At 58.3% G+C, this 218,943-nt stretch carries 190 protein-coding genes, 2 tRNA genes, 1 other RNA gene and 3 pseudogenes (1 of these 196 only partly in view); 91 read left to right on the top strand and 105 right to left on the bottom strand.

Going from position 1 to position 218,943, the window contains the following annotated elements:
• Positions 1-128: 128 nt before the first annotated feature.
• The gene (locus HDF09_RS11265) at positions 129-893 is read right to left on the bottom strand and encodes a heme-binding domain-containing protein (RefSeq protein WP_183766037.1); all 765 of its coding nucleotides are present in this window, start codon (positions 891-893) and stop codon (positions 129-131) included.
• Positions 893-1,891 (bottom strand): metallophosphoesterase family protein, encoded by a 999-nt coding sequence (locus HDF09_RS11260; RefSeq protein WP_260181165.1) that lies wholly within the window; start codon positions 1,889-1,891, stop codon positions 893-895. The genes HDF09_RS11265 and HDF09_RS11260 overlap by 1 nt, the downstream gene beginning before the upstream one ends.
• A 325-nt stretch (positions 1,892-2,216) precedes the next feature.
• On the opposite strand from HDF09_RS11260, the gene HDF09_RS11255 reads away from it, so the two are divergent.
• On the top strand, positions 2,217-2,750 hold the full coding sequence (locus HDF09_RS11255) for a sigma-70 family RNA polymerase sigma factor (protein ID WP_183766035.1): 534 nt from the start codon (positions 2,217-2,219) through the stop codon (positions 2,748-2,750).
• Positions 2,747-3,574, top strand: a complete 828-nt coding sequence (locus HDF09_RS11250) for an anti-sigma factor family protein (RefSeq protein ID WP_183766033.1) — start codon at positions 2,747-2,749, stop codon at positions 3,572-3,574. The genes HDF09_RS11255 and HDF09_RS11250 overlap by 4 nt, the downstream gene beginning before the upstream one ends.
• Positions 3,575-3,738: 164 nt before the next feature.
• Here the strand turns inward: HDF09_RS11250 and HDF09_RS20785 are convergent, their stop codons facing one another.
• The gene (locus tag HDF09_RS20785; protein WP_260181163.1) at positions 3,739-3,861 is read right to left on the bottom strand and encodes a hypothetical protein; all 123 of its coding nucleotides are present in this window, start codon (positions 3,859-3,861) and stop codon (positions 3,739-3,741) included.
• A 208-nt stretch (positions 3,862-4,069) separates the two neighbouring features.
• Positions 4,070-4,996: a transposase gene (locus HDF09_RS21350; RefSeq protein ID WP_406704544.1), complete on the bottom strand. Its 927-nt coding sequence runs from the start codon at positions 4,994-4,996 to the stop codon at positions 4,070-4,072.
• Between the two features lie 391 nt (positions 4,997-5,387).
• Here HDF09_RS21350 and HDF09_RS21345 point away from each other — a divergent pair, with 391 nt between their 5' ends.
• The gene (locus HDF09_RS21345; protein ID WP_406704523.1) at positions 5,388-5,555 is read left to right on the top strand and encodes an ATP-binding protein; all 168 of its coding nucleotides are present in this window, start codon (positions 5,388-5,390) and stop codon (positions 5,553-5,555) included.
• A 162-nt stretch (positions 5,556-5,717) separates the two neighbouring features.
• Here the strand turns inward: HDF09_RS21345 and HDF09_RS20780 are convergent, their stop codons facing one another.
• From HDF09_RS20780 to HDF09_RS11225, 5 genes and pseudogenes are all read right to left on the bottom strand, one after another.
• Positions 5,718-5,987, bottom strand: coding sequence for a DUF2971 domain-containing protein (locus HDF09_RS20780; protein WP_260181162.1), 270 nt, complete (start codon positions 5,985-5,987; stop codon positions 5,718-5,720).
• 139 nt (positions 5,988-6,126) lie between these two features.
• Positions 6,127-6,348, bottom strand: a pseudogene (locus HDF09_RS21340) (DUF3050 domain-containing protein); the annotation flags it as partial.
• A gap of 256 nt (positions 6,349-6,604) precedes the next feature.
• Positions 6,605-8,623 carry a formylglycine-generating enzyme family protein gene (locus HDF09_RS21130; RefSeq protein ID WP_311719283.1) on the bottom strand — a complete coding sequence of 673 codons (2,019 nt, stop codon included), beginning with the start codon at positions 8,621-8,623 and terminating at the stop codon, positions 6,605-6,607.
• 211 nt (positions 8,624-8,834) lie between these two features.
• On the bottom strand, positions 8,835-9,779 hold the full coding sequence (gene rbsK / locus HDF09_RS11230; protein WP_183766018.1) for a ribokinase: 945 nt from the start codon (positions 9,777-9,779) through the stop codon (positions 8,835-8,837).
• Between the two features lie 25 nt (positions 9,780-9,804).
• Positions 9,805-10,944 carry a GRP family sugar transporter gene (locus tag HDF09_RS11225; RefSeq protein WP_260181161.1) on the bottom strand — a complete coding sequence of 380 codons (1,140 nt, stop codon included), beginning with the start codon at positions 10,942-10,944 and terminating at the stop codon, positions 9,805-9,807.
• Between the two features lie 151 nt (positions 10,945-11,095).
• Here HDF09_RS11225 and HDF09_RS11220 point away from each other — a divergent pair, with 151 nt between their 5' ends.
• From HDF09_RS11220 to HDF09_RS11210, 3 genes are all read left to right on the top strand, one after another.
• A complete protein-coding gene (locus tag HDF09_RS11220; protein WP_260181158.1) occupies positions 11,096-12,154 on the top strand; it encodes a LacI family DNA-binding transcriptional regulator in 1,059 nt (352 codons plus the stop codon).
• 186 nt (positions 12,155-12,340) lie between these two features.
• Positions 12,341-15,625, top strand: coding sequence for a carboxypeptidase-like regulatory domain-containing protein (locus HDF09_RS11215; RefSeq protein ID WP_183766016.1), 3,285 nt, complete (start codon positions 12,341-12,343; stop codon positions 15,623-15,625).
• Between the two features lie 75 nt (positions 15,626-15,700).
• Positions 15,701-17,170: a tetratricopeptide repeat protein gene (locus tag HDF09_RS11210; protein WP_183766014.1), complete on the top strand. Its 1,470-nt coding sequence runs from the start codon at positions 15,701-15,703 to the stop codon at positions 17,168-17,170.
• Here the strand turns inward: HDF09_RS11210 and HDF09_RS20770 are convergent, their stop codons facing one another.
• The 3 genes and pseudogenes from HDF09_RS20770 to HDF09_RS11200 form a co-directional block, all read right to left on the bottom strand.
• Positions 17,171-17,332 carry a hypothetical protein gene (locus HDF09_RS20770; protein ID WP_260181150.1) on the bottom strand — a complete coding sequence of 54 codons (162 nt, stop codon included), beginning with the start codon at positions 17,330-17,332 and terminating at the stop codon, positions 17,171-17,173.
• Between the two features lie 405 nt (positions 17,333-17,737).
• Positions 17,738-18,082 (bottom strand): annotated as a pseudogene (locus HDF09_RS21335) (hypothetical protein); the annotation flags it as partial.
• A 623-nt stretch (positions 18,083-18,705) separates the two neighbouring features.
• Positions 18,706-21,189: an endonuclease MutS2 gene (locus HDF09_RS11200; RefSeq protein ID WP_311719279.1), complete on the bottom strand. Its 2,484-nt coding sequence runs from the start codon at positions 21,187-21,189 to the stop codon at positions 18,706-18,708.
• Between the two features lie 93 nt (positions 21,190-21,282).
• Between HDF09_RS11200 and HDF09_RS21485 the strand changes: the two are divergent.
• The 3 genes and pseudogenes from HDF09_RS21485 to hemB form a co-directional block, all read left to right on the top strand.
• Positions 21,283-21,348 (top strand): annotated as a pseudogene (locus HDF09_RS21485) (zinc-ribbon domain-containing protein); the annotation flags it as partial.
• A 54-nt stretch (positions 21,349-21,402) separates the two neighbouring features.
• Positions 21,403-21,819: a hypothetical protein gene (locus tag HDF09_RS11195; protein WP_260181147.1), complete on the top strand. Its 417-nt coding sequence runs from the start codon at positions 21,403-21,405 to the stop codon at positions 21,817-21,819.
• A gap of 22 nt (positions 21,820-21,841) precedes the next feature.
• Positions 21,842-22,831, top strand: coding sequence for a porphobilinogen synthase (hemB, locus tag HDF09_RS11190; RefSeq protein WP_183766008.1), 990 nt, complete (start codon positions 21,842-21,844; stop codon positions 22,829-22,831).
• Positions 22,832-22,861: 30 nt separating this feature from the next.
• Here the strand turns inward: hemB and HDF09_RS11185 are convergent, their stop codons facing one another.
• Complete coding sequence (locus HDF09_RS11185) at positions 22,862-23,782, bottom strand: hypothetical protein (protein WP_183766006.1); 921 nt, start codon at positions 23,780-23,782, stop codon at positions 22,862-22,864.
• A 3-nt stretch (positions 23,783-23,785) separates the two neighbouring features.
• Positions 23,786-23,983 (bottom strand): hypothetical protein, encoded by a 198-nt coding sequence (locus HDF09_RS11180; protein WP_183766004.1) that lies wholly within the window; start codon positions 23,981-23,983, stop codon positions 23,786-23,788.
• Positions 23,984-24,221: 238 nt separating this feature from the next.
• Here HDF09_RS11180 and lpdA point away from each other — a divergent pair, with 238 nt between their 5' ends.
• From lpdA to HDF09_RS11165, 3 genes are all read left to right on the top strand, one after another.
• Entirely contained in the window at positions 24,222-25,640 is a 1,419-nt protein-coding gene (gene lpdA, locus HDF09_RS11175; RefSeq protein WP_183766002.1) for a dihydrolipoyl dehydrogenase, read from the top strand.
• 75 nt (positions 25,641-25,715) lie between these two features.
• Entirely contained in the window at positions 25,716-26,441 is a 726-nt protein-coding gene (gene lipB, locus HDF09_RS11170; protein ID WP_183766000.1) for a lipoyl(octanoyl) transferase LipB, read from the top strand.
• Positions 26,442-26,617: 176 nt separating this feature from the next.
• Complete coding sequence (locus HDF09_RS11165) at positions 26,618-28,225, top strand: 2-oxo acid dehydrogenase subunit E2 (RefSeq protein WP_183765998.1); 1,608 nt, start codon at positions 26,618-26,620, stop codon at positions 28,223-28,225.
• 72 nt (positions 28,226-28,297) lie between these two features.
• On the opposite strand, the gene purK is transcribed toward HDF09_RS11165, so the two are convergent.
• From purK to HDF09_RS11060, 21 genes are all read right to left on the bottom strand, one after another.
• Positions 28,298-29,476 carry a 5-(carboxyamino)imidazole ribonucleotide synthase gene (gene purK, locus HDF09_RS11160; RefSeq protein ID WP_183765996.1) on the bottom strand — a complete coding sequence of 393 codons (1,179 nt, stop codon included), beginning with the start codon at positions 29,474-29,476 and terminating at the stop codon, positions 28,298-28,300.
• Complete coding sequence (gene purE, locus HDF09_RS11155) at positions 29,473-29,949, bottom strand: 5-(carboxyamino)imidazole ribonucleotide mutase (protein ID WP_311719273.1); 477 nt, start codon at positions 29,947-29,949, stop codon at positions 29,473-29,475. The genes purK and purE overlap by 4 nt, the downstream gene beginning before the upstream one ends.
• Positions 29,950-30,036: 87 nt before the next feature.
• On the bottom strand, positions 30,037-30,297 hold the full coding sequence (locus HDF09_RS11150; RefSeq protein WP_183765992.1) for a hypothetical protein: 261 nt from the start codon (positions 30,295-30,297) through the stop codon (positions 30,037-30,039).
• A gap of 8 nt (positions 30,298-30,305) precedes the next feature.
• The gene (locus HDF09_RS11145) at positions 30,306-30,521 is read right to left on the bottom strand and encodes a hypothetical protein (RefSeq protein WP_179640267.1); all 216 of its coding nucleotides are present in this window, start codon (positions 30,519-30,521) and stop codon (positions 30,306-30,308) included.
• Positions 30,522-30,540: 19 nt separating this feature from the next.
• Complete coding sequence (locus HDF09_RS11140) at positions 30,541-32,871, bottom strand: hypothetical protein (RefSeq protein WP_183765991.1); 2,331 nt, start codon at positions 32,869-32,871, stop codon at positions 30,541-30,543.
• Positions 32,868-34,130, bottom strand: coding sequence for a phage portal protein (locus HDF09_RS11135; RefSeq protein WP_260181140.1), 1,263 nt, complete (start codon positions 34,128-34,130; stop codon positions 32,868-32,870). Before HDF09_RS11135 ends, HDF09_RS11140 begins: the two co-directional genes overlap by 4 nt.
• Before the next feature lie 89 nt (positions 34,131-34,219).
• Positions 34,220-35,077, bottom strand: coding sequence for a DUF3037 domain-containing protein (locus HDF09_RS11130; protein ID WP_183765987.1), 858 nt, complete (start codon positions 35,075-35,077; stop codon positions 34,220-34,222).
• Between the two features lie 45 nt (positions 35,078-35,122).
• The gene (locus HDF09_RS11125; protein WP_260181137.1) at positions 35,123-35,956 is read right to left on the bottom strand and encodes a HipA family kinase; all 834 of its coding nucleotides are present in this window, start codon (positions 35,954-35,956) and stop codon (positions 35,123-35,125) included.
• 243 nt (positions 35,957-36,199) lie between these two features.
• Positions 36,200-37,711, bottom strand: coding sequence for a terminase large subunit (locus HDF09_RS11120; protein WP_183765985.1), 1,512 nt, complete (start codon positions 37,709-37,711; stop codon positions 36,200-36,202).
• 74 nt (positions 37,712-37,785) lie between these two features.
• The gene (locus HDF09_RS11115; protein ID WP_183765983.1) at positions 37,786-42,387 is read right to left on the bottom strand and encodes an SGNH/GDSL hydrolase family protein; all 4,602 of its coding nucleotides are present in this window, start codon (positions 42,385-42,387) and stop codon (positions 37,786-37,788) included.
• Positions 42,388-42,508: 121 nt separating this feature from the next.
• Positions 42,509-43,501 carry a hypothetical protein gene (locus tag HDF09_RS11110; RefSeq protein WP_311719270.1) on the bottom strand — a complete coding sequence of 331 codons (993 nt, stop codon included), beginning with the start codon at positions 43,499-43,501 and terminating at the stop codon, positions 42,509-42,511.
• Positions 43,498-44,010 carry a hypothetical protein gene (locus HDF09_RS11105; RefSeq protein WP_183765981.1) on the bottom strand — a complete coding sequence of 171 codons (513 nt, stop codon included), beginning with the start codon at positions 44,008-44,010 and terminating at the stop codon, positions 43,498-43,500. The genes HDF09_RS11110 and HDF09_RS11105 overlap by 4 nt, the downstream gene beginning before the upstream one ends.
• A gap of 36 nt (positions 44,011-44,046) precedes the next feature.
• Positions 44,047-44,496, bottom strand: a complete 450-nt coding sequence (locus HDF09_RS11100; RefSeq protein ID WP_183765979.1) for a hypothetical protein — start codon at positions 44,494-44,496, stop codon at positions 44,047-44,049.
• Positions 44,474-45,097 carry a hypothetical protein gene (locus tag HDF09_RS11095; protein ID WP_183765977.1) on the bottom strand — a complete coding sequence of 208 codons (624 nt, stop codon included), beginning with the start codon at positions 45,095-45,097 and terminating at the stop codon, positions 44,474-44,476. The genes HDF09_RS11100 and HDF09_RS11095 overlap by 23 nt, the downstream gene beginning before the upstream one ends.
• 91 nt (positions 45,098-45,188) lie before the next feature.
• Positions 45,189-46,160: a hypothetical protein gene (locus tag HDF09_RS11090; RefSeq protein WP_183765975.1), complete on the bottom strand. Its 972-nt coding sequence runs from the start codon at positions 46,158-46,160 to the stop codon at positions 45,189-45,191.
• 132 nt (positions 46,161-46,292) lie between these two features.
• Positions 46,293-46,718: a hypothetical protein gene (locus HDF09_RS11085; protein WP_183766246.1), complete on the bottom strand. Its 426-nt coding sequence runs from the start codon at positions 46,716-46,718 to the stop codon at positions 46,293-46,295.
• 56 nt (positions 46,719-46,774) lie between these two features.
• Complete coding sequence (locus HDF09_RS11080; protein ID WP_183765973.1) at positions 46,775-47,158, bottom strand: hypothetical protein; 384 nt, start codon at positions 47,156-47,158, stop codon at positions 46,775-46,777.
• Positions 47,159-47,247: 89 nt separating this feature from the next.
• The gene (locus tag HDF09_RS11075) at positions 47,248-47,886 is read right to left on the bottom strand and encodes a hypothetical protein (protein WP_260181129.1); all 639 of its coding nucleotides are present in this window, start codon (positions 47,884-47,886) and stop codon (positions 47,248-47,250) included.
• A gap of 235 nt (positions 47,887-48,121) precedes the next feature.
• Positions 48,122-48,466 (bottom strand): hypothetical protein, encoded by a 345-nt coding sequence (locus HDF09_RS11070; protein WP_183765971.1) that lies wholly within the window; start codon positions 48,464-48,466, stop codon positions 48,122-48,124.
• A 540-nt stretch (positions 48,467-49,006) separates the two neighbouring features.
• Entirely contained in the window at positions 49,007-49,501 is a 495-nt protein-coding gene (locus tag HDF09_RS11065) for a sigma factor-like helix-turn-helix DNA-binding protein (RefSeq protein ID WP_183765969.1), read from the bottom strand.
• A 49-nt stretch (positions 49,502-49,550) separates the two neighbouring features.
• Positions 49,551-49,694, bottom strand: coding sequence for a hypothetical protein (locus tag HDF09_RS11060; protein ID WP_183765967.1), 144 nt, complete (start codon positions 49,692-49,694; stop codon positions 49,551-49,553).
• A 501-nt stretch (positions 49,695-50,195) separates the two neighbouring features.
• Between HDF09_RS11060 and HDF09_RS11055 the strand changes: the two genes are divergently transcribed.
• Both HDF09_RS11055 and HDF09_RS11050 read left to right on the top strand, forming a co-directional pair.
• Positions 50,196-50,912, top strand: coding sequence for a hypothetical protein (locus tag HDF09_RS11055; protein WP_183765965.1), 717 nt, complete (start codon positions 50,196-50,198; stop codon positions 50,910-50,912).
• Between the two features lie 107 nt (positions 50,913-51,019).
• Complete coding sequence (locus tag HDF09_RS11050; protein WP_183765963.1) at positions 51,020-51,310, top strand: hypothetical protein; 291 nt, start codon at positions 51,020-51,022, stop codon at positions 51,308-51,310.
• A 217-nt stretch (positions 51,311-51,527) separates the two neighbouring features.
• Here the strand turns inward: HDF09_RS11050 and HDF09_RS11045 are convergent, their stop codons facing one another.
• Positions 51,528-51,818 carry a hypothetical protein gene (locus tag HDF09_RS11045; RefSeq protein ID WP_183765961.1) on the bottom strand — a complete coding sequence of 97 codons (291 nt, stop codon included), beginning with the start codon at positions 51,816-51,818 and terminating at the stop codon, positions 51,528-51,530.
• Between the two features lie 505 nt (positions 51,819-52,323).
• Positions 52,324-52,899, bottom strand: a complete 576-nt coding sequence (locus tag HDF09_RS11040; protein ID WP_183765959.1) for a TetR/AcrR family transcriptional regulator — start codon at positions 52,897-52,899, stop codon at positions 52,324-52,326.
• A 134-nt stretch (positions 52,900-53,033) separates the two neighbouring features.
• Here HDF09_RS11040 and HDF09_RS11035 point away from each other — a divergent pair, with 134 nt between their 5' ends.
• Complete coding sequence (locus tag HDF09_RS11035) at positions 53,034-53,558, top strand: hypothetical protein (protein ID WP_183765957.1); 525 nt, start codon at positions 53,034-53,036, stop codon at positions 53,556-53,558.
• A gap of 189 nt (positions 53,559-53,747) precedes the next feature.
• A complete protein-coding gene (locus HDF09_RS11030; RefSeq protein ID WP_183765955.1) occupies positions 53,748-54,986 on the top strand; it encodes an alpha/beta hydrolase family protein in 1,239 nt (412 codons plus the stop codon).
• A 773-nt stretch (positions 54,987-55,759) separates the two neighbouring features.
• Here the strand turns inward: HDF09_RS11030 and HDF09_RS11025 are convergent.
• The 4 genes from HDF09_RS11025 to HDF09_RS11010 all read right to left on the bottom strand — a co-directional run bounded on the left by HDF09_RS11025 (position 55,760) and on the right by HDF09_RS11010 (position 59,656).
• Positions 55,760-56,176, bottom strand: coding sequence for a hypothetical protein (locus HDF09_RS11025; RefSeq protein WP_183765953.1), 417 nt, complete (start codon positions 56,174-56,176; stop codon positions 55,760-55,762).
• Between the two features lie 591 nt (positions 56,177-56,767).
• Positions 56,768-57,316 carry a DUF4199 domain-containing protein gene (locus tag HDF09_RS11020; RefSeq protein ID WP_183765951.1) on the bottom strand — a complete coding sequence of 183 codons (549 nt, stop codon included), beginning with the start codon at positions 57,314-57,316 and terminating at the stop codon, positions 56,768-56,770.
• Positions 57,317-57,713: 397 nt separating this feature from the next.
• Entirely contained in the window at positions 57,714-58,949 is a 1,236-nt protein-coding gene (locus HDF09_RS11015) for a carboxypeptidase-like regulatory domain-containing protein (protein WP_183765949.1), read from the bottom strand.
• Between the two features lie 233 nt (positions 58,950-59,182).
• Positions 59,183-59,656 carry a helix-turn-helix transcriptional regulator gene (locus HDF09_RS11010; protein WP_183765947.1) on the bottom strand — a complete coding sequence of 158 codons (474 nt, stop codon included), beginning with the start codon at positions 59,654-59,656 and terminating at the stop codon, positions 59,183-59,185.
• A gap of 561 nt (positions 59,657-60,217) precedes the next feature.
• Here HDF09_RS11010 and HDF09_RS11005 point away from each other — a divergent pair.
• From HDF09_RS11005 to HDF09_RS10990, 4 genes are all read left to right on the top strand, one after another.
• A complete protein-coding gene (locus HDF09_RS11005) occupies positions 60,218-60,625 on the top strand; it encodes a nuclear transport factor 2 family protein (RefSeq protein ID WP_183765945.1) in 408 nt (135 codons plus the stop codon).
• A gap of 258 nt (positions 60,626-60,883) precedes the next feature.
• Positions 60,884-62,149, top strand: coding sequence for a serine hydroxymethyltransferase (locus tag HDF09_RS11000; RefSeq protein WP_183765943.1), 1,266 nt, complete (start codon positions 60,884-60,886; stop codon positions 62,147-62,149).
• Positions 62,150-62,339: 190 nt separating this feature from the next.
• Positions 62,340-62,828 carry a DUF4126 family protein gene (locus tag HDF09_RS10995; protein ID WP_183765941.1) on the top strand — a complete coding sequence of 163 codons (489 nt, stop codon included), beginning with the start codon at positions 62,340-62,342 and terminating at the stop codon, positions 62,826-62,828.
• Positions 62,829-63,074: 246 nt separating this feature from the next.
• Positions 63,075-63,284 (top strand): hypothetical protein, encoded by a 210-nt coding sequence (locus HDF09_RS10990; RefSeq protein WP_183765939.1) that lies wholly within the window; start codon positions 63,075-63,077, stop codon positions 63,282-63,284.
• Between the two features lie 23 nt (positions 63,285-63,307).
• Here HDF09_RS10990 and HDF09_RS10985 read toward each other — a convergent pair whose 3' ends face one another.
• The 3 genes from HDF09_RS10985 to HDF09_RS10975 form a co-directional block, all read right to left on the bottom strand.
• A complete protein-coding gene (locus HDF09_RS10985; RefSeq protein ID WP_183765937.1) occupies positions 63,308-63,853 on the bottom strand; it encodes an AAA family ATPase in 546 nt (181 codons plus the stop codon).
• Between the two features lie 55 nt (positions 63,854-63,908).
• Positions 63,909-64,355, bottom strand: a complete 447-nt coding sequence (locus HDF09_RS10980) for a thioredoxin family protein (protein ID WP_183765935.1) — start codon at positions 64,353-64,355, stop codon at positions 63,909-63,911.
• 160 nt (positions 64,356-64,515) lie between these two features.
• Positions 64,516-65,286, bottom strand: a complete 771-nt coding sequence (locus tag HDF09_RS10975; RefSeq protein ID WP_183765933.1) for a hypothetical protein — start codon at positions 65,284-65,286, stop codon at positions 64,516-64,518.
• A 19-nt stretch (positions 65,287-65,305) separates the two neighbouring features.
• On the opposite strand from HDF09_RS10975, the gene HDF09_RS10970 reads away from it, so the two are divergent.
• The 3 genes from HDF09_RS10970 (at position 65,306) to HDF09_RS10960 (ending at position 68,025) form a co-directional block, all read left to right on the top strand.
• The gene (locus HDF09_RS10970; protein WP_183765930.1) at positions 65,306-65,623 is read left to right on the top strand and encodes a hypothetical protein; all 318 of its coding nucleotides are present in this window, start codon (positions 65,306-65,308) and stop codon (positions 65,621-65,623) included.
• Positions 65,624-65,746: 123 nt separating this feature from the next.
• Positions 65,747-67,534, top strand: coding sequence for a M20/M25/M40 family metallo-hydrolase (locus HDF09_RS10965; protein ID WP_183765928.1), 1,788 nt, complete (start codon positions 65,747-65,749; stop codon positions 67,532-67,534).
• Positions 67,535-67,623: 89 nt separating this feature from the next.
• A complete protein-coding gene (locus tag HDF09_RS10960; protein ID WP_183765926.1) occupies positions 67,624-68,025 on the top strand; it encodes a DUF302 domain-containing protein in 402 nt (133 codons plus the stop codon).
• A gap of 17 nt (positions 68,026-68,042) precedes the next feature.
• Here the strand turns inward: HDF09_RS10960 and HDF09_RS10955 are convergent, their stop codons facing one another.
• From HDF09_RS10955 to HDF09_RS10925, 7 genes are all read right to left on the bottom strand, one after another.
• Positions 68,043-68,609, bottom strand: a complete 567-nt coding sequence (locus tag HDF09_RS10955) for a DNA-3-methyladenine glycosylase I (RefSeq protein ID WP_183765924.1) — start codon at positions 68,607-68,609, stop codon at positions 68,043-68,045.
• Between the two features lie 58 nt (positions 68,610-68,667).
• Positions 68,668-69,525 (bottom strand): class I SAM-dependent methyltransferase, encoded by an 858-nt coding sequence (locus tag HDF09_RS10950; protein ID WP_183765922.1) that lies wholly within the window; start codon positions 69,523-69,525, stop codon positions 68,668-68,670.
• 18 nt (positions 69,526-69,543) lie between these two features.
• Positions 69,544-70,383 carry an acetyl-CoA carboxylase, carboxyltransferase subunit beta gene (gene accD / locus HDF09_RS10945; protein WP_183765920.1) on the bottom strand — a complete coding sequence of 280 codons (840 nt, stop codon included), beginning with the start codon at positions 70,381-70,383 and terminating at the stop codon, positions 69,544-69,546.
• Positions 70,384-70,465: 82 nt separating this feature from the next.
• Positions 70,466-70,852 (bottom strand): hypothetical protein, encoded by a 387-nt coding sequence (locus HDF09_RS10940; protein WP_183765918.1) that lies wholly within the window; start codon positions 70,850-70,852, stop codon positions 70,466-70,468.
• Between the two features lie 149 nt (positions 70,853-71,001).
• Positions 71,002-71,778, bottom strand: coding sequence for a hypothetical protein (locus HDF09_RS10935; RefSeq protein ID WP_183765916.1), 777 nt, complete (start codon positions 71,776-71,778; stop codon positions 71,002-71,004).
• 30 nt (positions 71,779-71,808) lie between these two features.
• Complete coding sequence (locus HDF09_RS10930) at positions 71,809-71,970, bottom strand: hypothetical protein (protein WP_183765914.1); 162 nt, start codon at positions 71,968-71,970, stop codon at positions 71,809-71,811.
• A gap of 776 nt (positions 71,971-72,746) precedes the next feature.
• Positions 72,747-73,202 (bottom strand): 23S rRNA (pseudouridine(1915)-N(3))-methyltransferase RlmH, encoded by a 456-nt coding sequence (locus HDF09_RS10925; protein ID WP_183765912.1) that lies wholly within the window; start codon positions 73,200-73,202, stop codon positions 72,747-72,749.
• A 218-nt stretch (positions 73,203-73,420) separates the two neighbouring features.
• Here HDF09_RS10925 and HDF09_RS10920 point away from each other — a divergent pair, with 218 nt between their 5' ends.
• Positions 73,421-76,777, top strand: a complete 3,357-nt coding sequence (locus HDF09_RS10920) for a TonB-dependent receptor (RefSeq protein WP_183765910.1) — start codon at positions 73,421-73,423, stop codon at positions 76,775-76,777.
• 338 nt (positions 76,778-77,115) lie between these two features.
• Here HDF09_RS10920 and rsfS read toward each other — a convergent pair whose 3' ends face one another.
• From rsfS to HDF09_RS10885, 7 genes are all read right to left on the bottom strand, one after another.
• On the bottom strand, positions 77,116-77,721 hold the full coding sequence (gene rsfS, locus HDF09_RS10915; protein WP_183765908.1) for a ribosome silencing factor: 606 nt from the start codon (positions 77,719-77,721) through the stop codon (positions 77,116-77,118).
• Positions 77,722-77,899: 178 nt separating this feature from the next.
• Positions 77,900-79,291, bottom strand: a complete 1,392-nt coding sequence (locus tag HDF09_RS10910) for a class I SAM-dependent methyltransferase (RefSeq protein WP_183765900.1) — start codon at positions 79,289-79,291, stop codon at positions 77,900-77,902.
• Between the two features lie 164 nt (positions 79,292-79,455).
• Positions 79,456-80,055 (bottom strand): nicotinate-nucleotide adenylyltransferase, encoded by a 600-nt coding sequence (nadD, locus tag HDF09_RS10905; protein ID WP_183765898.1) that lies wholly within the window; start codon positions 80,053-80,055, stop codon positions 79,456-79,458.
• Between the two features lie 27 nt (positions 80,056-80,082).
• Positions 80,083-80,733, bottom strand: a complete 651-nt coding sequence (locus tag HDF09_RS10900) for a hypothetical protein (RefSeq protein WP_183765896.1) — start codon at positions 80,731-80,733, stop codon at positions 80,083-80,085.
• A gap of 110 nt (positions 80,734-80,843) precedes the next feature.
• On the bottom strand, positions 80,844-82,115 hold the full coding sequence (coaBC, locus tag HDF09_RS10895; RefSeq protein WP_183765894.1) for a bifunctional phosphopantothenoylcysteine decarboxylase/phosphopantothenate--cysteine ligase CoaBC: 1,272 nt from the start codon (positions 82,113-82,115) through the stop codon (positions 80,844-80,846).
• Between the two features lie 151 nt (positions 82,116-82,266).
• On the bottom strand, positions 82,267-82,749 hold the full coding sequence (locus tag HDF09_RS21330) for a peroxiredoxin family protein (protein WP_183765892.1): 483 nt from the start codon (positions 82,747-82,749) through the stop codon (positions 82,267-82,269).
• 81 nt (positions 82,750-82,830) lie between these two features.
• The gene (locus tag HDF09_RS10885) at positions 82,831-83,388 is read right to left on the bottom strand and encodes a hypothetical protein (RefSeq protein WP_183765890.1); all 558 of its coding nucleotides are present in this window, start codon (positions 83,386-83,388) and stop codon (positions 82,831-82,833) included.
• A gap of 729 nt (positions 83,389-84,117) precedes the next feature.
• On the opposite strand from HDF09_RS10885, the gene ruvA reads away from it, so the two are divergent.
• Positions 84,118-84,717 (top strand): Holliday junction branch migration protein RuvA, encoded by a 600-nt coding sequence (gene ruvA, locus HDF09_RS10880; RefSeq protein ID WP_183765888.1) that lies wholly within the window; start codon positions 84,118-84,120, stop codon positions 84,715-84,717.
• A gap of 448 nt (positions 84,718-85,165) precedes the next feature.
• Here ruvA and rnpB read toward each other — a convergent pair.
• An RNA gene (gene rnpB / locus HDF09_RS10875) (RNase P RNA component class A) lies at positions 85,166-85,624 on the bottom strand.
• Between the two features lie 39 nt (positions 85,625-85,663).
• Here rnpB and HDF09_RS10870 point away from each other — a divergent pair.
• The 6 genes from HDF09_RS10870 to hpnI all read left to right on the top strand — a co-directional run bounded on the left by HDF09_RS10870 (position 85,664) and on the right by hpnI (position 91,640).
• A complete protein-coding gene (locus HDF09_RS10870; protein ID WP_183765885.1) occupies positions 85,664-86,104 on the top strand; it encodes a type II toxin-antitoxin system RelE/ParE family toxin in 441 nt (146 codons plus the stop codon).
• Positions 86,079-86,426 carry a helix-turn-helix domain-containing protein gene (locus tag HDF09_RS10865; protein WP_183765882.1) on the top strand — a complete coding sequence of 116 codons (348 nt, stop codon included), beginning with the start codon at positions 86,079-86,081 and terminating at the stop codon, positions 86,424-86,426. The genes HDF09_RS10870 and HDF09_RS10865 overlap by 26 nt, the downstream gene beginning before the upstream one ends.
• A gap of 198 nt (positions 86,427-86,624) precedes the next feature.
• Positions 86,625-87,692: a hypothetical protein gene (locus HDF09_RS10860; RefSeq protein ID WP_183765879.1), complete on the top strand. Its 1,068-nt coding sequence runs from the start codon at positions 86,625-86,627 to the stop codon at positions 87,690-87,692.
• A 143-nt stretch (positions 87,693-87,835) separates the two neighbouring features.
• Positions 87,836-89,059, top strand: coding sequence for an ABC transporter permease (locus HDF09_RS10855; protein ID WP_183765876.1), 1,224 nt, complete (start codon positions 87,836-87,838; stop codon positions 89,057-89,059).
• Positions 89,060-89,099: 40 nt separating this feature from the next.
• A complete protein-coding gene (locus HDF09_RS10850; RefSeq protein WP_183765873.1) occupies positions 89,100-90,347 on the top strand; it encodes an ABC transporter permease in 1,248 nt (415 codons plus the stop codon).
• Between the two features lie 120 nt (positions 90,348-90,467).
• Complete coding sequence (gene hpnI / locus HDF09_RS10845; protein WP_183765870.1) at positions 90,468-91,640, top strand: bacteriohopanetetrol glucosamine biosynthesis glycosyltransferase HpnI; 1,173 nt, start codon at positions 90,468-90,470, stop codon at positions 91,638-91,640.
• Positions 91,641-91,897: 257 nt separating this feature from the next.
• Here the strand turns inward: hpnI and HDF09_RS10840 are convergent, their stop codons facing one another.
• Together HDF09_RS10840 and HDF09_RS10835 are read right to left on the bottom strand one after the other, a co-directional pair.
• Positions 91,898-92,419 carry a hypothetical protein gene (locus HDF09_RS10840; protein ID WP_183765855.1) on the bottom strand — a complete coding sequence of 174 codons (522 nt, stop codon included), beginning with the start codon at positions 92,417-92,419 and terminating at the stop codon, positions 91,898-91,900.
• Positions 92,420-92,625: 206 nt separating this feature from the next.
• Positions 92,626-93,600, bottom strand: coding sequence for an IS1595 family transposase (locus HDF09_RS10835; protein WP_183765852.1), 975 nt, complete (start codon positions 93,598-93,600; stop codon positions 92,626-92,628).
• Between the two features lie 158 nt (positions 93,601-93,758).
• Here HDF09_RS10835 and HDF09_RS10830 point away from each other — a divergent pair, with 158 nt between their 5' ends.
• Positions 93,759-94,724: an IS1595 family transposase gene (locus HDF09_RS10830; RefSeq protein ID WP_260181104.1), complete on the top strand. Its 966-nt coding sequence runs from the start codon at positions 93,759-93,761 to the stop codon at positions 94,722-94,724.
• A 463-nt stretch (positions 94,725-95,187) separates the two neighbouring features.
• Here HDF09_RS10830 and HDF09_RS10825 read toward each other — a convergent pair whose 3' ends face one another.
• Entirely contained in the window at positions 95,188-95,613 is a 426-nt protein-coding gene (locus HDF09_RS10825) for a hypothetical protein (RefSeq protein WP_183765846.1), read from the bottom strand.
• A 919-nt stretch (positions 95,614-96,532) separates the two neighbouring features.
• Between HDF09_RS10825 and HDF09_RS10820 the strand changes: the two genes are divergently transcribed.
• Positions 96,533-96,670 carry a hypothetical protein gene (locus HDF09_RS10820; protein ID WP_183765843.1) on the top strand — a complete coding sequence of 46 codons (138 nt, stop codon included), beginning with the start codon at positions 96,533-96,535 and terminating at the stop codon, positions 96,668-96,670.
• Positions 96,671-97,039: 369 nt separating this feature from the next.
• Here HDF09_RS10820 and HDF09_RS10815 read toward each other — a convergent pair whose 3' ends face one another.
• Both HDF09_RS10815 and HDF09_RS10810 read right to left on the bottom strand, forming a co-directional pair.
• On the bottom strand, positions 97,040-98,401 hold the full coding sequence (locus HDF09_RS10815; protein WP_183765840.1) for an SGNH/GDSL hydrolase family protein: 1,362 nt from the start codon (positions 98,399-98,401) through the stop codon (positions 97,040-97,042).
• A 271-nt stretch (positions 98,402-98,672) separates the two neighbouring features.
• The gene (locus HDF09_RS10810) at positions 98,673-99,305 is read right to left on the bottom strand and encodes a glyoxalase superfamily protein (protein ID WP_183765837.1); all 633 of its coding nucleotides are present in this window, start codon (positions 99,303-99,305) and stop codon (positions 98,673-98,675) included.
• A 235-nt stretch (positions 99,306-99,540) separates the two neighbouring features.
• Here HDF09_RS10810 and alr point away from each other — a divergent pair, with 235 nt between their 5' ends.
• On the top strand, positions 99,541-100,737 hold the full coding sequence (alr, locus tag HDF09_RS10805) for an alanine racemase (protein ID WP_183765834.1): 1,197 nt from the start codon (positions 99,541-99,543) through the stop codon (positions 100,735-100,737).
• A gap of 197 nt (positions 100,738-100,934) precedes the next feature.
• On the opposite strand, the gene HDF09_RS10800 is transcribed toward alr, so the two are convergent.
• Entirely contained in the window at positions 100,935-101,834 is a 900-nt protein-coding gene (locus tag HDF09_RS10800) for an alpha/beta fold hydrolase (protein ID WP_183765831.1), read from the bottom strand.
• A 123-nt stretch (positions 101,835-101,957) separates the two neighbouring features.
• Between HDF09_RS10800 and HDF09_RS10795 the strand changes: the two genes are divergently transcribed.
• The 3 genes from HDF09_RS10795 to HDF09_RS10785 all read left to right on the top strand — a co-directional run bounded on the left by HDF09_RS10795 (position 101,958) and on the right by HDF09_RS10785 (position 104,069).
• Complete coding sequence (locus HDF09_RS10795) at positions 101,958-102,170, top strand: hypothetical protein (protein ID WP_183765828.1); 213 nt, start codon at positions 101,958-101,960, stop codon at positions 102,168-102,170.
• A 47-nt stretch (positions 102,171-102,217) separates the two neighbouring features.
• Entirely contained in the window at positions 102,218-103,246 is a 1,029-nt protein-coding gene (locus HDF09_RS10790) for a Gfo/Idh/MocA family oxidoreductase (RefSeq protein ID WP_183766242.1), read from the top strand.
• Between the two features lie 337 nt (positions 103,247-103,583).
• Positions 103,584-104,069: a DoxX family protein gene (locus HDF09_RS10785; RefSeq protein ID WP_183765825.1), complete on the top strand. Its 486-nt coding sequence runs from the start codon at positions 103,584-103,586 to the stop codon at positions 104,067-104,069.
• Positions 104,070-104,292: 223 nt separating this feature from the next.
• Here HDF09_RS10785 and HDF09_RS10780 read toward each other — a convergent pair whose 3' ends face one another.
• Both HDF09_RS10780 and mltG read right to left on the bottom strand, forming a co-directional pair.
• The gene (locus tag HDF09_RS10780; RefSeq protein WP_221270093.1) at positions 104,293-105,177 is read right to left on the bottom strand and encodes a LolA family protein; all 885 of its coding nucleotides are present in this window, start codon (positions 105,175-105,177) and stop codon (positions 104,293-104,295) included.
• Between the two features lie 142 nt (positions 105,178-105,319).
• Entirely contained in the window at positions 105,320-106,336 is a 1,017-nt protein-coding gene (gene mltG / locus HDF09_RS10775; protein ID WP_183765822.1) for an endolytic transglycosylase MltG, read from the bottom strand.
• Between the two features lie 296 nt (positions 106,337-106,632).
• Here mltG and HDF09_RS10770 point away from each other — a divergent pair, with 296 nt between their 5' ends.
• A complete protein-coding gene (locus HDF09_RS10770) occupies positions 106,633-107,112 on the top strand; it encodes a GreA/GreB family elongation factor (RefSeq protein WP_183765819.1) in 480 nt (159 codons plus the stop codon).
• Between the two features lie 99 nt (positions 107,113-107,211).
• Positions 107,212-107,850, top strand: coding sequence for a CDP-alcohol phosphatidyltransferase family protein (locus HDF09_RS10765; RefSeq protein WP_183765816.1), 639 nt, complete (start codon positions 107,212-107,214; stop codon positions 107,848-107,850).
• A gap of 192 nt (positions 107,851-108,042) precedes the next feature.
• Here HDF09_RS10765 and poxB read toward each other — a convergent pair whose 3' ends face one another.
• Complete coding sequence (gene poxB / locus HDF09_RS10760; RefSeq protein WP_183765814.1) at positions 108,043-109,779, bottom strand: ubiquinone-dependent pyruvate dehydrogenase; 1,737 nt, start codon at positions 109,777-109,779, stop codon at positions 108,043-108,045.
• A 102-nt stretch (positions 109,780-109,881) separates the two neighbouring features.
• Between poxB and HDF09_RS10755 the strand changes: the two genes are divergently transcribed.
• From HDF09_RS10755 to HDF09_RS10740, 4 genes are all read left to right on the top strand, one after another.
• Complete coding sequence (locus tag HDF09_RS10755; protein ID WP_183765810.1) at positions 109,882-110,802, top strand: isoaspartyl peptidase/L-asparaginase; 921 nt, start codon at positions 109,882-109,884, stop codon at positions 110,800-110,802.
• Positions 110,803-110,890: 88 nt separating this feature from the next.
• Positions 110,891-111,595 (top strand): endonuclease III domain-containing protein, encoded by a 705-nt coding sequence (locus HDF09_RS10750; RefSeq protein WP_183766238.1) that lies wholly within the window; start codon positions 110,891-110,893, stop codon positions 111,593-111,595.
• Positions 111,596-111,793: 198 nt separating this feature from the next.
• Positions 111,794-115,486, top strand: coding sequence for a TonB-dependent receptor (locus HDF09_RS10745; RefSeq protein WP_260181100.1), 3,693 nt, complete (start codon positions 111,794-111,796; stop codon positions 115,484-115,486).
• A gap of 174 nt (positions 115,487-115,660) precedes the next feature.
• The gene (locus HDF09_RS10740) at positions 115,661-116,683 is read left to right on the top strand and encodes a hypothetical protein (RefSeq protein ID WP_183765807.1); all 1,023 of its coding nucleotides are present in this window, start codon (positions 115,661-115,663) and stop codon (positions 116,681-116,683) included.
• Between the two features lie 9 nt (positions 116,684-116,692).
• On the opposite strand, the gene HDF09_RS10735 is transcribed toward HDF09_RS10740, so the two are convergent.
• The gene (locus HDF09_RS10735) at positions 116,693-117,280 is read right to left on the bottom strand and encodes a hypothetical protein (RefSeq protein ID WP_183765804.1); all 588 of its coding nucleotides are present in this window, start codon (positions 117,278-117,280) and stop codon (positions 116,693-116,695) included.
• Positions 117,281-117,449: 169 nt separating this feature from the next.
• Here HDF09_RS10735 and HDF09_RS10730 point away from each other — a divergent pair, with 169 nt between their 5' ends.
• The 4 genes from HDF09_RS10730 to HDF09_RS10715 all read left to right on the top strand — a co-directional run bounded on the left by HDF09_RS10730 (position 117,450) and on the right by HDF09_RS10715 (position 121,017).
• Positions 117,450-118,493, top strand: coding sequence for a nucleoside hydrolase (locus HDF09_RS10730; RefSeq protein WP_183765801.1), 1,044 nt, complete (start codon positions 117,450-117,452; stop codon positions 118,491-118,493).
• A gap of 118 nt (positions 118,494-118,611) precedes the next feature.
• Positions 118,612-119,388, top strand: coding sequence for an NIPSNAP family protein (locus HDF09_RS10725; protein ID WP_311719254.1), 777 nt, complete (start codon positions 118,612-118,614; stop codon positions 119,386-119,388).
• A gap of 47 nt (positions 119,389-119,435) precedes the next feature.
• Positions 119,436-120,341, top strand: coding sequence for a D-hexose-6-phosphate mutarotase (locus HDF09_RS10720; RefSeq protein WP_183765796.1), 906 nt, complete (start codon positions 119,436-119,438; stop codon positions 120,339-120,341).
• Positions 120,342-120,417: 76 nt separating this feature from the next.
• Positions 120,418-121,017: a Maf family protein gene (locus tag HDF09_RS10715; RefSeq protein ID WP_183766234.1), complete on the top strand. Its 600-nt coding sequence runs from the start codon at positions 120,418-120,420 to the stop codon at positions 121,015-121,017.
• 21 nt (positions 121,018-121,038) lie between these two features.
• On the opposite strand, the gene HDF09_RS10710 is transcribed toward HDF09_RS10715, so the two are convergent.
• The gene (locus HDF09_RS10710; RefSeq protein WP_183765793.1) at positions 121,039-122,175 is read right to left on the bottom strand and encodes a M20 family metallopeptidase; all 1,137 of its coding nucleotides are present in this window, start codon (positions 122,173-122,175) and stop codon (positions 121,039-121,041) included.
• 153 nt (positions 122,176-122,328) lie between these two features.
• Between HDF09_RS10710 and lpxC the strand changes: the two genes are divergently transcribed.
• Together lpxC and folK are read left to right on the top strand one after the other, a co-directional pair.
• Positions 122,329-123,246, top strand: a complete 918-nt coding sequence (gene lpxC / locus HDF09_RS10705) for a UDP-3-O-acyl-N-acetylglucosamine deacetylase (protein ID WP_183765790.1) — start codon at positions 122,329-122,331, stop codon at positions 123,244-123,246.
• Positions 123,247-123,351: 105 nt separating this feature from the next.
• Positions 123,352-123,834, top strand: a complete 483-nt coding sequence (folK, locus tag HDF09_RS10700; RefSeq protein ID WP_183766232.1) for a 2-amino-4-hydroxy-6-hydroxymethyldihydropteridine diphosphokinase — start codon at positions 123,352-123,354, stop codon at positions 123,832-123,834.
• Positions 123,835-124,205: 371 nt separating this feature from the next.
• Here folK and HDF09_RS10695 read toward each other — a convergent pair whose 3' ends face one another.
• Together HDF09_RS10695 and HDF09_RS10690 are read right to left on the bottom strand one after the other, a co-directional pair.
• Positions 124,206-125,768, bottom strand: a complete 1,563-nt coding sequence (locus HDF09_RS10695) for a vanadium-dependent haloperoxidase (RefSeq protein ID WP_183765787.1) — start codon at positions 125,766-125,768, stop codon at positions 124,206-124,208.
• Positions 125,769-125,800: 32 nt separating this feature from the next.
• Entirely contained in the window at positions 125,801-126,862 is a 1,062-nt protein-coding gene (locus tag HDF09_RS10690; protein ID WP_183765784.1) for a transporter family protein, read from the bottom strand.
• A gap of 277 nt (positions 126,863-127,139) precedes the next feature.
• Between HDF09_RS10690 and HDF09_RS10685 the strand changes: the two genes are divergently transcribed.
• Positions 127,140-127,847, top strand: a complete 708-nt coding sequence (locus HDF09_RS10685; RefSeq protein ID WP_183765781.1) for a CADD family putative folate metabolism protein — start codon at positions 127,140-127,142, stop codon at positions 127,845-127,847.
• A 67-nt stretch (positions 127,848-127,914) separates the two neighbouring features.
• Here the strand turns inward: HDF09_RS10685 and HDF09_RS10680 are convergent, their stop codons facing one another.
• Positions 127,915-129,747, bottom strand: a complete 1,833-nt coding sequence (locus tag HDF09_RS10680) for an AI-2E family transporter (protein ID WP_183765778.1) — start codon at positions 129,745-129,747, stop codon at positions 127,915-127,917.
• Between the two features lie 137 nt (positions 129,748-129,884).
• On the opposite strand from HDF09_RS10680, the gene HDF09_RS10675 reads away from it, so the two are divergent.
• Positions 129,885-131,321 (top strand): DUF2252 domain-containing protein, encoded by a 1,437-nt coding sequence (locus HDF09_RS10675; RefSeq protein WP_183765775.1) that lies wholly within the window; start codon positions 129,885-129,887, stop codon positions 131,319-131,321.
• Positions 131,322-131,440: 119 nt separating this feature from the next.
• Here the strand turns inward: HDF09_RS10675 and HDF09_RS10670 are convergent, their stop codons facing one another.
• Positions 131,441-133,675: a malectin domain-containing carbohydrate-binding protein gene (locus HDF09_RS10670; RefSeq protein WP_183765771.1), complete on the bottom strand. Its 2,235-nt coding sequence runs from the start codon at positions 133,673-133,675 to the stop codon at positions 131,441-131,443.
• Positions 133,676-133,965: 290 nt separating this feature from the next.
• Entirely contained in the window at positions 133,966-135,294 is a 1,329-nt protein-coding gene (locus tag HDF09_RS10665; RefSeq protein WP_183765768.1) for a TCR/Tet family MFS transporter, read from the bottom strand.
• Between the two features lie 180 nt (positions 135,295-135,474).
• On the opposite strand from HDF09_RS10665, the gene HDF09_RS10660 reads away from it, so the two are divergent.
• On the top strand, positions 135,475-136,284 hold the full coding sequence (locus tag HDF09_RS10660; protein WP_183765765.1) for a hypothetical protein: 810 nt from the start codon (positions 135,475-135,477) through the stop codon (positions 136,282-136,284).
• Between the two features lie 187 nt (positions 136,285-136,471).
• On the opposite strand, the gene HDF09_RS10655 is transcribed toward HDF09_RS10660, so the two are convergent.
• From HDF09_RS10655 to HDF09_RS10645, 3 genes are all read right to left on the bottom strand, one after another.
• A complete protein-coding gene (locus HDF09_RS10655) occupies positions 136,472-137,347 on the bottom strand; it encodes an aldo/keto reductase (RefSeq protein WP_183765762.1) in 876 nt (291 codons plus the stop codon).
• Between the two features lie 251 nt (positions 137,348-137,598).
• Positions 137,599-139,203 carry a multicopper oxidase family protein gene (locus HDF09_RS10650; protein ID WP_260181097.1) on the bottom strand — a complete coding sequence of 535 codons (1,605 nt, stop codon included), beginning with the start codon at positions 139,201-139,203 and terminating at the stop codon, positions 137,599-137,601.
• Positions 139,204-139,314: 111 nt separating this feature from the next.
• Positions 139,315-141,036, bottom strand: coding sequence for a phospholipase C (locus tag HDF09_RS10645; RefSeq protein WP_183765759.1), 1,722 nt, complete (start codon positions 141,034-141,036; stop codon positions 139,315-139,317).
• 177 nt (positions 141,037-141,213) lie between these two features.
• Here HDF09_RS10645 and tgt point away from each other — a divergent pair, with 177 nt between their 5' ends.
• Positions 141,214-142,341 carry a tRNA guanosine(34) transglycosylase Tgt gene (tgt, locus tag HDF09_RS10640; RefSeq protein WP_183765756.1) on the top strand — a complete coding sequence of 376 codons (1,128 nt, stop codon included), beginning with the start codon at positions 141,214-141,216 and terminating at the stop codon, positions 142,339-142,341.
• Here tgt and HDF09_RS10635 read toward each other — a convergent pair.
• Together HDF09_RS10635 and HDF09_RS10630 are read right to left on the bottom strand one after the other, a co-directional pair.
• Entirely contained in the window at positions 142,334-143,932 is a 1,599-nt protein-coding gene (locus HDF09_RS10635) for a hypothetical protein (protein ID WP_183765753.1), read from the bottom strand. The genes tgt and HDF09_RS10635 overlap by 8 nt on opposite strands.
• An 89-nt stretch (positions 143,933-144,021) precedes the next feature.
• Positions 144,022-144,522, bottom strand: coding sequence for a heme-degrading domain-containing protein (locus tag HDF09_RS10630; protein ID WP_183765750.1), 501 nt, complete (start codon positions 144,520-144,522; stop codon positions 144,022-144,024).
• Positions 144,523-145,195: 673 nt separating this feature from the next.
• Here HDF09_RS10630 and yajC point away from each other — a divergent pair.
• The 12 genes from yajC (at position 145,196) to HDF09_RS10570 (ending at position 156,167) form a co-directional block, all read left to right on the top strand.
• Positions 145,196-145,504 carry a preprotein translocase subunit YajC gene (gene yajC, locus HDF09_RS10625; protein WP_183765747.1) on the top strand — a complete coding sequence of 103 codons (309 nt, stop codon included), beginning with the start codon at positions 145,196-145,198 and terminating at the stop codon, positions 145,502-145,504.
• A 138-nt stretch (positions 145,505-145,642) separates the two neighbouring features.
• Entirely contained in the window at positions 145,643-147,250 is a 1,608-nt protein-coding gene (secD, locus tag HDF09_RS10620) for a protein translocase subunit SecD (RefSeq protein ID WP_183765744.1), read from the top strand.
• A 46-nt stretch (positions 147,251-147,296) separates the two neighbouring features.
• A complete protein-coding gene (gene secF / locus HDF09_RS10615; protein WP_183765741.1) occupies positions 147,297-148,259 on the top strand; it encodes a protein translocase subunit SecF in 963 nt (320 codons plus the stop codon).
• A 117-nt stretch (positions 148,260-148,376) separates the two neighbouring features.
• Positions 148,377-149,111: an energy transducer TonB gene (locus tag HDF09_RS10610; RefSeq protein WP_179580544.1), complete on the top strand. Its 735-nt coding sequence runs from the start codon at positions 148,377-148,379 to the stop codon at positions 149,109-149,111.
• Positions 149,112-149,227: 116 nt separating this feature from the next.
• On the top strand, positions 149,228-149,971 hold the full coding sequence (locus HDF09_RS10605) for a MotA/TolQ/ExbB proton channel family protein (RefSeq protein WP_179580542.1): 744 nt from the start codon (positions 149,228-149,230) through the stop codon (positions 149,969-149,971).
• Between the two features lie 150 nt (positions 149,972-150,121).
• Complete coding sequence (locus HDF09_RS10600) at positions 150,122-150,568, top strand: ExbD/TolR family protein (RefSeq protein WP_179580540.1); 447 nt, start codon at positions 150,122-150,124, stop codon at positions 150,566-150,568.
• Positions 150,569-150,627: 59 nt separating this feature from the next.
• On the top strand, positions 150,628-151,062 hold the full coding sequence (locus HDF09_RS10595; protein WP_179580538.1) for an ExbD/TolR family protein: 435 nt from the start codon (positions 150,628-150,630) through the stop codon (positions 151,060-151,062).
• A 152-nt stretch (positions 151,063-151,214) separates the two neighbouring features.
• The gene (locus HDF09_RS10590; RefSeq protein ID WP_183765737.1) at positions 151,215-152,309 is read left to right on the top strand and encodes an ABC transporter permease; all 1,095 of its coding nucleotides are present in this window, start codon (positions 151,215-151,217) and stop codon (positions 152,307-152,309) included.
• The gene (locus tag HDF09_RS10585; protein WP_183765734.1) at positions 152,302-152,976 is read left to right on the top strand and encodes an ABC transporter ATP-binding protein; all 675 of its coding nucleotides are present in this window, start codon (positions 152,302-152,304) and stop codon (positions 152,974-152,976) included. The genes HDF09_RS10590 and HDF09_RS10585 overlap by 8 nt, the downstream gene beginning before the upstream one ends.
• A 262-nt stretch (positions 152,977-153,238) precedes the next feature.
• Positions 153,239-154,060 carry a tetratricopeptide repeat protein gene (locus HDF09_RS10580; protein ID WP_183765731.1) on the top strand — a complete coding sequence of 274 codons (822 nt, stop codon included), beginning with the start codon at positions 153,239-153,241 and terminating at the stop codon, positions 154,058-154,060.
• Between the two features lie 116 nt (positions 154,061-154,176).
• Positions 154,177-155,682 carry an acetyl-CoA carboxylase biotin carboxylase subunit gene (locus HDF09_RS10575; RefSeq protein ID WP_183765728.1) on the top strand — a complete coding sequence of 502 codons (1,506 nt, stop codon included), beginning with the start codon at positions 154,177-154,179 and terminating at the stop codon, positions 155,680-155,682.
• Complete coding sequence (locus HDF09_RS10570; protein ID WP_183765725.1) at positions 155,643-156,167, top strand: acyl-CoA carboxylase biotin carboxyl carrier protein subunit; 525 nt, start codon at positions 155,643-155,645, stop codon at positions 156,165-156,167. Before HDF09_RS10575 ends, HDF09_RS10570 begins: the two co-directional genes overlap by 40 nt.
• 352 nt (positions 156,168-156,519) lie before the next feature.
• Here the strand turns inward: HDF09_RS10570 and HDF09_RS10565 are convergent, their stop codons facing one another.
• From HDF09_RS10565 to HDF09_RS20765, 3 genes are read right to left on the bottom strand one after another with little or no spacing between them, the layout of a single operon-like run.
• Positions 156,520-157,233: a hypothetical protein gene (locus HDF09_RS10565; protein ID WP_183765722.1), complete on the bottom strand. Its 714-nt coding sequence runs from the start codon at positions 157,231-157,233 to the stop codon at positions 156,520-156,522.
• The gene (locus tag HDF09_RS10560; protein ID WP_183765719.1) at positions 157,214-157,570 is read right to left on the bottom strand and encodes a PadR family transcriptional regulator; all 357 of its coding nucleotides are present in this window, start codon (positions 157,568-157,570) and stop codon (positions 157,214-157,216) included. The genes HDF09_RS10565 and HDF09_RS10560 overlap by 20 nt, the downstream gene beginning before the upstream one ends.
• Positions 157,571-157,615: 45 nt before the next feature.
• Positions 157,616-158,008: a hypothetical protein gene (locus tag HDF09_RS20765; RefSeq protein ID WP_260181089.1), complete on the bottom strand. Its 393-nt coding sequence runs from the start codon at positions 158,006-158,008 to the stop codon at positions 157,616-157,618.
• Between the two features lie 33 nt (positions 158,009-158,041).
• Between HDF09_RS20765 and HDF09_RS20760 the strand changes: the two genes are divergently transcribed.
• Together HDF09_RS20760 and HDF09_RS10550 are read left to right on the top strand one after the other, a co-directional pair.
• A complete protein-coding gene (locus HDF09_RS20760; RefSeq protein ID WP_260181086.1) occupies positions 158,042-158,191 on the top strand; it encodes a hypothetical protein in 150 nt (49 codons plus the stop codon).
• 382 nt (positions 158,192-158,573) lie between these two features.
• Entirely contained in the window at positions 158,574-159,587 is a 1,014-nt protein-coding gene (locus tag HDF09_RS10550; RefSeq protein ID WP_183765716.1) for an acyltransferase family protein, read from the top strand.
• Between the two features lie 83 nt (positions 159,588-159,670).
• On the opposite strand, the gene HDF09_RS10545 is transcribed toward HDF09_RS10550, so the two are convergent.
• The 6 genes from HDF09_RS10545 to HDF09_RS10520 form a co-directional block, all read right to left on the bottom strand.
• On the bottom strand, positions 159,671-162,628 hold the full coding sequence (locus tag HDF09_RS10545) for an FAD-binding and (Fe-S)-binding domain-containing protein (protein ID WP_183765713.1): 2,958 nt from the start codon (positions 162,626-162,628) through the stop codon (positions 159,671-159,673).
• 208 nt (positions 162,629-162,836) lie between these two features.
• On the bottom strand, positions 162,837-163,868 hold the full coding sequence (locus HDF09_RS10540) for a DUF1338 domain-containing protein (protein ID WP_183765709.1): 1,032 nt from the start codon (positions 163,866-163,868) through the stop codon (positions 162,837-162,839).
• A 155-nt stretch (positions 163,869-164,023) separates the two neighbouring features.
• Positions 164,024-165,325 carry an amidase gene (locus HDF09_RS10535; protein ID WP_183765706.1) on the bottom strand — a complete coding sequence of 434 codons (1,302 nt, stop codon included), beginning with the start codon at positions 165,323-165,325 and terminating at the stop codon, positions 164,024-164,026.
• A gap of 24 nt (positions 165,326-165,349) precedes the next feature.
• Positions 165,350-166,237 carry a hypothetical protein gene (locus HDF09_RS10530; RefSeq protein ID WP_183765703.1) on the bottom strand — a complete coding sequence of 296 codons (888 nt, stop codon included), beginning with the start codon at positions 166,235-166,237 and terminating at the stop codon, positions 165,350-165,352.
• Positions 166,238-166,317: 80 nt separating this feature from the next.
• Positions 166,318-169,632, bottom strand: a complete 3,315-nt coding sequence (treS, locus tag HDF09_RS10525; protein ID WP_183765700.1) for a maltose alpha-D-glucosyltransferase — start codon at positions 169,630-169,632, stop codon at positions 166,318-166,320.
• 42 nt (positions 169,633-169,674) lie between these two features.
• Complete coding sequence (locus tag HDF09_RS10520; protein WP_183765696.1) at positions 169,675-171,693, bottom strand: alpha-1,4-glucan--maltose-1-phosphate maltosyltransferase; 2,019 nt, start codon at positions 171,691-171,693, stop codon at positions 169,675-169,677.
• A gap of 456 nt (positions 171,694-172,149) precedes the next feature.
• Between HDF09_RS10520 and HDF09_RS10515 the strand changes: the two genes are divergently transcribed.
• From HDF09_RS10515 to HDF09_RS10505, 3 genes are all read left to right on the top strand, one after another.
• Positions 172,150-175,428: a TonB-dependent receptor gene (locus HDF09_RS10515; protein WP_183765693.1), complete on the top strand. Its 3,279-nt coding sequence runs from the start codon at positions 172,150-172,152 to the stop codon at positions 175,426-175,428.
• 115 nt (positions 175,429-175,543) lie between these two features.
• Positions 175,544-178,009, top strand: a complete 2,466-nt coding sequence (locus tag HDF09_RS10510) for a beta-L-arabinofuranosidase domain-containing protein (RefSeq protein ID WP_183765690.1) — start codon at positions 175,544-175,546, stop codon at positions 178,007-178,009.
• Between the two features lie 118 nt (positions 178,010-178,127).
• Entirely contained in the window at positions 178,128-181,364 is a 3,237-nt protein-coding gene (locus tag HDF09_RS10505; protein WP_183765688.1) for an alpha-L-rhamnosidase, read from the top strand.
• Between the two features lie 49 nt (positions 181,365-181,413).
• Here HDF09_RS10505 and ggt read toward each other — a convergent pair whose 3' ends face one another.
• The gene (gene ggt, locus HDF09_RS10500) at positions 181,414-183,192 is read right to left on the bottom strand and encodes a gamma-glutamyltransferase (protein ID WP_183765686.1); all 1,779 of its coding nucleotides are present in this window, start codon (positions 183,190-183,192) and stop codon (positions 181,414-181,416) included.
• A 119-nt stretch (positions 183,193-183,311) separates the two neighbouring features.
• On the opposite strand from ggt, the gene HDF09_RS10495 reads away from it, so the two are divergent.
• From HDF09_RS10495 to rplI, 8 genes are all read left to right on the top strand, one after another.
• Positions 183,312-184,490, top strand: a complete 1,179-nt coding sequence (locus tag HDF09_RS10495; protein WP_183765684.1) for a 4-(cytidine 5'-diphospho)-2-C-methyl-D-erythritol kinase — start codon at positions 183,312-183,314, stop codon at positions 184,488-184,490.
• A gap of 42 nt (positions 184,491-184,532) precedes the next feature.
• A tRNA-Gln gene (locus HDF09_RS10490) sits at positions 184,533-184,606 on the top strand.
• A gap of 267 nt (positions 184,607-184,873) precedes the next feature.
• Positions 184,874-186,001, top strand: a complete 1,128-nt coding sequence (locus HDF09_RS10485) for a ribose-phosphate diphosphokinase (RefSeq protein WP_433977756.1) — start codon at positions 184,874-184,876, stop codon at positions 185,999-186,001.
• A gap of 202 nt (positions 186,002-186,203) precedes the next feature.
• A complete protein-coding gene (locus HDF09_RS10480; protein ID WP_183765681.1) occupies positions 186,204-186,902 on the top strand; it encodes a 50S ribosomal protein L25 in 699 nt (232 codons plus the stop codon).
• Positions 186,903-186,971: 69 nt separating this feature from the next.
• Positions 186,972-187,601, top strand: coding sequence for an aminoacyl-tRNA hydrolase (pth, locus tag HDF09_RS10475; RefSeq protein ID WP_183765679.1), 630 nt, complete (start codon positions 186,972-186,974; stop codon positions 187,599-187,601).
• Positions 187,602-187,716: 115 nt separating this feature from the next.
• Positions 187,717-188,199 carry a 30S ribosomal protein S6 gene (rpsF, locus tag HDF09_RS10470; protein ID WP_183765677.1) on the top strand — a complete coding sequence of 161 codons (483 nt, stop codon included), beginning with the start codon at positions 187,717-187,719 and terminating at the stop codon, positions 188,197-188,199.
• A gap of 164 nt (positions 188,200-188,363) precedes the next feature.
• Positions 188,364-188,714, top strand: a complete 351-nt coding sequence (rpsR, locus tag HDF09_RS10465) for a 30S ribosomal protein S18 (protein ID WP_183765674.1) — start codon at positions 188,364-188,366, stop codon at positions 188,712-188,714.
• A gap of 78 nt (positions 188,715-188,792) precedes the next feature.
• Positions 188,793-189,266: a 50S ribosomal protein L9 gene (gene rplI, locus HDF09_RS10460; RefSeq protein ID WP_183765671.1), complete on the top strand. Its 474-nt coding sequence runs from the start codon at positions 188,793-188,795 to the stop codon at positions 189,264-189,266.
• Between the two features lie 118 nt (positions 189,267-189,384).
• On the opposite strand, the gene HDF09_RS10455 is transcribed toward rplI, so the two are convergent.
• Positions 189,385-190,659: an ABC transporter permease gene (locus HDF09_RS10455; protein ID WP_183765669.1), complete on the bottom strand. Its 1,275-nt coding sequence runs from the start codon at positions 190,657-190,659 to the stop codon at positions 189,385-189,387.
• 268 nt (positions 190,660-190,927) lie between these two features.
• Between HDF09_RS10455 and HDF09_RS10450 the strand changes: the two genes are divergently transcribed.
• A complete protein-coding gene (locus HDF09_RS10450; protein WP_183765668.1) occupies positions 190,928-193,015 on the top strand; it encodes a beta-N-acetylhexosaminidase in 2,088 nt (695 codons plus the stop codon).
• Between the two features lie 89 nt (positions 193,016-193,104).
• Here the strand turns inward: HDF09_RS10450 and HDF09_RS10445 are convergent, their stop codons facing one another.
• Entirely contained in the window at positions 193,105-193,854 is a 750-nt protein-coding gene (locus tag HDF09_RS10445) for an SGNH/GDSL hydrolase family protein (protein ID WP_183765666.1), read from the bottom strand.
• 85 nt (positions 193,855-193,939) lie between these two features.
• Here HDF09_RS10445 and HDF09_RS10440 point away from each other — a divergent pair, with 85 nt between their 5' ends.
• Genes HDF09_RS10440 through asnS form a run of 3 tightly spaced genes read left to right on the top strand, consistent with a single transcriptional unit; the run spans position 193,940 to position 196,765 of the window.
• A complete protein-coding gene (locus HDF09_RS10440) occupies positions 193,940-194,830 on the top strand; it encodes a sugar phosphate isomerase/epimerase family protein (protein WP_311719228.1) in 891 nt (296 codons plus the stop codon).
• Between the two features lie 3 nt (positions 194,831-194,833).
• Positions 194,834-195,280 (top strand): hypothetical protein, encoded by a 447-nt coding sequence (locus HDF09_RS10435; RefSeq protein WP_183765664.1) that lies wholly within the window; start codon positions 194,834-194,836, stop codon positions 195,278-195,280.
• Between the two features lie 15 nt (positions 195,281-195,295).
• On the top strand, positions 195,296-196,765 hold the full coding sequence (asnS, locus tag HDF09_RS10430; RefSeq protein ID WP_183765662.1) for an asparagine--tRNA ligase: 1,470 nt from the start codon (positions 195,296-195,298) through the stop codon (positions 196,763-196,765).
• A gap of 71 nt (positions 196,766-196,836) precedes the next feature.
• Here the strand turns inward: asnS and HDF09_RS10425 are convergent, their stop codons facing one another.
• From HDF09_RS10425 to HDF09_RS10410, 4 genes are all read right to left on the bottom strand, one after another.
• Positions 196,837-198,369 (bottom strand): DUF1254 domain-containing protein, encoded by a 1,533-nt coding sequence (locus HDF09_RS10425; protein ID WP_183765660.1) that lies wholly within the window; start codon positions 198,367-198,369, stop codon positions 196,837-196,839.
• A 379-nt stretch (positions 198,370-198,748) separates the two neighbouring features.
• Complete coding sequence (locus HDF09_RS10420) at positions 198,749-199,237, bottom strand: TIGR02391 family protein (protein WP_183765655.1); 489 nt, start codon at positions 199,235-199,237, stop codon at positions 198,749-198,751.
• Complete coding sequence (locus HDF09_RS10415; protein ID WP_183765652.1) at positions 199,230-199,898, bottom strand: DUF5343 domain-containing protein; 669 nt, start codon at positions 199,896-199,898, stop codon at positions 199,230-199,232. Before HDF09_RS10415 ends, HDF09_RS10420 begins: the two co-directional genes overlap by 8 nt.
• A gap of 199 nt (positions 199,899-200,097) precedes the next feature.
• Positions 200,098-200,811, bottom strand: a complete 714-nt coding sequence (locus HDF09_RS10410) for a hypothetical protein (protein WP_183765649.1) — start codon at positions 200,809-200,811, stop codon at positions 200,098-200,100.
• Positions 200,812-201,009: 198 nt separating this feature from the next.
• Between HDF09_RS10410 and HDF09_RS10405 the strand changes: the two genes are divergently transcribed.
• On the top strand, positions 201,010-201,375 hold the full coding sequence (locus tag HDF09_RS10405; RefSeq protein WP_183765646.1) for a VOC family protein: 366 nt from the start codon (positions 201,010-201,012) through the stop codon (positions 201,373-201,375).
• Positions 201,376-201,384: 9 nt separating this feature from the next.
• Here HDF09_RS10405 and HDF09_RS10400 read toward each other — a convergent pair whose 3' ends face one another.
• The 3 genes from HDF09_RS10400 to HDF09_RS10390 all read right to left on the bottom strand — a co-directional run bounded on the left by HDF09_RS10400 (position 201,385) and on the right by HDF09_RS10390 (position 203,937).
• Positions 201,385-201,924: a DinB family protein gene (locus HDF09_RS10400; protein WP_183765643.1), complete on the bottom strand. Its 540-nt coding sequence runs from the start codon at positions 201,922-201,924 to the stop codon at positions 201,385-201,387.
• 393 nt (positions 201,925-202,317) lie between these two features.
• A complete protein-coding gene (locus tag HDF09_RS10395; protein WP_183765640.1) occupies positions 202,318-202,860 on the bottom strand; it encodes a DinB family protein in 543 nt (180 codons plus the stop codon).
• Positions 202,861-202,914: 54 nt separating this feature from the next.
• Positions 202,915-203,937 carry a VWA domain-containing protein gene (locus HDF09_RS10390; protein WP_183765637.1) on the bottom strand — a complete coding sequence of 341 codons (1,023 nt, stop codon included), beginning with the start codon at positions 203,935-203,937 and terminating at the stop codon, positions 202,915-202,917.
• 125 nt (positions 203,938-204,062) lie between these two features.
• Here HDF09_RS10390 and ychF point away from each other — a divergent pair, with 125 nt between their 5' ends.
• The 4 genes from ychF to HDF09_RS10370 all read left to right on the top strand — a co-directional run bounded on the left by ychF (position 204,063) and on the right by HDF09_RS10370 (position 210,340).
• Entirely contained in the window at positions 204,063-205,160 is a 1,098-nt protein-coding gene (gene ychF / locus HDF09_RS10385) for a redox-regulated ATPase YchF (protein WP_183765635.1), read from the top strand.
• A 222-nt stretch (positions 205,161-205,382) separates the two neighbouring features.
• A complete protein-coding gene (gene tyrS, locus HDF09_RS10380) occupies positions 205,383-206,690 on the top strand; it encodes a tyrosine--tRNA ligase (RefSeq protein ID WP_183765632.1) in 1,308 nt (435 codons plus the stop codon).
• A 106-nt stretch (positions 206,691-206,796) separates the two neighbouring features.
• The gene (locus tag HDF09_RS10375; RefSeq protein WP_183765628.1) at positions 206,797-207,615 is read left to right on the top strand and encodes a hypothetical protein; all 819 of its coding nucleotides are present in this window, start codon (positions 206,797-206,799) and stop codon (positions 207,613-207,615) included.
• A gap of 40 nt (positions 207,616-207,655) precedes the next feature.
• Positions 207,656-210,340: a ribonuclease R family protein gene (locus HDF09_RS10370; RefSeq protein WP_183765624.1), complete on the top strand. Its 2,685-nt coding sequence runs from the start codon at positions 207,656-207,658 to the stop codon at positions 210,338-210,340.
• A gap of 96 nt (positions 210,341-210,436) precedes the next feature.
• On the opposite strand, the gene HDF09_RS10365 is transcribed toward HDF09_RS10370, so the two are convergent.
• Positions 210,437-210,850, bottom strand: a complete 414-nt coding sequence (locus HDF09_RS10365) for an anthrone oxygenase family protein (RefSeq protein WP_183765621.1) — start codon at positions 210,848-210,850, stop codon at positions 210,437-210,439.
• A 69-nt stretch (positions 210,851-210,919) separates the two neighbouring features.
• On the opposite strand from HDF09_RS10365, the gene HDF09_RS10360 reads away from it, so the two are divergent.
• Together HDF09_RS10360 and HDF09_RS10355 are read left to right on the top strand one after the other, a co-directional pair.
• A complete protein-coding gene (locus HDF09_RS10360; RefSeq protein WP_179640124.1) occupies positions 210,920-211,192 on the top strand; it encodes an oxidative damage protection protein in 273 nt (90 codons plus the stop codon).
• Positions 211,193-211,297: 105 nt separating this feature from the next.
• A tRNA-Pro gene (locus HDF09_RS10355) sits at positions 211,298-211,374 on the top strand.
• An 87-nt stretch (positions 211,375-211,461) separates the two neighbouring features.
• Here the strand turns inward: HDF09_RS10355 and HDF09_RS10350 are convergent.
• The 5 genes from HDF09_RS10350 to HDF09_RS10330 form a co-directional block, all read right to left on the bottom strand.
• A complete protein-coding gene (locus tag HDF09_RS10350) occupies positions 211,462-212,637 on the bottom strand; it encodes a tyrosine-type recombinase/integrase (protein WP_183765617.1) in 1,176 nt (391 codons plus the stop codon).
• On the bottom strand, positions 212,638-212,865 hold the full coding sequence (locus HDF09_RS21325; protein WP_406704541.1) for a helix-turn-helix domain-containing protein: 228 nt from the start codon (positions 212,863-212,865) through the stop codon (positions 212,638-212,640). It abuts the gene before it with no gap.
• 152 nt (positions 212,866-213,017) lie between these two features.
• Positions 213,018-213,938, bottom strand: coding sequence for a tyrosine-type recombinase/integrase (locus HDF09_RS10340; protein WP_183765611.1), 921 nt, complete (start codon positions 213,936-213,938; stop codon positions 213,018-213,020).
• 89 nt (positions 213,939-214,027) lie between these two features.
• Positions 214,028-215,440, bottom strand: a complete 1,413-nt coding sequence (locus HDF09_RS10335) for a tyrosine-type recombinase/integrase (protein WP_183765608.1) — start codon at positions 215,438-215,440, stop codon at positions 214,028-214,030.
• Positions 215,441-215,899: 459 nt separating this feature from the next.
• The gene (locus tag HDF09_RS10330; RefSeq protein ID WP_183765605.1) at positions 215,900-216,322 is read right to left on the bottom strand and encodes a hypothetical protein; all 423 of its coding nucleotides are present in this window, start codon (positions 216,320-216,322) and stop codon (positions 215,900-215,902) included.
• A 1,056-nt stretch (positions 216,323-217,378) separates the two neighbouring features.
• On the opposite strand from HDF09_RS10330, the gene HDF09_RS10320 reads away from it, so the two are divergent.
• Together HDF09_RS10320 and HDF09_RS10315 are read left to right on the top strand one after the other, a co-directional pair.
• Positions 217,379-218,440 (top strand): DNA cytosine methyltransferase, encoded by a 1,062-nt coding sequence (locus HDF09_RS10320; RefSeq protein ID WP_183765599.1) that lies wholly within the window; start codon positions 217,379-217,381, stop codon positions 218,438-218,440.
• Between the two features lie 155 nt (positions 218,441-218,595).
• Positions 218,596-218,943, top strand: the beginning of a protein-coding gene (locus HDF09_RS10315) for a hypothetical protein (protein WP_183765596.1). Its footprint extends 1,023 nt past the window's final position; only the first 348 of its 1,371 coding nucleotides appear in the window; it begins with the start codon at positions 218,596-218,598; the stop codon falls past the right edge of the window.

Raw genomic sequence — 218,943 nt, 5'->3', positions numbered from 1 at the left:
AGAGAGTTTGCGCGGCTACAGTTACGTGTGGGATTCCCGATGGACGTACAGGGATTTTGCACTTTGCTCCTAACCAGAATTTAGACTGATTATTCTGACATTTTGTCTCCTCACATTCTTGAGTCAAGCTATTGCTGCTTCAGGTAAGCAACCAAGTTCCGGCGCTCTTCAGCCTTTGGGACGCTGAAGCTCATATTGTTGTCCGACACCATCAAATCCGGATCGCTCAGCCACTTCTCCAGCGTTGCATCGTTCCATGTCACATTCGAGTGTTTTAATCCTGTTGAGTACGTAAACCCCGACACGCTCCCGGCCTTTCTGCCAAACACCCCGGCCAACCTCGGCCCCTCGCGGTCAACATTCATCGCATGGCAGCCTGTGCAGCGCTTCTCAAACACGGCCTTGCCTTGCGCAGCATCACCCTCCCCGGCCAATGTCGCCTCGCTTCCACTCGCACTCTTGCCCAGCATCGATAGTGCCTGAACATTGGCCTTGGAAAGCCTCGCGTCCCAGTGCAGCAACCGATACTGCAGCGGAGGCATGTCCCCGCTCTTTGCCTCTTCGAAGATCTTCGCAGTCAAAACCTGCTGTTTGTCCGCCGGCATCTGCTCCCATTGTGAGAGGTCCATCTTCTTGCGCGCCTCAATGATGTCGCGCTCGATCAGCCACGACCCAGGGGCGATACGCGCATACAATGGCCACCGGGTTTCACTCGAGTGGCAATCCGCACACTTCGTCACCAGCACCGTCCTAGCATCCGCCGGAATACTCGTACCTTGCAGCAGCGTGCCGAGTCCCTTTGCGGGCTCGGCACGCGGATCTCCAAACGGATGTACGTATCCCATCCCCACTACGGCAGCCACAGTCAATGCTGCTACGGTCCACGGACGCATCAAGCAATTTCCGCCAGGGTCGAGTCAACAACAGCCAGATGATTATGTCCGCGAACGACCTTAACCTTGGTCACTCCAAGCACATTCTCCAACTTGCCCGCCGGAACCATCATCGGCCCTGGGTTCGGCGCCGCTCCCGGTGCAGGCTGTGGAAACGCCGTCGCCATTGCTGTGTGGAAGGCCACATTGCCTTCGACCTTCTGCACAACCTGATGAATGTGACCGTTCAGAACCGTGACCGAACCAAAGGGCTTCAGCATGGCGAGCGCCTGCTCTCCGTCCTTTGTGCCCCATCCCCACTTCTCATAGACCATCCACAACGGAATATGGGCGAAAACCACGATTGGCGTCGAACGGCTCAACCCGGCCAGATCAGACTTCAGCCACTTCAACTGGTCGTCGCCCATATTCCCCATCGCATCTACTTGTACACAGTTGTTCAGGCCCACAAAGTGAACGCCCTTGTGGTTGTAGCTGTACCAGCCATTACCCAGGGCGCCCTTGCCAAAACGCTGCTTGTACTGCGTACCATCGTCGATAAAATCGTGCTCCCCGGGCACGTAGAACACCTCATTCTTGAAGCCTTTAATAACCTGCGAGGCCGTATCGAACTCCACTGCTTTCGAATTCTGCGTGATGTCGCCGGTGTGAAGCATGAAATCCGGTGCCTTCATGCCCACAGGCACAATGTTGGCCCTTTCGATGGCCTTCTTCAACGTCCCGGTCACGTCTGGGTTTGCGCCCTTGTTAAATCCAATGTGGCAGTCGCTGATCTGCACGAACGAAAAATCGTCTACCTTCCCGGCCCCGGTGCCGCCACCCTTCATCGTCTGCGCCAACAGCTTCGAAGTAGGCACGCCGCCAACCATCGACCACAGCAGCCCTGTACCAGCCCACGCCATGCATCCCAGAAAATTGCGCCGGTCGATGCCATCGCCCACGCCCTCGTTCTCCTGCACTACTTCGTCTTCCTTGAACCGACTCATATCAAGCTCCATCTGATTTTTGATTGCCTACGCTGTCTAAAACCGACGAGGCGCGCATTTATTCTCGTCCGCTAAAAAAAATCGTGGAGAATAATCCGGCAGCGATTTAGTTACCAATCGATACGGCTCAAACTTCGTTTCAGCCGAGAGGTTCGATCATGCGTGTCGCTGACATCTTTTGCCTTTCCCTCGCCATTGCCGGCTGCTCGACCTCCCCCGGACCCACTGCTATGATCCTGAAAGCTGCTGAGCATGGTCGTGGTTGGGATCACCCTGGTCTGGTTCCGCTCAGTGGACCGCAGTCCGCAGCCCCACCCACGTCGAGGCATACCGCACCATGCTCTCTGAAACCAATAGCGGCGACACCTTTGAGCAACTTGCGCTCCCGCTCATTCCGTCGCTCTACAACCACGCCTTCTGGCTCACCCGCGATCAAGCCGAGGCCGAAGATCTCGTGCAGGAGACCTTCTCAAAAGCGCTCCGTGCCTTCGGCTCATTCCAGTCCGGCACCAACTTCAAGGCTTGGACCTTCCGCATACTCCACAACACCTTTCTCACCACGCGTACCGGCATCGCCGCCTCCCGCACTGTGTTCCTCGAAGACCATCCAGAAACGCTCGACACCTCCTCTGGCCCCACTCCGGAAGACAATCTCATCCGCCTCAACAACCAGGCAGCTCTCCATATCGCACTCGAGCAGCTTTTGCCACAACTCCGCGAAGTTCTGCTCCTCTGCGACGTTGAAGAGATTAAGTACAAAGACATCGCCCTCATTCTCGACGTCCCCATCGGCACAGTTATGTCGCGCATCTCGCGCGCCCGCCGCACCCTCCGTCAACTCTTGCAGCCGCAGCTCGGGGAATCTCTATGAGTCAAACGCCTCAAGTCATCGAACATCTCAACCCGGACAGGCTCAACGCCTTCATCGACGGCGAACTGCCACCCACCGAATGCTACGGAATCGAGCAGCATCTCACCACCTGCCACGACTGTACTCTGCGTGTCCTCTCCGCCACGCAACTCAAAGCCGCCACCGCGCGTGCTGGTCACCGCTTCGCTCCACCGCCTGAAGCGCTCGCTCGCCTCACGGCACAACTCCGTTCCCAATCGCAGTTGCAGACAAAGCCTCAGACTCAAACAAACCCGCAGCCGCAAACGAAAATACCTACGCGTATCTACTCCATCCGTCCCGCAGCCTGGGCAGCCCTCGCCGCAGCGATCCTGCTGACGATCTCACTCCCCAGTTGGCGTCAGCTTAATCGAACCAATACCCTTGCGGCCGAACTCCTCGACCAGCATCTCGCCACCCTCTCCAGCGCAGCCACCCCACAGGTCATCTCCACCGACCGTCACACCGTCAAACCCTGGTTCCAGGGCCGTCTCCCCTTCAGCTTCAATCTTCCCGATGTCGCAGCTCTTCCACCCGACACCACCCTCAAAGGCGCAGACCTTACCTACCTCAACGGTCAGCCCGCGGCGCTGCTCCTATTTACCATCCACAAACACGAGGTCTCCATCTTCCTCACGCAACGATCCACCACCCCAAATCTGTCCACTCTGCCGGGCTCCCGCGCAGGCTTCACCATCCACACCGCCACCACACCAGATCTCCGCATCGTCGCAGTCAGTGACGTTAACCCAGCCGACCTCGACAACCTCTTAGCGGCTCTGGTGCAAACACAAAATCCCGCGTAATCTGCCGCACCACCAGATGCGGTACCGCAACGCGCGGCGGCGATCACGGATCTCAGTGAACATCATGTGGCACTCTGGGAGGATGCGTTGCGTCTAAATGCATCGAATTCCGGTGCTAACATGCACTTAAACATGCACCGGCTTCAGCAGTCTACTGGGTCTGCTTAACCGTCGTTGCCGATGGCCGAGGCCGTTGTCGCGGAGCTGAACGCCGCACTCGATCGGCTGGAAGAGAACCACACACTTTTCGTGGTGGGATCGAGGCCGTCGCTTTCGAGCAATCTCATCCCTCTTCGCGAGCATAGGGTCTGGTGCCGCTGATCTGGTTCTGGACGGTTGGTCGGCAATCCGGAAGTAATCCTGCGGTTAATCGCTTGCGCAGTGCAATGGCCATTGAGGTCATCCTTTCTATGCTTAGTCGAAATCGGCCGGATTGTCGGGACTGATGACTTTCCCTTTTAGGCCTCGCGCCGGTATTTCATTCCATGGAGCAAATCAAGAGAGATCATTGTCAACTGTCGACAGCACGCTATAGGGTTCATTCAGCATGCGGTTCCACGATTGCTTCGAGAAATGGCCTCGTACCGAGGAATGAACTCTGTTGAGGAAGCCTGACCTACGGAAACATGGCATGGAGCAGCTTTCGCGCAACAGCGATGATCGCCTGTAGACGGGCTTTCTTTCGAGCCAGCAGGCTTTCGAAAAAGGCTTTTGCGTGGGATCGCAACGAGATGCGACTGGCGCCGGCATGTAAAGCGCTCTTCTCAGGTGACGATTCCCCGCACGGCTGATGCGAGACGCCTTCCTCACTGAGCTTCCTGATATTTCATGCGCAGGATTCAGGCCGCTATGTGCGACCCATTCTCGCACCGTACGGTCTGACGGCTGGGTAGACAGTTCCGCGAGCAATTGCATCGCGCTCACCTGTGCGATGCCCGGAATGCTTACCAGCAGCTCGAATCGCTTGCGAAGCAAATCGTCCTGTCTGACGAGTGTCATTGCTTCGCGCCGACGTTTGTGGATACGAAGCTTCAGGGATGCCACGGAATGCTTCAAATCTTGAATAGTGCAGCCAGGTGTGGAAGTGGAGCCGTGTGCCGCGTGAAGACGGTTCTGATTCTGAGCGCTCTGCACAGACAGACTCTCCACCTGGCGGACAATTGAGCGCAGTCGCATTGAACCCGGACTAGGGGCGACCCAAGCGGTGAACGGCATCCGACGAGCGTATTCAGCTAACACCTCGGCGCCTGCCGCATCAGTTTTCGACCGTCTAATGGTTTGAGCAAATCGATTGGCGACCTTGGGATTCAAGACTGCGACTTCGATTCCTTCCGCTGCATGAAGTGCAAACGCGAGATCCAGAGAGTAAATTCCCGTGGCTTCCAACGACACTCGAACCGGTGATTTGCCTTCTGTAGCCAGACAATGAGAGCTCTGTGCCCAATTGAAGTGTTAGGGAAACTCCTTTGCTCGAATGGCTGATACACGCGCTGAATCGCCACGATGAGACTTTTGGCACTGACATCAATGCCACTGTACATTGTTTCCTGGCCCTGTATGGATCGCTTGCTCATGAACGGTCTCCGGCGTTAAGATTCAGCCTCGGCTCCCGTCCCTGTCCGCAGTCACGGACTCGCTCTTGTCGCCGACCTTGAACATGCAGGCTTTGTGCCTCCGATTCTCCACGGCGTAATAAGAAAGGGACGGTAGCCGTTCTCTGCGACAGGCTCAGGATCGCTCCCGGCCTCAGGTGGGTACGGCCCTTCCGCCGAAGCGCAACTTCATCGTTACGCCCTGATGCGCAACATACAAGGTGGGTGGGCAAATTTGGCTTGGCGCAATTTCGAACGCCGAGACGACGCAGATTGTTGTTAGGGACAATAGAAATGGGATGACCAAGGAGACTCTCAGAAATCTCTTCCAGCCTTCCTACAGTACGAAGGGAGATCTCGGGAATGGTCTGGGTCTCTATATTTTGTGAGAAATCGTCGACGCAACTCCCTGCAACGCTCGAGCCTATCTGACTGTCGCATGCCAATGCGGCGGATGTACTTGCTTCACCAACAGAAAAGCATCTGGGCGCATGCCTGCCCACAAGCACGTCACGGCGTCGCCATAGGGTTCCACTGCTTCTTCTATCTTCTTACTCACTGTGGGATGTCACTGCGCGCCGATGATAACTTCCTTGAGCACGAGGAGCGGGTCCAAACTCGATCCATTTGAGCCCCTTCGCATCCGGCGGATCGTTAAGGTCCACGAACATCCGCACCTCTTGTTCGTAGCTCCAACTCTCGTGCTTGGTGCGCAATAGGCGATTTGCGAGGTCGAAGTTCAAATCCTCCGGGCGCTGGATTTGCAGGAGATTCTGCTGATAGAGGACGTCGGTGTCGTAGTTGGCTACCTTCCGAGTCATTCACAGGGGCTCGTCGGCTGCCCAGGCCGCGGCCTTCGCGTTTGGCCGCGAGGATGCGGTCCCACACCGCGAAGACATGCGACTCCATGAAAAAGCGGACGTGACCGAGCGCACGAATCCGTGGATAGGTCTCGACGAACTCTTTCGCCGCTGCCGGAACTCCTTCGAAACTCAGCCCGTCAACGCCCAGCGGAGCGCAGCTTACCACGTGGCGAATCGCACGTGTATCTGCCTTCACCTGCTCCATCGCTTCGAGATAAATCTCGAAATGACTGATCGGGCGCCCCTGATATTCGTCGCTCTCCCATCCGGAAACTGACCCTTGGATAGTTGCAAGGCTAAGAGTGATCGCGGCAGCCATTTCAGCTGAAAAGCCATTAACACGGCTAGCGCCGGAGGGCATCCTCCCAGCCATTTTTGAACGACCCGGAACACTCATTCTGCAAGAGGCTTGACAGGAGTCCAAGCGAATGCACAGGTTCGCATGCCGGCGCAACACTAGTGCAAAGGCAGGCGATGGGGCGGACTACAAGTTGGAAAGATCGCGCATACGCGGGAGAATAAAACCGAGGGCTATTCAATCCGTAAAACCCCTCTGCGATCATGTGAGACGCCTTTCATTCTGCGTCCTTCACGCAACGGAAGCCGAGCGCGCCGGATCTGTCATAGCTTGGAGCCATCATCAACAGCTTTCCATGGTTATCGTTTCGATAGGCTTGGGGAAAATACCAGATAGATCCCTGCGGCTTGTAGTAGCTTCCTCCGCGCAAAATTCCTCCGCGCGTGTGCTCATCCACATATTCATCGGTCCACTGCCAAACATTTCCGACCATATCCATTACGCCGAATGGACTTGCACCCGACGGGTGCGCATCGACGTTGTCAGGCCCTCGCATAGCGCGCCCGAGGTCCGGCTGAGGTACTGCCTTGTCATCCCAGCGATCGCCCCACGGATAGGTTCTGCCATCTGTTCCCTGAGCTGCAAACTGCCACTCCCATTCGTGAGGCAGGCGCTTACCCGCCCACGTCGCGTACGCTCGAGCGTCCTCAATCGACACCCAGGTCACAGGTTTGTTATCCCATCCTTCGGGATAAGTTCCATTGCTCCAGTCCTTCAAAAAATTGAGATCGTTGCCCGGATGATAGTGCGTTGCGTCAAGAAACTTCTTGAACTCAGCGTTGGTCACGGGATATTTGTCCATGTCAAACGCCTTCAACTTCATCGGATGCTCGTGAAATCTTCGCGGAGTATCTTCCCATGGATATTGAACGTCGACACCAACATCGTCAGAGCCCTCAACCTCTATGCCTTCCACGCGAAATAAATAGTTGCCACCCGGAATCTTGATCATGGCTTCAGGTGTTGCCGACGCCGGCTTAGTAGAAGCGATCTCTACAATGCTCTGCGGCAGGGTCTTCCATTCGTGTGAAAAACTCGGGAGCTTCGACTCTGTCATTGATTTCATCGTCCCCATCAACTCGTGCATCGCAGCACTCGGTTCACCCACCGTTGCCAGGATCATTCCATATCCATGCGATTCAATCGGAAAGGACAGAATCGCGTCACTACCCTCTTTCTCCGGCGTCAGTTCAACCCCGTGATATAGATCGAAGTAACGGGTGCCCTGTTCGAATTGAATCGTCATCTGGCGTCCCTGAACGTCATACTCATTGCGATTGACGATCGTCCACACAGTCTGTCCGTTCAACGGCCATCGGCTGGAAAAGATCCCATAGCGATGCATCGGATAAAGAGGCTCCCACCCTGGGCTGACAAGGAAGGGTGCGACTCCGCGTTCCATCGTCGCCATTCTTCGCGTCGCCTCAGCGTCTCTCGGAGTCACCTGATTCCAGATCCCCCAGACGTTCTCCCAACTCTCCCACCCCTCGCCGTTGAAAAAGGCGTATTGCAGGTCATCCGTTTTATCCCGATTCCATCTGCCCTGGATATTCACTTGGTGACGCGTCTCAAGCCACCGGTACTTATCAACCATCGGCGCAAACTGAAACTTGTACTGACCCCACGTTAGGACGTTCCACGCCAAAGCCTCATCAGAAGGCCCATTCTCCGGTTCGAATGCGAGAGGGTGCCCCACCTTTTCGGCAGCAAGCGAGAATGCAAGAGGCACACCATCCTGCGTGTCACCGTTGATGCCGTCCGCACCGATCTCCTCCATAAACTCAGCGGTCGCCTGTGGCCATGGCTTTCCCGGATCGCGCGTGCCCTGATCCCACATCATGATTGGAAAAAGCACCTTCACTCCGCGTCGATGAAAATCCTCAGCCATATTGCGAAGCCCTTCGACCCCGCCCGGCATCGAGCGCACCATGTCCTGCTGATTGCGATTGTCGATGCCCATGTTGGGGTAGGTCGCCCAGATCAGCACCGCATCAATCCCGCCGTATCGCTTCTTCAAATCGTCAAGATATCGATCGACGGTGTATTTACCTACTACTGGATCATAAAAGTAGCGATCGTGCACCATCATCTGCGGCTGTATGAAACTGGATTGAGCCCACTGCAGCGCGGGAAGGTCATACCTTGATCCGTCATAGCCGACGCGAATTCGCCGTTCGGTGCGCCAATCCGTTACAGCCTTTAGCCACTCATCGTGCGTCTTTGCCGTACAGGGCACATTTCCACCCTCCCATGGCATATGCAGCGTCAGACAAGCTGGAGGCGGGATCTGTTGTTCTTTTGGCTCATAGCGCCAGTCCTGCGCCTTCCCTGGTGATGTGAGCCCAGCGGCGAAAAGGCAAAGGCATATTGAAAGTGCAGATTGTTTCCGTCTCGTTAGAATATTCACTCTTCCGCCTCCATCTTGCGTCCTGCCGTCCGTCTTCGTTCTATAACTCGTTCGCTCCGACGCCCGCCAACATCTGTTCCACCTCGGCCATTCGCGGCATAGAGGTTTGGGCCCCTGTCCGCGTTACTGAAAGCGCTGCTGCTGCTGCAGCGAAGCGTGCGCTCTCGACCGGATCTTTCTTCATCATCAAAGCCGTCGCAAACGCTCCGTTGAAAGCGTCTCCCGCAGCTGTTGAATCGACTGCCTGAACCGCAAACGGCTCCAGTCGAGCACCCAATCCATCAGCCGATGCAAGATAGGCGCCACGGGATCCAAGCTTGAGGACCACCCCTCGAACCCCTTTGCGCATAAGGGTCTGCGCCATCATCACAGGCTCGTCGACTTTAGCCGCTCCATCCCCGATGAAGAATGCCGCCTCCGTCTCGTTTGGAGTGAACCAATCGACCTTGTCGAGAAGGTCCTTCGGCAACTGCTTCGCTGGCGCAGGATCGAGAATCAGCGGCACACCCTCACGCGCGCAGATCGTCGCCAGATGTTGAACCGTCTCCGTCGGAATCTCCAGTTGCGTTAGCACCATCCCCGCGCCTCGAAGAATCTCGATGTTTGCATCCAGATCTTCAGGCGTTAGCTGTGCATTCGCGCCTGGCGTGATCACAATGCAATTTTCCCCAGCTTCAGACACGACGATCACGGCAACACCTGAGCTGCATTGCGAAGTTGAGACACCGTCGACATTCACACCCGCATCTTTCAGGTGCTCTTTAAGCTGCGTACCGAAGGCATCATCTCCGATGCGTCCAATCATCGCGACCGGAAACCCCAGACGCGCTACTGCAACCGCCTGATTCGCGCCTTTTCCCCCAGGATGAGTCTGGAAGGCTGTCCCGACTACGGTCTCTCCCTCGGTGGGAATCCGCGCCGTGTACGCGACGAGATCCATATTGATGCTCCCCACCACGACGACTCCCTTCTTTTCAACGGACATAGGCCTCCTAAGCTCGCAAACAGGATCAATAAATAGGAGCGAGCGCAATCGCGCTCAATCCGCAGAGGAACAAAACAAACATCCAAAACAGGTAAGTTTTGGCTCGAGCCGGCGCGGTTGCAAATTCCTTCCAGATAAAGACTCCCCACGCGGCAGAGATCATAGTCGCGCCCTGACCAATCGAATAAGAAACTGCCGGCCCTACAATATGCGCGCGAGATGCCACAAAATTTAAGGTCGCGCCCGTACACCAGATCACTCCGCCAAGGATGCCCCAAAGATGCCACGATCCGCGTGCCGAAGAGTACCCACTCATCGACACGGGCTCGCTCTTATCCAACGGCTTGCGCATCAACAGGTAGTTGAATGGAGCGGCGCATAGAGCGACGCCAATCGAGAAGAACATTGCCACGGCATACGGCCCAGGAGCGCCCTCGCCCAACATGGACCGTGAGACAAAGGGATAGAAGCTACCCATCAACAGGCCCGCTGCCAAGCAGATGACGAACCCGCGCATGCTCAGCGATCGGCGTTCAGTCTCGCGCAGCCGGTACGCCATCGCATCAAGAACGATCGCTCCCACGACGAGTGCGATTCCGCCAAACAGCATCAACGCATTGCCGCTTGGTGAAATAATGTAGCTGCTGATTGCCCCGACAATAAGCGCTAGCCCGATTCCAACCGGAAATGCAACGGCCAAACCAGCAATCTCGATGGCGGCAACGAGCAGCAGGTTGGCGACATTGAAGAGGATGCCTCCTGTCACCGCGAGTCCGATGTGGGATGAATCCGCCGCCAGCAAGTCGGCTAGAAAGGGCCGGCCGACGCCTCCCATGCTTCCCAGCGTAAAGCCCCAAATCAGAGCCGCCAGGATCAACCCGATTACATAATCCCAGTAGAAGAGCTGGAATCGATAGCCAGGACACAACTTCATCGTGTTGGCCCACGAACCCCAACAGACCATTGTGATGAGCATCAACGAAAGAGCAACCGCATAGGTTTGAGGCTGAAACAATGGTCGGGCTCCTTCTAGGTTTCTGCAACCATTTGAAGATCTCCAGTTGGGCTTCAGGTGAAAGCTTTCAAATAGGAGCCTCCGAAGCATAAAAAGACAGCCATAGTTTGTCAAGGAAGTTTTCTGCACTCCTTTCAATCGATCGGCCAAACGCAATCGTTATAAGGTATGCGAGACTCAAGTATGCTCCGGAGCCGCTTCAATCCTGAGCATCACAGCACCAGTTCAGGCATTCGCCTTCAAGCACACGCTCAAAAAAGCACAAGAGCCGGAGGAATTCAAATCCGCAGGAGTTTAGCGAATGGCAAACATGAAGCAGATTGCAAAGATAGCTGGAGTCTCACTCGGCACCGTATCCCATGTTCTCAACAAATCTGCTCCCGTTCGCGAAAACCTTCGCAAGCGGGTCATGGACGCCGTCGATGCGGTCGGCTACCAGCCCAGTCAACTGGCGCGCGGGCTTCGTCTGGACAAGACCAACATGATCGGCATGATCATTCCAGACGTAACGAACCCCTTCTTCCCGGCAGTAGTTCGCGGCGCAGAGGACGTCGCCTTCGCAAACGGCTATCGCTTAATCCTCTGCAACACTGACAACGACCATTCCAAAGAGATCGTTCACCTCAATGAACTTCGAACGTTCCTTCCGTCTGGTCTGATCGTGATTCCATCTAACTTCAGTGACCTCACAGCACAGGCCGAGTCGTATCGAAAGTCTGGAACAGCAGTAGTCTGCGTCGACCGTCTTCCCAAAGGGTGGGACGGCGACACGGTTACTGCTGACAACGAGAAGGGAGCCTATGAGGCGACCAGCTACGTGCTCCGGCAAGGACATCGGCAGCTTGCGATGGTCATGGGCCCACGTCACCTGACGAATGCGCAAGACCGCCTGGCTGGCTTTAAACGCGCATTACACGAAAAAAAGATCCCAATCGGTCCCGAATATATACAAGAGGCAAGCTTCGACCAACACGGCGGTTACGCGAAGACTATGCTTCTTCTTCGCATGATCCCGAGGCCGACGGTGATCTTCGCAGCGAACGACATGATCGCGTTCGGCGCCCTGCTGGCCTTTCGCGAAGCCGGCCTCCACTGCCCCGAAGACATATCCCTGATTGGTTTCGACAATCTTCAATTTGCCGAGATGACCAGCCCGCCGCTCTCATCCGTATCCCAGCCAGGCTTTCAAATGGGAACCTCGGCCGCTCAAATCCTGATTGATCGTGTCCGCGGCGATGATGGCCCAGCAAAGCATCTCGTCCTTGAAACAGCGCTGAAGATTAGAGATTCGGTGGCTCCTCCTAGCCTGATCTCGGCCCAGAAATCCCCCTCCTCTCGGCGGAACAGACTTAGCAAATAGTCGACCTTGTCCTTGCGATGAGTTGTCTTCGGCGGTTCGCAGATTTTGCCGTTGACAAGATCGCAATGCGTGTTCTAGTCTTCTCGGCGATCTAAATGAAAGCTTTCAAACGGGCCCCGACTTCTGAGCGATCAGCCCAAAAAGTGTCGAAAAGCATTTCATAAACCTTCATTTTGGAGAGCCGACATGCGCGAGAAAAAAGGAACACAGCATCTCTGGAGTCGATCCCTCAGCGTATTGGTCCTGTTCTTAGCAGCGGCCACACTCCCAGCGATAGCCCAGTACAGCAGCGGAATTGAAGGAACCGTCACAGACCAGAGTGGCGCAGTGATTCCCTCCGCTCAGGTCACCGTCACTAATCAAGACACGCAAGTAAAACAGACCGCAATCTCAAACGCTCAAGGCTTCGTGCAGGTTCTTCATCTAGCACCAGGGCGTTATCATGCGACCGTTGTGGCCACTGGATTCACCACTTGGGAGCAGAAGGATATCGACATTGAAGGAACCGACGTTCGCTCCATCTACCCCAAACTGCTGGTCGGTTCCACGCAAGCCACGGTTGAAGTCACAGCCAACTCCTCCTCGGTGGAAACGACAAGCGGAACGATCAGCCGAGTGCTTGAGAGACAGACCGTCGAGAATGCTCCGCTCGTCGGAGAAAATCTGTACGCCAGCGTAGCTACTCTCGCTCCCGGCGTCACTGGTCTCGGTGGATCCTTCGGTGGCGCCAGCGGTTCAGGATCGCAGGGAACAAACAGCTTCAACGCCGAACCAGGCTTTCAAATCATTGGTGCCGGTCAACGTCAGGAGGCCAACGAATACCAGGTCGACGGAACCAGCGTGAACGGCAACTCTCGTGATGGAATTACGAACTTAACCCCAGAGCCTGATACCGTTGCGCAACTTAAAATCAGCACAGACGTCTTCTCAGCCGATAAGGGAAGACAGAGCGGAGCGTTGATCGAAGTCTTCACCAGGCCCGGAACAAACCGCTTCCATGGCGATCTTTCGGAGTTCTACACAGGATCGGCGCTGACCGCCCGCACGGAATTTCAGACCAAGGTTCCTCGCTATCTTCGCAACGACTTCGGAGGGTCAGTCGGTGGCCCTATCTTCAAGAACAAGACCTTCTTCTTCGGTTCTCTCTTCTGGAGCAAGAGCAGCCAGGGCGTCACGCTCACTCAACCGATGGAAACGCCCGAGTTCGTCAACTATGTGGAGACGAACTATCCCAACAGTCTCGCCGCGGCCTTCTTCAAAGACGCGCCAGCCGGTGGAATTCCAACCAGCGGCTTTCAAACAGTCAGCCAGATTGAGCAATCGCTCGTTAGTCCTTATCTCCCTCCAAATATTCCAGGAGATCTTGTTGCTCTGGGAAACGTATCGATCAATCAATCGCCCGTCAACAACGGGTTTCAAGGCCACATACGCCTCGATCATAACTTCCACGACGGCAACGACAAGCTCTTTTACAGCCTATTCCGCAATACTACCGAAGGCGGCGTGGCCAATCCCCGGCCCAACCTGGCCTATGTGAGCCCTAACGCGACTTGGTATCACAAAGTCGACTACATCCATACTTTTTCTGCCAGGCTGCTCAACGAGGTCAGTGCTTCTTACGTGCGCGCCGTCGGAGACCAGCCAGCCGCACCTAACGATCTCCCCAATCTCCCGAATGCTTATCCCGGAGGCCTCGGCGGAGGATTTTCTTCTTGGGGTCCTTCCGGATGGGTGCACAACAACTGGAACTGGCACGATGTCCTCACCTACGTGCAAGGATCGCACAACATCCGTATCGGTATAGACGTCGACCGTCAGCAGGATCTCGACAACTTCACTGCCGGTTTGGATCGACCTACGTTTTACTTCACAAATATCGTCGACTTCGCCGTCGACCATCCAAACTACCAGAGCGGTCCAATCGTCAACGTTCAGGCTGGTGGCACAGCACAGAGCCTCTACTCACGTGTTCTCATGTTGCAAACAGCTCCGTTCCTCCAGGACGACTGGAAGGCCTCCAAGAAACTCACGCTGAACCTTGGCCTCCGCTGGGACTACTTCGGTCATCTCGGCACCGTGAGCTACGGAAAGAATCCTCTGGCGCTATTTACTCCTGGCTCTGGCGGAACAGCTGAAGATCAGATCGCGAACGGCTCGATGCTCGTCCGTGGTTCAAACGGTCAGGTAGTTGACAATGCCATGTGGCGCTTCGCTCCTCGTTTCGGATTCGCCTATGACGTCTTTGGCGACGGTACAACGTCCGTCCACGGCGGATGGGGACTCTTCAACAACAAAATCGGAGATCTGTCATACGTAGACGGAATTCGAACGAATCCCCCTCAGTTTGCAGATCCCAGTATCAGCATCTATAACGCTGGCACCACCCTGGCGAATTTCTCTTACGGCGCCAGTACCAGCGGCCCGACTGGATTTGCGCCTCCACCGGGTATCTCGTACGAGGTCGATCCCCACGGCGGTCTCGTCGGAACTCGCATTGGGGTCGGTGGCCTTCAACCCAATCTCGTTCCACCTGAAGTGCAGGATTGGTCAATTAGTATTCAGCGTAGCATCGGCAGCAGTGTCGTTATCGAAGCTGATTACTTCGGCACATCTAGCACCCATCTCTACTTTCAGACCGACTCCAACCGCTACGCTGGCGATCTAATTCAACATGACGGTTCACTTTCTAGACTCAACTCCAGCTTCGGTGCTGTCGTCTATGGCCAAAGCATCGGTAAAGCGAATGCTGAAGTCGGATCATTAGCCATCTCCAAGCGCTTCTCTCGAGGCTGGTCTACCCATGCCATTTATAACTACGGCAAAGCCTTGGACTACACCAGCAGCAATGACAATGGAGTTGGCGGAGCAGAGAATGTAATCGACGTCAATAATCCACGCCGCAACTACGGTCGCGCCGACTACGACTCGCGGCATCGCATCTCAATCGACGCTGTCTGGAATATTCCAGGCATTGGAAAAGGCATTGAGCACCTGATTACAGGTGGCTGGACCCTGTCTCCTGTCATCGTCCTTCAATCAGGGCAGCCCTTTACGGTTTACACCACGGCGCCTTACCCATCAGGTGACTTCAACGCTGACGGTTATAACTACGATGTTCCCAACGCTCCGGCTTTTGGTAGCACCAAGTCGACAAGCCGATCCGACTTCCTCAAAGGTGTCTTCGCGACCTCTGACTTCCCCCTCCCAGCAATGGGAACCGAGGGTAATCTAGGCAGAAACACCTACAATGGGCCTGGACTGGCAAACACTAACCTTGCCGCAGAACGGCTCTTCCGGTTACCTTTCCTTGGTGATGCCGGGAGCTTCCAGGTGCGGGGCGAGATACTCAATCTCTTCAACAGAGTTAATCTAACCAATCCCGTAAGCGACCTCTCCAATGGTGAATTCGGCAAATCTACAGACCAGAATCTTCCCCGTACTATTCAGGTACTTGGCCGGATTCGATTCTGATCACGACTCCGCTACGTATCAGTTATGTCTCTATACTGATACGCAGCGGATCTCATCTCCTGGGTTTTTCTGAAAATGTCCAGCAAGCGGTTTATCTCTCTCATCGGCGTCTCTCTCGTCGCCGCCTGCTTCGCTCAAGGCCAAGACTCCACGGCCGCTCGTAAGGCCGCAGCATCCGCACTCTCATCTCGTCAGTACAACCAGGCTCTTCGCGACCTTGAACCGCTACTAAAACAGCACCCTCGCGATCCAATGCTACTCACGATGCGTGGTGTTGCATTGGATGGTCTCGACCGCACCACAGAAAGCCTCTCGAGTTTCGACCGAGCGCTTGCGATCGATCCCGCCTTCGTCCCCGCACTCAAGGGAGCAGCGCAAATCTCGTATCTCCGCGCCAATCCTCGTGCACTGGAATACGTCAAGAAGCTACTAGCGGTCATGCCCGCCAACGATGTAGGCAACGCTATGGCTGGAGCGCTCTCCTACCAGGCACATGACTGCGCAGCCGTGATCACGTACTTCACCCTCAGTAACGATCAGGTATATCGCGATCCGAAAGCACTCGACGAGTTCGCTGATTGTCTTCTTAAACAAGGTCAAAACGATGAGGCCCTGCGTGTCCTTCTGCGCGGAACCCAGCTGCATCCAGAGAGAGCTGACCTAACCTACAATCTTGCCGTGGCACAACTGCGCACTCACCAGCCAGCCGAAGCGATCAAGACCCTCACGCCTCTCTCGAACTCCAACGACTCCGATCTGCTCAATCTCTTGGCCTCAGCTTACGTCCAAACGAATCAGCCCGACGATGCCTTTCGTGTCCTCGAGAAGGCAATCGAGCTGAAACCAACGGATCAGACAAACTATCTCGACCTCGCCATACTCTGTCTCGAGCACAACCAGGAAAACAGATCTGTTAAAGCAGCAACCGCAGGAATCGCACGAATCCCAAAGGCCGCATCTCTTTATCTCATTCGAGGTGTCGCCTATGCGCAGCTAGCCCAATACGACCAGGCTGAAAAAGACTTCGTGGATGCCGCGCAGCTCGAACCAGATCAGCCGCATAGCGTAGTTGCCATGAGCATGCTGTACTCCGATCGCAATCAACCCGATAAAGAGAAGGCGCTCCTCACCAAGCAGCTCGCCATTACTCCTAAAGACTCCGTCACGAACTATTTGCTTGCCGATCTCATCATCCGTTCGGGAGTTCAACCTGGCCAGCCGGCCTTTCAGGAAGCAAAAGGCTATCTCGCCACCTCTCTTGCCACGAAGCCAGACTCCGCCGAAGCCCAGATCCTTATGGGTCACCTGCTTGAACAGGAAAACGATATCTCTGACGCGGTGGCTCACTACAGCAAAGCGATCGAGTTAGAACCGGACAACCGTTCTGCACTCGACCGTCAGTTCATTCTTCTGCGCAAGCTGCACCGCAACGACGAGGCGGCTCAAACCCTCCAACATCTCAAATCGGTGCTGAATAATGAGATCGACCAGGAAAGGAAATCTTTCCCTGCCCGGACCAGTGCCGCTCCTCAGGAGCAGCCGTAGTCATTGTTGTTCAGCCGGCGCATACACCTTGATCCAGTGGGTGCGCATCCTCGTCCGAATCACCTGGTTGCCGGTCTCAGAGACGATTGCATTTGTCTGCTCTATCGGCATGTGGCAGTCGATGCAGTTGCCTTTGATCGAAGGACCCATCGTCTTTTCCATCCCACAGCTTTCCACACGATGGCAGGTCAAGCATCTCTCGGAGTACGACGCCGCCGGCCGCTCAGCCGCATGCACATCGTGGCACGTAGAGCAACTCATCTCCGGAGACGATAAGTAACACCGGCTACGCTTCAAAAGGCCCACCTGGTTCGCGTGCACATCAGGATGCATGTCTGCGGTCGCAGTATCCTCGCTCAGATATCGCGCAAGCGGTTCCCCGGGTGTGAAGGAAAATGCAGGCGCGTTCTCCTTCTGTGCGGCACCGTTATGGCAAAGTGCGCATAGGTCCACCTGACTATCTCGCGCGAAATGCTTCGGGTTCAATATCAGCGTCTCCTGCAAGTGCCTCTTAGTTTGACCCGTTGCAAAGAGCGCCGCATGCCGCGATCCCGGCCCATGGCACACCTCGCAGGAGATCCCGGGGACCAGGCTCTCTCTGTCGTATCGGTTGCCCATCGGGTCGTCCGATAGTGCTTTAATATAGCTGACGTGGCACTCCAGACATCGCGGAGACGCAGGCCGATCGAAGTTTGGCGGACCATTCCTATAGCCCGGACTATTAATCCATCGGCCGCCATCCGACCAGTAGCTTACCGGCAACTCGAACAACTGATCTCCTCGCCAATACAGATAGCTCTGTCCACGCACTCCTGAGCCAACCACCACACCAACCTCTTCGCTTCTCCTCTGGAGATCTCCGGCAAAACCAGTAACGGCCGCAATATAGTACTCCGCGCCTCTCTTCTCCATCTCATAAGAGATACCTGGGTCGCCGATAGCTGGCGCAGGGTCAGCTATCTTAAGAGTGTTTGATCCCTTAGCGAAAGAACCGAGAATGGCCTCAGCTGTCGGATTCTGTGAAGTGAGGTGATGCGCCGTATGCACATAAGACAAGCTCTGGTCGACGTGACACGACTTGCATGTTGCATCGCCCACATAGCCTTCGCGCACATGGGATCCCTGCACTGCGTCGTGCGATATCTGTAATCCGTGACTGGTCCTCGCGTGTGCAATCAAAATCAACCCCATTGCGCACGCGGCAATTGTTGGGCCTGATGAGTTCACCCTTGGCGCACCCCGTTCCTGAGCTCATCCAGACGATACAACAGAATTTTGAAGCCCTGTCATATATAGATTTGATCCCGTCTGCTGGCCGGTTGCTCGTGCGGTGAATTCCTTTACTCTCTGAAAGCGCAACATTATCGTTTAAATCCCCTGTTTTCCATAGCATCCCGCACACACAATGCGTGTCATTTAGGCCCGCAATATATGCTTAATCGCGCAAGATTATCGTCTAAAAAAGAACCCACAAATTGGCTTAATAGCTAGATTGTGGGTTCTTTGCATGGATCGATAAAAGACTTATTCATCAATCACTGGCGCAGTTCGACTTCGGTTGCGCCTTGTCCGCCCTGATTTTGCGGCGGCTCGGTGACGGTGGTGACGTGAGGATGATTGCGGAGATATTCGCGCAAGGTTCGACGCAGGACGCCCATGCCGGTTCCGTGCACGATGCGAATGCGCGGCAGACCGGCGAGAAAGGCGCGGTCGAGAAAGCGCTCTACTTCCGTTTGCGCTTCGTCGGCGGTACGGCCGATCACGTTGATCTCGGAGGTCATGTAGTCGGTGTCGCTGTTGGCTGTGGCGACGGTGATGCCTCCGCGTTTGCGTGCGGCTTCGAGCGGCGTGACGACCTTAACGGACTCAACCTCTGCAATGTCGTCGATGGCGGCGCGCATCTTCATCGGCCCCATAGAGACTTCGAAGTTTTTTGCGTCGATGATGCGGTCCACCCGCGCCTGACGTCCCAGGGATTTGAGTTTGACGAGGTCGCCGACCTTGATGCTTTTGGGAATGTGGGGTTGAGCGGCGGGGTCGTTCTTGTCGGCTCGTGTTGTGTGCGCGACGACGGTGGAGTTGAACTGCTCAGAAAACTCTCGACGAAGGGTTGCCATGCGGCGATCGGAGTCGCGAGCTATCTTTTGAGCGAGGGTCTTGTCGTCAATGGCTTTTACGGTCTCGCGCAGCTGATAGGCGAAGTCTTCGAGGAGAGAGTTGAGCGTGGTTTCGAGCTCTTTGGTGCGGGCTTTTTGTTCGACGCGGCCTTCGACTTCGACGCGGGCTTTTTCGCGGGATAGCTCGCGTTCACGCTGCTGCATCGTTTCGCGTTCTGCGGCCGCTGCGGTGAGCTGGTCGTGGAGCTGGTCGAGGAAGGCTCCGATGTCTGCTGTCTGCGTGGTCATCTGGGCGCGTGCAGCCGCTATGATGTCAGGTGCGAGCCCGAGTCGCGCTGCGATGTTGAGACCGGCAGACGCTCCGGGTACGCCGAGACGCAGTTCGTAGGTGGGGGTAAGGGTCTGCTGATCGAAGCCGACGGCGGCGTTGAAAACGCCGTGGTGATTGGCGGCGTAGACCTTCAGTGAGGTGAGGTGAGTCGTGATGCAACACCACGCATTCAGAGTGAGGAAGTGGGCTGCGATGGCGACCGCGAGAGCCGCACCTTCTTCGGGATCTGTGGCGGAGCCTAGTTCGTCGAGCAGGACGAGCGAATCGGTTGTGGCTTCGCGGGAGATGCGATCGAGATTGACGACGTGTGCGGAGAAGCTGGAGAGATTGCGCTCGATGGATTGGGCGTCGCCGATGTCGGCGTAGATGCTTTGGAAGAGGGGGAGCTTCGCCTCTTCGGCAGGGACCGGTATTCCAGCCTGGGCCATCAGCGAGAGCAGACCGAGGGTCTTGAGAGAGACAGTCTTTCCTCCGGTGTTGGGGCCGCTGATGATGAGCTGTTTTGCTTCGGGAGGGAGGATGATGGTGAGTGGAACTGGCGTCCTGGGTTCTACGCCTTCGGCTAAGGCGTCCGCACGCATGCGAAGCTCCAGCAGAGGATGGCGAGCGGCGGTGAGCGATAGCTCTTGCGTGAAGGTTGGGCGGGAGCAGTTGAGGGTCTCGGCGACGCGGGCGCGGGCGTGGTGCGATTCAACCTCCGCGAGGATGCATGCGCCGAGGTGGATGGCGGCAGAGTTTTGACCGAGAGCGTGCGTCATCGCGACGAGGATGCGGTGTATCTCTGACTGTTCTTCGTCGAGAAGCCGCACGAGCTCGTTGTTCTGCTCAATGGTGTCTAATGGTTCGACGAAGACGGTCTGGCCGGACGAGGACGAGCCGTGAATGACGCCGGGGACCTTGCGCTTGAACTCGGACTTTACGGGGATGACGAAGCGATCGCCGCGAATGGTGATGAGATCTTCCTGCGTGCTGCCACCTTCGCTGAGGCTTTGGAGAGATCTGCGGAGGGTTGCTTCAATGGCGCGGTGCTGGCGCTCCATGGCGCGGCGGAGGCGATTGAGTTCTGAGGAAGCGTCGTCGTTGAGGCTGCCGTCAGGCTCGATCTTGCCGCGCAGGAGGCGAAGAAGTGGCGCGAGGTCGTAGTCGAGCAAAGGCGCGGAGAATGCGGCGATCCCCGGCCACTCGTAGCGGGTCCCATTTTGGGGAGGGTCGATGAGGTTGCGCCAAGCAGCGACGCGTTCCACGACGGCGAGGACATCACGAATCTCGGTGGACTCAAGAGCAGCGCCTTCGATGCGGGCTTTGTCGAGAAGAGTGGTGGGATCGAAGAGTCCGCGGAACTCGAAGCTTCCGCCTCGCATGAGCATAGCGCGCAGCTCGGCGGTGCGTTGTTGCTGCTGGTCAATCCAGGCTAGGTCGGCGCAGGGTTCGAGCGCAAGGATCCAGGCGCGGCCGAGAGGGGAGAAGGTGCGGCCGGCGATGTACTCACGGAGTCGCGGCCACTCCAGGGCGGCGGCGCTCATTTCGCGCAGCGGAGAGGCGATGATCGGCAATAGCTCTGGTGAATTCACTTCTTTTATCGTACCCTCCAGGGAACTGCCGACCGAAACCTTGCGTAGCAAGGAGAACGCTGGGCTGGCGCCTTGAGTAGTTGGAGGTGTGAGATGGTCTGTCAGGCATGTGGGTCTTCCCTTGTTGATGGTGTTCATTTTTGTGCAAAGTGCGGGGCGCAGGTTGCTGCTGCGCAACCAATGTATGCTGCTTATCCGCAGCCGCCGGTGCCCATGGCGGTTCCCCGGGTACAGCGGAATCTGCAGACGCTTGGAGTGCTTTGGGTTGTCTTTGGAGCGTACCGGATTATCGGCGGGTTGATGGGTATGTTCTTTCTGCGGGCATTTGCGTTCCGCAACTTCGGCGGGTTCGACTGGCCGTTCAACAACCATGCTGGCCTCGAGCACTCGTGGATGGGCGCGTTGTTTCCCCTAATCGCTGCTTATACTGTAGTTATGGCTGCGCTGGCGGTGCTGGTAGGGTATAGCCTTTTGACGAGGCGGCCTTGGGGAAGGACGTTCGCCATCGTCGTCGGAATCTTGACTCTGCTGAAGCCACTCTTCGGCACAGCACTGGGGATCTATACGCTTTGGGTATTGGCTCCAGGGGCGTCGGGGCTCGAGTACGACGCGATCGCAGACCGAAGCTGAAGGGTGGACGTAAACTGGAGATATGAACTTTCCAGCTACGCGTCTGCGCCGTCTGCGCCGTACCGAGGCCATGCGATCTTTGGTTCGCGAGACTCATCTGCACCCCGGTGCGCTGATCTACCCACTTTTTATCTGCCCTGGTGAAGGAATACGCAAAGAGATCAGCTCCATGCCCGGGGTCTTCAATCTGTCGATCGATGAAGCCTTGAAGGAAGCCGAGGCCTGTGCCTCGCTTGGGTTGGGAGGGTTGCTGCTGTTCGGTCTGCCGTCCGAGAAAGACGAAGAGGCATCCGGCGCCTGGGCCGAGGACGGCATCGTGCAGCAGGCGTTGCGAATGTTGAAGAAGAACAGAGCGCTTGATTCACTGGTCACAATCGCCGATGTCTGTTTGTGTGAGTACACCTCACATGGCCACTGCGGAGTTGTGGCGCGGGATGGTGATCACTACGAGATTCAGAATGATTCGAGTGTCGCGCTGATTGCGAAGACGGCCGCGTCATTGGCCAAGGCTGGCGCGGATATTGTCGCGCCTTCGGACATGATGGATGGCCGGGTTGAGGCGATTCGAAATGCGCTCGACGCGGGCGGGCACGAACAGACTCCGGTGATGAGCTATGCGTCGAAGTTCGCATCGGCGTTCTACGGACCATTCCGCGAGGCGGCTGACTCGGCTCCGCAGTTTGGCGATCGTCGCAGCTATCAGATGGATGGTGCGAATCTTCGTGAAGCGATGCGCGAGATCGATCAGGACATCGCCGAGGGTGCGGATATGTTGTTGATGAAGCCTGCGATGCCGTATCTGGATGTGATTCGCGCGGCGCGGGAGCGATACGATCTGCCGATAGGCGCATATCAGGTTTCGGGGGAGTACTCGATGCTGCATGCGGCGTTTCAGCGCGGATGGCTGGAGCCCGAGCGGACGATGATGGAGTCTCTGCTGTCGATCCGAAGGGCTGGAGCGGACTTTATCGTGACGTACTTTGCGAAGGATGCGGCGAAAGTACTCGCGTAACAAGCGATTCATCAGGGTGATCCCGTCAAGCTAAGGCGAGTTGATGGGATCGTCGAAGCTGTCAGGAGGAAGCTGGGTGATGATCGCCTCCTCCCCGAAGCGGGCGCGCAGCTGAGCGAGCGTAGTGTCCTGTTGCATGGGTGGGACATAGCGAATGTTGTAGTTCGCAATGGTACTCGCCACGAGATAGAGCTTTGCTCCTGGAATCGTGCGCCAGTAACTCTCGCGGGCCTTTTCGGCGCCTCGCTCTCGATCGCGTTCGAGCTCTGCCTGCTGGTAGCGTGCAGCACGTTCAAGGAAGATGCCCTCCAGCTTCCCGTCCTGATCGAGAAACCAGTCGACAAGTTTGCCGCGATAGAGAATACCCGCAGCGAGGGCGTCGATCTCGACGTCGAAGTCTTGCTGGCTTCGCGGCAGGGAACGAGTGGTGAACAGCAGCTCCCACTCCGAGACATAGGTAAGCAGAAAGTCATCGCAGAAGCGCTTTAGCAGTCGGTGCATGCGCTGGTTGGTACTGTAGTCGCCGTAGCGCGAGACGATCAGGCCCGACGCCCATCCCTCCAGCGCGCAGAAGAGCCACAGCAAGGAGAGAAAACGTCCCTGCTCCAGAAACGCACGCAGGTAAGCGTCCGACAGATGGACTCTGGCGATAAGTGGATTCGACGGAGAAAGTTCAGGGCCCGGCAGAAGCGAACGAAAGACAATGCGGTATGCCTCGGCCTTCGGAGGTCCGATTGTCAGGGTCGGCAACTCGCCCAAAGGTGTATGAACCAGCAGGATCCACGAGAGAACAAAGGGCGCCACCGTCACGAGCAGCGAGAAGACGACCTCTTCGGTGCGGGTGCGTTGGTATCTTCTCGCGGGAATATAGGCAGAGAAGAAAAGGCGGTAAATCACACCAGGCGCAAGCAGGTAGCCGATCAGCAGAAATCCCGCGACCAGCGCACTCATGGTCTAGGCGGACTTGCGGACGATGCGGAAGCGGTGGCCTCGGTCATCGGTGAAGAGGGCTACCCCGCTTGCGGCCAGATCGCGTCGTACCGCGTCGATCTTTTCGGTAAGCGTGGTCTCCGGTGAAGGGGACGAATCGGCCTCCTCTTCGAAGACGCTGTTGCGCAGTGCGCTCGTCAGCCGGGCTACATTACTAACCATCGAAACATTCTCCCTCGTTCGATTATCAAGCCTCTGTCAAGCGTTTTCGCTGAAATTTCGCTTTAGTTCACTCGTTCGTTACCTGTCGGCGATATTTATTCAGGAGGTGTCTTCGTCTGTTCCTGACGATCGACAGTCCTCTGCGCGAGAAGTGTGGTCGCGGGCCTTCTGTCGATAGCCCATCGCTTGAGCGTAAAATTGAAGTGTTTGAGTTCCCTACATCCTATGGAGTGTTCCTTTGGCAGATACAATCTATGATCTTGTAGTGCTCGGCGGTGGACCCGCCGGATATACCTGCGCGATTCGCGCGTCGCAGTATGGTCTAAAGGCGGCGCTGATCGATGCGAATGACCGGCTGGGCGGAACGTGCCTGCTCTGGGGCTGCATTCCCACCAAGTCGATGCTCTTCTCTGCCGAGCTGTGGGATCACCTGAAGCATGCCGACCGTTATGGCATCGAAGTGGCGCCGCCCAAGTTGAACTGGAAGGGCGTGCTGGCGCGCAAGGACGATGTGATCTCGCGTCACGTCAAAGGTCTCGACTTCCTGATGAAGAAGAACAAGATCAACGCCATCAAGGGCTACGGTCGTTTGACTGGTCCGGCGAAGGATGGCGTCCACACCATCGAAGTGAAGACTGCCGATGGCAAGACCGACACGATCAAGGCCAAGAAGGTGGTGCTCGCGACCGGCTCAGACGCGCGCATGCTGCCGGGTTACACCCCGGACACGACCATCCTGACCAACTACGAGATTCTGAAGATCGACGAAGCCCCCAAGTCGCTGGTGGTGGTGGGATCCGGTGCGGTCGGGGTCGAGTTTGCTTCAGTCTTCAAGAGCTTCGGAGCGGAGGTGACAATTCTCGAAGCGTTGCCGCGCATGGTGCCTGCGGAGGATGAGGACGTCAGCAAGGAGCTGCTGCGCCTCTTCAAGAAGCGTGGAATCGACGTGCACCTCGGAGCAAAGGTCGATAAATTTGAAAAGAATAAAGATGGAGTGGTGGTTCACTTTACCAAAGCAGACGGCACCGGCGAGACCAAGCAGGCGGAGAAGGTGCTGGTAGCGGTTGGCCGTGCGCCGCGAACCTACGATCTAGGTCTCGACAAGGTAAAGATCACACCAGATCGTGGCTTTATCGTCACCAATGAATGGATGGAGACGACAGAACCGGGCGTCTATGCAATCGGTGATATCGTTGCAGGTTTGCCTCAGTTGGCGCACGTCGGCAGCATGGCTGGGCTCGTGGTTGCGGCCAGAATAGCAGGCAAATTTGCCAAGCCTGTGAACCGCACGCACATTCCAGGTTGCACCTACTGTGATCCGCAGATTGCGAGCGTCGGTCTTACCGAGGCGCAGGCAAAAGAGAAGGGCTTCCAGGTCAAGGTCGGCAAGTTCCCGTTCGTCGGCAACTCGAAGGCTACGATCCTCGATGCACACGATGGCTTCGTCAAGGTCGTCTCGGATGCGAAGCACGGCGAGATTCTCGGCGTCCACATCATTGGCACCACCGCGACAGAGATCATCGCCGAAGCCGTTACTGCAATTGAGTTAGAGGCGACGATCGAAGAGATGATGTTCACCATCCACGCGCATCCGACGGTCGCCGAGGCGCTCCTCGACGGCTTCTCAAGCGTTGAAGGCATGGCGGTCAACGTCTAGTCCGTATCAAGGTTAAGACTGCAGCCGGGCCACTTGGCTCGGCTGTTTTCTTCAACTGTTGAAGCCACAAACAGCATGCATATCAATCTCCTCAATCTCGGTCGCGTCCCATACAGCGAAGCGCTCGCCATCCAGCAACAGGTCATCGCCGCGCGAAAGCAGAATCTGATCGGCGATACGCTTCTGATGTTGGAGCATCCGCCCGTACTGACGCTTGGCCGTAACGCGCATCGCTCCAACGTTCTCTTGAGCGCCGAACAACTGACCCAACAGGGAGTCGAGCTGCATGAGATCAACCGTGGCGGCGACGTAACCTATCACGGTCCTGGCCAGCTCGTCGGCTACCCCATCATCGATCTACGCGGTGACCTGCCGGGCAAAAAAGGACCGCATCTAGGCCCGGTCGACTATGTGCGTCTGCTCGAGGAGGTCTTAATCCGCACCTGCGGCGACTTCGGCGTCATGACCCAGCGCATCTGCAAGCTCACTGGGGTTTGGACTATGGCAGGCGGAAGCATCCGCGAGAAAAAAATCGCGGCGATTGGCGTCCACGTCTCTCAAGGCGTCACCTCGCACGGCTTCGCGCTCAACGTAACCACGGATCTAAGAGACTTCGACTGGATCATCCCTTGCGGCATCACCGATCGACAGGTCACGAGCCTTGAACTGGAGGCCGACCCAGACCGCCAGCCGACGATGGAGTCCGCTCTCAACTCCGCCTCCAGAAACTTCGGCCGAGTCTTCGAGCGGCAGATGCTCTGGTGCGAATCGGTCGATCAACTCCTTGGCACGCATGTATGAAACGCGAAATCTCGTAAGACAGCCGCTGTTCGCTAACCGCACCGCGCAGCCAGGTTTCACTCAGCAGCCGTATAATCCCATTTGCGCACGCCCGATTGCGGACCGGGCTGATACCAGGCGGTTTTAGCCGCTCGCACCTGAAAGCCGCACCTGAAGTTAGGGGAGAAGAGAGATACATGCCGACTGACGTAGTTATGCCCCAGATGGGCGAATCCATCACCGAAGGCACCATCACAAAATGGCTTAAAAAACCGGGCGACGCCATTCAGCGGGACGAACCCCTCTTTGAGATCTCGACCGACAAAGTAGACGCGGAGATTCCGTCGCCCGCCGCTGGCACTCTGAAGGAGATCAAGATCGCCGAAGGAACTACGGTCCAGATCAACACTGTCGTCTGCAGCATCGACGAAACAGGCTCGTCCTCCGCACCTGCCGCCGCGCCCGCAAAGGCTGAAACCGCGGCTGCTCCCGCAGCGAACACTGTCGCAACGGCCGCAGCTCAGGGAAATCCCCCTGCCGCAACGGGTCCGGGAACCGAAGTCCTGATGCCTCAGATGGGCGAGTCCATCACCGAGGGGACCATTACCAAGTGGCTTAAGAAGGTGGGCGATACCGTCCAGCGCGACGAGCCTATCTTCGAGATTTCGACCGACAAAGTTGACGCCGAGATCCCATCGCCCGTAGCCGGTATCCTCTCCGAGATCAAGGTTCAGGAGGGTGCCACCGTCACGATCAACACGGTCGTCGCGGTTATCGGCGGCGCTGCCGGCAAATCGTCCGCTCCGGCTGTGTCTACTCCCGCTCCAGCCGCGGCTGCTTCGGCGCCTGCGACCTCTGCAGTATCTTCCGCTTCGGCAGGCGAACGGGTTCGCTCTTCACCGCTGGTCCGCAAGATTGCAAAAGACAACAACGTCGATCTCTCGCAGGTTCCTGGTACAGGAGCCGCGGGCCGCATCACCAAGACCGACATCGTCAGCCATCTGGAGCAGGGTCCGAAGCCTGTCTCCGCCGCGTCCGTCGCTCCTGCAGCCTCCTCGCCAGCCCCAACCGCTGCCAAGCCGGCCGCCCCTCAGCCGCAGCCCGGCGAACTCGTTCCGATGACCAAGATGCGCTCCATCATCGCGCAGCGCATGGTCGAGTCCAAACGCACCAGCCCGCACGTCCACACCGTCTTCAAGGTGGACATGACGCGCATCGTCAAGCTCCGCGAGAAGGAGAAGTCAAAGTACGAGCAGCGCAACGGCGTCAAGCTGACCTACATGCCCTTCATCACCCGCGCCGCTATCGTCGCGTTGCGCAAGCACCCCATCGTCAACGGTTCGGTGGAAGGCGACGCCATCCGCTACAACAAGAACATCAACATCGGGATTGCCGTCGCGCTCGACTGGGGCCTCATCGTTCCCGTTCTAAAGCAGACTGAGGAGAAGAACTTCCTCGGCATCGCGCGCGGCATCGTCGACGTAGCCGATCGTGCCCGCAACAAGAAACTTTTACCCGATGAGATCTCGGGTGGCACCTTCACGCTGACCAACTCCGGCATCTTCGGCGAGCAGTTCGGCACACCGATCATCAACCAGCCACAGAGCGCGATTCTCGGAATCGGCGGCCTCAATAAGGAAGCCGAAGTCATCACCGACAAAGACGGCAACGACTCCATCGCGATCCGCTCCATTCAGCGCTTCACGCTTGGCTTCGACCATCGCATCGTAGACGGCGCCGACGCCGGCAAATTCATGTCCGACTTCAAGGCATACTTGGAGAACTGGTCCGAGGACATCGGCTAGCAGCTTCAACTTTAAATACAAAAGCGCGGCAGACTTGAAATAAGTCTGCCGCGCTTTCTTTTCTCATTTCGTTTACAGCAGAGCCTTCGCCCGCAACACCAGCTCAACCGCCTCATCTGCCGTTGCACCAACCGCCGAGAGATGCCCCATCTTCCGCCCTTTTCGGGGCCTATGTTTCTCATATAAATGCAGCCGAACCCCGGGTACAGCAAGTGCCGCATCGAACCTGGGTTCGACAGCCTGTCCATCCTTCAGCCACAAATCTCCGAGCAGATTCGCAATGGCAGCAGGTTGCACAATACCAACATCACCCAGCGGCAGATCACACACGGCCCGCACCAACTGCTCGAACTGTCCCGTCACACACGCCCGCACACTCGCGTGATAGCTGTTGTGCGGCCGCGGAGCTAGTTCATTCACCAGCAGCTTCCCATCGGTCATGCAAAACATCTCAACCGCAAGAACTCCCTCAAGCTGAAACGTATCGGCAATCGCCTCCGCGATCTCTCGAGCCTTCGCCTCCATCTCCGAAGAGAGTGGAGCAGGAATTACGCTCCAGGCCAGAATCTGCTCCTCATGGTGATTCAGCGCTGCCGGATAAACCTTCACCTCGCCATTAGGAGCACGTGCAACCAACACAGAGATCTCTTTCGCCAGATTGACTGCCTTCTCGGCCACGCCAGCCCGCTCCCCCAACGCCTCCCAGGCGCCCCTCACCTCATCTTCGACAGAGGCGCCGACAGTAAATCCAACCTTACCCTGACCCCTTCCGTCATATCCGCCAGTCGCACTCTTACAGAAACATCTGCCGCCAAGTGCAACCACCGCATCCCGCAACTCATCCAGCGATCGAACCGCGCGATACTCCCCAACCGGAAATCCATTTCGCCGCAGCCAATCCTTTTGCTCGATCCTGTCCTGAATCACCGCGAGCATAGCACCGCCCGGCCGCACCGGCGCGTAGCTCGCCGCCGCTTCCATACTCGCCGGCGAGATCTGTTCAATCTCCAGCGTCACTACGTCACAGCCGCGCGCAAGATTCGCCGCCTCCCGCGAATCATCCCATCCCGCCTCGATGCATCCATCCACCACAAACCGCGCAGGACAAGCCGGATCGGGATCAAGCACAAGGATGCGATACCCCATTCCGCGAGCCGCCATCGCCGTCATCCGCCCCAGCTGCCCACCACCAAAGATCCCGATCGTCGCACCCGGCAAAATCGGCTTCGCATTCGAAGAACCAGAGCTCACGCGCCAACCTCACCTTCTCCGACTACCTGCGCAAGAACCCCATCCCGCCGCGCCATGCGCCAGGCCACGAGTCGCTTCTGCAGCGCCGCATCCGTAGTAGCCAATATCGCCACAGCCAACAATCCAGCGTTCGTAGCCCCGGCCGCCCCAATCGCCAGCGTTCCCACTGGAATCCCCTTCGGCATCTGCACAATGCTCAACAGCGAATCCATCCCTTGCAGCGCTGTCGCCGGAATCGGCACGCCAAGCACAGGCACAACAGTCTTCGCCGCAATCATCCCAGGCAGATGTGCCGCGCCGCCTGCACCAGCAATGATCACCCGAAGTCCGCGCGCAACGGCAGAATCTGCATAATCAAACAGAAGATCAGGCGTCCGATGAGCCGACACGACGCGCACCTCGTGCGCAACTCCAAACTCCTTCAGCACCTCGACGGCGCCTCGCATCACCGCATAATCGCTGCGGCTCCCCATCACAACTCCAACTAAAACAGTGCCCAGCGGCTCGGCGTCCATGGCCCGATTATACGGTTTCCAGCGCACACCGCGCCCCTGGCAGCACTACGAGCGATTTGCCCATAGACTCGCGTTCAAGCACATCACCACGCCGTCAATCGTCATACTCAGCCCCTGGGTAAACTTGTCCGCGTCGGCGATTTGCTTCCTCGTCACAGCATCGGTGATGTTGATCGCAGCTCCCACGATCTCCACCGCCGCATCCTTCTTTTGCTCCCCGGTCTTCGCCCCAAACAAAGCCTCAGTTCCTTGAATCACCCCTGGAAGCAGGGCGATCGATCGCAAAAACAGCTTCAGAAAATCCATAACTTCTCCTATCGCCTCAAGTAGTCAATCGCCATATGAAACATCGCCAACACAGCTCCACCTGCGCCCAGCAGCCCCTTGATACGCTGCACGCTGCGTTCATGCTGCTCGACCCTGTCCTCCAGCTGGGTCAGTCTCCCTGGCTGTCCTATCCCCAGCAGATGTTCCATCTGGTTCTTCAGCACACTCAAATCCGCTAATACCTGCCCTTCGAACTCTGTCACCTTCTCCTCCTTCCACCCATCACTCACTTACCGGTAAATTCGTAAACACCGCACTTGAAAATCGCGAGTACAACGGAGGCGTCGACCCATCGAACATCCTGACGTAGTAGTGCTCCACCTGTCCCTCGCGAGGAATCGAAAAGCTCCGCACCGGACTCCTCAGCACCAGATCCTGATCCACTCCCGGCCCAAAATTACCGTCCCGCCGCCTCACCTCGAACCCACCCCCGGTTGGAGGAGCCGTTCCACAGTCCACCTGCAGATCCGTCCCTGTAGCGCTCACGACCTGCAACTGTTGCAAATTTGCCAGCACGCTCCCACCAACCGGCAACGTCGAACTCAACGCCTTCTGTGGCAGCAGCGCATCGACAGCGATTGCCTCGGACAGCGTCAGCCCCAGCCCCTCAGCCCAGTCATTAGCAAACGCCATTCGATAGGTGAGCATCTCGGGACGCCCCATCCCATCGACGATCTCGACCTTTCGCACCACCGCACTCATCGTCTGTCCAGCGCTGGTAATTGCGAGAACATCTCCCGGCCAAACGTCCTGAGGATTTACCGCCACATAAGTCCCAGAGACAGCCGCCGCTCGACTGGCTGAAAAACTCAACACCGCCATCGCAGCACCCTCGCAATCCATCGAACTCCGCGCCGCCGGCTTCACCACCTTCCCCAGCCACTGCGCCGTTCCCGGCATGCCACCGGCAGCCTCCTCGGCAACGCTTGCCGTATCAGCCAACCGTGCCACAGCTCTCAGCCGCCCACGATACGTGACGGTTACAAGTTCCCCCGCCACTGGAACTCTGCCGGCAAAGAATGTAACCTTTCCTGCTGCAGATATCTTGCAATCAACGCCCTCACCCGCAACACCGATCAGCCGCGTCATCTTCACGCCGCTCGGCAGCGTACTCACCACCCAGCCAGAGCCCGTCTGCATGATCCTGCAGTAACCCATCGACCCGATCAGCTGCACGCTGTTCACCGCAACAAAGGTGCAGTTGGCCGGCGAGGTCACCACCGATCCGTCATACAGAACTGTAGCCGGAGTATTCGAAGCTGCCCCGAGATCCTGCAGTTCAAACACCACAGACATCGGCGCTGTCACCAGTCCGCCGCCAAACGACTTCACCACGCCATCCACCATCGCGTAGTAGTTTTGCAATACACGTTGTATCTCCACGCAATGCAACCGAATGCGCAGGGTATAGGTATGCCCCTGCAGCATCGGGAACACCGTCCCCACCTCAGCGCCATTCACAAATGGAACCGCAACCGTGTTTCCTCCACTCTGCCGCACGTTGTAACCCACAAAGCAGTTCGCACTCTGCGTAGCTCCCTGGTACAACCCGCACACCACCCCGGCGCTTGCTCCTCCAAGCTGCAGACTTCCCGCTTCAATCACCAGCGAGCCACCCATCTCCACCTGATCGATCGCGGTCAGTGTGGTCTGCCCATCGAAGCCATTTCCTCCAGTCATCGTCAGCCCGGATGCGCCCAGTCCAAGATGCGACCCCGGATCGGTGACTTGCCAGATCTGCGTATCGAGCACCGCCTCGTTGAAGCTGTCGAGAAGAAACTGCACCGAGTTCGCTGTCTTCTTCGGACGAAACGGGTCCTCCGAAAGCTGAAATACGGTCGTCGTTCCATCCCCCGCAAACGTCTCGGTAACATAGGCTGTCGGTTCAATTTCGCCGCTCACCGTAACGTCGTTCGCAAGCTCCTTCACCGCAGTTGTCTTCAACGCCGCCACCTGGAGCGAGCCATCTCCATCGCTCAAAGCGTGGGTCACCGTCCCCGCCGGCTGCAGTCCAATCGCGCCATCCAGCACCCGATACGCCGCATAGGTTGCACTCGCAACGCCGCCCGCATTCGCAGACCAGCTCTCTGTCTGCGAGGGTTCGTAGACTCCAACCGACAACCCGTTCTTCACGCCGGTTGTCGTAAACAACCCGGCATCAACGCGATCCGTAAGAGTCGTCAGTAGCTGTCCACCGCTCTGCCCCAGCCCCGCCCCACTCAGCGGAACGGACTGCTTATCCAGCAACCACTCATCGCTCACCGCACTGAAAGCGTATCGGTAGACTGAGCCCTTCAACCCAGTCCCCGCATACACAGCCTCCGGGTCCGTAGCGATATACCCCGTAAAAAGAACCGTCCCGTTTGCCGCCGTAACCACAACGCGCCCCCGCCGCACCGGCACCGTCAGGCCAGCATCATTCACATCCAGCATGCCGCTGCATATCGAAGGAGTGTTCAACGTGCGTGCAATCTTCAGCGGCCCGCTAGTACAAAGGGCACCGCTATAGTCCACCGCACCCGCGCCATCCAGATTGTCGATCGTTACCTTCACTGTGTCACCGCCCCCTCGATCGGGCCTAACCCCCGCATCGCGCGAACCTCATCCACGGTCAGTACGCCCGCCTGCAACAGCGTCGTCTGCATCTGCAGCTCCTCCATCTCATCCCTGCTCTCCAGGTCGTTGAAGCAGAACTCGAACTCGCGCCAGCCCAGCTTCTTCGCAAACAGGTCGCGCGTAATGTGCTCCGCCACCAGCTTCGCAACCGGAACCACCGCGCTTTGGAACGCCTCGTCTGCCATCTCCCCAGCGGTCGATTTGTTAACATCGCTCGCCACCCCAAGCAACATCGGCGGCAGATCGAACGCATTGGCGATCATCCGAATCAGCGTCTCCTGCCACTGCAGCCGCAGATCAGCATCCGTGCCGCCGGCAAACTGGATCACCTCCGGCTTCTGCTCGCAGCTCAAAAACGGAACCCGGCCCGTGCCTTCAATCTCGTCTTGCCACCACCGAATCAGCCGGTCGTGCTCCTCCGGAGTAGCGTCGTTCAACCAGATCGCGTACTGCGCCACTGAGTTGCTGGCGAGCTTCCCCGCATACCGGCTCGCGCTCAGAAACTGGTTCACCGTCTCAAACGCAACCTCCAGCCTCCCCAGGCCAAACGGCGTGTAGGTACGTGGATTCAGCCTTAGATACATCAGCTCATCATCGAGCAGAGGCACCAGGGACTCCTGTCCCATCCGCCCCGTAGCCTGCGCATAGCGAGGCTTGTTCGGATCGCCATCCCACTTCGTATCGATTTGGATCGTCGCGCCATCCACCGGCCAAAGATGAAACGGTCTCTCAGGGTCCCCCGTACTCTCCATCTCCACCGCGCCGAATCCGCCCACCAGCAGATCCTCCAGCACCTGCTCCCAGAGCACCCGAAAACTGTCCGAAGCATTCGGCTCTTCCAGACACTGCCGCAGAACCTTCATGCGAGCCTCTGCATCCTGCACCGTCACGCCCAAATAGCCGCGCCGCACCTTCACCTGCCAGTCCATGCTCGCGATCTTGTCCTTCACCACGTTGATCGCCCGGCGCACCACTGGAGTCTCGGCGAACTTCCGCAGATTCGTCGCAGTCGGCTTCGGCAACGCGTTCTGCCCAGGCCGCCCCGCCGGTCTGTAGGGACTTAGCACCGAGGGAAGCATAGCCGTCTTCCTCTCGCCCATCCCCGCATCGCCCGCCGCCGCCTCAACTCCCGCCAGTCTCTGCCAAACATCCTTCACCATCGTCCGAACGCCCATCGCTACCCTCTCTCTTTCCATCTCTACTGCAAAAAGAAAAGGCACAGCCCCTGGGCCATGCCTACGTTTGAAATCCACCATCTTTCCGAAATCTAGCCGGAACTAACCTCTCAAACCCTCAACTCCACCCGAGCCGTCTCGGCCACCCGAGCCAGATCGCTCAACGTCACCACGCGAATCTCCTGCCGCTCCATCGCCTCCACCCCAAACCGATACCGCTCCATCGCCTCGTCTTCAGTGTCCGAGACAGCCCGTAGCGGCTCCACAATCGCAGTCAACTCCAGCTTCGCCCCCTCCACCCTCTGCACGCCCTCCACCAACTGCGGAGCCGAATAAGCCAACCCCTTCGCCGCCTCCACATCGCCCTCCAGCGACACTGCCTGCAACATCCGAATCACCCCACCCACAGTTGCCTCTCTCGATCCAGCCCGATACCCACAATCGATCTTCATCGGATCGCCCGCCCGCGTATACAGCGAAGCCGCAATCCTCTTCCGCATCAGCCCCCACACTCCAGCCCGCTCAAACTCTGTCCGCATCGCCCCAGCGATCGCCGCTCGTCCCGTTTTCTTCCGCTCGGCCTTCACCTTCAACGGCTCCACATACATCTTCATCAACTGCTCAATCTCTGCAGGCAGGCTCTCCGCCAGGCAAGCACGCACCTCGGTCATTTGCACCGAGTTCGCCAGCGTATCCTCAAGGATCTCCATCACCGGCTTGATTCCCGGCGTCTGGCTGGTCCCGCTCCGCAGCCGAGCTCCAATCTCCCCCTCCAGCGCCTCCAGCAAACCAATATCCGCATCCGCATCCATGCACTTCACTCGAGCCCAGTCCCGTGTAAAGCGCACCACCGCGCTATCGTCGCGTCCTGCCTCCCGCAGCAGCACGCCGATATTCGCAAACTCGCCCTTCACCACATCCGGCACATACCGGATCAGGAAGAACTCGCATTGGACCCGCTCAGCCATCAACCTCCAAACCCGCTACCACACGTACCCACCCGACCCCAACAACTACATTACAAATTTTCCCACTCCACTCATCTCTTCAAACTGCCTCGGCACAACAATTTTCTTCCCCGACGCCCACATCGGGAATGGTTCCCTGTTCGAATCCCGAAACTCCCCGATCAACTCCCTCACCCGCGACCGCCGCCTCAGCATCTGCTCCATCAGCCGCTCGATCACCTCTGTATCCCCGCCATACCACTCCGGCGGCACCGCCTCTGCGATCTCCCACAACGTCCCAGCCTCCATCGCCTCCACCCGGCTCAGCCACGGCTCGAAGCTCTCCCACCCTGTCACCCGCGCATACACCTGGTTCCTCTGGTACACCCCGCGCAGTGGCGAATCCGGAAACGTCCACTCTCCCGCGTTGAAGCAAAATCCCTGATCGATAAACGTCGCCCGATACTTCTTCTCCCGAGGCTTCCTCTCAAACACTGCCTGCCGACCGTTACAATTCCCCGCCCACTTATCGATGCACAACATCCCCGCGAACTCCGCCAGGTTCCTCACCTCATCCAGCTGCTGCTCCGGCAGATAGTCCACCACCTGCCCTGGCATCAATCCACCCACAAACTGCGATCCGAACTGCAACCCCGCCGCGTACCTCTGCCGCAGCCCCTTCGGCATCTCGACAAACATATCCAGCGTATTCGCCACCAGCCACTCGGTTACCTCGACCACATCGCTCTTCGGCACCGTCAGCCCCACTGCTGCGGCCAGTCGTGTTGCGATCAGCTCATTCGCCAGCACCCGCACATCCTGCGGATTATTCTGAAACTTCACCACCCAAAGCTTGCCATCCGCCCCCAGCATCAGCTGGCTCTGCGCTCCACCTCGCATTCTTCTGATCGCCTGTACTGCCAATACCGCCAAGCCGAGCACCCCAGCAACAGAATAACCCGTGTGTCCTGCCGGACGGCCTCCTGCGCGGAGGGCGGGCGTTCGCACGCCTTTTTAGAGCTTCGCGCGGTCCTCCCGTTGGTCGGCACAATCTTCCCTCGCGACCAACGGGAGCGCCAACCGCAGGGGTATACAAACCACGAAGTGGCCGCCCCACGCGCAGTGGGCCCGTCCGGCAGGACATCATCTCTTCCCCAGCAACTCAGCCCGAACCGCCTGCCCAATCGCCATCGCCATCAAGCAATCATCATGCGCCCCATTCACAGCCCCAGTTCTCCCCCCAGCCATAGCAACGAAAGTCCGACACTCCCCCAGCAACCGCCGGCTAAAAAACATCCCAGGCGACTCCACCAGCAAAGCTCCCATCCGGCTCACCATCCCAGGCTTCGACCCCGCAGTCGTCAACCAACCCGCAACGCCACTCTGCTCATACACACGCGCATACCGCTCCACGCTATCCAGATAAGCAAGCACACCAGCTCCATGATTATTCCTCTCCACCGCAATCATCGCCCCGCCATACTCCCTCGCCAGATCCGCCGAAACCCTCGCCAACTCCAGCGTCCCCAGCCTCTGCTGCAACTCCGCGCACTGCAACCCGGACTCCCTCTCGATCACCTGCACCGCCGCAAAGTCGCCATCCGTCCCACCTCCGGCAGTATCGACCGCAACCACATACTCCTTCCCGGCAATAGGAGGCAGCCAAATCTGCAACGCCCCACCCCGCCGCATCACCAGAGGCTCACCCACCGAAGCCAGCCGCTCCTCCACAGCCTCCACCTCAAAGCAGCACTCGCCCGTAGCCTTGAAGCAGCTCTCCGCATCCTCTGCAAACTCCTGCGACCGCAGCCCCCGATAACTAGCCTCCAGCCCTCTGCGAAACCCAATCTGCCGCGCCGTCAAACCATGCGCCGTCACCAGCCGAAGCTCATCCTCCCGCAGCGCATCCACAGGACCCACAGGAGCCGCCACATAGGCCTCCTCCATCCACCACGGAAAAAAGTGCCGAACCACACCGCTATCCCGCTGACCAGCTAACTCGCCGACTCGTTGCTCCAGCGCCCGTCCCCACTCCTCATAGAAGCATCCATAAGCCCCATTCGGCGTAGACTCCATCACCATCTCGCCCCCAGGAGCAAGCGCCGCCCGAAGCCCCGCCAGCGTAGCCCCCGCATCTCCCGGCCACCGGCTCACCTCGCTGCAATGCAGATACTGCACCGTCAACCCACGCCCAGCATTCTCATCCCCCGCGCTCACCACGCGAAACTCACTATCCAGCGCCGGAAAACACATCTGCCCCGCATTCGCCTTACTCCGCCGCAGCGCACCCTCGCGCAGCTCCTCCGGCAGACACTCCCAGAATCGCTGCACCATCCGAAAGATTCCCTCTGCCGCCTCTCTCGTCTGCGCCACCTGCACCGTCATTACGCCGCGAGCCGTAATGGTCTTCAAAAAAAACCGTCCCGCCACCCAGGTTGTAATCCCCATCTGCCTGGCCTTCAGCACAATGTTCTGGTTGCCGCGCTCGCGTTCAAACGCCTTCTGCACCGCATTGGCCCGCAGCGGCCGCTCCACGCCCTCACGATCCCGAACCTTCAACCACCCCTCAGCCACCTTCATCAATCTCGTTGGGTTCTCATCCATCCACCTGCCAACCGTCAGCAGATCTTCCACATCCCGCTGAGCTTCACCCATTCCACCAACCTCATCCAGAAAAACTGCAGGCGCAGCCCCGCCAGCACAACGAGGCCGCGCCCAACTGCAACCAACTACATCTCCCAATGACATCCCGAAACCGTCTTAGGGTTGGGAACATCCCGCAGCGTCAACGACTTATTCGGCGGCACCGGCACCACCGTGCCCGCCGCCAGCCCATTGATCAGCTGCGACGAACTTCCAGTCACCACACCAACCGTAAAGGCCGACTGGATATTCGAGACCGTGTAGGTAGCCCCGCTCGGTCCGGTGCAATCAGGCAGCGTCAGTGTCTGATTTGCCACAGGACTCGCCGTTACATAGCCGTCCCCACTCAACATGGTGTAAGTCGCCGCGGTAACAACATGCGGATTCAACTGGCTAAACCCGAAGGAGTAGTTCAGCGTGTTGCTGGCGATCACACCCATGCGGTTTTGCAGAGTCTGACTAGGATGAATGCCGTCGGGGAAGTTGGAGCCGTTTGCCGACGCTCCGTCTGCCCCAATCAACGGCTCTGCCGCAAAGTCGATGACTCCCTCCGCACCCGCTATCTTTGCGCCAGAAAGAATGAGCGCGTCGTAGCTATCCTTTGCTGCATCCATCGTCCCGCCCGCTCCCGCATTGCCCGCCCGAGACAGCATCGTCCCCACGAACACCCTGCAGCCCGCAGCCTTCAGGGTCGCAATCTCAGACGACATAAAACTCATCGTCTGCAGTGGCGTTGGATAGCTGTTCAGGTCGTTGGTTCCTGCAAACACGGTCGCAACCATCGGCCCAGATCCCCCGCATTGCGGAGCGACACGGTTAGCTTCGGAACCAGCCATCTCGGCGAGCTTTGCTCCTGGAATCCCATAGTTGTTGATCACGTAAGGCTGCTGATTAGTCAGGTTCAACAGCGACGGCCAGGGTGTCGTGACACCGATACCGAACGTAATCGAATCGCCTATCGCAAATAGTGACGGCGCCGGCTGTGGAGCCAGCGCTGGAACAAGAGGAACTCCACGGCTCGCCGCATCCGATGTCAACTGTTGGCTGTACAGCTTCATCTGGGCAGCGTTCAGTGTCGGAAAGGCAACGGCGCGGTACATATTTCCATAAAAGCCCGAACCGTTGAAAGAACCCGAAGGGCTGGAGCCAAGAACAAGGTTTCCGCTCGTCTGAAAACCCGCCGAAGTCCCCCCGCCTCTCGTGCACTCGTTGCCATCAATGTAGAAGTGATCGGTGCTCGTTCCCGAAACCCCGAGAATATAGCCGAACACGTGGAACCCAGCAACCAAAGTAGTGCAGGAGCTCTGCGCACTTCCGCCAGAGTAGCTGGACGGAGAGAAGGCCGATCCCTGCAAGCCGAGATCCTGATAAAGCAGGTTCAACCCAGAAGGCCCGAGGGTCGACGCTAAAATCATCGAATACTGGTTTGAAGCCAGAGCAACCTGAGTCAACGGATTGACGTAAACCGAAAAGATCCATCCCTGCGAACCGTTCAAGCTGGCCGGCAGCGAAACCGATTGCGTCAAGGCAGTAAAACTCAATCCATTCGGTATCCATTGGGGTGCAGCCGCACCAGAACCCAGCGTGCCGCTATTCCCATTCCCACTGATATCCGTCAGAACCGATCCGCTGCCTTGAAGGAAGTCATAGTCAGCCGTCGCTCCCGCAATCGGTGCCACCCCACTCGGCAACCCCGATCCAGTCTGTCCACCACCGGTCGAACCTGCAGGAACTGACCACGTCCCATCCTCCCGCAGATAGCGTGCTGTACCCGCCGTCGCGCCAGGATCAGGAACCGCACCAGGAGAGTGAGTCGTACCCGAAGCTCCAAACAACGGAAGCTGCGCCGCACCCACAGTGCCATTCAATGTCGTCGCATTCACCGTCCCCGCATTGATCGTCCCTGCTGTAAACGCCTGTGGGCTGAACTGATAGTTCGTGCCTCGCAGGTTCATATGCAGCGTACTCGTCGTCGGCTGGAAGGAGACCGAATCCGACCCGGCACTGCTGTCCAACTCAAAAAGATCGTAGCCGGAGTTCCAGTTCCCACACCCATGAGAGTTGCAGTGAACTGAGAACACACTCTGCTCTCCCGCCTGCACATCCATCGTCCGTTGCCAGATCCCCTGCACGACGTAGGCATAACCCGGCTCAGTATGGGTTCCACCATTGCCCAGATAGTTGGACGCAGAGACGTTATTCGAAACCGTCCACCCGCTCACACCGGGGCCTACATTGTTCTCATACTCAACTCCCGCCGTCTGCCCCACCGTAGCACGAGGCGTCCACTGTCCAATGAAGGACACATCCGGCGCAACTCGCTGCTGATAATAATGCGGCTCTTCCAGAGAATCGTTCACGGCCCAGGCGACAGTGTTCGGCGCCAGCGTCAGTTGCCCATCCACGCTCTTCGTCGCCGTATCAAATACTCCCAGCACCTCGGCCATGGGATACAAAACATATCCCCCCGTCACCTTGGACACAGTACCGCCCGTGCTCGTACTGTTGGCGCCCGTCTCTGAGAACGTCAACGTGTTCGACCCAGTAGTAGTCACAACGAAGTTACCGTTGTAGCTCTGGTCCGCCACACCCGAGATGGTCATGTTCAATCCATTCACATCCACCGGCAACGAACCCGCCGTCGTAACCGTAACCACACCATTGCTCCTGGCAATCGCGGAAATCGCTAGCGACACATTCAAAAAGCCGCTGGTGTTCTTCTGCACGCCCACAATCGAAGTCAGCGAGCCTGCATAGTACAGACCCGTCGTTGAGTAAGACCCGACGACAGGAAACACCTGCCGGATCGCCCCCACCGTATCCACCGTCTGTTCCAGCCCATATCCGCACAACCCCCCAAACGCAATCGTGGTCCCGGCATAATGCGGCTTATTCAAAGTCATCTGCAGGTGTGTTCCATCCACCACCGAGTAGTTCGCCATCTCGTAGTTCGTGGTTGAAGTCTTGATAGGAGGGTCCATAAGGCAGGCCACCCCACTTGGACTCGGAATCGCGGCCGTACTCGTCGCGAATCCAGCCGTCACCCCGGTCGTCGCAATCGCCACCGTCACTGCTCCCGGAGCGGTGTTGTTTGCCTGAGACGGTATCACCTGTGCCGTCGCCAGAAACACGCTCACCGGAAAGTTCGTCCCACTGAAGGTCGCGATCGGACCCGGACCAAAGTTCACCTGGCCCGTTCCACCCGTCAACACCCCAATCGTAATCGTCTTCGCCGGATTCTTGTCGATCAGATATCGCCCCTCACCCTGCGTCCCCGCCGCCTGAATGGAACCTACCGTCACCACCGTAGATCCCGGAGAACACCCCGCGCTACAGACTCCCTGGAAGACGTTGAAATCCTCCTGAATCTGAATATCGTAGGGGTGCGCGCCCTCATCTGCCTCATCGCGGAATCCCCCCGACGAGGTCAGGATCTGCGATCCCATCAGACAATCGCCAACCCCATAGCAGTTGATTGCCTGCGAATCCAGAACATGCTGACCCAGCGTGTTGTACTCGCCCTCTACGTTCATCGCGTTATAGTTCGTCTTGAAGTAAGGAACACTTCCGATCCCCGCTGCAAACAGATTGGACCCCCCCGTCACGCCGCGATGAACGATCGACAGCGCATAGGAGTTCGGATCCGATGACCCTCCCGCCGCAAACTCGGCCTGGGAGTTCCGGGTCGAAGTCACATCGATGACCTGACCGGCATCAACTCCGGCCTCGACCGAACTCGTCGGGTTGAAGTAGGTATCGCGTCGCTGTCCGTTCCTGTCATCCTCGATATGGGTTCCTCCTGCGCCACTATTCCATGTACTCGCCGCATAGTTCTCGCCCACCGGATAGCTGTGTTCTACCTTCACCTCGCAGCCGCTCGCGCAATCAGGACTCGTCACCGCATTTGCAATTCCGTTGCCGCCCAGACCGGTTACATATTGGCTCGCATACTCATCGCCATTCAGGTTATTCACCTGCAGCTGCGTCCCCAAAGGCTGCACCACAACCTGGGTCGCTGCCGGCACCGTCGAAACCTTCTGTCCCAGCCCCGCCGCAACGCCGGTCACATTCACATCGACATAGTGCTTATCAGCCGCCTGGTTCGAAGTAGTCGGGTCGCCCGGTAGCACCAGCGGTCCAGTCATCGTATCCCCCGCCTTCTCGACAAACGGATTCGTGCTATCCAGCGGATGTCCCGTCACCGCGGCTGCAATCGCCGTGTCCACATAGTTCTTGCTCACCGTCTGCATCGCCACCGAGGTAGGAAGCACCGTGCTCTCGATCGTGCTCACCTGCACCGGAGCCTGGCTTACAGGAACCACCCAGAACTGCCGGCTGACCGTCCCATCATCCAGGTGATACACCGCCGTATAGTAGGTCCCAATCGGCGTCGACCCCGCATTCGGAACCAGGGCCAGACTCAGAGCTCCGTTCGTGATCGTAGCCGAAGTGGTGCCGCTCGGCACAGCCTGCCCGCTCGCGGCGGTAAAGGCCTGCCAGCTCACAATCACGCTCCCATTCGCCAGCGTCCCGTCTCCGCGGTAGATCGTATCTGTAACCTGCGTAGTAGCAATTGTGTTCGGTGTCGTCGCCTGTGCCGCAGCGGCCACCTTCATCACCGTCATCGCGCCCGGAGCTGCCAGCAGCAGCATCCCGATCAGCGTCCATCCCTTAGGCTTCCAATGCATCTCTGTTCTCCTCGTTCCTGTTCACTTTCGTTCGCCGCGAGCACGGTCCCTCGGCGCAGCTCGTTGCCGGAAGTAGTCCCCGGTTGCCCCGCTCCAACCCCCACAGGCTTGTGTTGATCCGCTAAACAGCCCGCATCGCTCCCGGCAGATAACTGCGGAAGCACAAAACCGTCTCGCCGTCGTTAGCGTCCTTCACCGGCAGCGCGCGAAACGCTCCCGCCAGTTTCACCTTCTCTAACGGTCCTGCCAGCGCCTCCGCCATCTCCGCCGAGCCCTGCATCGCCTGCAGCCGCGGATAGTGGTAGATCACCCGGTCTCCCTGCTCTCCATCCATCACAAACAGCCCCGACCACTCCTGAAAAAATCCGCCGCCCTCACGATCGACAAACCCCATCAGCGGACTTACCTGCATCCCCGAAGGCGGTGCTCCCGCCAGCAGCGGCGCTCCCAACTGCAGCACTCCGTTGGCAATCGACACCACCCGCCCCACATTCAACGAAACCCGCCGAATGTAATTGATGTCGTTCGCCACCGAAGCCGGCGAGCTAACATACGCCGCGCTAACCCCGCTCCCAACAAATCCCACCTGCGCCACATAGTCCTCATCGACCGACACCAGCTGCCCAACCTCAAACTGCGCCGCCGCCGCGGCCCCTACATTCAAAGCAGTCGCCGTCGATGCAGCCGCTCCAGTCAGCAAAACAGCCTGTGCCGCCCTGCCCCCACTCCCATTCGCAGCGGCTCCAGTCGCAGTCTGCAGCAGGTTCATCTGCTGCGACCCCGCAGCCAGCGCCAGCTGCAGCTTCCCCCAGCTCTCAAATTCGAGCTGCAACGTCGCCTCCACCTGCGTCACCACCTGGCTCTGCACCACCGCCGGAGCCCCCGTCGTCAGTGCGCCAATCTTCGTCTCGCTCTTCCTGGCGAACTTGGTGCACCATCCCAGATCCACCCATGGCGCCGGCGGCGAGCTCAACGCAAACGTCCCGCTATGCGCCGCATCGAACACCGTAGGCGCTCCCGCCGCCCGATTCACCGGAGCAAAGTAAGCCCTCACCCTCCGCGTCACCGGAGCCACCGCCCCCACCAGACCAACCGCAGTAACCGTCGTGCTCACAGCTCACCCGCTTCCTGGTAGCAAAACACCTCGACCGTAGCCACACGCTCCAGCCGCTCCGTGTTCACCACCGCAGCCCCAAACGCAGCGTCACCCCAGAACACATTCGTCCCCATTGCCACCGGAGCCAGCCCCGACCCGCCCGCCGCGCCAACATAGTTCCTCTTCGTCACACTCTGCGGAGCCGCACTCACCGCCGCCACCAGCTCTGCATCCATCGCCGACAGCAACCGCCCCCGATCCATTCCGCCGTTGCCAGAGTCGCCATCCGTCGCATAGCTGATCTCGCAAGTCATCGTGGCCAGCGGCAGCGCCCCCTGCGCATCCACGCTAAGCCCCGTCCAGTGCAGGCAAAACGCATTCACCGGCACAGTCGCAGAAGCCAGCTCGTTCTCCTCCACCAGCACGCCAGGCCGTATCACCCCGCGCAGTACGATCGTTCGTGCCGGATTCACCGCCGCCAGCCTGTCCCGCAGCGTGACATAAAACGTATCTCTAGCATTCTGCATTTATCTGTAACCTTTCCAGTGGCATTTACGCCGCAACTAAACCATCAACGCCAACGGTGCCCGCAGCACAAGCCGATAGACATAGGTAGCGCCGCCCACCTCCGACTCCGAAGCTGATTCAATCTCCAGCAGCATGTCGTCGATCAGCACTCCGAACGCCGTGGCAAACAAGACATTCGCAGCCGAATATCCCATCGATCCCACCAGCGCGTTCACCGCCGTAGCCGAAACAAACAGCTCGCTCTTAGCCGCTTTACCATTAGCCAAAGTAGCCCGTGCCTTCCGAAACACCACCGGCACCAGCGCCACATCCTGAAACGTCGGCACAGCCAGCCCCAGCTGCTCTGTCGTGTCGCCCGAACTCGCCAGTGCCGGCATCCGCAGAAACACAGACCGCCCCCCGCAGGATCGCAACAACACCTCCGCCGTCCGCAACGCCCTTATCGATGCATCTCCCATCGCCTCACCCGAGCCTCTCTGCGACATAGGGCTTCAGCAGCATCTGCACCTGAGGGTCGATGAGCGAGCTGCTGAAGTACTGCATCCACATCGTGTCCATCTTGGTCTGTTTCACATTCGTCCCCGGCGTCGCCTGTGCATTCTTCACAATCTGCACGCAAGCCACCTTCACCGCATCGGGCACCGTCACCAGCCCTGAAGTGTAGGTCACCTCAACCTCGTTGTAGTCGATCCCCAGAAAGTTCCTGGGAAACGTAAGCTCAGCCGTCGTCTGATTCACATCGACCGTCGTCACATCCAAGGCACTCCAGCTCCCCGGCACGCTGAACGCCCACGCAATCTGCTCATGAAACGGATCGGGCAATTCTCCCCTGCGCGGTCTTGCAAACCGAACCCTCACCCCAACCAGCGCCGAAGCAGCTCCAACCGCAGCCGCCAGCGGACGATAGCTCAGCCGCACCGTCTGCGCGCCGGCAGTCAACCGCATTCGCTCCACATACTGCGTCACTAGCAGACTAGGCCGCCGACAATAAGACTCCATCAGCGCGGAAGCCATCGTCACCCAGTCATCCGTAGTCTCTGCCGTCAGCCCATACTGCACATACTCCGTCGGCAACAAATAGCCCATCGCATCCCTCTCTCAAAAGCAACAGGGACCGGCACAAAATAGCACCGGTCCCCGCAGTTATCAATCAAACCAGTCAAAAACAGAAGAAGCTCTAGCGGTCAACCAGAACCTGGTAGTGTGCATAGTTAGCGCCCTTTACAACAACGCCGCCAAACTTCACAACCACATACTGCGAAGCCAGCGAACCAGGGACGCCGAGTTGGAAGATGCGAGGATTCGGATCGCTCAACCAGTGGTATTCGATCAAGTCCTCGGTCACGATGTAAGCCGGAAGCACAGCCGAACCAGAACCGGGAGTGCCGGTATAGCTCAGCGTCCACTCAGGAATCAGCGGAATATCGCCCGCCTGAGTCGAAAGAGTCTTTACGCTAAAACCGGCAGCGATCTCCTTGCTCTGCAGAACCACGTTGAACTCCGCCTTCATCTCGCGATCGATCAGATCGAGCAGCACAGGATTGGCATAGATCGCAGTAGGACGAACGCCAAACGAGCTGTTCGAAACCATCTGGGCAATGGTCGACTTGAAGCCATCGACGATGCTCTGGTTGGTGCCGATCGAAACCGTGTTGCCGCCCGCAGCAATCTGCGCACCCGCGCCAAAATACTGCGCAGTCGTAGGCGAACTGAGGCTGGTATCGCTGCCGTTCCACAGAGCAACGTCATGCGTACGCAGAACGCCGTCAACAGTATCGGCAAGATCCTTCGCCTGCAGATAAGCAAACTGGCTCTGCTGCTGGCCAAGCTCGATATCGAACAGGTTGTAGTTGATCTGCGCAACCAGGGCCTTCAGTGGAACACTGCGTTCCACGCGAGTCGGGCTCACCAGCGGCGCAACGATATTGCGCGGATCGACGAATCCAGCCGAAGCCGAAGGCGACGGAATCGCAGTCTCTTCAAAGTAGCGTGAAGGATGGCCGGTTGCAGGAACCTGCTTGATTCGGCGGCCAAAGATCCCACGCCGCTGAACCAGGTCCAGAATCTCTGTCTGATACAGCGGAACTTCAATCGCGCCAGGTCCAATGAAATCTGCAGCGCCATTAATATCGGTAAACTTCGCGTTCATCTTTCTCCCTTTCAAAACAAAAAAGGCACAGCCAGAGCCGCGCCCATCTAGAAAACTCATCACTGGCGCCGAAGGCGCGTCAGCCTCTTGTGGCAGATCGCGCCGTGCGCGCAGCACGCATTTGCTGTTGATCTAAGCCAGCAAGCCAGACCGCATCAACTGAGCCTTCACCGCAATCCGCTGCTCCACGCTCAAACTCACCAGCGCAGCATCGACAGCTCCGGCCTCCATCGTATCCACCGTTACTCCCTGCTTCGCCAGCAGGTTCGCCATGGATACAGGAAGGGTCTTCCGTCCATGTGTAACCTCAGCAGGCACAGAAGCAGCAGCGGCCTTCAACTCAGCAATCTGAGCCTCCGCAGCAGCCAGCTTCTCCTCCAGCTCTGCCTCACGCTGTCTCTCGACAGTTGCGACGATCCGGCCAATCGAAGCCTCGGCATCCATGGCAAAGTCGTTCTGCCGCTGTGCCAGCCTCTCGACCGCCTGCTCCAGCAAACCAGCCGCGGCAGCCAAACGCTCCACCGTGCTTCCCAGCTCGTCTTTCATCTCCAGTTCCATCTCCATGCTCTTTCGCCTTTCTCTTCGGTTAATCAGTCCACCCACTGAATCTCGTCTTAGGCCGCAACCGAGCCCTGGCCATTCTGCACATTCAGAATCGCCACTACGGCAGAGACCACATTCGCGATGTAGCTACTGTCAGCAGTAATGCCTGCCTTCGCCAACAGCGCAGTCACCGCCTGCTCAGTCAGCAGCAGAACCTCAGAAAGCTTCTGTGCACCCGTGCCGCTCTGCGCGCCGGAGGCCGCATACTTCTGCTCCACCAGCAGCACCGCCGTCTGAATCAGCGAAGTAGCATCGGCCACCTCATTCGCAATCGGAGCAGCAACCGGAAACAGAAGCCCAACCAGCTTCTCCACCGGAACCGCATACTCCACCGCCCACTTCAGCCCCTTGGCAAAGCCCTTCCCAATCGTCTCCATCACACTTATAAAACTCATCGTCCCCTCATTCGTTTAGGCGCCGAAGGCGGTCTGCCTCCTGTGGCAGATCGCGCCATGTGCGCAGCACGCAGTTGTCTTTCCGCTATTTACCGAGCCACAGCCACCCGTCGCCCAACCGAAGCCGGCCGCTTCACACGAAAGCTCGTACTCCGATAAGCGGCCTTCTCCCGCAGCAGAATCGCAGCCCCGGTAAAGGTCGCACGAGTCAGAGTCCACACCTGCGCCCGCATATCCGCCACATGTGCATCCGCCAGCTCATAGCTCATCCCCATCAAGTTTGACGTAGCTCCGCTCCCCTGGATCTTCGCCTCCATCTCCGGAAAGTCCCGCGCAAACAAGTAACCCGCAACCATCAGCTTCTGTCCGTCCAACTCAGCGGCTGTAATGATGCCGCACTTCTGTCGCGCATCATGTCCATCCCACCCCGCCTTGTAGTCGACAGCCATCCCCAGCAGACTTGGCAGCGCAGCCTCCGCAGCCGCACGCGTCAGCACCACCCGGTGCCCCTTCGCACCACTGGGAGCCTTATCGCTCGCCACATCCACCAGCGTCAACACTCCTTCAAACGGCAATCGGTTCGGATGTCCGTGCACTACCGGAAACTCCACCGCCATCGCCCGCATCTCCAGGCCCGCCGCACCCCGCAAACCATCCCGCCTGCCTGCAAGCTCCGACCATCCAGCAAGCCCAGCACTTCGCCGATGAAGCCCCTCCGAGTGTCCCATTGCACCTCCTGTATTTTTTCCTTCGCCCAACGAACCACACCACTACTACCGTCCCCGCGAACGTGCGCGGCTGCCTTTTTTCTCAACCGGCACGCCCAGCAGGGACATCCCCACCACGCTCTCCCGCGCTCGATCTCATAACGATCAATATCGATTACAAATAAATCTCACACCGATCAAGATCAGTTACAAATCACCGCGGAACAACCCCCGACCACCCAGGAATCCGCCTTACCTACTCCTCCGGCTCGCGAGCCATCTTCTCCAGCAGCTTCCCTACAACGCTCTTTCCTCGCCGCTTTGTCGCCTCCGGCATCTCGCCTTTGTCCAGGCCTCCCAGATTGGCCAGCATCTTTGTGTGCGCAATGCTGCCCTTCTTAGCCTCCTCCACAAACCGCTCCACAATCTCCGGCAGCGCCTCCGCCACCCGAGCCCGCGTAAACGTCCTGCAGAACTTCGGCCGCGGACCCTTCGCAGTAGCACCATCAGCTCCTGCACCTTTGTCTCCTGCCCCCTGAACTCCACCGTCCCCGTCCAGTCCCTGTCGCACAAACCGTCCCGCCACCCGCTTCCGTTCCACCCTGGTCTCCTCCCAAAAGCAAACGGGAGAGCAGCCCTCAGGCTCTCTCCCGTTTCAATTCTTTACTACCTTTCCAGAATAGCAGTTGGACCATAACTAATACGCCAACTTTTCAGCACAAATAATCACCATCGAAACAACGACTTACCCTCTCCGAGTCACTTTCCGCCTATTGACAACTTTTTCCTCACTCCCAAATCGGCACAGATGAACCAGCGACGAAGCGGTCCCCCTGCGAGATTGTGGACACGATGAAACCACTACCGCTTATGACGACGCGTCATCTCGACCGAAGACGCGCGGGTCTCATCGCACGACGCAATGGAGAGATCCCTGTATTTCCTCCTCTCCCCCCTGCGATTGCTCATCGTTCAGCTATCTCAACGCGAAACCGCCCTACTCCCAAAAAGCAAACGGGAGAGCAGCCGCCAGGCGCTCTCCCGTCTCAATTTTATTACCTTACCAGAGTAGCACTCGGCGCATAACTCATACGCCAACTTCAAGACAGAAATAACAGCAATTGAAACAGTTGTTTACGCCTTACAGGATAGTTCCAGCCTCTTGACAAGCCTTCGCAGGCTCCAGAAGTTTCCGTTCCAGGAAGATCTCCGTCAGCTCATCCAGCGCATCCGCATACTGCCGGTGCACCGACCTCAGGCTCAACCCCAGCAGCCCCGCCGTCTCCGCCTGCGTAAACTCCTGCAGCGCAATCCGTCGGATCAAGTGTTGTTGTCCCTCGTTCAGCTTCTTGAGACACGTCTCCACGTCATGCACGAAGATCACCACATCTTCAAAGCTGTGCACTCGGTAGCTCGTCACCTTCCCGCGAAACATCTCGCGGCCCAGCAACGACGGCGCTCTTCCCGCCTCCATCGACAGCCTCACATACCGTCGCAGCATTCCCTCCGTATACTTCCGGTAGAACGCCAGTTCCGGAGCCGTCTTCTTCTGTTCCACCACCTCTGGCAGCGTCTTCTTACGAGAAGGCGCAGCCGTAGCCCACACCACCGGCAGAATCACCAAAGCTGCACTCATCGCGCACCTCCAGCAACCGCCACCGCCGCGGTGCAGCCAACGCTGCGTACTACCCCGCTACGCCCATGCCGACGCTTTCTTCCTCCAGCATGCTTGCCTCGCGGAGCCGGAAACTCTGCCAGTCGCCCAGCACATCCCCGGCAGTACACACCGTCAGAGCACGTACGGAGCCAAAGCGCCCCGCACCCTTCACATACCTTCAAATCCATGCGCAAGTAGTTCACTTCGTTCCCTTTCAAGGCGTACTTCTCCCCCGGACGAGCCTCAAATTTTTTACAATGGTCGAGTGGGCTCGCCTAAGCTGCTATGGAACGCCGTTCGCTTCGCCGCTTCGCTCTCCTGGCTCCATCGGACAAACGACAACATTCATTTATCGTTGCTTCAGTTCGGTGTCGTACCTTGGGAAAAATCGATCACCCTGTCGCCCCGCCCACACGTCTCCGATCGCGGTCCAGCACTTCGGCCCCGAGCTAAGGTCTTCAGTCGCTTTACCACTTCGGTTCCGTATTGAGAAAGTCTCAAGGTTATAGCTTTTGACAAAATTACTGTCAACTGCAATCTTTCCTCAGGCTATGCTGTCTCGTATATCCCTCGTTAGCAGTAGTTTGAAGGCCAAACTTATTGCGTCAAGCGAATATTTCGCTTTATCTTCGCCATGCCCAATGATATGGTTCGCCGAAGGTTACCCTCCATTATGAACTTTCAAGATCTCCACGAACTCCTTCGGCTTGAACTCCTTCGACGCATCGACCGAGGCCTCCTCACCGGCAGCCGCCTCGCCCAGCAGGCCGGCTTCCAGCAAGCCCACATCTCCAACTTCCTCAACCGAAAACGCGCCCTCTCCCTCGAAGGCCTAGACCGCGTCCTCGCCTCGCAGAAGCTCTCAGTCGAGCACATCCTACCACTCGACCTCAACGCAGCCTCCGCCCCAACTCCCACCGAAAACCGCGATCCCATCGAGACCGTCCCCGTCGTCTCTCCCTCCGCCGCCATGGACGACGCGCGCATTCCCCCCGCCTCCATCATCGAGACCATCCAGGTCTCCGCCTCCCGCCTCCAGGACAACCGCGCCCGTCCCTCGAGCAAATACGCCCACTGGCAGCGCTTCCTCGCCATCCGCGCCGACGCCCAGCAATCCGCCGCCATGGACCCGCTCCTCTCCCCCGGAGCCATCGCCGTCCTCGACCGCCACTACAACTCCCTCGCTCCCTACCGCGCCCACCAGCCCACCCTCTACGCCGTACGCTGCGGAGCCGCTCTCCTGCTGCGTTTCGTGGACTTCGACGAGGGCCGTCTCATCCTCCGTCCCTACTCCCGCGACTTCCCCGTCCAGCTCCTGTCTCTGGCCTCGCACGAAACCCCGGCCGACTACCTCGTAGGCCGCGTCTGCCTCATCTTCTCCGAACTCTGAACGCCACAGAGCAAGGCGCCGCAGGCGCGTCAGCCTCTTGTGGCAGATCGCGCAGTGCGCGCAGCACGCCGTTGCTGTTCTCGCCGTCATGTAACCTGTCCCAAGCGATGAACCTCCGCATAGCAGCTATCCGCTCCGGCACCGACCCCGTTCGCAAGCTAACCACCGGCTCCTTCCACCGCTGGCTCGAAACGCCCCTCACCTGCCCCCGATGCGCCGCCACCTATCTCCTCGCCGTCGACTGGGACCAATCCTCCGACCGCTGGTTCCCCGAGACCTCACGCCCCCTCATCACCCTTCTCAAGAAGGCGATCCACATGGGCCACACCACCGACCACCGCGTCACTCACTTCGAAACCGAAGGCGTCATCGTCGAAAGCATCACTCCGCCTTCGTAACCCAGAAGTCACCCGCCGACCAACGGGAGGCCCGAGGCGAAGCCGGTATACACCCCACGAAGTGGGCGCTGCCCGCGTAGGGCGAACTCAAATCTTCAGCACTTATAGTTACCAGGAAAGCCCAACCCCCAAGCGTTCAGCCGTCTCCGTTTAGGACACATACCGACCGCGAAATCCCCGCAGAGCGCCCCTTGCGGCTCCCCGGGGACAAGCCAGCCTAAGCTACCGCCAACTCGTACTCTTCCGCGCTGATCACCGCGCTGATATCGGTCACCGAACCAACGTTAGTTACGCCTACTGCAGGCTTCTTCCAATCGCCCAGCGAGCGGCTCAGCATCGATGCTGCGCAACCCTCACCGCAAAGAATGGTGATATCCCGGCTCCGCGCCAACTCCGCATCCCACGGCATAAACGTAACGCCGTGCGACGTAACCTTGGCCAAAACCCAATGATTGCTGGTCTTCTTCTGCACCCCGCAAACGCATGTATAAATCGTAATTGCAGCCATATAACTCTCCTCTCCGTCCCGTTGTTCCCGCGAACTGTGTGCTACATCTTGCATAGTTGCACTTGGGCTGCCAATGCTGCGAAAACGTCCGTATTTCTTTGTTTTCAACGCGACTGCCGCATCCGTCACCACTCCAGCGACGCCATCGAATGCTCTGGATTGGCAAGAATAGGAAAACATTTTCCACTCTCCCGTCCGAAGGGTAATTTCTTCAGCAATAGAGCGGGGACACACTCATCTGATGCTGGAAGATCGATCAGCGGCCCACAAAAGCAACCATAAGCGAAGAATTAACGAAATCCTACCTTCGTGTCACAGGCAAGGCGTCCACCCACACGTTCTTGCTGTCATCCACTCCATTCCGTCTCGCCTCGACTCGTTCTTGCTGTCACCCTGAGCGCAGCGAAGGATCCCGAAGAGCTTCACTCCCCCAAACCGCCCGAACGTTTCACCCTGTACCTTCAGCCGTTTCCTCGGCAACTTCCTGTATCGACTAAAAACCAACTCAAAAGCTGCGCAACAGAAACTCCCTGGCACTAGCCAGCACCTTCTCTCGCATCGCGGGCTCGGGCAGCATCCGAGCGATCTCAACTGTCCCGATCATCGTGGAAAAGATCGAAAAGAAAGCCCTCTCCTTGTCCGCAGTTCGCCGGCCCGGCATAAAGGGAAGCATTCGATTCTTGTACTTCACCAGCTCCCCAAGCATCGGGGCTTTCATCGCCTTATCGGCCCGCGCCAACTCCGGAGCAAGAGCCGTCAAGGGGTACCCGTCTTCGGCGTGATCACAGTGCTCCACGCTCAGATAGGCCTTCACAATCGCCTTCCACGCCGTACCCGGTTGGGACCTTTCCCCAGCCTCAACCAGGCTGTCGGACATCTCGCGAAAAGCCTCGCACACCGACTCCATCAGCAGTTCGTCCTTGCTTCCGAAGTGCTTGTAAAAGCCTCCGTGGGTCAGGCCGGCATCTCTCATCACGGCTGAAACCGCGGCGCCGGTGATGCCTTCCGTGCGAACGCGGCGCGAGCCGTCTTTCACAATCTTCTGATGGACTTCGCCTTTGTGCTCTGGCCCATATCGCATAACGCATTATAGGATGCTGACGATCATCTCACCGTGCAACCAATCCGCCCGGGACCGAAGGACCGAAGGCCCGTTCGAAGAAATTCTGAGTCCATAGGATGATACAAATAATCCCATGTGGCAGGAGGCCCCAAATGTCGCCAGAAACTATCTTCCGAATCCATCTCGCTTTAGGTTATGTCGCGTGGCTACTTTGTTTCCGCGTGTACATCCTGCCCAGACTCAGGTCGATGGAGCCGTTCGAAGCGCACCGCGCCATCGCGACTCTGCATAGCTTCCGCTTCTTCGGCCTCGTCTTTCTCCTCCCAGGCGTTGTCGGCCCTCATCTCCCCTCCGGCTTTACTACCTACACCGCCTATGGCGACTTTGCGACTGGAGTCCTGGCCCTGCTGGCGCTTCTCACAGCAAGGGCGCGTCCCCTCTTCTGGCTGTTCATCGTTTCCTTCAACCTCGTGGGCGTGGTCGATCTCTTCCTCGCCTACTACCATGCTGTCCGGCTCAACCTTCCTGCGATGGCTGGAGAGTTGGGCTCTCTCTATGCCATCCCGATCCTCTACGTGCCTCTGCTGATGATCACGCACTTCGTCGCTTTGTACTGGTTGGCGCGCCCTCGGCTCAAGGCGGATCGAGCCCTCGCCCCGCATGCAGCCGCAGCGTAGATACGACGCGGCTGAGCAATCAAGCGGCGGACCATCAAATGAGGAGGTTCGCGACCAGCGGGAGCGCCAACCGAAGGGGTATACAAGTCACGAAGGGACCGCGGCGCGCGCAGGGCGCCCGTCCGGCAGGACAGAGCTTCGATCCAGGCAGTACCGGCGCTCCCCCGCTACCCTTGGTAAACTGAATGAATGCTCTCAAGGCTTTATGCAAAGTGGATGTACTCCTGGGAGACAGCCCTCACCACACGCGACACCAACCGCATCGTTCGCCCCCTCGAGTGGGGCTTCGACTGGCTCGAGGACTTCAGCCCCCTGGCTCTAGCAGCCAACCCGCACCTCGGCGACACGCCCGTGGCAGACGACTACGCCCGCATGACCGCCGTCAACCGCGACATCGTCGCGCGAGCCGACGAGTTCTTCGGCTACGAGACCCCCACCGACTTCCGCCTCGAGCGCCGACACCCCCAGCTCTACCCCACCAACGTCCGCCCCGAGACGCTCGAAGAGGATGCCGAACTCAAACGCCAGGCCGAGACCGGCGAGATCGAAGAGGCCGAGTTCCTTCGCTTCACCTCGCCCATCCGCACCCGCTATCCAGAGAACGACCAGGTCAACGCCCGCTGGTATCCCGCCCACCCCGAAGCACAAAAGGGAAGGCCGAAGCAGGCCATGATCGTCATGCCCCAGTGGAACGCCGACGCCTTCTCCCACAACGCCCTCTGCACCCTCTTCAACAGCTTCGGCATCTCCTGCCTCCGCCTCTCCAAGCCCTACCACGACGTCCGCCGCCCAGCCGAACTCGAGCGCTCCGACTACGCCGTCAGCTCCAACGTAGGCCGCACCACCGAGGCCTGCCGTCAGGCCGTAGTCGACATCCGCAGCTGCATCGACTGGCTCGAATCCCAGGGCTACGAGCACTTCGGCGTCCTCGGGACCAGTCTCGGCAGTTGCTACGCCTTCATCGCCGCCGCCTTCGACCAGCGTCTCCAGGTCTGCGCCTTCAACCACGCCTCCACCTGGTTCGGAGACGTCGTATGGGCCGGCCAGAGCACCCGCCACATCCGCGCCGCCTTCGAGCAGTCCGGCCTAACGCAAGATCAGGTCCGCGAGATCTTCTCCATCGTCAGCCCCATGTCCTACATGGACCGCTTCGCTGCAACCCCCAAACGAGTCTTAGTCGTCCACGCCACCTACGACCTAACCTTCCCCCTGAAATACTCGCTCGACGTACTCACCAACTTCGACGCCCTCAAGATCGACTACATCTCCAAGGTCCTCCCCTGCGGCCACTACACCACCGGCGAAACCCCCTACAAGTACATCGACGGCTGGTATCTAGGCTCCTTCATCTACAAGTCCTTCAAGCACCTCGCACAAACGAAGACCATCACATCTCTCGAATCGCACCTAACCGCAAAAGCTCAATAAATTCACTGTTTCTGAGCAATTACCACACGGTGTCATTCCGACCGGAGCGCAGCGGAGTGGAGGAACCTGCTTCTCAATCTGTCACTTCCAACGCGCGCTTGCCAAAGCAGAACACGCTTTACTGACGAGATGCGCGTTTATCGGTACCAATCCGGTGCCCAGCTATCCTCATCAGTCGAAGTTGCCGAAAACCCCGTTTTTGGGGCACCGCGGATTGCCATCGAAATTGCGACGGCGGGGATTTCCAGGATGGGAAAAAACAAGCCGAAGGGATTTCCCGGTGCTCTTCAGCTGCTAGTCCCCAAGGCGGAGCCAGAGGGGACGAAACGGGGCGCAACTATGCCGCGCGGGCGGGGATTTAGGCCAACGGAGCCAAAACCGCCTGGAGGTGGTGTGCTTGAGCCAGAGGGGACGAAGCGGGGCGCAACTATGCCGCGCGGGCGGGGATTTAGGCCAACGGAGCCAAAACCGCCTGGAGGTGGTGTGCTTGAACCAGAGGGGACGAAACGAGGCGCAACTATGCCGCGCGGGCGGGGATTTAGGCCAACGGAGCCAAAACCGCCTGGAGGCGGTGTGGTTGAACCAGAGGGGACGAACCGAGGCTCAGCCATGCCGCGCGGGCTGCCCAAACCGCGAGCCACATGAATGGGTGCACGTTTTGTTGCTCCGCTGCCGTGTGGTGAATTCATCATTCTACTCTGTTGAATGCTAAGGAGTATCCTCTCAACACGTCGATCATTTTTACTGGGATCTCTGTGGTGAGTGGCACATCTTCATACTTGTGACCCGGATGACCAGCCAGACCAACTGTTATCGCTGTTGTAAATCACGAAGTTGCGGTCATCCTGCATCACCGCAAAAGCACCCCAATGGCCTTGCGTGTTTGTCGCCAAAAGAGGCACGCCGTCGTACGTCTGCCACACTAAGTTACCGTCGCCCTGCATGACCACCTTATTGATCAAACGGTATTCATCGTAAAAGTTCGAGACAGCCCAACCTGAAAAATCCCCAGCTGAGCCATAGATGACAAAGTTGCCGTCCGTCTGCATGGCGACATAAAATTGTCGGTCGAACGAAAATAGCCGGTCCCCTCTTACCATCGTCCCATTCGTCGGGTTCGCGAGGCCACCCCCCGGCGGGGGATCATACCAAACCGAAGGATCTAGGATGCCGCCCGAAATATCTGCCATCTTCCACCTCCCGATGTATTCTTGAAAGGCTTCTTGGGACTACCCGGCGCGATTTTCGATGGAAAATTGACCTGCCTGCTGGCCCTCTCCACGGCGTCCAGAACGCATCGCGTTACCTACAGGACGCTCACGCTACGCCTTCTACTTAAGCGTTGTCAAGCCACACCAATCGACAAAATAGTACGTTAACCCACGGAAATTCCGCTAACTCTACAAGGCTTTATTAATTCACGTTCTGCTTGCGTTCCTGTGCTTGTCCCCTACCGCGTAAGTGCCTAAAAGCTCAAGGTCCAAAATTTCACCCCCTTCTATAACATGTACATCGACGGCTGGTATCTCGGCTCCTTCATCTACAAATCCTTCAAGCACCTCGCGCAAACGAAGACCGCCTCAGCACTCGAACCTCAAGCAAGTCTCAAGAAACGGTAAGCCTCGGTAAGCACCGAGTGGCTCTGGTGAACGTTAAGGGCACGGCTGGTAGCCCAAGGCTTTAGCCTTGGGTCTCCGTGCCGCAATTGGCCCATCTTCAAATGCGGCTTTAGCCGCTGGGGTCAGCTCTCAGAAGGCTCGTACCCTTAAACGCGAAGCTCTTTAAGCTGTCGCCGCAAGTGACGTGGCTTGCGATTGTGGCTTCTTGCGGAGGATGGCCGCGGAGATCAGGGTGATGAGAAGCCCCACTGGGAACGGTTCTATGAAGGTGTAGAGCGCGTTGACCAAGGGGTTCTCGTACATCTGCTGCTCGTGGCGGATGGCGGCGACTTTGGCCTGGATCGCTTCGGCGGTGCCGGGTGCAGATTGAGCCTTCTCAATGAGCTTAGCGAAGTAGCTGTCCATGATGCCGTGCATGAAGTTGAAGTAGAGTATCTCCCACGTCACGACGTAGAAGATGCAGGAGATGAGGGTGATGCAAATGCCAATCGTGAAGGCACGGCCGAAGGTGATAGTGCCGCCGGCGAGGTTGTCCCGGTAGGAGCGGATGCCGAAGTAGACAAGGAGGAAGGAAAGCACGATGGTCGTGTAGCCGATGACCAGAGCTTTTTGACCGTGGTTGAGGTCGCTGAGGAAACGGAGCGTGCCGCACATCATGACGGAGGAGAGAACGCCGGAGATAAGGCCGAAGGTAACAATGGTCTTCTTCAATGTGAGGCTCCTGTAGAGGTGGACTTGAAGACACTTTGCAGGACGGAGGCGGTGCTTGTCGTCATGCTTTTGGGTGATTTTGAGGGATGGGTGCCGCAAATCATGCTTTGGGATGAGGGTATAAGAGAATGCCGAAAAGTCTTCTTTCGTTAAGGGCACGGCTTCAGCCGTGCCGTAAAGCGCTTCCACTGCAATACGGCTTTAGCCGCTGGGGTACGTTTTTCGGTCACGCCACGACATTTCAGGACCCCGCTCAGAGCACTTTCACTGTCACCGCGCCCAATCCTACGATATGCGAGCGCCGTTCTTGTTGGGAAAAACGGATAGTGGGTCAGTTTGATGTGAACGACTCAACTTGCCGAAAACCGGACTTTGCAGACACATGTGCACCGTCCACCTAAGGAGCGTTTGGGTAGATCGTGATCGTGAAGTTGTCGACGTCGTGATCGACCGAAAAAGGGGTGGGGCCGTACTGCGGGTTTTTTTCGTGGTATCCCTTGACGGACGCGCTGATAGTGTATTTGCCAAATGCAAGACTAGTGAACTCGAAGTAGCCGGCGACGAGCGGGACGGTCTGAAAGTCCCAGACCGTTTCGGATGAGAGGGTCACGCGCATGCCATCCGCAATTGGCTTGTTATCGCTTGCATGAATGGTTCCGCGGATGTATAAGCCGGGTTTGATGACGAGGTCCGGAACCTGCAGGTACTGGCCGTCTTTGCCGACGTAGACCTCGATTGGGCTGGCTGCGCCGAGGGTGGAGATGGAGTCCATGGTGGCGTAAAGGTACCAGTCGACGGCGGCGGGAACGTTGGGAATAGTGAAGCGGCCGTTTGCGTCGGTCCCGATGCGAACTACTTCATATGGATTCCCGATGAGATTGAGGTTGTCGCCGAAACCGCCACGTTCCTTCGCGATGAGACCGATCTGGGCGTTGGGGACTGACTTACCATTTTGGACGAGACGGCCGACGATGGTAGCCCCATCGGCGAGGGTGACGGAGCGGCGGTCGGGTCCGGTCTCCATGACAACAAACTTTGGGGCCAGCCCGCGGGCTTCGACTTCGAGGAGCATCTTCGGCGTGGGTTTCGAGTAGGCGACTTCGAACTCTCCCTGCTTGTTGGTGACTGAGATGGGCTGAAGTCCCGGGACGGCGCCGTAGGTGCTGCCTTCTCCAATGATGAGGCCGGTTGGATTAATGATCGCGTCCGGGACGGGCGAGCCGTCCGACTCGACGACGCGACCGCGAACGGTGCCACTGAAGTCGGCGGTTGAAGGTCTGGCGGCGAGTTTGAGGGAGACAGTGGGAACTTTCACCGGGTCGATGGTCTTAGTAATCTCGGGGACGTATCCGTCGCGGGCCGCAAGCAGGGTGAACCAGAGGTCGGGGGCGAGGTCCTTGATCTCAAAGGCGCCCTTGGCGTCGGTTTTGGTCCGCTTGCCGCAGTCGACGTAGCAGCTTGGGCAGAAAGTGCTGTAGCCAACCTTGACGCCGGCGTGGTAGACCATGACGGTAACACCGGCAAGTGGGTGGCCGTTCGAATCGAGAACAGTGCCGGCGAGGCTAGGACGTGGGGTGGCGCCTGAGAGCAAGGCTGCAGAGCCGAGGATTGCGGCGAGTAGAAGTGCTCTCATCTGGACCTCTCAGAGATGCGTTGTGCGGTCGAAGAAAAGCTTATATGCTCGCGATCCTACGGGGCCACTTCGGGTCCGATTGATCTCGATGCTGACGAGTGATGTCAGCCAGAATCGAAAGTCCTTGAAAACGGGGTTTTCAGTTGCTTCTTGCGGTCACGGACTCGAAGCTGACCCACTACCGCAAAACGGCCATAGCACCTGAAGCCTCGGGTACACCACAGCGAACTGCTCTAGGGGAGGAGGCCGAGTTGTTTGCCTAGCTGGACGGCCTGGGTGCGACGGCGAGCCCCCAGCTTGTCGAAGGCCCGGCTGCAGTGGGTTTTGACGGTGTTCTCACTGACGAAGAGACGGCCGGCGATCTCGCGGTTGCTGAGGCCCTCAGCGATAAGGCTCAGGATCTCGAGCTCGCGAGGGGTGATGCCGAGTGCGTCGAGCTGGGGCTGGTTCGCAGTGAAGGGGTCAAGCGTAGCTGGCGCGGCCGGGGGGACGAGGACTTCGCGGAGGATGATTTTTTCGCGAGGTTTGGTGAGCTTGAGGCCCAGCCAGATGCCGAAGGCAGAAAAGAGGATGGCGACGATGGCGCCATAGATCTCAAAGGAGTGCTCGATGACGAGGAACTGGTACTCGGACCAGCGGAGGATGGCGATGAGGACGCCGCCGACGAGGCCGAGAAGTAGGACGTGGCTGAGAACGGTGCGCTTCATCTCTGTTGGGTGGATTTTACTGCGGTGGCCGATGCCAGGGCTAATCCTGAACTCTGCCGTTGCAAAGACCCAGGCACGCTCCGCAGCGCTACTCACCGGGGAAGCTGGTAGCCAATAACAAAGCCTCGGACTCTCAACTTCACAACGCGCAGAGAAAAGCCACGAACGTCTCACATTCGTGGCCTTCTAATCTTCTGATTGAACGAAGCTGTTTATCGCTCACTATTGATGGAGGAGTCGAAATCCTCTCGTGGCGTCCCGCTCCACTTCGCGACAAGAAGCGGAAGAATCACCATCATCGAAAACGCAATTCCAATATATAGAGTCTGCATAGGTGATCCTCTCAAATGCTGCTTGCTGTAAGTAAGAACGCCAACAGCTACCGAATGGATGCCCCCGTTAAAACCTTATTCGTTCGAAAACCAAAATTAACCGTCGAAATATCTCGAAATATTACATTTTCAGAGGCAACCAACTTGGCAACTACTCAACACAATAGAAACAACTCCTGGCGGACAGCAGGCGTAAACTGCCCGAACCTACTGCCCAGGAGGACCCTCTATGTCCATAGAAACCAATCCCGCATCCGCAACGGAGACGTTTGAAAAGTTCGTTGTTGCGATCAACAGCCACAACATTGAAGCTCTGATCCGGCTCATGACAACCGATCATCTCTTCGTAGATTCGTTGGGCAACCGCGTACAGGGAGCCGCTTCCATGAAGACCGGCTGGCGCGCATACTTTGCCATGTGCCCGGACTACGCCATCGTAGTCAGAAAAACTCTCGCGAACTCAGACACAGTCATGTCGACTGGCGTAGCCGGCGGCACGATCGACAATGTCGCCTGGCAAACGCCCGCAGCCTGGCTGGCAACGATCAACAACGGGCAGGTAGCCGAGTGGCGCGTCTTCGCGGACAATAAGCCGGTCTATGACATTCTGGCGCTCAGACCGCGCAAGCAGTCCTAGGACAGAACAAAGGAGCAGAACGAAGAAGCAGAACAAAAAATAAACTTGAAATTCGTGGCGCATTTTTAGCTGCCGAAAAGTGCATTGTCTCGTGTCCACATCAGCCACGCATTCCACCACAAACTCACCATCAAAACACCACACCGAAACACCCCCTTTTCCCAAAACACCCCTCAAAAACTACAGCAAAACCACAAAACCCCACTCCGCCACCACCCCAGAAAAAAAACGCAGAAAACCGTGACATAAAATAACGCCATGCCCATCGACCGTAACGCCCCGCTGGCCGCCGCCGACCCCGAAATCGCCGCTCAGATTGAAAACGAAATAAAGCGCCAGCACGAAGGCCTCGAGATGATCGCCTCCGAAAACTTCGTAAGCCGCGCGGTGCTCGAGGCCGCAGGCACCGTTTTCACCAACAAATACGCAGAAGGCTACCCCGGAAAGCGCTACTACGGCGGCTGCGAGTACGCCGACGTCGTCGAAAACATAGCCCGCGACCGCGCCAAACAACTCTTCGGCGCCGACCACGTCAACGTCCAGCCCCACTCCGGCTCCCAGGCCAACGCCGCCGCCTACATGACCATCCTCAACCCCGGCGACTGCCTCCTCGGCCTCGACCTGGCCCACGGCGGCCACCTCACCCACGGCCACAAGCTCAACTTCTCAGGCAAACTCTACAGAATCGTCGGCTACCAGGTCCGCAAAGATACCGAAACCGTTGATTATGATGAACTTGAAGCCACCGCACTCCGCGAAAAACCTAAGGTAATCGTAGGGGGAGGCAGCGCCTACCCGCGCCAGTTCGACTTCCCCCGCATGCGCGCCATCGCCGACAAAGTAGGCGCCTACTTCATGGTCGACATGGCCCACTTCGCCGGCCTGGTAGCTGGAGGAGCCCATCCTTCGCCCGTTCCCCACGCCCACATCGTCACCACCACCACCCACAAAACCCTGCGTGGACCGCGCGCCGGCATGATCCTCTGCAATCAGGAGTTTGCTGCAGGCGTAGACCGCAGTGTCTTTCCTGGCCAACAGGGTGGCCCACTCATTCACATCGTCGCGGCCAAAGCAGTAGCCTTCAAAGAGGCTCTGGCACCGGAGTTCGCGACCTACGCGAGCCAGGTAGTCACCAATGCCAAAGTCCTCGCCGAAGCCATCGCCGCCGAGGGCTATCGCATCATCTCCGGGGGCACCGACACGCATGTCATCCTCATCGACGTCTTCCAGAAAGGAATACTAGGCTCAGAGGCAGAACACGCTCTGGGAGAGGCTGGGATCACGGTCAACAAGAATGCAATCCCCTATGACACGAACCCGCCGATGAAGCCCAGCGGCATCCGAATCGGCACGCCAGCCTTGACGACAAGGGGTATGAAGGAGCCCGAGATGCGCGTCATTGCCGGCTGGATCGCGCAGGCTCTCGAACACCGGACCGACTCTACCAAGTTGCAGCAGATCCGCAACCAAGTGCTCGAAATGGCGGAGAATTTCCCTCTGTACAAATGGCTGCGAGAAACATAACCTTCTCGAAATCAAACTGTTTCAGCCTAAATAGACATCGTAAGTGCGGTATGTGGCGCGGCAACTTCGATTCACCGCTGCAGCCGATAACGAATCTGCGAGTATAGTTTTCGCTTGAAACGCTGACACAGACCGATGGCAGTGAACCAGGAGCGCTGTCTTTTCGAACCTTCGAAGGAAAGGGGACTTTATGGCGATGCAAATGTTGACCTGGTTGATCGCCATCCCCCTGCTAGGTCTCGTCACCGGCCTCCGAACGATGACCGCCATGGCTGTTCTTTGCTGGTTCGCCTACGCGGGTCATCTACCAGTAGACGATAGCTGGGCGGCCTGGAGCGGAAAACTCGTCACCGCAATCGTCTTCACCGTGCTGGCATTAGGCGAGCTCGTTGGGGACAAGCTACCTAAGACGCCCAATCGAACGGCACCGTTCCCATTGATCGCAAGGCTTGTCTTTGCCGGTCTGGTTGGAGCCATCGTGGCTGCAGGACTCAACGGATCCGGAGTCGAGGGCGTCATCCTCTGCGTGCTGGGATCCTTGATCGGTGCCTTCGCCGGCTTCCTGATTCGCCGAGAGATCGTAGTGTGGTTAGGGTGTAAAGACTGGCCGGTGGCACTCGTCGAGGATCTGAGCGCGGTCCTGGGCGCGGTCCTCGCGATGGGGATTGTGACCGGATAACGCGTTTTGCCACAACTACATGCTCAACTTCTCTCCGGCCTTGCAAAGTTGCAAGACGTTGCAGTTGCCCCCGATACACCGAAAAATTTGGCAAAACTCAATCGCGTCAGAGTAGGATGTGCCATACCAACGCGTGTAGATAGCTGAAAGCGAATCCTCGCATGGGCCTGGGACGAGTGCCGAAGCAAAAGAATCTGTTCCTGCTGAAAAGATCAACTGCCGGGGCCTCTACTGGGAGGTAGAGACATGACAAGAAGCATTACGCGGATTGTGCTGACGATTTTGATGTACGCGGGAGTTGTAGTCTTCCTGTTTCCATACTTCACGGGAAGAATTACAACCGGCATTCTCTTCATGATCATCGGTGCTGGCGCAACCGTGCTCTTCGGAATACTCCGCTGCTACCTCACCGAAGGCGACTGCGGCCGTATCCCCCATCACAGCCGCGATTGGTAGATCGCTTCTGAGCCACAACCCGGTCAAGTCAGCGATAGATCCAGTGCCAGCACTTCAGCGATCTTCGCGGCTGCCTGTGGGGGCGTACATAAACTCGTGTCGATCGAGATCCGTGGCTTCGGCAGGAATGATCCCTCGAATCCTCCCGCCGTATGAATCTGATCGAACAGCATCTCTGAAGTCAATTTGCGATATTGAAGTCGCGATGGACTGTTCAGTCGCCGCTTTAACTCGCTTAGCGGACAGACGAGTTCGACAAACTCCACCTCATCGCCTCTCTGAGCAGTGGTATTCAGCGTGTTCGGAAGAAAGCTGGGCCGCACCGTTGGTTCGGGGGCGAAGGTAAAGATGAGGGCTGGCAATTGGCTAAGACTGGCCTGATCGAATACCGAAAGCCAGATCTCTTCCCGCAGTGCGACGAAGCCTGGCGAACCGAAGTCAAAGACCGACAGAAGCAGATCGACCGTGAGATGGTTGTGGAAGAGTTTGTAGCCGGTCATCGCTGCCAACTCCTGCGCGACGCTCAACTTTCCGGTAGCGGGCAGACCATAGAGAAAGATCAGCTTCATCGATTCGTATCCTTCACACGCAATTACTCCGCGCCAAGTATACGAGTCCCATTCCTCAGGCCGTTCGAGACGGCGCAACAGATCGCAGCCATTCCTCCATCACGTCGTGCCCAACGACGCCAGCCTGCTGTTTCACAAGCTTGCCGGCCGAAAAGACGGCGAAGTTGGGGATACCGCGCACCTGGAACCGTGCGGCGAACTGCTGGTGTTTGTCGGTATCGACCTTCAACACAAGAGCGTCTCCCGCCATATCCCTCGCCGTGCGCGCAACCTCTGGAGCGGCAGCACGACAAGGCCCACACCACTCCGCCCAGAAGTCAACGAGAACGGGGACGCGCGAGTTTTGGACAATCTCGTCGAAGAGCGCCGCATCGACCTGCAAAGGCTCGTCGAGCGGCGGCAGCGGAGTCTTACACGCGCCGCAACGGCCTGTGTCGGAAAGGTGATTTGCAGCAATACGATTCTTCTGGCCACACTGTTTGCAGCTTCGAATTGCAGGCATTAACGTCTCCCATTCCACTGAAATTAGATGTTTCTTTGCCGATTTGGTCTCACCTGCTAGTTGTTCGCAAGCAGTGCTCCAGCGTTCTTCTTCGGCTTGGCAACAAGCGGCTAAATCGAGATTGAACGAGATTTCCGCGCGAATATATCACGGCCACAGCTCAGGCGCGCCGACGATATCGGATGGAAAATTCGTAGGTCGGGTTCGGTGGAAAGAGCCGCGCCACCAGGCGAAGACGATCCGCGAGTGCCAGAGGAGCGAGCAGCGGATACTCACGCTCCCGAAGCTCGGAGTAGTCGAAGTCTACCGAGAGCGAGAGCTGATAGATAGCGACTGCGTCCGAGAAAGCAGATTCAAGGAAGGCTATTTTGGCCTTCTCGTCGATCACCGGTTTGCCGTCAATCTTTTCCGCCTTCCCGCCAAGCGCGAGACCGCGGCTCTCCCAGGCATCCTGGCTGGTCTCACCGCGAACATCAGCCAGAGCCTGACCCCAGACGAGCTGGTCAAAGGCCTGTGGAACACCCACAGCATCGACGAAGGCGTGGCCAACATTGATGAAGAACTCAAACGCCAGCGCAAATCGGTCCCCCAGCAGACGAGTAGAGATGAAGACGCCGTCCGTGCCATCGTGCGTCACGTTGCGATGGCAGATCGCCTGGTCGCCGAGCTCAGGTGTGTAGGCCGACGCAACCATCGTAGCTTCGCTGCCCCGAGCCTCGCTCAAAGCAAGCGGCACAAAGTAGTAAGTCTTGCGCGAGATTGCACCGGAGATGGTGATGGGCACAGCCTGGACCATGCGCTCGAGGTCACTTGCCTCAAGGTTGTTATCACCAAACGCCGCATAACGAATGCCGTTTGGCGCCTGCCGCACCACTGCCTTGCGGATCACCTGTGCTGCTTGTACCAACTCGCTCTGAACACCTTCTGCCATAAAGCAGTATTCTACTGGTATGGCGCAAGCATCGCAGAACGGAAGTTCAGCCTCGCCTCGAACCTTTGGCGCGGGCTATCTCTTTGGTGTACCCCTGGGCGACCTGGGCTGGTTTACCAGCCTCCTGATGAGCTTTGCGCTGGGGTTTGCAGCTTTCTTCGCGGCGACCTTCTGCGCAATCCTCGCAGTTCTCTTCTACAACACGGCAACCCACCATGCGGTCGATTTCTCGCTGACCTACACGCGGGTTGGATTGCCGGTGGGCGTCCTGGTGCTGCTGGTGGCGCTGTCTTACCTGGGCACCCTGTGGATACGCAGGCAGCTTCGCAAAAGCTAATAGCCAGTCAGATAGTTTTCGCTCGGTTCTCCAAATAAGTCTGAGAAGGGATTCGCTCGATGCGGTCTATCGGTGATATCTGCTATTCTTCGCTCTCAGAACACTTCCGGAGGACCATCAAGTATGTCATTTGTTCGTGCCTTTGCGCGTTGGGGCTGCTGTACGGCTGCAATCGCAAGCTTCGCCGTTCCTTCCGTCGCCGCAGACAAGAAAGCCAAAGATGCCGCGGTCGAAACCCCTTCCTACTACGGACCGCAGCCCGCGACCGAGAACATCGATCTCACGATGTATGCGCGAATCCGCGAAGAGGGCTTCAAACACTCCCACGTGATGGAGTTCGGCGGGGCATTGGCCGATGGAATCGGACCCCGGCTAACCGGCTCGCCGAACATGGCCAAGGCCAACGCCTGGACGCGTGACACGCTGACGAAGATTGGTCTCGAAAACGCACACCTCGAAGATTGGGGCGAGTTCGGCATGGGCTGGCAACAGATCAACACCTGGGTGCGAATGGTGTCGCCCGATCCAGAACCCCTCTGGGCACAAGCTGCTCCATGGTCCCCAGCAACCAACGGTCCGGTCACCGGCGAAGTCGTTTATATGAACGTGCAGGAGATGAGCGACCTCGAGAAATACAAAGGGACGCTCAAAGGCAAGATCGTTCTCCTGGGCGCAATGCGTCCCACCCCCGACATCACCGACCCGTTATTCCGCCGCTACACCGATGCAGAACTTAAGGAGATGGAAACCTATGAGTCGCGTGGCGGACGCTTCACCCCGGGCTCTCCAGAATTTGCAAAGTTCCTCGCCGAGCGCATGAAGATCAGCGAGATTCGAAAAGCTGCCCTCAAGATGATGGCAGACGAGGGCTCGCTTGCTGTGCTGACACCGAGCCGCGACGGCGGAGACGGAGGTGGAACCGGCATTATCTTCGACGACAACGGTGCGAACCTCGCCCGCGACGCACAGAAAAAAGAAAACGCAGTCACCATCCCCAACGCGGTGATGATGATCGAGCACTACAATCGCCTCGGACGCATGGTAGAAAACCACGTCCCGGTAACGCTCGAGCTCAACATCGAAACGAAGTTTACCGGCGACCACGAGCATGGCTTCGACACGGTCGCAGAAATCCCCGGAACCGATCCCAAGTTGAAGGATCAGGTCGTCATGGTCGGCGGCCATCTCGACAGTTGGATCTCCGGTACCGGCGCGACCGACAACGGCGCAGGTTCGATCGTCGCAATGGAAGCCGTTCGAATCCTGAAGTCTCTCGGCGTCAAGCCCAAACGCACCATCCGGATCGCGCTCTGGTCTGGCGAAGAGCAGGGTCTCTTCGGCTCACAGGGATACGTCAAGCAGCACTTCGGTACCTTCGCAGAGCCAAAGGTTCCCGAGCCTGCAAGCGTGCCCTCCTTTCTGCGTCAGCATGGCGCTCTGTCCACGACCAAGGAGTGGGAGACCCTCGACGCCTACTACAATTTGGACAACGGCACAGGCAAGGTACGCGGCGTCTACACGCAGGACAACTGGGCGATTGCTCCGATCTTCAAGCAGTGGATCGCGCCCCTCGCCGACCTCGGCGTAACGACGATCTCCAACCGCAACACCGGCGGCACCGATCACTTATCGTTCGATGCGGTTGGTCTCCCAGGCTTCCAGTACATTCAGGATCCGATGGACTACGAGACGCGAACCCATCACTCCGACATGGACACCTACGACCGTCTGCACGCGCTCGATCTCGAGCAGGCAGCGGTAGTCGAGGCGATCTTCCTCTACAACACCAGCGAGCGCGAGGCCATGATGCCGCGCAAGCCGTTCCCGCATCCAGAGTTGGAGAAGCAAAGAACCGCGCCAATTCCCGAAATTTATCCAAACGCAGTTCCTCCCGCCAACGCAGCGAAATAAAAACACAAATAACTATCATCGCCAGCTCACAGATACCCCCTTCCGAGGGGGTTATCTTCGTTAAGTGGCCAACTTAATTCGGAGGTTTGATGATGACTGATCAGAAGACGAGCGAAGGAATAAAAACCTGCACCAGCCGATATTCCGTCGACAAGACAGTCTCCCGGCTCGAAGCTCTTCTCAAGGAAAAGGGAGTCAAGCTGTTCGCCATTGTGGATCACTCTGGCGAGGCAGCCACAGCGGGCTTCGAGATGCATCCGACAAAGTTATTGATCTTCGGCAGCCCGAAGGCCGGCACTCCCGTCATGCTCGCCGCACCGTCGGCAGCGCTCGATCTTCCGCTAAGAATCCTTGTTGCCGAAGGAGCCGACGGCAAGGTGCTCCTCTCCTGGAATGATCCCGCATGGCTGGAACAACGCCACGGCTTCCCCGCGGATCTAACCGCGAACCTCGCCGCCGCAGGGATGCTCGCCACCAAAGCCGCGAAATAACTGCGCCCTGCACCCGTTCAAACGGCCTTACGCCGAAAACAGTCCGGACTATGGTCGTTCACGATGCCAACAGCCTGCATCCACGCATACACAATGACAGGGCCGACAAACTTGAAGCCGCGTTTCTTCAGTGCGGCAGAGATCTCTTCAGACAGTGGAGTCTTAGCGGGAACCGGTCCGGAATTTTGGATCGGTTTGTTCCCAGCCATCTTCCAGACGTAGGTGGAGAAGTCCTCTCCCGCGTCGGCCATAGCCACATAAATCCGTGCGCCGTTGATGGTCGCTTCAATCTTGGCGCGTGAACGAATGATGCCTTCATTCTGCATCAGGCGCTCGACATCGGCTTCACCCATACGAGCAACCTTCTTCGGATCGAAGTTCCGAAATGCCTTACGAAAAGCCTCGCGCTTACGCAGGATGGTGAGCCACGATAGCCCTGCCTGAAAGCCATCGAGCATGAGCGCCTCCCACAGCACGCGGCTGTCGCGCTCCGGCACGCCCCACTCTTCGTCGTGATACACGCGCATCAGTGGATCGTTGTCTGCCCATGCGCACCGGTGAACGGCCTTCTTTGTCTTTGTCATCCGGCAGCCATCTCCTGATAGTTACTCAATCCTACGATGGCCGACGCGCCGATGGGCCTCAAAGCCACGCACTGAGCAAGCGCCCAGCACTCCCAAGCACCTTCAGCGAGTCGGCGCGGCCGGTGAAGTAGCGGGCATTGATCTCAGCAGACCCAAGATCTTCAAGACTACGGAACGCGCTGAGTTCAGCAGCGATGTCAGGCGGAGTGAAGAAGAGCTTGAACGGCTCTCCGGCCTGTTGAACCCGTGAAGCGAGAGAGTCGTGGGCCAGTTGCTCAAAGAATGGAAGCGCGGACCGCGGTTGGCCGTAGTCGAGAACGAGCGCACTGCCAGCAGCCTGTGACGCCAGAAACCTGGTTGTAGCGCGGAAGGCCTCAAGCGTAAGGTACGGGACCACGCCAAGCCATGCGAACACAGCCGGTGCCTTCGTGTTGAATCCGCCGGCCTGTAGCTGAGCGAGGAGAGACTGCTCTTCGAAGTTCACAGGCACATAAGTAAGGTTCCTCGGCGCAGATAGCGCAGTGTTTTCAAGAAGATCGCGCTTCCACTGCTGCGTAGCCGGATGGTCCACTTCGAAGACGAGAAGTTGGGGATAAGGATTTCGATGAGCAAAAGTATCGAGCCCCGCCCCAAGCAAAACATACTGGCTAACACCCTGCGAAACAGCCCGGGCAAGAGTGTCTTCGGCATACCGACTACGTGCAACCAGGAAAGCCCGCAGACCAACAGAGAACGGCCGATCCTTTCGATCCGGATTGCGAGTTGGAGTCCGGCGCAACTCCTCCGCGTAGGAGCCGCCGAGAATGGGGACGGCAACAGGGTCTTCAAAGACGAGAGGCTTTGCATCGTAGAGTTGGTGCGCCGCGCGGCGTAGTGCTACGCGAAGTGCTGTGCGTGATGGACTCGCCGATTGCATGCGATCCGCTAACCGCGCCTAAGCGCCCATCCAGCTCAAGGTCTGCGAAAGATAGTCTTTCATCTCTTTACGCGAGACAATCGCATCAAGAAACCCATGCTCAAGCAGAAACTCGGAGCGCTGAAAGCCCTCCGGCAGCTTCTGCCGAATAGTCTGCTCGATCACGCGAGGCCCCGCAAAGCCGATCAGCGCCCCCGGCTCTGCGATATTCAGATCGCCGAGCATCGCAAAACTTGCAGTGACGCCCCCTGTAGTTGGATCTGTCATCACCGAGATATAAGGAATCTTCGCATCATCCATGCGCGCCAGACCCGCAGAGATCTTCGCCAGTTGCATCAGCGAAGCAATACCCTCCATCATGCGTGCACCACCCGAGGCAGCAATAATGATCAGCGGATGTCGTGTGGCCAGCGAACGATCGACCGCCCGCGCAATTGTCTCGCCGACAACCGCTCCCATGCTCCCGCCAATAAAGGCGTACTCCATCACGCTAAGGACAACGCTGTGCGGCCCAAGCTGTCCAATGGCATTAACGATCGCGTCGTTCAACCCGGTCTTTGTCTGCGCCTCCGCAAGCCGCCGCTTGTAGGGCTTCAGATCGGTAAAGTTCAAAGGATCGGTCGAGCGAAGTTCCAGGTCGACAAGCTCATACCCCGGCTCCAGCAGATTTTCAATCCGCGTACGAGCGTCAATGCGAAAGTGATGGCCGCAGTGCCAGCAGACGTGCTGGTTGGCTTCAAGCTCAGCCTTGAATAGAATCTTGCCGCAGTCGGGACAACGGATCCATAGTCCCTCGGTCCGAACCGTCTTCTCCGAGTCGTTGACGATCTCGTTATCTTCGCGCTTGAACCAACTCATCCTTGCATACCCTTTCGACCGTCGCCCTGTTCATTGTAACGACTGAACAGTTTGCGCGGTGCGTTGGTGGTTGAGCTGGAGATTAGAGCGCTTCGGCAAGGCGAGAGTAGAGACCAGAATGATTGGTCTCATACAGAACCAGCAGCCTCTGCCGCATCAGGTAGTACGAAGAGGCCACTTCGTGCAGATAGAAGGGAATCCGCATCTGTTGCCGTCCGAAGAAGGTCGCCACCATAATTTGTGTGACTGCGCGGCGCAGCTGCAATCCGTCGCGGCGCATACGCTCGGCAATGATGATGCCTTCGTCGAAGTTCCAACGTTCCACGTAGGAGGCGAGCGCGACCAAGATCCGGCCGTTTTCGCGCATCCGCTGAACCCCTTCGAGGCCGCCCATCAAACTCCACATCTCTGCCGGCTCCAGATTGAGAGCATCCTTCTGCGGCACAAGATGATTCAGTGCCACGGTCATTACACCCTTAGACTCAATCGGATGAAGCTTGGCCACCAGCTCCTCCCACGTACAGCGAGCCAGACGTCTTGCCGTCAAATAGGAATGGAGAAGGGCGCAGCCTAACAGGATAGTAACCAGAGCGGTAATGACTATAGGTGCCATATGGGTTACGTGTGGTCGCGCGTACGAGTGACCTGCTGAAGATCGTACTGCACTCGGGTGTGAAGAGCAACGAGATAATCTTTCATTTCGTTCGAAAGAGGCGCACGGACGCGTTCTGGCCTCCAGAAGGCCACCGCCCAGTACAACAAGACGGCAATATAGAGGAAAGAGGGGAAAAGCTGGACCACTCGATATTGCTGCGTCCATCCCAGAAAGATACTGGCCAGGTCGCTGACAGCGGAGCCGAAAGCCCAAAGCGTCAATCCCTGCGCGAGGGCCATCACGTGGTTACGCCATTCCAGCCCTAACCTGTTGGAAGCAAAGAGCATAGCGAGAAAAAGTCCACAATCGAGCAAGGCAGTGAACAAGTCCCCCCGAATCTCCCAGATTCCGGCGGTCGAACCCGGCGGCGTCTTTATTGCAAGGCAAAGTCCAGCGGCAACGGCTGTGCCAGTCACCCCGACGAGCACAAACGAAGAGCGTGCGTCCCGAATCCACGTTCCAGTTGGGCGCAAAACAACACGGGTGATCTCAAAGATCAAACCAAGCTGGAATAAAATGTCGCCGCCGGAAATAGTCCAATAAGCAATCCGGTAGACCGTCGGCGTGCTGTAACGCGAAATCAAGAACATTCCAGCAGACACAACAATGGAATAGGCCATGAACCAAGTGAAGATCGGGAACTGACGCCATCGCCTACGCACGAGCAACACGAGGAGGAGGGCGGCGATACCTAGAAAATTCGCCGCCCATATGATGTTGTCCAGAGCCGGAAAATTCATGCTTTCCTCGCCAGCCTATCGGGAACGATCTTACAACCCGAGAACCGAGAGGACGATTCCCGCGTAGTCCCCAAGCGAAAGAATGAGGCAGTTTGGGTGTGGAACTCCAGTTGTGGTGTTTGCAAACATCGGAGCAGCGGTGGAGAAGAGGACAGTGGCGGTCAGCGCGAGATTGCGGATCGACTTATTCATGGGGAAGGCTCCTAGTGCGCAAATGTGCGCTTGCATCAGCCTAGGCCATGGATGCTTTCTAATTAAGAAAAAACATGCGCTAAACCTACACAAAAGAACCATCTATTGTGGGATGGACGATAAGATCGTTCTCGATTACGACCTTCTCTGACCTGAACGAACGACTATCCGAGAGTTTTTTATGGAGACTTTCGACCACGCCCCAAGAGCAGCAGCCCCTGACTATTTCGAAGCACCAGTCCCCCCTTTCGGTCCAAGTGAAGCAGGGGCAACACATGCCGGACGCCTGCCTGTCTCGCGCACCGTCGCACGTGGCCCATGTATCGTGTGTCAGGGGCCGCGGAGGGTCAATTGCCGTACATCTATATCGACAGGATCTTCCATGAACTAAGGTCTGAGCTGTTATCGGCCATGCACTCCGCCCTGGAGGCACAGGGGCGCAAAGGGCAAGTCGACGTGGACCGTCTCTATCGTGCGTTCACCCGCGCAGCAGCCGGAAAATGCGCGAATCCTCAGCGCGTGTCCGAAAAATGTATAGTCGAAACGATGACCTCCAAACCTCGCAAGGCCAAAGATGCACGAATTGACGAGTAGGAGTGTGCTCACAACTCTTACCTTCAGAACAGATCTTCCGACCACATCAAGCTCCTGTATACGCTTCATCGAGTGCATCTCAATCGAGGGGGCCGCATCGACGATCCGCATGTAGGGCCATCGGCCTGACGAAGTCAGAGCTATCGTGCCTGTCGCCGCCCCAAGCGACAACCAACAAAAGGTCAGTGCCCCGAGTGATACGGGTGGCCGGCCAAGATGGTAAACGCGCGGTAGACCTGCTCCGCCAGCACGACCCGCGCCAGTTGGTGCGGCAGCGTCATGCGACCCAGAGAGAGAAGCAGATCCGCCCGCTGCCGCGCCTCCGGGGACCAGCCGTCCGCCGGCCCGATCGCAAGCACCAGCCGCTGTGTTCCCTCATCGCGAAGCCGCCCAATCTGACCGGCAAACTCTTCAGAGCTATATTCCTTCCCACGACTATCAAGCAGAATCGCATAAGCTGGAGTCCGCCCCGCCTGCCGGTCCACCCAGTCCAGTAACGCAGCCTCGCTGTCAAAAAGCTCCGACTCGCATGGTGAATGACGGGTAGTCCTTTTGACATATTCCTCAATCATGCGGTCGTTCGAATCAGTTTTAGACCGGGAACGCCGAGGAGTGATGGCGCAGAGCGTGATCTTCATTATTGTGCACCAACGCTGCAGAATTCGTTTCTTCCGAGAATCATAGAGTTAGGGCTCGTAAATTCGTATTCTCACAGATCTTCGTAGACTGATCGCTAAAACACTGCATTTCATATGGAAGCGGGGATTTTTGAAATGGCAATACACGTGCAGATAGCATTTAGTGTCGCTCGCATTTTCACGCAATTCCCGAGCCCCAAACATCTAGGAGAATCCCAATGTCCTTGAAGTACTTCCGCTATTTCGCTCCTGCCGCCCTTATCTTTGCCTCAGGAATCCTCCAGGCGCAGACCAGCAAAGGCATCCTTTCCGGGGTAGTTCGCGATTCAACCGGGGCCGTTGTCTCGGGGGCTGAGGTGATCGTAACAAATCAAGACACGCACGAAATTCGTAACACAATCTCCCGCAACGACGGCGCTTACAGTCTGGAGGCGCTCACACCCGGACGGTACAGCGTTCAAATGAAGCACAGCGGTTTCAAGACGGTTGAGACGAACGATCTTGTAGTCAACGCGTCCATCGTGACAAGCTTCGACGCTACCTTCACAGTCGGCGGTGTCAGCGATACCGTCCAGGTCGAAGCCGTGAATAGTGGTATCAACACCGAAAACGGTCAGCTCGCGGGCGTGATCTCGACACGTCAACTTCAGGACCTGCCCATCTTTACTCTCAATCCCGTTGAACTTGCGCTGACGGTACCCGGAGTCCAGCCGGTAAGCCAAAATAGCGGCTTTTCCAACGGCGTCAATATAGAGGTGAACGGAGCTCGTCCTCGCGCAAACAACTATCTCCTCGATGGACAAGAGATCAACGATGTCGGTATCGGCGGTCAGGCTTTCCAGCCGAACATTCCTGACATCTTTCAGTCTGTCACGGTGATCACGAATACGCCGTCCGCCGAGTATGGCCGCGCCGGCGGAGCAGTTGTCAACCTCGTAACCAAGGCTGGCACGAATACGTATCACGGCTCCGTCTTTGAGCGCTACACCGGATCAGGTCTTGACTCGCTCGATGGCGTCACACGGCAAGGCATTGTGCATGGGCCGCCGCCTGACGGCTATGTCCCGCCCAACAAGGCACGATTCAATCAGCACCAATATGGCTTTACAGCAGGCGGTCCTATTATCAAAGATAAACTCTTTGCATTTGGTGCCTTGCAGATCTCCCGTCTCTACGGGAACGAAGTTCCTACCCGTTTGGAGCTACCCGACGCTGCTGGATATGCCCAACTGCAGGCTATCGGCGGTCCACAGGTTGCTCTGCTCGATCAGTATCTCAGCAATGGCAGCTATCTCAACAACTTCGTCTCTTTTCCAAGCGCTGGAGTCGTCACCAATATCAACGTCGGCGTTCAGAACAACTGTCCGCAGGGATGCACCGTGACTACAGGCTTCTTCCAGCGGCAGAATGCGCCGCAGTCGAACCCGGACACCCAGTGGACGTATCGCATAGACTTTGCGCCGCACGCGGCGGACAGCTTTTCCTTCCGGTATCTTCATGATCGGCAAAGCTTGAGCCCGGACTTCTTCAACAATGGCAGTGCGCTCCCCGGCTTCGATACCCAGCAAGGTGGTCCGTCTGAACTTGGTGCCGGAACCTGGACTCATGTCTTCGGACCAAATGTAGTCAACGAGCTCCGAGGCTCTGAAACCCGACTTGGCTTTCTCTTCTCCCCTACCTCCTCAACGCTTGCGAACCCCCTATATGCGCTATCAACCCTCAGCATCGCGAACGTAGCAGTCGACTCGGGCGGCGCAACCTCTCTTGGGCCGGATCAAAACTTCCCGCAGGGACGTCACGAAGATCTCTACCAGGTACAAGACACTGTGTCTCTCACTCGTGGCCATCAGACTTTTCGATTCGGCTTTGACATCGGTAGAACCATCGAAACCGATGTTGTCTCTCTGAACGCTAAGGGAACGCTCCTGTTCAACAAAGGCGGGAGTGGTGTTAGTTCGCTCGGTAACTTCCTTCAGAACCAGCTCGGTCCCTCTGGCACAGCCACCAAGACCTTCGGCAGCACCCGGGTTGATCCCCACGGCTGGCGGAGCGGTGTCTTCGCACAGGACGATGTTAAAGTAAACTCCGATCTAACCCTGAACCTTGGCATTCGCTATGACTACCTGACCAACCCGGAGAACTCTCTACCCTATCCGGCGATCGATCCGTTCAACCCCTACCAGGCCATCAACACCGTCATCAAGGTAAAGAACGATACCAATAACGTCGCCCCGCGTTTTGGCTTTGCTTATTCCCCTCACGGCGAGGGTCTGTTTGGCGGAGGCAAAACAGTCGTCCGGGGCGGTTTTGGCGTCTCCTACGACAGTCCTTTCAGCAACTTTGTTGTGAACGCGGCCCAGGCGACTCCAAATGCAGTCTCAGGGACGCTCGTCTCCACTCAAGGCAACGGCCTCGCCAACGCAACCTCGCTGATCCCATCCATCACCCCACGTCTTCGTCCCACCTCCTCGGTTACCAGCGTAGTGAAGGGCCTGGTTAACCCCTACACTTACCAATTCAACCTCGGAGTCGAGCACCAGCTTCGCGGATCGAATCTCATCGCCGTGCGGTATGTTGGCAGCCTCGGAAAGAAACTCTACTCAAACAAGCAGTACAACTACTTTGCTCCGGACGGCAGTGGCGAGCGTCTCAATCCCACCCGCGGTGTTATCAACGCTCGCGGAAACTTCGCCTCCTCCAGCTATCACGGAGCGCAGGTGGAATACACTCACAACTTCCAGCATGGCTTGCTCATAAGCGCCAACTACGTCTTCAGCAAGAGCCTGGACAACGCCTCGGAGATCTTCGCCACAGGAGCAAACCCCAACACTTCCTATCAGGCCGATCTGGGTCCGAATGGTTTTGCCCAGGAGTGGGGGCCGTCCGCTTATGATCATCGTCATTTTGTCTCAGTTGCCTATGTATGGTCTCCCGCAGGCTTCTCAAGTGGCAATAGCTTCGCCAACGCGGCCTTGGGTGCGCTGACGCGCCACTGGACCATCTCTGGCGTAGAGCAGTTCCAGACCGGAAGCTACAGCACAGTGCAGATCGCAGGTTTCGATACGAACGGCGACGGTAATGCCTTCAACGATCGTCCGCTTATCGGCAACATTCATGCTCCTATCGCTACAGCCGCAATCGACGGCGGCAACTTCGACCCGACGCTGGCAGGAACGTACTATGATGTTGCCGCCGCAATCAATGGCGACGGCTCTTTGAATCCGGTCGCCCCAGGTTCTGTCCGGTGGCTCATCCCCTACCAGCCGCTGAATCAAAACCTGCACCAGGAGATCGGACGCAACAGCTTCTCGAACCCCGGTTCTACCACGAATAACATCGCGGTCGAAAAAGGCTTCGGCACCAAGTATCTGCACCTTGATCGCGGAGCCTTTATCATTCGCGCCGAGGTTCAGAACCTCGGCAACCACAACGATGTAGGTATTCTGGACACCAACGTGGCCGATATTGGCAGCCCTAACTTCCTCAACCGTTCCAATGCTCGACAAGCTACGCCAGGAAATGCTCCCTTCACCTATGGTCGGAACATCGTCCTGTGGGGCAAGTTCACGTTCTAATCAGCGATTCACCAAGAGTAAAAAAGAGGCGCCAAAAGGGCGCCTCTTTTACTCTTCGCCATTGTTTATACGTCTTTGGGGGGAACCCACGATCAGACCGAAGTGATGCTCTTGACCCCGATAAGCTGGATTGGTATTGCCCTTGATGCCTCGGACGTTCTTCTGAAGGACTCCAAACCAACCCTCAAAATAAAGTTACAATCCGTGTCCTGTTTTTCAGCAGGTCAAAAACATGCTGTTTCGCGACCACGTTTACCATACAATTCACCACAAACTGACCACAAAAAACCATTCCGAAACACCTGTCTTTTCCAAAAACCCCTGTAAAAGCCCAGTATTTATTTGACTCTCGCTTTTTTTGCCCTGGCAGATTTTTTTGCGGAAACTTTCTTCGCCGTTTTGGCCGGAACCGCCGTTTTCTCGACGACTTTCTTAGCCGTCGCTTTGACTGGCACGGCCTTCTTGGCAGCAGCTTTCTTTACGGCTGCACTGGATTTCGTAACGGCTGCGGTCTTCTTCTGTGGAGCCGCCTTACTTGTCATCTTCGCGCGGCTCTGCTTGATACGGGCACTCACCTCTGCATCAAGCTCGGCCACGCTGATCGTAGTAGCCGACTTCCGCAACCGCTCGAGTCCATAAAACGCGCGTTTCTGAGCCGAAAAAACATGGACGATGAAATCGACATAGTCCATTAAAATCCATTCGCCCTGGCGACGGCCCTCGACAGAGTTGGGGTAAACCCCAAACTCGCGCTTCAGGCGAAGCTCAATCTCATCGGTGATGGCTACATTCTGCCGGTCGTTCGTTCCGTTGCAGATCAGGAAGTAATCGGTCAGGCCGCTTTCGGCCGGATCCAGCGCGAGGATGCGGATATCTTCAGCTTTCTTGTCTTCGGCGGCGGCAGCCGCGGCGAGCAGCAGCTGATTGCTTTCAATTGAGGGCATGAGACTCCTTGGAGTTCCATGGTAGCGGGTTGCGGCCTTGGAAGCCAGCGTCTCCAACGGAACGGCAACTTCCTGCCTCGCACAGAGATCAATCCAGAACCGCGTAGATAGTCCTAGATACTCGTAGGCACTTGCCTGCTCATCGCCATCGGTATTCCCGAACGCTCCGCGATGTGCCCTATCTCTTCTGAAGATGAAACAAGATGCGCCCGTTCGCCAGCGTCAGCTCGTCGGAGACCGTGAAATGCTTCCCAAAAGCCTCGCGAAATGCCGTCTCGGTAACGTGTTGGTAGAGTGCATCGCGTCCGCGCAGAAGCTCCTGGAACTTCTGATCCGTCGCTGGCACCCATTCCACAATCAGGTGTCGCGTTGTCAGCTCGCCGCAGAGCGCGGCGATGCGGTCCATCGGAATCTGATTATGGAGCAGCAGATGGTGCAGGACGGCGAGCATGATCACGGCGTCGAAGTGGCCTGCACAGCGGCTAAGGAACGAGGCACTCTCCCGGTTCTCCCATCCGGTAGCCGGGCTGGGATGAGCCAGATCGACGCATAGCGGAAGGATGTTCTTCCCGTTCTCCTTCAGGCCTGCGTACAGGCGATCGACCGCCGGTAGATCCGTGTCGATCGAGACGACCTCGGCACCGGCGTCCGCGGCCAGATTCGAATACACCCCGGTGTTACAACCCACATCGAGCGCCTTCGCAGGCCGCGCACTCCCCAGCGCATCGCTCACAAACTTGCGCTTGTCGGCATGGTCTTCGTCGCTGTAGTGGTTCGCCGTCTCAGCGTAGTGCGACCAGTTAGAGAAGCGGTGGGCCGGCGTCACCTTCCGCATATGATTCAGCAGCGTCCTCATCGTTCTCAGCAGAATCTGCTTCGCAAGGTCAGGGTCTCTCACGGATTGCGGCGTTCCCTTGCCGGCCCTGCCTTTCTTCGTCTTCGCGAGCAGCGACGGTAGCGTAACAGTCGACAGAGCTGGCTGCCGGAACCGCGAAGCCAGCGAAAGTGCCGGATAGACCTCTTCCGGTTCATATCCATCGCGGCGTGTCAGCGAGGTACGCAGGGGCCATCCCAGCCGGGAGTAAGCCAGCATCGGCAACAGAAACGTTCGAACGAACTGGCCGTACGCAAGCCAGATCGGTTGATGCGGGTCTCTGCGTTCGATCGAAAGCACATCGACAAAGATCGGCTGCGCCCCCTGAAAAAGCACATTTAAAGGCGTCGCGTCCTTTAGCTGCCAACCCTGTTCGATGAGGTCGCTGCACAGAGTCAGAGTAAGCTCCGCCGCAACAAGCCACATCCCTGGACTCCACTCCCACGGGTAGGACTGGAACGAGATGCGCGGATGGCGCAGTACCAGCGTCTCGGCGTGAGGGGATGACACCACCTCGCTAGCCACAAGCCGTCCCTGTGCAACCATCTCCGAAGCGAGCGGAGTCGCCAGGAACGCAAGGATCTCCTCGTCGAAGGGAGCTCGAATGCTCCGGTAAGCTCCATCGGGACGAACCTCGATGCTGCCTGCCGGATCGCGAAACGTGGGGAGTGCGGGGAGTGACAAAAGCTTTGCCATAGAAAGTTACGATTCTGCTGCACGCACAAAGGCGCCCGGTTCACTAGCGGAGGGAGGACCTGACAAAGCGCAATACTTATACAGACACACTTCCATTCAGGAAAGTTTCGAGGAAAACAAAGTTTCGACGGTGGCGAAAATAAGAGATCCAGAACGGGTCTGCCCTATAGGTAAAGATTGTGTCTCTGTATGTAGTCCAGAACACCCGGCGCAATCAGATCGACACAAGGATCACCCGCCTCCAGCCGTTCTCGAAGCCCGGTGGCTGCTGTATTGTCATGAACATTGCCGAGCAGATGGACACGGCTCTGCTGATGCGCATCGAGCCCCAGCGAAGAAAGATTCTCAATCGGGAACCCCGGCCGGCTCACGACGATCCACTCGGCGAGCTCCAGCAGGCGTTCAGGCTCATGCCATCGCGGGAGACTGAGAAAACTGTCCGCCCCCACCAGATTGAAGAGTTTAGCCTCAGGCATCCTCTGCGCCAACTCGCTCAGAGTCTCCACGGTGTAGTTCGGCGCGCCGTCGGCTCGAGGCGCATCGAGCTCAGAGGCCTCAAATCGAGGGTCTTCAAGACACGCAAGCTCCACCATCGCGAGCCTGTCTTCAAAAGAAGTCACCGTGTCATCAAGCTTCAGGGGCTGACGGCCAGCAGGGGCAAAAAAAACGCTATTCAGTGCAAACCCATCCGCAGCCGCAGTCGCAATGGCGAGATGACCATGATGCGGCGGGTCGAAGCTTCCGCCAAAGAGAGCTACGCGCATGCACTATTCTCTCGTGGGCCCGCGCTCTTAGAACGGAAGATGGAAGACGAACCCCATGCTGACCTGTTTGATCGGGTAGTTGTGGCTGTTGTTGCCGAACGGATCCAGCCCGCCATAGCCAAACTCGGCGACACGATAGTCAAGAATAGGCAGCAGTTTGATGTCCAACCCAGCCAACCCCTCGTATTCAAAGTTATTACGTAGAATCGGGCTGTTCCCGACGATTCCGTTGTCGGTGACTCCGGCTTCGGAATACAGCAATCCATAATCCGAGCGTCCAAGTCCCACTGAGCCTTGGACGTACGGCTTCAAAGGAGCAAGCGGAGTATGAAACACCGCCCGTACCCCGCCCAGCACCGAGTAGATTCGCGCTCCGCCGCCATTGAACTTCTCATAGGCTCCTCGCTTAGTTGTCAGGATGCTGCCGCGCAAATCTGCCCCCAACGTGACTGGTCCAAGCTTTTTGAAGTCGTAGTAGACGCCGCCCGTGCCGCCCAGCGGATCCACTGAATTGGAGCGAGCGCTGGTCACATTGGGATTCTGCTCCGGCGACGAAGCAATATTACTAAGCCGATCTACGGTGAACATCCCGTAGGCGCCGAATTGCGCGTGAGCGGAGGTGGCACTGACAAGGGCAACGATGGCAAGAAGAAGGAGGACTGCTTTGCGGAAACTCATGTGCCGTTAGTTTACTAGTTCGCGCGGCCTCAGTGCACCGGAGGCCGCGAATTGTGCCCGGCGAGGGATCTACTTTCGGAAGGAGCAAACACTCAGCAGAGACAGATCTCTCAGTGCGCAGCCCCGACCCGCAGCTTCAGCACCTCGTCAAGAATCCGCTCCGCCATCTCCGTCTTGCTCATCACGGGAAACTCAACCGCGCCGTCTTTCGTCAAAAAGCTGCCTGCGTTCTGCTCCGAATCGAACCCAATTCCATCCTTCGAAACATCGTTGACCACCACCGCATCCACGCCTTTGCGCTCCAGCTTGGCGCGCCCATTCGCTACGGCATTCTCGGTCTCGGCTGCAAACCCCACCACCAGCGTTCCATCCCGCCGACGCCCCACGACCTCCCGCAAAATGTCCACGGTTCCCGCCAGCTCCAACGAGACCGCCTGCGCTCCTTCACGCTTCATCTTCTGGTCTGCAACACTCTTCGCACGGTAGTCACTCACCGCCGCAGCCATTACCACGACGGTCGTCTCATTCAGCCGAGCCATCACTGCCGCCCGCATATCCTCTACGGTCACCACATGCTCCATCTCAACCCCCGCAGGGCAAGGCAGCCCGGTCGGAGCGCTGATCAACACCACCTTCGCCCCACGCCTCCTCGCCGCGACCGCGACCGCGTACCCCATCCGCCCGCTCGATCGGTTCCCGATAAACCGCACCGGATCGATCGCCTCTCGCGTCCCCCCTGCGGTCACCAGCACCGTCTCACCGGTGAAGTCCCGGCCCTGTTCCACCGCGCCCTCGGTGCTCTCAGCCAATGTCTCGACGATCGCCGCCACAATCTCCGTCGGCTCCGCCAGCCGTCCGCCCCCCACCATTCCGCAGGCCAGATACCCACTCCCCGGCTCAATCACCTTCACCCCACGCGCCCTCAGCGTAGCCACATTGGCCTGCACCGCCGGATTTTCCCACATATTCACGTTCATCGCCGGAGCCACAATCACCGGAGCCGTCGTCGCCAGGTACATCGTCGAAAGAAAATCATCTGCCAGCCCATGTGCAAACTTCGCCAGCATATTCGCCGTCGCCGGCGCCACCACCAGCAACCGCGTCGATTGGGCCGCCTGGATGTGTTCCACGCTGCTGTGCTCGCCCGACTCATCACCCTCCGCCGACCCCGTCCCCGCCTCCTCGCCCCATAGCGAAGTAATCACCTTATGTCCGGAGATCGCCGCAAACGTCAGCGGCCTCACGAACTCCGCCGCTGCCGCAGTCATCACCACGTGCGGGTCATACCCGGCATCCAGTAGCAGCCGCACCAGCTCCACCGACTTATAAGCCGCAATCCCCCCGCAAACCCCGACCGTAACCTTCACTCGTCCGTTGCTCATACCCATCCTCTGTCCAATGGAATGGTCTCACATGCACCAATCCCTCAGCGTTCGGAGGATCCGGTCCGTTTCGAGTCGCAGCTCGATTCAGAGCAAGAGCAAAAGAGAGGCGCATCTCTGTCCGTGGCAGTCCATCGAGTCCTGTGACCGCTTAAGATGACCGATGCATGCCCCCAGAGACAGCTCCTGCCAGGCTTCCAAAGCCCAGCAAAGATCGCACGGCATCTTCACCCGTAGCTAGTGGCGCCAAGAGGGCGCCGCGCCCGTCAAGAAGAACGGCCGAAGGTGTCCCCGTGGATTTGAATGCTCGTCCAACCAGAAAGTCATCGTCCAGAACGATCTCCGAACGAAGGTCCATCTTCCGGTTCACCTCATGCGGGCCTGTCGATACGACCAACAGTTGCGGAGCATTGCTGGGTGGGTTGCGCTCCCAGAATCTAAGATCCTCGAGCATACGCAAACAAAAACCGCAGGAAGGGTTCCAGAACAGAAGCACCAAAGGCTGTCCTCGGAAGTCCCCAAGTTTCGTCCGCCTTCCAGAAACACTCGGCAGCATCAACTCTGGAGCGGGGTCGCCGATGTTCTGCGCGGGCCCTAGTTCGGGTGTCGCCCTCTTGCGCTCCTCTCCGAACATCTTCTCGATCTCAACCGAACCCTGCCCGACGTAACTCGTGATTCTCCCGTCGCTGCCAATCCAAACCGCACCGGGCGTTCCCTAACATTGAAACGCGTCCGCCACCTCGCGATCCTGCTGGAGGAGCACGCTCGGCAACTCCTGCGAACCAACCTTCTCAAGGTTCTTTTTCGCTCCGCCCCGGCTGACGATGGCGATCTTCACGATCTCCGCGTACTCCGCATGCCAAACCGCAACGCTCGGCAACATCGCCTTACAGGGCGTTGCACAGCCAGTTGCTCCCGAAGACACCATTTGATTGAACAGCGTCGTCATCTGATCGATGAGAGCCGGTTCAGTTGAGCCAACCACCGGGATGGCGGTACCGTCCTGGAACCTTACAGAACTCAAATCGGAACCGCGCACAAACGTCGCGGTGCTCTTGCCGTCGATGAGTGTAACGAAAGAGTTCCCATCCGAAGTCGACACTTCGGCATGTTTGATGCCGGTGAATGGCGAGCCGTAGTCGAACACGGTTGTCCCGCTGCCTTGCCGTGACCGGTGCAGTTCCACAGTGACGAGCGGCACGGAATTGCGGGATAGCACCGTGCTATCTACCGCATCTCCGGTGCTTAACCTGAATGTCATGCGCTTGGACAACAGCAAGCTTCCCAGCGATCTAGTGAATTGTGTGACCTGAGTCGCCTGATCATGACTGACAGCGCAGACGGGAGCGCACGTAGCTTGGGTGTTTGGACAGCAGACATTGGAATCGCACCGGCTGCCCGTCGGACACGGGTCGCAGGCCTTTACCGCGGCATCACGTCGCTTCCTCGCTGCTGCGACGCACTTTGCGATTGTGGGAGGGGTGGGGTTGGGAATCTCCTGGCAACCTTCGCTCTCTGACTCAAAAGCAGCGTTGGCGGCAGCTATGCAGGCGCTGACGGTTGCCGTGACACAACTCTGCGCTTGGCCAGCCCGGGCGAACCGCGAACTAAGAATAGGAATGGATCCGAAGACGCTCCCAATGCCGGACCATGCCAGTGTCTTCAGGACAGAACGCCGAGATACTCCATTTTGCGAACGCGAGGCTCAGTTCGTCGAACCGATTGGGAGTCATACCGCCTCCTCTTGCTTACAGAGCGATCTGCACACTAAAGGCCTAGCCGCAAAGGTGGGGTCCCGATGATAGCTCCGTATTAGAGCAAAATTGTAGCCGCTTGTCGACTCGCACCTACCTTCGTAACCATTCGTTGTAGTCTTATCGGTTCGTGTTGGCGAGTCTTCCCAATCCGACGACAATCCGGTCGCCTAGGAACTGCTCAACCGGTGACACCATGATCCATCCTTCATCTGGCCCGAATCCTGACAAGCTACAATCAGCCCAGCATGATCGCTCATCTCCGAGGACGCCTCCTCTCCAAAACCCCGAATCAAGCCATCCTCGAGTGCGCCGGCGTGGGCTATGACGTCACCATCAGCGTCACCACTTTCTCGGCCCTGCCTACCGAAGGCGCCGAAGCCACGCTTCACATCCACACCCACGTTCGCGAAGACCAGATCGCCCTCTTTGGCTTCTCCGAGACTCAGGAGAAACGTCTCTTCGAAAAACTTCTCACTATCTCCGGCATCGGCCCAAAACTGGCCATTACCGTTCTCAGCGGCATCGACGCCAGCCGCCTTATCGCTGCTATTCGCTCTGGCGATCACGCTACTCTTACCCGCATTCCTGGCATCGGCAAGAAGACTGCTGAGCGCGTTGTGCTTGAGCTTAAGGACAAACTGGACGACCTTGCTGTGGCTATTCCTGCGACCACCGGAGGCCCTCACCACGGCCCCGCAGGCGACGATGCGCTGTCTGCGCTGGTCAACCTTGGCTATCCTCGCCCTGTGGCCCAGAAGGCCATTGAAACTGCCATCACCAAAGACCCGGCCGCCGCCCACGACTTCGAAAGCCTCTTCCGCGCCGCCATGGCTGCCATTCGCTAGGTGAATTTTTGGGTTTGTGGTGAGTTTTTTTCTGGCGTGATGGGGAGGGCTTTTTTGTTGGGGTTTTTCGCAAAATATGGTTGCGTAACGTGGTGTTTTGGATGGTGAAATGTGGTGAGATTGTGGTGTTTTGCGTGGCTGGAAGTGCACTTATTTTGGCGACGAAAAAAGTGCCACTATTTTGAGATTTATTTTTTGGGGTGTCCTGCCGGACGGGCCCCCTTCGCGTGGGGCGGTCACTTCGTGACTTGTATACCCCTTCGGTTGGCGCTCCCGTTGGTCGCGACGGAAGATTGTGCCGACCAACGGGAGGACCCATGTTGCTCATCCTGCCGAGACCGGTACACGCGTCACGAAGTGACCGCCGCCCGCGCAGGGCGCCCGTCCGGCAGGACACTGGCTTCAAAGAGATGGCCTCGAAATCGTTTGAGCGATTTCGAGGCCATAAGTTTGCAGACGGCCCGTAAGCCGAATTCTGTTTTAGACGATCATTCCTCTACGCGACGCATTACTGCGGCGCTTTAGCAACCTACCCGCAAGTTTCGGCTCCCTTTCGGGTCTCTCCGCCTGGGCGCATCGGGCCGATACGCTCTCGCCGCCTGAAGAGGAGCGACGAGATCCCTGCCTATTTGGTCTTGCTCCGTGTGGGGTTTACCCTGCCGCGTCCATTACTGGCCGCGCGGTGCGCTCTTACCGCACCTTTTCACCCTTACCCCGGTCCGCTTGCGGATCTGCCGAAGCAGGTCACCAGATTCGGGGCGGTATGTTCTCTGTTGCACTTGCCGTCCAGAGGCCTTGAAGCCTCCGTCCCGGACGTTATCCGGCACACTGCCCTGCGGAGTTCGGACTTTCCTCCCCCGCCAAGCACCTTTTGGGTGAAGGCGGCAGCGATCATCCAGCCGCCTGCAGGTACAAGTGTAGCGCAGCCTTTGACGGTATAGCAATTATGCTATACACTGGAGTCGAGGCAGGCAGGGTGACGGTGAAGCTGGCGGAGATCTCGTGGGAGGGTAATTCGCTGAAGGTGCTGCGATCCTGGCCTAGGCCGATACGAGAGGATTTCGGGGCTTGTCTCTGGGAGATGCAGGCAGGAAACCCGGCCACGTTGACAGTCAGGCCCATGATATCGATTGCCGCAAGCGTGTTTGAGTTAAAGGACCAGGACGGCAGCAAGTGGTACAGGATGATCTACCTGGCGCGAGTGAAGGACGTCATCTATGTTCTGCACTGTTTCACGAAGGATAGTGCGAAGACGGAAAAGAGAGATTTGGCCACCGCCAAGGCCAGATGGAAACAGATACAACAACGGTTAAGAGGGGAGCCCACGGATGTCGAGGGAGCAAAAGAGCAACTCACCACTCATGACAAAGGGAAGCGTGCTGGATGATCTCGGGTTCAGCGCAGCAGAGGCGTTGGAGATCAAGGTAAAGGCCGATATCTATCGCGAGCTGATGAAACATATTGAAGGGCGCAGCCTCACGCAGGAGCAGCTTGGAACGATCCTCGGGATTCATCAGCCGGACGTAAGTCATCTGCGCAACGGAAGAATCTCGAAGTTCAGCGTGGGCAAACTAATCAAGTTTGCAGGGAAGCTGGAGCTGGGTGCAGAGGTGAGGTTGATCAAGCCTAAGCCGGGCCGAGGCCTTTCGGTACGTGCTTCTGTTGAACGACCGGCCGCCGGGTTGGCCATAAGGAAACTGGTGCGATAGCCCGTTGAGACAACGCCTTGCGGCCCGGCGCAGCGATCATCCCGCCGCCTGCAGTTCCATGTGTATCCCACGCCTTAGACGGCACAGTAATTATGCTATACAGGCAGGCAGTGACGGTGAAGCTGCCTGGTGGCTTAGAGTAAATCTCCTGCAGGGACATTCTTCTTCGGAAGGCTGGAAGGGATAGTCAATTTGCGATTGAAATCGGCAGTGGGGACCATCTTTGGGCTCTTTTTTACAGTGGGGTACGCGGTCGCACAGCCCCCGAAGGTCACCGAACAGACGATCCCGTTGGAGCGATTCGGTTTCAAAGCCGGTTCGTGCGATTCCAGGCAGAGCGCCCAATTTCTCGACGACGACCGTCTGGTGCTAAGCGCTCCGTTGGTCGGTGTGTGCGATAAGAGCAACTGGTCGAATGCATTACAGACGCAGCTTACGGTGATCGACCTCCACGGCGCAGTGCTGGCAACGAAGACGCGCCCCGACGTCTATGCAATGCGAGCTGGTCCAATAGGTTACGCAGCGGTTTGTACTGAGAGCTCACTGGACCTCGTCTCGGGTGACCTTAGCACGGCGAGAGTTGTTTCAATCCGTCACGATAAATTCAGCCCGTGCTCTGATATTAAGGGATTGTCACCTTCGCGTAGAGCAATTAGCGTTCGCGATTTCGGCGAGTCTCCTAAGTCGTTCGCCAGGCATCGGCTGATCGATGCAAAATCAGAGAAGCCTATCGCTGAGCAACAATTTGGGAAAGGAGATTATCTTGCTGGCATCACTGACTCCGGCTACGCGGTATGCACCTCAGTAGGACACCAGGTCTGCGAGCAGTTGACGGTTGATGGAAGCGCCTGGGTAGTTGGCTTTCATGGAGTGGTGTCCCATCAAGGCTTGTTCCTTACGCCGAGCGAACTGCTTCTTCCTCCCTTGCGGACCGAAAAGGCGTTGATATCGGTTTTTCCTGATGGCAAGCAGGAGCAAGTTGCGAATCTGCGTGAGTTTCAACCACCAAACGTTGACAATTCGAGCGTCCAAATTTCCGCAACAAATCCGAGGAGAATCCTGTACTCCGCCACTGGATGTTATATCGGGGATTTTGATGACTGTTATGGCTTTATCTTCGAGCGGGTCGTGGTCTTCGATCCCCAAACGCACCAAGCACTCTTTAAGCAAAAAGTAGGTCGAGACGCCATCTCAATCCTTTCTCCCAACGGCCATACCGTATTGGTTCTCGACAAGACGAAGCTGCATATTTATATGATCCCCTAAGGCGGATGCGACACGCTGAAGCCGTTCACTCAGGCTAACTTCAGGAACAAAACCCCGTCCATATGCGTATCGAAGACCACGGTTAGCCTCGCTTTGGAGACTCCCGGCTGATAGTCTCAAGCGTACCCAAGGTAGACAGAGCAATGGAATTCAAAGAGGCCGTAAAGATCGCGCTGCAGTCGCTCTGGGCGAACAAGCTTCGCTCAGTGCTGACCCTGCTCGGCGTTGTTATCGGCGTGGCCAGCGTGATTGCGGTGGTGACGCTGGTCAACGGCGCGAACACCTATGTCACCACAAAGTTCGCCAGCTACGGCGCAGATGTCTTCACCGTCTCGAAGATGCCTCAGATCATTACCAGCCCTGAGGACTACCAGCGGTATCAGAAGCGCAAGGACATCCTCTACCCCGACTTTCAGTATGTGGCGGCGAACTGCAGGCACTGCATCGGGATTGGCGCGCAGCAGGCGGTGATAGGGAAGATCGTGCGCGGGACCGAGTCCACGACCGATACCAACATCCGGGGGTATACGTGGCAGATGCCATCGTTGCAGAACCTGAATATCATGCAGGGGCGCGGGTTCACGGAGGCGGACCAGGAGCATGCCTCGCATGTGGCGATCATCGGGACCGATATTGAGGACCATCTTTTTGCGGGAATGGATCCGCTGGGACAGGAGTTGCGGGTGGACGGCACTCCATACACGGTGATTGGGATCAGCGAGAAACAGGGGAGCACGTTTGGTGCGAGCCAGGACAACTGGGTGGCCGTGCCGCTGACGGCGTTTCAGAAGAGCTATGGAACGGCGAAGACGCTGACGATTTATGTGAAGGCGGGCGCGGCTGGACCGGTGCTGGAGACGGCGGCGGACGAGGTGAGGGTTCTGGTGCGATCGAGCCGGCATGACGCTCCGGGAGCCGAGGATTCGTTTGAGCTGGATACGAACAATACGCTGGTGGGATTCTTCAGCATCGTGACGCGGTCGTTTGGGGCGGTGGCCGGGGCGGTGGCGCTGATCTCGCTGGTGGTCGGCGGCATCGTCATTATGAACATCATGCTGGTGAGCGTGACGGAGCGGACGCGCGAGATCGGCATCCGCAAGGCTCTGGGCGCGCGTCCAAAGGACATCCTGATGCAGTTTTTGATCGAGTCGGGGACGATGGCGCTGGTGGGCGGAGTCTTCGGCGTGATCGGGGGGATCCTGGTGGCGCAGGTGATTACGATTCTGGCCGGGTTTCCTTCGACGATTGCGCTGTGGAGCGTCATTGCCGGGCTGGTGATGGCTACAGGTACGGGAATCTTCTTCGGGGTCTATCCGGCGCGAAAGGCGGCGCAACTGGATCCGATCGTGGCGCTGAGGTCGGAGTGAAGCGCAGGCTGGGCAGGGACAGAGGGCAGGGAGGTCGTTGATGCGGATCGCCGATACGAAAGAAACGGTAGTGATGGCTCTGGATACGCTGCGGGCGAATAAGCTGCGCAGCGGGCTGACGATTCTGGGAATTGTGATTGGTGTGATGACGGTGATTATCATCTCGTCGGTGATTAACGGATTGAACTCGAGTGTGTCTGGCCTGGTGGAGTCGCTGGGGACGAATGTGATCTGGGTCTTCCGGTTTCCGGTGATTGGGGTGCGGCCTACGACGGAGATGTTGACGCGGAAGCAGTTGACCTATGAGGACGCGATGGCGATGAAGGAGCTGCCGCATGTGGTGGCGGTGACGCCTGGATTGCAGTATCGGGACAAGAGCGGGGTGGAGGGTACGGTCGCGGTGAAATACGGCGCGAAGATTATGGAGGGGACGACGCTGGAGGGGGACACGGCGAGCGTGAAGGATGTGTATGAGCTGAACTTGAAGGATGGCCGCTTCTTTAACGAGAGCGACGTGGAGCGGGCGGCGAACGTTGTCGTGCTGGGGATCGATACGGCGGACGGGCTGTTTGGCGCGACGAATCCGGTGGGCGAGGAGGTGGCCATTGCGGGCATGACGTTTACCGTCGTGGGGGTGATGGAAAAACAGAAACAGGCGTTTGGGGGAGGCAAGAATCCTGAGGACAACAAGGCGTTCTTCCCTGTGACCACGTTCCATAAGATCCACCCGGAGATACTGGATTACTGGATCAGCCTGAAGTTTGATGACCAAAAGAACAAGACGCTGGTGCAGGATGAGCTGGAGGAGCTGCTGCGGCGCAGGCGGAAGGTGAAGAACGAGGCGGCGGACAACTTCGCGATCTTTGGAACCGATTCGCTGACTCGTCTCTGGACGACGATCACGGGTGGCCTGTTTTTACTGCTGTTTGCTCTCTCGAGCGTGGCGTTGCTGGTGGGAGGCGTCGGCGTCATGAATATTATGCTGGTCAGCGTGACGGAGCGAACGCGGGAGATCGGGGTGCGCAAGGCAATCGGCGCGAGTAAGCAGACCATCCTCGCGCAGTTCACCCTGGAGGCCATTACGCTGTGCGCTGTCGGCGGCGTGATTGGCGTGCTGATCGGCAGTGCGATCGCTCTGGTGCTACACCTCTTCTTTCCCTCGATGCTATCGGCGTTATGGGTTGCTTTGGCCTTCGGCTGCTCGTGCGGGATTGGACTTCTCTTCGGCATCTATCCGGCGTGGAAGGCGGCGAATCTGAATCCTATCGAGGCCTTGCGGTATGAGTAATTGCGAAAAGCCCACTGCGCGTGGGGCGGTCACTTCGTGACTTGTATACCGCTTCGCATGGCGCTCCCGTTGGTCGCGAGGGAGATGATTCTGACCCACGGATGCCGTTAGACTAGTGAGATGGCCATCTTCATTGAGGTGATCACGACGCTGTTGACCCTTGCGGGTCTCGCTTATTTGTTGCTGGTGCTGTGGGGGACGCGGGATTTTGCGCACTACTGGCGGCGTAAGAGCGTCGATGCCGGGTTTGCGCCGGACGTTACGATTTTGAAGCCGGTGAAGGGTGTGGACCAGCGGATGTATGCCGGGCTGGTGAGCCACTGCCGGCAGGAGTATGCAGGGCGCTTCGAGATTGTGTTTGGCGTGAGCAGCCTGGATGATCCGGCGGTGGGCGAGATCGAGCGGCTGCAGGCGGAGTTTCCCGGGTGTGCGATCCGGCTGGTGGAGTGCCGGGAGCGGCTGGGGACGTCGGGCAAGGTGAGCAATCTGGTGCAGATGCTGCGCGAGGCTCAGTATGAGTATGTGGTGATCAATGACAGCGATATTCGGGTGTCGGCGCAGTATCTGACGCGGGTGATGCAGTGTTTTTCGGATGCGAAGGTGGGGATGGTGACGGCTCCTTATATTGGGCGGACGGCCGAGGGTGGGGCGGTGTGGTCGCGGCTGGAGGCGCTGGGGATCTCGACGGATTTTCTGCCTGGGGTGCTGACGGCGCGGAGGCTGGAGGGCGGGATTCACTTTGGGTTGGGGTCGACGCTGGCTACCAGCAAGAGCGTGCTGGCGAAGGCAGGTGGGCTGGAGTCGCTGACGGAGTATCTGGCTGACGATTATGAGATGGGCGCGCGGATCGCCGGGGCGGGGTACCGGGTGGAGCTTTCGAACGAGGTGGTGGAGACGACGGTGCCGGAGTATCACTTTGGCGGGTTCAAGGACCATCAGCTGCGGTGGGCGCGATCGACGCGGGACTCGCGCAAGCTGGGCTACCTTGGGCTGGGGATTACGTATGCGGTGCCGTGGGCGGTGATGACCTGCGTGGCGAGCGGGCTGGCGCTGTGGAGCTTTTCTTTGCTGAGTGTTGTGTTGCTGGCTCGGGTGGCGGTGGCGCTTTCGGTGGGTGTGGGTGTGCTGGGCGATGAGCAGGTGCTGCGCGACCTTTGGCTGCTGCCGCTGCGGGATTTTTTTGGGTTGGGTTTCTGGATGTGGAGCTTTGCCGGGGATACGGTGGTGTGGCGCGGGGAGCTGTTTGCGCTGCGGGATGGACGGATTACTCCTGTGCATCCTGTCGGCTCTTAGGCTGCAGGCGATGTCGACAGGTCTATGTTCGGGCCATTACGATGCTCCCCTGGGGGATACCCCCCCCTTATTACCCGCGTGTAAGTTCCTTTGAATGAGTCACCTGCGGGGACAACTATTCAGTTCACACAGAAATAGAAAAAGTCCAGAAAATGGACGGTTTAGGTCAGATTGCGTCCCAGTTGGGAGGCTCTGAGATGAGGAACAGGCAAAGTTGGGTTTTCATCTCAGTTTGCATAGCCGTACTACTGTTGTCGTTAGGATTCAGTCAAAGCTATCTTGCCATTTCTAAGCATGATTCCCCTGAAGAACTTAAATGTTTCCCTTTTCCCGAAAAGGTTGTCGTACTCGACAATTCCATCCACTGTGTACCAACCTTTCCCAGTGCTTATTTCTTCGGCTATCTCAGATGTAATGACGAAGTTTTCTGGGGTGACATTGGGCAGCCATACCTCAGTGTTCGGCTTTATGACCTTGTTCAGAGGAGCCTCCGCTGCCGCTCCCACAAACACGTCTTTGTAAGTGATCCTCACACTCCAGCTAACAATGAAGGCGGGCGTTTGCCCGTAGTTGTGAATGGCGGTACTTACCAACGGATTCAGCAACCATTCAAATTCATCCTTAAAAGGAATCTGTCTTACCTCACACCGGGCGAGGAAGAGAGTGGGCAGTTGAACCGTGAATGCTGTTTCCGCTGCCAATTTGGCGGCGTTCGCAGCGACTGTGGCCGCCTTGGCAGACCTCGAACCTATCCGAGTTTGTTTCTTGATGTCTCCCAAGGTACTCAGGGCGATAAGACCTACTCCGAGAGAAAACAAAGAACCAAGCCTTTGATATCAATATAAAATTTTCTGTGTAGGGAGTCTGATGCCAGTAGATGAAGATGAATTTAAACGTGTTATCGGAAACATGCTGAAGATGCCACCAAAGAAGCACGCTGACTCAAAGCTGGGTAAGAAAAAGACAACAGGCAAGATCATACCTCCTAAAAAGGTAGATCAGGCTTCGAAACCAGTTTGCGAAAAGTGAGTGGCTTGGTTGCACACATCTCAGCTACACAGTTCTCAAACTGTTGGGTAGAGTTGCGCTCATTGAAGCGGTACTCAAACTCATTCAGGTAGCGTTGCAGGTGTTTGGTGGAAACACGGTGGAAGCTGCCAATCAGACCACGCTTCAGAAGTGAGAACGAAGACTCTACTGTGTTGGTGTGGATGCGAGAACCTGGAACTACCCACTGAATAGAGTGGTTGACTGAGCGGTGTTTCTTGCTCAAGGTTTCATTCATTGCGAAGTCATAGACAGCAGCGTTGTCGGTGTAGATACGGTCTACGTTGTCAGCAAGGTTGGCCTCTAGGATCGGCCCAATCGAACTAGCCTTGGCATCCTTCACGTGAAAGTAGCGGACGCGGCCAGCGGTCTTGCTGCTCTTATAAGTGCGCTCACGCATAGCCACAACAACATCCTTTGGTGCTTTCGGCTCACTGGCACGACTAAACCTACGCTTCGTTCTGCCACCGACATAGGTTTCGTCAATCTCCACCGTTCCCGTCATGGGAGAACCTTTCATATCCATAGCCTCACGGATACGGTGAACCATGTGCCAAGCTGTCTGGTAAGACTTGATACCTAGGTGACGTTGTACCTGTACTGCACTCATGCCTTTCTTTGCGGTCATAACCATCTCTACAGCCATGAACCAAGTAAGGATCGGTAGGCGAGTATCGTTGTAGAGAGTGCCAGAGGTGCAAGAGAACTGCTGCTTACAAGTCTTCTCTAGGCATTGGAATATCTGAGCACGTTTGTTCTTAGTGGTAGCTGAGGTCTTACGGGTGATGCGGCTGATCTTGTCATTGCCACAAGTTACACACCTAACGACACCATCGGGCCACCGCTGCTGTTCAAGGAATTCAAAGCATTCAGCATCGGACTGGAATTTCTTGGTAATGTCTATTAGGTTCATACACTTACCTCACTGAAAAGAGTATGCGCCTAAAGTCTTTCTGTGTCAAGTGGATAATTGTCCCTGCGGGCGTGGACGTTCTGTAAAGGCATAAATATACTTGACTAACCCATCATATCAGGCTATTATTGGGTTAGTCAAGGTGAATGAACGTGGAAATGCCGAAAACCCTAATCGAAGCCATCAAATACTTTTCCGAAGAGCAAACCTGCATCAATGCGGTTGCTTTTCTACGCTGGCAGGATGGCAGCCCTATTTGCCCGAAGTGCAATGCGACGCAGGAGAAGCGAAATCACTATTGGCTAGCGACGCAGAAGCGATGGAAGTGCCATGCTTGCCGCAAGCAATTCAGCGTGAAGGTAGGTACGATCTTCGAGGACAGCCCAATTGAGTTGAGCAAGTGGATGTGCGCTCTTTGGCTGCTCGTGAATTGTAAGAACGGTGTCAGTTCTTATGAGATTTCCCGAGATCTGGACATCACTCAAAAGAGTGCGTGGTTTGTCTTACAACGACTCCGTTTCATTCTCAAAGATGTGCAGGTGGAGAAGATGGGCGACTCCGGTACTCCCGTGCAGATAGACGAGTCCTTCATTGGCGGCAAGCCAAAGAACATGCACGCAAGCCGCCGCCGCAAGCTACAGATTGGCATGAACGGCTATGCAGAGAAGACCGCCGTTTTTGGAATGCTGGAGACTGGAACACGACAGGTACGCGCTCAGGTAGTACCAAACGTCAAGCGCATCACGCTACAGGCTGCGATTCTCGACAACGTCGGCTTCGGAAGCACGGTGCATACCGACAAGTGGGCCGGATACGATGGACTCGCCACTAAAGAGTTTGTGCACGAAACGGTGAATCACATGGAAGAGTATGTGACCGCTGGCGGCGTCAACACTCAGGCTATCGAGAATTTTTGGAGTTTACTAAAGCGGGGATTGAACGGAACGTATGTAGCGGTAGAGCCAATGCACCTTGACCGTTACTTGGATGAGCAAATGTTTCGCTTCAACAATCGCATTGGACACAATGATGGGAGCCGGTTCGTAAAGGCTCTGTCGCAGGTCGTAAACCGTCGTCTTACCTACGCTGAGTTGACGGGTAAGGAGGCAGGCTCACAAGCCTAAGCACGGCCCTTTGCGGGGCGTGGGACGAATCGAGTATGCAACGAAGGCTTCGTTGCTTTGGAAGCCTGGATTGCGGCGTGGGAGGAAGCCGCGCCTGCCGTAGCGATCTTTTTCAACGCAGCAGTGAAAGCCTGATTCTGTGGCTGCGAAGATGACGGTTCGATCTTCATGGGAAGAGAATACCATGCATCGAAAGGTGCATGGTATTTATGAAAAGAGGAGTATCTTAGTGGTTTTACTTTTGATACGCTTCGTTGTGTGAGGTGAAGCCGTCCGGTATTGCGACGGCCCCCTTCACGCTTCGGTTAGTGGCGGAATTGCCTCTTCTGTTGACGCTTCGAGTTAGTTGTTTTACCACGTTTGCACTGCCATCCATCTCTCCTCAAGCCGCTGTAACGGCCTACAGACGGGATAATGGACACGTAGGGAGCCGATTCACTGGCTCCCTAATCTTGTTTAAAGATCATGGGATATCCCTCCATTGGTAGCGATTGGGATTACGTCCTGCCCCCTTATAGACAAGCCGAACATACGACGATGGCCGTTCGGCCAGCTTGCCTAAAGCTGTAGATATATTCGCCATCCTCTGCGTCCTTGGTTCGGGCAGTGGAAAGCTCTCCGTAGCGAGTGCCGCGTAGATATCTGCACTAATCCACTCACGGTTAGGTGAAGCGCGAATGATTCGTTGCACCGCCTGAATCAGCGGCTCTCCGCTTGTGCCAACTGGGGCAGCCTGCGCCGACACAAGGGGCAGTGTCTTTTGGCCTTCAGAACGCTGCACAAACTCCCATTCGGGATATCTGCGCTTCAGGCGATCAATAGCCTCCTTGTCCAGCCTCATCTCGGCTGCAACATAATCATCAAAATTCCTCGTATTCATTGTGGTCATCTTGCTATCCCCTCTCATCGCTTTGGGATACCATAAGGGTAAAGGGGCTGGGGATGAAAGTCAACGTAAGTTATTGAAAACAATTAACCGAAGCCTGAACTAATCCAACCACTTCTGGGGCGAGGGATGACCAAACTTCACCTTTCATTCGCTCTATAATGACCCAATGCGCGACCCTCATCGTGTACCTCGTTGGGTTATCCAAGTATATTTATGCCTCTGTAAATATTTCCATTCAAAGGGGTTACCTGCAGATCCCTCTTTCTAAAGGAGTTAGTGGCATGATTCGAGCAGGAACAGGAAAAGCCCTCGGGATGTGATCCACGGGGGCTTTTTTTGCTCTGATTTAAAAGGATAGCTGATTTGGGTTAACTCATACGCAACCTTTATCTCTTTCATTACGAGAGAGATAGGAGGATTTGGGGCTTGACAGGCAGATTTGGGCTAGAACCTGAACCTGATCTATTCGGGCCTGAACCTGACGGCGCGGATAGAGCGAAGGTGACAGAGGCACTAAACGCGCTGAATGTGCGGTATGGACTCAACACTGTTTACCTCGGCTCAATCCATAACGCCCGTACCCAAGCGCCCATACGATTCCATTCGGCCCTCCCCCGCCGTTAGAGGAGTTCGATGACCCAGCAGACAATGTGCGGAAGCCTGCCACCCGCCACACGCTGACACCAGAACAACTCGAACGGTTAGCGCAAGAAGAAGTCCTCTCGACGCTAAAATCTTTCTGCCTTAATCACACGGAAGTTGCACTCTAGCATCCCCTATCGGGTAGCTGCAGTAACCGCTTTTCTTGCATACAGTGAGTTCAGGAGGCCATAGCACATAAGTCGCAGAAGCAGCTAAGTGATTGATTTTAGGAGAAAGATGTACTCCTTCCGTGGTATATGCAACTTCCGAGTCATTGATGAAACTAGAAAAGGCGGAAAGGAGGAAGATGGTCGTGCTTGAAGACGTGAAGGGGCTGGATGTGCTTCTGCTTGTTCTCATACATGCGTTTGAGCTTTGGAAAAAGTTCAGGCCAGATGCGAAAGAGAAGAAGTAAAACCGAGGGCTGTTTGAGGGGAGGTGGCTTGCCTAGGGGTGGCAAGCCATTTCTGTTTTGATGGCTGAGAAGGCCCCTAGGACGGTTTTGGGTTGGTGTGGGTGGCAGGTACGGGCGAAATGCGGGGGTCTCTCCACTACGCGACAGACGGTGAGACTGTCTGTCGCTTCGGTCGAGATGACGGATTTGAGGCGGGCCGGAAGAACGAACTACGCCACTATTTCGAACTATTTTTTTTCGGGCACTGTCCTGCCGGACGGGCTCCCTGCGCGGGCGGCGGTCACTTCGTGACTTGTATACCGCTTCGCTTGGTCCTCCCGTTGGTCGGAGGAAGATGATTCCGAGCAACGGGATTCTTTTCTGCGGTGACTATTTCTTTCCGAGGATGGGGGCTATGGCTTTGCCGGCGTTGGCGGGCATGATTCTTGGTCGGGCGGCGGGGGCTACCTGGGTGGCGAGGTTGGGTGGCCAGAAGGGATCGGTGGCGGCGACCGGGCCTAGCGGGACGTCGGGGATCTTGGTGCTGATGGCGGTGTTCATGGTGTCGATGAAGGTGTTGGCTACGACGGCGTATCCGACGTTGGTGGGGTGGATGCCGTCGAGGGCGAAGATGCCGCCGAGGAAGCTGGAGGTGCCGGTGTAGCCGTTGATGGTGACGCCATTGGTGAAGGCCTGGTTGAAGAGGGCGTTGATGTCGACCAGGGTGGCGTTGGCGGCTTTGGCCTGGGCGGCGATGACCTGGTTGAAGGCTGCGACCTGGGTTTGGACGGTGACGATCTCGGCGGCGGAGAGGACGCCGGAGTCGGAGATGGGGCCTTGTTGATGGCCGGTGAGGATCAGCGGAATCTCGGCGGTGCCGGTGGGGTTGACGAGATCTCCGGGGACGATGCCGAGGACCTGGCTGAGGACTGCGGTGGGAAGGCCGGTTTCGGCGGAGACCTCTCCGAGGACGAGGGCGGCCGGGGTGAGGTAGGGGACCTTGGTGACGTCGGGGATGTTGCCGATGACGAGATGGGCCGGGGCCTTGGTGGTGAGTTCGGTGATGAGGGCCTGGTACTGGCTGGTGAAGGTGGCGACGGAGGTCATACTGCTGGGCATGCCGGTCTCGTCGGCGATGAGGGCGTCGTTGTTGCCGATCCAGAGGAAGATGGTGGTGGGCTGGGCGTTGACGGCGAAGGTGGCCTGACTGTTGGCCTGTCCGTAGCCGAGGCCGGGGAAGCCGAGGACGAGCTGGTTGAGCTGGGCCTGGGTGCCGGGTGCGGGATTGACCTCGGGGACGGTGTTCATGACGTCGTTGAGCAGGGCTCCGGGGACGGCGAGGTCGGTGACCTGGGTGGCGAAGTTGTCGCGGCCCTTGGAGGTGCCGGTGACCGGAGCGATGATGGGCGGGGGTCCGAGGGAGACGAGCTGGAGGACGTTGGGCGCGCCTGGATAGCCGATGAGGGGCTGGACGATGTTGAATCCGGCCTGGGCGGCGAGTACGGGGGCCCAGCCGTGGACCTGGGTGATGTCGAGGAGGGAGCCGCTCTGGAAGCCTGCGGTGAGGGAGTCGCCGAGGAAGACGGTGTTGGAGAAGTTGCCTGCGTTCTTTGCTTGCTGGGCCTGGAGGGCGGCGAGCTGCTTGGCGGCGTTGCTGCTGGCGCTGTCATTGTTGCAACCGGCGAGGGGGACGAGGGGGAGAGTGAGAGCTGCGACTAGGCTGGCGTGCAGTGCAACTGAACGGCTATTCATTTTCATGGCGACGGACGTACCCCTTGGAGACGTCGCGAACCCCGGGTGGAGGCGCGGCGGATGTGCTTTCTGCAGACGTGGCTTTGTATCACACTCGGGGTGCGATGGGGAATAAGAGGTATTTGGGGCAGGGGGGTGAGTTTGGTTCCGGCAGGGTCGCCGGTTTGACTCCGGATACGAAGAGTGAGGCGGAGGGCATCCCCAAAGTCTCTGAGGCGGGCTGGAGACGGTCAGTTTTCAACTGTATGCGACGTTCAACCGTATGTGACGTTCAACTGTATGTAACGAAGGAGAGGACATTGCCGTCGGGATCTCGCACGTGAAAATCAGTTCCGCCCCAGGCTTGCCTGGTGATCTTTTGAGCAAACTCCACATCCCGCGACTTGAACTCTTTGAATAAGCCTTGAACGTTTGAGACTTCGATGGAGACAACGATCAGCGATTTCTCCTCGGCGGCGGCTTGCGCGAAGAAGGGTTGCTGCACGTAGCGGAGGTGCAGGCAGACGCCATCTCGGGATACTGCGCCGTAAAACGGAGGCAGGCCATGGAGGAAGTCGATCTCGAAGCCCAGCTTCTGTTGGAAGAAGGCGGCGCTTGTCTTGACGTCGCGCACGAACAGGATGGGGGTGACCCTTTTGAGGAATGGCTGGCTGGATGGAGCGCGCGGAGTCCGGGTTGCTCCGGCGGTTGCGGCTTTCAGATCGGCCCATCTTTGATAGCCAGCTTCGACTGCGACGATCTCCTGCGCCAGGGCAAGGGGGAACTTGAGCGCCAGCACTTGCTGGTCGGTCAGAGACCGATAGCGTTCGAGGCGGCGTACTCGTTCGCCGATGGAGTAGTCTCCTTCGCGATGCCAGCGGAGGAACAGTTTGGCTTGCTTGCGGTAGGTTTCAATGGTGGGCATAGGCACATCCCGGCTGAGATTTTTTCAGCGGGCGGGCCTGGCCCTTTCGGCAGGGGATGCCGACGTGCCCCACGGGAACAGCCTTATGTTAGGGCGGAGGGTATTTCGTGTCAAACGGCATAACTCGGCGTCTCCATGCGTTCGCTTAGATTCACGGCACTGCCGTATCTATTCACAGGACGACCGTATCTGGGGAGGTATCTGCGGGAGGGGGCGGCGACGGTAGGATAGGGATGTGAAGAGCTGGGTGGAGGTTTCGGAGCGGCGGCTGGCGGGGAACTACGGGCTGCTGCGGGAGGCGGCTGGTAGGAAGACCGCGGTGCTGGCGGTGGTGAAGGCCAATGCGTATGGGCATGGGGCGGCGGTGTGTGCTCCGGTGCTGGCGAGGGCGGGGGCGGAGTGGCTGGGGGTGACCGATGTGGCGGAGGGTGCGGCGGTGCGGGAGGCTCTGACGGGGGCCGGGATTTCGCGCGAGAGGCAGCCGGGAGTTCTGGTGATGTCGGGGTTGCTGCGCGAGGATGCGGGGGATGTGATTCGGTATGGATTGACGCCGGTGGTTTGGCTGAGGGAGCAGATGGAGTGGCTGGTGGAGGCTGCGGTGCAGAGTGGCGGCGGGCCGGTGGCGGTGCATGTGGAGATCGATACGGGGATGGCCCGGCAGGGAGTTGCGCCGGAGGCGGAGCTGGAGGGGTTGCTGGCTTGGGTGACGGGGCAGACGGCGTTGCGGGTGGATGGGGTGATGACGCACTTTGCTTCGTCGGAGGTGGCGGGGTCGTCTCAGACGGCGTTGCAGCGGAGGCGGTTCGAGGAGGCGATGGGCGCGGTTGCGGCGGCGGGGCTGCGGCCGGCGTGGGTTCATGCAGGGAACTCTTCGACGGTAGATAACCAGGGTTCGGAGGGGAACCTGGCGTGGTTGCGTGGGCTGGCGGGTGGGGTCGGGGCGCGATCGATGGTGCGGGCCGGGATTGCGCTTTATGGGTATTGTCTGCCGATTGAGGGTGAGGGGTTGAGTGCGGTGCGGCAGGAGTTGCAGCCGGTGATGACGTGGAAGACGCGAGTGATTGGGGTGCGCGAGGTGCAGGCTGGGGAGAGGGTTGGGTACAACGGGATCTTTGTGGTGGAGCGGGCGATGCGGCTGGCGCTGCTGCCGGTTGGATATGCGGATGGACTGCGGCGGGAGCTTTCGGCTTCGAATGCGCGGCCGGGTGGGTGGGCGATGGTACGGGGGCAGAGGGCGGCGATTGTGGGGCGGGTGTCGATGAATTTGACGATTGTGGATGTGAGCGGGATTGCGGGGATTGCGCTGGGGGATGAGGTGGTGGTGCTGGGCGATGGCGTGACGGCGGAGGATCATGCGAGGCTGGCGGGTACGATCGCTTATGAGATTGTGTGTGGGGTGCAGGCGGCTTATCGGTGTGGGATTGCCGGTTAGGCCAAGATAACCTATGCGGAAGTGCGCCCTGCGCGGGCCGCGGTCACTTCGTGACTTGTATACCCCTTCGGTTGGCGCTCCCGTTGGTCGCGAAGGAAAGTGATTCCGACCAACGGGAGGACCACGCGAAGCTCTAAAAGGCGTGAGAACGCCGCTCCACGCGCAGTGGGCCCGTACGACAGGACATTCGCTTCGATCTAGGTTTGGGGTTGGTGTTCGCTGAGGAAGGCGAGCAGGGCTTGGTTGAACTGCTGAGGGCGCTGGAGCGGGGCGAAGTGGCTTACCCCTTTGAGGACGACGAGCTTTGCGTCCGGGATGTTGTGCGCGAGATATTCGGCGTGTTCGTTGCGGATGAACTCATCGTGCTCGGCTTGAACTATCAGGACTGGCACGCTGATCTGGGATAGATCGTGCGCGGAGTAGTTGGGTTGGGACTTCATCATGATGCCGACGGCCTCGGCGAACTGGTGGAAGTGGTCGGGTGTGGCGGAGAGCTGGGCGTAGTCCTGCAAGTGGCGGGAGAGGCAACGGGAGAGCAGGGGGTTGTGTTGGTTGATTTGTTTCAGGCCGGTGGGGTCCATGTTGCAGCCGAAGAAGAATGCGCCTGCGACGCGGGTAGGGGCCTGCGCGGCGACGATGAGAGCGATGCAGGCGCCGTCGCTCCAGCCGATGAGGGACGCTTGTTTGACGTGCAGGGTGTCCATGATTGCGAGGACGTCGGAGGCCATGAGCTCGTAGGTGTAGGGGCGGGTGTCGCGTGTGCTGCGTCCGTGGCCGCGGCTGTCGATGAGGATGACGCGGTGGCCGGCTTCGAGGAGCGCGGGGACCTGATGGCCCCAGTTGCCGCTGTGGCCGAGGCCGCCGTGGAGCAGGATGACGGGCGAGCCGGAGCCGTAGGTCGCGTACCAGATGCGGGCTCCTTCGTGTTCGACGTGGCCGTGGTCGATGCTGCCTTCGAGCGGCGGGAGTGCGACGCCTTCGGCTTCGAAGTTGTTCAGGTCGTCGTCATTAATCTCGTCATGGATCTCGTCATGGATCTGGTCATGGATCTGGTCATGGATCTGGTCATGGATCTGGTCATGGATCTTTGACTTCATCTCTGCGTGGACCTCCTGGACTTGGTGTAGGAGAAGTCTATCGTTGTGGTGGAGGGGTGCCCATTTGCGTGCATGGCATGTGGGCGTTAACATCAGGCTAAGAGAAACGAGAGGAACCACTTCATGGAATCCATCAGCACGGCGCGCCGTACCGAAGATATCGCGCTCGATCTACTCAAGTTTGTTGCATCGCAGGCGAATGTTGGAAGCAAGTCGGCGGGATCAACTGGTTTTGGTCTGCCTACCTCGCCGAAGAGTGAGGAACAGGTGACACATCTGCTTGAGCTGTATGCCCGCTGCCGCGAGGCGGTTGAGGCTCCGGTCGAAAAGAAGTAGTGGCACAAGAAGGTGTGGCGGGCGCGCAGGCTCTGCGGGTCGCGGTGATGGGGGCGGGAGCCTTTGGGCGGAATCATCTGCGGGTGCTACGCGAGTTGCAACGGGCGGGGCAGGCGGTGGAGCTGGTGGCCGTGGTGGATCGTGATTCGGCGGCTGTGGCTGCGGCTGCGGAGAAGTTCGGTGTGCCGGGCTTTCGGACGATCGAGGCTTGCCTGGGTGCGGTTGGACGGCTTGATGCTGCCTCGGTGTGTGTGCCGACGGTGCATCATGCGAGCGCCGCTGCTCCGCTGTTGGCGGCTGGGGTGGATCTGCTGATCGAGAAGCCGCTGGCGGCTAGTTTGGCTGATGCGGATTTGATTTTGGAGTTGGCGCGCAGGCATGGCCGCATTGTGCAGGTGGGGCATCTGGAGCGGTTCAATCCGGCGGTGACGGCGGCGCGGGAGCATCTGCATAAGCCGATGTTCTTTGAGGCGCATCGGCTGAGCATCTTTACGCCGCGTTCGCTGGATGTGGATGTAGTGCTGGACCTGATGATTCATGATCTGGATATTGTGCTGAGCCTGGTGGCTTCGCCGGTGCGCGAGGTGCGGGCGGTGGGGCTGCCGGTGCTGTCGCGCAAGGTGGATATCGCGAATGTTCGGGTGGAGTTCGAGAACGGGTGCATTGCGAACTTTACGGCTAGCCGGGTGAGTACGGAGCGGGTGAGGAAGCTGCGATTCTTTCAGCCGCATCAATATCTCTCGCTGGATTTTGCGCGGCAGGATCTGTTGATGATCGATGTGACGGCGGCGGCGGGGATGGATCCGGCGATGCTGGCTGCTTTGGCGGAGAAGGCGCAACAGGCTGGGGCGCAGTTGGGGGGACATCCTTCGGCGGGACTCTCGCTGAAGAAGGTGACGGTGGAGCTTGGGGAGCCGCTGCGGCTGGAGATTGAGGCGTTTCTGCGGGCTGTTCGTGAGCGGACGAGGGCGGTGGTTTCGGGCGAGGATGGGCGGGCTGCGCTGGCGCTGGCGCTTGAGATCAATGAGGCGATTGCGGTGCATGCGGAGAGGGCGGGGCTGAGGGATTTTATGTAACTGTCCTGCCGGACGGGCCTCCTGCGCTCAGTCACCCCGCAAACGAAGACCTGTTTGCGGGGACCCCGATTCGGCGATCACTTCGTGATAGGTATACCCCTTCGGTTGGCGTTCCCGTTGGTCGCGAAGGAAGATCTTGTGCCGACCATCGGGAGGCTTGGGCGAAGCCGGTATACACGTCACGAAGTGACCGCGGCCCGCGCAGGGCGCCCGTCCGGCAGGACAGAGCTTCGGGCTATGGATTTCCCTTATTGGAGAGAGCGCAGATCGTTCGCTGAGTTTGGTGGATGCGGCTTCCGGGGTGCGATATGTTTGCGAGAGGGAGTCTGCGTTGATTATGAGAACTTCACGAGTTGTGACGCTTGCGTTGTGGGTGGGGCGGGTTGCTCTGGCGGTGACGCTGCTTTCGGCCGTGGCGGATCGATTTGGGCTGTGGGGGCCGTATGGCTCGCCGCGAGCTTCGTGGGGCGACTGGGCACACTTTGTGGCTTACTGCGGCGTGGTGAACAGCTTTGCGCCGAGGGGCTTGATTCCTGCGCTGGCGTGGATTGCCACGGGACTCGAGACTATGTTTGGGGTGGGGCTGCTGGTTGGGTACAAGCTGGAGTATGTCGCGTATGGGGCGGCTGGGCTGTTTGCGCTGTTCGCGTTGGCGATGACGTGGAGTATGGGGCTCAAGGAGCCGCTGAACTTCTCGGTGTTTGCGGATGCGGGTGGTGCGCTGCTGCTGGGGGCGCTGGTTTCGGTCGTCAAGCGCGAGGGGCGGTCGGAGAGCGGATCGTATGCGGTGGCCGATGCCGGGGAGCGGTGGGCGGAGGACTAGCTTCAAAACTGTTTCGGTCGAGATGACAGGTCCTGCCGGACGGGCCCACTGCGCGTGGGGCGGGCGTTCGCACGCCTTTTTACTGCTTCGCGTGGTCCTCCCGTTGGTCGGAAAGAAAGATGGCTCGCGACCAACGGGAGCGCCGACCGAAGGGGTATACAAGTCACGAAGTGACCGCCGCCCGCGCAGGGCGCACTTGATGCATGCAAGCGCGGGGCGGAGGCTAGTCCATTTTTTTGATGGGGACGTTGTCGGGGATTCTTAGTTCGAACTGGTCGTCTTCGAGCTTTTGATTGAGGGTGAGCTTGGTGAGGGTGAGGGTCAGGGTGTACTGGTCCTGCGGGCGCCGGATCTCGATCTTCATGGGGAAGGGGGTGTCGCCGAACTTCTGGTAGTTGCTGTAGAAGGCGCGGGTGACGACGGTGCCGTCGGGGCCGTAGATGTCTTGCTGGTAGGGGAGCAGGTTGGCGCGGCTGATGTGGATGACGCGAACGGTGTGGGCGGTCTGCCCTTTGGGCTGTGCCAGGAACTCGAGATCGTAGTCCGGCTCCTCGATGAGGTCCTTGGCGTTTTTCTCGTTGGCGATGACCCGCGTGTCCTGGGTGAGGGAGACGACCTGGTCGGGGCCGAGGCCGTGGATGAGAAGGGAGTCGAAGAAGACGGCAGGGCGAAGGTTTTCGAGGCCGTTGGTGGAGGACTTGGTGACCTCGCTGGTGCCGGTCATAGCCAGATTTCGCCTGGGGACCCAGAGCCTCCAGGTCTTGCCGTCGCTGACCATGTCGAGCGCGACCGAACCGAGAAAGGGGACACGCAGGAGGACGCGGAGGTCCTGCGGCTTTCTGAGAAAGATGTAGCCGCTGAAGCTGGGGTACTGGGTCTCTTTGCCCTGGCGGCCGCCGCCGGTGGTGGCGACGATCTCGACGCTTGCGTTCATGGTCTGGGCGGCGTTGAAGCGGACGTCGACCTGCTTGAGGAGATCTTCAAGCTCGGCGTTGAGTACAACGTCGGCGGGGCGCGTCTTGGGGACGATGCGGGTATGGGTCAGGCAGCCGGTCAGCGCCGGAGCCAGCCCAAGGATTGCCATCGCCGCCGCTTGTCTTATCCTCATGAGCACAAACTTCAAGTATATCTTTCCGGCTCGGTTCCGTTGGTTCAGGCCGTGACGCGGTAATCTTTGACTATTTCCGTGTACGCATTGGATGTTTTGAGGTTCCGATGCGTTTCCGAAACTTCCTGAGTAAAGCGGCTGGCTAAGGGGTCACTCCGGTGCCGGAGAGCTGCTGTTTCTGCGCGGCGCGGTAGGACTGGACCTGCTGGGCGTGCTCCTGGAGGGTGGCGGAGAAGCGGGTGTGGCCGGACGCGTCGCTGACGAAGTAGAGGTAGTCGGTGCGGGCTGGGCGCATGGCGGCGCGGAGGGCGGCGAGGCCGGGGTTGGCGATGGGTCCGGGGGGCAGGCCGGTGTGTTTGTAGGTGTTATAGGGGGATGGGGACTGGAGATCGGAGGCGTAGATGGTTCCGCGCCAGCGGTTGTCGAGCAGGGCCGCGTAGATGACGGTGGGGTCGGTGGCGAGGGGGATGTTTTTGGCGAGGCGGTTGACGAAGACGCCGGCTACGAGGGGGCGCTCGGCATCCTGACGGACCTCTTTTTCGATGAGGGAGGCCATGATGACCGTGCGGGAGACGTCGTTGGTGAGGCCGAGCTGGGCGGATACCTGGTGGAAGCGGCGGACCATGGCGGAGAGGATCTGGAGCGGCGTGGCGTGGCGGGAGAACTGGTAGGTGTCGGGGAAGAGATAGCCTTCGAGCGAGGCGGGGGGTGGGCCGTCGGGCGGTCCATCAGTCCAGGCGGCGATGAGTTCGGTGTGTTGGCGCTCGGCGGCGAGGAAGGCGTCGCGGGGTCCGAAGCCGGCGGCCTCGGCTGCCTGGGCGATGTCGAAGATGTTGAAGCCCTCGGGGATGGTGAAGGCACGGGTGTAGACGTCGCCGTGGAGGATGTGCTGGTAGACGTCGGTCATGGGGAGCTTGCCCTGGAAGCGGTACTCGCCGGCTTTGAGGGTGCCGCCCATCTTGAGGCGGAGGAGGTAGAAGGCGAAGCGGCTGCGGATGATGCCGCTGTGTTCGAGCTGGGTGGCGATGGTCTCGGTGCCGGTGCCGGGGGCGATGTCGAAGAAGGTCTCGGTGGTGGGGCCGTAGGGCGTGTAGATGACGCCGGCGGCGACGGCCAGGGCGGTGAGCAGAAGCAGGAGGAGGATACCGAGAAACTTCAAATGCGTGCTCCGTGTTTTTCTGGCGCGGGATGGGGCTGTCGTCGGGCTATTTGTCGGGCTATCGTTCAGGTTGCCGCCGGACAGGCGCGGGTTATCTGGCTCGTTGTTCTCATTTTACGGCTGGCCTCTCCAGATGACTGGGAGTGCACGCCCATAGACTCAAGTTTGTGACTGCTGATGGGTGGGGAGGAGGCGCAGGGGTGGTTTTGCGGTCCGCCATCGTATAATCGAGTTTTGATCAGAATGCGTTGCCGCGCGAAGGGTTGCGCGCTCGTCAGTACCATCCGGAAGGCCCCATGCCAGAACAAGTAAAAAAGAGGCTTGCAGAAGAGATCAAGTTGCTGGAGCACGAACTTACGACCGAACTCCCTGCAGAGATCAAGAAGGCCGTCGCACTGGGCGACCTGAGTGAAAACGCGGAATACCACATGGCCAAGCAGCGCCAAGTCTTCGTCAACGCCCGGCTGGGGCAGTTGAAGAAGCGGATGGGCGAGCTGGCGATGGTGAACCTGGTGAATATCCCCAATGACAAGGTTGGGTTCGGCTCGCGGGTGACGGTCTTCGACTCGAGCAAGGACGAGGAGATCCAGTATCAGCTGGTGACGAGCGAGGAGTCGGATGTGTCCAAAGGATTGATCTCGACGACTTCGCCGATCGGCCGGGCGCTGCTGGGCAAACAGGTTGGCGAGTCTGCGACGGTGATTACGCCGAACGGCAAGCGCGAACTTGAGATCCTCAAGCTGCTGACGATTCACGACGCCCCCGAGGAAGCATAGACACACGGCATCGCAGGCGTGGTGCACGTGCGCGATGTGATATCGATGTGATAACAAGGAAGCGGTAGAGACGGGGATTCGCCCCGGAGGATTTGTTTTTTGACTTGGACAAGCGCATTCGGCAAAGGCAGCGGCTGGCTGCTGCAGAAGATTGTGAACGGCCTAGCGCTGACCCGCATCTCGCCGAACGCACTGACGTTTATTGGGCTGGTGATCAACATCATCGCGGCGTGTTTCTTTGGGTTTGCGCGGCCGAATAATGCCAATCGAATGTTTTTGTATGCGGGTCTGATCATAATAGGGGCCGGCGTCTTCGACATGGTGGACGGGCGGGTAGCGCGGAAGACGAATCAGGTTTCGGTGTTTGGCGCGTTCTTTGATTCGGTGATGGATCGTTATTCGGATGTCGCTATTTTCTTTGGGTTGCTAATCTACTATGCGCGCGGGAACCGGTTGTTTTATGTGGGGCTGGTGGCGTTTGTGATGACGGCGTGCGTGATGGTGAGCTACACGCGGGCGCGGGCTGAGGCGCTGATCGGGACGTGCAAGGTTGGGTTCATGGAGCGGCCGGAGCGGATCGTCTGCGTGATTTTGGGTGCGCTGTGTAACCGGTGGGGCGTGATGGCTCCGGCGTTGTGGGTGCTGGCGTTGTTTGCAACGCTGACGGTGATTCACCGGATTCGCTACACCTATCTGGAGACTGAGCGCAGGAAGTTGCTGGCGGCGCAGGCTAAGTAGACGGCGGTCCTGCCGGACGGGCCCACTGCGCGTGGGGCGCCCACTTCGTGGGGTGTATACCGGCTTCGCCCGGTCCTCCCGATGGTCGGCGCAAGATCTTTACTCGCGACCAACGGGAGCGCCAACCGAAGGGGTATACAAGTCACGAAGTGACCGCCGCCCGCGCAGGGCGCACTTCTGTACCGATACATCCTAGGGCAGGATTCGCTGGAGGATGTTGGTCTTGGCGAGGTCGATGATCTCGTCGCCGCGCCCGCTGAAGACGCTTCGTGCCATGTAGAGCGAAAAACCCTTCATCTGGTCGAGACTGATATGCGGCGGCATGGAGAGCTCCTGTCGATTGACCATCACTTCGATCAGCGCTGGTCCTGGAGTTGCGAATGCGGTCTTCATTGCGGATTCGAGGTTGTTTGGTTGATCGACGCGAACGCCGTGGATACCGATGGAGTTGGCCAGATCGGCGAAGCTGGGGTTGTCGAGGTCGGTGGCGTAGTTGACGATGCCGCCGGCCTTCATCTCGAGTTCGACGAAGGCTAGAGCGCCGTTGTTGAAGACGACCATTTTGATGGGAAGCTTGAGCTGGCGGAGGGTGAGGAGATCGCCGAGCATCATGGCGAGGCCGCCGTCGCCGGAGAGCGTGACGACCTGACGGGTGGGGAAGGCCGACTGCGCGCCGATGGCTTGCGGGACCGCGGAGGCCATCGATCCATGGTTGAAGGAGCCGAGGAGACGACGGCGGCCGTTCATGGTGAGGTAGCGGGCCGACCAGACGGTGGGGGTGCCTACATCGCAGGTGAAGATGGCGTCGGCGGCGGCTAACTGGTCGATGAGTCTTGCGACATACTGGGGGTGGATGGGTGTCTTGTTGTCGTCCGGGCCGGCCAGTTCGTCCAGACCTTCGCGGACTTTTTTGTAGTCCTTTGTCCTGGTGTCGAGGTGGGCGCGGTCGGTCTTTTTGGTGAGCAGGGGGAGGAGTGCGGAGAGGGTGTCTTTGATGGAGCCTACGAGGCCGAGATCGACCTTGGTGCGGCGGCCGATCTGGTTGCCGCGGAGGTCTACCTGGATGATCTTTGCGTGGCTAGGGAAGAACTGCGGATAAGGGAAGTCGGTGCCGAGCATGAGCAGGACGTCGCAGTCTTCCATGGCGTGATAGCCGGAGCTGAAGCCGAGGAGGCCGGTCATTCCGACGTCGAAGGGATTGTCGTACTCGATGTACTCCTTGCCGCGGAGTGCGTGGACGATAGGGGCTTTCAAGGCGTCGGCAGTTGCGATCAACTCTTTATGTGCGCCATTACAACCGGCTCCGCCGAGAATGGTGACCTTTGCTGCGGAGTTGAGGATCTCTGTGGCATCGCGCAGCTCGTCGTCGTTGGGGCGGATGACGGGCTTTGCGCTTCTGATGGGAACGAGGTTGTGATCGGAAGGAGCGCTGTGGAGGAGGACGTCTCCGGGTAACACGATGACGGAGACGCCGGAGAGATTGATGGCGGTGCGCAGGGCGATCTCTAGTACGCGCGGCATCTGCTCGGGGATGCCGACCATCTCGCAGTAGTGGCTGCACTCTTTGAAGAGATTTTGCGGGTGAGTCTCCTGGAAGTAGTTGGTGCCGATCTCGGGGCTGGGGATGTGGGCGGCGATGGCGAGCACGGGGACACGGTTGCGATGGCAGTCGAAGAGGCCGTTGATGAGGTGGAGATTGCCGGGGCCACAGCTTGCGGCGCAGACTGCGAGGGAGCCGGTGAGATGCGCGTCGGCGCCTGCGGCAAATGCGGCGACCTCTTCGTTGCGCACGTGGATCCATTCGATGGTGCCGTCTCGGCGGAGTGAGTCGGTGAATCCGTTGAGCGAGTCGCCCGGGAGGCCGTAGACGCGCTCTACCCCGGCGTTCTTCAGGCTTTCCACGATTAGGTCAGCGATTGTCTTTGCCATTTCGTCCTAGTCCTCGGTTTTCTGCCAGGTTTTACAACAAGCGAGCTTGATGGAAGGGGATGGTCTAAATCCCGTAGACTTGATCCCGTAGACTTGGATGCGATGAGTGTGAAACCAGTTTTGTTAATTCATGGCGGTGCGTGGGCGATGCCTGACGACGCCATCGCGGCACACGAAGCCGGCATCGCGAATGCGCTTGCTGCCGGGTATGCTCTGTTGGAACGAGGCGCGGCTGCTGTGGATGCCGTTGAGGCCGCGGTCGCGGTCATGGAGGATGACGATACGTTCGACGCGGGGCGTGGATCGTTTCTGACGCAGGACGGCCGGGTGCAGATGGATGCTCTGCTGATGAATGGGGAGAACCTTCGCACCGGGGGCGTGGCTTGCGTGGAGCGGCTGCGGAATCCGATACGGGCGGCGCGGCTTGTGCTGGATAAGTCGCCGCATGTGTACTTCGTCGGAACGGGGGCGGAGAGGTTTGCGCGGCAGCATGGCATGGCGCTCTGCGACAACTCAGATTTGGTGGTGCCGCGGGAGAGGGAGCGGCTCTATAAGGCTCAGGCTGACGAGCTGGCGGGGCTGCCGGATGAGACTTTTTCGGGGAGCCTTGAGTCGCACGATACGGTGGGGGCGGTGGCACTCGACGGGCATGGGAATATTGCGGCGGGAACGAGTACGGGCGGGACCTTGAATAAAGCTCCGGGGCGCGTGGGGGATTCTTCGCTGATCGGGTGTGGGTGCTACGCGGACAATCTTTCGGCGGCAGTGTCGCTGACGGGGTGGGGCGAGCCGATTATGAAGCTGGTGCTGGGCAAGCGGGCGGTGGATCGTGTGGCGGCTGGCGCCAGTCCTGACGAGGCTGCGCATGAGGCGATTGATTATCTTTTCAACCGGCTGGGTGGGCATGGCGGGATTATTTTGCTTGGGCCGGATGGGCGGGTTGGGATGGCGCACAATACGCCGCGTATGGCGTGGGGTTTGCAGACGGCTGCGGGGAAACAACTGGGCGTGACTCGCAACTAGGGTGAGTTTGATCGCATGCAGATGGCGTCTCTCTTCTTTAGGCGGCTGATGCGGGGGGAATAAAGTTGGGGGATAAAATTACAGGGTGATGCTGGCTGCGCCGCTGTTTACCGATACGCGTCTGGAGGAGATTCATCGCCGTCTTCTGGCGTACTACGGCCGGCCACCGGAGCGGGATTTGTGGGATCCGCTGAAGCAGTTCATCTATTCGATGCTGTCGTCGCGGACGAAGACGGAGATCTCGCTGGAGGTCATCGGTCATCTCGAAGAACGCTTCGGTAGTTGGGAGAATCTTCGCGATGCTTCGATTCCGGAGATCGAAGATGCGATTCGTGTGGTGACGTTTCCTGAACCGAAGGCGATTAATCTGAAGACCGCGTTGGAGGAGATTACGCGGCGCTGTGGATCGCTCTCGCTGGAGTTTCTCAAGGGATATCGCACGGACAAGATTCGCTCGTGGCTGGAGCGTTTTGATGGTGTGGGGGTGAAGACCAGCGCGGCGGTAGTGAATTTCAGCACGTTGCGAAGGCGCGCGATGTGTGTGGATAGCCATCATCTTCGGGTGACCCAGCGGCTGGGGTTTGTCGGCAGGAGTGCGGATGCGCGGGAGACGGAGAGACGGTTGATGGAGATGGCTCCGGTGAAGTGGGCGCCGGAGATGCTGGACGAGCATCACTCTTTGATCAAGATTCATGGGCAGCAGATTTGTGCGAAGAACCATCCGAGGTGCGGGGCTTGCCCGCTGCTTGATCTTTGCCCTGCCGGCGCGGGGGAAGAGCGGGCCAGCGGTTGAGGGCCCTGGGCGGGCAAAGTTCACAAAAAAAGGTCATTGAGCGGCGATTTTGAAGGGGATTGCACAGGTAGCCACGTCGTCCGCTGTTTCTACTTGCTTACTGAATGATCATTCATGTAGAACATCGCGTCGTCAAAGTTGTCGGTCGGGCCGTCGCCAATGGGGTGGGCCTGCCGACACAACGGGGGAGCAACACGCATGTTTAACTTCAAGTCGCGGCTTTTCTGCTTCAGCGCTCTGGCCGCTGTTCTTCTTCTGGTGTGCTCTTTCTCCACCGGTCTCAAGGCTCAGAACATCTCTACGGCGCAGCTCAATGGCACGGTTCACGATCAGACCGGAGCGGTGATTCCGAATGCTGCCGTTTCGATTACGGATGAGTCGAAGGGCTTCTCGCGCTCGACCACCACGGATGCACAGGGAAACTATCGTCTGCTGCTGCTGCCGCCAGGGACCTACACGGTGCAGGCGACTGCGACAGGCTTCAACACCTACATCAGCAAGAATGTGATTCTGACGACGGGCGAACAGGCTGAACTTCCGCTGTCTCTTTCGGTGGGCTCGACGCAGATTGTTACGGTGAGTTCGGGCGCGGATATCATCGAGACGCAACGGAGCTCGCAGTCCACGACGGTCGATCAGCTGCGGATTGATAACCTGCCGACGAACGGACGCAACTACATCAACTTCACTCTGACGAACTCGCAGATTGCGCGCGACGCTGCGCCTTCGGTGGGTGCGATTCCGACCTCGGGGCTGAACTTTGGCGGCGTTCGGGCGCGGTCGAACTCGATCAATGTGGATGGCGCCGATGCTGGAGATTACATCTCCGGCGGCACGCGAACGACGGTGTCACAGGATGCGGTGCAGGAGTTTCAGATCATCACGAACGGCTTTGCGGCGGAGTATGGCAGAGCGTCGGGTGGGGTGGTGAATATTGTGACCAAATCTGGCACAAATGCGACTCATGCGAGCGCCTTCGGGTTCCTGCGCAATCGCTACATTCAGGCGACGAATCCGTTTTCGACCGTCGACCAACCGGCGTACACGCGGGTTCAGGCGGGCTTTACCGTTGGCGGCGCGATTGTACCGGACAAGACGTTTTACTTCTTTTCGACTGAGATTACGCGGCGGCAGGAGACGGGCTTTTCCGATATCGGCTCAAACAACTTTGGACTGACGAGCATCGATGTGAGCCGGTTTTATGGGGTTCCGGGGGGTGCGCTTTCGATCCAGGGGACGCCGGAGCAGCAGGCGTTCTTGCAGGCCGCTCCAGCGACCACTCCGGGGATTCAGCAGTACATTGCTCTAGTCGGATCGGGATCGTCGCTGGCTACGACTGGTCAGAATCCCGCGTTTTTGCAGTCGACGATTGGACCCAGGAACTTTGTAACCTCGGGTCAGGCGACGCCTGCTTCGTTTACGCCGCTCAACAGCCTGATCGGAAACTTTCCCGTGACGGAGAAGACGGAGATTTATTCGCTGCGGATCGATCACAAGCTGACGAGCAATCAGCAACTAGTTCTGCACGCCAGCGTCAGCCCCAGTTACATTACGGGCATCGAGGAGAGCGCGGCGAACCAGAATATCGGCGAGAACTCTTTCTCCCGTACCGCGACGCAGAGTCTGCATGATGTTGCGATTGCGGGGCAGCATACGATCCTGATCGGCAACAACAAGGTGAATGAGCTGCGCTTTCAATATGCGCGGCACCCGGTACGATTCGCCAATACGGACGCGCCTGGCGGCAGCAGTACTGCGGTGAATATTCCGGGCTATGCGTACTTTGGCAAGACTCCGTTCTCGGTTGTCGACCGAATTGAGAATCAGAACCAGTTGCAGGACAACTTTACGTACACGCGCGGCGGACACACGTTCAAGGCTGGTGTGGACCTTCGGTATATCCCGATCAATCTGCTGCAGGGGCAGCTTTATGGCGGCGGCGACTATACGTTCGCTGCCCTGAATGCAACCGATGTTTCGCCCTTGCTTGAGGGGTTGCCGGGCTTCTCGCCGGTGCAGGCTTATGGTTTGGGAATTCCGCAGTCGTTCGCGCAGGGCATTGGGCAGACGACGTACAAGTACGATCTGAAGACGCTTGGGGGCTTTCTGCAGGACAGCTGGCGCGCCACCAGCAGACTGACGTTGAACCTCGGGATTCGGTATGACATTGAGGCCTTCCCGACGCAGCTTGCTTTGAATTCGAACACGAATGATGCCGAGAGGATCTACGGGATTCGTGAGGGCATTCGGCTGCAGGATTCCAACGTCGCTCCTCGCGTTGGAATTGCGTGGGATGTGCGCGGCGATGCGAAGACGGTGATCCGTGCGAACTACGGGCTGTTTTACGATCGCGCTCCGGGAAATCTTCAGTCGCAGTCGAGCATCTTCAATTCGACCAAAGTGCCGCTGGTGATTCTTGGCGGCGGGACTCCGTGCAGTGTGGCGAGTCCGAACGCCGCGGCGAGTCCGCTGAATCTGAACGCTACGAATGCGTTTCAGGGATCGCTGGCAAATCCGAACTGCCTGGGCGCGAGTGCGGCGGGGGTCAATTATCTTCCGAGTCAGCAGCGGTTCGACCCCAACAACTCGAACTCTGTCTTCGTTAATCAGAACTTTCTGGCTGCGGGTTTTCCTCTGGCGATTCTTCCCTCCGGCCTGCCTGCGTCTCTTCACTACGTGACGCCCTATGTGCAGCAGATCTCGTTTGGAGTGGAGAAGGATCTCGGGCGCGATCTTTCGCTGAACGTTGCCTTCAACTCGACCGGCGGGCGGCATCTGAACCGTCCTGTCAACGTGAATCCGGTCAATCCACAACTGCTCGTCGCCAACTGGCGAAATGCAGTGAACGCCGTGAAGGCCGGGACAGCAGCGCCTGGGACTGCCAGCCCGACATCAAACCCGCTGACGGTTGGAACGGCGGCCGGGGTTAATCCTTGCGGAGTCGGCCCCACGGGACCCTTTGTCACGCCAGCGCTGCTCAACTTCTTTCGCCGGTCCGGGCTGAACACCTCGCTTGCGACCTTTCTTGCAAATCCGAACGTGGGTGGGGGACAGTGCGTTGCCCTGGCCAGCGAGATTGCTGCCGGGGATGGGCTTGGCGTGGGTATTCCGGTTCCGTTTGGCGATATGACGCCTAACCTGACGACTGGCACCTCGAGCTACAACGCTCTGAGTGCAAATTTGAGGAAGCGCTTTTCGACGCACTATGAGTTTCTCGTGAGCTACACGTGGTCGCATGCGATTGACGACTCGACCGACGTGGTCTCGACCTCGGATGCTCCGCAGAGTAACTTTGCGCCCAATGCGGAGCGCAGCACTTCGACCTTCGACCAGCGTCATCGCCTGGTGCTGTCGGGGGTGTATAACTCGGGCCACATTGGCGGCTCGGGATTTTTTCCTGCGGCGTTCTCCGGAGTGACCGTGGCGCCGATCTTTGAGATCTCTTCGGGCCGGCCATTCAATATTCTGACCGGAACCGATACGAACTTCGACTTCGATCCGCTCACGGATAGGCCGAACGCAGTTGCTCCCGGCAGTGGGACGACGAGTTGCGGTACGGCTCCGGTGCTGTCCAAGTACTCTCCGACCGGAGCGTTCAATCTGCCGTGCTACGCGGATGCACCTGCTGACGCTGGGCCAGCGAGCAGCTACTTTGCCGGCAACCTTGGCCGCAATGTCGGGGTGAAGCCCTACACGGTGTTCACGGATCTGCGAATCGCAAAGGCTTTCACGTTTTCGCACGAGATTGCGCTGCAGGTGACTGCGGACGTCTTCAACCTGATCAACAAGAACAACACCCTGGATGTGAACCTGCTTTATACCGCGGCCGGCACGCCGACTGCGTCGTCCGATCCGCGGCAGTTTCAGTTCGGAGCGCGCGTTTCTTTCTAGCCTGAAACTACAACTCTGCGGCCCTGCTCGAGCTCTAATCCCTTTTCGCGGAGTGTTGTGCGAAGACCTGCGCAACTTGTCTGAGAAAATTGGGGTTTGGGGTCGATGAGGCTTATCGATCGAGGCTGATCGATCGAAGCTGATCGACCAAATGCGGCGCAGAGAGGATTTTGGATGAGACAGATTCGCGTCGGACTGATAGCGCTTGCGATATTGGTGCCGGCGATGGTTGGAGTTCAGGCACGGGCGGACGCCGCGCTGCTGATGGAAGAGCCCTACGGCGAGTTCGGAGCCTTCAACCCCACGGGACATGCCGCGATCTACCTGAACCATATCTGCGCCGAGTCGCCGACTGTGCTGAGGCCCTGTCGCGCCGGCGAACCTGGGGCAGTGATTAGCCGATATCACAAGATCGATGGCTACGACTGGCTGGCCATTCCGCTGGTTCCTTACCTTTATGCAGTCGAGCGCGTGGAAGATGTTCCGAAGACAGCAGACGCGGCGCTTGAGGCGAGGTTGCGCGATCAGTATCGGCGAGATCATCTGCTTGCGCTCGCGCCCGACGTAGAGGAGGGGAAGAAGGCAGGGGAAGCTCCAAGGGGCGAGTGGACGCAGCTTGCCGGTGCATCCTACGATCGCAGAATTTACGGGTTTCAGATTCAGACGACCGCAGACGAAGACGAGCAGTTTATGAACCGGTTTAATGACAGCCGGAACGTAGGGCACTTCAATCTGCTGTTTCACAACTGTGCTGACTTCTCGCGTACTTTGCTGGACGTCTACTATCCGCACAGCGTGCATCGAAATATCTTTTCCGATCTTGGGATTACGACGCCGAAGCAGGTAGCGCGATCGCTCACGAAGTACGCCGATCGGCATCCTGATCTGAACTTCTCCACGTTCATGATTCCGCAGGTGCCGGGCAGCATCAAGCGCAGCCACCCGATCGACGGGGTTTTGGAGTCGGTGGTGAAGTCGAAGAAATACGTTGTGCCGCTTGCGGTTTTGGATCCGGAGGTTGCGGCTGGGTTTGTGGTGGCCTACCTGACCGACGGGCGTTTCAAAGCGCCGAAGGATGCAGCGGTTGAGGTGATACCCGGAGAACCTACGACAATGACTGGGGCTGCGCCTGCACCGGGAGCGGACCAGGTTCGGCGGCCGCTGCCCGCTCCAGCAGCGACGCCAGCTCCTCAGTAGGCAGCAAGGCTAATTCACCTTCAGATTAGCGTCGGCGTCCATGACCAGCGACTCGCCTTCGACCAGCAGGGAGTGGAGTTTCAGCGAGTCGAGCGCGAGGGCGTAGCCGGTGGTTTCGGTCGAGCGGCTGAGGAGCTGACGCATCAGCACCGCGGCGTTGACCTTCATCTGTGCGGGGACTTTGTGGCTCAGGAAGGGCGCGAGGATGAAGTTCAGCTCCCTGGATTCACTGAGCTTTTCGATTCGTGCGTCGCGAAAGCCGATGCTCTCTTCTTCGGCTTCGGGGATCAGCGAGACGTCGGTGTCGGTGGTGAGGGAGACGCCGAGGCAGGTGCCGCGGACGGAGGTTCCGAGCTTCGATTTGGCGTGAACGCGGACGACGATGCGGTCCTGCACGAAGGTGACGTGGGGTGATTCGGCGTAGACATAGCAGGGCGAGTTGGCGTCGCCGCGGAGGTAGTAGCGCCCCTGCGGACCGTTGAAGAGCTGTGCCCGCAAGGTGCGTTCCAATGCCTGCGCGGAGACCTTCACCTCAATCGCCGAGGCCGCGTGAGAGGCAGAGAAGAGAAGAGCAAGGGGAAGCAGGATTCGGCGCATGTTGTTAAGAGCATAACGGCAGTAGCGAGGAAGAGCTCGACGTTTTACCTTTAGCTCCCTTCTGTATGGCTGGTAATCTGTCCTGACCATGAGCCGAAGATCTTCTCTATTCCGCGTCGTGCTTTTTTGCGCTGCGATCTCGCAGCTTTCCAATGCTCAGGCCAGGCGTATGGTCTTGATCGATCAGGACGGCTCGGGCCCTGGTGGCTCCAACCAGATGGCGATGATGGTGCTGCTGCAGTCGCCGCAGGCCGAGGTGCTGGGCATCACGATGGTGAGCGGAAATGCGTGGGAGCCGGAGGAGGTGCAGCACACGCTGCGTATGCTCGAACTCATCCATCGCCCCGATGTCCCTGTTGTGCCGGGAGCGATCTTTCCGCTGGTCCGCACCGAGGAGGAGTCGAAGATTCAGCAACAGCTTTATGGGACGTTCCCTTGGTATGGGGCGTGGGGCGATCTGACCGCGACGACGAGTCGTCAGCCTTACCATGGGCCTTACGTTGTTCCAAAGATGGAGGAGGGCGAGCCTGCGCTGAAGCCGCTGGCGGAGGACGCAGCGCACTTTCTCATTCGTCAGGTTCATGCGCATCCGCATCAGGTTACGATCTACGCCGCTGGCCCACTCACGAATATTGCGCTTTCGATCTCGATCGATCCGCACTTCGCCGAACTCACGCAGGGCATCGTGATTATGGGCGGCAGCCTGAGTCCGCAGACTGGCGATCCCGAGTTTTCCAACAATCCCCGGCACGAGTTCAACTTCTGGTTTGATCCCGAGGCCGCCCACATCACGCTTCGCGCGCACTGGCCGCGCATCGACTTGACGACGGTTGATATCTCCATAAAGACAGCATTCACCAAGGCGATGCTGGAAGAGATCGCTCGTTCGCCCAATCCTGCTGCGAAGTATCTGGCGGCCCACACAGGCGAGTTTTACTACTTGTGGGACGAGCTTGCGGCCGCAGCGTGGCTCGATCCCGCGATCATCACCAAAGAGAAGAAGCTGTACGTTGATGTGGACTTGACTCGAGGCTCGTTCTACGGAGACACGCTTTCGTGGACTGCGGCCAACAAGCCTCAACTCGATGTGCAGCTTGTTCACGTCCAGACAGATCTCGATCTGCCGCGATTTAACAAGCTCTTCCTCAAGCTGATGAAGGGGCCGCCTCAGTCTGGCTCTCTGGTGACTCAGACTGGCTCTCCGGTGAAGTGACTGGGCGTCCCGTTTCACACTAACCCGCGCGACAGTCTGTATTCTGTACGTGATATTCATTTCTGTAGCGGCAGGATGTTTGGCCGATAGGGAGGGCTTGATGGAAAGGCGTGACTTCTTGACCGCATCACTTGCAACCTCGGCGCTCGCACTCGCGAATCAGGGGTTGGCTCAGACCTCATCCGGCAAGCCGCGCGAATACTATGAGATTCGCAGATATCACCTGCAGACCGGACCGCAGATTAGGCTCACTGACAGTTACCTATCGGACGCGTTGATCCCCGCGTTGAATCGACTGGGCATTGCGCCGGTGGGGGCCTTCCATCTGGACATTGGACCGGAGACGCCGACGCTTTATCTTCTTCTGCCGTGCGCAAAGTTGGAGGCGCTTGTCTCTGCGGAACTGCAGCTCGTGCACGATGAGCAGTTCATGAAAGCCGCCGAGCCTTTCTGGAGTGCGCCTGCGACGGCTCCTGCCTTTCAGCGGATCGAGAGCTCACTTCATATTGCGTTTGAAGGCTGGCCGAAGTTGACTCCTCCGGCTGCAACAGCAGAGCGCGGCAAAAGGATCTTTCAGCTTCGCACCTACGAAAGCCCCAGCAATCAAGACCATATTCGCAAGGTCGAGATGTTTCACCGCGGGGAGTTCGACATCTTTCAACGTGCAGGATTCAGCCAGGTCTTCTATAGCGATACGTTGATCGGTCCGCGTATGCCGAACCTTACCTACATGCTGAGCTTCTCGGATCTGACGGACCTCAATGGCAAATGGGACAAGTTCCGCACCGATCCTGAGTGGATCAAGTTGAAGGGTTCGCCACGTTACAACTTTGAGGAGATCGTGAGTAACATTTCGAATCTGATATTGAGCCCAACGGCTTACTCGCAGATCTAACTTGCACACGGCTCTCTCGTAATAGTGAGCGCGAGGAAAAGAAAACGATGGATATCAAGCAACTGAACGAGCACTTTGGCCTGCCGGGCGTCCTCGCATTTCACGCAACGGAAGGTGGCCTTGTACGTGCCGACATTACGGCGCCACATGCGACCGCAACCGTCTACCTGCAAGGAGCTCACCTAACGGCGTGGCAGCCGGCGGGACATCAGCCTGCGATCTTTACCAGCCGCAAGACCGATTTCGCCCCAGGCAAGGCGATTCGCGGCGGAGTGCCGATTGCGTTTCCGTGGTTTGCTGCGCGGCATGATGGGAAGACGGGGCCTTCGCATGGCTTCGCTCGGATTCAGGACTGGACGCTCGCGTTTGCTGCGCTGGCCGGAGACGATCTGCACCTTACCTTTACGCTTGGGCCCAACGATCTCAGCCGAAGCCTGGGGTACGATCACTTTCGTCTTGCTTATCAGCTCACCATTGGCCGCACGCTGACGATGCAGCTGACGGTCGCCAACGACGCCGCTACGCCGCTTGTCTTCGAGGAGGCGCTCCATACGTACTACGCCGTGGAGGATATCCACGAGATTGCGATTGCGGGTCTCGATGGGGTCAGCTACCTCGACAAGGTCGATAATTTTGAAAAGAAACTGCAGCACGGCGACATTACGGTCACGGGCCCGACGGATCGTGTGTATCTGGACACGGCTGGTACCTGCACGTTGAACGATCATGCGGGCAAGCGCCGCATCGTCGTGGCAAAGACCGGTTCCACCACTACGGTCGTGTGGAATCCCTGGGAAGAGGGAGCGGCAAAGTTGGCTGATATGGACCCAACGGAGTGGCATGAGTTCGTCGCGATTGAGACGGTGAATGCTGCGGTCGATGCGATTACTCTCGCTCCAGGCGCTACGCACACCATGCAGGCTCGAATTTCGGTAGAGGAGCTTTCTGCGTAACAGAGCCGCTAAGCATGAGGAGTTCAGTGTGGATGATTTTGCAGAACCGGCGCGGTGCCGATAGTCTCATAGCGTGATGCTTATCCTTGCCTCTGCCTCGCCACGTCGCCACGAACTTCTCACACAGGCGGGTCTTACGTTTACTGCCGAGGCTGCCGACCTCAACGAAGATCTGTTGCCGAACGAAGCTGCTGCCGCTTATGTTCAGCGGCTTGCGGAAGAGAAGGCGCAGGCTGTGTGGAACGCTCATAGAGCTTCGGACACGGCTGAGAATCCGCTGGTTGTTCTTGGCGCGGATACCTGTGTCGTTGTCGAGGGACAGATTCTGGGCAAGCCGACAGACAGCGCCGATGCACGCCGGATGCTTGAACTTTTGAGCGGGCGCACTCATGCGGTGCTGACGGGTATTGCTGCCATCACGGCGAAGAAGACGGTTCGGGATCTCGACATTACCCAGGTGACCTTCAACGTCATCACGGACTCAGAGATCGGGCGGTATATTGCCAGCGGCGAGCCTCTCGATAAGGCGGGGGCCTACGCGATTCAGGGCTACGCGGCACGGTGGATACCGCGCATCGAGGGTTGCTACTTCAACGTGGTGGGCCTGCCGATCGCTCGCACGATCACTCTTCTGGCTCAGGCCGAATCGGATACGCCTGCGGTGGAGAAGGGTTAGGTCGGCGACGGCTGATATTGCTTATTCGATGCTGGCGATCATCGCTGCGAGTAGGGCCGTTCGCGGTACCAGGTGTTCGATGATGACGGACTCGTGCGGGGCATGGGCTCCGTCGCCTACTGCGCCCATGCCGTCGAGTGTTGGTACGCCGAGGGCGGCGGTGAAGTTGCCGTCGGAGCCTCCGCCGGTGGAGGCTTCCTCGAGGGTGAAGCCAAGTTCGGCTGCGAGGGTCCGGGCTTTTTTGAAGAGCGCAATCGTTCCCGGCTTGCGTTCCATCGGAGGACGGTTGATGCCGCCGGTGATTGTGAGCTTGCAGTGGGGATCTGAGACCTTGAGTTTGCGGAAGAGCTTGTCGACGTAGGCGGCGTCGCTGGCCTTGGCGATGCGGACGTCCACTTCGGCGGAGGCGTGCGAAGGGACGACATTGGACCGTGTTCCACCAGCGATCACACCACAATTTACCGTGAGTTTGCGGTCGAGATTCGTGAATCCGGAGATGGTTTGGACCAGCTTTGCGAGTTCGAGAACCGCCGAGTGGCCGCGCTCGAAGTCGACCCCGCTATGCGCGCCGACTCCTGTAACCTGCACATTATATTGGCCTACTCCTTTGCGGGCGGTCTTGTAGGCCAGTCCCTGGGCCGGCTCAAGGACAAGTACGGCGGATGATTCTCGCGCCAATCTCTCGGTAATCGGCCTCGAGATCGTGCTCCCTACCTCTTCATCACTGTTCAGCAACAGCGTCACTGGGCGAGCTAACCCCATTTTTTTCAATGTGTTTATAGCTGTCAACGCCATTATGACTCCGGCCTTCATGTCCAGAACGCCGGGTCCCCAGAGGCGGCCGGCCGTGTTGCGCCACGGCATCATCTTGAGTGTGCCGAGCGACCAGACGGTGTCGAGGTGGCCTAAAAGGAGGACGGGTTGTTGCCGGGAGCGCGATGGGCTGAAGCGGAGTTCCAGGACGTCGCCGAATTGGCGCTGTTTATGGCGTTTGGAGCGGGCGCCGATCTCTTGAGCCCATCGTTCGACAAGGGCGGCGGCTGCGTTAACTGCCTGCGGGTCTTCACTTGGAGATTCCTGCTGGACGAGATCTCGCAGGGTGTCTTCGATCCACCCCTGTTGCTTCTCTACTGCGCTGAGGATCGCTTTGGCTTCCATGGACGGATGTTATAGCAATCAAAAGGATTAGTTGGGCGGCTTCTTGAGGAAAAAAGTAGTCATCCTTAGGGGGAAATGTGGCTTATTTGCCACAACGGAAAGAGTTCTTTCCGCTGTAATCTCGGTGGTAGTTCTATCCGGAGACGCCTACTCGTGGCATTGGAAGCTCACTTTGAGCAGACAATTCGTTCGGAGATAGAGTTCAGCGGTATCGGCTTGCATAGCGGGGCGCCTGTACTGATGCGATTGGTCCCGGCGCCGGCTGGATCCGGTATCGTCTTTCGTCGCACAGACTTAGACAACTTCGAGATCGCTGCGATTGGGCGGAACGTCGCCAAAGTGAGCTATGCGACGAGCCTGATGCGGCAGAGCGTTTTGATCTCGACGACGGAACATCTGCTCTCTGCTCTTATCGGCTTTGGCGTGGATAACGTGATCGTCGAGGTGGATAATCTTGAGGTTCCCATCCTGGATGGAAGCTCTCTGCCTTATGTGCAAGCGTTTCATTCTGTGGGGCTTAAGCAGCAGAGGCGAAAGCGCGAATACCTGAAGATTTTAAAAGAGGTGGAGGTGCGGGACGGATCCAAGTTTATCGGGGTCTATCCGGGGTCGGGGTATCGGATTCAGTATACGATCGACTTCCCGCAACCTATTGGATATGAGACGTTTAGGGGTGATCTGGCGACTGGCGATTATGTTAAATTAATTGCCCCGGCGCGTACCTTTGGATTTAAAGAAGATGAGGCTATGTTGCGGGATATGGGGCTGATTCGTGGGGTTTCGGACGAGAGCGCTATTATTCTTTCGCGGCAAGGTATTGAAAATGGGCCACTTCGCTTCGATGATGAGTTTGTGCGGCATAAGGTGCTGGACCTGATTGGGGATCTGGCGCTGGCGGGGCGGAGAATTCAGGGTCATGTGGTGGCAGAGCGTGCTGGGCATGCGATGCATACTGCTCTTGTGCAACGACTTATGCGAGACCGCTCGGCGTGGGAGCTGGCGCATGGGTACGATGAGGTGGCGGAGCCGGCCAGGGTGATGGGCCAGCTGCAACCAGCCACGGTTTCGTGATTTTGTGGTCGAAACGCGTGGTTCGTTGATGGTGGCTTGTGGTGACGATGTGGTGATTTGTGTGGCTGCTAAGCCCAGGTTCCGGGTGGTGCTGGGGTGAAGGCTGTGGCGGCGATCGCTCTGGGGTCGAACCTGGAATCAAAGTTCGGGGATCGTGAGGCGAATCTGGAGGAGGCGGTGCGGTTGATTCGGCCGCTGGGTGAGGTGACGGGGGTCTCGTCGTTTTACGATACGGAGCCGGTTGGGTTTCTGGAGCAGCCTAGATTTCTGAATGCTGCCCTGCTGCTCGAGACGGAGTTGGGGCCGGTGACCTTGCTGCGGGAGCTGCTTGTGGTGGAGCGGACGATGGGGCGGGAGCGGGTTGGGGCTGTTGCGAAGGGGCCGCGGGTGATTGACCTTGATCTGTTGCTGTATGTGGATGCGATGGGGCGCGATGTGGTGATGTCGACCGAGGAGCTGGTGTTGCCGCATCCGGAGATGCAGGGGCGCAGGTTTGTGCTGGAGCCACTGGCGGAGATTGCGCCGGGGATGGTGAATCCGGTGTTGGGGCTTGCGGTGATGGAGATGCTGCACACGCTTCGAGCGTAGGGATCTCGAGGTAACTGGCTGAAGGGTTTGAAGAGAACACAACGGCAATATTTTTGTCGTTGCGGCTTCGCCTTCACTCCTGCCTTCGGCTGAGAGGAGCCCACTCATCTCGCCAGAATCCGCGCGATGAATAGGTCAGCCGGCACCCGGCTGGGGCGAATTGGAATAGAGTTTTGGTCCTGGCCGCCCCGTAGACCTGCTTTGAATTTTGTGTTTCCTGCCGGACTGGCCTCCTGCGCGGAGGGCGGCCATTTCATGGCTTTTCCCTTGAATTGCGGATCGACCAACTGTGGCCCTCCTTGGACCGAGAGGGACACAGTGATCTCTCGCTGTGCGGACTCAGCTTGCGTTTTACGCCTTCTGTCTCTTCTTTAGTTTGCTCCGTCTGTCTTTGCGAACCTGACCGTGTAGTCTCCGATTCTCTTGCCATGATCCATTCCAACTTCGATATCTGAACGATAGTGGATGCCCGCGTAGAGCCTGGACATGGCGGCTTCTTTCATCTGGGTTTGAAAGTAGGTTGCGCCGTCGGGGAAGAGATACGACAGGACATCGGAGCCTGCGGCGGAGAAGTCTGAGTGCCCCGAGACGTAGGATGGGAAGTTTGGAAGTCCGGTCTGGGTCTTGATCGAGGGATCGAGTTGCGAGGGTCGGGGGTTGAAGTAGAAGTACTTCGCATCCCAACAGGCAACGGCTGCGTCATGAAGGGCCATATTGAGCAGCGCGAAGACGCGTGAGGCGCGCACCTCGCTGAAGCTGGCAGCGCTGACGTACGGCTCGGCGATGGCGTCCCAGTGGCCGGGAGGAGTTACGGTGCTGACTCCATCGGCCCATTTGTATACGGTGGCCTGCTGGTCGCGGGTGAGACTGTTGACGATGCTTTTTACTTCGGCGGTCTCGGTCTGCATTTGAGTGGATGACGTGGAGGGGGGCGGCCCCGGCCGCTCGTTCACGATGTCGTTTGGAGTCATCATCCACGCCTTGACCTTGCCGAAGACGGGCAGCATGGGCGGGCGAGGTGGACCATCCTGGCTGATCCAGGGGATCTCTCCGCGCGCGGTTGCGTTGTCGGCCAGGGACTGCCAGATTGCAGGGGAGCCGCCGGCTGCCTTCATTCCGTCCGAGGCGGCGCGGGCAGCGAAGACGGCGGCGACGGCTTTGCCCAGGGCGACTCCGGCGGCGATGTCACTGGGGGAGGCTCTGCCGGAGATGAGGGCGACCTGTTGCTGCTCGGCTGCCTTGGCGTTGATCTCATCGACCGAGGTGGGAAAGAGGAGGGTGAGCAGAGCAATGTTGACTCCTGCTTCGACGGCATCCTCGGAGGGGTAGGAGGGAATGTCGCTGGCCGGCAGCAGCGCCTTGATGCTGGTGTCCGCTTTGAAGGGGGAGGGGCGGTTGTAGAGATACTTGTAGTACCACGCGGCCTTGAGAGCCTCATACTGCGCGACGGAGACGTAACTGTAGGCACGTGCCGCATAGGGAGGGTTACTAAACGGATATTGCGGATTCGCGAATGGATTTGCGGGACTTGGAACGGGATAGCTTCCGTCCGGATTTGGCGAGGGCGGCAGATCGGAGCGCGCTGCAATCTCGCGCATGATCTGATTCCAACGCAGGACGCCGCCGCTGCTCCAATAGGTGATGGCGGTTTTTTGCGCATCGGTCAGGTTGGCCTGGGCGGTCTTGATGGATGCCAACTCGGACTGATAGCCGGGGTCGCTGACAGGGGCCGGTGCGACTACAGGGATCTGCGTGGGGCCTGAGAGAACGATCATCTTCCAGGATCCGGCGTTGGCGTCGGTGTTCGCTGGAGTGACTGTGGGCAAGGCCTCGGAGGAGGGGATGTCCTTGCTGCAGCTGGAGGTGCTCAGGGCCAGGGCAAGGAAGATTGCGGCTGAGATCGATGCGCGGAAGAGAGGCGTTTTCCTTGTCATTCTCGTGGTCATGATGGTGGTCATTATCCTGTTCAAGGGGTGGCTCGCTTTTCGAAGGGAAGGGTGTACATGAGGCCGGTGGTGAAGGTGTTCGCTTGTCCGACGTTGCGGCCTTGAAAGGTGTTGGAGTAGATGAACCAGTACTGAAGGTCTCGTACCTTCGGGACGGGGACCTTGATCGTAGCGCCCGCTTTAGAGAAGTTGGCGCGGTTGGAGACGAACGGCATGTCCTGGGGGCGAATGTCTCCGCCTCCGCGGGCTTGCTGTACGGAGAAGTCGCCTAAGAGCGAGACGTTGTTTTTGCGATAGCCGACGCTGGTGCCGTAGTTGAAGAGGTTGGGCATCGCGACCTGATTGCTGAGATAGAGCTGTCCGTTGGTGTAGTAGCTGGAGCGGTCGAGCGTCACGTTGCCGCGAAAGGTGTAGGCGGCGGTGCCGTTGAGATAGAGGCCACGCCTGCCCAGATAGTTCAAGGTGGCGCGTCCGGTAAGGGTCTTGCTGTTGGCGCCGAGCGAGAGCGGTTGAAGGTCGGGGGTGTAGTTGGTCATGGGAAGGGTGCCCGATAGCACGGCGATCGCTCGCAGCGCGCCGAACTTGCCGACGGGGATGCTGAGGAGTTTGTACTTTGCGGCGAGGGTGAGGTCCTGAAATCCCGACTGGCCGTGGAGCACGCCCTTGCTTGCGTCGGTCCAAACGTAGGGCACGTTGATGATGAAGTCGAGCCGGCTGGTCACGCCGTAGTTGGCTGCCATGGTGATGGTTTGCGTCGTGATGGTGCCGATGTTTCCGTTGACGCGTTGGAGGCTTCCCTGCCAGTAGCTGTCCCAACTGTCGTGCGTGTAGAGGGCTCCTGCACAGAGGGACCGCCTCGCCAGCATGATGCCGTCGTCGATGGTCTGGGCGTTAAGCGATGGGCAGAGCAGACACAGGAATGTGAGACAAGCAGGAAGGAGAGCGGTATGTCTGGCTTTCCGCTCTTTGGGTTTGGGGCTGCTTCCGGCGAGGACGGACCGGCGCCGGGAGAAGAGGAGCGGCGGGCGCCTTGGCAGCGGGTTTTGAAACCCAGATGATGCTGGCGCGTGATTCGAAGTCATGGTCTTTCTCCGTGTCGTTAGAGGAAGGCATACGCACGGCTTCGTGCGGAGCTTAGCGATCATCGTGTGATTGCGAAGCTTGGCTGCGAAGAGATTCGTATACCTTGATCAGGAGGGAGTTTATGCGCGAACGCGGGTGCTGTCTTCAACTCAAAGGATGGTTTTTCTATCCATCGTGTGGGGGACAGGTTTTGTGCCGGAGGTGTGCCGGGGGTACACTCTGAGAATCCTCGTGGGGGCTTTGCTCGCGCGCGACTTTTTGAATGGAGCTTTGATTATGTCTGCTATCGAGTTTGGGAGTGCTGGGTTCTGGAGCCGTTTCGAGGAGCGCGTTGCTCCGTTCAACCTGTTGCAGCACCCGTTTTATCAGGCGTGGTCGAAGGGTGAGCTGACGCGTGAGGATCTGCGGGAGTATGCGGCGGAGTACTGGCATCATGTGTCGGCGTTTCCGACTTATTTGAGCGCGCTGCACTCGCGGCTGCCTGATGGGGAGATGCGGCGTGAGGTTCTGCGCAATCTGGCGGAGGAAGAGGGTGTGGATCAGGCGACGGCTCGTCCGCATAGCGATCTTTGGATGGACTTTGCGGCTGGGATGGGTGCGAGTCGCAGCGAGGTGGAGGGGCGCGCGGTGCAGCCGGAGATGACGGCGCTGATGACGACGTTCCGCGAGCTGATGCAGGAGGAGAAGGCTTCGGCTGCGATGGCGGCGCTGTATGCGTATGAGTCGAAGGTGCCTGCGATTGCTAAGACCAAGGCGGAGGGGCTGGCGGAGCACTATGGGACTCAAGGGGCGGCGGCGCGGTACTTTACGCTGCACCAGACGGCTGATGTTGCGCATGCGAGTGTGTGGCGGGAGTTGATTGAGAAGCAGCTTGCCGGTGCTCCTGAGGAGGAAGAGGCGGTGCTGGCGGCTGGGGAGCGGGCGGCAAAGGCGCTTTGGGTTGCTCTGGATGGCGTGGAGCGACAGCGGCTGGCGGTGAACTAAGCTTAGAGAATCAATTTAAAGAGAGGGCCAGGCGGAAGATGCCTGGTCTTTTTTTTGTTTGGGTGCCTTAGAAGCGCATGTATTGGGTGTCGTGCTGGTGGTGCCATCGCGTGACTTGGTGGAGGGCCTGGGCTAGCGAGTTGACGACTACGTTGGGTCTGCCGTTGCCGAAGCGCTCGATGGATTGCTCGGCGGTCTGGTCGAGGTCGTTGGCGGAGTTCCAGAGGCCGACGACGATGCGGTTGTTGGGCAGGTGGGAGCGGACGCGCTGGCAGATGGCTCGGGCCTGCGAGAAGGCGAAGGGTGGGAGCGCGGAGATGAAGACGACGGTGTTGGATTCGGTGGCGAGGGAGTCGAGGATCTCGCTGGAGACGGTGGAGGCGGAGAGGAGGAGGGTCTGATGGTTGGCGCGCTCCATGAGCTGGCCGAGCATGAGGGTGGTGAGCTCGTCGGCCTGGTCGCTGACGGAGATGCAGATGACGGCGAACTCTTTGTCGATGGGGCGGCGATAGGGGCGCGGTTTGACGGCGTCTAGGGCTGCGTTCTCGGGCTCTTTCTGGTGGTAGTCGGCTAGTTCGGCGACGATCTCGCCGATGGTGAGGAAGAAGAAGTCGGAGCGCTTGTCGTCGAGGTTGCCCTGGTGGCGGTCCTGCTCGACGAGGGCGAGGGCGGGGATGAGGACGGAGTCGTAGAGCTCGACGAGGGGCTTGCCATCGAGGAAGCGTGTGGCGACGGCGCGGGCTTCGCGCTGGTCCATGGCGAGGAGACGCTCGTAGAAGAGGGCTTCGGAGGAGAGCTCGGCGTCGGTGCCGAGGAGGGTGTGGAGGAAGGACATCTGCGGGACGTGGCGGCCGAGGACGACGATGCAGACGGTGAGCGGTGTGGAGAGGATGAGGCCGGGCCATCCCCAGAGGAGCGCCCAGAAGATGGCCATGGCGAGGAGCGCGAGGGAGGAGATGCCGGTGCGGGTGCTGTAGAGCCAGGGCTCGACGAAGTTAGTGGCGGTGAGCTCGAGCGCGAGGAAGAGGCAGAGGATGAGGAGGGGCGGCCACCAGGTGGTGGAGATGGCGACCGAGACGATGAGGGGGAGGGCGAGGCTGGTGGCGGTGCCGACGTAGGGGACGATGCGGAGGATTCCGGCGAGGACTCCCCAGAGGGTGGCGTCGGGTACGCCGATGAGGTAGAGGCCGCTGCCGAAGAGGAAGCCGTAGGCTGCGTTGACGGCGAGCTGGAAGAGGAGGTATTGGCTGATGCGGGTGGCGGCCTCTTGCAGGGCCTGGGTCATGAGGTTGATGCGGCCCATGCCGGCGAGCAGGAGGACGCGATTGCGGAGATCCTCGCGCTTCATGAGGAGGTAGATGGTGAAGACGATGACGACACCGACGGTTCCGATGGGGCGGAGGAAGCGCATGAGCAGCTCGGTGGTGGTCTGGAGCTGGGTGCGGTCGGGATCGATGACGCGGACGGGCTGGACTTGTACGGGGGGTTGCGAGAGGGGCGTGGGAGAGGAGGGGGCGATGTCGCCGCTGATGTCTTCGACGGCGGTGAAGGCCTTTTCGAGAGACTGCTCGGCGGGCGAGTGGACGGTGGCCATCTTCTGGTGGATGTTGAGGCGGTAGGCGGGGAGGGTGCGGGCTACGTTGAGCAGCTGGCGGGCGACGACGTAGCCGACGCTGAAGATGCTGAGGAAGGCGAGGATGCCGATGATCGCTACGGCGAGGACGCGGGGGACGCGGCGGAGTTCGAGGCGGCTGACGGCGGGGGCGAGCAGGAACGACAGGGTGAGCGCGAAGGTGAGGGGGATGAGGAGCTCGCGTGCGAAGTAGAGGATGAGCACGATGACGGCGAGCACGAGCAGGGGCTCTACCCTTGGGATCTCAGTTGTGCGAGCGCGGGACATAGGAGTTGTAAGACCTCGTGGGACCTGATGGATGCTCTGCGCTTATGCGGGCAAGAATACATCAACGTGACGGCGCGCGGGGGTATTGCAGCGTGGATAGGCTAGACTCTTGGTTGCAGATTTGTGGAGGTGAATGGATGAACGAGACGCAGCCGGTGAGCGCGAGGGAACGATATGCCTTCGGACAGGAGCGGCGGAAGCAGGTGAAGCGCCAGCACCATAAGGTGTGGACGGCGAAGCAGCGGCGGGAGAGTCCGCTGAAGCTGCTGGAGGTGTCGACGCGGGGACGGGTGCCGGCGCTGGTGGCGTTGAAGAACGAGTTGATGGCGGCGTCGCCGTTCGGGTACTTTCGCGGGGCGGTGCCGGTGATGGCGTATGACCTGTCGCTGACGGGGAGTACGGGGATCTGCAATCAGCTGTGCGGGGACGCGCATGTGAGGAACCTGGGCGCGTTTGCGGGGCCGGATGGGCGGTTGGTGTTCGACATTAATGATTTTGACGAGACGATTGTTGCGCCGTTTGAGTGGGATGTGAAGCGGATGGCGACGAGCCTGGTGCTGGCGGGACGTGGGGCCGGGGCCAAGGATGTGCGTTGCAGGGAGGCGGCAGCGGTATTTCTGGAGCGGTACCGGACGATGATGCATGCGTTTTCGCGAATGCCGGTGCTGGAGGTGGCGAGATACCAGGTGCATCGGCTGGGGAGTATGACGACGGTGGCGGGAATCCTGATGATGGCGGAGCGGGCTACGCCCATGCATACGCTGTTGACGTTGACGGAGGTGGAAGGGCGGGCTTCGGCAGCGAAGAAGAAGGGGAGCAAGACGGCGAAGGGTGCGGCTAAGAGTTCGGCTAAGAATGCGGCGAAGAGTTCGGCTGGGAGTTCGGAGCGGGCGCAGCGGGTCTTTCGGACGATTCCGCCAAACCTGAAACGGGTGACGGGAGCGCAGGCGGAGCAGGTGGTGGGGTCGCTGACGATGTATGCGGAGAGCCTGCAGCGGGAGCGGAGGCACTTTCTGGCGCAGTACCGGCCGATGGATGTGGCGTTCAAGGTGGTGGGGACCGGGTCGGTGGGGCTGCGGGACTACGTGGTGTTGATGGAGGGAAATGGGATGAAGGATCCTCTGTTCCTGCAGATCAAGGAGGAGGTGGCCTCCGGGTATGCGCCTTACGTCGCTGGTGCTTTGAAGGGACGAAGAGGAAAGCAGCACCAGGGACAGCGTGTGGTGAATGGAGAACGTGCGATGCAGTTGCAGTCGGATCCATTTCTGGGGTGGACGACGATGGAGGGCAGGGATTATCTGGTGAGGCAGTTGAACGATCACAAGGCTTCGATTCAGCTGCAGGGTCTGAAGGCCGCTGGTTTGCTGGAGTATGCGGGTGTGTGCGGCGAGATTCTGGCGCGTGGGCATGCGCGGGCCGGAGATAGCGCGATGGTGGCGGGGTATGTGGGGACTTCGCCGCGGTTTGATGAGGCAGTGGGGGCGTTTGCGGAGGCTTATGCGAATCAGACGGAGCTGGACTGGAAGGAGTTGGTGAAGTCGCTGAAGACGACAGGAAAAAAGGGTACGAAGTAGGGCGTGCTCGCGGTGATTGCTCTCTGAGTCGAAGGTCCAAAAGAATCACCGCAGATTTGTGAGGTCTGCGGTGACGGTTGATCGATTCGTTGTGTTGGCCTGTGGATGGAGCGCCTGCTCTATTGGATCTCGATGCCGGTCATCTCCGGTTGGTTGACCGCTCCATTGCTGAGGCTGATGACGATCTGGCCTGAGCTGTTTGCCGTGGTGGTGAACTGCTGGACATTGGCCTTGTATCGACCGCCGGCAGCCGCCACGATATCGAAGTTCGTGAGAACGGGTGCCCCATTGATGGCGACATTGAACTCACGCTGACCCGTGGTTGAGAAGTACAGCTCGGCGAAGTGCAGCCTTACAGTGTGGGTGCTGCCTGCGACGAAACCCGGAACTGTGTAAGTGAAGGTTCCTTCGCGAGCATCCTGATACACCGCTTCCGGCGCGGGATTGGTGACTCCTGACGTCGAAATGGTATTCGACACGGCATATGTGGAACCACCGGAGTAGTCTGTGTCCGCAACGAACGGCGATACGGCTGCACCGCCCGCGTTGATATCCACGTTCGATGTGCCGGCCGAGCAGGTTCCGCTTCCGGCGTACGAGGTGAAGTCGTGGGGAGTACCGGCTGCGGTTGTGGCACCGCCCGTGTTGTTGATGACGTTGCTAATGCCGCCTGAACCGCTCAGCATCACAGTGACCATGTGGGTGAAATTAATCCCGGAGACATTAGGAGCGAGGATTGCATTGCTTTGAAGGATGGTTACATTCGGAACGTCGAAGAAAGAGTAGATCCCGAGACCATAGGCGGTGTGTGAGCAGACTTTGGACGTGACCTCATAGGAGGGGTAGCCGTTGGCGCCGTTATAGGTCCATGAGCTTTGACTTGGGACGTCGTAGGGATCTTCGCTTTGATAAAAGACTGTTTCGCCGTTGTTGCCGTTCCACTGCACCTGGCTTTGCTGATAGTGTTCGACAGCAAGTCCGAGCGCGGTCACATTGTCGCCATCTACGATGAGTCCATGCGAGGCTGTGTTGGAGGTCCAGCCTACGCCGGTGCCGTGATCAGCTCGCCAGGCCCAGATGTTATCCAGGATGACGTTGTTGCTATCCAGTTCAAGGCTGGTTGTAGCCGAACCCGCCTCTGCACCGCCGATACGAAAGTACACGTTGCTGATCGAGGTTGGATTGCTGGCATGACTTAGGCGGGTCGCGCCTGCTACGCCAACCTGCATCAGCACGGGAGAGTTGGTCGACCCGGCATCGATAAGCAGATCTGCAATCTGCACACCATCCACATCGGCGACAGTGATTGCGGATCCGCCGCTTTGCGGAATCAGCGTCGGGTAGCCGAGACCCAGGACGATGGTCTTCGCGTTGGTGATGCTGATGGGCGCAGTAAGTTTGTAGATACCTGGGGTGAGGATGAGGTTCTTACCCGAAGACAGTGCGGAGTTGATCTGTGCGGCAGTGTTTGAGGGTGTGGCGATATAGAAGGTGCTGATGGCATCACTATAGCCAGTTCCCAAGCCGTTGTTTGCCGTCCAGTCCACACCGCTTGACGAGGTTTTGACCGTGGGCACGAAGACGTTGTAGTTTCCGCTGCTGTCGATGTAAAGAAAAGGCTTTTCTCGGACTACCGGGGTTGTGGAGAGGATTGTGTTCTTTGGAAAGGTGTTGGAGGGTGCGGTGCCGGTAAATGTGTCGCCCGAGAAGACGAAGTTCCAAACGTTGTCTGTGAATGAGGCCATGGTGCTGTTGCGCGTGTACCACTGTTGCTGGGAGCAGGCATTGATGCCGTTGTCTACGGTCGTGTCGGCGATGAATCCGCCGCTCGCCTCGCCACAGCTCTGGTTGGTGAGCTCGAGACCACCGGCGATGTGAATGCGACGGAGCGAAGCGCCTTGTGAGACGCCCCAGGTTTCGGTGTTGCCTGAGGGCACGTTGATACGCAGGTTTTCCATCGAACGCCAGAAGTTTGTCGTCAGGTTGCCGTTGCTGTCGGTTACGTCGAGATAGAGACCTCCGCCGTTCAAGACGGTCGCGTCAGGAGTCAGTCCCAGGCCGGCGATGGAGGTGTAGAAACCCACCTCCTGGCTTACCCCGGAGTAGGTGCCGGGTTTGAAGAGCACAGCGGCGCGGCTGCTGCTGAACTGTCCGGTGCTGACGTTGGGATTGGAGATTGAGGCGATGTCGGCGTTGATGACGGATCCGGAGACGGTCGGATCGAAGACATAGACGTTGGGGCCGAAGATCGTGGAGTTGTACTGCGCGAATGTTGGGAGCGCGAAGCCGCAGAGGGCTGCGCAGAGGAGGAGGAGCTTGCCGAAAAGAGGCGTTGAAGTTTTAAAGAGATGCATGAGTACCCTCGTAGTTCAGGATGGAAGTGGTGGGTTTGGCACAGCAGCCGGACTAGCCGCACCGTGTGTACTCAGAACGAGGAAGAAGTGAAGCAGGTCCAGGGGAGGAGCAGGATGGCATCGCAAACCGTGGTTCAATCCTGCGGACCTTCGGTGGGCCGGCAGGGCCGGAGTTCCGCAGCGTGATCTGCATGGACTCGCAAACGTCGCAGATTATTGCACATGCGGGATGACGCTGTCGCGTGAGATTGCCGGAAGCAGTACCGGCGCGGGCTTGGTTCGGAGGTGACTTAGTTTTTGGAGGGAGACGGGCGGGTGGCGGATTGTGCGAGCGCGAGAGCGATGAGAAGCATGGCGGCGGCGACGTAGAAGGGTGTGCCGGGGATGCTGACGATGGCGTTGGCTCCGATGGATTTGCTGAAGACGTAGGTGAAGAAGCCAGGGCCGATGAGACCGGCGATGCCGCGGAGGCTGTTGATGGCGCCTTGAAGCTGGCCTTGCTCGGAGGGGCTGGTCTTGCGGGAGAGGACGCTTTGGGCCGAGGGCCAGGTGAAGGACATGAGGTTGAGCAGGGGGATGCCCAGCCAGAAGAGGAGGCCGGTCTTTGAGAAGCCGAACATGGAGTAGCCGATGGCTCCGCCGATGAGGCCGAGGGTGATGGCGCCGCGTTCGCCGATCTTTGCCACGACCCTTTTGACCAGGAGTGCGCCGTAGATTGCTGTGAAGACGCCGATGGTGGCGAGGGAGAAGCCGACGGTGCGGTCGGTCCAGTGGTAGCGGTAGTCCGCGTAGATGACGTAGACGTTCATGAGCGACTGCTGGGCGATGTAGCCGAGGAGAAGGACACCGGAGACGGCGAGCATGCCGCCGCGTTTCAGGAGGTTGAGCGAGCCGACGGGGTTGGCGCGCGCCCAGGAGAATGGGCTTCGGTTTGTGAGTGCGAGGGATTCGGGAAGGACGAAGAGGCCGTAGAGTCCGTTGATTAGGCTGAGGAGGCCTGCGACCCAGAAGGGCAGGCGCGGGTTGATGTTGCCGAGGAGGCCGCCCATGGCAGGACCGAGGACGAAGCCGATGCCGAATGCGGCGTTCAACATGCCGAAGGCTGCGGCGCGGCGCTCGCGTGGGGTGACGTCGGCCATGTAGGCCATGGCGGTGGGGATGCTGGAGGCGGTAAGGCCGGAGATGACGCGGCCGACGAAGAGCCAGCTGAGCGCGGGGGCCCAGGCCATGAGGAGGTAGTCGAAGCCGAGGCCGAAGTTGGAGAGGAGAACGACGGGGCGGCGGCCGAAGCGGTCGGAGAGCGAGCCGAGGATGGGGGAGAAGAAGAACTGCATGGCGGCGAAGACGGTTCCGAAGAGGCCGAGCATGCGGGCGGCAGAGGAGGTGTCGCCGTGGAGGAAGCCTTCGATGAGGCGTGGGAGGACGGGGGCGATCATGCCGAGGGCGAGCATGTCGAGGGTGACGGTGAAGAAGATGAAGGTGGCGGCGGCGCGGCGGCCTGGGGGTGGGTGGGGTGTGAGCGCGGTGTCCGGTTCGATGGGACTGACGATTTCGGGCTCGGTGATCAGTGGATCGGGCGTGGTGATTGGTTGCGACGGGTTGGACGGAGATTCGGCCATGCGATTGAAGGCAGTCTACGTGAGTTTTATGACGGGCTCTTGGATATTTCGGCGTTATTCTCTGGGGTCCGAACTCTTGCTGCGTGGGGCGCATCCTACCGAGAGTCGCGTTGCTGGGCGTGCTTTACTTGTGCAAGCAGCATGATGAGCTTTCGTGCTGCGATGAGGAATCGAGGATCGATGCGTGTTGCTGTATGGTGGGTGACGCTGATTTGCCTGTTGGGGGCCGGGGGCCTGCGCGCCCAGAGTTCGAGCGAGGCAAAGCGAATTGTCGAAACGATGCTGACCCACGAGAATGATCCGGCAGAGCATCGCAATCGATACATGTACGTGTCGGAGGAGCGGTCGGATCGTACGGGTGGGCACCTGTGGCGCGAGCGCGTGGTGGAGACTTCGGCAGGCAAGGTGCGGATGCTGCTGGCCGTAGACGGGAGTCCGTTGAGCGCGGAGCGTGCTGCCGCAGAGAGGGAGCGGCTGGCCCAGATCGTCGCGCATCCTGAGGAGTTTCGCCAACGCGAGCAGGCGATGACCAATGACGAGCAGCACGCGGAGCAGATGCTGGCTCTCCTGCGAAAGGCGTTTCTGTTTGACGATCCTCACGAAGCGGGAAACGATCTGCAAATAGCCTTTCGGCCTGATCCTGCGTATAAGACGCAGTCGCTGGAGGAGCGCGTGCTGCACGCGATGACAGGAACGATTCTGGTGGATCGGCGGATGATGCAGCTGCACAGGATCGATGGCACGATGCCAACAGACGTCAGTGTCGGGTTTGGCTTGTTGGGGACGGTGCATGCGGGCAGCAACTTCAACACGACACACGAGATGGAGCCGGGCGGGGATTGGAAAGACGCTGTGGCGAATACCGCCATTGAGGGCAAGGCGCTGCTATTCAAAGAGATTGGCAGGAACGAGCACCTCGTTCACAGTGAGTTCAGGCTGATGCCGGCGGATATCAGTGTCGCGCAGGCGGTGGAGATGCTCGAGCGGTAGCGTCCAGCCGGACGGGCCTCCTGCGCGGAGGGCGGTCACTTCGTGACTTGTATACCCCTTCGGTTGGCGCTCCCGTTGGTCGCGAGGGAAGATTGATTCCGACCAACGGGAGGACCACGCGAAGCTCTAAAGAGGCGTGCGAACGCCCGCCCCACGCGCAGTGGGCCCGTCCGGCAGGACCTATCTTTCAAGCTGCGGCTACTCGCTGAATGAGGTTGTTTTGCTCTCTCTGCGATTCGGCGCCGATGGTGAAGGCATCGAGAACGCCTGTGCTTAGGGCGTAGCGGATGGCCTCGGCCGGCTTGTCGCGGAGATCGCCCTGGCCGAGGATCTTCATGCCGACGATTCCCTTCCCCTGCGCGCGCATTTGCTTGATGACGCTGATTACAGTGGCGGGGTCGGCGTCCATGTGGGAGCCGATGGGGTTGAGACGGACGAGATCGACTTCGACCCACGGCGAGGCGGCTGCGGCTTTCAGCGCGGAAAGGCTGTGACAGGAGACACCATGTGCGCGGATGACGCCCTTCTGTTTGGCTTCGGAGAGGACGTCCATGACGCCGCGATAGCGCGTGGTCCAGTCGGCCTCGGTGACACAGTGGATCAGGACGATGTCGATGTAGTCGACTCCCAGCTCTTTGCGATAGCGGTCGAGGTCGGCGCGGACACCGGCGGCGTCGCGTGTGTCGGTTTTGGTGAGGACGGTGACTTTGTCGCGGGGGATGTGCTTGAGAGCTTTGGCGACGTAGGGATGACTGCCATAGGAGTCGGCGGAGTCGAAGAAGCGGAGGCCGTTGTCGTTGTAGCCGTCGAGGAGGAGCCTGGTGAGCGGTGAGGTGCCTAGACGGGTCTGGTTGGAGGAGCCGCCGAAGCCGATGGTGCCGGTTCCCATGGCGAGGCGGCTAGTGCGGATGCCGGTGTGGCCTAAGACGACCTCGTCCTGGGCTTGGAATTTTCTGGGGAGTGGATCGGGTTCGAGTAGTGCGGCGCGAGCGATGGGGGAGCGGGCGAGAAGGGCGGCGCCTACGGTGCGGGTCGAGCGGCGAAGGAAGTCTCTCCTTAGCATGGCGCGATCTCCTTGTCGGTAGGTTACTCCGATTTGGACGCGGGGGAAAGACGTTGTCCTGCCGGACGGGCCTCCTGCGCGGAGGGCGGGCGTTCGCACGCCTTTTTAGAGCTTCGCGTGGTCCTCCCGTTGGTCGGAATCATCCTTCCTTCGCGACCAACGGGAGCACCAAGCGAAGCGGTATACACGCCACGAAGTGGCCGCCCCACGCGCAGTGGGCCCGTCCGGCAGGACGCTATCTTTCAAAAAAGTCAGGCGATGACTTGGAAGGGACGCATCATGTCGTTGGCCTCGTGCTCGAGGATGTGGCAGTGGTAGAGATACTTCCCCGCATAGCCCTCGAAGCGAATAATGACACGAGTCACCTGTCCGGCAGGGCACTGGATGGTGTCCTTCCAGGACATCTCGTTGGGAGCGGGCGGCTCGACGGGGCCGCGGAAACGCAACTTTTTATTGGTCATGAGTTCGAACTGATCGAAGGTGCGGCGGTCGAGGAGCTGAAAGCGCACGAGGTGGATGTGCATGGGGTGGGTGTCTTCGGTCTGATTGACGAACTCCCAGATCTCGGTGGAATTGAGCCTGGGGAACTCGGTGATGGGTTCGTGCCAGTGCTTGTTGTTCAGGAGCATGACCATGGGGTTGCCGATCTTGTCCTGATACTCGTTGAGGGTGATGGTGCGGGTTGTGATGGCGGAGGATTCGGGGATGCGTTCGACGGGACGAAGAGTTTTGGGCAGGGAGATCGATGCGGGGGAGGAGGACTGCCTGGCTATGCGGAACTCGAGGATGTCGAGAGCGCCGGTACGGAGGTGGAGGGTCTGGCCGGCGGATTGGCTGAAGTCGATGAGGATATCGGCTCGCTCGGCTGGGGCCAGGACGACGCTTTTTACCTCCACTGGGGCCGAGAGCAGGCCCTGGTCGGAGCCGATCTGGGTGAGCGGCTGCTGGTTCGAAAGAGAGAGAAGGAAGAAGCGGCTGTTCGAGGTGTTGAGAGTGCGGAAGCGGTAGAGGCAAGGCTCGACCTCGAAGTAAGGACGGATCTTGCCGTTGATGAGGATGCCATCGGCGGTGAACTCGGGGATCCAGGGGTGGTCAGGATCGCCTGAGTCGGCGTAGAAGAGCTGGCCGTCGGTGGTGAAGTTGCGGTCGTAGAAGATGAGGGGCACTTCGTACTTTCCGGAGGGGAGGTGGAGGGCGTCTTCTACCTGGTCTCGCAGGATATACATGCCGAAGAGTCCGGCGTAGGTGTTGAGGCGGTTGAGGCCCATGGCGTGGTCGTGATACCAGAGGGCGGCGGCGTCCTGCTGATTGGGATAGTGGCAGATGCGGCTTTTGCCGGGGACGAACCAGTCTTCTGGATAGCCGTCGTCTTGGGTTGGAACCTTGGCTCCGTGGACGTGGGCGACAGAGCGGACGTCGGGAATGTCGCGACCGCAGCCGTGAAGGGAGTGATCGATGGGGAGGAAGTGGGTGGTGGGGAGGTTGTTAACCCATTCGATTTGGAGGGGGTGCCCGGTGCGGGCTTCGACGGTGGGGGGCAGGGGGGTGGGGCCGTAGCTCCACATGCGGGTGGGAGGAAGGTCGCGGTGAACCTTGGCGTGGATCTCGCGCATCTCGATGCGGAGTTTGTGGGGGGCGGTGTGTGCTGCGGGGGCGGCGGGGAGAGGCAGCGGGTCGACGAAGGGTGGCAGCTCCAGAACGTGGAGCATAGGGACTTTTTTGCCTGGAGCGTTGGGGATTTGGTGCATGGCTGCCATCGGTTGCATCTGGCTGAATCCGCGGCGGTAGCTATAAAGGAGGCCGAGGGCGGCGGTTTGTTGCAGGAAGCGTCGGCGGGACGAGCTGGAATCAGACAACGGGTGGGCTCCGGAAGATGCGGCGTGTAAAAAGAAAGCACGCACTCCGGAGGACTGAGTGCGTGCGATTAAGAATACAAAGTAAATGTGAAGGCTTTGTGAACCCTGCGGTTAGTTGCCGCTGGTGACCTTGCCGGTGGTGGGGTCGAGCACGACTACGTTGGGGTTCGGCGCGACGGTGCTGGTGAAGTTGAACATACCGGTGAGTGCGCCGGCGGAGGCATCGAAGGACCCGCTGCCAATGCGTGCGCTGGACAGGAAGACATCCTCGATGAAGCGGGGGATGGAGGCCTGGTCGGTGGGGGTGTTGTCGACGTAGTTCTTCTTCGCCCAGGGGGAGATGACCAGAAACGGCATGCGTGGGCCGTGTCCGCAGCGTCCCTGTACGGGGGCGCCGTTGGAGTTGGGACCGGGGAGTGAGGCAGCCGCGGCGCCGGTGCAGACGGCCGCGTCGGCGGCGCTGGCGGAGCCGTTGACGAGGTCGGTCAGGTGATCGTACCAACCGTCAGAGTCATCGTAGGCGATGATGATGGCGGTGGAGGACCAGAAGGACGACTTCTCGATGGCGTTGATGGTGTTGACGACGAAGGTCTGCTCGTCGAGTGGGTCGGAGTAGCCGGCGTGCGCGTCCTGGTAGCCGGGGGCCTTGAGGAAGCTGACGGCTGGCATGACACCAGCCTTGAGAGCGTCGGTGAAGTCATGCATATCGTACTGGTGGTTGGCCTGGTCGGTGGCTCCGATGGCGGCGGTAGGACGCAGGTGGTTGAGGTTTGCGGTGCTGGCGTAGTACTGGAAGGGCTGGTGGTGGGGGATGTAGTCAGCCTTCGTGGGGTGGCCGGGGATATTGACTGCGCCGGTGTTGCGACCGCATCCGGTGGTTCCGTTGGAGTTGGTAACGGTGAGGTCGAAGCCGCCCTCAAAGAAACCCCAGGTGATGCCGGCGGCGTTGAGCAGGTCGCCGATGTTCTTGCCCGACATGCTGAAGTTGGAGGTGGTGGAGGAGCAGATGTCGCCGGTTGGATCGGCATCGTTGATGTCGCTGAAACCACCCTGGCCGTCAGCGACGATGGCGGAGGCGACGTTGAGGGGGTTGATAACGCCGTTGGTCTGGCCGGAGGCGAGATTGATGGCGCCGGGCGTGGAGGGGCCGAAGGTGGTGCCGAACGAGTGATCGTTCATGGCGTAGTGCTGCGCGTAGTTCCACAGGGCCGTGACGGTGTTGCCGTCGTAGTAGCCCATGGTGAGCGCCGTGGTGTTGGTGAGGGGTGCGGCGTTGGTGGCGGTAGTCAGCGATAGGGGGTTAGCGACACCAACTGAGATGGGGAACAGGTCCATCTTGCCGTTGTCGAAGGCAAGCTGTTCGGGGTTGTAGGCGTGGTCCTGGTCGTTCGTGGCGGCCTGCGCGGGGGCGAGGCGGAAGGGGTTTGCGCCGACGGAGTTGAGCGCGGTGTTGACGTTTGCGCTGGTCAGGTTGGGATTCGCGGTGAGCAGGGACGGGGTAGTGATGTAGTTGGTGGTGTTGGTCGGGGTCGCCGGGAGGGTAAAGGTGCCGGCAAGGGTGGCGGCGGCTACGGAGGCGGCGGTCGCTGGGGTGAAGTTCGGCTCACCGGGTAGGTTCGCGGCGTTGGGGTAGCTGCCGAAGTAGTGATCAAAGGAGATGTTCTCGCCGAAGATGACGACGACGTGCTTGATAGCCGCCTGGGCGGTGGTTGGCGTGGGCGGGGGGGTGTTGTTGGCGTTGCCGTTGCCTGGAGGCGTGCTGACCGTGCCCTGGCCGCAGCCGCTGAGGATAAGGGTCGTGGACAACGAGAGGGCGAGAAGTTTCCGAATCATTTTTTGAGGCCTCAAAAGTTGGTAGAGATGCGGTGCTCCTTATTGTTAGGTCTGAAAGGGATTGGGTTTGTGAATTGAAGTTGAATGCCAGATGAATTAATGGAGTGTGACTGCTCCGAAGAGGCTGTTGGTGCGTCGTTGGAGGCGAAACGGGCCTGCCCTCATACAATCGGAGTAATGGGATTTTCATTTGAGGTAGATAGGACCGCTGAGGGTGGAGGGCGGAGGGGGCGGCTGAAGGTGCCGCATGGCGTGGTCGAGACGCCGGTGTTTATGCCGGTGGGGACGGCGGCGAGCGTGAAGGCGGTGCCGCAGAGTCTGCTGGAGGAGGTTGGCGCGGGTGGGAAGGGGGCGCAGATCATCCTGGCGAATACCTACCATCTGTATCTGCGGCCGGGGCATGAGCTGGTGCGGCGGATGGGCGGGGTTCACCGGTTTATGAGCTGGGAGCGGCCGATGCTGACGGACTCGGGCGGGTTTCAGGTGTTCAGCCTGAGCAAGCTGCGGAAGATTACGCCGAAGGGGGTGGAGTTTCGGTCGCACCTGGATGGGAGCAAGCACTTCTTTTCGCCGGAGCACTCGATGGATGTGCAGATTGCTCTGGGGGCGGATATTGCGATGGTCTTCGATGAGTGCGTGGAGACTCCAGCGACGTGGGAGCGGACGCGGGAGTCGATGGGGCTGACGCATGCGTGGGCGCAGCGGTCAAAAGATCACTTTGAGTTACATAAGGACCGGGTGCCGTGGTTTTCGGAGAGACAGGAGCAGACGCAGAGCTTGTTCGGGATTGTGCAGGGTGGAATGTATGCGGATTTGCGGAAGGAGTCGGCGGAGCGGCTGGTGGAGATGGATCTGCCGGGGTATGCGATTGGCGGGCTGGCGGTGGGGGAGCCGAGAGAGGTGACGCGCGAGATGATCGCTCGGACGCTGGAGCATCTGCCGAAGGATAAGCCGCGGTATGTGATGGGGGTGGGGTATCCGGATGAGATTGAGGAGTACGCGCGGATGAGTGTGGACATGATGGACTGCGTGTTGCCGACGCGGGCGGGGCGGCATGGGCTGCTGTTTACGTCGGAGGGCAGGCTGAATATTAAGAAGAAGGAGTATGCGGAGGATCAGGGGCCGATCGATCCCGCGTGCGGGTGTATTGTGTGCCGGCGGTATACGCGGGCTTATCTGCGGCATCTGTTTGCTTCGGGCGAGCCGCTGAGTGCGGTGCTGAACAGCGTGCACAATATCGCTTTTTATCTGGATACGATGGAGCGGGTTCGGCGGGACTTGGCTGGGGTTGGCGAAGCTAGTTGAGGTTGTTTCTTACGTAGATTCTGTAGGCTAGTGGTTTCGAGGGGCTGCTGCCGGAGTTGACCATGTGTGGGGGGATTCGTTCTGCGTCGAGGTGGTAGTTGGCTTTGAGGTAGTCGTCGAATTGGGGCCAGCGGCTCATCTTTTGATAGGCGTAGCCGGGGCGCTGGGTGGCTGAGTCGCAGTCGTTGCTTGATACGACGAAGACGGCTGGGGGATTTTTCATGATGGCCTGCCAGAAGGCTTCGCGGGATCGGTCCCGCTCGGCGCCGGGTTGGTTGGAGAGCATGTAGCAGTCGTAGAGGTAGCCGGTGGATTGCACGAGGCGCATGTTGTAGAGCGTGGGTATGCAGCCGTCGGCCATGTCCAGACATTGCACTCGGTTGGCTAGTTTTTCGCCTCCCAGGCGGTTGAGATCGGCGCGGAGCATGGTGTCGAACTCCTGATTGCGCCAGTCCTGCCAGAGGGCGTGCGCGGTGGAGCCGCCTGCGACAAAGACTACGCCGACTACGATGCCGGCCATTGCGAGGCTGGGCAGGAGCTTGGCGTTTGTGGTGAAACGGAGTCGCCAGTGGGCTGGCTTGGTTTCGAGGATGGTGGTGAAGTCGATGGCGAGGAGGAGGAGAAGAAAGGCTTCGGAGGGGTAGCGGTGGTAGGGAAAGCCCTTCCTTTGGAGATAGAACGACGCCAGTCCGAAGAGAACGGCGACGAGGAGGGCGGCGCGCTCCCAGGTAATCCAGTCTTTTTTGAGGACGACGATGGGCAGCCAGAGCAGCACGACGGGGAGCATGACGGAGGAGATGCTGTGGAGGATGAGATGAGGGTAAGAGCGGGGGCCCAGTAGGAGGAAGTAGGGGAGGAGTTGGGTGAGGGTTCGGAGGAAGTCGGCGGTGATGTGTTGGTGGTGAAGCCAGGCGAGGATGAGCAGGATCGGCGCCAGCATGCCGAGAAGCCCGGCGATGAGGGGAGCGACGAATGGTTGCTGTTTGCGTCGCAGGGCGATGGCTGCGAGGAGCAGGACAGCTGGTGCGAGGAAGAGGACGGATGGCTTGATGGTGGCTGCGACGCCGCAGAAGAATCCGAAGAGGGCGATCATCCAGGACTTTGTATTTTTTTTGGGGTGCGCTGCGGGATCGGTTCTGAGTCCGGTGAAGAGGAAGGCGTAGCCAATGAGGAGGCAGACGGTCATGGTCAAATCGCGCTGACCTAGTTCGACCAGGCCGTCGCGGCCGTGGATGAGGGCGAAGAGGGATGCAGCGAAGAGTGCGGCGAAGCGGCTGTAGGGTTTGCAGATGACGAACATGGCGATTGCAGAGATGCCCAGGAGCGAGAGGTCGAAGAGTCGCCAGGTGAGCGAGTTGCCGCCGAAGAGGTGCATGACGGCGCCTTCGATCAGGAGCGTCGTCGGCATGTTGGGATCGACTATGTCGCGATAGGGGGCCATGCCGTGGTCCATAAGGAAGACGACGTAGTGCATGAGCGCGGCGTCGCCCATGAGGGGCCAGTGCCAGGTTCGGAGGACGAAGAGAAGAAGGCACACCATGAGGAACACGGAGGAGAGTGTTCGGGTGATGGCGTATGACCGATCCGACATGGCTGCGATGCTCCCGTGGTGCCCGCTTTGCGGACAAAACTTTATTAGAGCATTGCAGCTGTTGGAGCATTGCAGCGTGGCTGGTCCGGTTATGCGAGGCGCAGGGAGTCGTGGTTCTGCTTGAGTTCGAGGCAGAGTGCTTCGACGACGAGATTGTGGTCTTCGCGCTGCGGCAGGCCGGAGACGGTGATGCAGCCGATGACGCCTGCGACGGTGACGTGGAGGGGGAAGCTGCCGCCGTGGGCGGCAAAGTCGGCGTCGGGGAGGTTGTAGCGTTCGCTGAAGGTGCGGCTGCTCTGCTCGAGTGCGAGGCCGATGGCGTAGGAGCTGCGGTGGAAGCGGGCGACTACGTTCGATTTGCGCTGCACCCAGCGGGGGTTGTCCGGGGTGGTGCCGGCGAGGGCGGTGTAGAAGAGCGGCTGGTGAGGCTGGCCGAAGCGGCGGATGTCGATGACGAGGGACTGGTTGCGGGAGACAGCCAGCTCGCGGAGGCTTTGGCCGAGACGCCAGGCGGTGTCGTAGTCGAAGGCGGAGAAGCGGAGTTCGGCCTCCTGGCGAGCGATGGCGGCGAGGTCTTCGGGGATGGGCATGAGCGGCGCTTCCTTCCTGCTTGCATACGGTTGCGGGTCGATTACTCGACGACACATTGCAGACAGTTTATGAGATAGGTGGTTCGCATTCGACTGGTGGCGAAGGTTACGCTGGATTCGCGGCGATTGGCGTAGAGTGTTGAGAGCTTTTTGCGAGGAGTGCGAGGAGTGCGAGGAGTGCGAGGAGATTGTGGGTGACGGCAAAGGATTATCGTCGGATCGCATTGAGTCTGCCGTGTGCCTCCGAGGGGTCGCATCAAGGGCATCCTGACTTTCGGGTGGGAGGAAAGATCTTTTGTACTCTTGCATTTGAGAAGGAGGGCTATGGCGTCCTCAAGCTGAGCCGGAGGAGCAGGCCGGTCTGGTAGAGGATGCGCCGGAGGTGTTTTCTCCCGTCCCTGGAGGGTGGGGACGGGGTGGGGCCACCAGGGTACGGCTGGACGCGGTAAGCGCGGATGTGTTGGAGGGAGCGATAAAGATGGCTTGGAAGCGACGTTTGGTGAAGCGCTGAGCGGGGGCCGCGCCTTGACATGGGGGTGCGGTTACGCGATGCTTAGGGGCTAGGCACACTTTTTGCACAACTGGCGAAGTTGCGTCCGGATGCGCGCGTCTGGCTGTAGTTTGACTGGCCAGTGCCAGAGAAGATTTTAGTTGTTGAACGGAGTTTTGATTGATGTTTGCAATGTGGTTGCAGAGTGCAGCAGGGCTGGGTAATCTGGGCAGTCTTGCGCTGCCGATCCTGTTCTTTGTGGTGCTTTACTTTTTGATGATCGCGCCGAACCAGAGGAAGCAGAAAAAGTGGCAGGAGATGCTGGGGCAGCTGAAGACCGGCGACCGGGTGACCACCAACGGCGGGATTCGCGGAACCGTGCTGACCGTGAAGGACGATCTGGTTGTCCTGCGGGTTCAGCCGGACGGGGTGAAGCTGGAGTTCGTCAAGAGCGCGATTGCCGCGGTGACGACCGACGAACAGGCAGCCTAAAAAAGATTTCACAATAGCTGTAGCAGATTTAGATGTAGGCACGTTGAGATTGAACCGTTAACAACGGACGAGGAAGAAACAAGGATAGGCGGCGGGACCAAAGCAGGGCACCGCGGCTGCACCCTTCAATAAAAGATCATGGGCAAGAATCTGGCCGGGAAATCGGCATTCATCGTTGCGGTACTGGTGATCTTCTGTTTCGGCATCGTGGGCATTCCACATGGCGGGCTCACGCAGTCGATCAAAGATCGTATCCACCTGGGGCTCGACCTTAAGGGCGGGACCCACCTGGTGCTCGAAGTGCATGTGGCTGAGGCGCTCGGTTCGGCTACGGACCGCGATGTGGCGAGGCTTGAGGCCGATCTGCAGAAGGCCGGAGTTGTGGGCGCTACAGTGGGCAAGACGGATCCCTCGCGGCCACAGACGATCATCGTTTCGGGTATTCCGGCGGCGAAGTTGAGCGATGCACGCTCTGTGCTGCAAGGGACCGATTATTCGACCTACGATGTCATCACGACGGCCGATGGAAACTCAGCACTGACGATGAAGGTCGGCGCGGTGCGTGATCTGGAGACGAGGACGCTCGATACCTCGATCGAGACCATCCGTGAGCGCATTGACAAGCTGGGTGTGAGCGAGCCTGTGATCCAGAAGTACGGGCTGGGCGAGAACCAGATTCTGGTGGAGCTGCCGGGCGTCGATGATCCTGCGCGAGTCGAGGAGATTATTCAGTCGACCGCCAAGCTGTCTATTCATGCTGTGACTGGCGGTCCTTACGAGTCGGATCAGACAGCGCTGCAGGCCAACGCCGGGGTGATTCCTCCCGACTCGATGCTGGTGCACGGCACTGGTTCCGCCGGAGCGCCGGATCAGATCTGGCTGCTGAAGCGGGTGAGCGAGGTGGAGGGTACCGACTTCCGCGATGCGCAGCCGGGACAGGACCAGAACGGCCGCCCGAATATTCGCTTCAACCTGACGACCGAGGCGGGAGATCGCTTCTACAAGTACACCCAGGCGCATACAGCCTCGAGCGCGACGCCGGGTTCGATGGCGATTGTGCTGGATAACAAGGTCCGCGAGGTTGCGGGGATTCAGTCGGCGATTCGCGATAGCGGCGAGATCACCGGCGCGTTTACGCAGCAACAGGCGAACGATCTGTCGCTGATGTTGCGCACAGGCGCGCTGCCGGCTTCGATCTCGTACCTTGAGACGCGGACGGTTGGGCCGAGCCTTGGCGCCGCTTCGATTCATCAGGGCGTAGTCGCGGCGATTGCCGGAATGCTGGCGGTCATGATCTTCATGCTGATTTACTACCGTGGAGCGGGGATAAACGCGGACCTGGCGTTGATGTTGAACTTGGTCATTTTGCTCGGGTTCATGGGCTTTACCGGGTCGACGTTGACGCTGCCTGGAATTGCGGGTGTGATTCTTACGATCGGTATGGGCGTCGACTCGAATGTGCTGATCTTCGAGCGTATTCGCGAAGAGCTTCGGGCTGGCAAAACAGCTGCGGCGGCTGTGCAGCAGGGCTTTGCACATGCCTGGGTCACGATCATCGATACCCACGTGACGACCATCGTTTCGGCGATGATCCTGTTCCTGTTCGGTTCGGGTCCGGTGCGCGGGTTTGCGGTGACGCTGGCCTTCGGTCTGTTCGCCAACCTGTTTACCGCGGTGCTGGTGTCGCGTGTAATCTTCGACGCGATTCTGCAGAAGAAGGAACGCGGCGCGGCGCTGTCTATTTAGATTTCGAGAGATTGCGGGGCCATTGGCTGCCGCTGAGGGTTTGAGCTTGGAACTGTTTCGTACAACGAATATCGATTGGCTCGGGAAGAAGTGGTACTTCCTTGGGTTTTCCCTGATTTTTTCTGTCCTCGGTGTGCTAAGTATGCTGTTCTGGCATCACATTCCGCTTGGGGTTGACTTCAAGGGAGGCACGCAGGTCCGCGTGGCCTTTGAACAGACTCCAAATGAGGATCACATTCGGCAGGCGATGGATCGCTCGGGCGTGCACAATGCGCGAATTCAGCGCGTCAGCGATCCCAGCGGCCATGCGGCGAACAAGGTGATCATCGCGCTGCCAGAGTCGACCGCGACCGACCAGTCGCATGATGCCGGGCGGCAGAGCGTGGAGAGTGCGTTGAGCGCTAACTACCACGACTCGGCGTTTACGGTGGAGCAGGTTGAGATTGTCGGACCTACGGCTGGGAAACAGCTGCAGAAGCAAGCGTGGCTGGCGACGCTGTACTCACTGATAGGAATGCTGATCTATCTATGGTTCAGGTTTGAGCTGATCTACGGCGTGGCAGCAGTGGTGGCGGTGTTCCACGACACACTTATTACGGTTGGCGCGTTCAGTTTGACGAATCAGGAGATTACTCTTACCGTTATCGCTGCAATCCTGACGCTGATTGGTTATTCGATGAACGACACGATCGTCGTCTTCGACCGCATTCGCGAGAACCTGGCGCTTTCACGGAGGGAGTCGCTGCATGATGTCGTCAATCGGAGCATCAATCAAACGCTGAGCAGAACGGTCATCTCTTCGGGACTGACCTTCCTGACGGTGCTTTCGCTGTATTTGTTTGGCGGTGAGGTGTTGCATGGATTTTCCTTTGCACTCGTTGTCGGCATCCTGATTGGCACCTATTCGTCGATCGCGGTGGCGGCACCGATGCTGGTGGCGTACCAGGACTGGCGGGTAAGCAAGGGCAAGTCGGTGACGTTACCTGCGGGTAAGCGCGCCAAGGTGTAGGGATCGGCTCTTCTGCCGATGTAGTAGCTCGGGAACAAAAAGAAGTGGCTGGGAACAAAAAGCAGCAACGTGGTGTCTAAAGAAAAATAGCTCTTCTTCACAGTAAAGAGGCTGCATATGTTCGAATCCTCGTTGATGGAATCCGGCGGCCAGATCAAGACCAAGTCCAAGTACTGGATGATTGGGACCTTTATCTTCAATGGCGCGATCTTGGCAACCATGATCCTTATTCCGCTGCTGTATCCGGAGGCTTTGCCGAAGACGGCAATGACCGCGATGCTGACAGCGCCGCCTCCACCCCCTCCCCCTCCACCCCCTCCGCCGCCGCAACAGATCGTCAAGCCGATCAAAATGGTGTCAGAGATCGACGCAGGTCTTCACGCTCCTACGAAAATTCCAAAAGATATCAAGATGCTGAAGGAAGATGCTGCACCTCCTCCGCAAGTCGCCGGCGTTGCTGGCATGGCGGGTATGGGTAGCGGTAGCGGCGTCCCGGGTGGCGTGATGGGCGGCATCGGCACGGCGCCGACTCCGGTTGTCAAAGTTGCTCCTCCGAAGGGTCCTCAGCGCGTCTCAAGCGGCGTAGTGGCTGGCAACAAGCTTTCGGGGTCGAATCCGGTTTATCCACCGATTGCAAGGGCTGCTCATGTCTCGGGTGCTGTCGTTCTGCACGCCGTGATCTCGAAGAGCGGTACGATCGAAAAGCTCGAGGTCGTCAGTGGTCCTGAGATGCTTCGGTCAGCGGCTGTCTCGGCCGTCCAAGGGTGGCGCTACAAGCCGTATTTCCTGAACGGCGAGCCGACCGAGGTGGACACGCAGATCACCGTCAACTTCAACTTCGGTGGCGGCTAAACCAAGGCTCATCACGCAGCAACGTCTCTCGCGGGTCTCCCAGAGGTGTCGAACTTTTGGGGGATTCCCGGGTCAAGATTCTGAAAGTTAGAGTTCTACCAGGAGGAAATATTCCAGTGATTCTCGCTCATCTAGCAACAACCTTCGCTCACGTTCCTGCTTCCCTCGCCCTGTACTTTGAAGAGGCGCAGGTCAGCTTCAGTGTTATGGGTCTCTGGTCCAACATGGGCTGGCTGGCTCGTTGCGTTGTCATCTTCCTTTTCATCATGTCGATCTGGTCGCTCGCTGTGATCATCGATCGCGCTCTTTACTTTTCAGCAGCCCGCAAGCAGTCTCGTGAGTTTGCGCCGAAGGTTGCCGGCGCGTTGAAGGACGGCCGTCTGGATGAGGCGATTAAGGTTGCTGACCGTTCCAAGAAGTCGCACCTCGCCGAAGTTGTTACGGCTGGTCTGCAGGAGTTCCGCAGCTTCGGTTCTGGCGGCACGATCACCGACGAGCAGATCGAGAGTTCCAAGCGCGCACTTGAGCGCTCTGAGGCTATCGTTCATGCCAAGCTGAAGCGCGGTCTGGGCGGTCTGGCCACCATCGGTTCGACGGCGCCGTTTATCGGTCTGTTCGGTACCGTAGTCGGTATTTTGAACGCCTTCCAACAGATTGCAACCCAGAAGACCTCTGGTATCGGCGCGGTTGCCGGCGGTATCTCGGAGGCCCTCGTAACGACCGCCTTCGGTCTGCTCGTCGCGATCCCGGCTGTTATGACGTTCAACTACTTCACCGGTAAGGTCGAGGCTTTCGACGTCGAAATGGACAACAGCTCGAGCGAACTGGTCGACTACTTCATCAAGCAGAGCCACCGGTAGGGCTTCGGTCCAGAAGCGTAAGGCCAATCAGCAGTACTCTGCGGGAATCACATCTCTGATAGGTCCTCCGGATGTCGCCAGCGAACGGCAGCCGGAGGCTAACAGGCATCGCAGGAAAGCAAATACAGCAAACCGGACGGAGCATACGTTATGAGTATCAATAAGCGGGAGGAAGGCAAGAAGGTCAACTCCAACATCAACGTGACGCCGATGGTGGACGTGATGCTGGTGTTGTTGATCATCTTCATGGTCATCACTCCCATGTTGAACAACAAGGTCAACGTGGACCTGCCGAAGGCTGACGCCGCGGTGGTGATGGAAGATGCCAATAAGGAAGACGCCGTTGTAGTCGCTGTGACTCGCGATGGCAGGACGTTTCTGGGCGGCGACCAGGTAACGCTCGATGATCTTGGACCTAAGATCTCTGCGAAGCTAGAAAATAAGACCAGCAAAGAGGTCTTTATGCGCGCGGATATACGTGCCAACTACGGTAAAGTGATGGACGCGGTTGATGGAATCCGGTCCGCCGGTGTGAGCCAGCTTGGCCTGCTGACCGAAAGAACAGACGACAGCGGAACGGCGACTACCAAGAAATAGACATGTAGGGTGTCGAACTCGCATTTATTGGAGCGGCAAGAGTATCCGAGGAGATTGCTATGGGAATGGGTGGTGGAAATACCGGCGGAGCAATGTCGGACATGAATGTAACGCCGCTGATCGACGTTCTTCTGGTGCTGTTGATCATCTTCATGGTCATCGTGCCGGTGACGCCTCGAGGCCTGGAGACGCTGGTTCCTCAGCCGCCCAAGGAGCACCACGAAGATCCGGTCAACGACCGTACGATCGTAGTGCAGGTGCTGTCGAACGGAGCGGCTGCGCCCGCTTATAAGATCAACGATAATTCGTTCAACAAGTCGGACTTGGAGCCCAAGCTAGTGGAGATCTTCGCGACCCGCCAAGAGAAGGTCATGTTTGTCAAAGGCGACAAGGATCTGGACTTCAGCAAGGTTGCAGAGGTTATCGACTTCGGTCATCAAGCCGGAGTAGATAACATCGGTCTCATCACACCCCGGGTTGAAGCTGGACAGTAATTCAATAACGAACGCTCTTGCGCAGGCGACTGGTCCCCGTGATCAGTCGCCTGAAGCTTTCTGTAAGTGTGTTGTTGTTGATCGAGTGTTCGCTTGCCCAAATTCGTTCAGCCTTTGACTGTAGGCGTGCCGATTTCTATTAGAATCTAGTCTTGCTCAATAAGCTGATCTTCGCGAATCTTGGCCACCGACCGGTCCGTACGCTGCTGAGCGTGCTTGCAATTGCCGTTGAGGTGACGATGATCCTGACGCTGGTCGGGGTCAGTCACGGGACGCTGGATCAGTCCGCGCAACGGGCGCGTGGTGTGGGCGCTGATATCTGGTTTCGGCCGCCCGGATCTTCAGCGATCGGGCTGAGCTCGGCTCCGATGAGCGATAAGATTCCTGCTCTGCTGATGAAGGAGCCGCATGTCACATTTGCGATGGGGACGATGGTTCAACCCCTCTCCGGCTTCGATGCGATGACGGGACTCGATCTTGACGATTTTCGGAGACTGAACGGAGGGTTTCACTATTTGAAGGGTGGGCCGCTGGTCAACGATAACGACGTTGTCGTGGATGAGTACTATGCCCAGCAAAAACAGCTCCACGTGGGCGATACCCTCAATTTGGTCAATCACGATTGGAAACTGGTCGGAATCTTCGAATCGGGTAAGCTCTCCCGCATCTGCGTAAAGCTGCAAATGTTGCAGACGCTGACGGGAAACCCTGGCCACCTCAGCCAGATCTTCCTCAAGGTCGACGACCCAAAGAATGCGCAAGCTGTGGTGGACGCTTTGCGAGTGAAGTATCACGGCTACCAGATCTACACGATGGAAGAGTTCACCTCGATGCTCTCTATCAGCAATGTCGGGATGCTGAAGAGCTTCATCGGAGTCGTGATCGGAGTTGCGGTCATTGTGGGCTTCATCGTGGTGTTTATGGCGATGTACACAGCAGTGTTGGAACGAACGCGTGAGATTGGAATTTTGAAGGCCGTAGGCGGCTCTTCCGGGTTGATTTTGAACATCCTGTTTCGCGAGACGTTGCTGCTGGCGCTGCTGGGTTCGGTGGTCGGCATTCTCCTGACCTACGGGACGCAATGGCTGATGAAACATGCCGTGCCGGCAAGCCTGGTGCAGGAGACGGTCTACAGCTGGTGGCCGATAGCAACCGGCATTGCAGTCGTGGGAGCCCTGCTGGGGGCCATCGTCCCCGGCGCCAAAGCGGTGAAGCAGGATGTTACGGAGGCTTTGTCGTATGAGTGAGCCGCCGATTATTGAGGTCCGCAGTTTAACGAAGACTTACCAGGTGGGAGAGGTCGCGGTGTATGCGCTGCGCGGTGTGGATCTCGACATCCGGAAGGGTGAGTTTGTCGCGATTATCGGCGCCTCGGGTTCGGGCAAGTCGACCCTCTTTCATATTCTGGGTGGTCTGACGCCGATGACAACGGGGACCGTGCAGCTCAATGGCCGCGATATGGCGGGCATGACCAACGCCGAGCGGACGGAGCTTCGCAAGACTACGGTGGGGTTCGTGTTTCAGAAGTACAACCTTCTGCCGACCCTGTCTGCGGAAGACAATATCCGGATTGTGCAATATATCGGCGGCCGGAATACGGTGTTCGACCAGGCATTCCAGGAGATTCTCAAGCTGCTTGGGATCACCGACAGGATGAAACACAAACCTCGTGCCCTCTCTGGCGGCCAGCAGCAACGGGTGGCGATTGCGCGCGGACTAGTGAATTCACCGGCGATTTTGCTCGCCGACGAGCCTACGGGCAATCTGGACAGTGAGAACTCGGCGGCAGTGCTGAAGTTGATCAAGGACCTGAACCGCCGCCTGGGGCAGACGATTCTAATGATCACGCATGACGCCGATGCCGCTTCCTATGCGGACAGGATCGTCAAGATGCGGGATGGGCGTATAGTGTAGGCCACTTTTGTTTGCGTTCCGGCTAGCCCTCTACCGCTGGCACGCATCGAATCTCGAAGAGCAGTTCGAACTAGGCAGAAGCTCCATAGTTGTAGTACAAAAGACCGACATTATTTCCTTTTGAAGAAGGGAAAGAAAGCTGCTCTAGTCACGTTAGGACATATACCATTACAATCAAGCGAAAGCCGAAACTTGGTTATGTAGTCTTTCCCGGTCTTTGGAATAGAAACTCGCGCCCATTTTGAAGGAGATGATTCGCCCAATGAAATTCACCGCACGGATTCCGGTTACGGCTGCTTTGCTGGCGCTGATGCTTATCACTGCAACCGGGTGTAATCGCCTGAAGGCTCGGGACCAGCTGACCAAGGGAGTGCAGGCATTTAAGAATGCACGATACGAAGAGGCTGTAAACCACTTCCAGAATTCGATCGCTCTCGATCCGAATTACGAAGACGCGAAGCTGTATCTTGCTACCGCTTACTCTTATCAGGTGGTGCCAAATCTGGACACGCCGGAGAACCTTGCGATCGCACAGAAGGCTTTGGATGGTTTCAACGCTGTTCTGGCGAAGGATCCCAACGACCTGACTGCGTTGAAACAGATTGCGTCTATCAATCGCAACATCAAGAAGTTCGATGTGGCGAAGGAGTACGAAAAGAAGGTAATTGCGATTGCGCCAAATGATCCGGAGGCCTATTACACCGTTGGCTTCGTGGATTGGACGCTGGCTTACAAGAACGCGATCACGATTCTTGCCGCGGACGGGCTGACCGACCAGGGCGATGGCAACCCCAAGAAGAGCAAGGGTGCGTGCCAGAAGTTGCAGGCTGCCAATACGGATCTGGTGAATGAGGGATTGCAATATCTGAACAAGGCTGTCGAGCTGAACCCGACCTATGATGACGCCATGCAGTACCTGCAGCTGACCTATCGCCGTAAGGCTGATCTGGAGTGCGGGGATGAGGCGGCTCGTAAGGCTGATATGGCCCAGGTTGATTCCTGGATCCAGAAGGCCATGGGCGCTCGCAAGGAAAATGAGCTGAAGAAGGAAAAGGCAACGCAGGGCGGCGTTTCGATGCAGTAGCTGTCATGGAGTGTTGTGATACCGGAGGCCTCCCCAGAACGGGAGGCCTCTTTGCGTTCAGGTCTGTATCGGTTTTGACTCGCTGTGTCGATCGTTGTCTGCGGTAGAATGGCCGCTTGCGACGCTCGATAAAAAAAGTGTTGATTGCGAACCGCGGGGAGATTGCGCTGCGGGTAATTCGTGCGTGCCGGGAGATGGGGATGGCCACGGTGGCGGTTTACTCGGATGCCGACCGGGGGGCTCTGCATGTGCTGCATGCAGATGAGGGCTACCGGCTGGGGCCGGCGCCGGCTGGGGAGAGCTATCTGCGGGGAGACCTGATCCTGGAGGTGGCGCGGCGGACGGGGGCGGATGCGGTGCACCCTGGGTACGGGTTCCTGTCGGAGAATGCGGAGTTCGCAGAGGCTTGCGCTAAGGCAGGGGTGACGTTCATTGGGCCTCCGGCGAGCGCGATGCGGATGCTGGGCTCGAAGACCAGGGCGCGGCAGGCGGCCGATGCGGCTGGGATGCCTCGTGTTCCGGGGAGCGTGACGGGGCTGGCCGATGTGGCCGAGGCGTTGCGCGTGGCCGCTGGGATTGGCTATCCGGTGATGCTGAAGGCTGCGGCTGGAGGCGGTGGGAAGGGTATGCGGGCGGTGACGCGGGCGGAGGATCTCGGGGCGGCGTTTACGGCGGCCAGCAGTGAGGCGGAGCGGAGCTTTGGGTCGGGCGAGGTGTATCTGGAGAAGCTCATCGAGCGGCCTCGGCATATCGAGATCCAGTTGATGGCGGATGAGCATGGGAGCTGCGTGTATCTGGGCGAGCGGGAGTGCTCGGTGCAGCGACGACACCAGAAGGTGATCGAAGAGGCTCCTTCCGCGGTTGTTAGCGAGGATCTTCGGCGGAGGATGGGCGAGGCTGCAGCGCGATTGGCGCTCTCGGCTGGGTATGTGAACGCGGGGACGGTGGAGTTCCTGGTGGATGACGCGGAGAACTTCTACTTCCTGGAGATGAATACGAGGCTGCAGGTGGAGCATCCTGTGACCGAGATGGTGACTGGGTTGGATCTGGTTCATCTGCAGCTTCTGGTGGCGATGGGCGAGCCTCTGCCGTTGACGCAGGAGGATGTTCGGCTGCGCGGCCACGCGATCGAGTGCAGGATCTATGCGGAGGACCCGGAGAATCATTTTTTCCCGTCGCCGGGGTTGATTACGCGGCTGATTCAGCCGAGCGGGCCGGGGATTCGGGAGGACTGTGCGGTGTATGAGGGCTGGAATGTGCCGCTGGACTACGATCCGATGCTGTCGAAGCTGGTGGCGTTTGCGCCGACGCGGGAGCAGGCCATCGACCGAATGCTGAGGGCGCTGGAGGAGTATGTGATTGGCGGGATCAAGACCAACATCGGGCTGTTTCGGCGGATTCTGATGGATGAAGATTTTCGCGCCGCCCGGATTGACACGGGGTATCTGGAGAGGCTGCTGGCTGAACCGGCGGCCCCGGTGCAGGAGAATGTTCCGGAGGACGTGGTGGCGTTGGCGGCTGCGCTGTTTGCGTCCTCTGCGCGGCGGGAGACGGTGGCGCCGGTAGTCTCAGAGGAGAGCCGGTGGGCTGTGACCGGGCGGCGGGAGGGGTTGCGACTGTGACGGTCTGGCTTGAGGTTGGGGGAGAGAAGCGGCGGGTTGAGCTTCCGGCTGAGTTCGGCGTTGGGATGGAGTGCTCGGTGGACGGGCGGCCGATTGTGGCGGATGTGAGGGTGCTGCAGGCTGGAGTGCTGTCGTTATTGATTGACGGGCGGCAGTACCGGTGTGTTTTGGATGGTGATGGGGTGGTGATTGGTGGGCGGCGGTTCGAGTTTGAGGTTGCGGATCCGCGGTCGCTGCAGGGGCGCCGGGGGGCGGGGGCTGGGACGGATGGGCCGCGTCCGGTGAAGGCTCCTATGCCGGGCCGGATGGTGCGGGTGCTGGTTGAGATGGGCGATGCGGTCGAGGAGGGCCAGGCACTGATCGTGATCGAGGCGATGAAGATGCAGAACGAGCTGAAGTCGCCCAAGGCCGGACGGGTGGCGAGGATTGCGGTTGCGGTGGGCGATGCGGTCGGCTCCGGGGATGTGCTGGTCGTGGTCGAGTAGAGCGGTGGAGTAGCGGGTTTCTCGTGACTGACAGCTTGGTCGCTCATTTGCTCTCCCGGGCGGGTACCCCCCTCCCCCCCCAAGGGGTATTTTGGGAGTAAACTACGTGGAATCATTGATTTGCTGGTGGTATGTGCCTGCAAAGTATTGATTCCATGTGACTTGCCTGCAAAATATTACAAATCAATCAGTTACGGGTTAATGGTAGAGGCCCCCGATTGCTCGGGGGCCTCATTTGCTTCTCTATTACCAGTATAGCGGTTGGAGGATAACTGATACGCCATGCGAATGTGCTGGATTGGCGCGGGTTTTCGCGGTTTTGGGGGTTGACAGGATTTTTGCCGGAAAAAAATTATGTTGATATTCGGCGGCGCTGCTGGAATCGCCAAAGGAGATAGGGCAGGACTGTTAGCAAGAAGATCAGCAGGGCTTGAGACAGGCCATCGGGAATTCCCTGGAGGAGAGGTCCAAGTGTGAAACTCATGCTGATATGTCCGACTTTGGCAGGGAGGTTTGGACGATGGGCGTGGACTTTGGCTGTGCCCCCGATCAGCGCAAGCAGAATCCAGCCGATGGTAGGCCAAACCAGATTGAGTCTTTGACGGGCGGCGATTAGCCCGATTGCCCAACCGAGGAGAGTCGGCGCGGCGACGTAGAGCGACCAGCCGATGCCGAAGTAGAGAATCGCAAGACCATCTATCCGGACAAAGGGCGTATCGATTCCCGGCAGGAAGATTCGCCAGCCAGACCACAAGATGAGACAGGCAATGAAGTAGGCCGTTGCGAGGAGCGAGAGCGGGGCGAGGCAAAAGATGGCCCACGGCGCCCTGACGCTCCAGGCTTGGAGTTGACGCTGGGCTGTCATCGCCTTGGCGAGATCGTCGGTTGCCCCGAGCCGGAGGAGCGCCGCGGACTTCGCCTCTGTTGGGCTGCGGCCTGCGCGTTCTTCTTCCGCTGTGAGGTCGGCCAGGTGATCGGCCAGTTCGCGCAGATAACGCGTCACATACCGCGGCGCTACGCCAGCCTGAAGCAGGCGTTCGCGAAGTTCATAGAATGGCGTGGCCATGGTGCCCTCCTGTCAGCATGGTTTGGATTGCGGTGGCCAGGTTGGTCCAGGTCTTCGAGAGATTGGCTAACCGATTCGTTCCGACGGGCGTTACGGAGTAATAGATACGGCTGCGGCGGTTGACGGTCTTGCGCCGGGACTTGAGCGCTCCGTCGCGTTCGAGTCCGTGGAGCACCGGGTAGACGACGCCTTCGCCGACTGCGATGACTGCGCCGGTGCGGCTGCGGATTGCCTCGACGATTTCATAGCCATACATCTCCTCGTGCTGGAGGAGTCTGAGGATGAGGAGCTCCGGAACTCCATTCATAAAGTTCGGATTGGTCGCTCGGGACGCCATGAAAGATACATTACCTTGTGGTTCGAGGTATTACAAAGGATCTGTTTAGTCGAGGTGGGCCGCGAGGAACTTTTTGTATTCGGCATCGAGGCCTTTGACGAGACTCTCGATAAGAATCAATTGGCCCTGAACGACTTCGAGGTGTTCTTTCATGGATTGAGCCTCGCTCGCGGTGGGATCTGCTTTGTCAGGCACATTCAGGATGGGACCGATGCTGGTGATTGCGTCTCGAGTTCCCTGCAGTTGTGCTTTTTCCAGTTCCTCCTGCAGCGAGTAGATACTGGCGTACTTCTCGGCCGTGTCGTAGGACATGTAGGAGAGTGCGCCGGTGGATTGCGCGGTCTTCCAGCTAACGTCGTCGAACTTATTGAAGTGGAAGGCGACGGACATGCTCTTGTGTTGATGCAACTTTGGGTCTTTGATGATGTCGTCAAGCACCTCGACATCGTTTTTTAGATTCGCCTGCTGCTTGTGAACGTCGTCGAGGATATCCTGCAGGCCACTGGCGTTGCTTTCGATCTCGGCGTGGAGGCTGGCTTCGGCCTCGTGGACGAGGTGGCGGTGATGTTGCCACTCGACGCAGCCTTCGAGGCTGAGGGCGATGAGGGAGGCCGATGGTGATGGTCAAGAGATGAAGCAGAAAGTCTCGCCAGCCATGAATGGGTTCATGGGGAGGATGTACATCGATCACGGTTGGGACCTCGTCGAGATTCATTGTGGACTAGGGTAGCAAATTGCTTTTGGAACAAGGATGGAAAGGAGATCGTTACGAGTCAAGAACAGAGAACAGTCTGACCTCGCGGGCAGCCGCAAAGAAAGACAGGCTTGAAGCCGGGGGAGTTCAATTGCGAATGCTCACCAAGCGGCACAGGCAGCTTCGGTCGGCCCCGCGCATTTGACTATGAGTCAGAAGTTCCTGTCAGAGAAATGTTGGGGAGAGCATTCCTGTAACCTCAAAGATGACATTGGTGCTCGGCCAAAAATTGGATGTTGGAAAGTGGTTATGGAAAAAAACAGGGAGCGAAGAAATCACACGCTCGATTTACTTCGCCTTGCCTTTGCAGTTCTGGTGTTGCTCTCGCACGCCGCTGAGATTACTGACGGGAACTACTCTCGCGAGATAGGGGCGAGGCTGACCCACATGACCTTCGGATCGATAGGGGTCGACGGATTCTTTCTCCTGAGCGGCTTCCTGATTGTGAAGAGCTGGGAGAAAAACCCGAAGCCGATCGACTATCTTACGAAGCGCGTACTGAGGATTGTTCCTGGCTATCTGGTGGCGGTCTTGCTGAGTACCCTTGTGGTCGGCTTACTTGCGCCGGGGGTCGAGGGATTCTTTCGGAAACTTGGATCTCGATACGCCGTGAGTGTCCTGCTGCTCGGGGCACCGGTGACGCCGATCGTATTCCCTGGGTGTCCTTTGAATACGGTGAACGGCTCGCTGTGGACGATCACCTACGAGTTTGGGTGTTATCTGTTAGTTCTGCTCTTCGGGTGGCTCGGCCTGTTTCGTGTGCGCCCGCTGTGCCTGGCGGTGAGCCTCGCCTTGGTTGGCGACCTCTTTCATCCTTACTTCCATCATCACAATGACCTGATCTCGGCGGTACGGCTCACGGCGGTATTTTCTGTTGGGGCGTGCTTTTACCTGTTCCGCGATCGCATTGTGTTCCGACCCCTCTTCGCGGCCATCGCGGCGGTTGCCGGTCCAGTCCTCATCATGCTTTTTCCGCACGATACGGAAGGGGCCATCGTCGTATTCGGCGGATATCTGATGTTTTATCTGGTGCAGCTTCCGCTGCGGGTACCGACCTTCCCGGATATATCGTATGGGGTCTATCTCTATGGCTACCCGATCGAAGCTCTCTGGATCTGGTATCACCGCGGATCTCCGTGGGTGACCTTTCTGGCTGCCACTCTGATCTCGATTGGCCTGGGATGGCTGAGCTGGGAGTTTATCGAGCATCCGATGCTTCTGCTGAAGCGAAAGAATCTCTCTCCCGCTCGGACAGCGATCTAACTACTTGCGGATGCAACTCGTGCTGCTGCGCACGGCGGCCCCGGCGACCAGCCGAGGCGTGAACCGCTTCTGTCTACTTCTGTCTATGAAAGAGGATCGGTACTCTGGCGCAGGGCGAGGACTTCGGCGAGGTGCATGGGTTTGGCTTTGGTGTTCTGAGTGATCTGTTCGGCGCAGCTGAAGCCGTCGGTCACGAGGATGGTGCTGGCGGCTTTGTTGCGGACTGCTGGGAGGAGGACTCGGTTGGCGAGGGTCTGCGAGACCGTGTACTTGTCTTTTTCGAAGCCGAAGGGACCGGCCATGCCGCAGCAGCCGGAGTCGAGGAGCTCGACGTCGGCACCGGTTAGGCGGAGGAGGGCGAGCTCGTCGTGCATGCCCATGGTGGCGCGGTGGTGGCAGTGGCCGTGGACGAGGATCTTCTCGTCAAGTTGCGGCGGGCGGTAGTTGGGCGCGTGTTTGACGAGGAACTCGCTGAGGAGGAAGGTCTGGTCGTGGAGTTTTTGCGCGCGGGGATCGTAGGGCAGGAGGTTGGTGAGCTCGTCGCGGAAGACGGAGGCGCAGGAGGGTTCGAGCACGACGATAGGGGTGCCGGCCAGCAGTTGCGGGGTGAGGGCGTTGAGGGTTTTGAGGAGATAATCTTTGGCGGTAGAGAGCATGCCGAAATCGTAGAGGGGGCGGCCGCAGCAGAGGTGTTGCGTTGGTAGTGTGACGCGGAAGCCGGCGGTGGTGAGGACCTGGTGGGCGGCGCGCATGGCGGCGGGGTGGAAGTAGTTGTTGAAGGTGTCGGCCCAGAGGAAGACTTCGGGAGCGTCGGCGGGCAGCGGGATGCGGCGGTCGCGGCGACGTTGAGGGTCGCGGGCGAGACGGCGGTCGGGGGTAAAGGGTTTGGAGAAGCGGGGGAAGGTGCGCTGCGGGTGGATGTGGAGGAGCTTCTTCATGATGGAGCTGATGAGGGGCGTGTGGTTGATGGCGTTGACGAGGTGCGGCGCGTAGGAGGCGAGGCGGGCGAAGACGTCGATGCGGCCGAACGCGTAGTGCGAGAGCGGGCGGGACTCTCCTTCGTAGTGGTGGGCGAGGAACTCGGACTTGTAGGTGGCCATGTCGACCGAGACGGGACACTCGGACTTACAGGCTTTGCAGGCGAGGCAGAGGTCGAGGGACTCTTTGACTTGTTTATTGCGCCACTGGTCGGGGAGGACTTCGCCCTGCATCAGCTCCCAGAGCAGATGGGCGCGGCCGCGGGTGGAGTGAAGCTCTTCGCCGGTGGCCATGAAGCTGGGACACATGGTGCCGGCGTCGGTCTTGCGGCAGGCTCCTACGCCAACGCAGCGGAGGTTGGCGTCGGCGAAGCTGCCGTTGTTTTCGGCGTAGGCGAAGTGAGTCTTGGGGTGCCAGGGGTTGTAGTCGGCGCCGAGGCGGAGGTCTTCATGCGGCTCGTGGGCGTCAATGAGCTTGTTGGGGTTCATGCGGTTGGTGGGATCGAAGAGGCGCTTGAAGGTGCGGAAGGCGTGCATCAACTCTTCGCCGAACATCTTGGGGAGGAGCGCGCCGCGGGCCTGACCGTCGCCGTGTTCGCCGGAGAGAGAGCCGCCGTGGGCGAGGGCGATGTCGGTGGCGCGATCCATGAACTGGCGGAATTTGAGGATGCCTGCTTCGCTTTGGAGGTCGAAGTTGTGGCGCATGTGGACGCAACCCTGGCCGAAGTGGCCGTACATGGGGCTGCGGTAGCCGTACTCGTTCATGAGGGCGAAGATGGCGCGGAGATAGCTGCCGAGCTGGGTGGGGTCGACGGCGGCGTCCTCCCATCCCTCCCAGCCGGTGCCGACGCCGGGGATGAAAGCGGTGGCGCCGAGGGCGGACTCGCGGATGCGCCAGACGCTTTTGGCCTCGGCGGAGGTGTAGATGCGGGTGGTTGGTTCGGCGGGTAGGGTTTTGAGGTAGGCGGCTAGGGCGCGGGCTTTGGCGTTGGCCTCGGGTTGGGTGTCTGCGCCGAATTCGATGATGAGGAAGCCGTTGCCATCGGGGAGGAGCGTGAGCTCTTCGGCGAACTTCTGCTTGCGGCGCATGGCGTCGAGGAGGAGACCGTCCATGCCTTCGAAGCCGATGGGTTTGTGCTCGAGGATCTGGGGGACGTGGTCGGCGGCGAGGAAGATGTCGGGGAAGCCGACGCCGACGAGAGTGCGGCAGGGTGGGGACTGGACGAGCTGGAGTGTGGCTCCGAGGATGATGGCGCAGGTGCCTTCGCTGCCGACCAGGGCTCGGGCTACGTTGAAGGAGTTTTCGGGGAGAAGCTCGTCGAGGTTGAAGCCGGAGACTCGGCGGGGGATGTTGGGGAATCTTTCACGGACCTGCGCGGAGTAGGTGTCGCGAAGGGATTTCAGGGTCGCGTAGATCTCGCCGGTGCGGCCTCCGGCTGCGATGTTGGCGGTAAGTTCGGATTCGGTGGTGGGGCCTACGGTGAGGCGGGTGCCGTCGTAGAGGAGGAGGTCGAGGGTGGCGATGTTGTCGACGGTCTTGCCGCCCATGAGGCCGTGGACGCCGCAGGAGTTGTTGCCGATCATGCCGCCGATGGTGCAGCGGCTGTGGGTCGCGGGGTCGGGGGCGAAGGTGAGGTGAAGTTTTTCGGCGGCGTCGCGGACGCGATCGAGGACGATGCCGGGCTGGACTTTGACTGTGCGATTTTGCACGTCGATCTCGCCCATGCCGTTCATGTATTTCGAGAAGTCGAGGATGACGGCAGCGTTGCAGCCCTGGCCTGCGAGTGAGGTGCCACCTCCACGGGTGAGGATGGGCGCGTTGAAGCGGCGACAGAGTGTGACGGTGGCGATGACGTCGGCTTCGTCGCGGGGAATGACGACGCCGATAGGGATATGGCGGTAGTTGGAGGCGTCGGTGGAGTAGAGGGCTTTGGAGGCGGGGTCGAAGCGGACTTCGCCGCGAATTTGTTCCTGGAGGAGCTGGGCTAGTTCGACGGCGTCGGGGAAGGTGTCGTGTGCGCGGGCGTGAGAGCTTGGCAGAACGACGAAGGGGGAGGTGGACATAGGGTTTAACTATACGAGGATCGTGTCCTGCCGGACGGGCCTCCTGCGCGGAGGGCGGTCACTTCGTGACTTGTATACCGGTCTTGGCGGAAAGAGCGGCAAAGGTCCTCCCGTTGGTCGGAACGATCATCTCTCTCCCGACCAACGGGAGGGCCCACCGAAGGGGTATACACGTCACGAAGTGACCGCCCCACGCGCAGTGGGTACTTCAGGCCTTGCCGGTAGCGGTCATCTTGAAGATGGCCTGGGCGTTGGAGCTGTCGAAGCCGAGGTCGAGTTTTTGTTTGCCGTCTTCTTCCGGGAGTGGAAGCCGCGTGATGAACTCGTAGAAGGAGCCGTTGACCTCTTTTGGGACAAGTGCGCCTCTGGCGCTGCGGAAGTTGCGCTGAACTTTGGCGGCGAGAAAAGCAGTCTGGCGGACGCGGCCCGATTGTGAGGTTTCGACGGCGGCCTTCATGGGTTGACCGAGAGCCTTTTGTTCCTCGGCGAGTTGGTCGACGTCGGGAACGCGGTCGGTGGCGTGGTTGAAGGCGTTGCCTTCGGTTGAGATCCAGGCCATCTCGGGAGATTCGGCGAGGAGGATCTCGTAGTCGGCGAGTGTGGGTTCGGTGTGCTGGCGCTCGAAGACGGAGGCCAGGATGGGGAGCAGAGTTACGGACTCGTCGACGCTGAGGGAGCCGGTGGATTCGAGTTTGTCAAGCAGGGACTTCGCCTGTGGGGTGACGGGGTCCTTTGAAGTTGCGGTGACGCGCTGGACGGCGGCCTGGAACTCGGGCGAGAAGCGCTCGGGATGAAGCTCGCTGAGGAAGAACTGGGCGATCTCTTCGGGGTAGTCGGCCTGGGCGTGGGAGCGGCCGGTCATCTTGAGGCGTTCGAGCGGGTAGACGCCGTTGAGCGCGTAGCCGAGCGGACGGAGGATGCGGGTGATGGCCTCCTGCCCGGCGGGGAGACCGCCCATACCCTCGAGCGCAACGGTGCGGACGGCGCCGTGGTCGTGGAGGATCTGCCGGCCTTTGCCGAGGGTGTAGTCAGCGTAGGTTTTGGCGGTGGGTACGCGGCGCAGAAGGTCTTCAAAGAGGAGCATGTTGAGTGCCTGCGCGAGGACGGCGCGGGAGACCTGCGGGCCGGTGTCGGCGGCGATCTCGGGATGGATGACCAACAGCTTGAAGAGGTGTTCGGTGCGATCGGTACCGATGATCTTGTCGAGTGTTTTGCGTAGGACGCCGTTGCTTGTGCTCATTGTTGGTTCCCCATGACTGCCGAGCGTGAACGCCCGGCCCTAACATCATCCTCAATGAGAGTGCGTCTGTAAAGCTGGTGCCTCCCCGGCCAGAAAACAGATTGGGCGATCTCTTGATGCATGTCGGATGTATCTGTGAATCCGTTGGATTGGGGCTATCCAGTCAGAGAGGCGGCGAAGGTCAGCAGAGCTGCATCCTGCATGGGGGCGGCGACTAACTGCATGCCGGTGCCGAAGGGTGCGCCGATAGCTTCGCCTGCGAGTGTGACAGCCGGAAGACCTGCGAGGCTGGCTGGTGTGGTGTAGCGCAGGATCGCTTTTCGGATGGGCGACTGGTCGTTGCCTGCGAGGAGTCTGCTGACGGGAGCGCAGGGGATGAGGAGGAGATCGACCTGTTGGAAGAGCGAGGACATTTGTGAGCGGAAGACTTCGAGGCGGTGGCGAAGAGCCTGAAGTTGGTCGTTGGTGATGGATGCTCCCCAGATGAGGCGCTCCGCGATGGCGGGCTCGAAGTGTTGATAGTGGCCGCGATGGAGCTGGGCTGCTTCGCTGGCCTGGATGGCGGTGAAGATCTCTGAGCTGTCGGTCCAGAAGGTGGTGTCGATTGGTGTGAGGGTTGCGCCGTGTTGCAGGAGGTGTTGCTTCCAGGCAGTGAATGCGGCGAGAGGCTCGGGTTCGCAGTCGTAGGTGAACTCGTCTCCAACATAGCCGATGCGGAGTTGAGTTGGTGCAGCGATGGAGGGAATGTCGTAGATGGCGCTGGCGAGCGCGGGGCCGTCGCGGAGATCGCGGAAGAGCAGGCCGAGGGTATCGAAGGATGGTGCGAGATGGGCTGCGCCGGACCAGCGTTCTTCGCCGCGACTGACGGCGTGGGAGGCGCGGTAGCCGGCGAGTCCGCAGAGTGCAGCGGGGACGCGGACGGAGCCGCCGGTGTCGGTGCCGATGGCTGCGAGGGCAGACCCTTCCTGCACGCTCGCCGCTGCGCCGCTGGAGGAGCCGCCGGTGAGCAGAGTTGCATCGCGCGGCTGGACGCAGTCGTCATAGTCGGCGTTTTCGCCCGTAATGCCGTAGGCGAGTTGATGGAGGTGAGTTTTTCCGGGGATGATTGCGCCCGCATCGAGCAGGCGTTGCGCGACCCATGAGTTTTTTGCGGCGACGGGATGGAGTTGCAGGTAGTAGCGGGAGCCACAGCTTGTCGCGGTTCCTGCCAGGTCGAAGCAATCTTTGAGCGAGATTGGAATGCCGTACAGAGGCGGACGACTTTGAGCTTCAGCAAAGAGGTTCGGGAGTTGTTCGGCTCGACGGAGCGATTCGATTGTGATGAGAGTGAGGTAGGTGTTGTGCGAGGCGTTGCTGTTCGCTTTGCCGGCGGCGGTGCTTGCGATCGTGTGGGGTTCGGTTTCAGACGACGCGATTGCGTGGCGGAGAGATGAAAGTGGAGAGTGCGTGGTTGTCATGGTCTGGACCGCCAGGAGAGATGGTCAGTGAGGTGTCGTCGTCGTTGTGGCAAAGGTTTGGAAGTAGGTTTGGATGGCTTTCGCCGTAGGCTCATCGATCTGGGGATTGGGTGGCATGGCCGACTTCGGGTCGATGGATTTTGGGTTGCGAAGGTAGCGCTCGAAGGTCGAAGGCGATGAGGCCGCGAAGGTGCCTAGTGTCTGCCACGACCTTCCTGCCTTGGTGCCGCCGTAGCTGCCCATGTTGTGACAGCGGTAACAGTGTTGCTGCGCGATGCGAAAACCATCGATGACCTGCGGGTTGGTCGCGTCTCTCGGGTGCGGTGCGATTGCGCCGTAGACCTGCTGGGCCGTGGCGAACTCCAGCCGCGTGACCTTTGCCGGTATCTTGGGGATCTCCTGAAAGGAGAGGACGCTGAAGGATGGTGTGAAGTCTTGATGGGTGATGAAGTAGGTGCCGGGGTCGTCGTTGTGCGTCTCGGCTACCCAGGTCTCGACGGGCAGGCCGTCAATCTTCAACGCAAGGATGGGACGGTGGGTCTTCACGTACTCGCGAGGGTAAGTTGCACGATAGCCATCGGAGCAGAGGGCGATCAGTAGATTCGCGTCGGGGAGAGCGCCGAGGGAGGTTTGCAGCACGTCGAGATAGACGCCGGTCACGGTGAGTTTTTGAGGGAGTTCGCGGAAGTTGTCGTCTCCGGTGACCGTGACTGTCGTCTGGGGAAGCGTCAGGAGTCGTTCGTAGGAGATGTAGCGGACTGTCCCGGGCGCGACCGCTGCGGCCATGCCGGCGATCTCGAGGTCTGAAGAAGAGCCGCGTTCCGTCAACAGAAAATGTCCGGCTGAGGGGGAGTCGGCCGCTAGTAACGCAAGGCATGCAGCAAAGACAGCGATCAGCTTCACTGGAGGCATGATTCAGACTATCGTGGAATTTCTTTTCGACCGAGCAAAAAATGGATTTTCGCGGGTCGGTAATCCAAGGCGGCGAATGGTTAGAGCTGTAGTGACAGAATGCCTGCGAGGGGGATTCTGACCCATGCGGGGCGATTGTTGAGCTCATAGAGGAGTTCGTAGAGGGATTTCTCGAGCAGGTAGGCGCTAAGCAGAAGCTGTGCCTGCTTGGCTTTGGGAATGAGCTCAGGATCTTTGGCCATGACGGTTGCGTGGTAGGCGCGTAGAAACTCCGTGGAGACGGAGTTCTGCCAGAGGGTGGACCAGGGCTCGAGATACTTTGCGTCGTCGGGACGGCGCTGTGCGAAGGCGTTGTGCGCGGCGTGCGCGGCGTAGCTGAAGGAACGCAGCATCCCGGCTACGTCGCGCAGAGGGGATTGCTTGGCGCGGCGTTCGGTGAGGCTGCGTGCGGGTTCGCCTTCGAAGTCGAGGATGACGTAGTCGCTGCGGGAACGAAGGACCTGGCCGAGATGGTAGTCGCCGTGGATGCGGATGCGCTGGCCGGCCTGGGTGGGTGTTGCGGAGGCGATGGCGCGGGCGCGGGCGAAGAGCCCGATGCGACGGCTGAGAACGAGAGCCGCGTTATCGGCAGTGATCTCGGTGAGGTGCGACATGCCGCGCTTGAGGGCGTCGAGTGTGAGAGACAGCTGCGCGTCGATGCGGTCGGCATCGGCGACGAGATCGGCAGTGGTGAAGTCTTCGGCCATGAAGGCAGGGTCGTGAGTGGGTGTGGCGAGTGCCAAATGCATCTCGGCGGTGCGGCGGCCGAGCAGCGCGGCGGCGTCGAGATAGAGGCCTGCATGCTCGCGGGCCAGGGCGGGTATTTCGTTGTTGGAGAGGAAGGAAGGTGGAGTGCCGAGGTCGTGAAGAGCGGGCAGGATGGCAACGCTGTCGTAGTAGTGCGAGAGTTCGTCGAGGGTCCACTGCCAACCGTCGCTTTCGTTTTCGACCAGGCCCTGGAGCATCGCGGTGGTAGTGGGTTCGCCGGTTTTGGAGTGGAGCGTGATGTCGCCTAGAAAGGGAGCGATGCGGGGAAAGCGTGCCGTCTCGGTGAGAAAGCGGCCGATCTCGGTGTCGGGATTTTCACCGGGCTGGAGCCTGCGGAAGAGCTTCAGGATGAGCTTCGCGTCGTAGAGTATGGAGGTGTTGGATTGTTCGGCGGAACCCGTGCGAGCTGGGAGTGGATCGGTTCCGCGAGCCTCGGCGAATGCGCTGCTGCTGCGCCCTTGAAGGCTGCCGTTTCGAGTGGAGAGTTCGCCGTTCGTCTCGATGAGGCGAAGGATCGCCTGGCGAACATCTTCGCGCGCGAGTGCATCATGGAGGACTGCGGGGCCGTCAGAGGTTGTAACGGTTGCGACGATGCTCGCCGGATCGGCAGCGCGGATCATCTCGGCGGCCTCGCCAGTGCTGGTGGTAAGGGCGAGTTGATAGACATCGGTGCTGTTGTCTTCGTAGGTGAGATGGAGGAGGAGAAGCACTGCGTTGAGAGTGGAGAGCATCACGGAGTCGAGAACGTCGATCGCTTTGATGGTCCGTGATTTGGCCCCAAACCAGCGTTGATGCGGAAGGTAAGTGGTGAGCAGCCGTTCGAGGAGAGCTAATCCGTCTCCGGTTAGAACGCCTTCGACGCCGCGGCTGAGCAGGTTGACGATGGGCTCGTCGACGGGCACCTCTACGGGTTCAGGCGCTGCGGGCGCGGCTTGGAGTTCAAGCCAGAGAAAGGAGTATGGCGAAAGCGTGAGCGGGTAGGGCTGTGCGGTGATGGTCGGGAAGTTGACGTATCCCAGCATCTCGACGGGGATCATGCCGGAGAACTTCGAAAGGTCGAGCGAGACGGGTTGCGAGAAGCGTGAGAGGTTGGCCACGCAAAGAACGGTTTCGTTGTTGCCGTTCTCTTCGTATTGGCGAATGTAGGCGAGGATCTTTCGGTTCTCCGGATTGAGAAACTCCTGCGTGCCGCGCCCGAAGACGTGGAAGAGTTTGCGCAGGGCGATCATGTTGCGCGTCCAATGCAGAAGAGAGGACTGATCCGACTGCTGCGCCTCGACGTTGATGGATTGATAGCCCCAGATTGGGTCGGTGATGACGGGAAAATAAAGTCGTGCGGGAATCGACGTGGAGAAGCCTGCGTTGCGGTCGGAGTTCCACTGCATCGGCGTGCGGACACCGTTGCGATCGCCCAGATAGATGTTGTCGCCCATGCCGATCTCGTCGCCGTAGTAGAGGATGGGGGTGCCGGGGAAGCTGAGGAGAAGCGAGTTGAGCAGCTCGATGCGGCGGCGATTGTTGTCGACCAGAGGCGCGAGGCGTCGGCGGATGCCTACGTTGATGCGCATGCGCGGGTCGGCCGAGTACGCGAAGTACATGTAGTCGCGCTCGTCGTCGGTGACCATCTCGAGGGTGAGCTCGTCGTGGTTGCGAAGGAAGAGTCCCCACTGGCAGTTGTCGGGGATGGCGGGGGTCTGCGCCATGATGTCCGTGATGGGCAGGCGGTCTTCCTGGCGCAGGGCCATGTAGATGCGCGGCATCAGCGGGAAGTGAAAGGCCATGTTGCACTCGTCGCCGTCGCCGAAGTAGGGACGGACGTCTGCAGGCCACATGTTGGCTTCGGCGAGCACCAGGCGATTTTCATACTCGGCGTCGATTACGGCGCGAATCTGTTTGATCTTGACGTGCGTCTCCGGCACGTTCTCGCAGCTTGTGCCGTCGCGCTCGATCAGATAAGGAATCGCATCCAGGCGCAGGCCGTCCACACCCATATCCAGCCAGAACCGCATCGCTGTGAGAACCTCCTCCATCACGCGGGGGTTGTCGAAGTTCAAGTCGGGCTGATGAGAGAAGAAGCGGTGCCAGTAGTACTGCTGCGCCACGTCGTCCCAGGTCCAGTTGGATTTCTCTGTGTCGGTGAAGATGATGCGGACGCCCTCGAAGAGCTTGTCGGTATCGCTCCAGACGTACATCTCGCGCTCGGGCGAGCCTTTGGGTGCCAGGCGTGCAGCTTTGAACCAGGGATGCTGATCGCTGGTGTGGTTAATTACCAGCTCGATCATCACCTGCATGTTGCGCAGATGAGCGGCGTCGAGAAACTGCTTGAAGTCGTTGAGCGTGCCGTAGCTGGGGTTTACGTCGACGTAGTTTGCGATGTCGTATCCGTCGTCGCGCAGGGGAGAGGGGAAGAACGGAAGCAGCCACAGACAGGTGACGCCCAGATCCTGAAGGTAGTCGAGCTTCGACATCAGACCGGGGAAGTCGCCGATGCCGTCCGCATTCGAGTCCATGAAGGCTCGGACGTGAATCTCGTAGATGATCGCGTCCTTATACCAAAGCGGATCCGTAGTGCTGGAGATCTTTTTCACTCTTCGTCCTCGTGCTGGAAGCTGTCTTTACGAATGGGGGCGCTAGGGAGTAAGCGGGGTCTCGACGTTCGGTTTGCGAAGTAGACGGAAGATGTGCGCGGGCATCACGTCCGGGCGCAGGGCAACGTAGTTGCTGCGATCATGCCATTGGTAGTGGGTGCCGGTGAGCAGATCTTCGATGTCGAAGGTTTCGTTGTGCGGGATTGCCAGTTCCTTGAGGTCGAGATCGATCCATCCCGCCTGCTCCTGAGTCGGATCGAGATTAATGGCGACAAGAATTTGATTCTGCCCGCTCCATTTGCTGTAGCAGAGGATGCTTGAGTTATCGACGTTGTGGAAGTGGAGCGATCCGTCGCTCTGGAGCGCGGGGTTGTCACGACGAATCTGATTGAGGCGTGTGATCAGCGGCGCGATGCTATGGCTTGCGCTGCGGTCCCACTGGCGAATCTGGTATTTCTCACTGTTGAGATACTCTTCGCTGCCGGGTTTGGCGGGGATGTTTTCGCCAAGTTCATAAGCAGGGCCGTAGATGCCGTAGTTCGCGCCGAGCGTCGCTGCGAGGATGACGCGCTGCATGAAGGCGGGGCGGCCTCCGTTTTGAAGTGTGGCGTGGAGGATGTCGGGCGTGTTGGGCCAGAGGTTCGGATGAAAGAAGTCCGTCACTGGGGGCTTGGTGATCTCTTCGAAGTACACCCGGAGTTCGTCCCTCGTGTTGCGCCAGGTGAAGTAGGTGTAGGACTGGCTGAAGCCGGCCTTGGCCAACGAATACATCACGTGCGGGCGCGTGAAGGCCTCGGCGAGAAAGATCACATCGGGATACTTTTTATGGATCTCTCCAATGCACCACTCCCAGAAAGGGAGAGCTTTTGTGTGGGGGTTATCGACACGAAAGATTTTGACATCGCGAAGGATCCAATAGAGGAAGACATCGCGCAGAGCCTCCCAGAGCCCGCGCCAATCGGGCGATTCGAAGTTGAGGGGGTAGATGTCCTGATACTTCTTCGGGGGATTTTCCGCGTATTGAATGGATCCGTCGGGGCGAATGTTGAACCAGTCGGGATGCTCGGCGACCCAGGGATGATCGGGAGAACATTGGTAGGCGATGTCGAGAGCCAGCTCCATGCCGTGTTCTCGCGCGGCGGCGACCAGAGCGTCGAAGTCTCGAAGAGTACCCAGCGGGGCGTGAATGGATTTGTGGCCGCCCTCTTTTGCGCCGATGGCCCAGGGACTTCCTGGGTCGTCTTCGGTCGAGGTGACGCTGTTGTTCGGGCCTTTGCGAAACGCTTTGCCGATGGGATGAATCGGCGGCAAGTAGAGCACATCGAAGCCCATCGCGGCGATGGTTGGCAGAAGCGCCTGCACGTCGGCGAAGGTTCCGTGCCGCGCTGGGTCGGGCGAGGTGGATCGGGGAAAGAGCTCGTACCAGGTGGAGTAGCGGGCTCGTTCGCGGTCGACCCACAGGTGCAGCTCCTGAGGATAGCGCGTCTCCAGGGTGAGATCGGGATACTGTGCCACGAGGGCGACGATCTCGTCCGTCAAGGGATAGTCGTAGGTGTCGGACTTCGCCTTCGCCAGCTTGAGCAGACGCGCGGCCTGGTCGGCTAGACGTTTGCTGTCGGGCCCTTTGGCGCGTGTTGCGGTCTGCTCCAGCAGGAGAGCGCCGGAGCGCAGGGCGAGCGGAATATCCTGTGGTTCGGCCGAAGCGCTAACGCCAGGCTGACCGGGCTGTGCTGCCAGCCGCTTTCGCAGGTCGTCGGACCAGGTGTCGAAGTGGTCAACCCACGCCTCGAGTGTGTAGACCCAATCGCCGAGCGCATCGGCGATGAAGCTGGCAGACCAGAGATCGTTGGTGAGCGGGGAGAGTGGTGTCGATCGCCAATCCTTCTCGCTCGAGTGACGATAGAGCAAACGTCCTGTGACATGGTCGTGGCCATCGCCAAAGACAGCGGCGGTTACTGTTACGGCGTCGCCCAGAACTCGCTTGGCTGGATAACGTCCACAATCGACTTGTGGTTTGACGTCTTCAATGATGACTCGCTTACGGCCTTCAATAGGTTTCATATCGCTCAGATCTTCACACTGCTTTCGTACCTATAGTAGTCCGACAGGCTGCGCCATAATGCGCTGTCGGGAGGAATGTGGACGCCTCCTAAGAAGATGCAGTCCGAGCCGCATATGTTAGCTGGAGTTGGGGAACGCCGGTGCATCGCGGAGAGGTTCAGCCGGGGCGAAGCTGGCGGGAGAAGAGCTCTGTTCCCGGTGCATGGTGCCTGCACATCCCTTGCTTGAAGCGAATTTCCCGGTTGAAATTCCGGCAACGTCATCACCGGTGTAACAGAATCCGTGTCGCCGTTTAGGCAGGTTTGGCGGGAGGAGGGGCTGTTTTTACCGGCATAAAGCCAGGCACGAATCGGCATTCGATTTCGGCGTAATTTTCCAATTGAAATAATTTTCCCCTTGACAATCGGTTATCGCCTCTGTTCGACTTGCGGGCGTTACAGGGAGGCGGAATATCGCATGGCACACCTAACTAAAACCAACGCTCCTTCAGAGCCGATTGATAACGGCAGAACCAACCGCAAGTCCTCGATTCGGCCAAGTGGCCTTCTCAAGACCAGACTTTCCCAGGCCCTTCAGGCCATGCTCGTCGTGCTGATCGTCGCAGGCTTTGGTCCGCAGAGGGCAATGCTCGCCCAGACCGATCTCGGCTTCATCTCAGGCACAGTTCGCGACAGCGCAGATGCCGTAGTTCTCAACTGTCAGATCGAGATCAAGAACACGAGAACAGCCACAACCCGTTCGGTCACGACGGATCAAAACGGCTACTTCAACGCCCCTTCGCTCACGGTCGGGCCTTACACGGTCTCGGCGACGGCGCCGGGGTTCAAACACCTGGTGACGAACGTAGACGTGACTACGAATGGTGCAACCGCCAACCTGCAACTCTCGGTCGGCAATGTGCAGCAGGAGGTGACGGTCACCTCTGAGTCCGGCTCGGTGAGTTTGCAGACGGACAATCATGAGTTAGTGACGACTGTCTCGCCGACCCAGTTGGTGAACCTGCCGAACAATACCCGAAGCATCCTGAATATTGCGACGCTTGGTCCTGCGTCGCAGACAGGCACCGATGTCGGAGTGGACGGCGGAGACGAGGGCTTCTACGGACAGACCTCAAACTCGGTCATCATCTCGGGACTTGGCAATGCACACACGGCGTTTCTTCAGGACGGCGTCGACAACACCAACCTGCTGACGCAGACGGTGAATATCCTGTCGTCGGTCGAAGCGAGCCAGGAGGTCACGACGATCCTGAACGGCGCTCCTGCACGTTTCAGCCAGCCGTCGATCATCAACGTCATCACGAAGAGCGGCTCGAACCAGATTCACGGAACGGCGTACGACTTTCTCCAGAATGATGACTTCGACGCTCAGAACTGGTTCGCAACCACGAAGCCCGCGAAACGCTACAACCAGTTTGGAGGCAACATCGGCGCGCCGCTCTGGAAGAACAAGCTGTTCGCGTTTTTTGACTACTCGGGTCTGCGCAGCCACACGGCGAACGTCAATAGCGATCGAGTTCCAACCGATGCGGAGCGCAACGGCGACTTCTCCGCAGACGGAGTCACCCTCTACGATCCGTCAACCTACGATCCCACAACAGGAACGAGCCAGCCGTTCGCGAACAATAAGATCAATGCGATTAGTCCCTTTGCACAGGCGTGGCTGAAGAACTATCCGGAGCCGAATGTTCCGCTGAACGCAAATAACGTCAACTACATTGCGAATCTGCCACAGATCAGTAACTACGACGAGTACCTTGGCCGCGTCGACTTCAACATCTCACCGCGTGACCTGCTGTTTGGCACCGTGGCGAGGCTCGAGAGCCAGGCCGGCAACGACAGCATCACACCTGGACTCTTTGGCATCTTCATCGCATTGAAGGGAACGAACATCTCGGCCGCTGAAACGCACGTCTTCAACGCGAACATTGTGAACGTCTTCAAGATCGGCTACAACCGCAGTAACCTCTTCCGCACGCAGCAGGGCCAAGGGGCGTTGAACTATGCAGCACAGTATGGTCTGGCGAACGTCAATCCTCAGCCCTCCCAGTGGACGCCGCCTGCCATCAACCTGAACAACTACACCTCGCTCGGAGATCCTTACTCCCCTCAGGGCGCAGTTCAGAATCGCTTCCAGTACACCGATGAAGTAAGTTGGAAACTGGGCAAACACACCTTTGTCTTCGGCGGCGACTATGTCAGGACGCAGTTCGATGGCAACTGGGTCGTCGGCAACAATGGCATCTACAACTTCGACGGCAGCGCGACCTCGGCTTATGTTGGAGGAGTGCGCAGCTCAACCGACCAGGGCAACTCCTTTGCCGATCTCGAACTTGGATTCCCTCGAACTGCCAATGCTGCCAACGGCGTAACCGTGGGCGCGTTTCGTGGCACGAACGTCTCAGGCTATGTGCAGGACGACTGGAAGGTGCTGCCTCGGTTGACCTTCAACATTGGTCTGCGTTATGACTTCGACAATCCGCCGAACGATAAGAATGGCCACGGCGGGCAGTTCGATGTCGCGTCCAACCGCGTCATTCCCGGCACGTGGAAGACGAACTACAACGACTGGGCGCCGCGGTTTGGCTTCTCCTATCAAGCCAACGATCGCACGGTGGTCCGCGGTGGATATGGAATCTACTACGCGCCAATCCTCTACAACAATCTGCAATTCGAGTTGTTGTACTCGCCTAACTTTGTGAATCAGTCTTACTCCTTCAACGTCGCGGCGCCGGTGGATATCCAAAACCTCTTTGTTCCTAATCCATCGCTGGTCGGACAACAGAACTACACCCTGACGAAGACTTTGAAGGACACGTCGGTACAGGACTGGAATCTCAACATCGAACGATCACTCAGCAACAACACTCTGTTGACGATCGGCTATATCGGGAATGTGACTCGTCACCAGTCCGCGCGTGCCGATCTCAATCAGCCCTTCGGATTGACTCCCGGAAACACGAGCGGGATCCTCGACCTGAGACCGAACACGATCGTCGGAACCACCGACGGTCAGCTCAACGCGGTCTCGGCCAACTACAACGCCCTGGCTATCAAGGTGGAGAGAACTTATACCAACGGGCTGCAATTCCTGGGTGCTTACACCTACTCCAAGGCAATGGATATTCTGGATGGCGATAACGCGGACATTCAGAATCTCTATAACCCGGGGCTCACCTATGGACCAGCCGGCTTCGACCGCACTCAGAATCTCATTCTGAGCGCGGTGTACGAGTTGCCCTTCGGTCCAGGGAAGAAGTTCCTGAACTCAAACAATCTGCTCAATCGCGAGATCATTGGCGGCTGGCAGCTCTCTGGAGTTCAGCAGTTCGCGACCGGTCAGCCGATCCAGGTCACAGCCAATAACAATGCCGATACCAGTTCGGTGCATAGCGTCTACGCAAACAGGATCTGTACTGGAAATCCGCCTGCAGGGCATCCTCGGCTCCAGTTCTTTGATCCGTCCTGCTATGTGCAGCCTGCAACCGGCCAGTACGGAACGGCTCGGAGCGGACCACGTCAGCCTGGCATCGACACGACAAACCTGAGCCTGCAGAAGGCGTTTGCGATCACCGAGCGGCAGCAACTCCAGTTCCGCGCGGAGGCGTTCAGCGTCTTCAACCACCCCAACTTCTCTACCGGTAGCACCAGCATCACCAACCCCGCTGCCGGCCTGCTCACCCAGGAGACTGTCGGTCAGCGAGTACTGCAACTCGCTTTGCGTTATGCGTTTTAGCAATTAAGCCAATCGACCACGAGGGGGCGAAGGTTTCCGCTACGCCCCCTCACAGCTTAGGATTGCTCGACGAAAATTACTTCCTCTTAGGGAAGCGGGACACGGGAGACTGGTGATGGCGGTAACACGACGTAAGTTTCTGTTGAACTCAACCTATGGCAGCGCAGGGTTTGCCGTCATAGGAGCGATGAAGCCAATCGCTCTGCTTTCGCAGACGAGCGAGAAGGAGATGGCGCCTTACCTGACTGGAATCAGAATGGCCGCGACGCCGGCAACTAACTATCGCGCTTATCGCTCGAAGGTGGTTGCGACGCCTGATGTAACGACCTGGGTTCAGGTGGATCTGAAAAAAAGTGTTCCAATCTCTGCGATCCAGTTATTTCCTGCTTCAGAGCGGATGTATCCGGGCCGCGACCAGTACTACGGGGGCGAAGGATTTCCTCTGCGATTCCGGCTGGAAGCCTCTGACGATGCGAACTTCGGCAAAGTTGAGACCATTGCGGACTTCACGCAGTCCGACTTTCCGGATCTGAAAGACAACATCACGCAGTATGTGGCGCACGATGTTCATGGCCGCTATGTGCGGTTGACGGCGACGCGGCTTCGGGTGGTCAAGGCGTCTCCTACAGATAGCACGCCGCTCGGCAAAGAGCCGCAGGACAGCCCCGACTACACGCTAATGGTTGCGAAGATGGCCGTCATCTCCGGCGGCCACGACGTTGCCGTGGGCTGCAAAGTGACTGCGGATGAGAAGTATGGAAACAGTGAACTTCTGGCGCAACTGACGCGGTCGCCTCGGCAGGATGGCGAGGGAGTTCGTGTCGACAATCCTCACGCCGTGACAGATGCGGCAACCTGGAGGCCGGCGAAGTACAAAGCCGAAGCGCCGAAGACAGGAGTGACTCTGGATGGCGGTGTCTTTCAGGAGGCGATGCAAAACAACATTCAATATCTGCTGAACTCGTACACGACGGACGATCTTCTGCGTCAGTTCTATGAGCGAACAGGCAAGATCAAGAACTTCAAGCCGACCGGCTCGCAGGTCTTCTGGGAGGAGGATCTTGCTGGCTCGAACGCTGGCCGTTTCCTGATGGGTGCGGGCAACACGATCCGCTGGATCGACGATCCCGAGTTGCGCCGCCGAGTCAATGTTGTGGTCGATGGCATTGAAGAGTGTCGTCAGCCGAACGGATACATCATGGCGTATCCCGAAGACACGATCTTTTACTCAGAGCGCGCCGCCTACACTCGCGCGTGGCTTACACATGGATTGCTCGAAGCAGCCTATGGCGGCAACCCGAAGGCTCTGCCGATGCTGCGCGGATACTACGACTGGTTCAATCAACAATCATTCCTTCCGGACATGCTGCGTGGTGCGATTCAAGGCGGGCAGGGCATGGTCGCGAATACACGTATGTGCACCAGCCCAATGGGAAAGCCGGCGGATGCGCAGGTGATCCAACGCTACTACCAGGAAGATGGCTGGCTGGAGGGGTTGGCGAAGGAGGAGAAGGAGCAGGTGTGGCAGTACCCCTACGACCGCCCGCACTGCTATCTGTTGACCAATCTTGAAGCGTATCTGGATATGTATCTCGCTACCGGAGACGTGCGGTATCGTGACGCTGTTCTTGGAGCATGGGAGCTCTATCGCGCACATTGGCAGCAGGCCGGCGGAAGCATCTCGATCATCGAGTTCGAGAAGGATCCACCGAACAGCAACTATCTCCATCAAAAGTTGGGAGAGCTCTGCGGCAGCAGCTTCTGGGTCTTCCTGAGCCAGCGCTTTCAACTGCTCAATCCTGATGAGGAGCGTTATGCCACCGAGATCGAGAAGTCGATCTACAACGTTGGCATGGCGAACCCGGACGGCGGCGTCGGACTGCGTTATCACACTGTCATGGAAGGCAAGAAAGAGAAGTCGACACACGAGAACACGTGCTGCGAAGGACAGGGGACCAGGCTGCTTGGGACTCTGCCGGAGCACATCTACTCCATCGCGCCCGATGGAATCTACGTTAACCTCTACGAGCCTTCTACGATTCGCTGGCAGCAGGCAGGTCAGCCGATGGAGTTGAAGCTGAAGACTCGTTTCCCCTACGACACGCACGTGAGCGCTGCGGTGAAGGTCTCGGCGCCGACACAAGCCAATCTTCGGATTCGAGTTCCTTCCTGGGCGGCGAAGGAGATGGCGGTTTCGGTGAACGGTAAGGTTGCGGGCTCCGGTAAGCCGGGCACTTACCTTGCAGTCAACCGTCAGTGGAGCGATGGGGATGTCATCGAGTTCGTGCTTCCCGCAGAGATACGAGTACGCCGCTATAACGGGGACGACCAGATTACGGGCAAGAAGAGGTACTCCGTGGAGTACGGCCCAATTCTGCTGGCTGCCGTGGGATCTACGGCCGCGAATCTTACTGTGGACAAGGGCCACGAAGCCGAGCATCTCGCCAATCATCTGGAGCCAGTTGATGGTTCCCCGCTGCACTTCACCGTTCGAGGCAACGACGGCCAGAAGTTTGTGCCGTACTGGAAGATCTCGGAAGAGGAGTTCACTTGCTACCCGCAGGTAACCGCGATGGCTTGATGAGTCTGGATGGACTGCGGTAGGGTGGCAGTCTGTCCCTTGTCTTCAAGAGACGATGTTCAAGTCGATGTTCTCAACTCTGGCACGCAGTCCCTTTGGTGTCCTGGATAGCCAACTCATGAAAATTTCGCGCCTCGCAACCTTCCCGTTCGCCTCCGTGGCGCAGCGTGCTTCGTCCCTGGCCTTGGCCTTCTCTCTCTGCGTTTCGGCAGCGTCTGCTGCGCCGGTCCATCTTCGTGTGGATCAGCGGATCGATCCGCTCGGCATCGATTCAACACATCCAACACTGTTGTGGCAGAGTGATGCGACCACACGCAACTGGAGCCAATCGGCGTATCGAATCCTTGTTGCCAGCTCGCCGAATGCATTGCGTGATGGGCACGCAGATGTATGGGACAGCGGGAAGCAGATGTCCGCAGAGTCGGTGAATGTGGCCTATGCCGGAACCGCGTTGACGTCTCACCAACGTTGTTACTGGGCGGTTCAGACCTGGGATGCGCAGGGAAAAGAGGAACGATCTTCTGAGGTTGCATGGTGGGAGATGGGTCTGCTGCAACCATCCGACTGGAAGGCCCAGTGGATTCGGCGCGACAACCGTGAAGAGGCAGAGGTGTTGAAGGCAATATCGTGGATCTGGCTGCCGGAGGGAGACTCCGAGCGCGTCCCGCAGGGTACGGAGGCGGAGTTCCGTTACAACCTGCATCTCGACAAACTTCCGAGCTCGGCCAGTCTTCACGTCCTGGTGGGTGGCATCTTCACCACGCAGGTCAACGGCACCGTTACGGGGCATAAGGATCAATGGGGAGCGTTCGATCGTGAAGATATTCGCGACCAGCTTCACGTTGGCGACAATCAGATCGTCGTCCACATCGAGACCCCAAGATCGAATGAATCGAATAGAACCTTTCGCGCTGCCTTCGCTGCTGCTCTAAAGCTCACCGACGGTGCGGGCAAAACGAGGTGGATTGAAAGTGACGACGCGTGGCAGGCTCGAGCCCTCAAGCCAGTGGAAGACAAGGAGTGGTCTCCTGCGAAAAAGCTCGGTGCGTTTGCGGATCTTAACTTCGGCGTCGGCACAGATCGCGAATCACGTGGACAGAATCCCACTGTGATCGAGTCGAGCACCGCGCTACTCCGAAAGCAATTCACGCCGACTCGGAAGGTGGTCTCAGCGCGGCTCTATGTAACAGCACTCGGTAGCTACCAGAGCTATTTGAACGGCAAGGAAGTGAGCAAATTCAGGCTTACACCAGGATTTACGGACTATCGCAAGCGCGTTCTGTACCAGACCTACGATGTCACCTCCCTGCTCGTCCCCGGACGCAACACTGTCGCTGCAATCCTCGGCGCGGGCTGGCACGGCAGTCCACTCTTGTGGTCGGGCTCGCGCTTGTTTCCTGGTCCGGATCGTCTGCGCGCTCAGCTTGAGTTGACCTTCGCCGATGGCACTCATCAGATTATTGCAACGGACTCCAGTTGGGAGACAGCCGCGTCGCCGATTGTCTCTTCGGAGATCTATGGTGGAGAAGCCTACGACGCCCGGCTTGAAGTGCGGGGATGGAATACGACCGCGTCTCCTAACTCCGTAAATTGGTCGCCGGTGGTTGTCGATGATGCGAACACGGCCATCCTTGTTACCGCGCAACCAGACACACCGGTGCAGCCCGCGCAGACAGTCGCGCCTATTGCCGTAACTATGGTCGGCTCCGGCAACGCGCAGGACGCGGTCTTCGACATGGGACAGAATATGGTCGGCGTGGCGCGCCTGCATGTGCACGGGCCGCGGGGAACTACCGTGAAGCTCCGCTTTGCGGAACGGCTCAATCCCGACGGCACGGTCTACACCGAGAACCTGCGCGACGCCGATGCAACCGACTCCTACACCCTCAGCGGTCATGGAGAGGAGGAGTGGATGCCGGCCTTTACCTTTCATGGTTTTCGTTATGTGCAGGTGTCCGGCTATGGTGGTAAGCCTTCCCTGTCGGCGCTGCAGGGTCAGGTGCTCAACAGCCTTCCCGCTTCACCGTCAATTCGTTTTGAAAGCTCCAGCGCACTGCTGAACAAGATGAGTGAGCTTGGACTTTGGGGACAGCGCGGCAACTTCGTCTCGATCCCCACCGACTGTCCGCAGCGTGACGAACGCATGGGATGGATGGGCGATGCCGGTGCATTCTGGCGCACAGGCACGTACAACTTCGACATCGACGCCTTCTCGCACAAGTTCATGCTCGATGTCACCGATGCGCAAAGTCCCGACGGTGCCTTTTCCAACATCTCGCCGAATCTTTTGCAGGGGAGGGACGGCCATCCCGGCGCTCCCGGCTGGGGCGACGCGGGCGTGCTGGTTCCGTACGCAACCTGGCTGCAATATGGAGACGCTACGGTGATCGAGCAAAGCTGGCCGGACATGGAGCGGTGGATGGACTTCATCCTGCGCACGAATCCGACCTACCTTCGCGAGAAGGAGCTTGGAGCGAACTTTGCCGACTGGCTCGCGCCCGATCCGCATACTCCATCTGACCTGGTCGCGACTGCCTACTGGGTCATCATCGCGCGCCAGATGCAGACGATGGCCACAGCACTAGGTCGCTCCGCAGACGCTGAGAAGTACGCGACGCTGATCTCTCGCATACGGGATGCGTATCAGCAGAAGTATGTGCACTCCGACGGCTCAGTCGAAGGCGACACCCAGACATCGTATGTGTTGACGCTCTACACAGGGCTCGCTCCAAAGGAGCTTGAGAAGCCGATGACCGACCGCCTGGTGCGCGACATTCAGGCCCACCAGACTCACCTGACGACGGGTTTCCTCGGCACACCGTTCCTGCTCTCCGTGCTGGAGGCGCAACGCCGCTCCGACGTAGCGTACAACCTGCTCCTAACTACGACCTATCCCTCGTGGGGATACATGGTCGACAAGGGCGCGACGACGTGGTGGGAGCGCTGGAATGGAGACACGGGCGACCCATCCATGAACTCCTATAACCACTATGCGTTTGGCTCCGTCATGGCATGGGTCTTTCGGCGCGTGGGTGGTATCGACGCAGATCCCGCGAACCCGGGCTTCCATCACGTTCTCGTCAGCCCTCACGTGGAGCAGGGTCTGTCGTACATGCACACCGAGTACGACTCTGTGTATGGAACGATTGTGACGGACTGGACGAAGAAGCCGGACGGCCTGCTTCAGTTGAACGTCAAGATACCCGCGAACACCACGGCCACTGTCTTTCTCCCGGCTACACCGACGAGCGTCGCAAAGCAGGACGGAGAACGCATCACGACTCCTTATAAAGAAGGATCGATAGCCCGCGAGATTGGCTCAGGGAGTTACAACTTTTCGGTTGATAGCAACTAAGACGCAGTGGAAGAAAAAAGCGAGAGCGATTGTTGTCGGCAATCGCTCCTCAATATCCTGCGGCCTTACCGTAGTTGCGGCGGTTATCGTGGCCACCAAGAAGTTCGTGAGTCTTGGGGTCGACTGCGATGAGTTCGCTGTCGCCCCAGGTGCCGGGGTTGTGTTCATCGGCAACGGCAAGGCGATTCACGTGGTAGCCCATAGCCTTGAGCTGTTCAGCGACCTCGGGAGAGAACTTCTTTTCAAGGTCGAGACGATCCGGCAGATACTGATGATGAAAGCGAGGGGCATCGGCAGCCTGCTGAATGTTCAAACCGTTATCGACGCAGCTAAGCAGGTCGTTTGCCACGGTCGTGATGATGGTCGAGCCGCCGGGAGTGCCCAGAACATACGCCACTCTGGCACGGCGAAAGAGGCTGCCCTTGGTCGTGACGATGGTGGGAGTCATCGCTGAGAGTGGGCGCTTGCCTGGAGCAATGGAGTTGGCGGGGCCTTGAATGAGCCCGTACATATTCGGCACGCCCATCTTGGAGGCGAAGTCGTCCATCTCGTTATTCATCAGAAAGCCGAGACCCTCCACCGTCACGCCCGATCCAAAGGTGCCGTTGAGCGTATACGTGTTGGAGACGGCATTGCCATCGGCGTCGATGATGGAGAAGTGTGTGGTCTGGGTGGACTCGTGCGCGACGGGCTGAAGCTGCGGAGGCGGCGGCATGAAGCCAGCAGGCCGAACCAGATCCTGGGACGGCGTTGGCGATGCCGGTTGAATCGAGCTTCGCCACGCGGCCGCGTACGCTGGATTCGCCATCTCTTTCAGCGGTTGCGGCGTAAAGTCAGGATCGCCGAGGTAGTCGGCGCGGTCCATGTAGGCGCGGCGAAAGGCCTCCGTGATGACGTGAACCTGCGGCGCAGACCGGTCCGGACCTAGCTTGGGTAGGCTGTAGGTGGAGAGGATGTTTAGGATCTCCACCAGAACGATGCCGCCGGACGAGGGTGGAGGCGCGGTGATAATTTTGTAACCGTGGTAGGCACCTTTTACCGGCTCGCGATCCTTCACCTCGTAAGCCGCGAGATCGGCAGCAGTGATAAGACCACCGCCGGCCTGTTCAAATGAGGCGATCTGTTTCGCCATCTCGCCCTTGTAGAAGTCGTCGGGATTCGCCGCGATGCGCGTGAGCGTCGCGGCCAGCAGAGGCTGCTTGAACGTATCGCCCTCCTTATAGAAGTCGCCGTCGCGCTGGAAGATGTGTGCTGAGGTCGGGAAGCGAGCGAGCATCTTGCTGTGAAGATTCTGCGCCTCCTCGGCAGAGAGCACGTAGCCGTCGGTGGCCAGGTGGATCGCCGGCGCCATGTCCTGTTGCAGGGTCAGCTTGCCGAAGTGGCTCTGCGCATAGACGAGTCCTGCGACGGTGCCGGGAACGCCGGACGCTTTGTACCCAACCGTGGAGAGGCCGGGAACGACGTTCTTCTGATCGTCCAGATACATATCACGGCTGGCAGCAGCAGGAGCCTTTTCGCGATAGTCGAGGAAGTGGGTCTGACCGTGCCTGGTGCGGATCAGCATGAAGCCGCCGCCACCGAGATTGCCAGCCTGCGGATAAACCACGGCCAGCGTAAACGCCACCGCGACTGCCGCGTCGATCGCGTTGCCGCCTTGCTGCAGGATGGCGAGGCCGGCGTCGGTAGCGTCGTGGTGAATCGTGACGACCATGGCGTGCTTCGCGCGAACCGGCTCTTCGGAGGCTGAAGCGATGGTCTGCGCTCCGAGCGAATTTGCAATGAGGGCTAGTCCGACGGTAGCTGCAAAGACACGGGTGCCAGCGGGCATTCAGGGCTCCAGAAAGTTGTGGATGGGCGCTGTGATCAGCATAGCTGGTTCGTGATTGAGGCGTCCGAAATAATGGCGGATTGGTCCTCCGTGGTGAAGGGTCGGTAGAATCATAGGTCATGTCTACGCGTGTTCGTTCGTATTCGAAGATCAATTTAGGGTTGGCGATCGGGCCGGTGCGTCCGGATGGCTTTCATGGCCTGACGACGCTCTACCAGACGCTGGATCTGCATGATCTAGTCACGGTCAAGGCCAGGCGAGCGTCCCCAACCAGAATCTCGGTGACGACAAACCATCCGTTTGTACCTCGCGATGGGCGAAACACGGCCTGGCGGATGGTGGAACGGGCTCTGGTTCGCTTGGGAATCACCGCAGAGGTCGATATCAATATAGATAAGAGGCTCCCGGTTCAGGGGGGAATGGGAGCCGGCTCAGCCAACGCTGCGGCGGCCCTGTTGGCGCTCGAGAAGGAGCTTGGCGAAGCTCTCCCGGGAGTCGAAAGGCTGAAGCTGGCGGCGGAGATCGGGTCGGATGTGCCTTTGTTTCTGCTCGGTGGGGCGGTTCTGGGGCTGGGACGGGGGGAGCAGGTTGTGCCGATGCCCGACCTGCCGAGGACCTGGTGCGTCGTCGCGGTGCCAGCGGTGGGCGTCTCAACGCCAGCGGCTTTCAAAGACTGGGATGCACGGCTGGCGGCCGAGTCTGAGCGTCATGCCATTGATAATAAGCAAGTTAGAGGATCAGGAGAGGGAGAATTGGGAGAGGGGCACGGCGTGACCCGGGTGCTGGGGTTGACTTCCAACCCCCAAGTTGATAGGCTACAGGAGTTGAGTCTTGCTTACTCATCCCTCTCTGCCCGAACTGGCGTCAGCCTAACGGAAAAGACAGACGATAGTAGGCCCGGCACCTCCGGTATCGTTCGCGATCCTAATCCTGAGAAAAAACAGGGTTTGCCTGGTGAGAATCAGGTTGACGCGATGAACGATCTGGCCGAGAATACCCTTCTCGCGCTTGTCCGCACCGGGATTGGAAGCGATGGTCTTCAAAACGATTTTGAAGAGGTCGTCTTTCCTCAGTATCCCTCCTTGCGAATAACCAAGCGTCAATTGATGGGTAGTGATTTGGATAGTTCCGCTTTGTATGCGGCTCTATCAGGTTCTGGCTCTGCTCTGTTTGGACTTTACCGGTCCGAGCGGGATGCCAAGGCAGCTCAACTGCGCGTCCAGTCCTCTGGGGTCCAGGCCCTCCTGACGGAGACCTTGCCTCGAACCGAGTACTGGAACAGAATGTTCGCGGAGTGACCTCGCCGGTCAAGTAAAATCAAACTGCATCCGGCGATGTACTGGGCGATCGACTAACGGTAGGTCAAGTGCCTTTGGAGCACTTTGTCTAGGTTCGAATCCTAGTCGCCCAACCAGTCAGTCGACGCCAGATGCGACAGGGAATTTAGGGAGTCTTGTAGAGATGTTAGGCGGCAGCAACAACTTGCCGCAGGATGAAGACGATTTTGGACTCTGCGGAAAACAGTGCGGAGAAAGAAGTACGAAGTTTGAAGGACCGAAGTCTTTTAGTTTTTTTGAGTAGTCCGCAACGAGGATTTCAGAAGAAGTAACGGAGCCGCAACAAGGCTTCGCAAGACAGTGCAGCAGGAACATTCAAGGTCAACCAACCTGGAGGGTTTCACGTGAACGAACGAAACACGACTGCGGTTCTTTCCCCTATTTCAGAGCAGGCTGAAGAGACAGAAACAAGCTCTCAGCCTGCGAGCGCGCCTTCTACGCAGGGCGGACATACAAAAGGAGCTCAAGGCCCACAGGGGCCGCGGGTACCAGAACCAGCTCCGGAAAAAAAGCGCCCGGGCCGGTTGGCAGATGACAAGCGCATCAAGATTTTTTGTGGATCGTCCAATAAGCCTTTGGCCGAGGAGATCTGCAAGTTCGTCGGTGTGCCGCTGGGCGAGACCCGGTTGCAGAGATTCTCCGACGGCGAGGTTCACTTTCAGCTGCTCGAGAACGTTCGCGGTGCGGATGTCTTTCTCGTGCAGCCTACGTGTTTCCCGGTCGATCAGCACCTTGTCGAGTTGCTGATCATGATGGATGCGCTCAAGCGCGCCTCAGCCGGACGAATCACGGTTGTCATTCCCTACTATGGCTACGCCCGGCAGGACAGAAAAGACCGTCCGCGCGTTGCCATTACGTCGAAGCTGGTTGCCGATCTTCTGACCACCGCCGGTGCAAACCGCGCTCTGCTCGTCGATCTGCACGCAGCACAGATTCAGGGGTTCTTCAATATTCCGGTGGATCATCTGTTTGCCAGCCCGGTGCTGGTGAGCTACTTCCGGGAGCTTGACCTGCCCAATCTGACGGTGGTTTCGCCGGATGCCGGGGGTGTGGAGCGTGCGCGCTTCTTCGCCAAGAAACTTGATGTACCGTTGGCCATCGTCGACAAGCGGCGGACCGACATTAATGTCACCGAGGTGATGAACGTGATCGGCGATGTACAGGGCCGAACGTGCTTGATCCTCGACGACATCATCGACACCGCCGGAACCCTGGTGAAGACGGTGGATGCGCTGCTGGCCGAGGGCGCGGAAAAAGTTTATGCGTGCGCGACGCATCCGGTGCTCTCGGGCCCGGCGGTCGAGCGTATCGCAGCTTCACGATTGGAGCAGTTGATCGTGACCAATACCATCCCTCTGCGCGAAGACGCGCTGAAGGTGGAGAAGATTAAAGTGCTTTCGATCGCTGGTCTGCTTGGCCGCGCTATCGAGAGTATTCACATGGAGACCAGCGTCAGTACGCTGTTCAACTAAAGGCAGGGCGTAGGGAACAGGGTGTAGGGCGTAAACCAACCCTTTGGAACCGACTCACTGCTGTAACGAAGGACTAACAGCGGCATCTGCCGCAAAGGGAGCGAGCAGAAGCGTTCGGTGCAGGTAATTTGGGTTTGTTTTCTACACCCTGTTCCCTACACCCTATTCCCTGCTTTTTTCGTGCCCGAAAGGAAGATTCATCATGGCATCATCCACTATGGAAGCAGTCGTCGCAACGCCCCGCGAGGGCAAGTTCAACAAGAACGCCGCGCGTCGCGTTCGTGTCGCCGGCAAGATTCCCGCGGTCGTCTACGGCGCAGGCCAGGACGCAGTCGCCGTTGCGGTCGACCCCAAGGTCATCACCCGCATTCTCCACTCCGACTCCGGTCACAACACCATCTTCGACCTCAACGTCGAAGGTTCGGCCGTGGTCAAGGCCATGATCGTTGATTGGCAGAATGAGCCGATCAAAGGCACGCTCCTCCACATCGACCTGAAGCGCATCGCGATGGACAAGACGATAATTGTTTCGGTGCCGATCCAGCTGGTTGGCGTTCCTGTCGGAGTCAAGTCGCAGGGTGGCATCCTCGAGCACGTCATGCGTGAAGTTGAGATCGAGTGCTTGCCCAACGACATTCCGAGCCACCTCGATGTCGATGTCTCCAACCTCGAATTGCATGGCATCATCCACGTCTCCGATCTGCCGCACTCCGGCAGCATCAAGTTCCTCGGCGAAGAGGGCGCGACTGTTGCGCACGTCACAATCATCAAGGAAGAGGTTGTGGCGGTCGAAGCAGTCGTGGTTGCACCGACTGAGCCAGAGGTCGCCAAGAAGGGCAAGACAGATGCAGCCGCTCCTGCTGCTCCTGCTGCCGATGCCAAGGATGCGAAGAAGAAGTAGTTTTGCGAGGCCTGCCGATCTTTTGGGATCTGCAGGCCGCCTGAGTTTTGCTGGAAAGGGAAACAAAGCGTGAAGTTGATTGTCGGTCTCGGCAACCCCGGTATCGAGTATCAGTTCACGCCGCACAACGCTGGCTTTCTCGCAGTGGATCGCATCGCGGACGATTGCGGCGTGGTCCTCTCCAATCGCCGTGGCCGGGCTCTCACGGCAAAGGCGAGGCTTGCAGGATACGAGGTTCTGCTGGCCAAACCTGAGACGTACATGAATCTGAGCGGGCTCTCGGTAGCCGCGCTGGTTCAGGAACTTGAGATTGCAATCCCGTCCGAGGACCTGATCGTCCTCTATGACGAGCTCGCATTTCCGCTGGGCAGACTACGCATCAGCGCGAACGGCAGGGCGAACGGGCACAACGGAGTGAAGTCGATCTCCGGTGCGCTTGGAACGGAAGAGTGGTTGCGCGTTCGGATCGGCGTTGGGAAACCAGCGCTGGTCGATGGCAGAGAGATCAAGGCTGGCGGCAGAGACTATCTGCTGTCGCAGTTTCGCAAGCAGGAGCTTGCGGTGCTGGATGAGGTGCTCGACAGGGTCGAAGATGCTGTCGAGACGGTGTTGACCGAAGGGGTCAGCGCCGCGATGAACAGGTTCAACCGTCGGCCAGACGATCCGGAAGATGGATCGGATCAGTCGAAGGAGAAGTAAAGAAGCATTAGGCCAAGTGTAGTTAGAAACTAACCGCAGTCGAAATTCCAAACCGGGTTGGCAGAACAAACGCCAGCACGGTGCGAAGCAGAACTTCGCAGAAAGAAGTAATCGAATGAATCGTACCTACGAAATCATGTTCATCGTCCGTCCGGACGTTGAAGAAGCCGATCTCGACAAGCTGATTGAAGGCTTCTCCGCGAACGTCACCAATGGTGGCGGCGAAATCAAGAGCGTCGAGAAGATGGGCCGTCGCCGGCTCGCCTACACCGTCCGCAAGTTCAACGACGGCTTCTACGTCCTGCTGAATGTCGCCGCCGCCGGTTCGCTGATCACCGAGATCGAGCGTCGTCTCCGCGTCTCCGAGCAGGTCATCAAGTTCATCACGGTTCGCATGGACGAAGAAGAGAAGCGCCTCGCGAAGGTCAAGGCCATCCGCGACACCAAGGTCAAGCGCAGCGCCCAGCCGATCGCAGCTCCCGTACAGGCCCCTGCTGCGCCGTCCGACGTCGAAGAAGAGAAGAAGCCAGTTGCAGCAGCTCCCGTTGAGCACGTCGCCTCCGACGCGCCGCCCGAGACTGTCTCCACCGCGGTCTAACTTCCGCCTTCGCCTGAACATTCGCGATGAGATTCAAATGCATCGCACAACGCACTACGATCACCGATCTTCGCTTCCAATCGACTGCACTTCGCCGATTGTTCAGAGGCTCCAACGCGAACCTGGAGCGAGGAGAGGCACAACGTACCTGAGAGGGAAATATCATGGCTGACGAAACCAGCACGCAATCCACTGAGCACCACGCACCAACATCCCGCCCAGCGCACTCTGGCCCCGGCGCAGGTCCTCGCACCCCACGCCCAGCAGGTGCACCCGGCGGCGGTCCTGGCGGTCGCAAGTTCTTTCGTCGCAAGAAGGTCTGCAAGTTCTGCACCGAGAAGATCGACGCCATCTCCTACCGCGATGTTCGCCTGCTTCAGGGCTTCGTTGCCGAGCGCGGCAAGATCGTTCCCCGTCGCCTGACCGGTGTCTGCACTCGCCACCAGCGCAAGCTCAGCCTGGCCATCAAGCAGTCGCGCAACATCGCCCTGCTCGCCTTTGCTGCACGCTTCTAACTCTTCCGCTGCGGCGGACCTTACTGGATATGCAAGACTGGCGGCACCGCGAGCCAGAGACGAAATCGGAGAAATGCAATGGAAGTCATTCTGAAGGAAGACGTAAACAAGCTCGGACATCGTGGCGACGTGGTCAAGGTCGCCGACGGCTACGGGCGCAACTATCTGCTGCCGGAGAAGCTCGCCATCGAAGCGACCCTCGCAAACAAGGCAGTCATCGACCAGATGAAGGCATCGGCGGTTCGCAAGTCCGCCAAGGAGAAGGCTGGAGCCGAGCAGTTGGCCACCCAACTCTCTGAGGTTGAGCTTGTGTTCGAGCGCAAGGTCGGCGAGAACGAGCATCTCTTCGGCTCGGTCACCTCGGGCGACATCGCGCACCAGCTCGAAGCCAAGGGCTTCAGCATCGATCGTCGCAAGATCTCCCTCGAGGAGCCGCTGAAGACGATCGGCGAGTATCATGTTCCCGTGAAGCTCCACCGCGAGGTCACCAGCCACGTCAAGGTGACGGTCAAGGGCGATCAGCCGGAAGCCGAAGCAGCCGCCACCGCATAACTCACGAACCTCGAAGCACAAAACGCATCGCCCCGCGCAGATCTTTTGCGAAGGGCGATGCGTTTTTATTTGTAATCAAGTTTATTTGTAACCAGGAACGATCAGAGTGAAGGAAGTGCTATTCGTACTTCAGCGTCTGAACAGGATCGAGTCTCGCGGCACGATTCGCCGGCAGCGTTCCAAAGAGCACCCCAACCAGCACCGAACTGCCGAGAGAAAACACAACCGACCAGGGGTTGATCGGAATTTTGAACGGGGTAAGCAGCCCAAGAGTGAAGGGAATCGCGAGGCCAAGAATGGTCCCGATAATCCCGCCGCTCAACGAGAGAAAGACCGCCTCGGTGAGAAACTGCATCCTGATCTCGCGGCTCGTCGCACCCAGCGCCTTGCGAATTCCAATCTCTTTCAGTCTCGATTGCACGTTGGCGAGCATGCTGTTCATAATGCCGACGCCGCTCACGATCATCGTGATGCCGGCGCCCAGTGTGAGAACGATGGTAAGCATGTCAGCAATCTTCGCCATGCTGGTGAGTAGATCGGTCAGTGTAACAGCGGTGTAGACCGAACCCGCATAGTGACGCGACCGCACGATCTCGAGAATGTGATCGCTGGCTGGAACCACCATGGACGCGCTCCGCATGGTGAAAAAGATCTCTTTCAACGTGTTTGTTCCGGTGAAGTAGCGCACCACAGGGTAGGGCACCAGCATAGTGTGATCGCTGATCTCCGAATTCCCGTAGGTATCGAAGGCCTCCCGGAAGACCCCGATGATAACGAACGGTATGCCCTTGATGCTGATCGTCTTTCCGACCGCTTCTCTGGAGTTGCCATACAGATCTTCTGCGAACGGCTTGACGATCACAGCGACCTTTTCGTGAGCAAGCTCATCCTGATCATCGAAAAAGCGGCCTGACACAACGACAAGATTACGCACGATCCGATACTCCGGAGACACGCCAAGCAGCGTTGCCTGCTTCGTGATGCCCCCGCCCAGGCTCACATTGTCGTGATACTCCAGCATGGGAGACGATGCGACGATGCCCGGAACCTGATCAATGACGGCATGAAGATCATCGAGCGTCATATAGTCCGGCGTGCTGGTGTTCTCCGGCCCGCTGATGTTCCCGCCGCCGTACTGCAGTTCAACCTTATTGGGTCCAATGCTGGTCAACTGGTCCAGCGCATACTGTTTGCCGGTGGATCCAAGCGTCGCCACCAAAATAATCGACATCGAGCCGATGACCATGCCGAGCATGGTGAGCAGAAACCGCGTCTTACTCGCGCGGAAGCTATCGACCGCCAGCCTCGCAACCTCACTGAACATCATCGTCGAACGCGCGCTGGCCAGCGTACGGTCGAATGAGCTCGGTTTGGGAAGGTTCGTGGTTGCCATCGGCTTAAACCATTAGACGCCTACCAGTATCGCAGCGGTGCATGCTTTCTCGCTAACCCAAACGCCAGACTCCAGCGGCCTGCTTCTCCTGGGTAGCTGTCTCATCAATAGCCCCGAAGGCTCCCAGGCGGGCCCGCGGCGATAAACTATCGTAGTTCAAGAGAAGGCAGTCAATCGGTGCGCTAAGTCACAAGCAATTGGCGTTATTCGGAGCGACTCGCCGGGCACCAGGAAGCCGAAGCCACACGGAGCCATACAAGGAGCAACAATGAACCACGTATCAACCCTGCGCCACCGCTGCGCCAGAGGAATCAGCTTCGGAGTACTCTGCCTTATCGCCCCAATCATGCTTACTGCCCAGCCGACTGCCCTCCGCAACACGCTCCTTCCGGCGCCATCAAGCATCACCGCCGGCACCGGCTCCCTCGCCATCTCCAAGGACTTCACCGTCTCCCTCAGCGGCGCGCACAACCCCATCCTCGAGGCCGCCACCCGCCGCACCCTCGCGAGCCTCGAAACAAACACCGGCATTCCAATCAGCAAGGACGATCTCCAGTCTCCCAACCCCACCCTGACCATTCAGGTCGAAGACACCACAACCGCCCTCCCCACGCTTGAAACCGACGAAACCTACTCCCTCAGCGACACCTCCAGCAAGATCGTCCTCCAGGCCCACACCGTCTTCGGAGCCCTCCACGGCCTCGAAACCATCCAGCAACTCGTTCAGGCCGAAGACGGCCACTACGTCATCCCCGCCGTCGAGATCAACGACACCCCGCGCTTCCCCTGGCGCGGCTTCATGCTCGACGTCAGCCGCCACTTCATGCCGCTGCCCGTCATCTATCGCACACTCGACGGCATGGCCGCCGTCAAACTCAACGTCTTCCACTGGCACCTCACCGACGACCAGGGCTTCCGCATCGAGAGCAAGCGCTTCCCGCTGCTCACCGCCAAAGGATCCGACGGCCTCTTCTACACCCAGGATCAGGTCCGCGACGTCATCGCCTACGCCAGCGCCCGCGGCATCCGCGTTGTGCCCGAGTTCGACATCCCCGGCCACGTCACCAGCTGGCTCGTCGGCATGCCCGAGCTCGGCAGCGTCCAGCGCCCCTACCAGATCTCCCGCACCTTCGGCATCTGGGACGGCGCGCTCGACCCCACCCGCGACAGCACCTACAACTTCCTCGACGCCTTCATCGGCGAGATGGCGGCGCTCTTCCCCGACAACTATCTCCACCTCGGCGGCGACGAGAGCAACGGCGCCGACTGGAAGGCAAACCCCTCCATCGTCGCCTTCATGCAAGCCCACAACATGAAGTCCACCGATGAGCTGCAAACCTACTTCAGCACCCGCGTACTCGCCCTCGTCAACAAGCACCACAAGCAGATGGTCGGCTGGGACGAGATCCTCACCCCCGGCACTCCCAAAGACGCCGTTATCCAAAGCTGGCGCGGCGTCGAATCGCTCGCCGTGGCAGCCAAACAAGGCAATCGCGGCATCCTCTCCGCGCCCTACTATCTCGACGCCATGAAGACCGCCGAACGCATGTACCTCGACGACCCCATCCCAGACAACTCCACCCTCACACCGGACCAGCAGAAGCTCATCCTCGGCGGCGAGGTCTGCATGTGGGCCGAGCAGATCACCGCGCAGACCGTCGACTCCCGCGTCTGGCCCCGCACCGCCGCCCTCGCCGAGCGCTTCTGGTCACCGCGACAGACCCGCGACATCCCCGACATGTACCGTCGCCTCGCAGTCGAATCCATCCGGCTCGACGGCCTCGGTCTCACCCACATCTCGGGCCCCGAGTCCGGCCTGCGCCAGCTTGCAGGCAGCGAAGCCGCAGCCTCGCAACTCGCCATCCTCATCTCCACGCTCTCCCCGGTCCCCTTCCACGAACGCTACCACCAGCAGAAGACCTCACAGCTCACGCCCATGGGCAACCCCGTCGACTACACCCGACCTGACCCACCCCTTCGCGAAGACCTGCGCCTGCTAGTCGAGCGCTACCTCCACAGCACCACGCCTGCCGACCACGCCGCCGCGCACCAGCAGCTTCAAACCCTCTTCCAATCGTGGATCGCCTCGGTCCCGGCACTAAGCGCCCTCGCCCCCGAACATCCGAAGCTCAACCAGCTCACCCTTCGCCGCAGCCAGCTCGCTCAACTCGGCCAGCTGGGAATCCAATCCCTCGCATCCATCGAATCCCACACTCCACCGACCTCCGCATGGATCGAAGCCCAGAGCACTCTCCTGAAAACATCAGCAGACCACTCCGAACTAACCGACTTCGTCATCCTCCCACCGCTACAACAACTAGTCGATACCGCCGGAAAGCTTTCCACCATCAACTGAGAACGATGCCTGCGAGAACGGGGACCATGCCTCGCCGCAGAATGGCCGTAGCGTACTTTGGCGACGGGATTCGCGAGGTGAACCGCGCCCTACTTACCCAGCGTCTTATCGATTGCCGCCTGCGCCAGTGGAGTCATAATCGCATACCCCTTCGCGTTCGGATGCACCCCGTCGAAGCTTATCCCCGGCTTCATCCCTCCAGTTGCATCCACCAACGCGGAGTAATAATCCAGGTACGTCAACGAGTGGTTCATGCAATATCCTCGCAGCCAGTCGTTCAGCGCCTTGATCTTCGGCGCCGGAGCCATGCCACTCTTCCAGGGAAAGTCCAGCGTCGGCGTAATCGACGCAAGAATCACCCGAATCCCGTTCGCCTTTGCCAGGTCCACCATCGAACGAAAGTTATCTTCGGTCATCTCCGCCGTCATCGGCCCTGTATTTCCCGCGATGTCGTTTGTCCCTCCCAGAATGACGACCACCGCCGGGTGCAGGTCGATCACGTCCTGTCGAAACCGCACCACCATCTGAGCCGTAGTCTGCCCGCTGATGCCCCGATTTACATAAGGCTCGCCCTGAAAGAACTCCCCCGTGTCCTCCCGCCGGCCCCACGAATCCGTGATCGAGTCCCCATAAAACACGACCCGCTGCCCTCCCGCCGGAGCCGGCCCAAGCGTCGCATTGTCGACCCGGTATCGCCCCAGCTGGGGCCAATCCGCCAGCTTCGCCCGCATGATCTCCACCGGGTCCGGTCCTTCCACCCGAGCCACCACCTGCGAACACCCGGTCCCGCTCATCAACACCATAGACCCCACCACAAGCGCCCACGTCAAAGTCTTCATCTCGTCTCCCCGTCGGTCCGATTCTAGCCGAACCCCTTCCGAACTCCTTCGATACCTTTCGGCTTCCTCTGCTGTACCTTAAGAGATGATGCAACCCGGTATCTCCACCCACGTCTTCCTCCCCCAGCGTCTCCACCCCGGCCTGCTCGACTCCCTCCACAAGGCCGGCGCTCAGGTCATCGAGCTCTTCGCCGCCCGCCACCACTTCGATTACACCGACCGCGCTGCCGTTCGCGACATCGCCACCTGGTTCCGCAACACCGGCGTCGGCGCCACGCTCCATCAGCCGCTCTATATCAGCGACCGCGCCGACGCCCAGTGGTCCCGCCACGTCGCCCCGAATCTCAACCTCATCGATCCCGAAAAGTCCCGCCGTATCTCGGCCATGGACGAGGTCAAGCGCGCCCTCGAGTCCGCCGAGCAGATTCCCATCTCCGCCTGCACCCTCCACCTCGGCTACAAGGACGACGCCTGGAACCTTCGCGCCCTCGAAAACTCCCTCACCGCCATCGAGCACCTCAAGGCCTTCGCCCACCCCCTCGGCGTGCGCATCCTGCTCGAAAATCTCCAGAACGAGATCACCACCCCCGAGCACCTCCTCGAGATCCTCAAGGTCGGCCACTTCGACCGTGTCGGCGTCACGCTCGACATCGGCCACGCCCACCTCGCCGCACCCCCCGATAGCAGCCAGCGCAGCCAGCCCAACAAGGGCATCGACGAAGCCTTCGAGCTCCTCAAGCCCCGCATCGCCGAGCTTCACCTCCACGACAACCTCGGCCAAAAAGACGACCACCTCTGGCCCGGCACCGCCGGAATCGACTGGAAGAATGTCGCGAAACACATCGCCACCCTCCCGGCCAACACCCCCGGCATCCTCGAGATCGCCCACGAACTCGAAGAGACCCCCGAATCTGCCACCACCAAAGCCACCCAGGCCTTCGACCTCCTCAAACGAGCCGCCGAAGCTACCGCCTAGAGCATGAATAACTTATCCAGAACTGCAGTTTTTTCTTTTCTGTTCGCGTCGACCCTGATCGCAAACGCGCAGACGCTTAGAGTTCAGATTCTCAACGGCAAGAATGGCAAGCCGGTTGGAAACGAGCACGTTAATCTCTTTCGAACTGGAGATTTTGGCGATCTCGCCGGTGATCGTAACGTGCGAGGATTTACGACGGATGCCGATGGCGTCATCACAACGTCCGATATATCTCCAGATATCCATTCCTTTCTCATTTCTGTCGATTGGCATCGTCAATGCAATGAAAACGAAAAGGTAAACCGCATGGCGTTTTCATTGGCGGAGATCTTCTCGAAAGGCATCGTCAGCGAAAATTCTTGCAAAGCGAAAGTGAGAAGGCCCGCCGAGCCGGGAACGCTGATCTTGTTTGTCCGCGACGAGACATTCTTCGAGAAGATGGCGCACTAGTAGACTGAAAGAGACATGTCTACCGAAACAACAACCTCCGCACCCCTTGCCACCATCGCTTCACTCTCCCAGCACGAAGGCCAGACCGTCACCCTCCGTGGCTGGCTCTACAATCTCCGCGCCTCGGGCAAGCTCCTCTTTCCCATCTTCCGCGACGGCACCGGCACCATTCAGGGCATCGTCCCCAAAGCCGCCGTCTCCGAAGAGGTCTTCAACACGCTCAAAGAATTAACCCTCGAGTCGAGCCTCACCGTCACCGGCAAAGTCCGCGCTGACTCCCGCGCTCCCTCAGGCTACGAGCTCGACGTCGAAAGCATCGAAGTCCTCCAGCGCGTCCCCGAAGACACCCCCTTTCCCATCTCCCTCAAAGAGCACGGCGTCGACTTCCTCATGGAGCATCGCCACCTCTGGCTCCGCACCCCGCGCCAGTCGGCCATCCTCCGCGTCCGCGCCACCATCATGCGCGCGGCTTCAGAGTATTTTGATACCAACGGCTTCATCCGCACCGACCCGCCCATCCTCACCCCCAACGCCTGCGAGGGCACCTCCGAGCTCTTCGAGATGGACTACTTCGACGACGACAAGGCCTACCTCACCCAGTCCGGCCAGCTCTACATCGAAGCCACCGCCCTCGCCCTCGGCAAGGTCTACAGCTTCGGCCCCACCTTCCGCGCCGAAAAATCCAAGACCCGCCGCCACCTCACCGAGTTCTGGATGATCGAACCCGAGGTCGCCTTCCTCGAGCTCGACGGCCTCCTCAACCTCGCCGAAGCCTTCATCACCCACATCGTCACCCGCGTCCTCGAGTCGCACCGCGCCGACCTCAAGGTCATCGGCAAAGACATCGCCAAACTCGAAGCCGTCATCGCCCCCAATTCTTTCGTAGAAAATAACGCTGCCATTCTGAGCGAAGCGAAGAATCCCGAAGCCGCTAGCCCCGCCTATACAGCAGAGAACCTTTCTGCCACGGAATCGGGCTCTGCCATGCCGAACAAATTCCCCCGCCTAAGCTACGACGAAGCCCACGCCATGCTTGAGAAGGCCTACGCCGAAGGCAAGCTCGAAGCCCCCCACCAGTACGGCGACGACTTCGGCTCTCCCGACGAAACCTACATCTCCTCCCAATTCTCCAAGCCCGTCATGATCCACCGCTACCCCGCCGCCTTCAAGGCCTTCTACATGCAGCCCGACCCGCTCGACCCCACCAAGGCCCTCTGCGTCGACGTCCTCGCCCCCGAGGGCTACGGCGAGATCATCGGCGGCTCCCAGCGCATCCACGACTACGACCTCCTCAAGTCCCGCATCGAGCAGCACGACCTGCCCCTCGCCGCCTTCCAGTGGTACCTCGACCTGCGCAAGTACGGCAGCGTCCCCCACGCCGGCTTCGGCATGGGCATCGAGCGCGCCGTAGCCTGGATCTGCGGCCTGGACCACGTCCGCGAAACCATCCCCTTCGCCCGCACCCTCAACCGCATCTACCCGTAGCAGCGAACTCTTTCGTATCTCAGCCCGCAGCGGGACACCCCCAGTCCCGCTGCCGCTACCTCAAGTCAGCCCTAATTCCTCACGATCCCCGGAGGAACCCAATCCTTGTTCAGAATCGCGTCCGCCGGCCAATACATCCTTAGAAACGCAATATAGCCGCCCTTCGCAGGAGTAGGCAGCCAGTTGCAGAACTGCTTCGAACCCGCAGGTGGAGCCGTTGCCTGCAGATACAGATCCAGCGACCCGTCCCCGTTGAAACACGCCGAGTGGTTCTGCACCATCGGCATTCCCACCGCATTCCAGTTCGCCGCAGGATCCGGGCTCGGCACCAGTTTGCCGTCCGCATCATAGATCGTCAGCGACCAGAACCCTCCCTGATGCACTGGCGGAATGCCACCTGCGTCCTGGCCCACCGGGAGAAAGTGGATCGCGTAGTTCACATCGCCGCGCAACTTAATTCCTCTCCCATCGGTCTGCGTATAACCGTACACAGCGTCTTCTTTCCGGTTAGCGCCAAGAGCTTGCTGCGCGACCTCCGCCCTCAGCAGATACCGTCTGCCATACACTCCCACGTCGAGCGACACCGTCCATCCCGTCGCCGTAGGCTTCGTCGCCGGCACGTTATCCAGAATGTTGTTGGCCGCAGCCACCGCATCCTGCAGGTTCTCCAGCCTCGCCTTATGCAGCGTCGTGCAATCGAAGTTCGTCCCGGTCAGCGGAACGCTCCCCTTCGTAGGATCATCGTTCTTCACCACCAGTCCCAACCGCAGCAGACTCGCTGTAACCGGGTCGTCCTGTCCCGGGATCGGAAGATTGAAGTTCATCATCGCCGCGAGATTCTGGTAGAACGCGCACGCGTCCATCCCCGCCACCTGTCGCAGAGGCGGCGTCACCGTATCGGCCAGCGGCTGCACCGACAACGTGTCCGGCGGTGTGAACGTCTCCCCTGCCACGTATTTGCTCAGCGGAGTCAGCGTCAGCCCCGGATAGAGGTTTTTCACAATGTCTTTGATATCCCAATCAGATCCCGTCGTATAGATCCGGCCGATGATCCACATCGAGCTCGTCGGAATCCTGATCGTCTTCACCACCGGAATCGTAATCGCTGGCTGTTCATGCCCATTGCACGCCGGCCCCACCAGAGCGTAGTTGCCCTCCGGGCTGCCCTTGTCCGTGCCCGGCGAATCCCCGCTCACCTCCGTCCAGCCGTCCAGCATCTGCATGATGAAGAAGCGGCCGCCGAAGTTTGGAAGATGAAGAATCACCGGCTCCTCGCACAGATTCAGAAACGACGAGGCGTAGAGCGTCGACGTGCTGGGAAGCACAACCGCCGTAAAGGTGGCGTTCGGCAGCACCGTCTCTTTTCCAAACTGGTTCAGTGGAGCTCCGCCTAACTTTGTCATCGCGTCCGGAACCGTCGTCCCCGTTCGTCCCGTCACGCCGAACATCATCAGCGGATAGCCATAGATGTAACTCACCACTCCATCGAACAGAGCAGGAGAAACGTTTTGCTGAAGATCCTCCAGCGTTTGTCCGTACCCACACCTGCCTGCAACGGCAAGCACGACTATAGCCACAAGAATAACCTTGCATAGTCTCTTCATATTGTCTCCGCTTGAAATTGAATTTAGAAACAGGGGCCGATTCGTGGGGCCGATCAGAAGGGAAGTCAGAATCTCAGAACGGGGAGAAAGAGATGAGAGGAGAAAGAGATCAGACCCGGGCACGTCAAATACTCCGCCTTATGCGGATGTGTGTGTGGAGTCATGGCCGGTAAAAACGAAGCCGTCGCGCACCGTGGCGAAACACTGTACTTAGAGGCGAAGGGCCCGAGCCAACAATCTACCTGCGCACGAAATGAAATGTCCAGAGGGGAAATGTGAAAAGTTGCCCCAGCAGCAGGTCCGCATTGCCGCGCGCCTTCTCTATCGAGAAAGCCGGCAAGTTCAACAATAATTTCGATCTCGCAGCGCAAACTCGATCTTAAGATCCAAGTTTTGCACCTGTTCCCTCCAAGCGTCTAAGCAGAGTTGATGCGAGGGCTAAGTGGTCGAGGCACTCGTCAGGTGTATCGTGAACAGCGTATTCGTGACCTCTCGGATTTCTGATTGCGACGATAGCTCCAGCAAAGAGGAATTTGTATCCACGTTGCTCGTCTTTTTCGCTAATGTTTGAACGAGGTGTCAGGGAAATAAGCGGGGTGACTTCACTGAACGCAGACATCATCAATTTTTCACCGGACTCGTTACTTAAACCAAGCCTGGCAACCTGCTTATCGACGTATTTGAACGCTTCGAATGTCGCCTGCGCACAATGACCGTCGTCGAAAAGATCCCGTACAATTCTTGGCAGGCAGGGGTGTATGTTTCGACTTTCAAACGGATGATCTGGAACGGCGCATTCTGCTTCCGCATAGACTAAACCATTTGTCAGACGCACAAATTTTTCGAAAACAGCGAACGGCTCAACCATTGATCAGGTTTTCCTTGATGCTTTTGAAGATTCGATCGTAAGTTTCCTGATCGCCTGCAGCGGGCAGGTTCACCTCGATGCGAACAGTCAACCCTACGCGATCATCCCGTTTCCCTTGATGAAATATGGGATCTTTCTCCGCAAAGGTCTTTACTTCATCGGGTTTCTTTGCCACGCGCGGCACCTTTTTTGCCATCACCTTGGGAGGCCGATTTGTCGCGGCTGACTGTAGAGCACCATGGCCTGCGTACGCGGCAAGAGCTTTAAAAGTTGAAGCTTGTCGACTACCGACGAGTGAGGAGGATTGATCAGTCTGGCGGAAGAAAGGGATAAGCTGTTCTAAAGGCAGCATCCAAGCATCCGAGCCATGTAAAGAGAAAAGTTCGTGATAGGACTTCTCGATGATTTCACTGAATGCAGTTTGGAATGTTTTTTCGTCGTGGAGCGTGAAAACTTTGAGTGAGTTGGGTGTTGCCTTGCCAGATTCGTCGATAAGACCGAGAAAACGTACGATGTTCATTGCATAACTCTCGTTGCTAGGAGCGATACTGAGCTTTTTCAGGACCTCGGCATTCAGCACCTGCGGAAACGACTTCTTCAGTTGATCGAAAAGCTGCACTATAGCGCCGTTACCGCTAATATATGGATGTTTGTCCGCCATCAGTTCTCCTATGCCTGCTCTGCTAGAGATTTGTTGAACACAGCAAATCGTTGATAATACTACCGGTAGCAGTCGCCAAATCATATCCCACATCGGAGTAATCAATTGGTGGCCGGGTGCCCCATTCACCGCGTCTTTGTTTCAGGCGGTGAGTGGGCCCTTCTTCACCTTCACCCACTGAACACGGCCCACCCAGCCCTCACCGCGAGACCACCTTCCTACCGCTCTCCTTCCGACAAGCGGCAGGCACATTCGTCATCTGCTTCGCAAACACCCGATAGCTCACCGTCCCCGGCCGCAGCGTCGACCAGTACCCCGATGCCGACAGCAGCGCCTTACGCTTCTCGATAATCTGCTTATCCAGAATCTTCACCCCGCACTCCAGATTGTTCTTCGGCTGCAGGATCGTCCTGTCCGGATCACCCACCTTCAACTTTTTATCGTGCTCCCAGTCGAAGTCGCATCCATACCGCTTCTGGTCCTCATAGGTAAGCTGCAGCAGTCCCGAGGTTCGGCCCGGCCGCCCCGTCACATCGTCCTTCACCATCATCTCCGGCTGCGCGTGCTTGGCCTGCACCGTCGGCTCGAGGCCTGCCTCCGCGCCTGCCAGCGCCTGAAAGAAGTAAGCCCAGAACGCCCGCTTGTCGTCCTCCGCCATCCCGTAGAACGCCGGACAGAACCGCCGCACATCATGCGGCACCTGGCTCGACAGCATCGCCGGCGGCAGCGCCAGCTCCACAATCTTGTCCCACTCCGGGTCCCACGTCGATCCACCTACCTCAGCCTTCTTCGTGTCGATCGGAGTAGGCGGCGCAGGCTTCATCGCCGGGACGGGAACCGCCGTAGCCTGCGCCTCATGCTTCTCGCATCCCATCAGCATCGACGCAGCCACGCCACCAGCCAAAACTATCACGACCCTTAGACCTCGGACCCATAGACCTCGGTTCATGCGTACACCTTTACGTTCGTTTAGAACTGGGGCCCAGCACAGGGAGATGCCATCCACCACCGTCCCGTTGTAGAGAGGACTCGCGATAGCCCTCGATTCCCGATCAAATCCGCTGCATTGTCGCCCAATTCTTGCGGTAGACTCACCCCAAAGGAGCCAACCATGCCTCCCACCTTCGGCAACGGCAAGATCTGCTACCTCGAAATCCCCGCCACGGACGTAGCCGTCTCCTCCGCCTTCTACGCCGCTTGCTTTGGCTGGTCCCTGCGCCAGCACGGCGACGGCACCACCGCCTTCGACGACGGCGTCGGCCAGGTCAGCGGCATGTGGGTCCTCCACCGTCCGCCCTCCACCCAGCCCGGCATCGTCATCTCCATCATGGTCGACAGCGCAGCCGCCACCGTCGATCTCATCACCGCCCACGGTGGCCAGATCGTCCAACCCATCGATCCCAACGCGTCCGAGATCACCGCCCACTTTCGTGACCCCGGGGGCAACGTTCTCGGCATCTACCAGGAGCCCGGCTGATCACCCTGCCTACTTCACACCCTTATTCGGATCCCAGACACCCTGCTGCCTTCGCACATAGACCATCTGCCCGATGTGATACGCGTTGTGTGTGCCAACGTGTGCGATCCTCGAAGCCCACAGCGAAATCTTCGCATCATCCGCCGCTTCGACCGCACTCTCCCAATCCGTCATCACCTGGTCCAGCTGCTTCACCGTCGCGTCCCAGCTCTTCGCGTCGAAGTTGTTGAACGTCTCGTCATTGTTGCCATCGAACTTCGCCGGAGTCTCACCCTTGAACTTCGCCAGCATATCGCGATCCCAGAAGACAAGATGATTCGCCAGCTGCCCTACCGAGTGATTCCCACTCTTGTCCGTCCAGCTGGCCTGCTCGGGCGTCAACCCCGCCGCCGCCGTATTCGCCGGCACAAACCACTCCGCCTTGTTATGCGTCGACCGCAGCTGCTCCAGCAGAACAGCCTTCAACGTCATCGGCTTCTCCTGCTGCCCCAGAGCAAAGCTGGACAAAGACACCACAAACACCACCAGACCAACCACAACTCGCCTCATAAAGCTCTCCCTGTATCACGATTTAGCACAATGGACTACTGTGGGCCCGTTTGACGAGTTCATTCTAAGGCGCAAGGAGGAAGAAAGGGCGTTCGCAACGCAGTTCCTGCCCCAGCCAAACCCCTGTCAGACTCCTGTCAAGCCCCAACCAGGCGAAAACCCGCGTCAGACAAGGAGATTCACGTGGCGTATGAGTTATCTCCACTCAGCTATACTTGAACTACAAGGCAGAAAAAAGATAGCCCCGGACACCCATCCGGGGCTATCCCCTTTGTTTGGTCGAATTTAGGCACAACTCCAATAGAATGTTCGTTTTGCGGAGATTACCTCCCGCTAAACCGTTGCAACCATTGGACTTACACGCCGGTAATAGGGGGGGGGGACCCCTCCAAGCTATTTCTCGCTACTCGGTGGCACCAGTCCCTTCAATCGCAGATAGAGCGCGAGCGTCGCGTACTGTTCGTTGTCATGCGACACCGTCCCCCACATGATTCCGATGCGCGATCGCTTCCCGTTGAAAACCTCAAACATATCTCCCAGGTTCGCATCCGTTACCGCGGCGAAGGCTTTGTCGCACTCGGCAAACGAGGCCTTCAGTGCTTCGACGATGGTTGCTTTATCTGCAGTCTCCGCAGGAACCTTCGCAAGATCGCTCGCCGCTGTGCGATTCACCGCCCCGCATGTCCGCAGTTGCGCCTCTGTCACGTGATTGACAACGCGCGCATAGGTTCGTATCTCCGGCGTCGGCTTGAACTGGTAGTCGCTCTCCGGCATCCGATCGGCGGCCTTCAGGATGTTACCTTTCTGAGCCGCATAGCCACGTTGTACCTCACCCGCAGGCCCACTTGGCCCAGTTGGAGCCGCCGGCGTCTGACCCATCGCCATGCCAGAAACCAATAATGCCGCGACCACGCTCATCGAACTTATCTGACGCATCTTGTTCTCACCTCGTACCTTTAGCTTATCCGTGCCTCTTGAGACACGCCGAAATTATTTGTCAAAGTTTCGTTGTTTGTTGCTCTCAGCCTCCGCCGCCCAGTAGTTGCTTCTGGCCGAAACCACCATCTCCGGATGCCGCGCTAGCCGCACGCTGATCGTATGCAGCCCAGGCGCCGCAGATGTGGGGGTAAAGCTAAGCACGTAGCTGTTATGCAGATGGTTCGTCAGCACGCCAAGGTCCTGCGTCAGCTCCCCAAGATTGTCGAAGCTATTCCATTCTCCCCCCGACAACGTAGCTAACTCCGCCGAAGTATTCTTTCGCATCGCGCCAAAGATCAGCCGCAGCGGCTCACTCAAATTGAAGTAGGCCTGGTAATCGCCTTCCCCAACATGCAATGGCGGATTCAGGTGCGCTGGATCCTTGAAAGCCTGCCGCGCCGCTGTCTTCTCTGCCGAAAAAGTCACGCTATAGATGGCGGTATTTGTCTCTCCCAGCTCACGCACGATATCTTTCATCGCGGCGTTGCTTCCATCGTCATGTTCCTGGCTGATCAGCAGAATTGCCCGCCGATTCCCGATAGGCCGTTTCGACAGCAGATCCAACCCAAACGAAATTCCATCGAAGATCGCCGCCCCATTATCTCCCACATCCGGATGATCGATCGCCTCCCCCCACTCCGCAACATTCGACGTAAACGGGGACGCCGCCTCCGCCTTGCTGTCGAAGTTCACAATCGACACCTCGTTCGGCGCCCCGCCTATCAGCGAACCCAGCATCGTGTCGAGATTCGCATAACTCAGAAACTGCCCCCGCGCATCCCCACCGGTCTGCATCAGCACCACCAGCGACACCGGCCTCTGCGTCTCCTCCTCCAACGTCACTTTTTGCGGAACTCCGTTATCCGCTAGCACAAAATCATCCGCCTTTAGCGAATACACCAGCTCCTTACCCGGAGTCTGCACCAGTGTCGGCACAACCACCAGCGTCGTCGTGGTATGCAGTGTCGTCTGCGCAAATGCCGCGCTAGTCCAAACACTAACGAAAGCAACGAATTCTCGGAGTCTCAGCTTCATGGTGTCCCATTTAGACGAGCCAGGGGCCCATCGGCACGGGAAAACCAGCAAAAAAGGTATCCTATAAGGATACCCACGACGCCGAAACAGCCTCGTACCCAAGCCAGCAACAAGGAAACAGCATAATGCCATTGAACTGCGGAATCGTTGGTCTGCCCAACGTCGGAAAATCAACGATCTTCAACGCCCTTACGTCGGCCAAGGCGCAAGCCGCCAACTATCCCTTCTGCACGATCGACCCGAACACCGGCGTTGTTACCGTGCCCGATGAGCGACTGGCCAAAATCTCCGAACTCATCAAGCCCAAGTCTCTCGTTCCTACTTCTATGGAGTTTATCGATATTGCCGGACTTGTTGAAGGTGCCTCCAAAGGGGAGGGTCTCGGCAACCAGTTCCTTGGCCACATCCGTGCCACCGATGCCGTAGCGCACGTTGTCCGCTGCTTCGATGATCCCGAGGTCATCCACGTGGCTGGCGGGGTCAATCCACTCCATGACATCGACATCATCAACACCGAACTGCTTCTAGCCGACCTAGACACTGTCGAAAAGCGCAACACAAAAGTCGAGCGCGCCGCGAAAGCATCGAGCGATGTCAAGATCAAGGCTGAGCACGCCATGCTGCAGAAACTTCTGACGGCCCTCAATGCTGGGAGGCCCGCCCGTACCGCCGACCTTACTGAAGAAGAAAAGATCCTATCTCGCGAGCTCTTCCTCATCACCGCGAAGCCTCAGCTCTACGTCGCAAACGTCGATGAGTCAGGTCTCATCGAAGGCAACTCTTACACTGCTGCAGTTGAAAAGCGAGCCGAAGAAGAGGGCAGCCAGGTAGTGCGCATCTGCGGTGCCCTCGAATCCGAGATTGCGCAGTTAGAACCCGCTGAGCGCGACGAATTCCTCAAGGATATGGGACTCTCCGAACCCGGTCTCAACCGGCTTATTCACTCCGCCTATCGCCTACTCGACCTCATTACCTACTTCACGGCCGGCGTGCAGGAGGTTCGCGCCTGGACGATCCGCCGCGGCACTAAAGCACCTGGCGCAGCGGGCGTCATTCACTCCGACTTTGAAAAGGGATTTATCAAAGCCGACTGCTACGCCTCCGACGACCTCTTCAAATATGGCAGCGAACAGGCCGTCAAGGAAAAGGGTTTACTCCGTTCTGAAGGCAAAGAATATGTTGTCAAAGATGGCGACATCCTCTTTTTCAAGTTCAATGTTTAACGTGATCATTAGTTGACATCAATGTTGATGTTAGAGCGTTATGTCCAACAAGACCTTCTGAGCACTGGCAGAGCCGCTAGATGCGAAGTTGTAAGTTATTGATTTCTATCGTTGTTTTCTCTATGTCGGTTTTGCAAGATAAACGATGTCGTAATTGTTTGCTTGAGGACGAACACCTTGATTGCCTTCGGCCTCACGCTCTGGTCTTTATACTTGAGGGATATGCCTACGTTCGCGCCGCTTGAAGACCAGCTTGATTTGATCACCAAAGGTGCTGCGGAGATTGTTCCGCTGGAGGCGCTGAAAGAGCGCATCTCCAAATCGATTGCTACTGGAGTACCGATGCGCATCAAGGCGGGATTTGACCCGACTGCTCCAGACCTGCACCTGGGACACACTGTCCTTCTGAGGAAGTTGAAGCACTTTCAGACGCTAGGACACACGGTGATCTTCCTGATCGGCGATTCGACTGCATTGATTGGCGATCCGACCGGGCGTAACGTAACGCGCAAGCCGCTGACGCCTGAGCAGATCGCGGCCAATGCGGAGACCTATAAAGAGCAGGTATTCAAGATTCTCGACCCCGAGAAGACCGAAGTTCGGTACAACTCCGAGTGGCTGGACAAGCTCAGCTACTACGACATGGTGAAGCTGATGGCGCAGTTCACTGTGTCACAGATGCTGGAGCGCGAAGACTTTCATAAGCGCTTCAACGAGGAGCAGCCCATTGCGTTGCATGAGCTTATTTATCCGATTGCGCAGGGCTACGACTCTGTGGCGTTGGAGTGCGATGTGGAGTTGGGTGGGACCGATCAGAAGTTCAACCTGATGCGTGGGCGCGACCTGCAGAAGCACTTCGGGCAGCCGCAGCAGATTGTGCTGATGACCTCGATTATCGAGGGATTGGATGGCGTTCAGAAGATGTCGAAGTCGCTGGGGAATGCGATCGGTGTACATGAACCGGCGGGTGAGATGTATGGAAAGCTGATGTCGATCTCCGATGAGCTGATGTGGAAGTATTGGACGATGCTGACGGATCTGCGAGGCTCTGAGATCGCGCGGATGCAGACGGATGTTGTCGCGGGTGCGCTGCATCCGATGCAGGCGAAGAAAAATCTGGCGTGGACAATTACCCGAGACTTTCATTCGAAGGAAGAGGCGGATGTTGCGGCTGAGGGCTGGACGAAGATGTTTCAGCAGCGCGGGGTGAGCGAAGACGTGCCGGTCGTAAAGATAGATCTGAGAGATGAAGGTCTGTTGGCGATGAAATCGCCGAATGGTGGCATGCTCATTGCGACGTCCGATCCCGAGTTGGGAACGGAGATTCGGCTTGCGAAATTACTTATGGAGGCAGGGCTGGCGACATCGGCGGGAGAAGCTACGCGTAAATTGGCTGAGAATGCCGTGAGCGTGAATGGGGAAAAACTACAGGCTGGAAAAGTTATGAAAACAGTCAGCAGGGAATTTTTGGGTGAGTCGCCTACGCTGCGACTAGGGAAGAAGAGTGTGCGCGTGGAGTGGGTGAGCTAAGTTTGTAAAAGGCTGGAGCCGTGCAGCCGCTGTAGACGGCGTTCCCTGCTAGAGTCAGAAGCGCAAACATTATTGAAGAATCTGCATCTTAGAGGATGTGGGGTCTATGAAGAGTTCGAAGTTCTTTTTGCGGTCGATTGTGACGGCGGGATTTTTGTTGACGGAGTTGCTACCTTCGGGTGCGCAGGGCCTTCCAGAGCCAAAGGAGATCGTCAGAAAAGCGATGCAGGCCGAACTGTCGGCGGATTTGAACGACCACTCGCGGTGGAAATATCGTGATGCACAGAAGGATGGCACAGACACGGTTTCGATTGTGGTGGAGACTGACCACGGATCGGTAAAGCGTTTGATCAGCAAGAATGGGCGGTCGCTAAACGGTTCAGAAATAGGGATTGAGGATGCTCGAGTTCAGACATTTATTCACGACCCCGGTCAGATCGCGAAGCAAAAAAAAGATGGAGTGCAGGACGGCAAGAATGCTGAAGAGCTGTTGAGGATGCTTCCGGAGGCGTTCAGCTGGAGGGTGCAGAGTGAAGATGCGAACAATATGACGCTGCACTTCGAGCCGAATCCGAAGTTTAGCCCGCCGGATATGCAGGGACGGGTGCTGGGGCAGATGGCGGGCGAACTGGTGGTCGATAAAGGGCAGAACCGGATCGTAACAATCAGTGGAAAGTTGACCGAAGATGTAACCATCGGCTGGGGACTTCTGGGACGACTGCGTCAGGGTGGGACCTTTCGCGTAGAGCGCAGAGAAGTTGCACCTGGTTTTTGGCAGATCACAGAGACCCACGTGCACATCGAAGGCAAGGCTCTGTTCTTCAAGAACATTGGACAGCAGCAGGACGAGATCCAGACGGACTTCACGCAGGTGCCGCACGGAGTGACGCTGGAGCAAGCGGCCGAGATGTCGAAGTCGTTCTAGTGAAGGAAAAGAATAGTGGCTGGTTGTATGCTCGGAGACGATGGCACATACCCCCTATCCACAAACTGACCGCGAGTTGATGAGGTTGATTGAGCGCTCGCCCGGCCATCGGGCGGGGTACAAGCAGCTGATCCGTGAACTGGGATTGGGTGGTGGGCGTGAGCGCCGGCTATTGTTAGAGCAACTCGCGCGGATCACGGCGCGGGGAGAGTTGGTGAAGGTTGATAGTGAACAGTGGAGTCTGCCAACGGCTACGCCAGAGAAGACGAAGCGTGGCGGTGTTGAGATGCCGGTGGAGCATCGGGCCACGCGGGATAGATTGCTGGCCGGGCGTCTCGATCTGCATCGGGATGGATATGGATTCGTGCGACCCAATGGGAGCTTGGATCGAAGCGACGACCTCTTTATCCCGCCGAATGAGCTGAATGGTGCAATGCAAGGCGACGAAGTTCTGGTGGATGAAGCGCCTCCGGGACGGGATGGCCGCAGGTCCGGTCGAATTGCCCGGGTGCTGAAACGAAGAAATCCCACAGTAGTAGGGATCTTTCATTACGCGAAGACGCATCGCGGGGGAGGCCCTTGGGAGAGTGCTCCCATGATCAATGGAAACTACGTTACCCCTTTGGATGAGCGGATGACGCAGGCGATTTTGATTCCTGAGGGTGCAGAGATTGCCTCGGTGCCGAAGAAGACGCCGCACCGTGTTCTGGGTGAAGAAGCCGAAGCGCAGCAGTCTCATTGGTCGGAAGAGTTGGATTCGCACAGACCACTCGAAGGGCTTGCTGTGGATGTGGAGATCACCGATTTTCCGACTGTCGGAAGGCCCGCGCGCGGACGGATCATTGAGGTTCTAGGGCCACCCGATGCTTTCGGAGTTGATGTAGAAATCATCATTCGAAAACATCATTTACCGCATGTCTTCCCTGCCAATGTGCTCGCTGAGGCTACGGCGTCTGCAGAACAGACTGTCGCAAGGCTGGAGACGGATGAGGTCAGGCGGCGCAGGGATTTTCGTGGGCTGAACATCGTAACGATTGATGGGGAGACTGCGCGGGACTTCGATGACGCGGTGCTGGTAACGCCGCTGGCGAATGGAAACTGGGAGCTACAGGTTCATATCGCAGATGTCAGTCATTATGTAAGACCAGGGACGGCGCTGGATCTTGAGGCTCGCCTACGGGGGACGTCTGTTTATTTTCCAGATCGTGCTATTCCAATGCTCCCATCTCAGCTTTCAAGCGGGATGTGCAGTCTTCGACCCGATGAGGATCGCCTGGTCCTGAGTTGCGTAATGGAGATCGATGGGCGTGGCGAGGTGTTGGGATACGAGATCTGTGAGGGAATAATTCGCAGCGTCAAACGTATGACCTATACACAGATTCAGGGTGTGATCGATGGCAACGTCGAGACGCGGGCGGAGTTTGCCGAACTGGTCTCGGAGTTCGAACGGATGTATGAGTTGGCGCTCAAGCTGAATGAGAAACGGCATCGCCGCGGATCGATCGACTTCGATCTTCCCGAACCCGTGATTCAATTTGATCCAGATGGAAACATGGAGGCGATCGTACGGTCACAGCGCGGGTGGTCGCACCGATTGATTGAAGAGTTTATGCTGTCGGCGAACGAATGCGTCGCGACCTGGATCGAGTCGCAAAGCGTGGCAAGTGTGTATCGCATTCACGAGGCCCCTGACCCGAAGCGAATTGTTGATTTTGAAGAGACGGCGAGCCAATTCGGCTATTCTCTGGGCTTCAGCAGCCTGCCTGTAAAACGGATTCAAACGAAGGGTGACCGGCGTGATGCGCGCGGGACTAGCAGGCAAGCGAAGACGCACGAGGTGGCGGAGTCAATTCCGGTAACGCCGCAGATGTATCAGAAGTTGACAGTGAAGATAGCAGGAAAGGCGGAGGAGCGAATCCTCTCCTACCTCATGCTACGTTCGTTGAAGCAGGCGCGTTACAGCGAAAAAAACGTGGGGCACTTTGCGCTGGCGAGTCCAAGCTACACTCATTTTACTTCGCCGATCCGGCGCTATCCGGATTTGATTGTGCATCGGTTGCTTAGGGAGCTCATTCGAAGTGGTGCAGATACCGAGGGGGCGGCGATTCTGTCCGACTCTCCTCAACCGTGGGGAGAGAAACGAGCCGGCAAAGGTCACGCGGAGAAGTCTGAACCGCTGGTTTTAGTAGGGCCGATACCGGAGGCTGAGCTCGGTGCGATTGCTGCGGAGTCGAGTCAGTCCGAGCGTCGGGCCGACGATGCGGAGCGTGAGCTGATCGAGTGGAAGAAGATCAAGTTCATGCAGGACCGCGTCGGTGAGGACTTCAACGCAATCATCCTTTCGTGCACGAAGTACGGCTTTTTTGTGGAACTGGACAGTCTTTTCATCGAAGGGCTAGTTCCTCTGACCTCACTGCAAGACGATCGCTACATGTTTCGAGACACTGATAGACAGATCGTCGGAACCCGCAATGGTCATGTATTCAAGATGGGGCAGCGGGTGCACGTGCTGCTGGATCGCATCGATCGTCAGCAGCGGCGGCTGCAGTTCGCTCTGCTGCCGGCAGAAGGGGAGTTCGCTCCGCGACCGCCTCGTAAATCGAAGACCACTGCCAGTGCGAGTGCAGAACGGACTCACTCGAGCCCTAACCGTTCGGGGAAGAAGGGTAGGACGAAGTCGAAGGCTCGGGAGCGAAATAAAAAATCAAAAGGTAAACGGCATTAGATGCCCGGCTTCGCAAATCAAGGTCGGAAGCTGGTTTCGGCGATCTTTAGCCCGCCAACTTCAACAAGCCCGTAAGGAGCAGGAGAACGGATACGACTAGCACTGCAACCTTATGCTGTAAAGAAGATCCCAACGTACGCGGTCGTCGAGCCAACCGTCGTAGGGACTCGCGGCGTTCATCTTCGCTATTCGTCTATTGATCGGCACGAGCAGTGTTACGGTGAAGATGATGGTTGCGGCCCAGAGAGATGCGGCATACGCAATGAGCCTCCCGGAGCCATGTGAAATCGGGCGATGCTCGAATGCTGCCCCGATGAGGAGCAGGAGTGCGATGCCGTACCAGAATGGCATCGCCTTCCCCAGTCCTGCTGCCATCGGAGCTGCAGCTTCAGCGTGCGTTCTGCTACTCAGTCTTCCCAATTGAGGATGGACAAAAGCTGCGATCGCGAACTCATTGCCTGCCATCATTGCTGTTGCGGCTGCCGTCACTATGTCGTAAGCGATAGTCATGGAGTTGTTGGATGCTGCGCAATAATTCGTACGGCATCGTAAAATAAAAGTTCCAAAGGAGTTTAGAGAATGGCACACATGGTGTTCGACACGAGATTCAAGACTGAGATGGAAGGACTGGATGAGCCGCCGTTCGATTCGGACTTTGGCCAGAAGATCTTCAAGAACGTCTCGAAAAAGTCGTGGGGTGAATGGGTAGAGAGACAGAAGATGCTTTTGAACGAGTACCGCCTGCAGCCGTGGACACGCGAGGCGCAGGAATTTCTGGTCGAACAGATGAACGAGTTCTTTTTTGGCGAGGGTGGTTCCTTGCCGAAGGAGTTTGTGGCACCGACGACCTAACCGGACCGCGACATGGCCTGACCGCAAAACCGGGCCGGTCGTGTACACTTAGAACTGCAGCATACCCCCGCCGTCACCCGCCTGGGCTGACGTGCAAACCATAGTCGGGACGTGGCTCAGCCTGGTAGAGCGCACCCTTGGGGTGGGTGAGGTCGCTAGTTCGAATCTAGTCGTCCCGACCATTACTTCCAATTACTTAGAGAACGTCAATACCTTCGTGGGTCCAAGTCTGGGTCCATAAAGGTCCAATAGCGCTATTGGACCTTTTATTAGGATGTCGGCAACTCTTTGAACTTGGCGACGAAGAGCGCGACGATGGCATCCTGAGCCTGGCGTTTGTCCGCCGTTACTGCCTTGGCGTACGTTCCCATCGTCATGACCGGCGAAGCATGGCGCAGTAGTTCTTGCGTTGTCTTTACCGATGCGCCAGACGATTGAAGGAGTGTGGCAAGGGTACGTCGGAAGCTATGCCAGCCAATTCTCTTTGTGATCCCCGCTCGCTCCGCAGCAGGTAAGACGTGCCTTTTTAGGACTGCATCCGGCCAGAACGGTTTCTTCCCCAGAGCTGACGGGCTCGCGAAGACCCAGTCAGAATCACTGGCGTAGGTGGTTTGCTTCCGCCACTGCCGTAGAGAGGATGCAAGCTCAGAAGACATGGGGATAGGGCGCCGAGACGCGAGGGTCTTCGGTGGCCCTTCGACTTGGTCCACAACCGACCTTACGATCCTTATCTCAGCCTCCTCGAACGAAATATCCTCCCACTTAAGACCAAACAACTCTCCTCGACGCAACCCCGTTACTGCTCCGAGGAGGACCAGCATGCGAAATGGATCGCGCAATTCTTCCAGCAAAACCGCGATCTCGACAGGTGTCAGTACAATCTCTTCCTTCACGGGCAAACCGCTCTGTCGAACGAGCCTAATCGGATTGAAGTCAGCCCATCCGTAGCGCATCGCATGCTGAAAGATAATGCTCATTACTCCCTTCGTCTTAGCCTTTGTCCCGGGAGCTCCTGAGAGCCCACTGAGCCACTTTTCTACTGGTATCGGCTTAACATCTTGAAGGCGTGACTTCCCCCATTTGGGGGAAATCATACTTTTCAGCTGATGTAAGTAGACGTCCTTCGTTCGGGCTGTCTTGCTATTACTGCTATTGAGCTCAGTCAACTTGTAATGTTCGATGAGTTCGTCGACTGTCAGCTGTGCGGAACTGGAAGAGGTAGCTTCGGTATTTATATCCAGGCGTAGACCGTTTACAGCCCGCATGGCCGCCGCTTTCGACGGATACTCTAACTTCGTACCGACAACTTTTTTATGCCTAATGCTTTTGCCATCGTGGCCTAACTCTCTCCAACGATATGCCCACACATCCTGTCCAGTCTTTCGCTTCTCAAGTATCAAAGAGCCCTGCTGGTAGCGCGTTCGTCTCAAATTTACTGGTTTCATTTAGTTCACCCGCTGCTTCTGAATTGCGTATCCAGCGGTGCACCATGCGTCCAGTTCGGACGCACGGAACATTACCTTTCGGCCAAGCCGCAAATGTGGAAGTTTGCCTTCCCGAGCCCAACGCAGCAGAGTTACCGGATGAAGGTTAAGTAGTACCGCTGCTTCGGAGGTAGAGAGCAGTGGTTCAAATGAGTTGAATCTGTCGTTATATGAAGCTTGAAGAGCCATTGTGTCTGTGTTCATTTAGTTCTTTCAGTTCGGTGTGTTCCGGGTGAAGTTGTAGAAGCTGGCTATTGTCGTGTCCAATCTGAAGGTAGAGCTCAGAAGACCCAAGCGGTAGGTATCGAAGGGACAATGTACCTTCGGCGTGCATGGTCTCCCTAGACAGACGATGGACGATAAACTTCCATCGCTGCGAAGTAGCCCTGCGCGATCTTCTCCTCCCGAATTTTGAAATAGCCAAGAGTAGTGTTGAAGTCGTTATGCCCCATGAGGTCCTTCAGGTGCATGGGATCGCAATCGGCGTTGGCAAGACGGGTAGCGTACTGGTGCCTTAGTTGGTGGGCGTGGATGTGCTGAAGTCCAAGCTTGCTGCACCAGGAGGCTAACGTGAACTGGATCGCCCGAGCCGACATCCTTTGCTTCCGCTCACTAACGAATAAGGCAGGGTTCTCATCCACCCGGGTCTGAAGGTACTTCGCATAGAGAGGTAGGGTGTGTGGATCTACGTAGAACCGTCGGAGCTTCGACCCCTTCCCCACGACCTGACCACTGCCCGACACGCTTTGGGAGCCTTGAGCGCTGACCCGAAGGTCAAAGCTAATGCTGTCCTTGTTCAGGGACCGAAGTTCTGTGAGCCTCAACCCGGTGGACAGGTACATCGCGAACAGCGTTTTATCTCGAAGCACTGTAATGCCCGACAGAAGTTGGCTGAGGACAGCCTCGTCCACGGCTTTGCAACTGCGGTTGTTGTGCCGCTTGCGCCTCATTTCCTTGATAGGATTCCGAAGCTCCGGAAAGGAAGTCGCTCGAACGAAGTCGAGGAAGCTGGAGAGTACTGCGAGACGGCGAGCTATCGTCGCGTCACTTAGACCTTCAGTGCTCAGCCGGCCTGCGCTACTGTGTTTGAGCGACTCGACGAAGGCTGCGACGAGGGGCCTGTCCACGTCGCTCACTGAATACTTTCCATTGTCGACCATGAACCGATCGAAGATAGCAAGATCGCTCGCGTAGGCGCGGACCGTTGTAGGGCTGAAGTTCTTCTCATTCTCGATGCAACTCAGGTATGGCTGGATGTCCATAGAACCCTCTTCGTACTGCTCTGATTGCTTGTGTTTTGTAACGTGGCGTGAAATTCAATTTTCACGCCACGTTCGATTTCAGGAGTTCGCTATTCTGTGTCAACCCGTGCGAGATATTCCTCAAGGGTGAGGCATAAAGGCTCCGAAGACAGCTTCGTCGATGCCTCATACCTCGTCATTGCTTCCTCGTATCCTCGCCGCGCATCTTCTGTATCGACCTTGGCGTAACCCACCATTGCAGTAAACGTCGTCCAGCCGCCGGCTCCCATGATGGTCGCGTAATCGGCCCCTCCCTTTGAAAGCCGGGAGGCCATCGTATGTCGCATACGATGAACAGACCAAGCGTCCATACCTTCCTCATGCTGTTGTTTGCCGAGCCAAGACTTGCAAAGAACCTTCACGAACTCCAAGTGCATCGTGAGGCCACTGTACGGATTGTTCTGGGAATTATGAAATAGGTGATCGTGGCCGCAGTTCGAATTGCGATCCTTGAGCCACGTTGAGATGAGAGACTTCGCTTTCTCTCCGAAACGCGCAGTGCGCTCCCGGTTGCGTTTGTTGGGAAGCCGAACGAAAACCTCCTGATGGTCAAGGTCGAGATCGCCCAAACGGATGTTGGCCAATTCTCCACGCCGCATCCCGGATTCTTCCGCGATGGCGGCCGCCGCCCGGAGCCGGCTGTTTCCGCGCAGATCCAGGAGCGACCAAATGTAGACGAGCTCCTTCTCGCTGTAGGGCCGTGGTTCGCGGTGGGGTTGACGCACCCGATGAATAGAACTCACAACAGGGTTCGCCGCCTTCCTCATTCCGGTTCCTAACTGCCAGTCGAAGAACATTTTGATATGGCAAACTCCGGCAAGCAAGTTCGGGCTGCCAGCCTCACGGCCCCACTTGGCGAAGTTGGAGATGGTCAAGGGATTGACCTCCTCCAACGAGTCGATGCCAGTCTTGTCTGCGAATTCTAGGAAGGTGGTGACCGCGTAGGTGTGAGTTCGGATCGATCCTCCGCGGTAACGATCAACGACGGCGGTCTCGAGATATAGGTCGAGAAGAGGCCGATGCCGCCCCGACTTGGCAAGGTTCTTCTCGTAGCGAGCCTTCCCGGCGCAGATCCGGCTGCAATACTTTCGCAGCCCCTTTCCATCGTTACGTACGCCTGTGCCTTGCTTACCACATGACTCACATTTGAAGACTACCTCGGCACCACGCAAGCTGTAGTAGCGGTTTTGCCTACAGACCAAGGAGCAGACGAAAAACCTGGTCCCCTTACCGTAGACGCCTTCTGGAATGTAATTTCCGCAGCCGTCCGCAGCACACGGAATGGTATTTGGTTCCACATAACGGCCCCCAGGAACAATCCTGGCCGCTACTTTGCAAGCCGGCTTCGAGCAAAAGAAATGAGAGTGTCCTTTCCACGAGTCGATATGTGACTGTAATAAATCTCCGCAGCATTCACAGGCGCGCGGTCCTGCGATACGAACATTGTGATTGTTGTGGATCATTGCACCCTCCGAGAAACTGTTGCTTTGTACGTCTGAATCAGGCCATCGACATCTCGCGAGTCGAATCGCACTTGACCGCAAATGGTGAGTGGTCGCAGCTGGCGCGTGTTGACCAGCCAATCGATCTGCTCCTGTGAAAGCTGAAGCAGTGAGGACAGTTCTGTGCCGACATAGAGTCGGCGCTCTTGCGGTGTTGACATGGCCATCTCCCGGTGCACCGTTGCTTCGCGAGGTCAGGGGGGTACCGCGGTCCGCTCGATGCGTGACGCAGCCGGTCAACCCTTTTGTCTTGCTTAAACGGTGTCTTATAGGAGGGGAGTGCCAAAGCGAGTCCGCAATCAGGGTGCGCGACGGTTGTCAGTGAGCCTTCCCCGTTCCTGACGCTAAGGTGCATCGAGGAAGGGGTTTTACCAAAGGATGTGCTTCCCTATTGGCCTTTCGAGATCGGCTTTGCCGTTTTCAACTCGGATGCTGATTGTATTCAGCCCCGATCTTTCGGTCGACAGCGGTCGAATTCTCTGACCACATCTTCTGTGTGTCATACAGCTCAGGTTTGTAAACCTGGCGAATATCGATTTCGATCGAAGGAAGGACCCCGAGCCGCCACGATCGCTTGCGAACCAGTGCAAGGCGTTTCACCACGTCAGCACAGAAGATACGATCGCTAGGTCGGATAGCTTGCCAAAAACGAAGGAGTAGGACTGCTTCATCGCGGTCATCGAACAGCCTTTCCGTTATGCGCTCGTGATCGCAGAAAAGAGCGGCAATTCTGGAAATTCTTGGACTATCGGCAATGCTAGGCGCGGATTTCCTGGATGCCGTTCTGACGATTTGGAGGGCGAGGACAACATTTCGTTTTGATTTCGTCGGTTCAAAAAGCATATGGACTCCAAATGGAAAGGCGGCCAAATGGCCGCCTCGGGTAGTGATGCGTGAGTGTTGATCGGCTTTGAACTGACCGGATCCGATTTGAGATGGTATTTGGGTCAGGAAATAAATCTGGATAGATTCCTGAGGGAATCTGTTAAAGCCGAACCGAAATAACTTTTTGACTCCGGAACCTTAGGATTACTCCTTTGGCAAGACGGCGGTTCAACTGGTATAAGCGTCAACGGTCGAAGATTCCCAGTGGAATCTGTTAGAGCAAAGACCACCACGATCCGACATCGTGTGGGCATAAACTTTAATTATGGCTGGAGATGAACTTGGTACCGATTTGTACCTCGCACTGCGGGGAACTTGGCTTCGCTTCCTTCCGGACTCGCTAACAAAAGAGGATCCAGATCTTCTCATGCGATTAATTAGGCTTGCCGAGCCGAGCGAAGGGATCTCTCAGTCGGCTATGAGAAAGGCGCTCAATCTCAATCAGTCCAAGATGAGCAAACTCAAAGACAAGCTTCTGGCTGCTAACTGGGTTAAAGTCTGGAAGCCTGTTTCAAATCCGCGGCTACTTTTGATGAGTTCGACGATAGAGGCAAAGTCGTCGATGTCGGTCATAAGGAGTGAAATGCTGTCTTTGTGTGCAGTGACATCGCGGCGTGGGTTCCGGCAAGACCGAAACGGCGCCAAATGGACAGGCCGCTGCTGAATGCAAGAGCCAATCGCAGGAAGTAGTCGGCTCTAGACTTTTACAAGTCAGCATGTGAGTTACCCAGATTCCCACAAGACTACTTGTCCGTAATGCACCCGAAAATGGATGTACACTGGCTACACTTTGGATGCTACCGAGGGATACAGGGTGAAGGAATCTGGTTTAAGAATTAGGGTCGAAGGCCAGCTTAGAGAAGATTTCCTGCGTGTTTGCAAGAAGGAGGATCTGACTGCCGCTCAGGTTCTAAGGGCATTCATGCGGACTTACGTCGAACGACGGATGCGGGGACAACAGGTTGATCTCTTTTCTGAAACAGAGATGAATGTACTCAAATTCGGGCAGGGCAAATGAAGACGTCACTAGCAATTCTTGAAGAGCGCAATGAGTACCTGGACTACCTGGACTCCATAGCCATCCCTTCCCGCGGGAATGGACTTGGATACGTATCAGTCTTCTGCGGTGGTGGAGGCTTGGACCTTGGATTCGCTTCAGCAGGATTTAAGCCGCTATTCTCGTCTGATCTGATTCCCGCTTATTGCAACACTGTTCACGAGAACTTGGGCAAGCATATCGTCGAGCCCCATGATATCTCGGAACTTTCTGGCAAGACCGTAACTGATAGGTTGGGTGTTGCCGTTGACATGGTTATTGGCGGACCTCCATGTCAGTCCTTTAGCATTCTCGGAAGTCGCAAATCGACCGACGATCCACGGGGACAATTGGTGTACGAATATGCCCGGTTCATTCGTGAAATTAAGCCGAAGGCGTTCCTCTTTGAGAATGTGCCAGGTATCCTGACCATCAACAAGGGCAAGGATTGGAAGGAAATGCTCTCTGTTTTTGAGCAAGAAACGGGATATCACCTTATCTCGACTAAGTTGAATGCAGTGTGGTTCGGTGTCCCGCAATATCGTCAACGAATTATCCTGCTTGGATTCCGACGCAAGCTAGATCGCGATCGTTTTCAATGGCCTAAGCGCACGCATTCGGAATCCTTCGAACAGCCAGAGCTGGGCCTACTCCTGCCTCGAAAGTCGGAACTCGCGTTTGAGGATCTTGTAGACCTCCCGAATCACATCATTCGAGAGCACTGTGATCGAGTCGCATCCAGATATAGTCAGATCCCTTGTGGCGGCAGGGATCGAAAGGACCATACGGATCGTATTCACCCGGAGCGCCCCTCTGGGACGGTGCTCGTCGGATCGGGTGCTGGCGGTGGTCGTCCTTTTATTCATCCTTTTGAGCACCGGCACATCACAGTTCGAGAAGCCGCACGGCTTCAATCATTCCCCGATTGGTGGGAGTTCTCGGGAGGACCCACGGCGGCATATCGTCAGGTCGGTAACGCTGTTCCTCCAATTATGGCTCGGGCAGTCGCCAAGGAAATAGCAAAGGCGATCCAGGGATGACGAGAGTGCTAGTTCGTCCGCTGCCATACCCAGGCCATTCTTGGGGCATGGCGCAGCATATGGCGGGCCTGAATCCCGAGACTCTGTATAACTTCCTAAAATGTGCGGTCCCATTCGAGGGGACCCGTAATTACGCAGAGAAGATCACAGAATTGATGATCAAGTCCAACGTGCTTACGAACAATCTGCGGAACGAAAAAGCTGACGCGTGGAGAGACTATCAGCAGCTTCTTGCCGAACTCGGTCTAATCTATTCGACTTTGATACACAAGACACTCACTCTTACAGAGCTCGCCCACATGTTTCTGGCCGGCGAAATCGGTTTCTCCGAATTGATCGGTATCCAGGCACTGCGTTATCAATATCCTAACGGCCAGAAATCGACCATCCAGGCGAGACTTAGCCGTCAACTTTCCGATGCGCAGGTTAAGAGACCTAAGACGCTGACAGAGCTTCAGTCTGCATCTGGCGTTCTCCTCAAGCCAGGGCTCTTGGTCCTCAAA

This window comes from Edaphobacter lichenicola, assembly GCF_014201315.1.
Lineage (GTDB): Bacteria > Acidobacteriota > Terriglobia > Terriglobales > Acidobacteriaceae > Edaphobacter > Edaphobacter lichenicola_B.
Note: the sequence above shows the minus strand (reverse complement) of the source record. Positions and strands in the feature narration are given on the sequence as shown.

Coding starts and splice junctions, on each gene's coding strand:
- HDF09_RS11265 (WP_183766037.1), bottom strand. CDS start 893: ATGCGTCCGTGGACCGTAGCAGCATTGACTGTGGCTGCCGTAGTGGGG.
- HDF09_RS11260 (WP_260181165.1), bottom strand. CDS start 1,891: ATGGAGCTTGATATGAGTCGGTTCAAGGAAGACGAAGTAGTGCAGGAG.
- HDF09_RS11255 (WP_183766035.1), top strand. CDS start 2,217: ATGCTCTCTGAAACCAATAGCGGCGACACCTTTGAGCAACTTGCGCTC.
- HDF09_RS11250 (WP_183766033.1), top strand. CDS start 2,747: ATGAGTCAAACGCCTCAAGTCATCGAACATCTCAACCCGGACAGGCTC.
- HDF09_RS20785 (WP_260181163.1), bottom strand. CDS start 3,861: ATGAGATTGCTCGAAAGCGACGGCCTCGATCCCACCACGAAAAGTGTG.
- HDF09_RS20780 (WP_260181162.1), bottom strand. CDS start 5,987: ATGACTCGGAAGGTAGCCAACTACGACACCGACGTCCTCTATCAGCAG.
- rbsK (WP_183766018.1), bottom strand. CDS start 9,779: ATGTCCGTTGAAAAGAAGGGAGTCGTCGTGGTGGGGAGCATCAATATG.
- HDF09_RS11220 (WP_260181158.1), top strand. CDS start 11,096: ATGGCAAACATGAAGCAGATTGCAAAGATAGCTGGAGTCTCACTCGGC.
- HDF09_RS11215 (WP_183766016.1), top strand. CDS start 12,341: ATGCGCGAGAAAAAAGGAACACAGCATCTCTGGAGTCGATCCCTCAGC.
- HDF09_RS11210 (WP_183766014.1), top strand. CDS start 15,701: ATGTCCAGCAAGCGGTTTATCTCTCTCATCGGCGTCTCTCTCGTCGCC.
- HDF09_RS20770 (WP_260181150.1), bottom strand. CDS start 17,332: ATGGAAAAGACGATGGGTCCTTCGATCAAAGGCAACTGCATCGACTGC.
- HDF09_RS11195 (WP_260181147.1), top strand. CDS start 21,403: ATGGCGGTTCCCCGGGTACAGCGGAATCTGCAGACGCTTGGAGTGCTT.
- hemB (WP_183766008.1), top strand. CDS start 21,842: ATGAACTTTCCAGCTACGCGTCTGCGCCGTCTGCGCCGTACCGAGGCC.
- HDF09_RS11185 (WP_183766006.1), bottom strand. CDS start 23,782: ATGAGTGCGCTGGTCGCGGGATTTCTGCTGATCGGCTACCTGCTTGCG.
- HDF09_RS11180 (WP_183766004.1), bottom strand. CDS start 23,983: ATGGTTAGTAATGTAGCCCGGCTGACGAGCGCACTGCGCAACAGCGTC.
- lipB (WP_183766000.1), top strand. CDS start 25,716: ATGCATATCAATCTCCTCAATCTCGGTCGCGTCCCATACAGCGAAGCG.
- HDF09_RS11165 (WP_183765998.1), top strand. CDS start 26,618: ATGCCGACTGACGTAGTTATGCCCCAGATGGGCGAATCCATCACCGAA.
- purE (WP_311719273.1), bottom strand. CDS start 29,949: ATGGGGAGCCGCAGCGATTATGCGGTGATGCGAGGCGCCGTCGAGGTG.
- HDF09_RS11150 (WP_183765992.1), bottom strand. CDS start 30,297: ATGGATTTTCTGAAGCTGTTTTTGCGATCGATCGCCCTGCTTCCAGGG.
- HDF09_RS11135 (WP_260181140.1), bottom strand. CDS start 34,130: ATGGAAAGAGAGAGGGTAGCGATGGGCGTTCGGACGATGGTGAAGGAT.
- HDF09_RS11130 (WP_183765987.1), bottom strand. CDS start 35,077: ATGGCTGAGCGGGTCCAATGCGAGTTCTTCCTGATCCGGTATGTGCCG.
- HDF09_RS11125 (WP_260181137.1), bottom strand. CDS start 35,956: ATGCGAGGTGGAGCGCAGAGCCAGCTGATGCTGGGGGCGGATGGCAAG.
- HDF09_RS11120 (WP_183765985.1), bottom strand. CDS start 37,711: ATGGGTGAAGCTCAGCGGGATGTGGAAGATCTGCTGACGGTTGGCAGG.
- HDF09_RS11115 (WP_183765983.1), bottom strand. CDS start 42,387: ATGCATTGGAAGCCTAAGGGATGGACGCTGATCGGGATGCTGCTGCTG.
- HDF09_RS11105 (WP_183765981.1), bottom strand. CDS start 44,010: ATGCAGAATGCTAGAGATACGTTTTATGTCACGCTGCGGGACAGGCTG.
- HDF09_RS11100 (WP_183765979.1), bottom strand. CDS start 44,496: ATGTCGCAGAGAGGCTCGGGTGAGGCGATGGGAGATGCATCGATAAGG.
- HDF09_RS11095 (WP_183765977.1), bottom strand. CDS start 45,097: ATGGGCTATTTGTTGCCGACGGAGTATGTGCAGTATGGGCTGACGGCA.
- HDF09_RS11090 (WP_183765975.1), bottom strand. CDS start 46,160: ATGAACGCGAAGTTTACCGATATTAATGGCGCTGCAGATTTCATTGGA.
- HDF09_RS11085 (WP_183766246.1), bottom strand. CDS start 46,718: ATGGAACTGGAGATGAAAGACGAGCTGGGAAGCACGGTGGAGCGTTTG.
- HDF09_RS11080 (WP_183765973.1), bottom strand. CDS start 47,158: ATGAGTTTTATAAGTGTGATGGAGACGATTGGGAAGGGCTTTGCCAAG.
- HDF09_RS11075 (WP_260181129.1), bottom strand. CDS start 47,886: ATGGGACACTCGGAGGGGCTTCATCGGCGAAGTGCTGGGCTTGCTGGA.
- HDF09_RS11065 (WP_183765969.1), bottom strand. CDS start 49,501: ATGAGTGCAGCTTTGGTGATTCTGCCGGTGGTGTGGGCTACGGCTGCG.
- HDF09_RS11055 (WP_183765965.1), top strand. CDS start 50,196: ATGAACTTTCAAGATCTCCACGAACTCCTTCGGCTTGAACTCCTTCGA.
- HDF09_RS11050 (WP_183765963.1), top strand. CDS start 51,020: ATGAACCTCCGCATAGCAGCTATCCGCTCCGGCACCGACCCCGTTCGC.
- HDF09_RS11045 (WP_183765961.1), bottom strand. CDS start 51,818: ATGGCTGCAATTACGATTTATACATGCGTTTGCGGGGTGCAGAAGAAG.
- HDF09_RS11040 (WP_183765959.1), bottom strand. CDS start 52,899: ATGCGATATGGGCCAGAGCACAAAGGCGAAGTCCATCAGAAGATTGTG.
- HDF09_RS11035 (WP_183765957.1), top strand. CDS start 53,034: ATGTCGCCAGAAACTATCTTCCGAATCCATCTCGCTTTAGGTTATGTC.
- HDF09_RS11030 (WP_183765955.1), top strand. CDS start 53,748: ATGCTCTCAAGGCTTTATGCAAAGTGGATGTACTCCTGGGAGACAGCC.
- HDF09_RS11025 (WP_183765953.1), bottom strand. CDS start 56,176: ATGGCAGATATTTCGGGCGGCATCCTAGATCCTTCGGTTTGGTATGAT.
- HDF09_RS11015 (WP_183765949.1), bottom strand. CDS start 58,949: ATGAGAGCACTTCTACTCGCCGCAATCCTCGGCTCTGCAGCCTTGCTC.
- HDF09_RS11010 (WP_183765947.1), bottom strand. CDS start 59,656: ATGAAGCGCACCGTTCTCAGCCACGTCCTACTTCTCGGCCTCGTCGGC.
- HDF09_RS11005 (WP_183765945.1), top strand. CDS start 60,218: ATGTCCATAGAAACCAATCCCGCATCCGCAACGGAGACGTTTGAAAAG.
- HDF09_RS11000 (WP_183765943.1), top strand. CDS start 60,884: ATGCCCATCGACCGTAACGCCCCGCTGGCCGCCGCCGACCCCGAAATC.
- HDF09_RS10995 (WP_183765941.1), top strand. CDS start 62,340: ATGGCGATGCAAATGTTGACCTGGTTGATCGCCATCCCCCTGCTAGGT.
- HDF09_RS10990 (WP_183765939.1), top strand. CDS start 63,075: ATGACAAGAAGCATTACGCGGATTGTGCTGACGATTTTGATGTACGCG.
- HDF09_RS10985 (WP_183765937.1), bottom strand. CDS start 63,853: ATGAAGCTGATCTTTCTCTATGGTCTGCCCGCTACCGGAAAGTTGAGC.
- HDF09_RS10980 (WP_183765935.1), bottom strand. CDS start 64,355: ATGCCTGCAATTCGAAGCTGCAAACAGTGTGGCCAGAAGAATCGTATT.
- HDF09_RS10975 (WP_183765933.1), bottom strand. CDS start 65,286: ATGGCAGAAGGTGTTCAGAGCGAGTTGGTACAAGCAGCACAGGTGATC.
- HDF09_RS10970 (WP_183765930.1), top strand. CDS start 65,306: ATGGCGCAAGCATCGCAGAACGGAAGTTCAGCCTCGCCTCGAACCTTT.
- HDF09_RS10965 (WP_183765928.1), top strand. CDS start 65,747: ATGTCATTTGTTCGTGCCTTTGCGCGTTGGGGCTGCTGTACGGCTGCA.
- HDF09_RS10960 (WP_183765926.1), top strand. CDS start 67,624: ATGATGACTGATCAGAAGACGAGCGAAGGAATAAAAACCTGCACCAGC.
- HDF09_RS10955 (WP_183765924.1), bottom strand. CDS start 68,609: ATGACAAAGACAAAGAAGGCCGTTCACCGGTGCGCATGGGCAGACAAC.
- HDF09_RS10950 (WP_183765922.1), bottom strand. CDS start 69,525: ATGCAATCGGCGAGTCCATCACGCACAGCACTTCGCGTAGCACTACGC.
- accD (WP_183765920.1), bottom strand. CDS start 70,383: ATGAGTTGGTTCAAGCGCGAAGATAACGAGATCGTCAACGACTCGGAG.
- HDF09_RS10940 (WP_183765918.1), bottom strand. CDS start 70,852: ATGACCGTGGCACTGAATCATCTTGTGCCGCAGAAGGATGCTCTCAAT.
- HDF09_RS10935 (WP_183765916.1), bottom strand. CDS start 71,778: ATGAATTTTCCGGCTCTGGACAACATCATATGGGCGGCGAATTTTCTA.
- HDF09_RS10930 (WP_183765914.1), bottom strand. CDS start 71,970: ATGAATAAGTCGATCCGCAATCTCGCGCTGACCGCCACTGTCCTCTTC.
- HDF09_RS10925 (WP_183765912.1), bottom strand. CDS start 73,202: ATGAAGATCACGCTCTGCGCCATCACTCCTCGGCGTTCCCGGTCTAAA.
- HDF09_RS10920 (WP_183765910.1), top strand. CDS start 73,421: ATGTCCTTGAAGTACTTCCGCTATTTCGCTCCTGCCGCCCTTATCTTT.
- rsfS (WP_183765908.1), bottom strand. CDS start 77,721: ATGCCCTCAATTGAAAGCAATCAGCTGCTGCTCGCCGCGGCTGCCGCC.
- HDF09_RS10910 (WP_183765900.1), bottom strand. CDS start 79,291: ATGGCAAAGCTTTTGTCACTCCCCGCACTCCCCACGTTTCGCGATCCG.
- nadD (WP_183765898.1), bottom strand. CDS start 80,055: ATGCGCGTAGCTCTCTTTGGCGGAAGCTTCGACCCGCCGCATCATGGT.
- HDF09_RS10900 (WP_183765896.1), bottom strand. CDS start 80,733: ATGAGTTTCCGCAAAGCAGTCCTCCTTCTTCTTGCCATCGTTGCCCTT.
- coaBC (WP_183765894.1), bottom strand. CDS start 82,115: ATGAGCAACGGACGAGTGAAGGTTACGGTCGGGGTTTGCGGGGGGATT.
- HDF09_RS21330 (WP_183765892.1), bottom strand. CDS start 82,749: ATGTTCGGAGAGGAGCGCAAGAGGGCGACACCCGAACTAGGGCCCGCG.
- ruvA (WP_183765888.1), top strand. CDS start 84,118: ATGATCGCTCATCTCCGAGGACGCCTCCTCTCCAAAACCCCGAATCAA.
- HDF09_RS10870 (WP_183765885.1), top strand. CDS start 85,664: ATGCTATACACTGGAGTCGAGGCAGGCAGGGTGACGGTGAAGCTGGCG.
- HDF09_RS10865 (WP_183765882.1), top strand. CDS start 86,079: ATGACAAAGGGAAGCGTGCTGGATGATCTCGGGTTCAGCGCAGCAGAG.
- HDF09_RS10855 (WP_183765876.1), top strand. CDS start 87,836: ATGGAATTCAAAGAGGCCGTAAAGATCGCGCTGCAGTCGCTCTGGGCG.
- HDF09_RS10850 (WP_183765873.1), top strand. CDS start 89,100: ATGCGGATCGCCGATACGAAAGAAACGGTAGTGATGGCTCTGGATACG.
- hpnI (WP_183765870.1), top strand. CDS start 90,468: ATGGCCATCTTCATTGAGGTGATCACGACGCTGTTGACCCTTGCGGGT.
- HDF09_RS10835 (WP_183765852.1), bottom strand. CDS start 93,600: ATGAACCTAATAGACATTACCAAGAAATTCCAGTCCGATGCTGAATGC.
- HDF09_RS10830 (WP_260181104.1), top strand. CDS start 93,759: ATGCCGAAAACCCTAATCGAAGCCATCAAATACTTTTCCGAAGAGCAA.
- HDF09_RS10825 (WP_183765846.1), bottom strand. CDS start 95,613: ATGACCACAATGAATACGAGGAATTTTGATGATTATGTTGCAGCCGAG.
- HDF09_RS10820 (WP_183765843.1), top strand. CDS start 96,533: ATGAAACTAGAAAAGGCGGAAAGGAGGAAGATGGTCGTGCTTGAAGAC.
- HDF09_RS10815 (WP_183765840.1), bottom strand. CDS start 98,401: ATGAATAGCCGTTCAGTTGCACTGCACGCCAGCCTAGTCGCAGCTCTC.
- HDF09_RS10810 (WP_183765837.1), bottom strand. CDS start 99,305: ATGCCCACCATTGAAACCTACCGCAAGCAAGCCAAACTGTTCCTCCGC.
- HDF09_RS10800 (WP_183765831.1), bottom strand. CDS start 101,834: ATGAAGTCAAAGATCCATGACCAGATCCATGACCAGATCCATGACCAG.
- HDF09_RS10795 (WP_183765828.1), top strand. CDS start 101,958: ATGGAATCCATCAGCACGGCGCGCCGTACCGAAGATATCGCGCTCGAT.
- HDF09_RS10790 (WP_183766242.1), top strand. CDS start 102,218: ATGGGGGCGGGAGCCTTTGGGCGGAATCATCTGCGGGTGCTACGCGAG.
- HDF09_RS10785 (WP_183765825.1), top strand. CDS start 103,584: ATGAGAACTTCACGAGTTGTGACGCTTGCGTTGTGGGTGGGGCGGGTT.
- HDF09_RS10780 (WP_221270093.1), bottom strand. CDS start 105,177: ATGAGGATAAGACAAGCGGCGGCGATGGCAATCCTTGGGCTGGCTCCG.
- HDF09_RS10770 (WP_183765819.1), top strand. CDS start 106,633: ATGCCAGAACAAGTAAAAAAGAGGCTTGCAGAAGAGATCAAGTTGCTG.
- poxB (WP_183765814.1), bottom strand. CDS start 109,779: ATGGCAAAGACAATCGCTGACCTAATCGTGGAAAGCCTGAAGAACGCC.
- HDF09_RS10755 (WP_183765810.1), top strand. CDS start 109,882: ATGAGTGTGAAACCAGTTTTGTTAATTCATGGCGGTGCGTGGGCGATG.
- HDF09_RS10750 (WP_183766238.1), top strand. CDS start 110,891: ATGCTGGCTGCGCCGCTGTTTACCGATACGCGTCTGGAGGAGATTCAT.
- HDF09_RS10745 (WP_260181100.1), top strand. CDS start 111,794: ATGTTTAACTTCAAGTCGCGGCTTTTCTGCTTCAGCGCTCTGGCCGCT.
- HDF09_RS10740 (WP_183765807.1), top strand. CDS start 115,661: ATGAGACAGATTCGCGTCGGACTGATAGCGCTTGCGATATTGGTGCCG.
- HDF09_RS10735 (WP_183765804.1), bottom strand. CDS start 117,280: ATGCGCCGAATCCTGCTTCCCCTTGCTCTTCTCTTCTCTGCCTCTCAC.
- HDF09_RS10730 (WP_183765801.1), top strand. CDS start 117,450: ATGGTCTTGATCGATCAGGACGGCTCGGGCCCTGGTGGCTCCAACCAG.
- HDF09_RS10720 (WP_183765796.1), top strand. CDS start 119,436: ATGGATATCAAGCAACTGAACGAGCACTTTGGCCTGCCGGGCGTCCTC.
- HDF09_RS10715 (WP_183766234.1), top strand. CDS start 120,418: ATGCTTATCCTTGCCTCTGCCTCGCCACGTCGCCACGAACTTCTCACA.
- HDF09_RS10710 (WP_183765793.1), bottom strand. CDS start 122,175: ATGGAAGCCAAAGCGATCCTCAGCGCAGTAGAGAAGCAACAGGGGTGG.
- HDF09_RS10695 (WP_183765787.1), bottom strand. CDS start 125,768: ATGACAAGGAAAACGCCTCTCTTCCGCGCATCGATCTCAGCCGCAATC.
- HDF09_RS10690 (WP_183765784.1), bottom strand. CDS start 126,862: ATGACTTCGAATCACGCGCCAGCATCATCTGGGTTTCAAAACCCGCTG.
- HDF09_RS10685 (WP_183765781.1), top strand. CDS start 127,140: ATGTCTGCTATCGAGTTTGGGAGTGCTGGGTTCTGGAGCCGTTTCGAG.
- HDF09_RS10680 (WP_183765778.1), bottom strand. CDS start 129,747: ATGTCCCGCGCTCGCACAACTGAGATCCCAAGGGTAGAGCCCCTGCTC.
- HDF09_RS10675 (WP_183765775.1), top strand. CDS start 129,885: ATGAACGAGACGCAGCCGGTGAGCGCGAGGGAACGATATGCCTTCGGA.
- HDF09_RS10670 (WP_183765771.1), bottom strand. CDS start 133,675: ATGCATCTCTTTAAAACTTCAACGCCTCTTTTCGGCAAGCTCCTCCTC.
- HDF09_RS10665 (WP_183765768.1), bottom strand. CDS start 135,294: ATGGCCGAATCTCCGTCCAACCCGTCGCAACCAATCACCACGCCCGAT.
- HDF09_RS10660 (WP_183765765.1), top strand. CDS start 135,475: ATGCGTGTTGCTGTATGGTGGGTGACGCTGATTTGCCTGTTGGGGGCC.
- HDF09_RS10655 (WP_183765762.1), bottom strand. CDS start 137,347: ATGCTAAGGAGAGACTTCCTTCGCCGCTCGACCCGCACCGTAGGCGCC.
- HDF09_RS10645 (WP_183765759.1), bottom strand. CDS start 141,036: ATGATTCGGAAACTTCTCGCCCTCTCGTTGTCCACGACCCTTATCCTC.
- tgt (WP_183765756.1), top strand. CDS start 141,214: ATGGGATTTTCATTTGAGGTAGATAGGACCGCTGAGGGTGGAGGGCGG.
- HDF09_RS10635 (WP_183765753.1), bottom strand. CDS start 143,932: ATGTCGGATCGGTCATACGCCATCACCCGAACACTCTCCTCCGTGTTC.
- HDF09_RS10630 (WP_183765750.1), bottom strand. CDS start 144,522: ATGCCCATCCCCGAAGACCTCGCCGCCATCGCTCGCCAGGAGGCCGAA.
- yajC (WP_183765747.1), top strand. CDS start 145,196: ATGTTTGCAATGTGGTTGCAGAGTGCAGCAGGGCTGGGTAATCTGGGC.
- secD (WP_183765744.1), top strand. CDS start 145,643: ATGGGCAAGAATCTGGCCGGGAAATCGGCATTCATCGTTGCGGTACTG.
- HDF09_RS10610 (WP_179580544.1), top strand. CDS start 148,377: ATGTTCGAATCCTCGTTGATGGAATCCGGCGGCCAGATCAAGACCAAG.
- HDF09_RS10600 (WP_179580540.1), top strand. CDS start 150,122: ATGAGTATCAATAAGCGGGAGGAAGGCAAGAAGGTCAACTCCAACATC.
- HDF09_RS10595 (WP_179580538.1), top strand. CDS start 150,628: ATGGGAATGGGTGGTGGAAATACCGGCGGAGCAATGTCGGACATGAAT.
- HDF09_RS10585 (WP_183765734.1), top strand. CDS start 152,302: ATGAGTGAGCCGCCGATTATTGAGGTCCGCAGTTTAACGAAGACTTAC.
- HDF09_RS10580 (WP_183765731.1), top strand. CDS start 153,239: ATGAAATTCACCGCACGGATTCCGGTTACGGCTGCTTTGCTGGCGCTG.
- HDF09_RS10565 (WP_183765722.1), bottom strand. CDS start 157,233: ATGGCCACGCCATTCTATGAACTTCGCGAACGCCTGCTTCAGGCTGGC.
- HDF09_RS10560 (WP_183765719.1), bottom strand. CDS start 157,570: ATGGCGTCCCGAGCGACCAATCCGAACTTTATGAATGGAGTTCCGGAG.
- HDF09_RS10550 (WP_183765716.1), top strand. CDS start 158,574: ATGGAAAAAAACAGGGAGCGAAGAAATCACACGCTCGATTTACTTCGC.
- HDF09_RS10545 (WP_183765713.1), bottom strand. CDS start 162,628: ATGTCCACCTCCCCCTTCGTCGTTCTGCCAAGCTCTCACGCCCGCGCA.
- HDF09_RS10540 (WP_183765709.1), bottom strand. CDS start 163,868: ATGAGCACAAGCAACGGCGTCCTACGCAAAACACTCGACAAGATCATC.
- HDF09_RS10535 (WP_183765706.1), bottom strand. CDS start 165,325: ATGACAACCACGCACTCTCCACTTTCATCTCTCCGCCACGCAATCGCG.
- HDF09_RS10530 (WP_183765703.1), bottom strand. CDS start 166,237: ATGCCTCCAGTGAAGCTGATCGCTGTCTTTGCTGCATGCCTTGCGTTA.
- HDF09_RS10520 (WP_183765696.1), bottom strand. CDS start 171,693: ATGAAACCTATTGAAGGCCGTAAGCGAGTCATCATTGAAGACGTCAAA.
- HDF09_RS10515 (WP_183765693.1), top strand. CDS start 172,150: ATGGCACACCTAACTAAAACCAACGCTCCTTCAGAGCCGATTGATAAC.
- HDF09_RS10510 (WP_183765690.1), top strand. CDS start 175,544: ATGGCGGTAACACGACGTAAGTTTCTGTTGAACTCAACCTATGGCAGC.
- HDF09_RS10505 (WP_183765688.1), top strand. CDS start 178,128: ATGAAAATTTCGCGCCTCGCAACCTTCCCGTTCGCCTCCGTGGCGCAG.
- ggt (WP_183765686.1), bottom strand. CDS start 183,192: ATGCCCGCTGGCACCCGTGTCTTTGCAGCTACCGTCGGACTAGCCCTC.
- HDF09_RS10495 (WP_183765684.1), top strand. CDS start 183,312: ATGTCTACGCGTGTTCGTTCGTATTCGAAGATCAATTTAGGGTTGGCG.
- HDF09_RS10480 (WP_183765681.1), top strand. CDS start 186,204: ATGGCATCATCCACTATGGAAGCAGTCGTCGCAACGCCCCGCGAGGGC.
- rpsF (WP_183765677.1), top strand. CDS start 187,717: ATGAATCGTACCTACGAAATCATGTTCATCGTCCGTCCGGACGTTGAA.
- rpsR (WP_183765674.1), top strand. CDS start 188,364: ATGGCTGACGAAACCAGCACGCAATCCACTGAGCACCACGCACCAACA.
- rplI (WP_183765671.1), top strand. CDS start 188,793: ATGGAAGTCATTCTGAAGGAAGACGTAAACAAGCTCGGACATCGTGGC.
- HDF09_RS10455 (WP_183765669.1), bottom strand. CDS start 190,659: ATGGCAACCACGAACCTTCCCAAACCGAGCTCATTCGACCGTACGCTG.
- HDF09_RS10450 (WP_183765668.1), top strand. CDS start 190,928: ATGAACCACGTATCAACCCTGCGCCACCGCTGCGCCAGAGGAATCAGC.
- HDF09_RS10445 (WP_183765666.1), bottom strand. CDS start 193,854: ATGAAGACTTTGACGTGGGCGCTTGTGGTGGGGTCTATGGTGTTGATG.
- HDF09_RS10440 (WP_311719228.1), top strand. CDS start 193,940: ATGATGCAACCCGGTATCTCCACCCACGTCTTCCTCCCCCAGCGTCTC.
- HDF09_RS10435 (WP_183765664.1), top strand. CDS start 194,834: ATGAATAACTTATCCAGAACTGCAGTTTTTTCTTTTCTGTTCGCGTCG.
- asnS (WP_183765662.1), top strand. CDS start 195,296: ATGTCTACCGAAACAACAACCTCCGCACCCCTTGCCACCATCGCTTCA.
- HDF09_RS10425 (WP_183765660.1), bottom strand. CDS start 198,369: ATGAAGAGACTATGCAAGGTTATTCTTGTGGCTATAGTCGTGCTTGCC.
- HDF09_RS10420 (WP_183765655.1), bottom strand. CDS start 199,237: ATGGTTGAGCCGTTCGCTGTTTTCGAAAAATTTGTGCGTCTGACAAAT.
- HDF09_RS10415 (WP_183765652.1), bottom strand. CDS start 199,898: ATGGCGGACAAACATCCATATATTAGCGGTAACGGCGCTATAGTGCAG.
- HDF09_RS10405 (WP_183765646.1), top strand. CDS start 201,010: ATGCCTCCCACCTTCGGCAACGGCAAGATCTGCTACCTCGAAATCCCC.
- HDF09_RS10400 (WP_183765643.1), bottom strand. CDS start 201,924: ATGAGGCGAGTTGTGGTTGGTCTGGTGGTGTTTGTGGTGTCTTTGTCC.
- HDF09_RS10395 (WP_183765640.1), bottom strand. CDS start 202,860: ATGCGTCAGATAAGTTCGATGAGCGTGGTCGCGGCATTATTGGTTTCT.
- HDF09_RS10390 (WP_183765637.1), bottom strand. CDS start 203,937: ATGAAGCTGAGACTCCGAGAATTCGTTGCTTTCGTTAGTGTTTGGACT.
- ychF (WP_183765635.1), top strand. CDS start 204,063: ATGCCATTGAACTGCGGAATCGTTGGTCTGCCCAACGTCGGAAAATCA.
- tyrS (WP_183765632.1), top strand. CDS start 205,383: ATGCCTACGTTCGCGCCGCTTGAAGACCAGCTTGATTTGATCACCAAA.
- HDF09_RS10375 (WP_183765628.1), top strand. CDS start 206,797: ATGAAGAGTTCGAAGTTCTTTTTGCGGTCGATTGTGACGGCGGGATTT.
- HDF09_RS10370 (WP_183765624.1), top strand. CDS start 207,656: ATGGCACATACCCCCTATCCACAAACTGACCGCGAGTTGATGAGGTTG.
- HDF09_RS10365 (WP_183765621.1), bottom strand. CDS start 210,850: ATGACTATCGCTTACGACATAGTGACGGCAGCCGCAACAGCAATGATG.
- HDF09_RS10360 (WP_179640124.1), top strand. CDS start 210,920: ATGGCACACATGGTGTTCGACACGAGATTCAAGACTGAGATGGAAGGA.
- HDF09_RS10350 (WP_183765617.1), bottom strand. CDS start 212,637: ATGAAACCAGTAAATTTGAGACGAACGCGCTACCAGCAGGGCTCTTTG.
- HDF09_RS21325 (WP_406704541.1), bottom strand. CDS start 212,865: ATGGCTCTTCAAGCTTCATATAACGACAGATTCAACTCATTTGAACCA.
- HDF09_RS10340 (WP_183765611.1), bottom strand. CDS start 213,938: ATGGACATCCAGCCATACCTGAGTTGCATCGAGAATGAGAAGAACTTC.
- HDF09_RS10335 (WP_183765608.1), bottom strand. CDS start 215,440: ATGATCCACAACAATCACAATGTTCGTATCGCAGGACCGCGCGCCTGT.
- HDF09_RS10330 (WP_183765605.1), bottom strand. CDS start 216,322: ATGCTTTTTGAACCGACGAAATCAAAACGAAATGTTGTCCTCGCCCTC.
- HDF09_RS10320 (WP_183765599.1), top strand. CDS start 217,379: ATGAAGACGTCACTAGCAATTCTTGAAGAGCGCAATGAGTACCTGGAC.